We start from the raw sequence: 230,686 nt of genomic DNA on the forward strand, positions 1-230,686 counted from the left end.
AATCGGGATCGCCTTGCTCCTTGAGGTAGCTCACCACGCGGTGCACTTCCTCGTCGGACACAAAGGCGCCATGCACCCGCACCGGGAAACCCGTGCCGCTGGCCATGTAGAGCATGTCGCCCATGCCCAGCAATGCCTCGGCACCCATCTGGTCCAAGATGGTGCGGCTGTCGATCTTGGAGCCCACGGAGAACGCGATCCGCGAGGGGATGTTGGCCTTGATCAGGCCGGTGATCACATCCACGCTGGGGCGCTGGGTGGCCAAAATCAGGTGGATACCGGCGGCACGCGCCTTTTGCGCCAGGCGGGCAATCAGCTCTTCAATCTTTTTGCCCACGACCATCATCAGGTCGGCCAGCTCGTCGATCACCACCACGATATGCGGCAGGCGCTGCAGGGGCTCGGGAGTCTCAGGCGTCAGGCTGAAGGGGTTGCCAATGCTTTCCTCGCGCGCCTTGGCCTCATCAATCTTGGTGTTGTAGCCCGCCAGGTTGCGCACGCCCAGCTTGCTCATCAGCTTGTAGCGGCGCTCCATCTCGGCCACGCACCAATTCAGGCCGTTGGCGGCCTGCTTCATGTCGGTCACCACCGGGCACAGCAGGTGCGGAATGCCTTCGTAGACCGACATTTCCAGCATCTTGGGGTCGATCATCATCAACCGCACATCCTTGGCCTCGGCCTTGTAGAGCACGGACAAAATCATCGCATTGATACCCACCGACTTGCCAGAGCCGGTGGTACCTGCGACCAGCACATGGGGCATCTTGGCCAGGTCAGCCACCACCGGCTTGCCGACGATGTCCTTGCCCAGGCCCATGGTCAGCAGGCTCTTGGCATCGTGGTACTCGTGCGAGCCCAGGATTTCGGTCAGGCGGATGGTTTGGCGCTTGGCATTGGGCAGCTCCAGCGCCATGAAGGTCTTGCCCGGGATGGTTTCCACCACACGGATGGACACCAGGGACAGCGAACGCGCCAGGTCCTTGGCCAGGTTGACGATCTGCGAGCCCTTGACCCCGGTGGCCGGCTCGATCTCGTAGCGGGTGATCACCGGGCCGGGCGCGGCCTCGACCACGCGCACCTCCACGCCAAAGTCCTTGAGCTTTTTCTCGATCAGGCGGCTGGTCATCTCCAGGGTTTCGTAGGAGACGCTCTCCTGCGACTTGGGCGCGGCATCGAGCAGATCGACTTGGGGCAGACGGGTGTCGCGCAGTTCATTGAACAGCGGCTTTTGGCGCTCCTTGACCACGCGGGCGCTGGGCTGCGCCTGGGGCTTGAGCGGCTGGGCGATATGCAGGCCCGAATCAGCCGCCGCGCTGCGCGGTGCGACCGGCAGCATGCTGTCCATGCCATCGCCGGTCGGCTCCATGCGTGCAGCCATAGGCACCGGCGCCGCGCTGCTGACCTCGGCCTCGCGCGCCTGTGCCGCCTTCTTGCCCACGGCCTTGTCGGCAGCAGCCTCGCGGCGCAGCATCAGCTTTTGCAATGTGCGCTCAATCCCGGCGCCCACCTTCTCGGCGATCTGGCCCCAGGAGAAACCCAGGATCCAGGACAGCCCCAGCAGCAGCAGCATGACGCCCACGATGCCCGAGCCGGTAAAACCCATCCAGCGCTCGGCCAGCGGGCCAAGCAAAAAGCCCAGCACGCCGCCAGCAGCGCCGGGCAGACTGGGCTCAAAACGGTAGAGGCGCGACCACTCCAGCGCAGCGCTGGCCAGCAGCAACACCACCAGCCCCCCCCAGAACACCACACGCCGCAGCCACAAGGGGCGCGGATCGTTGGGCGGGGCTTCCCCGGCGCGCAGCCAGCGCGCCAGCGACGAGAACCAGGCCAGCACCGCAGCCACCACCAGCCACCAGACGGAAAAACCCACCATGAAATAGCCGCCGTCCGAGACCATGGCGCCCAGGCGCCCCATCCAGTTGCTGACATGGCCGGCGATCTGCGAGCCCGAGGTGGACCAGGCCGGGTCCTTGGGCGAATAGCTCAGCATGGCGGCAACGCAAAACGCCATCAGGATAAAACTGACAATGAGCACCAGCTCGTGCCCAAAACGGCGAACCCCCATGACCAGCGATGTGCCGGCATGGGGCGGAGCCTTTGATTTCTTTGTTGAGTAAGCCATAACCTAGGAGCCAGAGCTTACCCTAAGCGGATTGCAAATTCGATAGCAAGCCAGGCCCCTGGGACAGCGTGATGCACCACGGCGACGCGGTGATTTACGCAAAGGGCAGGCCAGCCACCGGGCGACTGCAGCCCAGCGCGGCAGATTCTGGCCCCTATTTCCCCTTGAAATATTCAATAAAAACATGGCTTTCATGCATAAAAAGCGGCCCTGATAGGCCATGCGTCTTCACGCCCCCTGGGTAATACGCAACATTTTGTAATCTACCGACCGTCCTACAAGCCTAACGCTTGCGCAACCGTGCTGCAACGATTGTTGTCATTGGCTGGCCACTGCTGCACAGGCAGGGCACCGTGCATGCGATGGCTTGCAACAATCAAGGACATTGGCACAAGCCATCCACAGGGGGGCCGTAGTGTTTGATACTCTTTCATGTTTTGCTGAGCACGATGCGCCAGCGTGCGCACTGATTCGCAGCTGCCCCGCAGCTGCCCCCTGAATGCGATAGGAGTTCTATGTCTGCCATCCAACAACATGCCAAAGTTCTGATCCTGGGCTCGGGCCCTGCGGGCTATACCGCCGCCATCTATGCGGCGCGCGCCAACCTCGATCCCGTGCTCATCACCGGCATGGCCCAGGGCGGCCAGCTGACGACCACCACCGAAGTGGACAACTGGCCCGCCGACGTGATGGGCGTGCAAGGCCCGGCGCTGATGCAGCGCTTTTTGGAGCATGCCGAGCGCTTCAAGACCCAGATCATCTTTGACCACATCGACAAGGTTGATTTCAGCAAGCGCCCCTTCACCCTGAGCGGTGGCAGCGGCACCTACACCTGCGACAGCCTGATCATCGCCACCGGCGCATCGGCCAAGTACCTGGGCCTGCCCACCGAAGAGGCCTTCATGGGCCGCGGCGTGTCGGCTTGCGCTACCTGTGACGGCTTTTTCTACCGCGAGCAGCCCGTCTGCGTGATCGGCGGCGGCAACACCGCTGTCGAAGAGGCGCTGTACCTGTCCAATATCGCCAGCAAGGTCACCCTGGTGCACCGCCGCGACAAGTTCAAGGCCGAGCCCATCCTGGTCGACAAACTGATGGACAAGGTCAAGGAGGGCAAGATCGAGCTCAAGACCCACTTCACCCTCGATGAAGTGCTGGGCGACCAGTCGGGCGTCAACGGCATCCGCATCAAGAGCACGCAAGATGGCCACACCGAAGACATCGCCCTGCAAGGCTGCTTTATCGCCATTGGCCACCACCCCAATACCGACATCTTCCAAGGCCAGCTGGAGATGGAAAACGGCTACCTGGTGACCCAGATGGGCCGTGGCGGCTTTGCCACACAAACCAGCGTTCCCGGCATCTTTGCCGCTGGTGACGTGCAAGACCATGTCTACCGCCAAGCCATTACCAGCGCGGGCACGGGCTGCATGGCCGCGCTGGACGCCCAGCGCTTCCTGGAACAGGAATAAACCGGCAAGCGCAAGGAATAGCCTCTTTTTTGCTTTCGGGCTATAATCCTTGGCTTTGCTGCTTGCCGCCTTTTGCTATTTCGCAATCTCCGGCGCGTGAACAGGAAACTACGGCAGGTTGGCCAGCGGTCTTGCACCACTGGGCAGTCCCTGCAGTGAACATGGGCTACCGCCACCCTTTGATTGGCGAGGTGAGGCTGCAAGCCGCGCTGCTTTTAACGAGGCAGACAGGGCAAGCAGCTGTTAAAACTTTCGGAGTGTCCTGATGGCACGCGTTTGCGAAGTAACGGGCAAGAAGCCCATGTCGGGAAACAATGTTTCCCACGCCAACAACAAAACCAAGCGCCGGTTCCTGCCGAACCTGCAATATCGCCGTTTCTGGGTCGAGACTGAAAACCGCTGGGTTCGCCTGCGCGTTTCCAGCGCCGCTCTGCGTCTGATCGACAAGAACGGTATTGATTCTGTGCTCGCAGACCTGCGCGCACGTGGCCAAGCTTAAGGAGTATCACCATGGCATCCAAAGGCGGACGCGAAAAAATCAAGCTGGAATCGACAGCCGGCACCGGTCACTTCTACACGACCACCAAGAACAAGAAGACAATGCCTGAAAAGATGTTGATCTCCAAGTTCGATCCCAAGGCTCGCAAGCATGTGGATTACAAGGAAGTGAAGCTGAAGTAATCAGCCTGCACCAGCCCTGCAAAGGGTTTGGTACACACGCCCACCACAAAGGACACTTCGGTGTCCTTTGTGTTTTTCTGCGCCCTGTTTTTTCTACGCACTGCTTTTTCTGCGCCGTGCTTTTTCTGAACGGCCCGTTCAGCAACCAGCAGTCTCAGCCGGTCAGACAGGCATCAGGCCCTGGGCGGCAAGCCCAGCTGCGCATGCATCATGCGCCCTAGGCTGCGGTAGGCCTCTTCCACCGCGTCGGTAAACGGCATGCCGCAGCTCAGCCGCAAAAAGTGGTCGTAATGGCCGGTGTTGCTGAACATGTCACCAGGTGCCACGCGGATGCCCACAGCCAGGGCCTCGTCATAAAGGCGGCTGGCGGAGATCTGCTCAGGCAGCTCCAGCCAAATGCTCAGGCCCCCGGCAGGCAGGCTCAGCCGCGTGCCGATCGGGAAATAGCGCGCAACCGCCTGCGCCGCCGCCTGGCGCTGCACCCGCAGCTGCTGGCGCAGGCGCACCAGGTGCCGCATGTACGACGGCGAACCCACCGTGCGCGCGCCCAGCAACTGGGGCCAGACCGGCAGATTGCGTGAGCGCGCAAACTTGATCATCTGCACCCGCTCCTGCCAGCGCCCGGCATTCATCCAGCCCAGGCGCAGTCCCGGTGCATAGCTTTTGGACAGCGAGGAGCAATAGATCACCGAGCCATCGGTGTCCCAGGCCTTGCAGGGCTTGAGCACCTCGTCAGATTCGACAAACTCGCGGTAAATGTCGTCCTCGATCAAGGCCACCCGGTACTCGCGGCACAGCGCTACCAAGCGCCGCTTGTGGCTGTCGGGCATGGTAGCGCCCTGGGGCATCTGCAAATGGGGCACCACCACCACAGCCTTCAAGTTGGGGTGGGTGCGCAAGGCCAGCTCCAGCGCCTCGATCGACATGCCCGTGTGCGGGCTCGATGGGATCTCCAGCGCCTGCAGCTTCTTGGCTTCAATCGCCTGCAAGATGCCGTAGAAGGTCGGCGATTCAATCGCCACCATGTCGCCCGGCTGGGTCAAGGCATCGAGCGCCAGGTTCACCGCCTCCGAGTTGCCAAAGGTGGCCGCAATGTCCATGGGCGCCAGGCGCACACCAAAGCCCAGCGCATAGCGCGCCATCGAGGCCTGAAAATCCGGATGGGTAAACGGGGCCGAAGGGCCATGCACCAAAATCTGTGGCTGCTCGCGCAGCAGGGCCACGGCCAGCTGGTTGAGCAGCTTGGCATCAAACAGCTCGGGTGCCGGCATGGCACTGCCCAAATCGACCGTCAAAGGCCCTTTGAGCCGCGCCTTGTTCAGGTACTCGGCAGCACGCTCGCCAATGCCTTCAAAGCGGTGGTCCTGCATGGGGAAGGGGGCCAGTTGCAAAGGCTCGCGTGCCGCAGGCATTTGCAAAGCGGTGTCGCTGACGAAATAGCCCACACGGGGCCGCGCCTCGATCAAACCACGCGACTCCAGCACGCGCAGCACCTGCAGCGCCGTGCTGTGGCTGACATGGTGCTGGCGCCGGATATCGCGCACCGAGGGCATGCGCGCACCGACGCCCAAGCTCTGCTGCGCAATGGCCTGCTCAAAATGCGCCGCGATGCGCTCGTACAAAAACGCCTCATCAGCAAGGGGGCTGACCGCCGCCTCCGCAACAGCGTCTACAGGGGTATCGCACAGACTTTCTTCTACGATCGGCACAGCAGGCCTCCTGGGTCCAACAATCAGGGCTATGGTCTCAGGTTCAACCCTGACAGAACAGATACAGAAACCGCCATTTTGAACCAGAACAGCGGCTTTGCGCTTGCGCTGTTCTGCCCGGCCACCGCCCCGCCTGTGTCTGTTGCGTTGGGCCGCCTTTTTTTACGCTAGAGCCCTGTTCCGAACCGTTCAGCAAAGCGCAAAAATGATCTCCAGCACCACCGCCCACTTCGCCCCGGCCCTGCCCAGCACGGACCCCACCCCGGCCCAAACCACCGTCCAGGCCACCGCCCAGACCCGGCCTCCCGCGCAGGATGCCAGCCATGGCAGCAGCATGGCCTTGCGTGCAGGCCAGGGCCAATGGCTGTATCTGGAAGCGGGCAGCAGCCTGTACTGCAGCGCCGGGCAGTTGCAGATCAGCTCCCCCTGGCACAGCGCGCTGCGCCTGGTGGCAGAAGATGCACCGCACTGCAATGGCGCGCATGCAGGCTGGTACTGGCTGCAAGTACAAGGCCTGCAGCCTGCCCAATTGCTGGTGCAGGTGCAGGCCTATGCGGGATGGCGCGCCGGTTGGCGCGGTGTGGCCGACTGGCTCGGCTGGAAAGACTGAAGGCAGGGGCAGCCCGCCATGGCGCAAGGGCCTTGGCGGCTTGGTGGCGGAATGGCTTAACCGCCTGGGTGGCTTACTTGCGCTGCCACACCGCGGCAAAAAAGCCGTCGGTCTGGTGCAGGTGCGGCCACAGGCGCAGGTAGAGGCTGCCGCTTTCGCCGCCGCTGCACAGGCTGGCGGCTTGCTCCACCTTCAGGCCCTCTAGCAGCTCGCCGGCATCCAGCGGCACAAAGTCCGGGTGGGCAGCAGCAAAGGCCTCGGCAATCGCCTCGTTCTCTGCGGGCAGGATGCTGCAGGTGGCATAGACCAGGCGGCCGCCGGACTTCACCATCCGGGCGCTGCTGGCCAGAATGGCGGTTTGCTTGGCGCTCAGCTCTTCAATCGACTGGGGGTTTTGGCGCCATTTGAGGTCCGGGTTGCGGCGCAAGGTGCCCAGGCCCGAGCAAGGCGCATCGACCAGCACGCGGTCCATCTTGCCGGCCAGGCGCTTGACGCGTTCATCGCGCTCATGGGCGATGGCGGCGGGGTGCACGTTCGACAGTCCCGAGCGGGCCAGGCGCGGCTTGAGGGCCTCCAGGCGGTGGGCCGACACATCAAAGGCATACAGGCGACCGGTGCTGCGCATGGTCGCGCCAATGGCCAAGGTCTTGCCACCCGCGCCTGCGCAGAAGTCGGTCACCATCTCGCCGCGCTTGGCGTCCAGCAGCAGGGCCAGCAGCTGCGAGCCCTCGTCCTGCACTTCCACACGGCCTTTGACAAAGGCCTCCAGGCGCGACAGCGCAGGCTTGTCGGCCACGCGCAGACCCCAGGGCGAATACGGGGTGACTTCGGCTTTGATACCGGCGACCTTCAGCTCTTTTTGCAGCTCGGCACGCTTGGTCAGCAAGGCATTGGCACGCAGATCCAGCGGTGCCATCTCCAGCATGCTGGCGGCGAGTTGTTCAAATTGCTCGCCCACCTGGGCCTGCAGTGGCTCGACCAACCAGTCGGGCAGGTTGTGGCGGTGCTGGGGCATGAGGCTGTCGGGCGCAACGGCGTCGCAGTCGTCAAGCCATTTGACTTCCTGGTCGCTGAGCGCGCTTTTGACAAAGCTGCGCGGGCCGGCAAAGCCCAAAATGGCCAGGCGGCGCTCGCGTGCGCCGCTGCCAGAGCGGGCCAGCGATTCAAACAGCGTTTTCTTGCGCAGCACGGTGTAGACCGTCTCGGCCAGGGTGCCACGCTCGCGCGGCCCCAGGTTGCGGTGATCACGGAAATAACGCGACACCACGGCGTCCGCCGGGTGTTCAAAGGTAAGGGCCTGCGCAACCAACTCGGCGCAGGCATCTAAAAGGGCTTTGGGGTGCATAGCCGCTATTGTCCCATTGCGCCAGTATCCGGGCACCAGGCCCGGCTAACTGGAAAGCGGTGCGCCAGCACTGCGCGCAGCCGCCGGCTGCACACTGCGGTCATACAGCAGCGCCCAGGGCATGGCCGCCAACTGCCGCAGGCCCGAGGGGCCCAGCTCCTCCACATGGGTCATCCACAGCGGCATCAGCTTGCACAGCAGCAGCTCACGCTCCAGGTAGCCGCGCCACTGCAGCTCCAGCCGCTTGTTGTCCTGGTAGTGCACACCGGGCCGGTCCAGTACCAGCACCAGCGCATAGGCGCCCGGCAGCGCACGCAGCGGCCGGGCCATCAGCCAGGCACGGCGCAGCCGGGGGCAATGCTGCAGATGCAGCTGGAGCGCGGCCAGCTCCGAGGCCCACAGCGGGTGCGCCAGCGCCGTACAGGCACGCGCGCCCAGCAAGCTGCCCTGCTCCAGCTGCTCTTGGCGCAGCGCCTGCAGCTGCGCCCGGGCCTGCGCCTCGCGCGCGCGCCAGTCCTCACGCAACTGGCGCACCGATGCCTCGTGCACGTCCTCGTCTTCCAGCACATCCAGCACGCCAGAGGCCAGGCGGCACCAGGCAGCACCCATGGCCGGCAATTGCACAAAGGCCTGTGCCAGGTACTGCAGCTGCGCCTCGCCATCCATGGCCATGTGCAAGCTGGCGCAGGCCGCCAACGCACGCGCATTACCGGGCTCCAGCTCCAGCGCACGCTGGTAAATGGGCAAGGGGGCATCCTGGTGCTGCCAGGCCGTGCTTTGCAGCTGCCAGCCCAGCTCCACCAGTTGGTCGGCATCCAGATACGGCTCACGGGGCATCAAGGCGGCCACACGTGCCGCTGAGGCGCTCAGAATCTGGCGGTAGGCCACCCAGTCATGGCCGTGGCGCAGGCACCAGCGCTGGTCGAGCAGCTCGATCCAGCGCTCCGAGCGCTTGCCCAGCCAGGCCAGGCAGTTGCTGCTGGACATGGGGGTCAGCCCAGGGGGCACATCCAGCCCTTTGAGGCGCTCGCGCAAGCCCGGAGGCGTGTCCTGGTAGCTGGCGGGCGCATAGTATTCCTGCTTCCAGCCCTGGTAGACCCAGTTGACGTCCATGCTGTGGTTCATCACCCCGGCCATCAGGCTGAAGGGCCCCATGGGCGAGGCCAGCTCGCGGGCGCGCAGCCAGTGCATGGTCCAGAACTGCTCGCGAAACCAGCGCCCGCGCACCGCCACTTCGGACAGCGCCTCGCCCATCAGCGGCTTGCTGACCCAGCGGGCCGCCATGCGGTCGGCAACGGCTTCGTCCTGGCGCGCCACCACAAAGCTGGCCGCCCACCAGCGTGGCAAATACCAGCGCATAAAGCGCTCGTTGGCCCAGCCCAGGCGGGTCATCTGGCGCGCATCGGCCAGCCGGTCATGCAGGCCCTGCAGGCGCCGGCGGGCACGGAACACTGCCGCCTGCAGCCAGCCCTGGCGGCGGCGCAGATGGCTGTATTCCTGGGCGATCATGGCCACCAGGCGCGGCCGGTCAATCGCCATGGCCAGCGGCAGGCCCAGCAGCAGGTGGTGGCGCGCGGGCAGCAAGCCGCCCAGGCGCATCTGCTGGGCAATGCGCAGGCCGTAGTCTTCGGTGATCACCAGCTGCGCGATACGGGGGCCGCCGACCTTCTGCCGCACGCGCTCCAGCGCCTCAAACAGGCGGGGGCATTCGGTAGGAGGCACGGCGATGCCGTCGGGCGCGACCCAGTCCGAGCGCGTGAGGCGCAGCACGCTGAGCAGCAGCGCCAGACCGGCAAAAAATCCAAAAATCTGCAGCCCGTGAAAGCCCAGGTAGACATAGGACAACACGGACCATGCCAGCAGCACCAGCCCCAGCAGCAGACCGCCCCAGATCCACAGGCCGGCCAGCAAGGCCATGCCAAAAACATGGCGGCCAAATGCGGCCGGCTCTTTTGCAGCAGTCTGCGCATAGGCATCGACCCGCTGCACAAAATCGATGTGCTCCACCCCGCCCTCCCAATAAGTGCTTGCCCAGCAGTACTTGCGTGCCCGCACGGCCGGCACGGGCCACAGGGGCGCGTGCCGCGTCTGCTAGTCTTGGTTATTTTTTCAGATTATGGAACAGCACCCGATGCCAGCACCAGACATTTCCCCCGGCCTGTACCGCCACTATAAGGGCCAGCTCTACCAGGTCTGGCAGCTGGCGCGGCATAGCGAAACCCGCGAATGGCTGGTGGTCTACCAAGCGCTGTATGGCGATTACGGCTGGTGGGTGCGGCCGGCGGCCATGTTTGGCGAAGAGGTCGACGTGGCTGGCCAGCGCCAGCCGCGCTTTGCGGCTTATACGCCACAGGCTGGGCTGCCGAGCTAGGCTGCCTTGCGTCTAAAGCCGTGGCCAGCGGCAGGGATCAGCGTGAGGCCTGCAGCAGTGCGCGCACGGCTTTGGGGTAAATGTGGTGCTCCTGCACCAGCACGCGCGCAGCCAGCAGCTCGGCCGTGTCACCGGCCAGCACCGGCACCAGGCCCTGCTCCAAAATGGGGCCGGCATCCAGATCAGCCGTCACCTGGTGCACCGAGCAGCCGGCAAACTTGCAACCCGCATCAATGGCCCGCTGGTGGGTATGCAGCCCGGCAAAGGCCGGCAGCAGCGAGGGGTGGATATTGATGAGCCGGCCGCTGTAGTGCGCCACAAAGCCGGGGGTGAGGATGCGCATGAAACCGGCCAGCACCACCAAGTGGGGCGCATGGGCATCAATGCACTGCATCAGCGCGGCATCAAAGCTCTCGCGGCTGTCATAGGCCTTGTGGTCCACCACCGCCGTGGCAATGCCCTGCGCCTGGGCAAACTGCAGACCACCCGCCTGGGCCTTGTTGCTGACCACCGCCGTCACCCTCGCTCCCAAGGTCTCCTGCCAGCGCTCTTGCTGCGCGGTACGCACGATGGCCGCCATATTGGAGCCGCTGCCGGAGATCAGGATCACGATGTTTTTCATGGAGGCGGCATTATCGCAGGCTGCGGAACGTCCCGAAACACACCACACCCTCAAATGGCGGATAATCAAAGGCTTTACTGAATTCACAGCCACGTTTACGGGCTCGCCCGCAGTTACTCCATGAGCGCAAAAGCACCTGTCGATCCGATTCGCAAATTCCTCGAAACCGCCCGCCACCAGATCTCTGTGGGCAACCTCACGGGTGCCGCCCAAACCCTGAACGACGCACGGCAGCGCGCGCCACGTGATCCGCGTCTGTTTGTATTGGCCAGTCTGATGGCCGAGAAATCGGGCAACCTCCAAGGTGCCTTTGATGCCATGAAGCGCAGTGAAACGCTGGCACCAGACTGGGCCCCCGGCCTGCTGGAGCAAGCACTGCTGTATGCACGCCACAACCGCGAGCACGAAGCCGCCTCCGCCGCAGAAAAAGTCATCGCGCTGGAGCCTAACAACGCTCAGGTGATTGCCGGCGTGATCGATATCGCCCACCGCATCGGCAACACTGAAATGGCCATCCGCCACCTGCAACGCGTGCTGGAGCTGACCCCGGAAGACCGCGTGCTGCGCCGCTATTTGGCAGTCGATTTGGGCACCGTGCGCCAGTACGACGAGGCACTGGCCGTGTTTGGCCCGCTGATCGACGAACAGCCGGACGACCACTTGGCACGCATCGGCCGCGTACAAATGCTGCAAGCCCGTGGCACCATGCAAGAGGCCCTGCCCGATACCACGGCACTGCTGGCGCTGCAGCCCGAAGACAAGATCTACCAGTACTACCACCAGCTGGCCCAGGGCCAGGTGCCAGCGCATGTGCCGGTCGAGCTGACCACCCACATGTTCGATGGTATGGCCTCGGTCTATGACATGCACATGGTGCGCCATCTGGCCTATAGCCTGCCCAAGCAGGTGGCAGACCAGCTGCTGCAGATCTACCCGGAACGCCGCTTCAACCTGCTGGATCTGGGCTGCGGCACAGGCCTGCTGGGCGCCGCGCTGGGCCCCATTGATGGCTATATCCTGGGTGTCGACATGTCGGCCAAGATGCTGGAAGAGGCGGCCAAGCACAAGGTGTACTACAAGTTCCACCAGGTGAACCTGCTCGAAGCGCTGGCTGCCACGCCTGCCAACACCTTCGATGCCATTACCGCGCTGGATGTGCTGATCTATGTGGGCGACCTGCAGCAGACCCTGGCCGATGCCTACCGCGTGCTGGCACCCGGCGGCGTGCTGATCTTCTCTTGCGAGCACGGTGATGTCACCGGCCCAGACCACCAATTGCAGCCTTTTGGCCGCTACACCCACACCTTGAGCAGCACCGTGCGCCTGGCCAAGGCGGCCGGCTTTGACCGGGTGGACACCCGTGATGTGGAGCTGCGCATGGAAGCCGGCCAGGCCGTCGACGGCTTTGTTGTGACGGCCTACAAGCCCAAGCAAGACTGATCGCAGGCGCCCTGCGCAAGGGCGCCGCTCAAACCCAAAGGCCTTGTCATGCGACAAGGCCTTTTTGCTGGTGCCTTAGCAAAGACGGCGCTCAAACCCTCAAGCAGTCAAGCGCGAGCTTTTGGGTACGTGGGCCATCAAAAACTCCATCTGGTCGGTCAGAATGCGGCGGTTGCGCAGAATGAAGTCTTCCCACAGGCTAGGGGTGTAAGGCGCATAGAGCAGTGGCATATGCGCCTGCTCGGGCGTGCGGCCTGCCTTGTGGTGATTGCAGGAGGCGCAGGCCGTCACCACGTTCATCCAGGTATCGGGCCCCTTCTGGGAAACGGGAATCACATGCTCGCGGGTCAGCAGTTCTTCTTCCAGGCATTCGCCGCAGTAGGCGCAGATATGGCGGTCTCGGCGGAACAGTTTGCTGTTGGTGAGGGTCATGCGCATCGCAAAGGGGTCGATGCCGGGCTTGCCACGCGTGCCGATGATGCTGGCCACGTCGATGCGCGACTGCAAACCGGTGACGGCGTTGTGGCCGCCACGAAAACAGGCCACACTCGAGCCCGCCTCCCAGCGCACATCGCCTGCTGCGTAGTGCGTCACCGCTTCCTGCAAAGTAATCCAGGATTGCGGAACGCCGCTTGCCGATAACTTCAACACCTTCACAATGGGCCTCCTGCGCATTGGGAATTGAACCGAAATACCGTCGACCAGAACCGCCCCTGGTCTTGAAAAAACACCGCAGTTAGCGCGCGCGTTGCACGCAGGGCTGGGCGCCAAGTCATAATGGCCAATATACACTTTTATTGTGAAATTGCACACCAGCGCTGGGCTCGAAAGCGCAAGCCGCTACAAAAAACAAAGCAAAGATGAAAATCTTCAGAGGACTTGACCACCCCGAGGTCACGCGGCATTGCGCGCTTACCATCGGCAATTTTGATGGGGTGCACCGGGGCCACCAGGCCATGCTGGCCTTGCTGCGCAGCGAGGCACAGCGCCGAGGCCTCGCCAGCTGCGCGCTCACCTTCGAGCCCCACCCACGCGACTACTTTGCCCAGGTCCTGAACAAGCCAGATCTTGCGCCTGCCCGCATCTCCACCTTGCGCGACAAGCTCGACCAGCTGGCCCAGTGCGGCATCGACCAGACCATTGTGCTGCCCTTTAACGCGCGCCTGGCGGCGCAGCCGCCGCAGGCCTTTATCGATGATGTGCTGCTCAAAGGGCTGGGCACCGGCTACCTGCTGGTGGGTGATGATTTCCGCTTTGGCCACCAGCGGGCTGGCGACTACGCGATGCTGGTCAATGCTGGCCGCCAACTGGGCTTTGATGTGGCGCGCATGAACAGCTACGAATCCGATGGCCTGCGCGTCTCCAGCACGGCGGTGCGCCAGGCGCTGGGCCAGGGCGATATGCCGGCCGCCGCCAAACTGCTGGGCTACCCCTATGCGATATCCGGCCATGTGGTGCATGGCCGCAAGCTCGGGCGCCAGCTGGCTGAAAGCCGCGAGGGCGCGGGCGACGGCTTTCGCACCCTGAACCTGCGCTTTGACCACTGGAAACCCGCTGCCAGTGGCATTTTTGTCGTGCAGGTACATGGCCTGTCAGCCCAGCCCCTGCCCGGCGTCGCCAATCTGGGCGTGCGCCCCTCGCTAGACCCCAACGATGTCAACGGCGGCCGCGTGCTGCTGGAAACCCACTGCCTGCAATGGCCCGCTGAACTGGGTGGAGACGGGGCATACGGTAAACTCATCCGGGTGGAACTTCTACACAAACTGCACGACGAGCTCAAATACGACAGTCTGGATGCCCTGACCACAGGGATCGCCAAGGACTGCGCGGATGCCCGTGCCTACTTCCATACGGCCAGCCACGCCGAAACCCGTCGCCAAACCACGCGCGACCGAATTTGACGCTGACTTGACTGCGCCGTGCTGCGCAGAAGTCTGCGCTCACCTGCACCCCGTGCACGTCAGACAACACTTCTGCGCTATACATTTTTAGACTGACCGGCATGATCACAGCGCCCGGATCAGGACCATGTTTTGCTTTGAAGGTATTTATGTCCGACAAATCGTCCCCCGCAGAAAAGGCCTCTGCGTACCGCGCCACCTTGAACATGCCCGACACCCCGTTTCCGATGCGGGGCGATCTGCCCAAGCGCGAGCCGGCCTGGGTGCAGGAGTGGGAAGACAAGGGCATCTACAAGCGCTTGCGCGATGCCCGCAGCGGCGCGCCCAAGTTCGTCCTGCATGACGGCCCGCCCTACGCCAACGGCAAGATCCACATCGGCCACGCCGTCAACAAGATCCTGAAGGACATGATCGTCAAGAGCCGCCAATTGGAAGGCTATGACGCGCTGTACGCGCCGGGCTGGGACTGCCACGGCCTGCCGATCGAGAACGCCATCGAAAAACTGCATGGCCGCAACCTGCCGCGCGATGAGATGCAGGCCAAGAGCCGCGCCTTCGCTACCGAGCAGATCGGCCAGCAGATGGCGGACTTCAAGCGCCTGGGCGTGCTGGGCGACTGGGACCATCCCTACAAGACCATGAACTATGCCAATGAGGCGGGCGAGTTGCGCGCACTCAAGAAGGTCATGGAGCGCGGCTTTATCTACCGGGGCTTGAAGCCCGTCTACTGGTGCTTTGACTGCGCCTCGTCGCTGGCCGAGTTCGAAATCGAATACGCCGACAAGCAAAGCCAGACCCTGGATGTGATGTTCCCGGCCGCTGACTCTGCCAAGCTGGCTGCCGCCTTTGGCCTGGCCAAGCTGGACCAAGAGGCCTTTATCGTCATCTGGACGACCACCGCCTGGACCATCCCCGCCAACCAGGCCTTGAACGTCAACCCCGAGCTGGAATACAGCCTGGTGCAGACCGAGCGTGGCCTGCTGATCCTCGCCAGCGCACTGGTGGACAAGTGCCTGGAGCGCTGGGGCATCGAAGGCCAGGTCATCGCGTCGGCCCCCGGCAAGGCGCTGGACCACATGCCCTTCAAACACCCCTTGGCCCATGTGGACAAGGGCTATGACCGCATCTCGCCCGTCTACCTGGCCGACTACGCCACGGCCGACGACGGCACCGGTATCGTGCACTCGGCGCCCGCCTACGGTCTGGATGACTTCAACTCCTGCGTCAGCAATGGCATGGACTACAAGGACATCCTCAACCCGGTGCAGGGCAATGGGGTCTACGACCCAGAGCTGCCGCTGTTTGGCGGCCAGCACATCTGGAAGGCCGTGCCCGTCATCCTGGACGCGCTCAAAGTGGCCGGCCGCCTGATGGACACCAAGACCATCACCCACAGCTACCCGCATTGCTGGCGCCACAAGACGCCGGTGATCTACCGCGCCGCCGCCCAGTGGTTCATCCGCATGGATGAAGGCGAAGGTGTGTTCACAGACCCGGCCCAAAAGCCTGCGCAGACGCTGCGCCAGATCGCGTTGGACGCCATCGAGCACACCAGCTTCTACCCGGAAAACGGCCAGGACCGCCTGCGCGCGATGATCGCCGGGCGCCCGGACTGGTGCATCTCGCGCCAGCGCAGCTGGGGTGTGCCTATCCCCTTCTTCCTGCATGTGGACACGGGTGCGCTGCACCCACGCACCATGGAGATCCTCGACCAGGCCGTGGGCATCGTCGCAGAAGGCGGCATCGAGGCCTGGAGCCGTGTGAGCGGCGAAGAGATCCTGGGCGCCGAAGAAGCCAAGCTCTACACCAAGAGCACCGACATCCTGGAAGTCTGGTTCGACTCGGGCTCCACCTTCTGGCATGTGCTGCGCGGCACCCACCCCGAGCACCACCACGACAGCGGCCCCGAAGCCGACCTGTACCTGGAAGGCCATGACCAGCACCGCGGCTGGTTCCACAGCTCCTTGCTGCTGGCCTCGGCCATCTTTGGCCGCGCGCCTTACAAGGGCCTGCTCACCCACGGCTTCACCGTTGATGGCCAGGGCAAGAAAATGTCCAAATCGGTGGGCAACACCGTGGCGCCGCAGGATGTGAGCGGCAAGATGGGCGCCGAGATCATCCGCCTGTGGGTGGCCTCGACCGACTACTCGGGCGACCTGGGTATCGACGACAAGATCCTCGCCCGCGTGGTCGATGCCTACCGCCGCATCCGCAATACCTTGCGCTTTCTGATGGCCAACATCAGCGACTTTGACGCCGCCAAGGATGCGGTCGCCTACGAGGACATGCTCGAGATCGACCGCTGGGCCCTGGCCCGCTCGGCGCAGTTCCAGGCCGAGCTGCTGGCGCACTACAAGGTCTACGAGTTCCACCCCGTGGTCGCCAAGCTGCAGCTGTTCTGCTCCGAGGACCTGGGCGGCTTCTACCTGGACGTCCTCAAGGACCGCCTCTACACCAGCGCCGAAGGCAGCCTCGCTCGCCGTTCGGCCCAGACCGCGCTGCACCAGATCACCCAGGCGATGCTGCGCTGGATGGCGCCCTTCCTGTCTTTCACCGCTGAAGAGGCCTGGAAGATCGTCGGCAACAGCGAGACCATCTTCCTGGAGACCTTCTGCGACCTGCCCGCTGGCGACGAAGCCCTGCTGGCCAAGTGGGCCCGGCTGCGCGAGATCCGCGATGTGGTCAACAAGGACATCGAGACCCTGCGTGCCGATGGCAAGGTAGGTGCATCGCTGCAGGCCGAGGTGGCCATCAGCGCCCAGCCCGAAGACTTGGCGCTGCTGCAGACCCTGGCCGACGACCTCAAGTTCGTGCTGATCACCTCGGCCGCCACGGTGGCCGCCGGTGATGCGCTGAGCGTGGCCGTCACCCCTTCGGAAAAGGCCAAGTGCGAGCGCTGCTGGCACTACCGCGACGATGTGGGCCAGAACCCGGCCCACCCCACCTTGTGCGGCCGCTGCGACAGCAACCTCTATGGCGCGGGTGAAACCCGCCAGATGGCCTGATGAACGCCGCCACCACCTCTGCCCCAGGCAGCGCCAGCAAGCGCAGATTTGTGCTCTGGCTGGTGCTCGCTGCGGTCATCTTTTGGCTGGACCAGTGGAGCAAGGAATGGATCCTGGCCCACTACCAGCTCGGCGAGTACACCACCATCACCGGCTTTTTCAACATTGTCCGGGCGCACAACCCTGGCGCGGCTTTCTCGTTTCTGGCCAGCGCCGGCGGCTGGCAGCGCTGGCTGTTCACCGGCATTGGGGTGGTAGTTACCGCCGTCATCACCTGGCAGCTCTACCGCCACAGCCATAAATCGCTGTTTTGCCTGGCGCTCACTTGCATCATGGGCGGCGCCATCGGCAATGTGGTGGACCGCATGCGCCACGGCTATGTGGTGGACATGCTTGACTTCCACTGGATGGGCAGCCATTTCCCGGCCTTCAACCTGGCGGATTCGGCCATTTGCCTGGGCGCCTTCCTGTTGATTCTGGATGAGCTGCTGCGCATGCGCCGGGGCGAAAAAGGCTGATCAGGCTGTCCAGCGCCGGTATAGGCATGCTTGAAACACCGCCCTCGCCTTGCGACGGCGGTGTTTTTTATCGATGGTTCACCATCCGTCAAAACAGGCAGCGTCAGGCGCAAACCGCCGTCCAGCCTGCATAAAAAGAGACACAATGGCATTCGCCCTACAGCGCGAGACGCGTATCAGGGGTATAGTGTCCGGTTCGCCTTATGAAACACTTGCTCAATCTTCTTGCCGCCATTGCGCTGCTGGTTTGGGGCTCTCATATGGTGCGCACAGGGGTGCTGCGCGTCTTTGGCGCCAACCTCCGCAACCTGTTGGCGCGCAGTATGAGCAACCGTTTTACCGCGATGCTCTCGGGCATCGGGGTGACGGCCCTCGTCCAGTCCAGCAGTGCCACCTCCCTGATGACCGCGTCCTTCGTCGGCCAGGGCCTGATACCGCTCACCGCCGCCTTGTCCGTCATGCGCGGGGCCGACGTGGGCACCGCCTTGATGGCGGTGCTGTTCTCTACCGACCTGTCCTGGCTCTCGCCGCTGCTGATTTTCTCGGGCGTCGTGCTATTCATCTCCAAGCAGGATTCCACCCCCGGCCGCGTTGGCCGCGTCTTCATCGGCCTGGGCCTGATGCTGCTGGCGCTGCGCCTGATTGTCGAGGCCACCGAGCCGCTGCTCGCCTCCGAGGCCGTGCGTACCTTGCTGGTCAGCGTCAAGAGTGATTTCTTCATGGAACTGCTGCTAGGCGCGATCCTGGCCGTCATTGCTTATTCCAGCCTGGCCATCGTGCTGCTGATCGCTGCCATGGCGGCGTCGGGCGCCATCACCGGCGACATGGCCCTGGGCCTGGTGCTGGGCGCCAACCTGGGCAGCGGCGTGCTGGCCGTGCTGCAAACCTCCAAGTCCAGCATCGAAGTGCGCCAGGTCACCATCGGCAACCTGATCTTCAAGATCATGGGCGTGGCCATCGTCGCCCCATTCGTGGGCCTGTGGATGACCTATGCCACGCCCTACATCAACGATGCAGGGCGCTCGGCAGTGCTGTTCCACCTGGCCTTCAACATCCTCAACACCCTGGGCTTTATCTGGTTCACCGGCGTGATCGGTGACTGGATGCGCAAGCTCCTGCCCAAGCAAGAGGCCTCGGCCGGCCCCCAGCGCCCACGCCACCTCGATGCCTCGGCCCTGTCCACCCCCTCGCTGGCCATCTCCTGCGCGGCGCGCGAAGCGCTGCACCAGGCCGATGTGGTCGAATCCATGCTGATTGGCCTGCACAACGTGGTGCAGACCGACAACCAGCAGCTGTCGCAAGACCTGCGCAAGCTCGACGACACGGTCGATGAGCTGTACTCGGCCATCAAGTACTACATGACCAAGATCTCGCGCGCCGAACTCGACGAGCGCGAGAGCCAGCGCTGGACCGAAGTGATCAACTTCACCATCAACATGGAGCAGATCGGCGACATCATCGAGCGCGTGCTCATGGATGTGGAAAACAAGAAGATCAAAAAGCGCCGCCAGTTCAGCAAACAGGGCATGGAAGAGATCAACGAGCTGCATGCCCACCTGTTGGACAACCTGCGCCTGGCGATGAGCGTGTTCCTGTCGGGCAATGTGCGCGATGCGCAAAAGCTGCTGGAAGAAAAAGCCCGCTTCCGCGACCTGGAGCTGGCCTATTCCGCCTCGCACCTGGAGCGCCTGTCGCACAACACCGTCCCCAGCATAGAGACCAGCTCGCTGCACATCGACCTGATCAGCGACCTCAAGCGCATCAACTCGCTGTTGTGCTCCGTCGCCTACCCCATCCTGGAAGCGGCCGGCGCCCTGGCCCACAGCCGCCTCAAGGACGACCCGGAGCCTGCCCGCCACTGAGGCAGCGGGCTGCGGGGCCGCCCAAAGCTGGCCCGGATTTCGCATACAATGCCCCACTGCTGCCTGGCGACCACTCCGCCTAGCAGCCCTTAGGAAGCTTGGCAGAGTGGTCGATTGCACCGGTCTTGAAAACCGGCAACCCGAAAGGGTTCCAGGGTTCGAATCCCTGAGCTTCCGCCAGAATCACAAAAGGTCCCATTTTTTGGGACCTTTTTGCATTTTGGGCCACGCCCTTCATGGGCTGGGGTTTGCTTGTCGATACGGCCTTGGCGCCCAGCCCAGGCCATCCTCCTTTAGGACGATAGCTGCCAGCGCCATCCTCCTTCTGCAGCCACCCCGCCCTCCTCCTGGAGGATGGTGCGGCACCCCCAAGCGGTAGACAGTAGGGACAGATTCACAAGCTCTGTCCATCCCATGGTTTCCGCATCCCCGCCCCCCGCTGTCTCCCGCCAGGCCTGGAGCGTGCTGATCGTCAGCACCTTGGCTTTCACCGTCTGTTTCATGGTCTGGATGATGTTCGGTGTCATCGGCATTCCGCTGCAAAAGCAGCTGGGGCTGAGCGGTACCGAGTTTGGGCTTTTGACAGCCTTACCGGTGCTGTCGGGCTCACTGGTACGGGTGCCGCTGGGCATCTGGACGGACCGCTACGGCGGCCGCATCGTGATGACCGTGCTGATGGCCTGCACCGTGCCTGCCATCTGGGCCATGGCCTATGCCACGCAGTACTGGCACTTCCTGGTCATTGGCCTGTTTGTCGGGTTGGCAGGCGGTGCGTTCTCGGTGGGCACGCCCTATGTGGCACGCTGGTTTCCCCAAAGCCGGCAGGGCATGGCCATGGGCGTCTATGGTGCGGGCAACTCAGGCTCGGCCGTCAACAAATTTCTGGCGCCTGCGCTGCTGGTGGCGGGCGGCTGGGTGCTGGTGCCCCAGGTGTATGCCGCCATCATGCTGGGCACGGTCATTCTGTTTTGGTTCTTCAGCGCGCACGACCCCAGGCACCTGGTCGTCAACAACGCGCGCTTTGCCGACCAGCTTCAGGCACTCAAGGATCCGCGCGTGCTCAAGTACTGCCAGTACTACAGCATCGTCTTTGGCGGCTATGTGGCGCTGGCTTTGTGGATGGTGCAGTACTACGTGGGCGAGTACGGGCTCGATATCCGTGTCGCCGCGCTGCTGGCCGCCTGCTTTTCGCTGCCCGGCGGCGTGCTGCGGGCCATTGGTGGTGTGCTGTCGGACAAGTACGGCGCCCACAAGGTGACCTGGTGGGTGCTGTGGGTGAGCTGGATCTGCCTGTTTCTGCTCAGCTATCCGCAGACCGATTTCAGCATTACCACCACCAGCGGCATCAAGACGTTCCATATCGGCCTGAACGTCTACACCTTCACGGCCTTGATGGGCCTGCTGGGCGTGGCCTTCGCGTTCGGCAAGGCCAGTGTCTTCAAGTACATCAGCGACGACTTCCCCGACAACATCGGCGCGATCAGCGGCATCGTGGGCTTGGCCGGCGGCCTGGGCGGTTTTGTGCTGCCCATCCTGTTTGGCCTGCTGCTGGACTTCAGCGGTATTCGCTCCAGCGCTTTCATGCTGCTGTACGGCCTGGTCTGGGTCTCGCTGATCTGGATGTACTGGACCGAGGTGCGCCGCACCGATGTGATGGGCCGCGCCGCTGGCCACACGGCCTAACGGCCTCCCCGATTTCTCCTGGAAAAATCCCCATGAACACCAAACACACCTCAGCGCCTCGCCGCGGCAGTACCCTGAAGATCTGGACCCCCGAGGACAAGGCTTTTTGGGAGAGGGAAGGCGAGGCCATCGCCAAGCTCAACCTCTGGATCTCCGTGCCAGCGCTGTTTCTGGCCTTTGCCGTCTGGCAGGTCTGGAGCGTGGTCGCCGTCAGCCTGCCCGGGCTGGGCTTCCAGTACTCAACCAACCAGCTGTTCTGGCTGGCCGCGGCGCCCGCGCTGTCGGGGGCGACCTTGCGCATCTTCTACTCCTTCATGGTGCCGCTGGTGGGCGGCCGGCGCTGGACGGCTATTTCAACTGCCAGCTTGCTTGTCCCGGCGATTGGCATCGGCATGGCGGTGCAAGACCCTGCCACGCCCTACCCCACGATGCTGATCCTGGCCCTGCTCTGCGGCCTGGGCGGGGGCAATTTCAGCTCCAGCATGGCCAATATCAGCTACTTCTTCCCCAAAGACCGCAAGGGCTCAGCGCTGGGCGTGAATGCCGGCCTGGGCAACCTGGGCGTGTCGGTGGTGCAGTTCTTGAGCCCCATCGTCGTCACCGTGGGCCTGCTGGGCATCTTCGGTGGTGAGCCGCAGACCATCACCCGGGATGGCGTCCAAGTGCAGGTCTGGATGCAGAACGCCGCCTTCATCTGGGTGCCCTGGATTGCGCTGACCTCGGTCGTGGCCTGGTTCGCGATGAACGACGTGGCCGATGCCAAGGCCTCAGTCGCGGCGCAGGCCGCCATCTTTGTGCAGCGGCACAACTGGATCATGTGCCTGCTCTACCTGGGCACCTTTGGCTCCTTCATCGGCTTTGCCGCTGGCTTTCCGCTGCTGATCAAGGGCCTGTTCCCCGCCGTCAACCCGCTGGCTTACGCCTGGCTGGGCCCGCTGGTCGGCGCACTGATACGCCCCTTTGGCGGCTGGCTGGCCGACAAGGTCGGTGGCGGCGTGGTCACGTTCTGGAACTTTCTGGTCATGGCACTGGCCGTGCTGGGCGTGCTGTGGTTCCTGCCCAAGGGAACGGGCAGCTACGCGCTGGCCTTTGGCCCGCCAGCAGGCAGCTTTACCGGATTTTTCCTGATGTTCCTGGTGCTGTTCGTCACCACCGGCATCGGCAATGGCTCCACCTTCCGCATGATCCCCGTCATCTTCAACCAGCTCGCCACACAAGGCGCAGGCAAGGATGCGGCATCGCAGGCCGCCGCCCTCAAAGAAGGCAATGTGCTGGGCGCCGCAGCCGTGGGCTTTGCCGGTGCGCTGGGCGCCTATGGGGGCTTTTTCATTCCCAAGAGCTATGGCAGCTCGATTGCATCCACCGGCGGCCCCGAGGCCGCACTGTGGGTCTTTTCTGCCTTCTACCTGTTGTGTGCTGTTGTGACCTGGTGGTGCTATGCCCGCCGCAACGCCACCATGCCCTGCTAAGGCTTACAGGCACCCCGATCCCACGAGAAAGAGAACCGCTATGAGCCATTTCCTCGACCGACTCACCCATTTCCGGCTACCCCAGGAAAGCTTTTCCGGCGGCCACGGCCGCACCACCGGCGAAGACCGCACCTGGGAAGATGCCTACCGCGCCCGCTGGGCACACGACAAGATCGTGCGCAGCACCCATGGCGTCAACTGCACAGGCTCCTGCTCCTGGAAGATCTATGTCAAAGGCGGCATCGTCACCTGGGAAACCCAGCAGACCGACTACCCCCGCACCCGCTGGGACATGCCCAACCACGAGCCGCGTGGTTGCGCGCGCGGCGCCAGCTACAGCTGGTATTTGTACAGCGCCAACCGGGTCAAGTACCCCATGGTGCGCGGCCGCCTGCTGGAGCGCTGGCGCGCTGCCTTGCGTGTGGCCAAGACGCCGGTGGATGCCTGGGCGCTGATTGCGCAGGACGATGCCGCGCGCCGTGACTACCAACAGGTGCGTGGCATGGGCGGCTTTGTGCGCTCGACCTGGGACGAGGTCAACCAACTCATTGCAGCGGCCAACGTCTACACCATCAAGCAGCATGGCCCGGACCGCATCATCGGCTTCTCGCCCATCCCGGCGATGAGCATGGTCAGCTACGCGGCTGGCAGCCGTTACCTCAGCCTGATCGGCGGCGTCTGCATGAGCTTTTACGACTGGTACTGCGACCTGCCGCCAGCCAGCCCCCAGGTCTGGGGTGAACAAACCGATGTGCCCGAATCAGCCGACTGGTACAACAGCAGCTACATCATCGCCTGGGGCTCGAACGTGCCGCAGACGCGCACGCCCGATGCCCACTTCTTCACCGAGGTGCGCTACAAGGGCGCCAAGACAGTCGCCGTCACCCCCGACTACAGCGAGGTGGCCAAGCTCTCCGACGTCTGGCTGCACCCAAAACAGGGCACCGATGCGGCGCTGGCCATGGCCATGGGCCATGTGGCGTTCAAGGAGTTCTACTTCGACAAGCGCAGTGACTACTTTGACGGCTACGCGCGCCGCTACACCGACCTGCCAATGCTGGTGCTGCTCGAGAGCAAAACCTTGCCAGACGGCAGCGTAGTGCAAGTGCCCGGCCGCTACCTGCGCGCCAGCGATTTCAACGGCAAGCTCGGCCAGGACAACAACCCCGAGTGGAAGACCATGGCCTTCGACAGCCAGGGCCGCGCCGTGCTGCCCCATGGCTCGATCGGCTTTCGCTGGGGGGATGAGGGCCGTGACGATGCCGGCAAGTGGAACCTGGAGGCCAAGGAGGCGCGCCACGGCGACGAGGTCACCCTCAAGCTCTCGGTGCTGGAAGACGGCCGCCAGGCCCATGAGATCGTCGATGTGGGCTTCCCTTACTTCGGCGGCATTGCCACGCCGCACTTTACCGCCAACGAACAACAAGGCGATGTGAGTCGCGCCAAGGTGCCGGCCGTGCGCCTGCGCCTGGGCAGCGAGGGCGAATACCGCGAGGCCCTGGTGGCCACCGTGTTTGACCTGCAGGCGGCGCAATACGGCATCAACCGAGGCCTGGGCAGTGGCGCTGCCAGCTACGACGACGATGCGGCCTACACGCCCGCCTGGGCCGAGAGCATCACCGGCGTGCCGCGTGAGCAGATCACCATGGTGGCGCGCGAGTTTGCCGCCAATGCCGACAAGACCCAGGGCAAGTCCATGGTCATCATCGGCGCGGCGATGAACCACTGGTACCACTGCGACATGAACTACCGGGGCGTCATCAACCTGCTGATGCTGTGCGGCTGCATTGGCCAAAGCGGCGGCGGATGGTCGCACTATGTGGGGCAAGAGAAACTGCGCCCCCAAACCGGCTGGACGGCGCTGGCCTTTGCGCTTGATTGGTCGCGCCCACCGCGCCAGCAAAACTCCACCAGCTTCTTCTACGCCCATACCGACCAGTGGCGCTACGAAAAACTCGGCCTGGAAGAAATCGTCAGCCCCCTGGCAGACCGCAGCCAGTACGGCGGCAGCATGATCGACTACAACGTGCGCGCCGAGCGCATGGGCTGGCTGCCCAGCGCGCCACAGCTCAAGACCAACCCCTTGTCGATTGCAGCGCAGGCCGATGCAGCGGGCCTGGCGCCGCGCGACTATGTGGCCCAGGGCCTCAAAAGCGGCAGCCTGGCGATGAGCTGCGAAGACCCCGATGCGCCCGAGAACTGGCCACGCAACCTGTTTGTCTGGCGCAGCAACCTGCTGGGCTCCAGTGGCAAGGGCCATGAGTATTTCTGCAAGCACCTGCTGGGCACCGACAACGGCGTGCAGGGCAAGGATCTGGGCCCTGATGATGCCAAGCCCGAAGAGGTGACCTGGCATGCCGATGCCCCCCAGGGCAAGCTCGATCTGCTGGTCACCCTGGACTTCCGCATGAGCACCACCTGTCTGTACTCGGACATCGTGCTGCCCACGGCCAGCTGGTACGAAAAGAACGACCTCAACACCAGCGACATGCACCCCTTCATCCACCCGCTGTCGGCGGCGGTTGATCCGGTGTGGGAATCGCGTTCGGACTGGGAGATCTACAAAGGCTTTGCCCAGTCCTTCAGCGAGGTCTGCGTGGGCCACCTGGGCGTGGAGCGCGATACGGTGCTGACCCCGCTGATGCACGACACCCCCGCCGAGCTGGCCCAGCCCTATGGCGTGGCCGAGTGGAAAAAGGGCGAATGCGAGCTGATCCCCGGCAAGACAGCGCCACAGGTCACCGTGGTGGAGCGCGACTACCCCAACACCTACAAGCGCTTTACCGCACTAGGCCCTTTGATGGACAAGCTGGGCAATGGCGGCAAGGGCATTGGCTGGCAGACCGGCACCGAAGTCGAGCAGCTGGGCCAGCTGAACGGCCTGACCACCGAGCCGGGCGTGACCCAGGGGCGCCCGCGTATCGTCAGCGACATCGATGCCTGCGAGACCATTTTGCAGCTGGCACCCGAGACCAATGGCCATGTGGCCGTCAAGGCCTGGGAGGCGCTGGAGAAGATCACCGGCCGCCAACACAAGCACCTGGCGATCTACCGTGAGGACGAGAAGATCCGCTACCGCGACATCCAGGCGCAGCCGCGCAAGATCATCAGCTCGCCCACCTGGAGTGGTATCGAGAGCGAGACCGTGAGCTACAACGCCGGCTACACCAATGTGCATGAGCTGATCCCATGGCGCACCCTCACCGGCCGCCAGCAGTTCTACCAAGACCACCCCTGGATGGTGGCCTTCGGCGAGGGCTTCAGCAGCTACCGCCCACCCGTGGACATGAAGGCCACGGCCGGCATGCTGGGCATCCAGCCCAATGGCCATCCGGAGATCCAGCTGAACTTCATCACGCCGCACCAGAAATGGGGGATCCACAGCACCTATACCGACAACCTGTTGATGCTCACGCTCAACCGGGGTGGGCCGGTGGCCTGGATCAGCGAGGAGGACGCCCAACGCGCCGGCATCGAGGACAACGACTGGATGGAGATGTTCAACCTCAACGGCGCCGTCGCCGTGCGGGCGGTCGTCAGCCAGCGGGTCAAGCCCGGCATGGTGATGATGTACCACGCACAGGAAAAGATCATCAACACGCCCGGCAGCGAGATTACCGGCGTGCGTGGCGGCATCCACAATTCGGTCACACGCATTGTGCTCAAACCCACGCACATGATCGGCGGCTACGCGCAGTACAGCTACGGCTTCAACTACTACGGAACCATCGGCACCAACCGCGACGAGTTCGTGGTGGTGCGCAAGATGAACAAAGTGGACTGGCTAGACACGCCACGCGATGACCACCTGGCTGCCGCCTACCAGGCGCAGGGCGAAAACCCCTGATCGCCACGCACCAGGAGTCCACGCTATGGCATTGATCCACACCCCTGCTGGCGCCGTCTTCTCGGCCCGCCCCCTGGCGGCCGCGTTGGACGAGGCGCGCTCGTACACCCTGGTGCGCGATCCCGATCTGCAGATCTTCCGCCTGGTGCTGCAGGCCGGCCAGTCGCTGCACACCCACCAGGTGCCCGAGCGCATGGTGATCCAGTGCATCGAAGGGCGCTTCCTCTTCGAGACCATGGGCCGGCAACTGGCCATGGCGCCTGGAGACGTCTGCCACATCGCCGTGGGCGAGCCCCACGCCGTGCATGCCCAGGAGGCCGCCTCGGCCCTGGTCCTGCTTTTCGCACCCCACCCCACACCAACCCCCACGGAGAACCCACGATGAAGGTTCGCGCACAAATCGGCATGGTCCTGAACTTGGACAAATGCATCGGCTGCCACACCTGCAGCGTTACCTGCAAGAACGTCTGGACCAACCGCCCCGGCGTCGAGTACGCCTGGTTCAACAACGTCGAGACCAAACCCGGCATCGGCTACCCCAAGGAATGGGAAAACCAGGACCGCTGGAATGGCGGCTGGGTCCGCAAAACAGACGGCTCCATCGCGCCACGCCAGGGCGGCAAATGGCAGCTGTTGATGAAGATCTTTGCCAACCCCAACCTGCCCGAGATCGACGACTACTACGAGCCCTTCACCTTTGACTACGAGCACCTGCAAACCGCCAAAGAGATGAAGGCCGCCCCGACGGCCCGGCCGCGCAGCTTGATCACCGGCCAGCGCATGGACAAGATCGTCTGGGGCCCGAACTGGGAAGAAATCCTGGGCGGCGAGTTCAGCAAGCGCAGCAAGGATGCCAACTTCGAAGCGGTGCAAAAGGACATCTACGGCCAGTTCGAGAACACCTTCATGATGTACCTGCCGCGCCTGTGCGAGCACTGCCTTAACCCCACCTGCGTGGCCAGCTGCCCCAGCGGCAGCATCTACAAGCGTGAGGAAGACGGCATTGTGCTGATCGACCAGGACAAGTGCCGGGGCTGGCGCATGTGCGTCTCGGGCTGCCCCTACAAAAAAATCTACTACAACTGGAAAAGCGGCAAGGCCGAGAAATGCATCTTCTGCTACCCGCGCATCGAAGCGGGCCAGCCCACCGTCTGCTCCGAAACCTGCGTGGGCCGCATCCGCTATCTGGGCGTGCTGCTGTATGACGCTGACCGCATCGAAGCAGCGGCCAGCGTCACCCAGGACAAGGACCTGTACCAGGCCCAGCTCGACATCTTTCTGGACCCCAACGACCCGGCGGTGATTGCCCAGGCGCGTGCCGACGGCATCCCCGAGGCCTGGCTGATTGCGGCCCGGAGCAGCCCCGTCTACAAGATGGCAGTCGACTGGAAAGTGGCCCTGCCGCTGCACCCCGAGTACCGCACCTTGCCGATGGTCTGGTACGTGCCGCCGCTGTCGCCCATCACCGCCGCCGCCCAGGCCGGCCATGTGAGCAGCAATGGCGAACTTCCCGATGTGAACCAGCTGCGCATTCCCGTCAAGTACCTGGCCAACCTGCTCACTGCGGGCGACACCGTGCCGGTGGTGCGGGCGCTGGAGCGCATGCTGGCCATGCGCGCCTACCAGCGCGGCAAGCATGTGGACGGCCTGCCCAACGAGGCTGCGTTGCAGCAGGCCGATCTGTCGGTGGCCCAGGCCGAGGAGATGTACCGGATCATGGCCATTGCCAATTACGAAGACCGCTTTGTGATCCCCACCACCCACCGCGAGTACGCAGAAAACGCCTTCAATGTGCGCGGCGGCTGCGGCTTCTCATTTGGCAATGGCTGCAGCGAAGGCGTGACCGAGACCAGCCTGTTTGGCAGCGAGAAAAAACGCACCATCCCGCTCAAGGCGGTGCTCTGAGGAGAAACACGATGACAGACAGCATTTGCTTTACCCTGCGCGCACTGGCCCACCTGCTGCGCTACCCCGACGCTGCGATGCGCAGCCACCTGCCCGAGATCCATACCGCACTGAATGCCGAAGATGCCATCGGCCATGTGCGCCGCCGTGAGCTCGATGCGCTGATGGACCGCCTGCTGGCCGACGGCCTGGATGCCGAGGCCCTCTATGTGGATCTTTTCGACCGGGGGCGCGGCACCGCGCTACACCTGTTCGAGCATGTGCATGGCGACTCGCGCGACCGGGGGCCGGCCATGGTCGACCTGGTGCAGACCTATGAGCAAGCCGGCCTGCTGCTCGACCCGGCCGAGCTGCCCGACCACCTGACCGTGCTGCTGGAGTACGCATCCACCCAGCCCACCGCCCAGGCGCGGGCCTTTATTGGCGAGTTCTCCCACATCCTGCAATCGATTACCGCCGCCCTGCTGCGGCGCGACAGCGACTACGGCGCGGTACTGTCCGCCGTGTTGGACCTCACCGGCCATGCCCTGCCCAGCGATGCGCCCATCGCCAACGACGAGCCGCTGGATGCCAGCTGGGAAGAGCCCCTGGCCTTTGGCGGCTGCAGCAGCCAGGGCCAGTCGGCACCTGGCAGCAGCACAGGCGCCGCCATGCCCAGCACGCAACCCATCCATATCCTGCGCCGCCCCCCATCGGCCCGGGCAAACTAGGAGAGAGCCATGCCTCTTGCTTTGCACAACTTTTTGTTCACCGTTTATCCGTACATCTGCCTGGCCGTGTTTTTGATGGGCAGCCTCGCCCGCTTTGACCGCGACCAGTACACCTGGAAAAGCGATTCCTCGCAGATGCTGCGCGCCGGCCAGCTGCGCTGGGGCAGCAACCTGTTCCATATCGGCATTCTGTTTTTGCTGTTCGGCCACACCGTGGGCCTGCTCACGCCGCACTTCATGTACGAGTGGCTGATCACCGCGCCGCAAAAACAGATGCTGGCCATCATCTCGGGCGGCATCGCCGGCCTGGTGTGCTTCATCGGCCTGAGCTTGCTGCTGCACCGCCGCATTGCCGATCCGCGCATCCGCCTCACCAGCCACCGCACCGATCTGGCCATTCTCATCATCCTGTGGGTGCAGCTGGTGCTGGGCCTGGCGACCTTGCCGCTGTCGTTCTCGCACCGGGCAGACGCCAGCGCCATGCTGGTGCTGGCCGACTGGGCGCAGCGCATCGTCACCTTCCGCCCCGATGCCAGCGGCCTCTTGGCACTGGGCTGGCAGTTCAAGCTGCACATGGTGCTGGGCATGACCATCTTTCTGCTCTTCCCCTTCAGCCGCCTGGTGCATGTCTGGAGCGGCTTCGCCTCGGTGGCCTACCTGGCCCGGCCCTACCAGCTGGTACGCTCGCGCCGCCTGAATGTGCCTGCGGCCCAAAAGCCCGCGCGCCGCGAAGGAGGCCGGGTATGAACGCCTTTGCCCCCTCCCCCGCCCAAGGCTGCGGCAGCAGCGATTGCAGCTGCCAAAGCGCCGCCACACCGGAGCTGCCACCCATGCAAGCCCCGCTGCACACCGGTCCCCGGCCCACGCTGGCCGCGCATGTCAACGGCATCGCCTTGTGCAGCGCGCAAGAGCTGCTAGACAGCGCCGAGCTGCGCCAACGCGCCTGCACCGAGCTGCTGCGCCAGGCCGCAATGGCCCAGGGCCTGCTGGCCACGGACGACCCTGCGCCCAGCGCAGGCGCCATCAGCGAGGCCGCATCCGCCGCAATAGAGCAGCTGCTTAATACCGCCCTGCAACTGCCCGAGCCCGGCGACGAGGCCGGCCTGCGCCACTACCAGGCCCATGCCGCGCGCTATGCCCGGGGCGAGCGGGTACGGGCACGCCATGTGCTGTTCGCCGTCACCCCCGGTGTCGACATCCAGGCACTGCGCCAGCGCGCCGAGGCCTGCTTGCTCGATCTGCGCAGCGCCACCCCGCAAGAGCTGGCAGCCGGCGACCGCTTTGCCGCCGCAGCCGCCACCAGCAGCAACTGCCCCAGTGGCGCATCGGGCGGCCAGCTGGGTTGGTTGGCGGTGCCCGATTGCGCGCCAGAGTTTGCACGGGAGCTGTTTGGCCATGCCGAGGTGGGGGTGCTCGCCCGCTTGGTGCACAGCCGTTTTGGTTTGCATGTGGTCGAGGTGCTCGAACGCGAGGCGGGCACCGTGCCGCCTTATGAACAGGTACGAGCGGCGGTGATGCAGCAGCTGCGGCAGCAGAGTTTTGCGACGGCTTTGTCGCAGTATTTGCGGTTGTTGGCTGGGCAGGCTCTTGTCGTGGGAGTCGATTTGGAGGGGGCGGAGACGCCTTTGGTGCAGTAGTTGGTTTTTGGTCTGTTATATGTGCCAGCTTCTTCACTGCTTTATGGACAGAGGCCGGGAGTCGCCCGGCGGCGACTCAATTTTCTTGCTCGCACCGGAGTGCCGGACCAAAAAAAAGTAAGCAAAAGAAGTGCGCCCCTGCTGTCTGCGACCCCTTCGCTGCGCTGCGGGGCAACCTGTGCTGTGGCCGAGCGCAGCGATGGCACATGGGACATCCCCCTTCTATCCGTGCCGAGAAGCACAGGCCCAGGGGTGGGCGTGTGCCGCAGGACACACGCCTTCGTCATCATGCTGGCCGCATCTGTTTGAACGCAGCGCCTTGGCGCGTAGTGAGTTATGCGGCTCACCCCTGGGCCGCGCATCGCAGGCTGCCCCAGCGCCGCAGTCGCTGGGGTCACGGATAGCAGGGGCGTGCTTCTTTGCCTACTTTCTTGCACGAGCAAGAAAGTGGGTCGCCCGCCGGGCGAACACCGGCCTCAGGCCTAAAGGCCAAAGCAGGCGCTTGCACTGCTAAGAGCGATGGCACGCAGGGTGTTGACCACCGTTCTATCCATGCCGAATAGACGACTGCCGGCAGACTCTGCTGCTGTTTTATCTTTCTTGCTTTTTTAAAAGGCAGAGGCCGGGAGTCGCCCGGCTGCGACTCACTTTTCTTGCTCGCACCGGAGTGCCGGACCAAAGAAAAGTAAGCAAAAGAAGTGCGCCCCTACTGTCTGCGTCCCCTTCGCTGCGCTGCGGGGCAACCTGTGCTGTGACGTTTGCGGGCTGCGCCGTGGAACTCACTGCGCGCTGAAGCGCTCCGTTCAAACAGCCACGGCGAATCAGTTCACAACGCATGCGCGCTGGGGCGCGCATGTCAGCCCGCAAACGCCCCACCACAGGCGCATACAGAAGGGGGGGAGGGGGATTTCCGATGCCGAGCGCAGCGATGGCATACAGGTTTACTGAGCACCCTTCTATCCGTGCCGAGAAGCACAGGCCCAGGGGTGGGCGTGTGCCGAAGGACACACGCCTTCGTCATCATGCTGGCCGCATCTGTTTGAACGCAGCGCCTTGGCGCGTAGTGAGTTATGCGGCTCACCCCTGGGCCGAGCATCGCAGGCGGCCCCAGCGCCGCAGGCGCTGGGGTCACGGATAGCAGGGGCGTGCTTCTTTGCCTACTTTCTTGCACGAGCAAGAAAGTAGGTCGCCCGCCGGGCGAACACCGGCCTCCAAACTCCAATCAACAGCGGTGGCCAACAAGGGCAACGGATACATGCTGTGCCTCGGCTGCATCTAGCGCTCAACCACCTCAACCAGGCACCAAATCTTGACCTAGATCATGAACGCCGCGCGCCACAGACCCACAACCCCCAGAGCCAGCGAAAATCAAAGCTGTGCCCCTACCACTGAACACCCCACCTACCGCCAGCTTCGACGAACCCTTCGACCTGCTGCATGCCTGCCACGCCCGCGTGGAGCGCAGCCTGGTGCTGCTATTGCGGCTGGGCGACTACCTCAGCGAGCAAGGTGGCCAGGACCCTGATGGCCTGGCGCGCGACGCCGCCACCGATGTGCTGCGCTACTTTGATGTGGCAGGGCCCCTGCACCACGACGATGAGGAACGGCATGTGTTCCCAGCGCTGCGCCAAGCGGGACAACCCGAGCTTGCAGCGCTGGCCGATGCCTTGCAGGACGAGCACCGGCAAATGGACGCACAGTGGCGGCCCATCCGGGCAGACCTGCAAACCCTCCAGAGCGGGCAGATGCCTGATGCCCAGATGCTGCAGGCAGCACGCCAGCGCTGGTCGGCATTTGCAGCGCTGTACAGAAAGCATCTGGCGACTGAAGAAAGCCTGGCCTATCCGCCCTGCATCCAGCGCCTGAACCCGGCAGACCAGCAAGCCATGGGCCGCGAGATGGCAGGCAGGCGCGGCGCCCGTTATCCAGAGGATCGGCGATGACCACCGACAACACCCTGCCCCCACGCCGATCCCTGGCGCTCAAGATCGGTGCCATTGGTTGCGCCTTGCTGGTGATGGCCTTGGCAGCCATTGGCCTGACCTTGCGCCTGACCTGGTCGCTCGATGGCGGGGCCGCCGCCATCAACGAGGCGGGCCGCATGCGCATGCAGACCTGGCAGATGGCGCAGGCACTTCCCGCTGCCGATGCCCAGCACCTGGACGCGCTGCTGCAGCAGTTCGATGCCAGCCTGGCCCTGCTGCAAGGCGGGGACCCTTCCCGCCCGCTGGCGGTGCCGCGTGATGCGGCCTCGCGCTCGGCGCTGGAGGCCGTCCAGCGCCACTGGCAGCAGCTGCGCAGCAGCTGGCAGCAGTTACCAGCGGCGGGCACGTCCACGCAGCCGGCAGCCATTGCACAGCAGGCCGACGCGTTTGTGGGCAACATCAACATCCTGGTCAGCACCATCGAGCGACAACTGGCCCGCTGGACCACCTTGCTCAACACCGCCCAGTTCGCCATGATGGCGCTGGCCATTGTGGCGGCCCTGGCACTGCTGTATGCGGCACAGCTGCTGGTGTTTGGGCCCTTGTCGCGGTTGCAGCAGGGGCTGGCCCGGCTGGAGGAAGGCGATCTCTCTACACGCGTGCCAGCCCATGGCAGCGATGAGTTCGCGGCCGTGGCCCGGGGCTTCAACCGCATGGCCACCAGCTTGCAGGATCTGTATGCCAGCCTGGAGCGCCGAGTGCAGTACAAGACCGAGCACTTGCAAGCCGAGCGCGCACGCTTGGCCGCGCTGTACGAGGGCGCAGCCTTGGTGGCCAGCGCAGACTCGCTGGAGAGTCTGGCCCGGGGTTTTGCCAGCCAGACACGCCGCATTGCCCAGGCCGACGCGGTGGCCGTGCGCTGGTCCGACGAGAACAACCGCCGCTATGTCTTGCTGGCTGCCGAAGGGCTGCCCGAGGAGATGGTGCAGGCGGAGCACTGCGTGCCCACGGGCGACTGCTTTTGCGGCCAGCCCCAGGCGCAGGCCCAGACCCGCCAGGTGACCTTGCAGGATTGGCGCAAAGGCGCTGCACGCAGCGGGCGCGTGGACACGGGCCAGTGCCAGCGCGCAGGCTTTGCCAGTGTGCTGAGCGTGCCGGTGCGGCTGCATGAGCGCATGCTCGGCGAGATCGACCTGTTCTTTCAGGCCCCAACCGCAATGGCGGCCGACGACCGGGCCTTGCTCGACGCTCTGGCCAGCCACCTGGCCGGCGGCATGGAGGCGCTGCGTGCCGATGCCTTGCAGCGCGAGGCGGCAGTCGCCGATGAGCGCGGCTTGCTGGCGCGCGAGCTGCATGACTCGATTGCGCAGAGCCTGGCCTTTCTCAAAATTCAGGCGGCGCTGCTGCGTGACGAGATTGCCCGCGCACCGCAGCCTAGCGCGCGGGTGGGCGGCACCTTGGCTGAACTCGACGAGGGGATACGCGAGAGCCTGTCGGATGTGCGCGAGCTGCTGCTGCACTTTCGCACCCGCACCAATCTTGAGGACTTTGTGCCGGCGCTGCGCACCACCTTGACCAAGTTTGAGCACCAGACCGGGTTGCCTGCCCATTTGCGCCTGGCGGGTGAAGGCATGGCCTTGCCGCCCGATGTGCAGGTGCAGGTGCTGCATGTGGTGCAGGAGGCCTTGTCCAATGTGCGCAAGCACGCGCAGGCCTGCACGGTGTGGGTGGATGTGCAGCAGTCCCCGCAGTGGACGGTGGAGGTGCGCGACGATGGCCGAGGCATCGACGAGGCGGATCTGCTGCCCGACGAGACCCATGTGGGCCTGCGCATCATGCGCGAGCGCGCCGCCAGCATCGGCGCGGCGCTGGACATCAGCACTGTGCCCGGCGCCGGCACCTGCGTGACCCTGAGCCTGCCGCGCATGCCCGTGGGGGTGGTGGCGCCCCCGGCCGTTGCCGCAGTCCTGGCCTCCGCACACACCGAAAGGCTTCTGCCATGACGACCAAGACCCCGACTGCACCCATCCGCCTGCTGGTGGTGGATGACCACCCGCTGTTTCGGCGCGGCGTGATTGCGCTGCTGTCCACCCAGCCGCATCTGCTGGTGGTAGGCGAGGCCTCAGACGCCGGGGAAGCCCTGCGCCGGGCGGTGCAGCTGCAGCCTGATGTGATCTTGCTCGACCACCATTTGCCTGGCGTCTGCGGCGTGGATGCCTTGCCCGGCCTGCGCGAGGCAGCCCCTGCGGCGCGGGTGCTGATGCTCACCGTCAGCGAAGATGCCGACACCCTGGCCCGTGCACTGCAGCGCGGCGCCCATGGCTACCTGCTCAAGACGGGCGACAGCGAGGTCATCGTGGCCGCCATCGAGCGGGCACTGCGCGGCCAGTCCACCGTGAGCATGGAGATGACGGACAAGCTGGTAAGCGCCTTGCAAACCCAGCAGCCGCCAGCGCCCATGCCCCCAGCAGCAGCAGCCGCCGCCGACCCGCTCGAACAGCTCTCGCCGCGCGAGCGCGAGATCCTGCGCGAGATCGCTGCCGGCGCCTGCAACAAGGACATCGCACGCCATCTGGCCATTGCCGAGACCACGGTCAAAACCCATGTGCAGCACATCCTGCGCAAGCTGGGCCTGAGCTCACGCGTACAGGCCGCCGTGCTGCTGACCGGCATAGCTGCCCAGCAAAGCACCCAGGCAGACGCCTAGCCGGGCTTGCGGCGGGTGCCCGTTTCGGCGCCCTTTAAGCCCGCTCAAAATCACCAGTTATGCGTATAGCTCGCCGTCAAGGTGGCGCCCGCTGCCGGCAGGCGGCTGTCGTTCTTGCTGCTGCGCATCAGCTGGCTGTACAGCGGCAGGTAGTAGCGGTTGAAGAGGTTCTGCACCCCCACGGTGATCTGGTTCTTGTTGTCGAACTGGTAGCGGCCCACCACGTCCACGCTGTAGTAGCTTTTCACATCGGCACGGGCAAACTGCGTTTTGCCGTCCGCCAGGCGGTAGTCGCGCGCGCCAAACCAGTTGAACTGGGTGCGCAGGCTCCAGCGGTCGCTGGGACTGTATTGCACATAGCCGGTGATCTTGAGCGGCGGTATGCGGTAGCCGGTCATCGGCTGGTCGCTGCTGGCACCGGGTGGCGTTTCGCGGCCCTGCATCCAGGTGACGGTGCCACCGGTCGACCAGTGGTCGGCGTAGTGGTCCGCCGTCAGCTCCAGGCCTCGGATGCGCTCGCGGGTGCGGGTCAGGTGCAGGCCATTGTTGAAGGATTGCACGGCCCCCAGGTCCGAGCGCGACTGGAACAGCGCCAAGGTCGCCAAGGTGTTGCCGAAACTGCCGCGCCAGCCGATTTCATAGTTGTCGGTCTTGACCGGCTCCAGCTCAGACGAGTTGATGTCGAACTTGGCACCGGCATTGCGCAGTTGCAGGCCCACATCGGGCAGGTCAAAGCCCTGGCTGAACGAGGTGTAGAACTCATGGTTTTTCCAAGGCTTGAAGGCCAGCCCCAGGTTGTAGAGCACTGCGTCATACGAGACCTTGCCACCCGCCACCGTGGCCGGGTTGGGCAGGCGCGACTGCGACAGCGGCTGAAAATCTGCAAAGCTTGCCTGCGATTTCTCATAGCGCAAACCGCCTTCGGCCGACCATTGCTCGCTGAACTTGTGTTGTAACTGGCCAAAGACGCCCGCGCTTTTGACGGTGACCCAGGGCATGTAAATGCGCTGCCCGGCGGGCCGGAACACCAGACCACCGCTCGCGTCATAGCTGGCGGCATCAAAGGTATCCAGCGGCATATTGCTGCGCTCCTGGATGTAGTCTGCGCCCCAGACCAGCTTGGTGTTCTTCTCTTCACCGATGGGTGTGGTGATGGTCAGGCGGCCGCCGAACACCTTGTTGTTCTGCATCACCTGGTCGACAAAGTTGCCCCGGTTGGTGTTGCTGCGCGCATCAAAGGGCGCAAAACGCACAAAGTTGTCACGGCCATAGACCATGGCGCTCAGCAGGCTGCCGCCCAGGTCCTTGTGCTCGTAGCTGGCGCTCAGCAAGCTGTTTTCCACCTGGTTCTGTTCGGCCAGCTTGAGACCCCGGATGGCCCGGGCTGCCACCGATCCCAAAGGCGCCTGGTTGACGCTGGGGTCGTTCGCATAGTCGGTCTTCTGGTGGGCGCGCAAGTGGCTGGCCGCCAGTTGGATGCGCTGGTTGCCATCAATGCGAAAACCGATCTTGCCGCCCAGGCTGTAGGTGTTTGAATCGAACAGGTCGCCCTGGCTGGCATCGGAGGCAATGCGGTCGCCATGGCCGTCAAAAGCGCCGCCCATGCGGCGGGCCGAGATATCGACCTCGTAATCGACCACCTCGCCAGCCCCCGACAGGTAGTGCTGCACCTGGCCGCCCAAACCATCACTGCTCAGGTGCGATAGCGAACTATCGAACCCCACCGTGGTACGCGCCACCGGCTGGCCACCCACCGGGCGTGTGGTGACCGAGATCACGCCGCCGGTCGCGCCACTGCCATAGATGGCGTTGCTGCCGCGCAGCACCTCCACCCGCTCAATGCGGCTCATCTCGACATTGACCAGGTTGCGCGCCGTGTCACGGTTGGTGTTGAGCGGAATGCCATCGACCAGCACCAGCACATTTCTGCCCCGCAAAGTCATGCCGAAATCGCTGAGGTTGCGGCTGGAGTCGGACATGCCCGGCACGCTCTTGGCCAGCAAGCTATTGAGGTTGGACGAGGTGGCGCGCAGGTCGTCCAGCTCTGCACCTTCCAGCACAGTGACTTGGCGGGTGGGCTGCATCAGCGAGCTGTCAGAGCGCTGGTCCGTCACTACCACGGTAGGCAGCTGGTGGCTGGTTTCAGCAGGGGCGGCAGGCGCTGCAGCCGCCTCGTCCACCACTGCAGGTGTAGCAACGGCAAGGGGCGGCTGCGCGGTGGCTTTCTGGCGCACTTGCAAGGCGCCACCTGGCAAGGTCTGCACCTGCAGGGCCGAGCCCTCCAGCGCTTTGCGCACTGCCTGCTCTGCCGTCCAGGTGCCCTGAATCGGCGCACTGCGCAGCCCCTGGATCACCGCAGGGTCGGCCACAATGCTGCGCCCTGTTTGCTGGCCGATGCGGGTGAGGGTATCGGCAAGGCTACCGCCCGGAATATCGAGCTGCACAAGCGCGGTCTGTGGAGCGTCCGCTGCCCGGCTGGCAGCGGGTGACAGCGCGCACACCACCAGGGCGGCGAGTGCCAGCGCATGGAGACAGACGCGTACGGGGTAGGCTCGCCCGGCAAGGGGGCGCTCGGTCAGGAAGGGGCTGGAAGTAGTCACGGCAGAGGTTCCTTTTCGCTTGGGTACTACTTAACCAGTGCGCCCAAACCGCAAAACCCCTCATCTATTTGCATGCGGCAGGACATGGAGCAAGACATGAGGCAGGGCATTGCCGATCAGCGAACACCCCGCTCGCCGATCGTGACCAGCGGCCCCAGGCGCTGAATCCGCAGCGGCAGCATCTGGCTGAGCGTGTTCAGCAGTTCGTCCACATCCAACTTGAAGATGCCGAACACCCGCAGATCGGCCACCGACGGCGACACGCGGATATATCCCGAGAAATATGCCTGCAGCGCCTGGGCCACCTCTGCGAGCGACCAGTCGTCAACGGCCAGCATGCCCTGCTGCCATGCGGCGCGCTGCACCGGGTTGCCAGGCAGCGGCTCAATCTGCCGGGCACTGAAGCGCGCGCCCTCCCCCGTGCGCAGCCAGGCCTGTGCGGCCTCGTTGGGTCGCAGCGTCAGGCCTTGGTCCAAGGCCACCACCTCGGTCCGGTCCGCATACACGCGGCCCATCATGCGGCCCGCACTGAGCAGCAGCACCCCATCGCGGGTACGCACCTGCAAGGGGGCTGTGCCTGCATGTGGGCGGCTGGCCACCATGGCCCCCGCGCGCAGCTGCAGCACAGGCACGCCAGCGGCATAGTGCACATCCACGGCAGACCGGGCATCCAGCAACACGGTCGACCCATCGGCCAGCGTGAACGCACGCCGCTCGCCGGTGCCGGTATGCCAATCGGCCATCACTTGGGTGAGCGGCGTGAGCCGGTCTGCCACCCAGGCGCTGGCCAGGCCCATGCCTCCCAGCGCCAGCGCTCCCCGCAATACCCGGCGGCGCCGGGTTCTGAACAGCGCCTGCATGGCTGCCTGCGCATGCAGGCCTTCGGTATGGGCTTGCAGGCTGCGCACGGCCTCCAGCGGGGCTGCCAAGGCGGAGGTCACGCGCTGCCATGCGGCCCGATGGTGAGCGTCTTGGTGCAGCCAGTCCTCAAACGCCTGGCAGTCTGCATCGCTCATGGTTTCTGACTCGTGGCGCACCAGCCAGTCCACGGCTGCACCCAAGGCCTGGGCAGGGGGTAATGTACCGCTCATGGTGTGCAGTTCAGGCACTGCAGCAAGGCACGCCGCATATGGCGCTCTACCGTCGCCAGCGAGATGCCCATGTGCTCCGCAATCTGTGGGTAGCGCATGCCTTCCAGCCGTGACAGCAGAAACACGGTCTTGACCGGCAGCGGCAGCGCGGCCAGCGCTCGGTCGATCTGACAGATGGCCTCCACCAGCATCGCATGCGCTTCGGGGGAGAGCGCCACCGCCTCGGGCATATGGCGCAATGTGTCTTGGTAGGCCGCCTCCAGGTCCTGGCGCTGCCAGAGCTTGATCAAGATGCGTTTGGCTATCGTCGATAAAAAAGCGCGCGGATGCCGTATATCGGCAACCACGCCTCCTTCGGTCAGCTGCAGGAAGGTCTCCGAGGCCACATCCTCGGCTTCGCTATGGCTGGATGCGCGCAGCACCAAGCGCCCCCGCAGCCATGCGTGGTGCTGGCGAAAGATGTCTTCCACCTCGGTGTGGAATGGACGCTGTGGCATGGGCAACCCGATGAGGAACGCGAACAACGGCAAGATCATAATTGATAATGATTCTTTTTTAGCAAAGAGCTTGCTCGCCTTGTTGAATGGGCTGCCGCTGCCCTCAGGCCCCCACCCGTCTCTCGCTGCCCATCTTCTTGCGGTACGGATTTGCTTGATCGATGTCAAGCCCTGGCGGCAGCGAATCGCGCCGCCCGCTTGTGCCACTTTGATAAAAATTGTCAAACATCCCCGGGCATGAAGATGTTTGACATTGGGTCACCCCTGGTTCTTATTCATTCTATTACTATACATATTCGAATTGAATATAGTTATCGGAATTAGGAATGCAATGAGAGACATCAGAATATCGATGGCCCATTATGTGGGCCTGGGATGTGCGGCGGTGGCACTTCTGCAACCCCTGCTGGTCCAGGCGCAAACTGCGCCTGTTATTTCATGCAGCACAGACCCCGCCATCTTCAACACGGGTATTGACGGCAGCAATGGCTACAGTATCAACAGTCCCAAGCAGCCCATTGGCAGCCTGGATGCGCACTGGTCTATTGCGCCCGCCCCTGGCGATATCACCACCCCGGCCGCTGCAGCGGCGCTTCCCTATGCCCAAGGCCCGGTGGACCGCCCTGGCGCAGGCAATGGTGCCTGGGTACAGTCGCCCTTTGGCAATGCCCAGTGGATTGGCGTGCAATATGGCCGAAGCTATTATGTCTACCAATACCAATTCAGCCTGGATCCGTCTGTCGACCCCGACAGTTTCAATTTGAGCCTGAATCTGTATGTGGATAACCAGGTCAGGCGCATTTTGGTGAATGACGCGGTATTCGATTACACCAACAATGGCACCAGTTTGGGTGTTGGCGGTTTTGGTGCCGGCGGTAATGTGCCGGTGGTGCTCAATAATGGTTTTAAAACCGGTGCCAACACCCTCTATGTCGTCGTCGGCAACCAGGGCGATCCTTCGGGCCTGCTGGTGCAATCGAGCGGCACGGCCTCGTGCTCGCCGCCGCTGTCAGTGGCCAAGCAAGCGGTCAACAGCAGTGGCAGCGCCTACACCGGCCTGGCTACCGCCAATGGCCTGGTGTACTACGACATCACCGTCACCAATGCCAGCACCCGCGATGCCAGTGGCGCCCGCTTGCGCGATACCCTGCCCGACGGCCTGCAAGCGGGCGCCAGCAGCTGGAGCTGCAGCCGTCCCGCCGGCAGCGCAGCCGTCTGCCCCCTGCCAGCCACGGGCAGCTTTCCGCTCGATACCGTCTTGCCCACCCTGCCCGCTGGCAGCGCCCTGGTGTTCCGCGTCAATTCGCGCTTCAGCAGCCCATTGCCCGCCGGTGCCACGGTCATCACCAACACGGCCACCATCGAGCCGCCTGCCACCAGCACCCTCAGCTGCGATGCCCGCGATGGCTTTCCTACGCCTTGCAGCGCCTCGGCATCGGTGGCCACCAGCCCCTTGCTCAGCGTGACCAAGACGGTGGACGCGACCGCGCCGCTCTACGCTGGGCAAACGGCCACCTACACCGTCACCGTCAAGAACGAAGGCGCGGCCGAGTTGACCGGCGTAGCCCTCTCTGACGCCTTGCCCGCCGGATTTGCCTCGGCCACCTGGACTTGCCAGTCGCCCGTCGGCAGCCTCGCGGTCTGCCCCCAAGCCAGCGGCAGCCTGTCCGCAGGCGGGGTGCTGAGCCAGACCATCGCCAGCATGCGCGCCAACGCCAGCCTGGTCTACACCGTGGTCGCCACGGTGGACAGCATTGCGACCCGCATGGACCAGGTCAGCAACACCGCCAGCGTGACGGCCAGCAACCCTGAATGGCTGTGCTACAACCCCGCCAGCGCCCAGACCCAGGCCAAGCCCTGCAATGCCTCGGCGGCGGTGGATCTGTGGCCCCAGCCGCTCTTGCAGCTGAGCAAGACGGCGCAGGCCAGCGGCACGGTCTTCGCCGGCCAGCCGATGCACTACACCATCACCGCGCAGAACGCCGGCCAGGTGCCCGTCACCCAGGCCCGCATCACTGATCCGCTCCCCGCCGGCCTGGAAAATGCCAGCTGGACCTGCAGCAATAGCGGCGCTGCACCCTGCGTCCCCGCCAGCGGCACGGGCGCGGTGGATGTGACCGTCGCCTCGCTGGCTGCGGGTGACAGCGTGGTGGTCCAGCTCGGCGCCACTGTCAGCGCACTGCCACCCACCAGCCTGGTCAATACCGCCTCCTTGGCCGTCAGCGAGGCCAACGCCCTGTGCGCCGCTGGCAGCGCCCAGCCCTGCACGGCCTCGGCAACGGTCACCACCGCCATCCCGCCTGTCCCTCCGGTCCCGCTTGGCAACGCCACCGCAGTACCGACGCTGCAGCAATGGAGCGTGGTCCTTCTGGGCTTGCTGACTGCCGGCATCGGCGCATGGCGCATGCGCTCGCGCGGCCAGCGCATCGGCTAAGGATGGGATCGCGTACCCGGGGCGCAGGCGCAGCGCCCCCGGGTCTGCCAAGCACCGCCCAAAGCATCTCGTGGGGACGCGTTTTTGCAGCCGGTGGCCGCTGCTGCGATCGGGCCTGAGGCACATTGACACAAACTGCCACAAACCGACAAACCGGCTCCAAACCGCCATGCCAGCATGCACACATGAATGATGACCGAGCACCCCGCATGGCAGCGCCGGCCCCGCCTGCTGCCCCCTGGTTCAAACGCAGCCGCCTTGTGCGCATCCGACCTACGCCTGCCCGGCTGCGGGTGCTGGAGGCCATCGTCCAGCTGGGCCGCTCACGGGTCAAGTGCGCCGATATCTCCTCCCACCTCGCGCAAAGCGGTGCCCCCTTGCCAGCGGCCACCATCTACTGCGTGGCCAAGGAAATGGCCCAGGCCGGGCTGCTGATGCGCGACCGCGAAGATGGCGGCTTGACGGTGTACAGCCTGGCCGCTGGCGTCTGAACGCTGGACCTGGAAACCCTGGCAACGTCCAGCAACGCCAGCCACGGCGCACGCCTCAAGCCGCAGCAATCCGCCAACCCGGCGCCAGCTTCTGGATCGACGACACCAGCAGCTCGATCAGCGCCAGGGTGGCCGCTGATGGCTGGCGGTTGGGCGCGCGCACCACGTAAAGCGCATCACCCACACCCTTGACGCCAAAGCCGCCCAGCACCTGCACCAGGCTGCCCTGGGCGATGGCGTCACACACGGCGTAGTTCGGCAGCAGCACCACACCCAAGTCCGCCATCGCGGCATTGAAAAGAAACTGGTAGTCGCCCGACTGGATCGATGGCGTGCTTTGCACCTGCGCATGCACGCCATCGCTATGGCGCCAAAAGTCCAACCGGTGGTGAATGTTGAGCGGCGCCATCAGCCGGGCATGTTTGATGTCCTGCGGGGTTTGCAACTGCAGGCCCAAGGTCTGTAGGTAGGCCGGGGTGGCAAACAGGCCCCATTCGATGTCGCAGACGCGGGTGGCCACATGGTCTTCCAGCGGCGCGGAGGTGATGTGGATCGCCAGGTCCACCTTGGAGGCCACCAGGTCATGGATCTGGTCATTGATGACCAGGCGCAAAAGCAGATCGGGGTGCGCCTGGCAAAAAGCCAGGATCAGCGGCTTGAGGTGGAAATGCCCCAGGCCCGTCGGAATCCGCACCCGAATCTCGCCGCTGATCGTCTGGTGGATCTGGTCGATCTGCAGCTGCGCGCTTTGCAGCGCATTGAGGGCTTGCAGGCAGTGGCCATGCAGAATGCGGCCGGCCTGGGTCAGCTCCATATGCCGGGTGGTACGCCGCAGCAGCTGCGCGCCAAACTGCCGCTCCAGCAGCGCCAGCCGGCGCGACACATTCGAGCGCGTCACGCCCGAGCGCTGGGCGGCATCGCTCAGATTGCGGGACTCGGCAATCGCCACAAACAAACGCACCAGGTTCAGGTCCATGGCCAGCTTTCTCTTTGATTGTTGATTTTGAATCACCACTGATGGCTGTGCTTTGGCAGTTCCCAAAGCAGCTGGAGCTTTTTACCATGGGTCTCACAACAAACGCCCGGCATCGTGTCGCATCGCCGGGCCATGCAAGGAGACGAATACGTGATGCCAGAGTCAACACTGGGGTTTACCCCGCTCGCCGGTTTCAAGGTCCTGGATTTGAGCCAGGGCGTGGCCGGCCCCTACTGCGCCCAGCTGCTCGCCCACCAGGGCGCCGAGGTCATCAAGATCGAGCCCGCCCAGGGCGACTGGGGCCGCCATGTGGGGGTGGCCCGCAATGGCCACAGCACCTTGTCCAGCACCTACAACGCCGGCAAGCAAAGTCTGGCGGTGGATGCCAAGCACCCTGAGGGCAAGGCGCTGATCCTGCAGCTGGCGCGCAGCGCCGATGTGGTGGTGCAGAACTTTCGCCCGCAGGTGGTCGAACGCCTGGGGTTGGACTTTGCCGCGCTCCAGGCGCTGGGGCTGGAACCCGTCTATGTGTCGATCAGCGGCTATGGCCCAGACGGCCCCTTTGCCGACAACCCCGCCACCGACTCGGTGATGCAGGCCGATACCGGGCTGATGAACAGCAACCGCGATGCACAGGGCGCGCCGCAGCGCATCGGTTTTTTGCTGGCCGACATTGCCACCGGCGTCTATGCCGCGCAGGCCTGCACCGCCGCCCTGCTGCAGCGCATGAAGACAGGCAAAGGCCAGCATGTGGAGCTGAGCCTGTTCAATGTCTGCTGCGCGCTGCAATCGACTGCGCTGTCGGAAGAGGTGCTGGGCGGCCAGACCGTCAAGGCAGCGGTCAGCGCGCCCAATGGCATTTTTGATGCGGCCGATGGCCGTATGACGATTCTGGCGCTGAACAATGACCAGTTTGCGCGCATCGGCAAAGCGCTGGCACTGGCCGGCTGGGACAGCGACCCACGCTTTGCCAGCAATGCATTGCGGCTGCAACACAAGGCAGTGCTGCATGCCGACCTGGCCCGCGCCGTGGCAGATCGACCGCTGGCCGAGCTGCGCGCACTGTTCAACCAGCACAGCGTGCTGCATGCGGTGGTGCATGGCGCGGCCGATGTGGTGAAGCACCCGCAAGCCCGGCACCTGGCCACCTTCAAGACCGTGCAGCAGCCCGATTTTGGCGAGGTGCTGATGGCGGCCACCCCCTGGCCGGCCAAGCCCGATGCACCGCTGCCCGCGCCGCGCATTGGCGCTGACAGCCAGCAGATTTTGCGCAGCCTGGGCCTGGCGCCCGATGAGATCGACGCGCTGGCAGCCCGCCAGGTCGTAGGCCTGTGAACGGAGCCGCAGCCATGAAAGCCCTTGTTTGCCGCACGTTCGGCCTGCCCCGCGATGTGATCGCCGTCCAAACCACCGAGCCCCCGACCGCCCTGGCCGATGACGAGGTGCTGATTGAAGTGGCGCATGCCACCGTCAGCCACGCCACCGGCCTGTTGATCGAGGGCAAGTACCAGAAAACCCCGCCCCTGCCCTTTGTGCCCGGCACCGAAGGCGTCGGCAAGGTGCTGCAATGCGGCAGCGCCGTAGACCACCTGCAGGTGGGCGACCAGGTCGTGTTTATCTGTGACTGGGGCGCCTATGCCCAGCAGGCCAAGGTCAAGGCCAGCACGGTGTATGCGGTGCCTGCGGGCCTGGATCCGCTGCGGGCACTGGCACTGCCCATCTCTTACGGCACGGCCTACACCGCCTTGCACTGGCGCGCGGCGCTGCAGGCGGGTGACAGCCTGCTGGTGCTAGGCGCTGGCTCGGGCGTGGGCGCTGCCGCTGTGGAGCTGGCCGCCCAGGTGCCCGGCGTGCAGGTGATTGCCTGCGCCAGCAGCGAAGACAAGCGCCAAGCGGCCTTGCGCCATGGCGCGCAACATGCGGTCGATCCGCAGCAGCTGATCGAACAGGTCAAGGCGGTGACGGGGGGCAAAGGCGCAACCCTGGTGTTTGACCCGGTAGGCGGCGACTTGCTGCTGCAGGCGCTGCGCTGCACCGCGCAGAACGGGCGCATCGTCATCATCGGCTTTGCCAGCGGCACGATCCCCAAGGTGCCGATGAATATTGCGCTGGTCAAGAACCTGACGATCCACGGCTTCTTCTATGGCCAGTACATCGGCTGGACGCCCGCCAACGAGCGCCAGCGCCATGCACCTGCCATGCAAGCCATGATGGCCACGCTGTTTGAGATGGCCCACCGCGACGCCATCCATCCTGACATCTCGCGGGTGTTTGCCATGGACCAGCTCTGCGATGCGCTGGACGTGCTGCACAGCCGCGAGGTGCTGGGCAAGGTCGCCCTACAAATACAAGGAGACAAGACATGAGACAAAGCCTTTCAACGCAGCGCCGCCAGGCCCTGCAATCGCTGCTGCATGCCGGCTTGGGGCTGGCCCTGCTGGGCGGCGGCCTGCCCACCGTACATGCGGCATCAACGGCCGATTACCCGGCCTCGACCATCAAGCTGGTGATCCCCTACCCGCCCGGCGGCCCCACCGACCTGGTCGGCCGCCTGGTCGCCATCTCGATGGGCGAGAGCCTCAAGCAAACCATCTTTGTTGACAACAAGCCCGGCGCCAGCGGCATGGTGGGTGCTGCCCAGGTGGCCAAGGCCCAGCCCGATGGCTACACCTTGCTGGCCAATGCCTCGCTGCACGTGATCAACCCCTCGGTCTACGACAAGGTGCCGTATGACTCCTTCAACGACTTCGCACCGATCACACAGATCGTCGATGTGCCGCTGGTGCTGGTGGTCAACAGCGAGCTGCCGGTCTCGAACGTGCAGGAGCTGGTGGCCTACCTGAAAAAGAGCAAGGCCAGCATCAATTTTGGCTCGGCCGGCAATGCCTCGTCGCAGCATCTGTCGGGCGAGCTGTTCAAACTCAAGACCGGCATTGCGATGCAGCATGTGCCCTACAAGGGCAGCTCGCCGGCGCTCACCGATCTGATGGGCGGCCAGATCCAGCTGATGTTTGACTCGATGCCCTCGGCCATACCCTTTATCACCTCGGGCAAGCTCAAGGCACTGGCCGTGACCACCGCCAAGCGCTCGAGCTCGCTGCCGCAGATCCCCACGATGCAGGAATCGGGCATTGCCGACTACGCCACCAGCACCTGGTATGGCCTGTGGGCCCCGAAGAACACGCCGCCCGAGATCGTCGGCAAACTGGCCCAGGCCGCGCAGCAGGCCTTGCGCAAGCCCGAGGTGGCTGCGCAGTACCAGCGCATGGGCGCCGAGCCGGTCGGGTCAAGTCCGCAGGAGTTTTTGGCCTATATGCGCAGCGAAGAAAAGAAGTGGGCCGAGATCGTGAAACGCTCGGGCGCGCGGGCCGATTAACCCACGGCGCGCATCGCCACGGCCGGCTTGCGCACCCACAGCACCGCCGCTGCCGCCACCAGGCAAGCGGCGCCTGCGACAAACAACGCGGGCGAGTACGACGACAACACCGAGCGCGCCAGACCTGCACCGTAGGCGGCGACGGCCGCGCCCAGTTGGTGGGCGGCAAACACCCAGCCAAACACCAGCGCGGCGCGCTCGGGCCCAAACTCGCTGGCGACCAGCTTGACGGTGGGGGGCACGGTGGCAATCCAGTCCAGGCCATAGAACACCGCAAACAGCGACAGGCCCGCCACCGTGAACTCGGAATACGGCAGCCAGAACAGCGACAGCCCGCGCAGGCCGTAGTACCAGAACAGCAGCTTGCGGCTGTCATAGCGGTCTGACAGATAGCCCGACAGGGTCGTGCCCACCAGGTCAAAAATGCCCATCATCGCCAGCACCGAGGCCGCCGGCAACGGGCCCAGGCCATAGTCGCCGCACAGCGAGATGAAATGGGTCTGGATCAGCCCATTGGTGCTGAGCCCGCAGATGAAAAAGGTGCCCGCTAGAATCCAGAACGCCGGCACTTTGGACGCCGCAGCCAAGGTGCTGAACGGCAGGCCCCAGCTGGCGCGGGGCGCAGGGGCGGCGGGCGCGGCAGCGGGGTCCGCGCCATAGGCGCTCAGTTGCATCTGGGCCGGGCTGTCGCGCATGAACAGCAGCACCAGCACCAATACCAGCACCGATGCGAGCACCACTGGCAGCAGCGCCCAGCGCCAGCCGTACTGCGCAATCAGCCAGGCAGCGACCGGTAAAAACAGCAGCTGGCCGGTGGCGCTGCTGCCCGCCAGCAAACCCATGACCAGGCCTTTGCGCTGCACAAACCAGCGGTTGGCCACGGTGGCGCCCAGCACCATGGCCGTCAGGCCCGTGCCCATGCCCAGCACAATGCCCCAGAGCACAAAGGCCTCGCCCAGGCTGTGCATGAACAGGCCCAGCAGCAAGGCGCTGGCAATCACCGCCGTGGCCAAGGCCACCACCCGCGATACGCCGTAGCGCAGCAAAATGACGGCAGCAAAGGGCCCCAGCAGGCCGTACAGCGCAAAGCGGGTCGCAAACACCGAGGACAGGTCGCGAACACTCCAGCCAAACTCGACGGCCAGCGGCTGCATCAGCACCCCCGGCAAGCCCAGCGCGGCCGAGGTGACCAGCATGGCCAAAAAGGTGATGGCGGCAATCACCCAGGCGTAATGGATGCCATGGCGCTGGAGCAGCGCGGCAAGACGGGGAGCTAACATGGTTGCTTGGTGTTTGTTGGAGGAGGAGCTACAATGATAGCGATCACAATCAAAAACTGTCAAGCACAGGTTCAAGCAGGGTATTTGCGATGAAAGTCACCAAGGAACAAGCACAGCACAACCGCCAGGCGCTGCTGGATGCCGCCGCTGCGCTGTTCAAGGAACGCGGCATCGATGGCACCGGCGTGGCCGATATCTGCCAGCAGGCGGGCCTGACGCAAGGCGCGCTGTACAAGCATTTCAGCGACAAGCAGGACCTCGCCGCCCAAAGCCTGGCGCATGGGTTTGAACAAGGCTTTGGCCGGCTCAAGCAGGCCAGTGAAAAGAGCGACCAAGCGCTGCGCACCTACCTGGACAGCTACCTGAACCCCCAAGTGCGCGATGACATGACCCGGGGCTGCCCGCTGGTCTCCACCGCCTGCGATGCCGGGCGCCAGAGCCTGCCAGTGAGCCGCAGCTTTAGCGATGGCTTTGCCGAGCTGCGCGCCGGCATCGAAGCCGCCCTGCCCGATAGCGCCGACCCGCAGCAGCGCCAGGCGCTGGCCAGCACCCTGGTGGCCGCGATGGTGGGCGCGATGGCCATCTCGCGCGGGGTCGTCAAGGCCGATCCGGTGCTGGCTGATGAGGTGCTGCAACAGGTGCGTGCGGTGGTGGAAGGGCTAAGCACCAAGCGCTGATCCCCGCCCACATGCAAAAGGCCGCCAAGCTCGGTTAGCGGCCTTTTTGCATGGATGCTTGAAGCCTCAGAACCTCAGCGGCATCGTCCCATCAGGACTGCAGATACACCACATGGCTATGGGTGTACTCGTAGAGCCCGTGCTTGCCATCGGCACCGCCCACACCGGATTTGCGCACGCCGGCATGGAAGCCCTGCATCGCCTCGAAGTTCTCACGGTTGATGTAGGTCTCGCCAAAATCGATCTCGCGCATCGCCTGCATGGCCTTGGACAGGTCGCGGGTGTAGAGGGAAGAGGTCAGGCCATATTCACAGTCGTTGGCCAGCGCAATCGCCTCGTCCAGGTCTTCGACCACCTGGATCGGCAGCACCGGGCCAAAGATTTCCTTGCGCATGATGTCCATGTCAGCGCGGCAGCCGGCCAGCACCGTGGGCTGGTAGTGAAAACCGGCACCCAAGTCAGCCACCTGGCCCCCGGTGACCAGCTGCGCACCATCGGCCAGCGCACGGCGCACCTTGGCCTCCACACTGTCCAGGCCCTTTTGGTTGATCAGCGGGCCCATCTCCACATCGGCCTGCGCGATCGGGTCGCCATAGCGGGTGGCGGCCATCGCCTGGGCGATGCGCGCGGTGAACTCTTCGGCCACCTGGCGCTGCACATAAACCCGCTCGGCACAGTTGCAGACCTGGCCGGTGTTGATGATGCGCGAATCGCGGATGGCCTTGACGGCCAGGTCCAGATCGGCATCGGCCAGCACAATGGCGGGCGCCTTGCCGCCCAGCTCCAGGTTGAGCTTGGTGATGTGGGGCGCAGCGGCGGCGGCAATGCGCTCTCCCGTGCCCACGCTGCCGGTAAAGCTGATCATGTCCACCCCGGCATGGGCCGACAACGCGCCGCCGGTGCCCCCCTGGCCGTAGACCACGTTGAACACGCCGGCCGGCAGCTCGCACTGGGCCAGCAGCTCGGTAAAGGCATGGCAGTTGATGGGGGTCTCTTCGCTGGGCTTGATGACGATGGTGTTGCCCGTCAGCAGCGCCGGCGCCATCTTGCGCGCGATCAGAAAGAACGGGAAGTTCCAGGGCAGGATGCCGGCGACCACGCCCATCGGCTTGCGCAGCAAAAAGATCTGCTCATTGGCCCGGTCGCTGCTGATGACCTCGCCCTCGATGCGGCGCGCCCATTCGGCCATGTAGTCCAGGTAGTCGGCGGTGAAGTTCACCTCCACCTCGGCCAGGCCCAGCACCTTGCCTTGCTCCTCGGTGATGGTGCGCGCAATGCGCGCGACGTTCTCACGCAGGCGGGCGGCAATGCGGCGCAGGTACTGCGCACGCTCAACCGCCGGGCGGCGGCCCCAGGCTTTCTGGGCACCGCGCGCGGCTGCAATGGCGCGGTCCACATCGGCTTGGGTGGACAGCGGCGACTGCGCCAGCAGCGCGCCCGTGGCGGGGTTGTGCACCTCGTGCAGCTCGGCGCTGTCGCTGAATGCACCAGCTATGTAATTGCGCAAAACAGGGATGGATAGCATGGGGTCGTCCTCAGTAGGTGGTGGAGACAATGGCCGGCTGGGTGGGCGCACGGTAGCGCGCCAGGTTGGCCACGGCGGCCTGGCGCATCAGGCTGATATCGATGGCGACTGCGACAAAGCGGCAGCCCCAGTCGGTGTAGCGGCGGGCATCTTCTTCGCGCGGCGCCAAAATGCCGCAGGCCTTGCCATGGGCCAGGGTGGTCTCGATGGTGCGGCGTATGCAGTCCTGCACCTCGGGCTGGCTGGCATCGCCCGCATGGCCCATGCCGGTGGACAGGTCTGCCGGGCCGATGAAGACGGCATCCACGCCATCGACTGCGGCAATCTCTGCCGCGTTTTCCACGCCCAGGCGCGACTCGATCTGCACGATGAGGCAGAGCTGCTCATGCGCCGTGCGGATGTAGTCAGGCACCGCATCCCAGCGCGTGGCGCGGGTCAGGCCGCCGCCCACACCCCGGATGCCATGCGGCGGGTAGCGCATGGCCTGCACCAGCGCGCGGGCCTGCTCTGCTGTCTCGACCATCGGCACCATCAGGGTCTGCACGCCAGCATCGAGCAGCTGCTTGATCAGCACCGCGTCGCCCTGCACGGCGCGCACCACCGGGTGCGTGGCATAGGGCGCCACGGCCTGCAGCTGGCCCAGCAAAGTGGGCACGGTATTGGGCGCATGCTCGCCGTCCACCAGCATCCAGTCGTAGCCGGTGGTGGCGATGATCTCGGCCGCATAGGGCGTGGCAAAGCCGGCCCAGATACCGTAGAGCGGCTCGCTGCGGCGCAGCGCGGCCTTGAAGGGGTTGAATGGCAAATCCATGGCGGTCTCCTGTGCGGGCAATCAGTGCCTGATCAGTGGGTGTAGGGGCGCTGCAGTTCGCAAGCCGGGTTCAGTTCCACGCCAAAACCGGGCTTGTCCAGCGCAGACAGGCGCATGCGGCCTTGCACCGGCACCGGCTCACCCAGCAGCTGCGGGTGAAACATCGGCACGACTTCGTCGGCCTTGGGCGCCATCATCAAGAACTCGGCAAAGGGGCTGTTGTGGCGCGTGGCCACAAAGTGGTAGCTGTAAACGCTGGAGCCATGCGGAATCACCAGCGCTTGGTGGGCATCGGCCAGCGCGGAGATCTTGAGCAGCTCGGTGATGCCACCGCACCAGCCCACATCGGGCTGGATGATGTCGCAGCAACCCATCTCCAGCAGCTGGCGAAATCCCCATCGTGTGGCCTCATGCTCGCCGGTGGTCACCAGCATGCCGGTGGGCACGTTCTTCTTCAGGGCGGCATAGCCCCAGTAGTCATCGGGCGGCAGTGCCTCTTCGATCCACTTGAGGCCATGCGCCTGGGCGCCCTGGGCCAGGCGCGTGGCGTAGTTCAGGTCCAGGCTCATCCAGCAGTCCAGCATCAGCCAAAAGTCAGGCCCCACCCTCTCGCGCATCGTGGCCAGCTCTTCCAGATTGCGGCGCAGGCCTTCTTCGCCCTCGGCCGGGCCATGGTGCAGGGGCATCTTGCCGCCGATAAAGCCCATCTTCTGCGCTAGATCGGGACGCGCGCCGGTGGCGTAAAACTGCAGCTCATCACGCACCGCGCCGCCCAGCAGCTGGTGCACCGGCTCGCCGCGCACCTTGCCCAGCAGGTCCCACAGCGCCAGATCCACACCAGAGATGGTGTTGATCACAATGCCCTTGCGGCCGTAGTACAGGGTGGACAAATACATCTGGTCCCAGATGCGTTCGATATCGGTGACCTTGGCGCCTTCCAGAAAACGCGCCAGGTGCTTCTCGACGATATAGGCCGCCGGCTCGCCCCCGGTGGTGACCGCAAAGCCGACATTGCCTGCGCTGTCCTCGATCTCCACCACCAAGGTGCCCAGCACATTGATGCCGAAGCTGCGGCGGCTCTGACGGAACTCCGGGTACTTGGACATCGGCGTCGCGATATGGTCGTCGATCCAGTGGCCATCGGCCTGGTCATGGTAGTCGGCACCGCCCCCTTTGAGGGTATAGGCACGCACCTGTTTGATAGTGGGGATCTGGCTCATGGTGGTATTTGCTCCTTATGCAATAGGGGTCAGGCAGCGGCCTGGGGCTGCAGCGCGGCGGGCGCCGTGCGGGCCCGGATGCCCAGCACCAGCAGCGCCGCCAGCACCGTGGTGCCTGCCAGCAGGTACAGGCCTGCAGCGGGTGAGTGGAAATGGCCCTCGGCCCAGTTCTTGACGATGGGGGCGACAAAGCCGCCGACCGCGCCCAGCGAATTGATCAGCGCAATGCCACCGGCCGCAGCAGCGCCCGCCAGGGTGTTGACCGGAAAGGTCCAGAACACCGGCTGCACGGCAATAAAGCCGGCCGCTGCAAAGCACAGTGCAGCCACACCCAGCAGCGGGCTGGAAAAGCTCACCGATGCGGCCATGCCGATGGCGGCGACAAGCAAGGTCACGCTGGCTACCGTGCGGGGCTTTTGGCTGCGCTGGGCAAAGCCGGGCACCCACCAGGCCGCCAGCAGCGCGCAGACCCAGGGGATGGCCGATACCAGGCCCACTTTCAAGCCCACCTTGGTGCCCAAGAGGCCCGCCACCTGGCTGGGCAGATAAAACACCACGCCGTAGACACTGGCCTGGATCAGCAGATACACGAGAGCCAGGTACAGCACGCGCGGCTGGCACAAGGCAGCGAGCAGGCTGTGCTGGTGGCCGCCCTTGGCACGCTCTTCGCTGGCGATGATGTCCTGCACCTGGCGGCGCTCATCGGCCGTCAGCCACTGTGCATCGGCGGGGCGGTTGGTCAGGTAGAAATAGGCCCAGATACCGACGACAACAGCCATCAGCCCTTCGACCGCAAACAGCCACTGCCAACCGTGCCAGCCGCCCATGCCATCGAGCTCCAGCAGCAGGCCCGACAAGGGGCTGCCAAAGATAAAGGCCAGCGGCGCGCCAAAGTAGAAAAAGCCCATGGCCTGCGCGCGGTGGGCGGCCGGGAACCAGTAGGTGAGGTACAGGATGACGCCGGGGAAGAAGCCCGCCTCGGCCACGCCCAGCAGGAAGCGCAGCACATAGAAGGTGGTCTCGTTATGGGCAAACATCATCGCTGCCGACACCAGACCCCAGGTGACCATGATGCGGCACATCCAGATGCGTGCGCCGATGCGGTGCATGATCAGATTGCTGGGCACTTCCAGCAGCGCATAACCGACAAAGAACACACCCGCGCCAAACGCAAAGGCGGCGTCGCTGATGCCGGTATCGGCCTGGAAAGCCACCTTGGCAAAGCCCACATTGGCCCGGTCCAGAAAGGCCATGATGTACATCAGCAGCAAGAAGGGCAGCAGGCGCCAGGAAATCTTGGCGAGCAAGGGAGCGGGGAGTTTATTCACGACAAATCCTTAAAGACAATGCGCAGCCAGCACGCCTGACAAACGGCAGGCGCAGCGGGAGCGAAAAAGGAGAAGGCGGTGCTGGCAAGCCAGCGCCGATGGGGCGCGGCTTGCGTTAGCGCCGTCGTGAAGCGGGGGGTCTAAAAAAAGTGTGCGCGAAGGCGTTCATGTTTGTCTCCTGAAAAGGTCATTCGTTCTTGTATTGGGCTGAATGTACGCGCATGATTGATGCCTAACAAATCAAATTTCAGTCATATCCGATACCTTTTATTTATGTCTAAAAAACCCGCTTTATCGGCCGCACCACCGCTGCAGCGCAGCCTGCTCAACCGCCTGCGCTACAAGCACCTGCACATGCTGGTGGCGCTGGGATCGAGCCTGAACCTGCACCGCGCATCCATCAGCCTGTCGATGTCGCAGCCCGCTGCCACGCGCATGCTGCGCGAGATTGAGGACATGTTTGGCTGCCAGCTGTTTGAGCGCCTGCCGCGCGGCATGCGCCCTACCGCGCTGGGCCTGCAACTGGTGCGCTTTGCCGAGGCCTCGCTCAACAGCCTGGACCGCTGTGCCGAGGACTTGGCGGTGCGCCGCCAAGGCGGTTATGGCTACCTGGCGATCGGCACCATCATGGGTGCGGCGCCCGACCTGGTGATGACCGCGGTGGCCCAGATGAAAGCACAGAACCCGCAGCTGCGCCTGCGCATCATGGGCGATACCAGCGACCAAGTGCTGCGCCTGCTGGACCAGCGCCGCATTGACCTGGCGATTGCCCGCCGCCGCATTGCCGGCGACAGCGAGGCCTATGACTTTGAAGCGCTGGGCAATGAGCGCCTGCTGGTGGTGGTGCGCAGCGGCCATGTGCTGGCGCGGCGCCGCAAGCTGAGCTGGGAGGAATTGGTGCGCGACTGGCCCTGGATCTTGCAGCCGGCCAGCACGCCAGCACGCATCGCACTGGACCAGTTGCTGCACAGCCTGGAGCTGCCCGTGCCGGCCGACGTCACCGAGTGCAGCTCCGTCTACTCGATGCAGCAACTGGTGCAGCTGACCGATGCAGTGATGCTGCTGTCCGACTCGGCCTTGAAGGACTATTTGCGCATGGGCTTGGTCAAGACCTTGCCGGTGCAGATCGATGTGCCGATGGCCCCGTTTGGCATGCTGACCCGCAAGGACCAGGAGGCCTCGCAGGAGCAGCAGCGCTTTATGGATCTGCTGCGGGCGCAGGCCAGGCGCATGGCAGCTTGACCGCTTGCAGGCCTCAGGCCAAATCCAGCGTTTTCAGCAGGGCCGCCAGTGCCTCGCGGCCTGCCCCCTGCAAGGTGTGCAGTGGCAGCGGCAGGCAGGGCGAGTGGGCCAGGCCCATCAGCTCGGCAGCAGTGGCCACCGACCGCAAACTGCCGCCCTTTTGCTGGAACCAGGACCACAGTGGTGCCAGCCGGTTGGACAAGGCCAGCGCCTGCTCTGTGTCTCCGGCCAGCGCAGCGCGTGTGATCGCCAAGGTGGTCTGCGGCCACAGACCGCCGATGACCGAATACCAGGCATCACAACCCGCCACCAGGCCCTTGGCGCCCAAGGCATCGCCGCTGACGCCGATGCTGACATGGGCGGGCACGACAGCGCGCAGGCGCTGCACACGCGCCTTGGCCTCGGCGGCATCGGCCGGCACGCCGGGGATCTTGATCGATGCAATATGCGGCAGCTGCGCAATGCGGCCATGCAGCGCATCGCTGAACTCAAAGCGCGTGGTGCCGGGGTTGTCGTACACCACGATGGGCACCGACACGGCACGCGAGACGGCTTGGTAGAGGCCATAGACCTCGTCCTCGGACAGTTTTTGGTAAGAGACCGGGGCCAGCAGCAGGCCGCTGGCCCCGGCCTTTTGGGCGTCACTTGCCAGGTCCAGTACATCGCGGGTGCGCAGCGCGCCAATGCCCACCACCACGGGCACGCCCTGGGCCTGCTCCACCGCCAACGCCGCCACCTGGGCCCGCTCGGCCCGGGAGAGGTAGGCATAGCTGCCGGTGGAGCCCAGCGCGCCGATGGAATCCACACCAGCGGCCACCAAGCGCTGCACCAAACGCGCAAACGCTGGCATATCGATACCGGCCTCATCCATCGGGGTCAGCGGAAACGCACTCAATCCTGTGAACATGTTCATCCCTGTCAAAACATCAGCCACCCCCAAGCGCGGGCACGGCAAGAGCCGGATTGTGCGGCCAGCGCTTCTGGTTAAAAATAGCCAGTTTTCAACAAAATCACTGGTCCAGTTGCCCGCCATGCCAACGCCCTCTTCCCCCCGCCCCGGCAGCCGCAGCCTGTACCGCGACATCCGCGCACGCATTGGCGATGGCAGCTATGCAGCGGGCACGGCCCTGCCCTCGACCCGGTCGCTGGCTGCAGAGCGGGGGCTGTCGCGCGGCACCGTGAGCCTGGTCTATGAGCAGTTGGCTGCGGATGGCTTTATCGACACCCGCCCCGGAGCCGCGACGCGCGTGGCAGCGGGTGCAGCGGACCGCATCAAAGCCCAAGGCTGCGATGCTGCTGCAGCCGAACCACAGCGCCACACGCCAGACAACAGCCGCCTGTCCGAGTTTGCCCAGCGCGTGCAGGCCATGCCGCTGCGCCCGCCCGCGCCAGACGCCACGGGGGTGATCGACTTTGTCTACGGGCCGCTGGCGGGCAGCGATTTCCCGACCCTGCACTGGATCAAGGCCTTGCGCCAGGCAGAAAGCCAGCGTGGCCAGCGGCTGGAGTACGCGCCGCCGCTGGGCGCGCCCGAGTTGCGCCAGGCCCTGCAAAACCACCTGCACCAGACCCGGGGAATCACCTGCAGCACCGAACAGATCCTGGTGGTCAACGGCTCGCAACATGCGCTGGATCTCTGCGCCCGGTTGCTGCTCAACCCGGGGGACCCGGTGGTGGTCGAGAACCCTGGTTACCGCATGGCGCACCAGGTGTTCAAGGCCTATGGTGCGCAGCTGGTCTGCGCCGATGTGGATGACAACGGCCTGCAGACCGAGCAACTGCCGGGCCTGGCGGCACATGGCCCGCCCAAGCTGGCCTATGTGACCCCCAGCCACCAGTTTCCGCTGGGCGGCTATCTGCCGATTGCGCGCCGGCATGCCTTGCTCGATTGGGCGCATGCCCAGGGCTGCTGGGTGATTGAGGACGATTACGACAGCGACTACCGCTATACCGTGCGGCCCGAGCCCAGCCTGCTGTCGCTGGACAGCGCTGGCTGCGTCATCCATGTGGGCACCTTCTCCAAGACCTTGTCGCCCCAGCTGCGCCTGGGTTACATGGTGCTGCCCCCGGCGCTGGCAGGCCTGTTTGCCCAGGCCAAGCAGCTGGCCGACCGCCACAGTGCCACCGGCCCGCAGCGGGCGCTGGCCCAGCTGATCGCAGACGGCAGCTACGCCCGCCATGTGCGCCGCATGCGACGCAAGCAGCATGCCCGCCAACATGCCTTGCTGCAGGCGCTGGACCGGCACCTGGGCACGCAGGTGCATATCCAGGGTGCCGCCAGCGGCCTGCACCTGGCGGTGTGGTTTCCGGCCTTACCGGCCAGACAGGAGGCCCAACTGGTGGAGGCTGCCGCGCTGCGCGGCGTGCGCGTCTACCCCATCAGCCCGCTGTATCTGGACAGCGGCAGCCGGCCGCTGCAGCGCGCTGCGGCGGGGGTGGTGATGGGCTATGCGCTGCTGGATCAGCCCGAGATTGAGCGAGGCGTGCAGTGCCTGGCGCAGGCGCTGGCCAGCTTGCAATAGTCAGAAAAGCTTAGGCATCCCACTGCAGGCAGCGCATGCTGATGGTGCCGGACTGAAAGCCCTCGAACACCTGGCGCGCCGGGCCGCTGCCGTGCGCGGCGCCCAAGGCATAGAGCAAGGGCCAGTAGTGGTCGGGGGTGGGCACGGCCATCTTGGCCGAGGCATGCAGTTGCTGGTAGGCCATCAAGGCCTCGTGGTTGCCAGCCAGCAATGCCTGCTTGGCCACCTCGTCAAACTGCTGGGCCCAGTCGCGGGCGGCCATCAGGCCATCGGGGGCGCCGCGCACCGTGGCCCGCAGGTTGTGCACGATGTTGCCGCTGCCGATGACCAGCACGCCTTGCTCGCGCAAGGCCGCCAGTTCCTTGCCCACGGCATAGTGGTAGGGCGCGGGCTGGTTGTAGTCGATCGAGACCTGGAACACCGGCACATCGGCCTGGGGAAAGAGGTGGTGCAAGACCGTCCAGGTGCCGTGGTCCAGCCCCCACTGGTCCGTCAGCTGCGCCTGGCCGCTGCGCACCAGCGCAGCCGCCTGCGCCGCCAATGCGGGGTGGCCAGCGGCCGGGTACTGCATGGCATGCAAGTCGGCGGGAAAGCCGGAGAAGTCATGGATGGTGGGAGGCTTGTCGTTCACCGTCACCCCCGTGCTGCCGCGCGTGAGCCAATGGGCGGACACCACCAAGATCGCGGCGGGCTTTGGCAGGCTGCTGCCCCAGCGTTGCAGGTGCTGGGTAAAGGGGTTGGCGCTGATGGCATTCATGGGGCTGCCATGGCCGATAAACAGCACCGGCATCTTGCGCGGCGGCTGCGGGCTGCGGGCCAGCGCTTGGCCCATGGGCAGCAGGGCGGCCATCACCGCAGACAGGCTGCCGGACAGAACCAGGGAACGACGTGACAACATAGGGGCGAACACCAAAAGCAACGGGGCCGCCGTCAGACGCGGCCCCGGGCCACAAGTTCCGTCACAACCCCCCAGAAAAATGCAGCGCTTGCCGATGGGCATGCACTGCATGGATGTTGGAGCGTTGGCGCGTCAGACGGTCAACAGATCAAATGCTGGCGTTGTCGATCACAAAGCGGTAGGCCACATCGCCGCGCAGCATGCGCTCATAGGCCTCGTTGATGTGGTCGGCCTGGATCAGCTCAATGTCCGCCACAATGCCGTGCTCGGCGCAGAAGTCGAGCATCTCCTGCGTTTCGGGGATGCCGCCAATCATAGATCCGGCCAGACTGCGCCGCTTCATGATCAGCCCAAACACCCCAGGCGAAGGATGCGGGGTAGAAGGCGCGCCCACCAGGGTCATGGTGCCGTCGCGCTTGAGCAGGCTGAAGAAGGGATCCAGGTCATGCGGGGCGGCCACGGTGTTCAAGATGAAATCCAGGCTTTGCGCATGCGCGGCCATCTCATCGGCATTGCGCGATACCACCACCTCGGCAGCGCCCAGCGCCTTGGCCGCATCACGCTTGGATTCGGAGGTGGTGAAGGCCACCACATGTGCGCCCATGGCATGCGCCAGCTTGATGCCCATATGGCCCAGACCGCCAATGCCCACCACCCCGACCCTGTGGCCCGGCCCCACCCGCCAGTGGCGCAGTGGCGAATAGGTGGTGATGCCTGCGCACAGCAACGGCGCCACGGCAGCCAGCTGTGCGGGCGGGTGGCTGACCCGCAGCACATAGCGCTGGTGCACGACGATGCTTTGCGCATAGCCGCCCAAGGTGTGGCCTGGCGCATCGGCCGTGGGCCCGTTGTAGGTGCCCACCATGTGGTTGCAGTAGTTCTCCAGCCCCATGCCGCAATCCACGCAGTGCTGGCAGCTATCGACAATGCAGCCCACACCGACGAGATCGCCCGGCTTGAAATCGCTCACCTCGGCGCCCACGGCGGCCACCTCGCCCACAATCTCATGCCCCGGCACGCAGGGGTAGAGCGTGCCGGCCCATTCGGAGCGCACCTGGTGGATGTCCGAGTGGCAAACGCCGCAATAGGCAATGCGAATCTGCACATCCTGCGCGCCCGGCGTGCGGCGCTCGATGTTCAAGGCTTCAAGGGGTTGGTCAGCCGCGTGGGCGCCATAGGCTTTGACGGTCATGATGAGGGTCCTATTCCGTTCATGGGGTACACCGCAGGTGCGTTGGCTTGGCAGCGCACGAGGACGGATGCACGGGGGTTGTGTTGCCTGCATGCAGAGGGATCGGCAGCGACGCCGGCATGGCAGCGCGTTCATCTTACGCCCCTTGCAAGGCAGCGCTGCATACGGCCGAGCAGCCGAAGCGCTGCTGCTAGCGCGGCCCCAAAAAGCGGGCGGCGGCATCCCGCTTTTGGCCTGCGCCATGGCGCTGTCGCGCGCCACATCGCGCACATTGCGCACATTGCCCTTTTATTCACATGGTTTTTTGAGAATAATTCTCATTTGCGAATATCATAGACCCCAAGGTTCAGCGATTGCCGCCGTTCCTTGTTTCATCGTGGGGCGACCTACTGGGTTTTCACTCCAGTGGTCGTTTTTGCTAGCCAACGGTTCTCCATGTAGCCAGGCATTTTTTTCCACGCTGAATCTCTTGCAGTCTCTTGGCGTTCTCCGCCAACACCCGTCCGCTCCGACCTGCTCGGTCAGAACCCTGGACACCGGCATGCACCCTTCCGGCGTTGCAGCCACTCCCCCCTTCGATGCGCCTACTGCGCCGTATTTTCCGCAGCACCGTGGGTGTCAGGCCCGCTATCCCATGGATCCTGGTGCGGCTACCCGCACCGGCCCTGACAAAGCTGGAAAAAACGGGTGTGTCGTACAGCCACCGTTGAAATGCCTGGTCGTGAGCACCCTTGTGCAAAAGGCCCTGCCGTGGTCTGAAGGCAGTCTCGGGCGATCCGCGTCCATCCGGAGGGACGAGGGATGCTGCAGATGGTCTCTCAGACTTGGACCAGCACCAGCACCTGCGTTTGGTGGTCTTCTCGAATTCGGCCACCAAGTGCATTTGCTTTCTCTGTGAATCATCCGATTAAGCGGGGTGGGCTGAGAGCTTTTCAGCATTTTCCTAGCATCCACGCCCTGAATCAACGCAAAAAGATCACCGCATGAAACCCCTGTCTGCATGCGACCGGTAGCTATTTATTAATATCAGGTTTTTTATTAATATATCAACCCACTCCATACCGGAGTAACAATAAATCAGCAGCTGAGGCCAAAAGTAATATACCGACGGCCCTCCGAGCGCCTGTGCTATTGTAAAAATTACCAGGGCATCCTTCTTCAGTCGCAATGCTTGCAGAGGCCCGATGACCTCCAAACGGCATCACAACCCTATCAGATTCAGCAAATAATTATCTTAAATAATCAAAATTTTAAAATTCAAAATAATTTCATGTGGATTTCATATTAATTCAAAAACTAACTATTTATAGCCAGGTGAATATTTAACTTCAACCTCACAACAGTGCAGAAAATATAAATTCTGGAGAAATTCGAGCAAACATTCTACAAAATACCACAACGGCTGCAATAGATTAATTTTAACCGATTAAATTTAATCGTGTACTCGTAGCACCATGAATCACGCGCTTGACCTATACGTTGTGAGCGATGGAGACATCGATTCAGCTCTCGCACTAGCAAGGCGTGGCCCTGACATCGCCGTGGCACGCATGGATCTGAATGCTCCCGACATAAAAGACTTTGTCGCATTCACCGACAAAGTAGAGCGCACGGCCTTGGGGGCGGAATCAAGGCCCACCCAAACGGAATTGGATGATATTGGCAAGCGCATGTTCCATCACATTTTCCAAGGTGACATACTCAAGCTATACCGGCGTGCACCTAAAGGTCTGCTAAGCATCCAAATCGTCACGAACGAGCCCCGTATTCAGCGTGTTGCTTGGGAATTCATCAGCCCAGACGACAAAATGCCGGTTCCGCATCAGGAGCGCTGCGTGGTAAGGGTACTCCCTATTTGTGTATCGTCTGACCCCTTACCTGTACCGCGTCTTGGTCATGTTCGGGTATTGCTCATTGGAGCCGAACCCATCAACGAGCCAGGCGTAGGCTGGAGCACGGTTGAAAAAGACCTCAGGCGCAACTTTCAATCGCTTGAAGGTGCCGCAGAACTACAAGTAGTGGCGGGGGCAAACAGGCAGTCATTGCTGAATGTTTTGAACACGGCCCTCTTTGACGTTGTTCATTTTTTAGGCCACGGCACGGTGGTCAACGGCGAGGGCCGGCTCGCCCTCGTAGATATCGACACCCAGGTAAAAGATTTCATCACTGGAAGTGACTTGGCCGTCGCACTAAGCGGACAAGAAACAAAGTTGGCCATTCTCAGTGCTTGCGAAACGGGCGCCGGAGAGATGGACAAGGGATTTGGCTCCGTTGCCCGCGCATTGCTTTTGTCAGGAATCCCTGCAGTCGTGGCAAATCAAACATCGATCCCCACCAACTCAATCGTCCCTTTTGTGAGTGCGCTGTACCGCCGCCTATTGAATGACGGCAATATAGACTCTGCGGTCATGGCCGGGCGTGCTGCATTGCACGTTGAATTGCGAAGAGTCATCCATCCCGATTTGGCCGTTATTGAATGGGGCATACCCGCACTGTATAGATGGCCGGGTGCTGCGCAACTTTTTAACAAGACACCATAACTATGATTGAACGAAAAGCCGCAATACGCAATAACTTGACTGACACGAGCAATGGTGCATTTACGATCATCAATCGCAGCAGGGAAATAAATACCAATCGCGCCGAATACGAGCTCAACCTGCGTAAGATTCTTCAACGTTGCTCGCCAGATATAGCAAGAATTTTTGAACAATTACCCAAACCACTGCGGGAAGCAGCGCTCTCCAGCTCCGTATCCAGCAGCCCATTGAACGCATCCCATATTGCGGACAAAGAAGATATCCATCAGACAAAGATACTGAATAATTTTACGGCAGCAGTCAGAATTGCCTATACCCGCGCTAAGGCAACCACCATTGGAGTACTCGATCTTGGGTCGCGCATATCTGAGCTAAAAAAACTGATTAACTGCATGAACATGGCCCAGGACCGCATGGTTTTTTTGGAAGTGCAGACGCCTGTTCCAGCTGGAATGATAAAAACCGGCGATGCTTTAGCACAGGAGTTTCAGAAAGCGTTGGGGAAATCAAATTTCTGCGACAACAATCAAAAAAAAACTCGGCTGCAACATATTAGTCAATGAGTTTCTGACTTTCGGCAAAGCGGTTCACGAGCAGAATGGGCTGGATATTTTAATCGGCATCACTCCCGCGATGCTTGCCTATCACCATAACAACGAGGCTTTCTACAACAACTTCTCTTACGGTGGAGTTGGCCCCATATCCATGGTCTCGACCTACGACCTGCGCAGCCATGCCAAGAAAGCAAATCGTCCCTTTGAAGCAGCCGTTGGCAAGCTGCTCGTTGGACGAATAATATCTAACTGCAACAACCTCTGCTATCCCAAAGAACCGGGGGCTTGGGCACTGGATAACAGCAGTGACCAGGAAGACTTCATTGAGAGTATTCGAAAAATGCGCATTGACAAACGATGCATTGACGCCATCCGAAAGAAAGATGAGGGAAAGGCAGTGACAGCTCGCAAGCTGATGCGCGCACTCCAGCAATTGAAAGTAGGTGAACCATGGTAGAAGTTGTTATCTTCATCCCGGGTATTATGGGCTCAGAGCTGTTTCACGGTGAGCCAGATGATGCAAAAAGATCAAGAATATGGCCCGGTGCTATTTCGGAACTTTTCTTACCTTATCAAAATATGGAGAAGTTGCTTGATCCGAATTTAACAGTTGGCGATATCATTCGGAGAATTTCTGTATCTACCCAGTATGGCAGCTTGGTCGATGCACTCCTCACATGCGGATTCACGGAAAATGCTGACGCGCCCACGTTGCGCGCATGTCCGTACGACTGGCGCAAAGATAATTCTCTCGCCGCAGAGGTGCTGGCAAGCCATATCACATTTATGCGTGCAGTTCATGGCCCAGAGGTCGTGATAAATATTGTCGCCCATTCGATGGGAGGTTTGATCAGCCGGTATTTTCTTGAATCAGGAAAATTTTCAGAAAAAACACACCCTGGCTTTGCCAATATTCGGCGCCTCATCACCATCGGCACCCCCCACCGGGGTGCTCCGATAGCGCTCCATGCTGCACTCGGTCAAATGAAGCGCCTCTTTTTAAGTGCGAAGCAGGTTAAACGGCTCGCAAATGATCCGCAATTTCCTGCCCTGTACCAGCTTCTTCCTCCACCCACTGAGCCATTCCTTTGGGATTCAAATTTGGCTTCACGCTTGTCCCCTGTTGATCCATATGCACCCAATATCTCCAAAAAGCTAGGCCTTTCATCTGCAAATCTGGAAAAAGCCACAGCCTTCCATGCCGCATTAAATATTGCCAATCAACCCACAGGCGTTGATTATTTCTGCTTCGTCGGCACCCGCCAAAAAACCGTGAGCAATATACGCTATGATTTTAATAATTACGAATATACTCCACCGTCCACCGTCCATCGTCCAGACGGAGGACGGTGGAGATGGTACAGTTCCGAGCTGGAGCGCATCTGTCAGCGGAATGCAGCAGTTATTGGTAGGGGGCGATCATGGCAGCCTTTACAAACCCAAGGAGGTGCTGAGAGATCTCGCCTTTTTATTGGGTAAAGGCGGGGTACTCGCGGGTTCGGCAGACGATGCTATCCGAATCAGTGTGCATGATGAAGTGGTACTACCCCTGCAGCAGATGGCGCTCATTCTTTTTATATCGGATCGCACCAGCTTAGATGCGGATATTGTGGTACATAAGCTGATTGATCAAAATGGGAAAATTTTAGAAAATCCCGCAAAAATCTATGGATTCCCCGTCAAATACAGCGGCCCGGCGGCCAGCAGCATTTCTCTTAACTTCATCGCCCCGAGATATCCTGGCGCCTACGAAATAGACATATTAATCAATGACACGAGTGCCTCAGAATGCAAATTTATACTATTTGTTCAGAGCCCGCTGTTTTGATGTGCATGGATAAATTATCTTTATTCTCAAGAATAAATGGGTACGCTGCCATAGAAAGCTGGTCAAGCACATATCGACTACGCAAAGCCGCGAACATCAACCAGCAAACCGAAGCTGAGCGGAACGTTGCAAAACACCCAACCGGCCCCGCCGCATGCGATGGTCTACACATGAAGCGAATGAGCCTGGCTCGCAAGCTTTTACGGGTGGCATTTGCCATTTGGAAGGGCCAGGAAACCTTCAACCCGGAGCAGTTGCTGCCCAACGCTGCTTGACGAAAAACATAGAACCTTGTATCAGCCGCTCTCAGCAGCACCCCAGGAGAGTGACAGGTTCAAAGCGCGGGCAAGACATCCAGCATGGAGACCCACCACCAACAATAAAAAAGCCACACAGCATCAAAAATGATAGCTGTGCAGCTAATGAATCTGGTAGGGCGTGAGGGACTTGAACCCGCGACCAAAGGATTATGAGTCCTCTGCTCTAACCAACTGAGCTAACGCCCCGACACCACCACCCGCAAGGGGTGAAGCTTTGCATTCTAGCGTCTATTTGGGATGGCTCAGTGCGTTGGAGACGAGCTTGGAGGTGATTCCAACAATCTGGATCATCTTTTCATAAGGCATGCGTTTGGGGCCGATCACGCCCAAAGTGCCGACGATTTTTCCGTTGACCTGGTAGGGGGTGCTGACGACCGATAGCTCCTCAACCGACAGCAGCTGGCTCTCGCCGCCGATGTAGATTTGCACGCCTTCGGCGCGGTTGGAGTTCTCCAGCAGGTGCAGGATCTGGGTCTTTTGCTCGAACAGGTCAAAGGCCCGGCGCAGGTTGGTCATGTCGTTGCTGAAATCACTGACGGCCAGCAAATTGCGCTCACCAGCAATCACCAGCTCATGCGGGGCTTCATCGCCGTCCTCGTCCACATTCACGGCAGCCAGCATCAGCGCGGCAATCTCGTCGCGCAGGCTGTCCACCTCTTTGCGCAACAGCTGGCGCACCTGCTCCATCGCCAAACCGGCGTAGTGGGCGTTGAGGTAGTTGGCCGTCTCGATCAGCTGGCTTTGCGAGTAGTCCGATTCGGTGAAGATCACCCGGTTTTGCACATCGCCGTCGGGCGAGACCAGGATCAGCAGAATGCGCTTTTCCGACAGGCGCAAAAACTCGATATGGCGGAAGGCCGAGCTTTTGCGCGGTGCCTGCACCACGCCCACAAACTGCGACAGCTCGGACAGCACGCCCGCAGCGCTGGTGATCACCTTTTGCGGCTGCTCGGGCGCAATCTCCGCCGAGACCACCTGGTCCGGGTCCACCGTCAGCATGGTGTCGACAAACAGGCGGTAGCCCTTGGCAGTGGGGATGCGGCCAGCGGAGGTGTAGGGGCTGGCTATCAGGCCCAGGCCTTCGAGGTCGGCCATCACGTTGCGGATGGTGGCCGGCGAAAAATCCAGCCCGGGTGCCTGGGTGAGTGCGCGTGAGCCCACCGGATGGCCGTCCGCTATATAGCGTTCCACCAAGGTTTTGAGCAGCAGCCGGGCGCGGTCATCAAGCATGGGCGCATTTTATCCGCGTCCTGGCCGCCCATTGCCTCCTCCCGTGCAGATCCAAGGTCATGCAGGGGCCCAACGCCCCAGGCAACCGCCCACCGCCAACGGTCTTGGTGCACCCTGCGCAGACGCAGTGCCCACCCAGCGCGGATGCAAGGCCCAACAGCCAGGCACAAAGATGGAGCTGCAGCACTCTGGATTTTTGCGGCCATGCAACAATGGCGCGGTAGCTGCCCAAGAGCGTCTGCATCCAGGCGCCAGGGCAGCTGCAGGCCCAGCCCCAGCCAGCGCTGCAGCATGCCTTCGCGGGCCCGGCTGCAGCTGCCACCTGGGGCTGCTCAAGAAATTCAAAAAGATTGCACCACTTTGATGATGTAATTTGCGTATGCAGTCTCGCTTTCAACATATTGCCCTGATCGGTAAACACCATGCGCCGCCCACTGCCGAGGTGCGCCAGCAGTCGTATGCGGCTTTCAGCCAGATCGCCTGCTATATCGAGGCCCAAGGCGGCACGGCATTCCTGGAAAAAGAGACCGCGGCCTTTACCGGCATGGAACACTACCCCACCCTCAGCATGCAAGAAGTGGGGGAACGCTGCGACCTGGTCATTGTGCTGGGGGGCGACGGCACCATGCTGGGCGTGGGCCGCGAGCTGGCCCGCTACAACACGCCCCTGGTCGGCATCAACCAGGGGCGCCTGGGCTTTGTCACCGATGTACCGCTGCAGACCTTCATGGGCCCGCTGTCGGCCATTCTGGCCGGCGAGTACGAGGAAGAAGTGCGCTCGATGATCCATGCCCGCGTGATGCGCGAAGGCCAGTGCGTATTCGAGGCCCTGGCCTTCAACGACGTGGTGGTGAACCGGGGCGGTACCTCGGGCATGGTCGAGCTGCGGGTAGAAGTGGACGGCCGACTGGTGGCCAACCAGCGCGCCGACGGCCTGATCATCGCCACGCCCACGGGCTCGACTGCGTATGCGCTGTCGGTGGGCGGGCCCATCGTGCACCCCACGGTGCCTTGCTGGGTGATGGCGCCGATTGCGCCGCACATGCTGTCCAACCGGCCCAGCGTGATTCCCGACACCCAAGAGATTTCGATCGAGGTGGTGGGCGGGCGCGATGTGGCAGCCAATTTCGACATGCAATCGCTCGCCTCCATCCAGCGCGGCGACAAGATTCTGGTGCGCAGCGCACCGCACAAGGCCCGCTTTTTGCACCCCCGTGGCTGGAACTACTACGCCACCCTGCGCAAAAAGCTCGGCTGGAACGAAGGGGGCATCACCCCATGAGCCTCAAACGCATTGGGTTGCGCGATTTCGTGATTGTCGAGCAGCTCGAAGTGGATTTCCAGCCCGGCTTTACCGCGCTGACCGGCGAAACCGGCGCGGGCAAATCGATCCTGATCGATGCCTTGCAGCTGGTGCTGGGCCACCGGGCCGATACCGGCTTTGTGCGCCAGGGCGCCAGCCGCGCCGAGCTGATGGCCGAGTTCGACACCCCGCCCGCGCTGGAGGCTTTTCTCGCCGACAACGACATGCCCGGCGAAGAATCCCTGCTGCTGCGCCGCGTGATTGATGCCCAGGGCAAGAGCAAGTTCTGGATCAATGGCGTGCCCGCCACCGCCACCCAGCTGCGCAGCATTGCCGGTGCCCTGGTCGATATCCATGGCCAGCATGCCTGGCAGGGGCTGACCCAGCCCGAATCGGTGCGCCAGCTGCTGGACGCCTATGCCGGCGCCGACAGCACCCCCACCCAGCGCGCCTATGTGCTGTGGCGCAGCGCTGACAAAGCCTTGCAGCAGGCGCGCAGCATGGAGGAAACCCACCAGCGCGAGCGCGAACGCCTGCTCTGGCAGATCTCCGAAATCGACAAGCTGGCCCCTGGCCCGCAGGAGTGGGAAGAGCTCAACACCCAGCACGGCCGCCTGTCCAACGCCCAGGCCTTGATGGATGCGGCCAACAGCGCCATCGCCAGCCTGGAAGGCGAAGACGGCGGCGCGCTCACCCAGGTCAACCGCAGCCTGCATGCGCTGCAGGACCAGGCCCATGTGGAGCCCGGCTTCTCGGCCATGGCCGAGTCGCTGGAGTCCTGCCTGGCCCAACTCGATGATGTGATGCGCTCGCTCAACGGCTATCTGCGCCATGCCGATCTGGATCCGGAAAAACTGGAACAACTCGACCAGCGCCTGGGCAGCTGGATATCGCTGGCGCGGCGCTACAAGCGCGCGCCCGAAGACCTGCCCGCGCTGCTGCAGGGCTGGCATGCCGAGCTGCTGGCGCTGGAAGCCTCGTCCGACATGGTGCAGTTGGCCCAGAATGCCCAGCAAGCACAACAGGCCTACCAAAAAGTGGCCAGCGTCCTCAGCAAGGCCCGCCAGCAAGCGGCCAAGCGCCTGTCCACCACCATCACCACGGCGATGCAGGACCTGGGCATGGCAGGCGGCCGCTTTGTGGCCCAGGTCAGCCCCGCACGCGAGCCGCGCAGCGATGGGATTGACGATGTGGAACTGCTGGTCGCCGGCCACCCCGGCACCGATCCCAAGCCCATTGCCAAGGTCGCCTCGGGCGGTGAGCTCTCGCGCATCTCGCTGGCCATTGCGATATCGACCAGCCAGCTCGGCCATGCGCCGACCCTGATTTTTGACGAGATTGATTCGGGCATTGGCGGCGCCGTGGCCGATGCCGTGGGCCGGGTCATGCGCAGCCTGGGCCGCGACCGCCAGGTGCTGGCTGTTACCCACCTGGCCCAGGTGGCCGCGCGCGGCGACCACCATTTGCTGGTGGCCAAGCAGCGCAGCAAAACGGGCACCACCAGCCATATCCGCACGGTGGCCGATGGCACACGCGTCGATGAAATTGCCCGCATGCTGGGCGGTGAGAACCTGTCCGCCACCAGCCGGGCCCATGCCCAAGAGATGATTGCCGGAGGAATGAATGACCGATAAGACATCTGCCTCACAAGCGCTGGAAGTGGTGGTCATCACCGGCATGGCCGGCTCTGGCAAGTCCGTGGCACTGCATGCGCTCGAAGACGTGGGCTACTACTGTGTGGACAACTTTCCGCCCGAGCTGCTGCAAGCGCTGGTGTCGCTGGAGCATTGGCAGCACGGCAGCCGCGTGGCCATTGCCATGGATGCGCGCAGCGCCAAGGGCCTGTACCTGGTGCCCGAGCAACTCGACCGGCTGCGCGCGGCCGGCGCCCAGGTGCGGCTGATCTACATGGATGCGCAGCGCGACACGCTGATGCGGCGCTTTTCCGAAACCCGCAGGCGCCACCCGCTGACCAACGAGAAACTGCAGGAAGGCCCGCGCGCGCTGGCGCAGATGATTGACGAGGAGCGTGCCCTGCTGGCCGACCTGCGCGAGCAGGCCCATGTCATCGACACCAGCAATATGCGCGGCTCGCAGCTACAGGCCCACATCAAGGACTGGATCCAGGCGCCGCAATCGAGCCTGACCTTGCTGTTCCAGTCCTTTGGCTTTAAACACGGCATCCCCATCGATAGCGATTACATGTTCGATGTGCGCATGCTGCCCAACCCCTACTACGAGCCCGAGCTGCGGCCCCACACGGGCTTGGAGGCACCGGTCGCCAATTTTCTGGCGCAGCAGCCCAAGGTGCTGCAGATGCAGGCGGACATCATCCGCTTTCTGGACAACTGGCTGCCCGAGCTGGTGAAGAACCACCGCAGCTATGCCACCGTGTCGGTGGGCTGCACCGGCGGCCAGCACCGCTCGGTCTATCTGGTCAATGCACTGGCCCAGCACTTTCAAGGCCGCTGGACCACCTTGCAGCGCCACCGCGAGCTGAGCGCCAAAAAGAGTTAATTACGCGGCACGCAAGGCCACGCTGAGCTGGTCCACCACCGTGGCCCAATCGGCATCGGCTGCGATGCTTTCACGCAAAAAGCGCGCCTGCGCTGGCGACCAAAATGCAGCATCGGCCATGAGCAGGGTATCGGGCAGCGGTCGGTGTGATTCGATGAATTCGCGGATCGATGCGTCATCGTCGGGCAAGCCCAGTTGTTGGAACAGCGACGAGAAGGGGTGGACAGTGGGTTCCATGCAGCACTTTCAAAGCCAAAAGATGGCTGCAGTCTAAGCGCGGGGCTGCGGTGCCAGTTGCAGGACAAGCACTGCAATCCACGCCGGTCGATGCAGCCCGGCAAGCAGCCCACTCCGCTCAAAACCCGCGCTGCAGCAAACTGCGAATCGGTGCGGGCAAGCCCATGTCCGGCCACTGTGCGGGCAGGCACCACTGGCCTGGCTGTGCAGGCACAAAATCAGCGGCCACCGGCACCCGCACCGGGTGCAGATGCAGGTCCTTGTGGGTCAGCACATGCAAAAAAGCCGTGCCATGCTCGGGGGCGGAGCTGGCACCGTTCCGGGCAGACTGCGCCAGCAACGCGTCCTCGCTGCCCAGCACCGGCATGCAGAACAGGCCCGCCCAGATGCCGGGCGCCGGGCGCTTTTCCAGCCACACGGCGCCGTCGGGCCGTTGCCAGCACAGCAGCCACCAGCTGGCGGCGCTGCGCTTCAGCTTCTTGGTTTTGACGGGATAGCGCTCAGGCTGGCCCTGGCGATGGGCCACGCAATCGCTGTGCACCGGGCAGAGCAGGCAGCTGGGCTTTTTGGACGTGCAAATGGTGGCGCCCATATCCATCATGCCCTGGGTGTAGCGCGGCATGTTTTGCGCCAGGTCGGTGGTGGGCAGCAGGCTTTCTGCCAGCAGCCAGAGCTTTTTCTCGGCAGCGCTGCTGGCCAGGTCATCTCCAAAGCCCAGCACGCGGGTGAGCACCCGTTTGACATTCGCATCCAAAATGGCGGCACGCTGCGCAAAACAGAACGAGGCAATCGCGCCCGCGGTGGAGCGGCCGATCCCCGGCAGGGACGAGAGTTCTTCCACGGTGTGCGGAAACGCCCCAGCAAACCGCTCCATCACCTCTTTGGCGCAGCGGTGCAGGTTGCGGGCGCGGCTGTAGTAGCCCAGGCCGCTCCACAAGGCCATGACGTCTTCATCGCTGGCCGCAGCCAGATCGGCCACCGTGGGGCAGCGCTGCAAGAACCGGTCGTAGTAGCCCAACACGGTGCTGACCTGGGTTTGCTGCAGCATGATCTCTGAGAGCCAGACGCGGTAGGCATCCTGGGTGTTCTGCCAGGGCAGATGGTGTCGTCCGTGGGCTGTTTGCCAGGCCACGATCTGTTCGGAAAATCGGCTCACTGTCGCTGTTCTCGGGGCTAGTTATCGGTTGGCATGGCGGCACTTGGGCGGCCGGCCCTGCCTGCTTTTATTTTTGGCAGCGCTTGCAGTAATAGGTACTGCGCTGGCCTTGCTTCATCACCTGCACCGGCTGGCCGCACTGCTGGCAAGGCGCTCCGGCGCGGCCATACACGCTGGCCTGCGCCTGGAAGGCGCCAGCATAGCCATTGACCTGGACAAAATCGCGCAAGGTGCTGCCGCCCAGCGCAATCGAGCGGGTCAGCACTTCCACAATCGCCGCATGCAGGCGCCGCGCCTGGGGCCGCGTGGTTTCGTTGGCCGGTTTGGTGGGCGCAATACCGGCCAAAAAAAGCACCTCGCTGGCATAGATATTGCCCACGCCCACGACCACCTGGCCGCCCAGCAGCACCTGCTTGATGGGCATGCGCGTTTTTTGCAGACCGGCCCAGAGGTGCTCAAAGCTAAAGCCGCTCTCCAAGGGCTCCACGCCCAGGTTGGCGAACAGCTTGGCCGCCATGCCGGAGTAGGCATCGGGCGACCAGACCACAGCACCAAAGCGGCGCGGGTCATGCAGGCGCAGCAGATGGTGGTCAGTGCGCAGGTCGAAATGGTCATGCGGGCCAGCGGGCGCATCCAGCTGGCTGACCTGCAGGCTGCCGGACATGCCCAGGTGGACCAACACCACGCCCTGGTCCAGCACCAGCACAATGTATTTGCCCCTGCGCTGCACATCGGTGATGGTGCGGCCGGCCAGGGCCGCGGCCTCGATGCCCAGCGGCCAGCGCAAAGGCTTTCCCAGACGCACCGACGCAATGCGCGCACCTTGCAGCGGCGCAATCAGTCCTCGCCGCGTCACTTCCACTTCTGGTAACTCTGGCACTTTCTTCCTTCTGCAAGGCCCTTGGGCATCGTTTATTATCGGCCGATGACGCAAAAACTTCGTTTACTGGCTTATTTTCTGGCCACTGGCATGCTGGCACCTGCGTTCGCAGCCCCAGCCCATACACCGCAGCAGGGCGCTGCCCAGCGGCCGCTGGCCTTGGCGGCGGCCGAGCGGGCCGATGATGCCAGAGTCGAGCTGGATGCGGAGCTTTTTTACGAACTGCTTTTGGGCGAGATGTACGCCTACCGGGGTGATGCCGCGACCAGCGTGGAATTGCTGCTCGATGCCGCCCGCCGCTCGGGCGACGAGAAGGTCTACCAGCGCACGGCGCAACTGGCGCTGCTCTCGCGCTCAGCCACGCGCGCCACCCTGGTGGCCGATGCCTGGAAAAGCGCTTTCCCCCAATCGCGTGCCGCCAGCCGCTATTTGCTGCAGGTGATGCTGTCAACCAACCAGGGCGAGGCAACCGGCCCCCTGCTCAAGCAGGAAATCGCGCTGGCCAAGCCCGATGAGAAGCTGGAATGGATCCGCGCCATCCCCAGCATCTACCGCCGCCTGAGTGACCAGACCTTAGCCGCCCGCATCGTGCGCGAAGCACTCACCCCCGAGCTGGAAAACCCCGCCACCGGCCCCGATTCCTGGGCCGCCATTGGCCGCATGGAGCTGGCGGCAGGCCGGCAGACGGAGGCCCTGGAGGCCGCGCGCAAATCGCTGCAGCTCAATGCCAACAATGAAAGCGGTGCCAAGCTGGCCGCCGATCTGGTCAACGCCGGCGTGCCCGGTGCCGAGTCGCTGGTGATCGACTTCCTGGATAAATCCAAGAGCGGCGAGGCGCACCTGGCCTATGCCCGCAGCCTGATGAACGCCGAGCGTTTTGCCGAGGCAAAAACCCAGCTGGAGAACGCCACGCGCCTGAGCCCGGATTCTGCCGACGCCTGGATGCTGAAGGCCGCACTGGAGGCCCAGCTCAAGCAGTACCCGGAGGCCGATGTCTCCCTGCTCAAGCTCGATACCCTGATCGACAAATTCCCCTCGGCCATGCTGCAGCGCGACGTGCGCATCCAAAGCCTGATGCTGCGCGAGCAGATGGCCGAAGCCCAGCAAAAGTGGACCGAAGCCGACCACTGGGCCGATGAGATCGCCAAGGCCGGCAATACCGCGCTGGCCACCTTGCGCAAGGCCTCCATCCAGATGCAGCAAGGCCAGTACGATGCGGCCGCCGCCTTGCTGGCGCAACTGCCCGAAGGCAATGCCGGCGAGATGCGCGCCAAGCTGGCCGCGCAGGTGCAGCTGCAAAAGACCGCCAAGAACTATGCCCAGGCCCTGGAGCTGCAAACCCGCATGGTGGCGCTGCAACCCCAGGACCCCGATGCGCTGTATGAGCAGGCCATGCTGGCCGAGCGCCTGAACAACATGGACCTGGCCGAAGCGCAGTTGCGCAAGCTGATTGCGATGCAGCCGGATTTCCACCATGCCTATAACGCGCTGGGTTACTCGTTGGCTGATCGCGGCCTCAAGCTCGACGAGGCCAAGACCTTGATCGAAAAAGCGCTGAGCATGGCGCCGGGCGACCCCTTCATCACCGACAGCCTGGGCTGGGTGGAGTTCAAACTGGGCAACCTCGAACGCGCCGCACAATTGCTAGAGCAGGCCTACACCAAGCAGCCCGATGCCGAGATTGGCGCCCACCTGGCCGAGGTCTGGTGGAAGCAGGGCAAGACGGAGTCTGCCCAGGAGCTGCTGCGCACCGTGCGCAAGGATGCGCCCAACAACGACATGGTCAAGAAAACCATGGAGCGCCTGGGGGCCAAGCCATGAGCTTGCAGCGCAGGCAGATCTGCCTGGCCATCGCCGGCGCCGGGCTGCTGGTGCTGGCAGGCTGCAGCACCGCAGCGCGCCAGCTGGAGGCAGCGCCGGGCACATCCTACTGGTCGGGCCGCATGTCGGTGCAGGTGTTGGACAGCCCGCCGCAGACCACCAGCGGCAGTTTTGAGCTCTCCGGCAGCCCTGCCGCTGGCGAGCTGGTGTTGCTCAACCCCTTGGGCAATATCGTGGCGCGCGTGCAGTGGTCACCCGGCCAGGCCAGCGCCCAGCAAGGCACGCAGACCCGCCAAGCCAGCTCGCTCGATGAGTTGACGCAAACGCTGCTGGGCACCAGCTTGCCGATAGCCGCGCTGTTTGACTGGCTGCAAGGCAAGCCCACGGTGGCCGCCGGTTGGCAGGCCGATTTGCAAGCACGCGACGAGGGCAAAATTCTGGCCCGCCGCAGCGATCCGCTGCCCGAGGCAAGCCTGCGCATCGTGCTCGACGCGCCATGATTTTTTTGTGAGACCCTGATCCATGCGTACGCTGTACGACGTTCCCGCACCTGCCAAGCTCAACCTCTTCTTGCACATCACCGGAAGACGCGCTGACGGCTACCATTTGCTGCAGTCCGTCTTCATGCTGATCGACTGGGCAGACAGCCTGCACTTTGAGCTGCGCAGCGGCAGCCAGATCAGCCGCGAAGACCTGAACACCCCCCTGCCCGCCGATGACCTGATCACCCGCGCGGCCAGGGCTTTGCAGCAAGCCACGGGCTGCAACAAGGGGGTGCACATTGGCGTGCACAAAAACCTGCCCGCGCAAGCCGGCATGGGCGGCGGCTCATCCGACGCCGCCAGTACCTTGCTGGCCTTGAACCAGTTGTGGGACCTGCGATTGACGCGCAGCGACCTGCAGCGCATTGGCCTGCAGCTGGGCGCCGATGTTCCGTTTTTTATTTTCGGAAAGTCGGCTTGGGTCGAAGGAATCGGTGACATAATACGTCCACTCGAAAACGAGCAGCAACTAGCAGACACCGCGCTGGTAGTTGTGAAGCCGCAAGAGGGTCTGGATACGAAACTTATTTTTTCAAGTCCGAACCTAAAACGCGATTCAGAAGCTGCTACAATATCGAGCTTCGCTGCAGAGAAATTTGACTTCGGTCGAAACGACTTGCAGCCGGTCGCAGAAAGCCTGTGCCCTTCGATAAAAAAAGTTTCTGACTTTTTAAAATCGCAAGGATTACATGCTAGAATGACGGGCTCAGGTAGCGCAGTTTTCGCAGTGAAGAAAATGCAAGCTAATAGCTGCCAGAGTAGTTTTTCACGAGACTGGACAGTGAGAGATTGCACAAGTCTGATGGAGCATCCTCTAAGAGGATGGACCAAAGACTGAAAGTTTTAAAGGATTGGTGACGCTTAGCACCAATTCTTGTAGGGGAGTCGCCAAGCTGGTTAAGGCACCGGATTTTGATTCCGGCATGCGAAGGTTCGAATCCTTCTTCCCCTGCCAATTTTCTTACCGCGTACAAGCAACGCACACAGCTAACCCATTCCCACTGGGACGCTATGCAAGCCCATCATCCAGACTTCATGGTTTTCACAGGCAACGCGAACCGCGAACTTGCCTCTGAAATTGCGCAAAACCTCCACACCCACTTGGGCGACGCAGACGTAGGCCGTTTTTCTGACGGCGAAGTCACGGTCGAGATCAAGCAGAACGTGCGCACCCGCGACGTGTTTGTGGTCCAGCCTACTTGCGCACCCACCAATGACCATCTGATGGAATTGCTGGTGATGGTGGACGCCTTGAAGCGTGCATCGGCTGAGCATATCTGCGCTGTCATCCCCTATTTCGGCTATGCCCGCCAGGACCGTCGCGTCCGCTCGACCCGTGTGCCTATCACGGCCAAGGTCGTGGCCAACATGCTGCAAGCCGCTGGCGTGAGCCGCGTGCTGACCATGGACTTGCACGCTGACCAAATCCAGGGTTTCTTCGACATTCCGGTGGACAACATCTATGCATCGCCGGTGTTGCTGGGTGATCTGCGCCAGAAGAACTACGAAGACCTGATCGTCGTGTCTCCTGACGTCGGCGGTGTGGTGCGTGCCCGCGCGCTGGCCAAACAGCTCCATTGCGATCTGGCCATCATCGACAAGCGCCGCCCCAAGGCCAATGTCTCCGAAGTCATGCATGTGATCGGCGACATCGATGGCCGCAACTGCGTGATCATGGACGACATGATCGATACCGCAGGCACCCTGGTCAAGGCCGCTGAGGTGCTCAAGGAGCGTGGTGCCAAGAAGGTCTACGCCTACTGCACCCACCCTATTTTCTCGGGCCCCGCCATCGAGCGCATCGGCAATGGCGCAGCACTGGACGAAGTCGTGGTGACCAACACCATTCCGCTGTCGCCCAATGCCCGCAACTGCAGCAAGATTCGCCAACTGTCGGTGGCGCCGCTGATTGCAGAGACAATCCACCGCATCGCTACTGGCGAATCGGTGATGAGCCTGTTCCAGGAAGCTGACTGACAAAAGGGCCTGCAAGGCCCTTTTTCTGCTTTCTGCTAAAATAGATAGTTTTCGCTGGCCGCTGCATCTTGTAGCGGCCTTTTTAACCGGGTGAACTGGTCGCGGTTTCATCCCACATTGGAGTAATGATATGAACGTTGTCGCTTTTGCGCGCGCTAAGCAAGGTACGGGTGCGAGCCGCCGCCTGCGTAATTCTGGCCGTACGCCTGGCATCATCTACGGTGCTGCTGCTGAGCCTCAGTTGATCGAAGTGGACCATAACACCCTGTGGTACGCCCTGAAGAAGGAAGCCTTCCACGCATCCGTGCTGGAGCTGGACCTGGACGGCGCCAAGAGCCAAGTGCTGCTGCGCGACGTGCAATACCACCCTTACAAGCAACTGGTGCTGCACATCGACTTCCAACGCGTCGATGCCAACACCGCACTGACCATGAAGGTGCCAGTGCACTTCAGCGGTGCTGAAGAGTCGCCTGCCGTCAAGATTGAAAAGCTGCTGGTGACCCCAGTGGTGACCGAAATCGAAGTGAGCTGCATGCCCAAGGACCTGCCCGAATTCATCGCGGTGGACCTGAGCAAGCTGGAAAAGGGCGCTACGATCCGTCTGAAGGACATCGCACTGCCTAAGGGCGTGAAGCTGGCTTCGCAAGCCAACCCTGCACTGGTGTCCGTGGCCGCTCCTGCTGCTGCAGAACCTGCTGAAGGCGAAGCTCCTGCTGCTTAATCGCACAGCAAGCTGCTGACGCCCCTGGCGTCTGCAAGCCACAGGCTGCATTGCTGGTCAATGCAGCCTTTTTTCATTCTCCCAACCCCTGTTGACTCCGCCCATGATCAAGCTGTTTGTTGGCCTCGGCAACCCTGGCCCAGAGTACGAAGGCACGCGCCACAACGCCGGCTTCTGGTGGATTGATGCGCTGGCCCGGGATTTGCGCCTGCAGCTGGTGCCCGACCGCAACTACTACGGCCTGGTGGCCCGCACCTCGGTGCAAGGCGAATCGGTGTGGCTGCTCGAACCCCAGACCTTCATGAACCTGTCGGGCAAGTCGGTGGGTGCGCTGGCACGCTTTTTCAAGATCAAGCCCGAAGAGGTGCTGGTGGTGCACGATGAACTCGACCTGCCTCCCGGCCAGGTCAAGCTCAAGCGCGGCGGCGGCCATGGCGGCCACAACGGCCTGCGCGATATCCATGCCCAGCTCGGCTCGGCCGACTACTGGCGCCTGCGCATCGGCATTGGCCACCCCGGCGACAAGCAGGAAGTGCCCAACTGGGTGCTGCGCAAACCGGCGCCGGACCAACGCAACCTGATCGAAGACAGCATCATCCATGCGCTGCAGGCCGCCCCCGAGCTGCTGGCTGGCGACATGGAAAAGGCCACGCTCAAGATCCACACCACCAAACCGCAGCGCCCCAAGCCGCCGCGCCCTCAGCCCGTCTGAGCCCCCGGGGCTGCGCGCCCACGTCTATTGGCAGACACCCTCCGCCAGCGCAGCCGCGCGGCGGTCACAGCCCCTTGTCGGCCTGCAAGCGCACATAGCGCTGCATCAAGGTGGGCTTGTCTTCCTGGAAATCCGGGTGCACCGGAATGCAGGCCACGGGACATATCTGCACGCACTGGGGCTCATCAAAGTGCCCCACACATTCCGTGCAGCGGTGCGGATCGATCACGTAGTAGTCCTCCCCCATCGAGATGGCATCGTTGGGGCACTCGGGCTCGCAGACATCGCAGTTGATGCACTCATCGGTAATCATCAAGGCCATGGCTGCGTCTCCAAGATTCCAGCGCGGGGGGTGAAGTGTGACATGAGCGACATTATCCCGCGAGCTCCTTAGCCATACTCGTAGCACTGCGAGTAAGCATGTATGGTGTGTCGGAATTCTTCACGTTATGCTTGCCGCTCCGAAAATTACAACAACATCGGCAGGTCTGCGCGCCTTTCCTAACCACGACGGCTATCCATGGGTTTATTCATTCTCAAGCGCACACTCACCTTGCTGCTCACCTTGCTGGGCACCTCGATTGTCGTCTTCCTGGTGTTGGAGATCTTGCCGGGCAATGCCGCCCAGATGCTGATGGGCCCCGATGCAGCGCCCGAGGCGGTTGCAGAGCTGGCCGAGCAGCTGGGGCTGAACCAGCCCGCCTGGGAGCGCTATGTGCACTGGATATCGGGCCTGGTGCAACTGGACCTGGGCAACAGCTACAGCTACGGCACGCCCGTCATCGAGCTGATTGCCGAGCGCATGGCCCTCACCCTGCCGCTGGCCTTGATGGCCATGGCCATTACCACCGTGGTGGCGCTGGCCGCTGGCATCTATGCCGCCAGCCGCCACAACAAGATCGGCGATGTGAGCGTCATGGGCCTAGCCCAGCTGGGCATTGCCATCCCCAATTTCTGGTTCGCCATCTTGCTGATTCTGCTGTTTTCCGTGCACCTCAAATGGTTCTCGGCCGGCGGCTTTCCGGGCTGGACCGAGGCTGCAGGCGGCTCGCCCTGGGCGGCCCTCAAGTCGCTGATGCTGCCAGCGCTGTCCTTGGCGGTGGTGCAGGCGGCCATCCTGGCGCGCATCACCCGCTCGTCGGTGCTGGAGGTGCTGCGCGAAGATTTTGTGCGCACCGCCCGGGCCAAGGGCCTGTCGCAGCGCGCAGCGCTTTATGGCCATGTGCTGCGCAATGCGCTGGTCCCCGTGGTTACCGTGATGGGTCTGCAGTTTGCCGAGCTGATGGCCGGCACCATCGTGGTCGAAAACGTCTTTTACCTGCCCGGTATGGGGCGGCTGATTTTTCAGGCCATTGCCAACCGGGACCTGATGGTGGTGCGCAACTGCGTGATGCTGTTGGCCGCCATGGTGGTGATCGTCAATTTCGTGGTGGACCTGCTCTATGCCTGGATCGACCCCCGCACCAAAGCCAGCGATATCTGAGCCCGCCATGCCAACGCCTACCTCCGTCGCCCCTGCCCTGCCCAGCACCGCTGCGAGCCCGCCGCTCGCCAGCCCATCCAGCCGCCATGCACTGTGGCGGCGCGCCTTGCGCAACCCCAGCTTCATGATTGGCCTAGTGCTCACCGCCATGCTGTTGTGCGCTGCCGGCCTGTCCTATGTCTGGACGCCGCATTCGGCCTTCGAGATGAACATGGAGGCCAAGCTGCAGGGCCCATCGCTCGCCCACTGGCTGGGCACCGATGCCTATGGCCGCGACGTGGCCTCGCAGCTGCTGCTGGGCGCACGCGCCTCGATCCTGGTGGGCGTCATCGCCGTGGGCATCGGCGTGGTGGTGGGCACGGCGCTGGGCCTGCTCGCGGCCGCCAAACGCGGCTGGGTCGAAGAGGCCATCATGCGCCTGGCCGACTTCTCGCTGGCCTTCCCTGCCATCCTGTCGGCCATCATGCTGACCGCCGTCTTCGGCCCGGGCATCACCAATGCCATCGTGGCCATCGGCATCTACAACATCCCCATGTTTGCGCGCATTGCACGCGGCTCGGCCAACACCATCTGGGCCCGTGAATATGTCACCGCCGCCCGGGCCTGCGGCAAGGGCACCTGGGCCATCACCTGGCAGCATGTGCTGCCCAATATCTCGGCCACCTTGATCGTGCAAAGCACCATCCGCTTTGCGATCGCAATCCTGGCCGAGGCCGCGCTGTCCTACCTGGGCTTGGGCACCCAGCCGCCGCAGCCCTCCTGGGGCCGCATGCTGAGTGAGGCGCAGACCTTGATGTTCCAGGCACCGCTCTTGGCCGTCTTCCCGGGCGTGGCCATTGCGCTGTCCGTGCTGGGGCTCAACCTGCTGGGCGACGGTCTGCGTGACCTGCTCGATCCACGACTCGCCCGCAAGCGCTAAGGAGCAGCCATGGCATTGATCGACGTACAGCACCTGGGCATTACGCTGCAGACCCACCGAGGCCCCGCACGCGCCGTGCGCGATGTCAGCTTTCAAATCGAGCGCGGCCAGGCCCTGGGCCTGATTGGCGAATCGGGCTGCGGCAAATCCATCACGGCCATGGCCTTGATGGGCCTGCTGCCCGAATCAGCCCAGGTCAGCGGCAGCGCCCAGCTTGACGGACAAAGCCTGGTGCAGCAGCCCGACCGCTGGTGGCGGGGCGTGCGCGGCAACCGCATTGCGATGATCTTCCAGGAGCCGATGACGGCGCTGAACCCGGTGCACACCATCGGCCGCCAGATCAGCGAGCCCTTGCGCCTGCACAAGGGCTGGAGCGCGCGCCAGGCCCGCGAAGAAGCCATTGCACTGCTCGACCGCGTCGGCATTGCCCAGCCTGCGCAGCGCTTTGATGCCTACCCGCACCAGTTTTCGGGCGGGCAGCGCCAGCGCATCACCATCGCCATGGCGCTGGCTTGCGGCCCCGATCTGCTGATTGCCGACGAGCCCACCACGGCGCTGGATGTCACCATCCAGCAGCAGATCCTGGACCTGATCAATGGCCTGGTGGAAGAGCGCCAAATGGCCTTGCTGCTGATCTCGCACGACCTGGGCGTGATCTCGCAGAACGTGGACAAGATGGTCGTGATGTACGGCGGCACCGTGGTCGAGTCCGGCAGCACCGAGGCCGTGTTTGAACACATGGCCCACCCCTACACCCGGGGCCTGCTGGCCGCACGCCCCAGCATGCAGCCCCGCATCCAGGGCCAGCCCCAGCGCTTGCACACCATTGCCGGCTCGGTGCCCGAGCTGGCCGACCTGCCCGCGGGCTGCACCTTTGCCGGGCGCTGCAGCTTTACCCAGCCTGCCTGCTTTACGCAGCCGCCGCCCAGCATCACCTTGCCATCGGGCGCGTTGGACCAGACCCACCAGGTGCACTGCCTGCGCCCCGAGGCCTATGCCGTGGCCACCGAGACCCCTGACGAGACCCCCGCATGAATGCAGCCACCCATGACACCCCCTTGCTGCAAGTGCGCGACCTGGTGCGCACCTACACCCTGCCCCGCGAGAAACTGTTTTCTGCCCCACCCACCGTGCAAGCCCTCAAGGGTGTGAGCTTTGAGCTGCATGCCGGCCAAAGCCTGGGCATCGTCGGCGAGTCGGGCTCAGGCAAATCCACCTTGGCACGCCTGGTGATGGCACTGGACCAGCCCACTGCCGGCCAGGTGCTGCTGGAGGGCCAGGACCTGCACCGCATGCCGGCCGCCGCACTGCAGCGCGCGCGCAAGGATTTCCAGATGGTGTTCCAGGACCCTTATGGTTCGCTGGACCCGCGCCAGACCGTGGAGCGCATCGTCAGCGAGCCGCTGCAGGCGCAAAAGAGCAGCACCCGTGCCGAGCAGCGCGAACGCGCCAGCCAGGTGCTGCAGCAAGTGGGCCTGCGCGCGCAGGATGTGGACAAGTACCCGCATGAGTTCTCCGGCGGCCAGCGCCAGCGCATCGCCATTGCCCGCGCGCTGATCACCAAGCCCCGGCTGATCATCGCCGATGAGCCCGTCAGCGCCCTGGACGTGTCGGTGCAAGCCCAGGTGCTCAACCTGATGCAGGACCTGCAGCAAGAACATGGCATCACCTACCTGCTGATCAGCCATGACCTGGCCGTTATCAACCACCTCTGCGACGCCGTGGTGGTGCTCTACCAGGGCGAGATCGTCGAGCGCGGCGCGCCAGCCCAGCTGTTTCAGCAGGCCCAGCACCCGTATACACAAAAACTGGTGCGCGCCGTGCCAGCGGTGCGGCCACGCCGACACCGCATGCCAGCAGGGATTGGGGTAAGTCCTGTATAACCGTGTTTGAGCTCCTCGGCACGCCCGCAAGGGCGACCCCCGCGAGGACGGCCCCCACAAGGGCATTCCCCGCGAGGGCGACGCCGCTTCACAGCTTTCCCCGATAAATTGAATAAAACCCGATCCAAGGAGTACCGGATGCTGAACCGTAGACACCTGCTTGCCGCAGGCACCCTGGCACCGCTGCCGCTGTGGCTGCCCGGCATGGCCCAGGCGCAGGCCAAGAAAGACACCGTCGTGCTGGGCATGACCTTGGAGCCGCCAGGGCTTGATCCCACGGCAGGTGCCGCCTCGTCGATTGCCGAGATCACCCACTACAACCTGTACGAGACGCTGACCAAGATCAATGCCGACGGCAGCGTCTCGCCCTTGCTGGCCGAAAGCTGGGAGGTCTCACCCGATCTCAAGACCTACACCTTCAAGCTGCGCAAAGGCGTGAGCTTTCACAATGGCGAGCCCTTCAATGCCCACAGCGTGAAGTTCTCCTTTGACCGTGCCTCCAGCGAAAAAAGCACCAACAAGGACAAGCGCACCTTTGCCAACCTCACGGCCCAGGTGGTCGATGAGCACACGGTGGTGATCCTGAACAAGGAGATCGACCCGGACCTGCTGTTTGTGCTGGGCCAGGCCACCTCAGTCATCGTCGAGCCCAAGAGCGCCGACAGCAATGCCACCAAGCCCATCGGTACCGGCCCCTACAAGCTGGGTAACTGGAGCAAGGGCGCCTCCATCACCCTGGATGCCTGGCCCCAGTACCGCAACCCCGGCAGCATCCGTATCCGCCGTGCCACCTTCCGGTTTATCTCGGATGCAGCCGCCCAGGTCGCCGCCTTGCTCGCCGGTGATGTGGACATCTTCCCGCGCGTATCGGCCCGGGGTATCGACCAGTTCAAGACCAACCCGCGCTACCAGGTGGTCATCTCCGGCTCGCGCGCCAAGACCATTGTGGCCATCAACGAGCGGCGCAAGCCGCTGGACGATGTGCGGGTGCGCCGCGCGCTGTCCGCCGCCATTGACCGCAAGGCCGTCATTGCCGGGGCCGCCGAAGGCCTGGGCGTGCCCATTGGCAGCCACTACGTGCCCGGCGCCTTCGGCTATGTGGACACCACCGGCATCAATCCCTATGACGTGGAAAAGGCCAAGAAGCTGCTCGCAGAAGCCGGGGTCAAAACCCCGCTGAGCCTGAGCATGACCCTGCCGCCTACGCCGTATGCGCGCCAAGGCGGCGAGATCATTGCCGCGCAGCTGGCCAAGATCGGTGTCGAGGTCAAGCTGCAGAACGTGGAATGGGCGCAGTGGCTCTCGGGCACCTACACCAACAAGAACTACGACCTGTCGATCATCTCGCACGTCGAGCCCTTCGACCTGGAGAACTACACCCGGCCCGACTACTACTGGGGCTACAAGTCCGAGAAGTTCAACAAGCTGTTCGAGCAGATCAAGCTCGAAGCCCGTCCGGCCGACCGCTCGCGCCTGCTGGGCGAGGCCCAGCGCCTGCTGGCCGAAGATGCCGCCAACGTTTACCTGTACCAGCCGCAGTGGGTGACCATCGCCGCCAAAAACGTGCGCGGGCTTTGGAAGGACATGCCGATCTTCATCAACGACTTGTCATCCATGTACTGGGCATAAGCCCGGGCTTGCGCTAGGCTTGAAGCAAGCACACCGCCCATCCACGGCCCTGCCGGGATGGGCTTTTTTCATTGAGCCACCCCACCCCAACCCAGCCCCCTTGCCCGATATGACCGCGTTGCATGATTGGCCCGCCACTGCGCTGCTGGCCGCCTACCAAAAACAAGAACTCTCCCCTGTCGATGTCATGCAATCTGTCATCGACCATGTCGCGCAGTGGGAGCCGCGCCTGTGCGCCACCTACCTGTACCGGCCTGAACAGGCGCTGGCCCAGGCCCGCGCCAGCGAGGCGCGCTGGCACAAGGGGGCACCCGCCGGCCTGCTCGATGGCCTGCCCGTGACCATCAAGGAAAACATTGCCACCCAGGGCGACCCGCTGCCCGCCGGCACCGCCGCCGTCACCCTGGTACCCGCTGCGGCCGATGCACCGCCCGCCGCCCGCCTGCGCGAGGCCCATGCCATCTGCTTTAGCAAGACCACCATGCCCGACTACGGCATGCTGTCGTCCGGCCTGTCGAGCTTTCATCCGCTGGCACGCAACCCCTGGGACCTGAGCAAGGGCCCGGGCGGCTCCAGCGCAGGCGGTGGTGCCGCCGCCGCCGCAGGCTACGGCCCGCTGCACATCGGCACCGACATTGGCGGCTCCTTGCGCCTGCCCGCCAGTTGGTGCGGCATCTACAGCCTCAAGCCCAGCCTGGGCCGCATCCCCATCGACCCGCCCTACCAAGGCCGTGCCGCCGGCCCGATGACCCGCAGCGTGGACGACTCAGCGCTGATGATGCAAGTGCTGTCCGCCCCCGATGTGCGCGACAGCATGAGCCTGCCCGCGCAGGACATCGCCTGGAGCACGGTGGCCACCACCGGCGTGGACTTTATTCGGGGCAAGCGCATTGGCCTGCTGCTCGATGCCGGCTGCGGCCTGCCGCTGCAGCCCGAGGTGCGCGCCGCCATCGAGCAGGCCGCCGCACTGCTGGAATCCGCAGGCGCGCAAATCACGCCGATGCAGCCCTTCATGACGCCTGCGATGCTGGACGGCATGGACCGCTTCTGGCGCATGCGCTCCTGGAACGATCTGCAGGCGCTCAGCAGCGCGCAGCGCGACCGGGTGCTGCCCTATATCCGCGCTTGGGCCGAGAGCGCCGAGGGCATGGGGGGCAGCGCAGTGTTCCAGGCCAGCCAGCAGTTCCACCTGGTGCGCCTGGCCACCGTCAAAGCCTGCAGCGCGTTTGACTTTGTGATCTCGCCCGTGGCGCCACATGTCGCGTTTGATGCCGAATGGGCATCGCCCACCAACGACCCTTTGCGCCCGCTGGAGCACATTGGCTTTACCGTGCCCTACAACATGTCGGAGCAGCCAGCCGCCTCCATCAACTGCGGCTACACCGCCGCTGGCCTGCCCATTGGCCTGCAGATTGCCGGTGCGCGTTTTGATGACCTGGGTGTGCTGCAGCTGTCGCGGGCTTTCGAGCAGATTCGCGGCCCACAAAAGCCCTGGCCGCTGCCGCCCAAGGCCTGAGCCAAGGAGACCAGCGCATGGGCACGCAGCACGATCTGTATGGCAACCCGGTCAGCAGCGATGCAGCCGCCCTGCCCTACCTGAACGACTTTGCAGAAGGCTTTGCCGCCTGCGACATGCGCGTGCTGCGCATCCTGGACATCGCCGAGCAGGACGACAGCCCGCTGGTGCACACCTGGTGCGCGGCACTTCATCTGTTTGCCGAAGATGCACAAGCCGCCCGCCAGGCCCAGCCCTTTTTGCAGCGCGCCCGCGCAAGCCAGGCGCAGGCCCATGGCCGCGAGAAGCAGTGGCTGGCCGCCATCGAGGCCTGGGCCGAGGGCGACACGCCCTTGGCCGCGCAAAGGCTCGAAGCGCTGCTGCAGCACTACCCGCGCGACCTGGCCGCGCTCAAGCTCGCGCACTACCATGCCTTCAACCTGGGCGATTCCCCCGCCATGCTGCGCATGGCGCTGTCGGCCCAGCCGCACTGCGCCGATATCCCTTACTTCCACGGCATGCTGGCCTTTGCCTATGAGCAATGCCATTTGCTGGGCCAGGCTGAGACGGCGGCGCGCCATGCGCTGCAGCTGCGCTTCAAGGAGCCCTGGGCCCACCATGCGCTGGCCCATGTCCTGCTGACCGAAGGCCGCGTGGACGAAGGCCTGGCTTTCATGCAGGGCGCCAGTTCCAGCTGGACGGGGCTCAACTCCTTCATGCAGACCCACAACTGGTGGCACCTGGCCCTGTTTTTGATAGAGGATGAGCGCCACGACGAGGCCTTGCAGTTGCACGACAGCCAGGTCTGGGGGGTCGTGCCGGCCTATTCGCAAGACCAGATCGGCTCCATCTCACTGCTGGCACGGTTGGAGCTAGAAGGGCTCGATGTGGGTCAGCGCTGGCAGCAGCTCACGCCCTATCTGCTGCAACGCCAGCACGACCATGTGCTGCCCTTTCTCGATCTGCAATACCTGTACGGCCTGGCACGCGCCGGGCAATGGCAGGCGGCGCAGCAGCTGCTGGCCAGCATGCAGTGCCACGCTGATGCGCAAGTGCATCCCCGGCTGCGCGCCGTCTGGCAAGCGGTCTGCCTGCCTGCAGCGCGGGGCGTGTTAGCCCATGCCCAAGGCCAGTACGGGCAGGCAGCCCAGCAGCTGGGCCCCTTGATTGCGCGCCTGGTGGAGACCGGTGGCAGCCATGCCCAGCGCGACCTGTTCAGCCAGCTCTACTGGAGCGCCCTGCGCCACACCGGCCAGTGGACGGCCTTGCAGAACCTGGTGCAGCCCTGGTGTAACCAGCAGCCGCAGTCCAAACGGCTGGCACGGCATATGCGCCGCATTTACCAGGGGCTGGGCTTGCCCGCACTGGCGGGTTAAGCGGCAGCCAAGCATGCCCCCGTCTGCCAGCCCTCAGCGCTGCGCCGTCGCCAGCTTGACCGCCAGGCCCACAAACACCACGGCGGTGATCTTGTTCAGCAAGAACTGCGCGCGGGGCGAGCGCAGCAGCAGATTGCCAAAGGCGCCCGAGAACAGCGCAATGGCGCCAAACACCAGGAAGGCCGCCAGGATGAACACGGCGCCAAAGACAAAGATCTGCGGGCCGACGGGACCGATGGCAGGGTCGGCAAACTGCGGCAAAAACGCCAGAAAGAAGATCAGCACCTTCGGGTTGGTGAGGTTCATCACCACGCCACGGCGCACCATCACCAGCAGGTCCTTGCCCGCGATCGCTGGGCGCAGGCCCCCGTTGGCGGTTGCGCCGCCATCGGATGCATCTGCAGACATCGGCGCCCGCCATGCGCCCCAGGCCAGATACGCCAGATAGGCCGCACCACACCACTTGAGCACCGTGAACGCCATGCTGGATGCGGCAAACACCGCCGCCAGCCCCAGTGCCACGGCGGTGGTGTGCACCACCACGCCCAGGCACAGGCCGACGACCACGGCAATGCCCACCCGCCAGCCGCGCTGTATCGATTGCATCAGCACAAACAGATTGTCCGGCCCGGGCGACAGCGCCAGCAGCAGGGCAACACCAAAAAAGGCCAGCAGGGATTGAAAGGTGGGCATAGGAATGTCTCGGGGAAGGGCCGCAGACCAGCGGCGAAGAACCGGCACATTATGGCCTGCTGCCCAGTGGGCCAGGGCTGCCAGCACTTACGGGCGTGACAGCGGCGCGGTCACGATCCAGCCTTCCAGCGGATCCATGCCGGGCGGCAATCCGTACTGCGCATGGCCCGCCGCATGCTGCGCCAATGCCCAAGCGGCCTGCAGCATGCAGATGGCGGCATCCAGGTGGTCGCCACTGGCGTCTGCCGCCATGGTCTGCCGCTGCGCCTCGTCGGCCAGCAAGCGCAGCCCCAGCCGGTGCTGGCCTTGCTGCAAAGCCTCCAACAGCTCGGCCCTGGCTTGCGCGCGCTCAGGCGTCTGGCGCTGGCGGTCATCGCTTTTGTAGCTGCGTCGGCCGATCAGCTCGCGCGCCAGCATGCCGGGGTAGGCTTCCAGTGCCACCCTGGCGCTGTCTCGCCGCAGCAGGCCGGGGAAATCCGCCCCCACCGCCAGCAGCCGGGGCAGGCCCGCATGCAGCATCCAGGCGACGGGCGGGTTGACCCATTTCATCGAGGGGCTGGAGCCCGCAGGCCAGTCGGTGGCGCGGTGGGCAAATTTGCCGCCAGCGGGCCTGGCATCGCAAAAGGCTTTGAAGAGGCTGCGGATCTCGCTGCGCTCCAGGCGGGCGTAATGCTGCATGCAGGCCTGCCAATCGCTGGGCCAACCCAGGTGGCTCACCAGCTCGCGCGGCAGTGCAAAGGGCAGATCAAAGCCGCCCACCCAGGCGGGCTGTTGCTGTAAAAAATCCTGCCACTGCGCCAGCGTGGCAAAGCGGTCAAAGCCCTGCAGCGCCACGGTGCCCGCATCGGCATCCAGATGGCCCCAGGCCACAACCACCGGTTTGCGTGGGCTCGGGCTGCTGCTGAAATCGCAGCCCAACACCATCGGCAGCACAGCACCTGGCATGGCCTAGCCCAGGCCCAGGGCGACCACACCCACACCAATGAGCAGCGCGCCGGCAATGCGCAGCAGGCGATCGCCCTCGCCCAGCAGCTTGCCGCCAATCAGTGCGGCAAACAGCATCGATACCTCACGCGCAGGCGCCACATGCGAGATGGGCGCGGTCTGCACCGCATACAGCACCAGCACATAGGCCATGGGGCTGAAGATGGCGACCACCAGCGCAAAGCGCCATTGCAGGCGCCACAGGCGCTGGGTTTCGGCCCAGTTCATGACGCCCAGGGGTGCCAGCATCACGACGCGCACCAGGTTGCCCATGTAGTCCAGCAAGATGGGAGACAGCATCACCACCTTGACGGCATAGCTGTCAACCACGGTATAGGCCGCAATAAAGAGGCCCGTGAGCAGGCCGTAGTACAGGCCCTTGAGTGTGCGCTCCCGCGCCTCGCCGGGGCCGGGCCGGGTGGCAGCGCGCAGCATGGCCGGGCCACCTGCAATCAAAAACACCCCCGCCACCACGGCGGCAATGCCAAGCGCGCCCAGGCTGGACAGGTGCTCGCCCAAAAACAGCACGGCGACCATCGACGAGATCAACGGGCCGCTGCCCCGCGCCAGCGGGTAGACCACCGTGAGATCGGCCACCCGGTAGCCGCGCAGCAAGGTGATGAAGTAAAAGATATGCAGCAGCGCGCTGGCCGAGACAAAGGCCCATTCGGTAGCACCCCATAGGGGCACCACATCCTTGCCCACCCACCAGCCTACCGGCAGCCACACGACGGCATTGAGCACCGAGGTAAACAGCGAAAAGCGGGCATCGCCTCCTGCTTTCTTGGCCACAATGTTCCAAAAAGCATGGATGATGCCGGCCACAATGATGAGCGTGAATGCGTGGAGCGTCATGGCAGTCGAAGCGGCAAAAAAATAACCCGGGGCAGGCCCGGGCGATGTGTGCTTAGCGTGGCAGTCAGTTGCCAGCGCGCTGCGGGATCAGCGACAGAAACTCGCGCCGCAAATTGGGGTCGCTCAGAAACTCTCCACGCATGACGGAGTTGAGCATCTTGGAGTCCATCTCACGCACGCCCCTCCAGGACATGCAAAAGTGCGAGGCCTCCAGCACGACAGCCAAGCCATCGGGCTGGGTCTTTTTCATGATCAGGTCGGCCAGCTGCACAATCGCCTCTTCCTGGATCTGGGGACGGCCCAGCACCCAGTCCACCAGGCGTGCGTACTTGGACAGGCCGATCACATTGGTGTTCTTGTTGGGCAGCACGCCAATCCAGACCTTGCCGATGACCGGGCAGAGGTGGTGGCTGCAGGCGCTGCGCACGGTGATCGGGCCGACGATCATCAGCTCGTTCAAATGCTCAGCATTGGGGAAGGCGGTCACCTCGGGCTGGGGCACATAGCGGCCCTTGAACACCTCGGTGAGGTACATCTTGGCCACGCGGCGCGCGGTGTTGCGGGTGTTGTGGTCATCCTTGGTGTTGATCACCATGCTGTCGAGCACGCCCTGCATCTTGCCTTCGACCTCATCGAGCAATTGCTCCAGCTCGCCGGGCTCGATGAACTCGGCGATATTGTCGTTGGCATGAAAGCGCCGCTGGGCTGCCACTATCCGCTCACGGATCTTGACGGACACCGGTGTGCCTTCGTCGCTGGCAGGTGCTTTATTCGGATCGGATAGTTCTGTAAACATATAAAGGAATGGTAGCAGCGATTGCAGACCTGTAAGCACTCGTTGTGTCTTGCCCCTTGGTCAGCACAGGAAAAGCTCAAAAGCTATCAATTCAATAGCATTTATCACGCAAAAGCGCGCTGTGATCCCAGGCTCAGTCGCGCAGACGGAACTCGGCAATCAACGGCAGGTGATCAGACATGCGCCACCAGATGCGGCCCCGGGGCACAAACAGGCCACAAGGCGTCAAACCCCGGGCATAGACATGGTCCAGCTGTACCACCGGCAGGCGCGAGGGATAGGTCATCAGCGGCTGCTCGTCATATTCAAACAGGCCAAAGCCGGCCAGCATGCGCTTGACCTGGAAGCCCCAGTCGTTGAAGTCCCCGGCAACGATCACCGGCTCATCAGAGGGCACATGGGCCTGGATGAACTCATGGATCTGCGCCGTCTGGCGCAAGCGGCTGCCCTGCACCAGGCCCAGGTGCACGACGATGGTGTGGATGCGCTGGCCGGCAATCTCCATCGCCACATGCAGCAGGCCGCGCTGCTCGAAGCGGTGGTCCGAGATGTCGCGGTGGTTGGATTCCAGAATCGGCCAGCGGGTCAGCAAGGCATTGCCGTGCTCACCCCAGCGGGTGGTGGCATTGGTGCGGTACGCGGCCGTATAGCCCAGCGGGGTCAGAAAATCCGCCTGGTTCTGCTCGGGCCAGTTGTTGAAGAAGCTCTCTTCCTTGCGGTTGTCCTTGCGCACTTCCTGCAGGCAGATGATGTCGGCATCCAGCTGCTCGACCGCCAGCCCCAGGTTGTGGATCTCCAGCCTGCGCACGGGGCCCAGGCCCTGCACGCCCTTGTGGATGTTGTAGGTGGCTACCCGAAGAATGGGCAAATCGTCGTGAATATCGGTCATGAAGCTGTGAACCTCGGCAGCCACAGAATGGCTTCGCTGTTCGAGATGGAATAGCAGCGTTCTGCTGCCTCTCGCCAATCATGCCACGCGTAGGCCGTGTGCTCTCTGGGGCTCAGCACGATCTTGGTGTAGGACGGCACCTGCAGGCTCAGCACATGCTCGGTGTTCATGCACACATCGGGCGCGTAGCGGTGGCGCCACTGCGGGTAGATCGGGTAGATGTTCTCCAGCTGCCAGTCGCGCAGTAGGCAATCTGGCTGCCCAGCATCGATACCGGTTTCTTCCCACACCTCCCGGATGGCCGTCTCCTGCCAGGTCTCGGCCTCGCTGTCCTGGCTGCCCGTGACGGGTTGCCAGTAGTCCTGGCCCTCCATCTGGCTGACACGGCGCAGCAGCAGCACCTGCAGATCAGCGGTATGGATGATGACCAGCACCGACCGGGGCAGTTTGTAGGGCAGGCTTGCGCCGCTGGTGTCTTGCATAGCTAGCGCGCCGCCTCGGGCTTGCGGGTGGCTACGGCAGGCGGCAAGGCCTTGGCCTGCAGCAGGCGCACCTGCTGCACCATCAGGTTGTGGGCGTTCAAAAAGGCGGCGGCAATCACCTTGCCCTCATTGGTATTGCTCCAGCCCATGCCGGCGCCGCCGCCCAGGCGGCCCAGCAGCACACCGCCTACGCCCAGGTCGGTGGCCCGAGCTGATCCAGTGGATGCGGCTACCTGTTCCGTGGTTTCGTTGTCGGTCAGGAACAAGGCGGTCTGCGCCTCTTTGAACTTGACCTGCTCGGCCACGCCGGCCAGGCCTGCGATATCACGCAGCACCGGCACCATGGCGATGATGCCCGCCAGGCCCCGGCCGGCATCCTGTTCACTGAACGTCAGGTTGGGCACCATGGTGTACTGGGCCTCATAGCCCTTGCGCTTTTGCACCGTGCCATGGGGGCGCAGCACGCCGGCGTCCTGCAACTCCCCTTCGCGGATGGTGCCCTGCAGGCCTCCGGCCCGGTCCACCACCCGAAAGCAGCCGCTTTGCTGCATCAGCAAGCGCACCAGGGGCACGGGGCTGGGCGGCAGGTTCAGGCTGCTGGGCACCACATAGCCGCGCGGGTTCTCCAGCAAGGCCACCGTGGCAATCGGCGCATCGCAGCGCTCCAGGCTGGCATGCGCGCCCTGCCCGCCTGCCGGGCCGGCCGAGCCCGAGACTTCGGAGCCGCCCTGGCCCAGCTCGGTCTTTTTCTCGCCGCAGGCGGTCAGCGCCAGCGCGATGGCGACCAGGGCCATTCCGTTGGCCAGACGCTTGGAAGGCTTAGTCATCTCACGCATCGGCTGCCTTTGCAAACATGCAATCCGGCAGAGCATAGCGCCCGGCCATGACAAAAAAAAGCCAAAGCCGCAGGGCTTTGGCTTGGGTCGCAGCGCCGTGCATCAGGCATGCCCATGCACCGCGTGGTCCGCTTACTGCGCTGCTGCGGTGTTGCGCAGCTTGATGTGCAGCTCGCGCAGCTGCTTTTCGTCCACCGGCGATGGGGCCTGGGTCAGCAAGTCCTGTGCGCGCTGGGTCTTGGGGAAGGCGATCACGTCGCGGATCGATTCGGAACCGGTCATCAAGGTGATCAAACGGTCCAGACCAAAGGCCAGGCCGCCGTGGGGAGGCGCGCCGTACTGCAGCGCGTCCAGCAGGTAACCAAACTTGGCACGGGCGTCTTCGGCGCTGATCTTGAGCGCGGTGAACACCTTGGACTGCACATCGGCGCGGTGGATACGCACCGAGCCGCCACCCAGCTCCCAGCCGTTCAGCACCATGTCGTAGGCCTTGGCAATGCACTTGCCAGGGTCCGTGTCCATCAGGTCTTCATGGCCATCCTTGGGCGAGGTGAAGGGATGGTGCACAGCGGCCCAGCGGTCGTTTTCCTCGTCGTGTTCGAACATCGGGAAGTCCACCACCCACAGCGGTGCCCAGCGGTCTTCGAACAGGCCGGTGCTCTTGCCAAAGGCACTGTGGCCAATCTTGATGCGCAAGGCGCCGATGGCGTCATTGACGATCTTTTCCTTGTCCGCGCCAAAGAAAATCAGGTCGCCGTCTTGCGCTTCGGTGCGCTTGAGGATCTCGGCAATCGCGGCATCATGGATGTTCTTGACGATGGGCGACTGCAGGCCGTCACGGCCCTTGGCCAGCTCATTGACCTTGATGTAGGCCAGGCCCTTGGCGCCATAGATCTTGACGAAGTCGGTGTAGGCATCGATGTCGCCACGCGACAGCCCGCCCTGCTCGCGTGCACCGCCGGGAACGCGCAGGCCCACTACGCGGCCGCCCTTCATGTTGGCGGCGCCCGAGAACACCTTGAAGTCCACGTCCTTCATCACCTCGGTCAGCTCGGTGAACTCCAGCTTCACGCGCAGGTCAGGCTTGTCCGAACCAAAGCGGAAAGCGGCATCCTGGTAGGTCATGATCGGGAACTCGCCCAGGTCCACATTCAGCTGGGTCTGGAACACTTCCTTGATCATGCGCTGGAAGATGGCGCGGATCTCTTCTTCGTTCAGGAACGAGGTCTCGCAGTCGATCTGCGTGAACTCGGGCTGGCGGTCAGCACGCAGGTCTTCGTCGCGGAAGCACTTGGTGATCTGGTAGTAGCGGTCATAGCCGGCCACCATCAGCATCTGCTTGTACAGCTGGGGCGACTGGGGCAGCGCGAAGAACTCGCCGTCATGCACGCGGCTGGGCACCAGGTAGTCGCGCGCGCCTTCGGGCGTGCTCTTGCCCAGCATGGGCGTTTCGATATCGACAAAACCTTCTTTGTCCAGGAAGTTGCGCACCTGGATGGCCGTCTTGTAGCGCAGCATCATGTTGCGCTGCATGACCGGGCGGCGCAGATCCAGCACGCGGTTGGTGAGGCGCACGGTCTCCGACAGGTTCTCGTCGTCGATCTGGAAAGGAGGCGTCACCGAGGCGTTGAGCACGATCAGCTCATGGCACAGCACTTCAATCTTGCCGCTCTTGATCGATTCGTTGGTGGTGCCATCGGGACGGGCACGCACGAGGCCCTTGACCTGCACGCAGAACTCATTGCGCACGCCTTCGGCCACCTTGAACATCTCGGCGCGGTCAGGATCGCAGACCACTTGCACATAGCCTTCGCGGTCGCGCAGGTCGATGAAAATCACACCACCGTGGTCACGGCGGCGGTTGACCCAGCCGCACAGGCTCACGGTTTCGCCCATCTGGGCTTCGGTCACTTGACCGCAGTATTGGGAACGCATTGCCATAGCCAATCTTCCTGCACCTGCAAAGGCGCCTTAGTTCTCAGTTATTTAGACCCCGATGGGGCGTCTGGCGCAGCCACGACCCCCATCGAGACGATGTATTTAAGCGCAGCATCCACGCTCATATTCAATTCAATGCAATCGCTTTTGCGCACCATCACCAGGTAGCCACCGGTGGGGTTCGGGGTGGTGGGCACATAGACGCTGACAAAGGCGGCATCGGGGTTTGCCGGGTCGCTGTGCAGGTGCTGGTCCAGCTCACCGCCGGGCGCGCCGGTCACAAAGCCGATGGTCCACATGCCCGGCTGGGGCCACTGCACCATGACGGCGGTGCGAAAGGCATTGCCGCTCTCGGAAAACAAGGTGTCGGAGACCTGTTTGACGCTCGAGTAGATCGAACGCACCACCGGTATGCGGCTGACTAGGGCATCGCCCCAGGAGACGAGCTTGCGGCCCACAAAGTTGCTGGCAGTGCCGCCAACGATCAGCAAGATCGCCAGGGTCAGCACCACACCAAAACCCGGAATGTGGTAGCCCAGGACCTGGTCAGGCTGCCAGCTCTGCGGCAGGATCTGCAAGGTCTGGTCGAGCGTGCCGATGATCCAGTTGAGCACCCAGACCGTGATGACCCCCGGCACAACGACCAGCAGGCCGGTCAACAACCATTTGCGCAGGGATGCCATCGCCGCTCTCAGACCCGGGCCGCTCAGGCCGCCGTGCCGCTGCTGGCAGCAGCCGGTGCGGGGGCAGGGGCGGCGGCCTCAGTGGCGGGCGCACTGCTGCCCGACGTGCTGCTTGCGGCGGGTGCGGAACTGGAAGCCGATTTGCCACTGAAATCGGTGGCATACCAGCCGGTGCCCTTGAGCTGAAAACCCGGGGCCGTCAGCTGCTTGGAAAAGCCTGCTTGCTTGCACTCCGGGCAGTCCGTCAACGGCGCATCCGATATTTTTTGCAAGACATCTTTGGCATAGCCGCAGGCACTGCATTTGTAGGCGTAAATAGGCATCGCGCTTGGTGAAAACGAAGGGAAACTCTTGATTATAGGCGGGTTGGAAAACCGATCCGGGCCACGGGCTAAGGCACAGCGCCCCTCAAGGCGCTGGCGCTGGCGCTGGCCTCAGCGGCCGGCCACGACAGCGCCGCCGGACTCCGGCACCGCATCGGGGCCAAAAGCCAGCACATCCGTCTTCTGGTTGCGAATGGCCTGCGGCAGCAGCGAGCCGACCACCATGCCGCTGAAAGCGGCCAGCACACCCGCCAGTTGTGCCGGGAAGGCGGCACCCCAGGCCATGTTCAAGCCCGCCAGCCAGACACCAATGCCCAGGAACACCGCCAGCAGCGCCCCTTGGGTGGTGGCGCGCTTCCAGTACAGGCCCATCACCAGCGGCACAAAGGCGCCCACCAGCGGCACCTGGTAGGCACCGGAGACCAGTTCATAGATAGGCGTGCCCTGCATGCGGATCGAATAGGCCAGCACACAGGCGCTGAACACCAGCACGCTGATACGCATGGTCTTGAGGTTTTCGCGGTCGCTCACCTTGGGGCGGAACTGGCGCCAGATGTTCTCGGTGAAGGTGACGCTGGGGGCCAGCAAGGTGGCCGATGCGCAGGACTTGATGGCAGACAGCAGCGCGCCAAAGAACAGCACCTGCATGACAAAGGGCATCTTCTCCATCACCAAGGTGGGCAGCACTTTTTGCGGATCGTCCTTGAGCAGGCTGGCCGTGGCCTCGGGCATGATGATCAGTGCGCTGGCCACCAGGAACATCGGCACAAAGGCAAACAGAATATAGGCCGAGCCGCCGATCACCGTGCCGCGCACGGCCGATTTTTCGGTGTTGGCCGACATCACGCGCTGAAACACGTCCTGCTGCGGGATCGAGCCCAGCATCATCGTGATGGCAGCCGCAAAGAAGAAGACCATGTCATGCCAGCTCGGCTCGGGCCAGAACTGGAACAGATCACGGCTGGTAGCCAGATCGATCACCTTGCCTGCGCCGCCGGCCATGTCCGCCGCAAAGAAGGCCAGCACCAAAAGGCCCACCACCAGGATGATCATCTGCACAAAGTCGGTGACTGCCACCGACCACATGCCGCCAAACAAGGTGTAGGCCAGGATGGACACCACACCGATCACCATGCCCATGGGAATGCTGACCACACCACCCGAAAGCAGGTTGAAGACCAGGCCCAGCGCCGTGACCTGGGCGGACACCCAGCCCAGGTAGCTGAGCATGATGATCAGCGAGCAGATGATCTCCACCGCGCTGCCATAGCGCTTGCGGTAGTAGTCGCTGATGGTCAGCAGGTTCATGCGGTAGAGCTTGGCCGCAAAGAACAGGCCCACCAGGATCAGACACATGCCGGCACCAAACGGGTCCTCGACCACATTGCGCAGGCCGCCTTCGATGAACTTGGCCGGCACGCCCAGCACGATCTCTGAACCAAACCAGGTGGCGAACGTGGTGGTAATGATCATGAACAAGGGCAGATTGCGGCCGGCAACGGCGAAGTCAGCCGTGTTCTTCACCCGCTTGGCGGCCCAAAGACCTACGCCAATGGTTACAAATAGGTAGGCAATCACCATGTAGAGCAGCACGTTGTCACTCCTGCAAAGCGTGGGCTTAAGGGTTAAGAATTAAAAAATGCGGACGCGAATGAGGAGCTGCAATACCACCAGCCCCAGCACAAAGCCAATGCCACCGCAAATGATGATCTGCAGCAGCTTGTTCGTCAATTTCTGCTGCACCAGCAGCTCTTTGAGCATCTGGTCGTTGTCAGCACCGTTGCCATTGCGCGCCAGGTACTGGTGCACCAGGCGCGGCATATCGGGCAGCAGCTTGGCGTAACGCGGTGCCTGGGATTTGAGCTCGCGCCACAGGCGCTGGGGGCCCATCTGGTCGAGCATCCACTTTTCCAGGAACGGCTTGGCCGTGCTCCAGAGGTCCAGGTCGGGGTCGAGCTGGCGGCCCAGGCCTTCGATGTTGAGCAAGGTTTTTTGCAGCAGCACCAGCTGGGGCTGGATCTCGACCTGAAAGCGGCGCGAGGTCTGGAACAGGCGCATCAGCACCATGCCCAGCGAAATTTCCTTGAGCGGGCGGTCAAAGTATGGCTCGCAGACCGCGCGGATCGCTGCTTCGAGCTCATCGACACGGGTGTCGGCAGGCACCCAGCCGCTTTCGATATGCAGCTCAGCCACACGCTTGTAATCGCGGCGGAAGAAGGCGGTGAAGTTCTGCGCCAGGTACTCTTTGTCGAACTCGGTCAGGGTGCCAACAATGCCGAAATCCAGCGAGATGTAGCGGCCAAAGCTCTCGGGCTCCAGGCTCACCTGGATATTGCCCGGGTGCATATCCGCATGGAAAAAACCATCGCGGAACACCTGGGTGAAGAAGATGGTCACGCCATCGCGGGCCAGCTTGGGGATATCGACACCGGCGGCACGCAGGGTCTCAACCTGGTTGATGGGCACGCCATTCATGCGCTCCATCACCATCACCTCCTGGTGACAGAAATCCCAGAATACTTCCGGGATCAGCACCAGGTCCAGCCCTTCCATGTTGCGGCGCAGCTGGGCCGCGTTCGATGCCTCGCGCATCAGGTCCAGCTCGTCGTGCAGGTAGGTGTCGAACTCCGCCACCACCTGGCGCGGCTTGAGGCGCTTGCCATCGGCCGAGAAGCGCTCGACCAGCTCGGCCATGGTGCGCATCAGCGCCAGGTCGCTGTCGATCACCGGCAGCATGCCCGGGCGCAGCACCTTGACCGCCACATCGCGCAAGGTGCCTTCACGGGTGCGGATGGTGGCAAAGTGCACCTGGGCTATCGAGGCGCTGGCAATCGGCTTCTCATCAAAGCTGACGAAGATCTCGGCCAGGGGTTTGCGAAACGCCCGCTCAATGGTCTGCACCGCGATGCGAGGATCAAACGAAGGAACGCGGTCCTGCAGCAGGGACAGCTCTTCGGCAATATCGGGCGGCAGCAAATCGCGCCGGGTCGACAGAACCTGGCCAAATTTGACAAAGATGGGGCCCAGCTGCTCCAGTGCCTCGCGCAGGCGCTGGCCGCGTGGCTCCGTCCAGTTGCGCCCCAGGCGCAACACCCGCGTGATGCCTTTGAGCCAGGGATGGTTGAAGCTCGACAACACCATGTCGTGCAAGCCATAGCGCCAGACCACCCACAAGATGGTGAAGCCTCGGAGGAAACGCGTCATGTCGGTTTGCGCTCGCTGGCCGTGTCACTGTCCGCACCATAACCGGGCGGCGTCGGCGGGGCTGGCGGCTGGGTCTGCTGGCCAAAACCGCCGGCGCCAAAGCGGTCTGCGGTGCGCACGCCCATGCTGACAAACTGGCGCAGCGCGGCTGCCACACGCTGGCCCATTTGGGCCAGCCAATGCGCCGGGGTATCGCCCACTACGCGGGCCAGGTCTTCTTCCACATCCCAGCGCACATGGTCCACCAGCCACTGGATCTCGGCGGCAAACTGCACATCGCCATCGATACGGATGGCGGGCTTCTCGCCCTGGATGACGCCCCGCGCCAGCGCCAGCGGCGAGTCATCCACCACCTGCACCCGCAGATCCGGGGTTTCTTGCGTTCCCGCCAGGTCCAGCAGGCCGGCGGGCGTGATCTTGAGGGCCAGCACAATGCTGCGCCACTGCACCTGCACCACGCGCCCGCTTTGGCGCACCAGGCGCTCCATCGCGACCTCTTCCTGCATCAGCACGTGGTTCAGAAACAGCACCACGCGGTGCTGCACCTCCGACACCAGCCACTGCGGTGGTTGGGCCGACTCCAGAATGCGTGCAAAAATGCCGCCCGGAAAAGAAAAAGGGGACTGTGTTGCCATAGTCCCCAATTATTCCCCAAGTCCGCCGCCTGTCGTAAGCATTAACAGGCAAAGCGCTGGAGTTTTACGGTTTGCTTACTGCAAAGCTTGATTACTGCAGCGCTTGCAACCCTGATACCAACCAGCCGCTGGTACCGTCCTTGGGCTTGGACATGTTCCAGACTTCGCGGAAGGGGCTGGGACCTGCATGCGCTTCTTCGCGGATCATGCCGGAGAACTCGACGCTGGCCATGTAGGCATGGCCCAGATCCTCGATACCCAGCAACTGGGCTTCGAGCATGACCACATCGGTCTGGTTGGGCTGCACGCCTTCACGGTGCTGCTCGCGGTCCTGCAGCTGGCCCTTGACTTCGCTGAGCATGTCGTCGGTCATCATCGAGCGCAAGGTGTTGATGTCCGAGCGGTCCCAGGCGGACTGCAGGGTCACGAAGTTGCGCTTGGCCGCTTCCAGGAAGCCGTTGGCATCAAAGCCTTCTGGCACACCCCAGTTTTGCGCACCCGCCAGGCCAGCACCAATCATGCTGCCACCCGCAGCTGCTGCCACCGGTGCTGCACCTTGCTCCCAGGGGCGGGCCGAGGCGTCGTTGCCGACTTTCTCAGGGTTGTACTGGGGCGCAACAGGGGCCGATACCGGCGCTTGCGGCGCTGCATTGCCAGCGCCTTGGAAGGCGAAGGGCGACTGCGCCGGTTGTTGCGTTGCAGCGCTTTTGCGGCGCATCACAAAGCCGACGATGGCCAGCACGGCCATGATGGCCAGGCCAATCAACAGCATGTTGGCAAAGGCCTCACCAAAGCCCAGCGAATGGGCCAGCCAGGCGAGGCCCAGGCCGGCAGCCAGGCCGCCCAGCATCGCGCCCCAAGGCTTCTTGGGTGCGGCAGGGGCCGCATTCGGGGTTGCGGGGCGCTGGGCTTGCGCAGGCGCCGTGGCATTGTTGCCAGGGGCTTGCGCAGGTGTTGCCTGGCGCTGGGTCACATTGCCGGACTGCTGGCCCATGGACTTGCCACCACCCATGCGCTTTGCATCGGCATCGACATGCGCAAATGCCAGCATTGCCACCAAGACCACTGACCACAGTTTTGTCATATTTGCTCCGTTTTGTTGGGGCCGGTACGCCTTTGCGCCGGCTATTACGTTCATGCCCACTTCTCAGCAACACCGGTCCGTTGTGTTGTATTGCGCTGGGCGCTGGGCAGGCGCCTGGCTTTGCAACCGGTTTTACATCTCACTTTTTCAACATTTGATCCCGACATGCAAGGCGGTAATGCCTGCTGTCATGTTGTGGTAGTCCACATGGCCAAAGCCTGCTTTTTGCATCATGGCCTTGAGCTCGGCCTGGCCAGGATGCATGCGAATCGATTCGGCCAGGTAGCGGTAGCTGTCGGCATCGCCCGCCACCATCTGGCCTATACGTGGTAGCACCTGGAAGGAATACAAGTCGTAGGCCTTCTCCAGCGGCTTGGCCACCTTGGAAAACTCCAGCACCAGCAGCTTGCCGCGCGGCTTGAGCACGCGGCACATTTCCTTGAGCGCCTGGTCCTTGTTGGTCATGTTGCGCAGGCCGAAGGCCACGCTCACCAGGTCAAAATGCTGGTCCGGGAAAGGCAGGGCCTCGGCATCACAGACGGTGGTGGGCAGGTTCAGGCCCTTGTCGATCAGGCGGTCACGGCCCACGCGCAGCATGGCTTCGTTGATATCGGTGTGCACCACCTGGCCGCTGGGGCCGACCTTTTTCGCAAAGGCCAGCGACAGATCACCGGTACCGCCCGCGATATCCAGCACCCGCTGTCCTTCCTTGAGGTTGGCGACCATGACGGTGTAATGCTTCCAGACCCGGTGCAGACCACCGGACATCAGGTCGTTCATCACGTCATATTTGCTCGCGACCGAGTCGAACACCCCGCGCACCTTGCGCGCCTTGTCCTGCTCGTCAACTGTCTCAAATCCAAAATGGGTGGTGCTCATAGTGTGAATGCTAGCAAGCTCTGCAGCGTCCTACTCCCATACCCCGGATTATTCGGGGGTATGCAGTTCAGGCGCTTGGACGCGCAAAGCCACATTTTACGGTCAGATAAAGCTACAAAATTCATAGCTTTAAATACAAACTATTTCCGGTCTCGGGCGCCCTGCTCAGTGCTGGTGACCGCAAGCGCTGCCACCCTTGGGCGCCATCGGCTGGTCGCGCTCCACACCGGCCGCCTGCAGGCGGTCCAGGTAATCCTGCCACAGCTCGGCCTGGCGGCTGCCCAGCTCGTACAGGTACTGCCAGCTGAAGAGGCCGCTCTCATGGCCGTCCGAGAAGATGGGCTTGATGGCGTAGTTGCCGACCGGCTCCACCGCCACGATGCCCACCTCGCGCTTGCCGGTCTGCAGCACTTCCTGGCCCGGGCCATGGCCTTGCACCTCAGCCGAGGGCGAGTAGACGCGCAGCAGCTCAAAAGGCAGGCGGAAGGTCGCGCCATCGGCGTATTGCACTTCCAGCACGCGGCTTGCGCCGTGCACGGTCAGCGCGGTGGGGGTGGGGGTCTCCCGGGTCAATCCAGCCATGTCAATCCTTTGCAAGCCAGGCGCAGCGACCCGAAGGCCCAAGCCTAGATGAACGCAGGGCGGGCCCTATGCGCCAGCGCCGTGCTATCAAAAACAATAGCAATTATGCCGTACACAAGCGTTCCAACGCTGTTTGCATGCGAGCCTCCGCTGCCGGCAGCTGCGCGGCCAGCGTTGCTTCCAGCCCGGCATCGCGTGGCCGCTGAGCAGCCGCCCAGACGGGCGCGGGAAAATGGCTGTCCTCGGCATAGCGGGCAATCACATGCCAGTGCAGATGGGGCACCATATTGCCCAAGGTCGCCAGGTTGATCTTGGCGGGCAGGGGCTGCATGCCGCGCAATGCCAGCTCGACGGCCATCACCGCATCCATGCACCACTGGCGCTCGGCCTCCGACAAATCAGACAGCTCGGCCATATGGGCACCCCAGACCACGCGGTAAAAGGCCGGGAAACCGGCCTCTTCCGCATGGATGACGCGCAGCAGTGCGCCGCCGCGTGCGCCCTGCCAAACCAGACGCCCGCCGTCCGTCTGGCACAGCGGGCAATCGGTACGGGGTTCCGTCATACCAGCACCCGCTCGATGCCGCCGTGGTTGGCGCGCTGCACATACTCGGGCATCCAGTTCTCGCCCAGAATCTCACGCGCCATCTCAACGACGATGTAGTCGGCTTCAAGCAGGCCGTTTTGCAGGTCATCCTGGTAGCGGTTAAGGCCTTGCAGGCAGCTGGGGCAGCTGGTGAGAATCTTGACGTTTTCCTTGGCCTCTACCTGGCCGGCATCACGCAGCTGGGCTTCGCCCTTGCGGATTTCCTCGGTCTTGCGGAAGCGAATCTGGGTCGAGATATCAGGCCGGGTGACGCCCAAGGTGCCCGATTCGCCGCAGCAGCGCTCGCTCTTCAACACGTTGTCGCCCACCAGCGCCTTCACGGTCTTCATCGGGTCCTGCTGCTTCATCGGCGTGTGGCAGGGGTCGTGGTAGAGGTAGGCGCCCTTGCCCTGCAAGGTGATGCCCTTCTCCAGCAGGTACTCATGGATGTCGATGATGCGGCAACCGGGGAAGATCTTGTCGAACTGGTAGCCCTGCAGCTGGTCGTAGCAAGTGCCGCAGCTCACCACCACGGTCTTGATGTCCAGGTAGTTCAAGGTGGTGGCCACGCGGTGGAACAGCACCCGGTTGTCGGTGATCATCTTCTCGGCCTTGTCGAACTGGCCCGAGCCGCGCTGTGGATAACCGCAGCACAGATAACCCGGCGGCAGCACCGTCTGCACACCGGCATGCCAAAGCATGGCCTGCGTGGCCAGGCCCACCTGGCTGAACAGGCGCTCCGAGCCGCAGCCGGGGAAGTAGAACACCGCCTCGGTCTCGGAGGTGGTGGTCTTGGGGTCCCGGATGATGGGCACGTAGTCCTTGTTCTCGATGTCGAGCAGCGCGCGCGCCGTCTGCTTGGGCAAGCCGCCGGGCAACTTCTTGTTGACGAAGTGGATCACCTGCTCCTTGAGCGGTGCGGTGCCTACGCTGGCGGGCGGATGCGCGGTCTGGCGCTTGCCAAAGCCCTTGAGCACGTCAACCGCCAGGCGCTGGGCCTTGAAGCCCACGCCCACCATGGTTTTGCGCAGCAGCTTGATGGTGTCCGGGTTGGTGGCATTGAGCATGGCCATGGCCACCTTGTTGCCCGGACGGAAGCTCTTCTTGCCCATCTGGCGCAGCAGGTTGCGCATGTGCATGGTCACATCGCCAAAGTCAATCTTGACCGGGCATGGCGTGGCGCATTTGTGGCAGACCGTGCAGTGGTCGGCCACGTCTTCAAACTCCTGCCAGTGGCGGATGGACACGCCCCGGCGGGTTTGCTCTTCGTAGAGGAAGGCCTCGACCAGCAGCGAGGTCGCCAAAATCTTGTTGCGCGGGCTGTAGAGCAGGTTGGCGCGTGGCACATGGGTGGCGCAGACCGGCTTGCACTTGCCGCAACGCAGGCAGTCCTTGACGGAATCGGCAATCGCGCCGATATGGCTTTGCTGCATGATCAGCGACTCATGGCCCATCAGGCCAAAGGATGGCGTGTAGGCATTGGTCAGGTCGGCATACATCAGCGACTTGCGCGATTTGTCGCCCTCGTAGGTCTGCTCCAGCAGCAGGCGGCGTTCTTCGGGGCGCAGCAGCTTGCCCTTGTTGAAGTGGCCATGCGGATCGATGCGGGCCTTGTACTCGGCAAAGGGCCGCAGCTCGTCGTCGCTCAAAAACTCCAGCTTGGTGATGCCGATACCGTGCTCGCCCGAGATCACGCCATCGAGGCTGCGCGCCAGCGCCATGATGCGGGCCACGGCGGCATGCGCCGTGGTCAGCATTTCGTAGTCATCGCTGTTGACCGGCAGGTTGGTGTGCACATTGCCGTCGCCGGCATGCATGTGCAGGGCGACAAACACCCGGCCCTTGAGCACGCGCTGGTGGATGGCCACCACCTCGTCCATGATCGGCTGGTAGGCGGAACCAGCAAAAATCGCGGCCAGGGGCGCACGCAGATCGCTCTTCCAGCTGGCGCGCAGGCTGTGGTCCTGCAGCTCACGGAACTGCGCGTCCACGCCATCGAGCCAGCCTTGCCAGCGCTTGCGCACCTCGGTCAGCAGCACCAGCGCTTGCGCCACGCGGTCTTCCAGCAGCTCGGCAGACGGAATGTCGTTGGCATCGTCCTGCTTGCCCAGTGGCAGCTGGCCCTTGGCAAAAAAGGCATGCAGCGCATCGCAGAGCTTGATCTTGTTGTGCAGCGACAGCTCGATGTTGATGCGCTCGATGCCGTCGGTGTATTCGGCCATGCGCGGCAGCGGGATGACCACGTCTTCATTGATCTTGAAGGCATTGGTGTGGCGGCTGATGGCCGCCGTGCGCTTGCGGTCCAGCCAGAATTTCTTGCGCGCCTCGGGGCTGATGGCAATAAAGCCTTCGCCGCTGCGCGAGTTGGCAATACGCACCACTTCGCTAGTCACGCGGGCCACTTCATCGGGGTTGTCGCCGACGATGTCGCCAAACAGCACCATCTTGGGCAGGCCGCCATGCTTTTTGCTCTTGGTGGCATAGCCCACCGCCTTCAGGTAGCGGTCATCCAGGTGCTCCAGCCCGGCCAGCAACACGCCGCAGCGCTTTTGCTCGGCAAACATGTAGTCCTTGATCTCGACGATCGAGGGCACGGCATCCTTGGCATTGCCAAAAAACTCCAGGCAGACGGTACGCACATGCGAGGGCATGCGGTGCACCACCCAGCGGGCGCTGGTGATCAGGCCATCGCAGCCCTCTTTCTGAATGCCCGGCAGGCCCGAGAGGAACTTGTCCGTCACATCCTTGCCCAGGCCTTCCTTGCGGAACTTGTAGCCGGGGATGTCCAGGCGCTCGGTGCGCACCAGGGTCTTGCCGTCGGCCTGCAGGTACTTCAGCTCAAAGCTGGCCATCTCGGCGTCGTGGATCTTGCCCAGGTTGTGGTCCAGGCGGGTGACTTCCAGCCACTGCGCATCGGGCGTCACCATGCGCCAGCTGGCCAGGTTGTCCAGCGCCGTGCCCCAGAGCACGGCCTTTTTACCACCCGCATTCATGGCGATATTGCCGCCAATGCAGGAGGCCTCGATCGAGGTGGGATCCACCGCAAACACAAAACCACCGCGCTCGGCCGCATCGGCCACGCGCTGGGTCACCACACCGGCCTGCGACCAGACGGTGGGCACCAAATGGTCGATGCCGGGCAAAGAGACCATCTCCACCTCGGACATCTTCTCCAGCTTTTCGGTATTGATGACCGCGCTGCGCCAGCTCAGCGGAATCGCGCCACCGGTGTAGCCGGTGCCACCGCCGCGCGGCACGATGGTCAGGCCCAGGCCGATACAGGCCTTGACCAGCACGGCCATTTCCTCTTCGGTATCCGGGGTCAGCACCACAAACGGGTACTCCACCCGCCAGTCGGTCGCATCGGTCACATGGCTCACGCGCGAGAGGCCGTCAAACTTGACGTTGTCCTTGGCGGTCAGCGGCTTGAAGGTGCGCAGCACCTTGCGGCGCAGCTCGGTGGCTTCCTGCAAAGTGGTGTCGAACTCAGAAACCGCCACCTGCGCGGCCGCAATCAGCTGCCCCACCAGCGCATCACGCGCTGGGTCTTCGGCCGGTGCACGGCGCTTTTGCACTTCGCCCAGGCGGTGCTGCAGTGCTTCGACCAGCTGCTTGCGCCGGCCCGGGTTGTGCAAGAGGTCGTCTTGCAGGTAGGGATTGCGCTGCACCACCCAGATATCGCCCATCACCTCGTACAGCATGCGGGCCGAGCGCCCGGTCTTGCGCTCCTGGCGCAGCTGGTCAAGCAGATCCCAGGCTTGCACACCCAGCAAACGGATGACGATTTCGCGGTCGGAGAACGAGGTGTAGTTGTAGGGAATCTCGCGGAGACGGGCGGGCCCGTCAACCCGGGCTTGCAAGCTGGTCAGCGCAATCGGTGCGTTCATGTGTGGGACCTGTGTGGGAGCGGGCGCTCCCTTTTATGGGTGAGGGTCCTCTGCAAAACGGCCTGTCCTGGTCTGGATGCGGTCTCGGGCGATCCGCGTCCATCCCGGGGGCAAGGGCTCTGCAGAGCATCCTTCGCTGTGGGGCCACCGATTTTATGACACAGGGCTTGCACGCATGGCTGCACCCGCGCAAACATGGTACGCCGCAGTCTGGCATTGCCGCTGCCACCCGAGGCGGCTGCGGTGACCGCCAGCGCTACCGCGTTGCTGCGCGAGGATTTTTTCTAATTTTTTCTTATTTGATCGAATTTGAGCATTTCAAGCACACAGCCTGCGTCTACCACAACTGTTTGACAGCTTGGTGTGACAACCCCAGGAACCGCCAGCCCCTAAACCCCTAAGGTTACATTTTTCTCTCGATTCCCAATGGTGGCTGCACTACAATCGTAACGCCTTGTATTTGTTGATGCGGTGCAGGCAGGCACTGGCAATCCCCAGTTGCTTAAAGCCCGCGGATATGCCACAACGTCACAGAACATTCACAAACGCCACATACGATTCGTTTTTGAGCGTTTTATAAACCCCTAGGAGCATTCATGCACTTCAAGCGTTTGGTCATCGCTGCCGGTATTGCAGCCACTACCAGCCTGTCCGCCCATGCCGTCACCGAGATCCAATGGTGGCACTCCATGACCGCCGTGAACAACGAATGGGTCAATGACCTGGCCAAGGAGTTCAACGACAGCCAAAAGGAATACAAGGTTGTGCCCACCTTCAAGGGTGTGTACGACGAGTCGATGACCGCAGCGATCGCGGCCTTCCGCTCGGGCAATGCGCCGCACATTCTGCAAGTGTTTGAAGTGGGCACCGCCACGATGATGGCCTCCAAGGGCGCCACCGTGCCCGTTGGCAAGGTGATGTCGGATGCTGGCGTCTCCTTTGACCCCAAGGCCTACATCCCTGCAGTGGCCGGCTACTACACGGCCCCCAACGGCCAGATGCTGAGCTTCCCGTTCAACAGCTCGACGACCATCTTCTATTACAACAAGGACGCCTTCAAGAAGGCAGGCCTGGACGCTGAAAAGGCGCCCACCACCTGGCCTGAAGTGTTTGCTGCTGCCAAGAAGCTCAAGGAAAGCGGCCACAGCTGCCCCATGACCTTGGCCTGGCAAGGCTGGACCCAGCTGGAATCCTTCTCCACCTGGCACAACGTCGAGTTCGCCACCGAACAAAACGGTTTGAGCGCCAACGGCTACAAGGCCCGCCTGAAGATCAACTCGCCCCTGCATGTCAAGCACATCGACAACCTGGCAGCCGCTGCCAAGGCTGGTGAGTTTGTCTACAAGGGCCGTGCATCCACCGCCCAGGCTTCGTTCACCGCCGGTGAATGCGCGATGATCCAGACCTCGTCCGGTTTCTACGGCGATGTGGCCAAGAACGCCAAGTTTGCCTATGCGCTGGCACCTCTGCCGTACTACCCTGATGTCAAGGGCGCACCACAGAACACCGTGATTGGTGGCGCATCGCTGTGGGTGATGTCGGGCAAGAAGTCCGAAGAGTACAAGGGCGTGGCCAAGTTCTTCGAATTCCTGTCGCAAACCAAGGTGCAGGCCGCATCGCACCAGCGCACCGGCTACCTGCCTGTGACCATGGCCGCGTATGACCTGACCGAGAAGTCCGGCTTCTACCAAAAGAACCCTGGCACCGACACCGCCGTGACGCAGATGATCCGCAAGGTCACTGACAACTCGCGTGGTATCCGTCTGGGCAACTATGTGCAGATCCGCACCATCGAGGACGAAGAACTCGAACAGGTCTGGGCTGGCAAGAAAAACGGCAAGGAAGCCCTGGATTCCATCGTGACGCGCGGCAACGAACTGCTGACCCGTTTCGAAAAGTCGTACAAGAAGTAACCCCCTTCTCGTGCCATGCGTCCACCCTGCTCCGGCAGGGCGGACGCAGAACATGAGCCACCCTCCGGATGCTGCCTTCAGCTCCGGCGGTTTTTTTGTTTTTAAGCTCCATCATGGAAAAACGCGTACTTTTCCGATCCAAATGGCTACCCTGGGCCTTGATTGCGCCACAGCTGCTGGTCATCGCCATCTTCTTTTTCTGGCCCGCTGGCCAGGCTGTGCTGCAGTCCTTCCAGATGGAAGACGCCTTTGGCATGAGCACCGAATGGGTGGGGCTGGAGAACTTCCGCAACCTGTTCGCCGATCCCACTTACCTGAACTCCTTCAAGCGCACCGCCATGTTCTCGGTGCTGGTCGCAGGCGCCGGCATTGCCATCTCGCTGGTGCTAGCCATTTTTGCCGACCGCATTGTGCGCTTTGCGATGGTCTACAAGACCTTGCTGATCGTGCCCTACGCGGTTGCACCGGTGATTGCCGGCGTGCTGTGGGTGTTTCTGTTCTCGCCCTCCATCGGCGTGGTCACCTACTACCTGGGCAAGCTGGGCTACAACTGGAACCACATGATGAATGACAACCAGGCCATGGCGCTGATTGTCATGGCCTCGGTGTGGAAGCAGATTTCCTATAACTTCCTGTTCTTCCTGGCGGGCCTGCAGTCCATCCCCAAGGCACTGATCGAGGCGGCTTCCATCGATGGTGCCAGCCCCTGGCGCCGGTTCTGGAACATCCAGCTGCCCCTGCTCTCGCCCACCACCTTCTTCCTGCTGGTGATCAACATCGTTTACGCGTTTTTCGACACCTTCGGCATCATCGATGCAGCAACGCAAGGCGGACCGGGCCAATCGACCTCCATCCTGGTCTACAAGGTCTACCAGGACGGCTTCAAGGCGCTGGATCTGGGCGGCTCTGCAGCCCAATCGGTGATTTTGATGATGATCGTTATTGTGCTGACCGTGGTTCAGTTCCGCTATGTTGAAAAGAAAGTGCAGTACTGATCATGGTTGACCGCAATCCCTGGCTCAATTTCCTCTCGCACGCCGTGCTGGTGCTCGGCGTGGCGATTGTGGCCTTCCCGCTGTACCTGGCCTTCATCGCATCGACCCACACCGCTGACGCGATTGTGCAGTCGCCCATGCCCTTGCTGCCGGGCGCCCATCTCTGGGAAAACTACCAGGCCGCACTGTTTGGCTCCGGCAAGCTGGGCTCCAACACCAATGTCATGCACATGATGTGGGTCAGCTTCTGGGTGGCGATGATCATCACCGTGGGCAAGATCGCCATCTCGCTGCTGTCGGCCTTTGCGATCGTCTACTTCCGCTTTCCCTTCAAGATGTTCTGCTTCTGGGCGATTTTCCTCACCCTGATGCTGCCCGTTGAAGTGCGGATTCTGCCCACCTACAAAGTGGTGGCAGAGTTGGGCCTGCTCAACAGCTACGCGGGTCTGACCCTGCCGCTGATTGCCTCGGCCACCGCCACCTTCTTGTTCCGCCAGTTCTTTTTGACGGTGCCCGATGAGTTGGTGGAAGCAGCGCGCATCGACGGCGCTGGTGCCATGCGCTTTTTCAAGGACATCCTGGTGCCGCTGTCGCGCACCTCGATTGCCGCGCTGTTTGTGATCCAGTTCATCTACGGCTGGAACCAGTACCTCTGGCCCCTGCTGATGACCACCTCGGAAGACATGTACCCCGTGGTGATCGGCATCAAGCGCATGCTCGCAGGCGGCGAAGCGGCCGTGGACTGGAATATCGTGATGGCGACTGCCATCCTCGCCATGCTGCCACCGACTTTGGTGGTCATGCTGATGCAAAAGTGGTTTGTCAAAGGTCTGGTGGATACCGAAAAGTAAGCCCACACCACCTTGCCCCTCCACCATCTTTGACCGATACAACGAAACCCTGTTATGGCTTCCATCTCTCTCAAGAACATTGTCAAACGCTACGGCACCGGCAAGTCTGCCGTTCCTGTTATCCACGGCGTCAATGCCGAAATCAAGGACGGTGAATTCGTCGTGCTGGTCGGCCCCTCGGGCTGCGGCAAATCGACCCTGCTGCGCATGATTGCCGGCCTGGAAGAAATCACCGGCGGCGACCTGCTGATTGGCGACAAGATCGTCAACAACCTCGAGCCCGCCAAGCGCAACATCGCCATGGTGTTCCAGAACTACGCGCTCTACCCGCACATGAGCAACTACGAGAACATGGCCTACGGCCTGAAGCTCGCCAAGGTGCCCGAGGACGAGATCAAGCGCCGCGTGGACAAGGCCGCCAAGATTCTGGAGCTGTCGCACCTGCTGGACCGCAAGCCGCGCCAGCTGTCGGGCGGCCAGCGCCAGCGCGTGGCCATGGGCCGCGCCATCGTGCGCCAGCCCCAGGTCTTTTTGTTTGACGAGCCGCTGTCCAACCTGGACGCCAAGCTGCGCGGCCAGACCCGCATCGAAATCCAAAAGCTGCACGCCGAGCTGGGCATCACCAGCCTGTTCGTGACCCACGACCAGGTCGAGGCCATGACCCTGGCTCAGCGCATGATCGTGATGAACGGCGGCAATGTCGAGCAGTTCGGCACGCCCGAAGAGGTCTACCACACGCCCGCCTCGACCTTTGTCGCTGGCTTTATCGGCTCGCCCCCGATGAACCTGCTGAAAAACGCCGCCAATGGCAAGGCCGGTCAGATTCTGGGCATCCGCCCCGAGCACATCGACCTGGTGGCCTCGGGCGGCTGGGAGTTCCAGGTGGAAACCGTGGAGCTGCTGGGTGCCGAGCGCCTGCTGTACGGCAAAGTCGGCGGCGAGCAAGTCACCGTGCGGGTGGAAGAAGGCACGCCCTTCCCCAAACCCGGTGAAGTGGCACGCATCAGCGCACGCGAAGACCGCCTGCACTGGTTCAATGCGGAAACCGGCAAACGCATCTGAGCGACGCAAGGCCAGGCGTTTTTGCGCACGACCTTGACCCCTCTTGTCCATGCCATAAGCTATTAAATCCAAGCGCCCAAGTGCTCCACTTGCGGCGCTTTTCTTTTTCTCATCGAGATTGATATGACGCTTTCTAGCAACTGGCCTTATCCACGCTGGGTGGCCCACCGAGGCGCGGGCAAACTGGCGCCCGAAAACACCATGAGCGCCTTCCGCCTGGGCGCCGCGCATGGCTACCGCATGTTTGAGTGCGATGCCAAGCTCAGCCGCGATGGCGTGCTGTTTCTGATGCACGATGCCGATCTGAAACGCACCACCAATGCTCAAGGCACCGGCAGCGACCTCCATATGGGCGAGCTGGCCCAGCTGGACGCTGGCAGCTGGCATTCCCGCGCCCATGCGGGCGAGAACCTGCCCACCTTGGAGGCCCTGGCCCGCTGGTGCCTGGCCAACCACCTCTTTCTCAATGTCGAGATCAAACCCACCCCCGGCCAGGAGCTGGAGACCGGCCGCGCCTGTGGCGCGCTGATGAACCGCATCTGGCCGCAGACCGTGGTGCCGCCGCTCTTTACCTCGTTCAAGGCCGATTCGCTGCGCGGCGCGCGCGAAGTGGCAGCGCATATCCCACGCGGCCTGCTGGTCGACAAGCTGGCCGATGCCAGCGGTGACGCCGAGTTGCAGCTGGCGCTGGCGCTGGGCTGCCAGGCGCTGGTGCTGAACCATGCGCTCTGGGATGCGGCCTTGGTGGCCAAGGTCCATGCTGCAGGCCTCTACTGCAGCAGCTACACGGTCAACGACGAATGGGCCGCACAGCGCCTGATTGACCTGGGCACCGACGGCATCATCACCGACCGGGTGGACCTGTTCAGTCCGGCGCAGGATGGCCCGCTGCTGTAAAGAACAGCGCCATCAGACGCTCAGTCTTGATCGCCCTACAAAAGCCCGGCCCTGCCGGGCTTTTTCCTTTGGGCGGCTTTTGTCAATCCATCTTGGTGCCCGAGGCCTTCACGGCTTCGGCCCAGCGCGGCATCTCGCCAGCGAGGAACTGGCTGAATGCCTCGGCACCGAGGAAGGCCGGGTCGGCGCCCTGCTCCACCATGCGCCCGCGCACATCAGGCAGCTGCATCACCTGGCCAAAGGCGGCGCTGAGCTGGTTCACCACCTCCTTGGGCGTGCCTGCAGGCGCGAGAAAGCCATAGAAGCCCACCACCTCAAAGCCCTTGAGCCCGCTTTCGATGGCAGTGGGCACCTCGGGCAGGGCGGGGTTGCGCTCCTTGCTGGTGACGGCCAGCGCACGCACCTTGCCCTGCTTGTGGTAAGCGGCAGCCTGCGGAATGCTCTCGGCCATGAACTGCACCTGGCCGCCCACCAGATCGGTGAAGGCCGGCGCGCTGCCCTTGTAGGGGATGTGTACGAGATCCAGCCCGGTGGCGCTTTTGAACATCTCGGGCACCAGGTGGCTGATACCGCCGTTGCCCGCCGAGCCAAAGTTGACCTTGCCCGGGTTGGCCTTGGCGTAGTTGATGAACTCCTGCAGGTTCTTGGCCGGCACCTTGTTGTTGACCAGCAGCGCCAAAGGCTGCATGGCAGTGCGCGCCACCGGGGTGAAATCCTTCAAGGTGCTATAGGGCAGCTTGGGGTAGAGCGCGGGGTTGATCACCATCACACCGGTGTTGGCCAGCATCAAGGTATAGCCATCGGCGGGCGCCTTCATGACATCCTGCGCCCCCACCGCACCACCGGCGCCGGGCTTGTAGTCGACGATGATGGGCTGGCCCAGCACGCCCTGGAGTTTGTCGGTCAGCAGCCGGGCATGCTGGTCCAGCGGGCCGCCTGCGGGAAAGCCGATCACCACCCGCACCGGTTTGGACGGAAAGGGCTGCTGCGCTTGGGCAACGGCGCAGAGTGCCAGCCCAGCCAGGGTGGCAAGGCAGGCGCGTGCAATGGTCTTCATGGGTGTCTCCTTGGGCTTGTTATCGGTAGAGAGGCCAGCAGCACCAACGCTGCCTGGCTTTCAAATCATGAACGGCCCGCCGCCTTTGCACAACCAGCGCCTGTCTCTCATTTTTCCGGATGGACGCCCCCGCCTTCAGGCGCCCACCCGGGCCGCTTCAGCCGCCTCTGCCCTTTGGCGCAGGCCAATCCACACCCATCCCAGGCATTGCAGCGCCGTCAGCACCACCAGCATGTCCAGCGCCAGCTGCGCGGCCCACAAATGCTTGCTCATGTCGCGCACGCCTTCGCCCAGCAGCACGATGACCACCTGCGACACCACCAAGAGCGCCAGCAGCAAACCGCCGGCCGCCAACGGGCGCAAGCGGACTGCATGCCGGCTGCGACTGGCTGCCAACAGCGCCAGCGCAGCGAACAGAAACAGGGGAGCCAGGGGCGTGACGATGCGGTCGCGCACCTCGCTCATGCGCAGCAACAGGTCGGTGACCGGCTTGGCACCGCCCTCGTGGCGCTGCAGGTAGTAGTGGCCGGGAAACACATGGAAATACTGCACCGTGAAATGGCTGGGCAGCGCAAAACGGGCCAGGCGCCACAGCGTTAGCGGGTAGTGCAGATAAGGCCGCAGCACATCGCCCTTGCCCAGCTTGGGCGTCACCGGGTAGCAATCGCGGCCCGTGTGCTGCACCTGGGTGCCGCCGGGCCCTGAGAGCGCATTGCCCCAAGCATCCACGCCGATGCAGTCGCGCCGCTCGGCGGGCAGCTGCAGGCCATCGAGCTGGGCCGGCGTCAGCACCATGTACGAGCCCAGGTATACCCCGTGGTAGGCATTCAGCCCCGCGTTCTTGCCGATCAGCAGTGGCACCAAGCAGAGTATCTGCACCGCGAACAGTAACTTCAGCAACCCCTTGTCCGGCAGCACCCGCTGCCAACGGCTGCCCACCCACAGGCAGAGCAAGACAAGCAGCGGCCAGTAGAAGTACTGCACCTTGGCCAGACCACACACCAGCGCCCCCACACCTAAGCACAGCAGCCGCACCGCGCGGCGCGAGGCCAGCATACCCAGCAGCATTAGCGGCAGCGCAATCAAACAGGCGTATTCAGCATAGAAGGACTGGGCCATGCCAATGTTGTGTGCCATGAAGAAGGCCGCGAGCCAGGCCAGCGCGAACACCGCGCACCAGACAGCGCCGCGCTGCAAGGCCACGGCGCATTGCCAGCCCAGCACGGCGGCATAGCCCAGCAGCAAAACTTTCGCCGCCAGGCCGGTGCGCGACAGATCAAACACATTCCCCGGCAGATAGCGCTGCACCCAGCCGGCGAACGTGAACATGTGCGAGGCCAGTTCCGGATTGCCAGGCATGCGAAACGGCCGCTCAGGCAGTGCCCAGCGGATGCCATCGCCCACAGGCGTCAAGTACAGATGGCCCACCACGCGCTGGAAATCATTGGTATCGGCAAACAGCAAGGCCTGCGAGCCCCAGACCAGCGCCACCCCGACAACGGCCACCACCAAAAAGCAGAGACAGAAAAGCCACCGCGAGCGGTGGCCTGACAAGGTGGGTGTGGTGGTCATCCCACAATTATGTCTGAATTGTAAAGAAACGTATAGCTGCCACCACAGAAATCAACGCTTGCCCAGTCTCAACGCCGCCAGCCACCCAGCACCACCCACTGGCTGGTGGCCAGCGCCATCACCAAAAGCGCATACCCCATAAGACTTCCGTCTCGGCCCTGCCACAGCAGGGCGACAAACAGGGCGGCGCAGCCCAGCAGAAAATGCAGCGCCAGCTGGCCATACCAGGGCAGTATCGGCGTCGCCTTGCGCGCAAATAGCCAACGGGCAAGCACCAGCAGCAGGGCCAAAAAGGCGGCAGGGGCACAGAAGTTCAGCAGATGCCAGAGGCTCGCGGTAGCAGGCATAGGGTGCGAAGGTTGATATAAGTCAAGCTGGTACTGATACGACAAGCAATGGATTTACAGAGATTTTATAATCTGCGGCATGGCAGTTTGGGCCCTGGGCATCAACCACACAACCGCACCGGTCGACATTCGCGGCCGGTTTGCATTTGCACTCGATAAGATTGCGCCAACTTTGCACAGTTTGCGCAGCACGATCTCGGGTGTGCACAGCCACGCCGGTGTGGAAACCGCGATCCTGTCCACCTGCAACCGCACTGAAATCTACTGCGCCGCCCAAGAGCCGGCGCTGGACCATACCTTGCGCTGGCTGGCCCAAAGCGGCGATCTGCCGGCCGAGGCGCTGAAAAACTACACCTACACCCTGCAAAACGACCTGGCCGCCCGCCACGCTTTTCGCGTCGCCAGCGGTCTGGACTCGATGGTGCTGGGCGAGGCCCAGATCCTGGGCCAGATGAAAAACGCCGTGCGCGCCGCCGAAGAAGCCGGTTCGTTGGGCACCACCCTCAACCAGCTGTTCCAGCGCAGCTTTGCGGTGGCCAAGGAAGTGCGCAGCGCCACCGAGATTGGCGCGCACAGCATCAGCATGGCCGCCGCTGCCGTGCGCCTGGCCGGGCAGCTGTTTGAAGACCTGACTAAGATCCGCGTGCTGTTTGTTGGCGCCGGCGAGATGATCGAGCTGTGCGCCACCCATTTCGCGGCCAAGCAGCCGGCCCATATCACGGTGGCCAACCGCACGCTGGAGCGCGGCGAAAAGCTGGCCGCCCACTTTGGCGCCAGCACCATGCGCCTGGCCGACCTGCCCGACCACCTGCACGAATACGACGCCATCATCAGCTGCACCGCATCGAGCCTGCCGATCATCGGCCTGGGCGCGGTGGAAAGCGCGCTGAAAAAACGCAAGCGCCGCCCCATCTTCATGGTCGACCTGGCCGTGCCACGCGATATCGAAGGCGAGGTCAAGAACCTGGGCGATGTCTACCTCTACACCGTGGATGACCTGGCCCATGTGGTCAAGGCCGGCCAGGAGCAGCGCCAGGCGGCTGTCGTGCAGGCCGAAACCATCATCGATGCCGGCGTGCAGCGCTTTATGCACTGGATGGACCAGCGCGCCCCAGAAGGCGGCGCCGTGCCGCTGATTCAGCAGATCAACGCGCAAGCCGATGTCTGGCGTGCGCTGGAGATCGAGCGGGCCAAAAAACGCCTGGCCAAGGGCGAAGACATGGACGCGGTGCTCGATGCACTCACGCGCGGCCTGTCGCAAAAAATACTGCACGGCACCATGGCCGAGCTGCATGCGGGCGACGCCCAAGCGCGTGCCCAGACGGCGGACATGGTCTCGCGGCTTTTCCTGCGCAACCAGCGCGGCGGTGGCAACGGCCACCAATCGGGCTTGTAGCGACGCTGCGCGGTACAGCCGCCCCTTGCTCGCTGTCAGTCCCCACCCTTCTCTCTTCTCTTGGCACCCGTTGAAGCTTCTGCGCTTATGGCAGAGCCTGCGGCTGCCTTGCACACCAGATCGCCATGAAAGACTTTCTCCGTCAACAGCTGGAACGCTATGCCGAGCGCCTCAATGAGCTGAATTTTCTGCTCTCGCGCGAGGACATCATGGCCAATATGCCGCAGTTCCTCAAGCTCTCGCGTGAACACACCGATGTGGCAGCCATTGCCGAGCGCTATGCGCGCTACCAGCAGATTGAATCTGATATCGAAGGCGCCAAGGAGATGCTGGCCGACCCCGACATGGCTGACATGGCCAGGGAAGAGATCAGCAGTGGCGAGGCCGAGCTGCAACAGCTGGCCGCGCAGCTGCAGCGCATGCTGCTGCCCAAGGACCCGGACGACGCCCGCCCGGCCTTTGTGGAAGTGCGGGCCGGCACCGGCGGCGATGAATCGGCGCTGTTTGCCGGCGACATTACGCGCATGTATACGCGCTACGCCGAGCGCATGGGCTGGCGGGTCGAGATCATGAGCGCCAACGAGGCCGAGCTGGGTGGCTACAAGGAAGTGGTGCTGCGCATTGATGGCGGCGACAACGTCTACGGCACCCTGCGTTTTGAATCGGGCGGCCACCGTGTGCAGCGCGTGCCGGCCACCGAAACCCAGGGCCGCATCCACACCAGTGCCTGCACCGTGGCGGTGATGCCCGAGCCCGATGAACAGCAGGCCATCACCCTCAACCCGGCCGATCTGCGCATCGACACCTTCCGCGCCAGCGGCGCCGGCGGCCAGCACATCAACAAGACCGATTCTGCGGTGCGCATCGTCCACTTGCCCACCGGCATCGTCGCCGAATGCCAGGACGGCCGCAGCCAGCACAGCAACAAGGCCAAGGCCTTGCAGGTGCTGCAGGCCCGGATCCAGGAAAAGGAACGCAGCGAGCGCGCTGCCAAAGAGGCCGCCATGCGCAAGGGCCTGATCGGCTCGGGCGACCGCAGCGACCGCATCCGCACCTACAACTTTCCCCAGGGCCGGGTCACCGACCACCGCATCAACCTGACCTTGTACAAGCTGAGCTTCATCATGGATGGCGACCTGAGCGAGCTGATGGAGGCGCTGCAGTCGGAGCGCGAGGCCGAGTTGCTGGCCGAGCTGGAAGTCAACCAATAAGGCCTGCGATGCCCAGCCACCACCCCGGTTTTGCGTTGCGCGCTGCCTGGCGTGCTGCGGGATACACAGCGCTGGCCCTGGCCGCCAGTGGCGCCTCGGCGCAGCTGGCGCGCAAGCCATCGATGTACGAGGATGGGCGCAACGCCAGTCCCAGCGCTGCGCCGCAGGCGCTGATCGCCGGGCCAGCGGGCAGCACGCCACCCGCGCAGGCCATGGGCAACCACAGCAGCCTGCCGTTTGCGGCCGAGCTGCAGAGCCGGGCCGCATTCGACCAGCTGGCCCGGGTCTACAACGCCGGCACGCCGCTGGCCCAGCCCCATGTGATCTTTGTGATCGACCGCCAGGCCAAGCCGGCAGCCCGGCTGTACTTCATCAACACCCCCCGCTTTCAGCTGCATGACCGCTTTTTGCGCGCGCAAGGCCTGCTGAGCGGCGGCAAAGAGGCGCTGAACCGCAACTACCGCGATGCGGGCCGCCGCTTTATCCTGGGCACCCTCAGCTGGCAGCCGCAGATCGACGGCTTTGTGTTTGAGTTCTGGGAAGGCGACCAGCTGACCGCCCCCTTGTTGCGCGAGACGGCGGCACAGCTGCACAGCCACTTTTTTGCGCCGCTGCAGTTCAAGGCCAACGCCAGCGCGCAAGAGCAGGTCGCCGCCGCTGCGGGCATCGCAGCGGTCACGCAAAGCGCGCTGATCGGCCAGCAACGCTTTTTGCCACTGAACCCCGGCCAGGCCGTGGGCCGCTTGCGCCTGGTGGACGACGTGGACCAAGTCCATGACCTGCAGCCCAGCGACATCGTCGTGCTGCGCCAGGTGCCCATCACGCTGCCGCCCGTGGCAGGCGTGCTGACCGAGCAGCCCTCGACCCTGGTGTCGCACGTCAACCTGCTGGCCCGGGGCTGGGGCGTGCCCAACGCCTATGTGCGCGATGCCAGCCAGGTGCTGGCAGCCCAGCATGGCCAATGGGTGCGGTTGACCGTGGGCAGCAAAGATTACGAACTGCGCGCGGCAACGGCCCAAGAGCGTGAGAAGGCCATCGAGCAATCCGCACTCCAGCGCAGCATTGCCGGTGCCAGCATCCAAAAAGATACCCGCAGCACTGCGCTGCAGTCGCTGGCCGCGCTGCGAGCAGCCAACCGCCGCCAGTGCGGCGCCAAGGCTGCCAATCTGGGCGAGCTGCAGCATGCTGGCATTGCCGGCGTCACGGTCCCAGACGGTTTTTGCGTTCCCTTTGGCGCCTATGCCCGTGCCATGCAGCGTTTTGGCTTGGCAGAGAAAGTAGCGCGCATGCAGCAGCAGCCCGGCTTTGACAGCGACGCCGCCGTGCGCCGCAATGCGCTGGCTGCGCTGCGCGCCGAGATCGAACAGATGCCGCTGGATGCCGCCTTTGCCAGCAGCCTGCAAGCGCGCTGGGCCAGCCAGTTGCAGCAGGCGGGCGTGTTTGTGCGCAGCTCCTCCAGCTCGGAGGATTTGCCCGGCTTTAGCGGTGCGGGTCTGTACACCACGGTGCCCAATGTGAAGGGCCAGGCAGCGCTGCAAGATGCCGTGCGCAAGGTCTGGGCCTCGGTCTTTAACTTTGAGGCCTGGGAAGCGCGCCGCGCCGCCGGCATTGCGCAGGATGAGGTAGCCATGGCCGTGCTGGTGCAACAAGCGGTGGATTCCGAGGCCTCGGGCGTGATGGTCACGCGCGACCCGCTGGGCGGCACACAGAACAGCGTGTTCATCGCCGCCAAGCGCGGTATCGGCATCCGCGTGGTGGAAGGCCGGCGGGTGGCCGAGCAGGTGCTGTACGCGCGCCGCAGCCAGGCCGTGCAGGTGCTCAGCCGCTCTGCCGAAGACACCGAGCTGCGCCTGGCGCCCGGCGGTGGCGTGCAGGAAGTCGCCGTGGCGCAGCGCCAGGTGCTGAGCGATGCACTGGTCAAACGCCTGGCCCATGCCGGCGCTGCGATCGAAAAGCAGTTTGGCGGCCGTACCCAAGATATTGAATGGGCGGTTGCTGGTGAGCAGATCTTGATCCTGCAATCGCGGCCCTTTGTGCAGGCCGCCAACCACTAGCCCGCAGCAACAGAGAATCGCGCATCGACATGAATGCTTCCACCCCGATTACCCCCATCACGGTCACCCAGGCGCTGGCGCAAGCCGCTGCGCTGGGCATCGCCCGCATCGACGCGCAAATGCTGTTGCTGCACCTGTACGGCCAGCCCACCCATGCGCGCGCCTGGCTCATCACCCATGATGGCGACTGCCTGACCACCGCGCAAAGCAGCCAGTGGCAGCAATGGCTGCAACGCCGCGCAGATGGCGAGCCGGTGGCCTATCTGACGGGACACAAAGGCTTTTACGGGCTGGACCTGGCGGTAGACGCCCGCGTGCTGGACCCGCGCCCGGACACCGAAACCCTGGTGGACTGGGCGCTGGAGCTGCTGCCCGATGCCGCGCCGGGCCAGCCTGCCTTGCGCCTGGCCGACCTGGGCACCGGCAGTGGCGCGATAGCGCTGGCCTTGCAGCATGCGCGGCCCGCTGCCGAGGTCTGGGCGGTCGACGCCAGCACCGATGCGCTGGCTGTTGCCCAGGCCAATGCGGCACGGCTGCAGCTGCCGCTGCGCTTTGCCCACAGCCACTGGCTGTCGGCGCTGCAAGGGCCGTTTGATGCCATCGTCAGCAACCCGCCCTACATCCGTGACGATGACCCGCACATGCCTGCACTGCGCCACGAGCCGCGCCAGGCTTTGACCAGCGGCGCCGATGGCCTGCAGGACATTCGCCATATCGTCGATACCGCCCCGCGTTATCTGGGCGAAGGCGGCTGGCTGCTGATCGAGCATGGCTGGAACCAGGCAGAAGCCGTGCGCGCACTGCTGGCCCAGCGCGGTTTTGCCCAGGTGCAAAGCCGCAAGGACCTCGCTGGCATCGAGCGCGCCAGCGGCGGACAATGGGCTTCCGTGAAATAATGTCTGCCATGCCCGCGCTTGAACTGCGGCAAAACGCCCGTATCTGAGAACCTGTTCCCAGCGCTGCGCTGATTACATTGCAACCCACACGCCCCGACGGAGCCCATCCATGAGCGATACCCAACAACGCATCGACCAGCTGGTCAAAGGCCATGACATCGTGCTGTTCATGAAGGGAACAGCCAGCTTTCCGCAATGCGGATTCTCCGGCCGTGCCATTCAAATTCTCAAAGCCAGTGGCGTGGAGACCCGTGGTCTGACCACCGTCAATGTGCTGGAAGACCCTGAAATCCGCCAAGGCATCAAGGACTACAGCCAGTGGCCCACCATCCCCCAGCTGTACGTCAAGGGCGAATTTGTCGGCGGCTCGGACATCATGATGGAAATGTACGAATCCGGTGAGCTGCAGCAACTGGTGGCCACCCTCTGACCCCTGCGCCAGGCTCGCGCACCGCGCACACCAAGCCGCCTCTCGGGCGGCTTTTTCGCGTCTGGTGCCAGGCCTGGCAAGCGTTGCGCCGTTGCCATGGCCAATGGCCTTGCCAGCGGCCCAGCCTGGGCAGCTGGGGTAAGCTCAGCGCAGCAGCACGCGAGCCTTGACCCCAATGGCGCCCTTGCGCGCGCCAGGAGCCAGCCCGGTACTTGCACCGGCCCTCAAGCGTCTGCTACCAAAAGCACTTGCCAGTCCCCAGACGGGCATGCGACCATTGAATACGAATTCATACCGTTGGTGCCTCGCGCGCCACCACCGCTTTTGCCGAAAAATGTGAGCAGCCGGTCTGCACTGCTCCAACACGGGTTTCTATGAATCTCACGCAGAGTCTTCTTGTCATTGCCTTGCTGATCAGCTTCAGCGCCTTTTTCTCCATGGCGGAGATATCGCTGGCCGCTTCGCGCCGCCTGCGATTGCGGCAAATGGTCGATGACGGTGACCCGCGTGCAGAGCGTGTGATGAAGGTCCAGGAGCAGCCCGGTGAGTATTTCACCGTGGTGCAGGTGGGCCAGAATGCGGTGGCCATTCTCGGCGGCATCGTTGGCGAAGGCGCGCTCAGTCCCGTGGTCTCTGGCCTGGCCAGCCGCTGGCTGGAGCCGGCCACGGCACAGACCGTCGGCTTTCTGTTCTCGTTCACCGTGGTGACCTCGCTGTTCATCTTGCTCGCCGACCTGCTGCCCAAGCGCCTGTCGATGGCCGAACCCGAGGCGCTGGCGCTGCGGGTGTCGCGGCCCATGCAGTGGTGCATGACGCTGTTCAAACCGGTGGTCTGGTTCTACAGCAAAGCGGCGGATGCCATGTTTCGCGTGCTGGGGCTGTCGACCATCCGTGATGAAAAAATCACCTATGAAGACATTCTGGCCATGACCGAGGCCGGTGCCAAGGCCGGTGTACTAGCCGCGCAGGAGCAGCAGGTAATTGCCAACCTGTTCGAACTTGACACACGCACGGTCGGCTCGGCGATGACACAGCGCGACCGCATCGCCTTTTTCTACCAGGACGACAGCGACGACATCATCCGCGCCCGCATTGCCGAGGAGCCTTTTTCAACCTACCCGGTCTGCGCAGGCGATATTGACCATGTGGTCGGCTATGTCGATGCCAAGGACCTGTTCCAGCGCGCGCTGAACAACCTGCCGATGAAGCTGCACGACGAAGGCCTGGTGAAAAAGGCCCTGGTTGTGCCCGACCGGCTGACCCTGGCCGAGGTGCTGCAGCAGTTCCGGCAGGCGCATGAGGACTTTGCCATCATCGTCAACGAGTACAGCCTGGTGGTCGGCGTGGTCACGCTCAACGATGTGATGAGCACCGTCATGGGCGACCTGATGGGCCCGGTCGATGAGGAGCTGATCGTGCGCCGCGACGAAACCTCTTGGTTGATCGACGGCATCACGCCCATCGAGGATGTGGAGCGCACCTTGCTGCTGGACGACCTGCCGCATTCCGACGAGTACGAGACCCTGGGCGGCTTTTTGATGGTGATGCTGCGCCGCATCCCGCGCCGCACGGACAAGGTGGTTTGGGGCAAGTACCAGTTCGAGGTGATGGATGTGGACAGCTACCGCATCGACCAGGTCCTGGTCACCATCGTGGACCCGAACAAGGTGCCCGACTCGCCGCTGCCACCGGCCACCAGCAGCCTGGTGGCATAACCGGGCCGACGGCCAAAGCCAAAACCACCGCATGCGGTGGTTTTTCATGGGGAGCCCCAAATGCGCATGATGCGCTTGGCGCGCCTCCAGACGGCAGGCCTCAGGCTTCGACCTTGTTCTCGAATATCCATTGGCGCTGGGCGCCATAGACCAAGTTGGGGTAGGTGTCCTTGCCCCGGCTGCCGTTGTAGCGGCCCAGTGCCATGAACAGATCGCCCTTCTCGCGGTCCAGGTAGTGGCGCAGAATCACGCAGCCAAAGCGCAGATTGGTCTGCATGTGGAACAGCTTGGCAGCATCGCCATCGCCAATCACCCGGGTCCAAAAAGGCATCACCTGCATATAGCCGCGAGCCCCGACATTGGACATCGCGAACTTGCGAAAACCGCTTTCGACCTGGATCAGGCCCAGCACCAGCGATTCATCGAGGCGCGCACGCCGGGCTTCATACCAGACGGTCTGCAGAAAATCGCGGCGCACTTCCCAGTCAGGCTTGCGCCGGCGCAGGCGGTCACTCATGGCACCCAGCCAGCGCAGATAGACAATCTTGGCCTCGGTCGAGACAAACACGGGCTCCGGCGGCGCGGCGCTGCCGATGGCTGCCGTGAGCGCCGAGCGCACGGAGTCGATCAAGGGCTCTTCCAACTGGCCACCCGCCAGTGCTGCCTGCGGCGCAGCCAGCCAAGCACCTGGCCCCGCCAGCAACGATGCCATGGCCGCGCGGCGTGATACGCCCGCAGGTAAAGCAATGCGTGAGCCTGACATTCTCGATCGATCCCTCTTATGAATATTTTGCTGCGCCTGGCGGCATGGGCTGCGCGTGCAGCCCATGGCCCGCATCAGGCCAGGCGGCTGGTGATGAAGCTGAACACCTCGTCCACAGGCACCTTGGTGGCTGCGGTGTCGCGGCGCTGCTGGTACTCGACCATGCCTTCTTGCAGGCCCCGGTCACCCAGCACCACGCGGTGGGGCACGCCAATCAGCTCCCAATCGGCCAGCATCGCGCCTGGGCGCTCGCCGCGGTCGTCCAGTATCACATCGACGCCAGCGGCCAACAAGTCGGCGTGTAGCTTTTCAGCCGCAGTCTTGACGGCCTCGCTGCGGTCCATGCCGATGGGGCAGATCACCACGGTGAAGGGGGCAATCGCATCAGGCCAGATGATGCCGCGCTCGTCATGGTTTTGCTCCACGGCAGCCGCTGGCAGGCGGGTGATACCGATGCCGTAGCAGCCCATCTCGAACTCGCTGGGCTTGCCGTTCTCCGCCAGGAAGGTGGCCTTCATCGCCTTGGAGTACTTGGTGCCCAGGTAGAACACATGGCCGATCTCGATACCGCGCTCGATCGCCAACTCGCCTTTGCCGTCTGGCGACAGATCGCCGGCAACCACATTGCGCAGGTCGGCCACCAACACGGGTTCGGGCAGGTCACGGCCCCAGTTCACGCCGGTCAAATGGTAGTCCGCCTCATTGGCACCGCAGACCCAGTCGGCCATCACGGCCACATCGCGGTCCACCACCAGCTTGAGGGGTTTCTTCAAACCGATCGGGCCCAGGTAGCCAGGCTGGCAGCCAAAGTGCTCTTCAATCTCGGACAGCGTTGCAAAGCGGAAGTTGGCCAGGCCTTCGACCTTGCCCACCTTGATCTCGTTCATGTCATGGTCGCCGCGCAGCAGCAGCAGCCAGACCTGGGAGCCGAGGATGTCGCCCTTGTCATTGGTCTCGTCGGTGGCCAGCACCAGCGATTTGACGGTGTTGGCCAACGGCAGGTTCAGCAGCTGGGCCACATCGGCGCAGGTGCTCTTGCCCGGCGTGGCCGTCTTGGCCATGGCCTGCGCAGCAGCCGCACGGGGCTGCGTGGGCGCCAGGCTTTCGGCCTTCTCGATGTTGGCGGCGTAGTCGCTGTTGGGGCAGTAGACAATCGCGTCCTCACCGGTCGCGGCAATCACCTGGAACTCTTCGCTCAGATCGCCACCGATGGCACCGCTGTCCGCACGCACGGCACGGTACTGCAGACCAAAGCGGTCAAAAATGCGCTTGTAGGCGGCGCGCATGGTCTGGTAGCTGATCTGTGCCGCATCGCGGTCCTTGTCGAAGGAGTAGGCGTCCTTCATGATGAACTCGCGCCCGCGCATCAGGCCAAAGCGGGGACGGCGCTCGTCGCGGAACTTGGTCTGGATCTGGTAGAGGTTCTTGGGCAGCTGCTTGTAGCTCTTGAACTCCTGGCGGGCGATGTCGGTCACCACCTCTTCGCTGGTGGGCTGGATGACAAAGTCACGCGCGTGGCGGTCCTTGATGCGCAGCAGCTCAGCGCCCATCTTGTCAAAGCGGCCGGTCTCTTGCCACAGCTCGGCGGGCTGGACCACGGGCATGGTCACCTCGATGCCACCGGCGCGGTTCATCTCCTCACGGACGATGGCCTCGACCTTGCGGATCACACGCAGCCCCATGGGCATGTAGTTGTAGATACCGGCACCGAGCTTTTTGATCATGCCCGCGCGGGTCATCAGCTGGTGGCTAGCGATCTCAGCGTCCGCAGGCGCTTCCTTCAGGGTCGAGATAAGAAATTGCGAAGCTTTCATAGTCTATGGCAATGGCCCTAGTAGTTGCCCCCTTGAAGATGGCTTCAAGGCACAGGCATAATGGACACAGTTTAAAAAATTGGGGTTAGATTATGCTGGACCGAGATGGCTTTAGGCCAAACGTCGGCATCATCCTGCTCAACCAGCGCAATCAGGTGTTTTGGGGCAAGCGCATCCGCACCCATAGCTGGCAGTTTCCGCAGGGTGGTATCGACCGTGGAGAAACCCCCGAGCAGGCGATGTTTCGAGAGCTGCATGAGGAAGTGGGCTTGCGACCGGAGCATGTACGTATTGTGGCTAGAACGCGGGATTGGCTACGGTACGAGGTGCCCGAACGCTTCATCCGCCGCGATGCCAGGGGCTATTATCGCGGACAAAAGCAAATTTGGTTTTTGCTCCAGTTAACGGGGCACGACTGGGATTTGAATCTGCGCGCCACCAACCATCCGGAGTTTGATGCCTGGCGCTGGAATGACTACTGGGTGCCGCTGGATGTGGTGGTGGAATTCAAGCGCGGAGTCTACGAGATGGCGTTGACCGAGCTGTCCCGCTATGTGCCGCGCAACGATCCGCGCAACCGCTACTTGCGCAGCAATGCGCGCTTGCGCGATGGGGAGCCGCACGAAGGAGAGATGATGGCCACCGAAACCCTGCAGGTGTCGGTGACCACCGTGGTCAGCTACCACTCCCCTTTGCGCATGATGCAGGACATGGAGTTGCCGCCGGGAGCCAGCTTTGACCCCGATCCCGGGAATGCTGGTCACGACCCTGGCAGAAGCAACGGTTAGCTCAGCGCAAAAAGCGTCCTACCAAGGACGCTTTTTACATGGGCACTGCGTTTGCAAGCAGCAGCAGCGTTGCGGGATCAGTGCCCCGTCAGCACCATGTTGTCACGGTGCAGCATCTCAGGCTCACCGGTGTAGCCCAGCAACTGCTCAAATTCTGCCGATGGCTTGCGGCACAGGCGCCGTGCTTCGGCGCTGCTGTAATTGGCCAGGCCGCGTGCCAGCTCAACGCCTTGCGGGTCGCGCACGCCAATCACCTCGCCGCGTGAGAACTCGCCATGCACGCTGACCATGCCGATGGGCAACAGGCTCTTGCCAGCGCTGCGCAGCTTCTGCGCGGCGCCTTCGTCCACCGTGACATAGCCATGCATTTGCAAGTGGTCCATCATCCACTGCTTGCGCGCCTGGTTCTTGTGCGTGGCAGCTACCAGCAAAGTACCGATGGCCTCGCCAGCGGCCAAGCGCAGCAGCACATTCTGCTCGCGCCCCCAGGCAATCACCGTGGATGCCCCTGAGCCCGCCGCCCGCTTGGCCGCCAGGATCTTGGTGAGCATGCCGCCCTTGCCAATGCCGGAGCCCGCGCCACCGGCCATGGCTTCCAGCTTCAGATCGCCCGCTTGCGCTTCGTGCACAAACGCGGCATCGGGCTCCTTGCGCGGGTCGGCGGTGTAGAGGCCCTTCTGGTCGGTCAAAATCACCAGCGCATCGGCCTCCACCAGGTTGGCGACCAGCGCGCCCAGGGTGTCGTTGTCGCCGAACTTGATTTCGTCGTTGACGACGGTGTCGTTCTCGTTGATGACCGGCACCACGCCCAGCTGCAGCAAGGTCAGCAAGGTGACACGCGCATTGAGGTAGCGCTCACGGTCTGCCAAGTCTGCATGGGTCAACAGCACCTGGGCACTGCCCAGGTTTTGCTCACGCAGCTTGGTCTCGTACATCTGCACCAGGCCCATCTGGCCGACAGCAGCAGCGGCCTGCAATTCATGGATCTCTTTGGGTCGCTGGGACCAGCCCAGGCGCTTCATGCCTTCGGCCACCGCGCCGCTGGAGACCATGATGACTTCGCGCTTGGCACCGCCTTCGCCATGCACCAGGGCCGCGAGCTGGCGGCTCCATTCGGTGATGGCGCCCTCATCGAGGCCCTTGCCTTCGTTGGTGACCAGGCTGGAGCCGACCTTGACCACGATGCGACGTGCGTCGCGCAGTACATTCGATGCCATTTTTGCTTTTCTCTGGCGTTTGCGCCCGCCTGGCGAGCGCAAGCTGCTGTCAATAAATGGGTAACCCGGGAGAGCAGGGACCGCCGATCAATCCGGCGTCGAAAAGCGCGGATCGTCCGACAGATCAGGCTGCGCCAGCTCGCCTTCCGCTGCAAAGCGCGGATCGATTTCTTGCGGCTCGTGCTCGGCCTTCTGCATTTTGTGCACGAACTGGAAGATTTCCTTGATCAAGGGCTCGCAGCCCTCGCGCGTCAGGGCCGAGATCTCGTAGACCGGGCCTTTCCACTTGTAGCGCTTGACGAAGTCCTTGACCTTGGCGACCCGCTCATCGCCCGGCACCATATCGAGCTTGTTGAGCACCAGCCAACGCGGCTTGTTGTAGAGGTCTTCGTCGTACTTCTTGAGCTCGGTGACAATCGCCTTGGCCTGCGCCACCGGGTCCACGCCCTCGTCAAACGGCGCCAGGTCCACCACATGCAGCAGCAAGCGAGTGCGCTGCAAATGGCGCAGGAACTGGTGACCCAGGCCGGCGCCATCAGACGCACCTTCGATCAAACCTGGGATGTCAGCCACCACAAAGCTTTTTTCAGGGCCTACGCGCACAACGCCCAGGTTGGGGTGCAGGGTGGTGAACGGGTAGTCTGCAATTTTGGGGCGGGCGTTGGAGACCGCAGCAATAAAGGTCGACTTGCCGGCATTGGGCATGCCCAGCAGGCCCACATCGGCCAGCACCTTGAGCTCCAGCTTCAAATTGCGGCGCTCGCCTTTCCAGCCTGGGGTTTTCTGGCGGGGTGCTCGGTTGATCGCGCTCTTGAAGCGCAGGTTGCCAAAACCACCATCACCGCCCTTGGCAATGGTGATCACCTCGCCGGGATTGAGCAATTCAAACAGCACCTCGCCGGTCTCGGCATCGGTAATGATGGTGCCCACTGGCATGTGCAAGGTGATGTCCTTGCCTGCGCAGCCAAACATGTCCGAGCCCTTGCCGTGTTCACCGCGCTCGGCGTCGTGGCGTCGCGAGTAGCGGTAGTCGATCAGGGTGTTGAGGTTGACGTCTGCCAAGGCGTACACATGGCCGCCGCGGCCACCATCACCACCGTCCGGGCCACCAAACTCCTTGTACTTTTCATGGCGGAACGACACACAGCCATTGCCACCATCGCCAGCTGCAATGTCAATAAACGCTTCATCTACGAATTTCATGGTCGTTATCCACCCGCTCTCGTACAGGAGTGGCGGGAATTAATCTGCTGCAGGCAGAAGCTGCAGCCTTGCCAAAACCGCTATTGTCGCACCGGGGCGCCAAGCGGGTCGGCCCAAAAACACCAAAGCCCCGACTGCGCGGGGCTTTGGACAAGGCCAATGAAGGCCTTTGAGACACTTGTCTTGTCTTAAGCAGCCTTGGTGATGCTCACCGTGTGCTTGGACAAAGCGCCCTTGGTTTCGAACGACACGTGGCCGTCCACCAGAGCAAACAAGGTGTGGTCCTTGCCCAGACCGACATTGCTGCCGGGGTGGAACTTGGTGCCGCGTTGACGCACGATGATCGAGCCAGCGCTGATCAATTGACCACCGAAAGCCTTCACACCCAGCATTTTTGGCTTGGAATCACGTCCATTGCGCGTAGAGCCGCCGCCTTTTTTCTGTGCCATGCTATATAGCTCCTGTTAAGCTGCAATCGCACCGATTTGCAGCTCGGTGAACTGCTGGCGATGGCCTTGGCGCTTTTGATAGTGCTTACGACGACGCATTTTGAAAATGCGCACTTTGTCGTGCTTGCCGTGGGCTACTACCGTAACCGTCACAGTTGCTCCGGACACCAAGGGCGTACCAACCTTCAACTCTGCGCCGTCGCCGACTGCCAGAACCTGGTCGATCACGATTTCTTGGCCTACGTCCGCAGCGATCTGTTCTACCTTGATTTTTTCGCCGGAAGCAACACGATACTGTTTGCCACCGGTTTTTATGACCGCGTACATAAGAACCTCTAAAAAGGGGATAGTCTCACAAAGAAATTTCGCAAGAGCCAAATATTGTAGCACAGGGCCTTGAAGCACGCAAACTCCACGAGCTTTTGCACCACAACGGCGCCGCAGAAGGCGCATCCCCCAGGCGGACAAGCGGGCATGTGCGCAAGGGGCGCTGCTCTCGTTTCTATAATGCGGTATCCATAAAATGCCGAGATAGCCGCCTTGTCCGAGTCCAACACTCCCAACCCGTCCAACCCTTTGAGCCTCGTCGCTGGCGATATGCGACAGGTTGACGCCGTGATTGCCAGGCGCCTGAGCTCCTCCGTACCGCTGATTGGCGAGGTCTCGCACTACATCATCTCGGCCGGAGGCAAGCGTTTGCGCCCGGCGCTGCTGCTGCTGGTGGCGGGTGCGCTGGAGTACCGGGGTGAGCAGCATTTCAACCTGGCGGCGGTGGTCGAGTTCATCCATACCGCCACCTTGCTGCACGACGATGTGGTCGACGAATCCACCATGCGGCGCGGAAAACCCACTGCCAACGAGAGCTTTGGCAACGCGGCCAGTGTGCTCGTCGGGGATTTTCTGCACTCCCGCGCTTTCCAGATGATGGTCGATGCCGACAGCATGCGCGTCATGCAGATTCTGTCGGAGGCGACAAACATCATCGCCGAGGGCGAGGTGCAGCAGCTGATCAACACGCATAACGTAGACCTGGATGAAGCGGGCTATCTCGCCGTCATACGCTCCAAGACCGCCAAGCTGTTTGAGGCCAGTGCCCGCCTCGCGGCCGTGCTGACCGACGCGCCTGCAGATCTGGAAGAGGCCTGCGCCAACTATGGGCGCTCGCTGGGCACCGCCTTTCAGGTGATCGACGATGCGCTGGACTACGACGGCGACACCACGGTGATGGGTAAGAATATTGGCGATGATTTGCGCGAAGGCAAAGTCACCCTGCCTTTGATCATTGCCATGCAGCGCGCCAAAGCGCAAGATCGGCAGATGATTGTCGACGCCATCGAACAAGGCTCCACACCGCACATGGCCGATATCGTACAGGTCGTCAAGGACACCGGTTCGCTGGAGGCGACCCGGGCAGCCGCTGCGCTGCAGGCCCAGGAGGCCATCGATTGCCTCGCCTTGCTGCCCCGCAATGCCTACACCCAGGCGCTGAACACCTTGGCATCGCAATTGCTGGATCGCCGAGAGTAACGCCCTCAGCGGCCATGCACAGACGGGACTGTCTGTGCCGACTGTCGCGCATCCACTGCAGTTGCACTGCTGCAGGGCGCATTTTTTTGTTAAATCTCCGAACAACTGCTACAGTTTGCCGGATTACGCAGCGAGGCTATCGACGATAGGCGTCCCCTTTACATGCCTGACATCAACACCCCCCAAAAAGCCGTCGCCCTTCCCGGTATCGCCAGAGCCCTGGTTGCCAGTGGAAAGCTTCCCGTTGCCAAGGCTGAGGCCCTGTACGCCACCAGCCTCAAAAGCAAGAACAGCTTTATTGGCGAGCTGGTAGCGAGCGGTGCCGTCTCCAGCAGTGATGTTGCCAGCATCATCTCCACCGTCTATGGCGCTCCCATGGTCGATCTCGATGCCATCGACCTGAGCAAATTGGCCACGGGCCTGCTCGATACTAAGCTGGCACTGACCAACAAGATCATTCCGCTGGCCAAGCGTGGCAACCGCCTGGTCGTGGTCACCGCCGACCCGACCGACCATTCGGTGGCCGAGCAGATCAAGTTCTCCACCCAACTGAGCGTGGACTGGGTGATCGCCGAACATGCCAAGCTGATCAAGGCGCTGGAGTCGGTGGCCAAAAAGGGCGGCGACAACATCCAGGACATGATCACCGGCGATGTCAATCTCAATGAGTTCGAGATTGACGATGAATCGGTGAACACGGATAGCAACAGCGACGAGACCGAAGTCGAAGACGCGCCTATCGTCAAGTTTTTGCAAAAGATGCTGATTGACGCGTTCAATGCGCGCGCATCCGACTTGCACTTCGAGCCTTACGAACACCAGTACCGCATCCGTTTTCGCATCGACGGCGAGTTGCGCGAAATTGCCTCGCCCCCACCCGCCATCAAGGACAAGCTGGCCTCGCGCATCAAGGTGATCTCGCGCCTGGACATCTCCGAAAAGCGCGTGCCCCAGGATGGACGCATGAAGCTCAAGATCGGCGCCGATCGCGTGATCGACTTCCGGGTCAGCACCTTGCCCACCTTGTTTGGCGAGAAAATCGTGATCCGTATTCTCGACCCCAGCAGCGCCAAGCTGGGTATCGATGCGCTGGGCTACGAGCCCGAAGAGAAGGCGCGCCTGCTCAGCGCCATCAAGCGGCCCTACGGCATGATTCTGGTCACTGGGCCCACGGGTTCGGGCAAGACCGTGTCGCTCTATACCTGCCTGAACATTCTCAATACGCCAGCGGTCAACATTGCCACCGCTGAAGACCCGTCTGAAATCAACCTGCCAGGGGTCAACCAGGTCAACGTCAACGAAAAGGCCGGCCTGACCTTTGCCACCGCGCTCAAATCCTTTCTGCGCCAGGATCCCGACATCATCATGGTCGGTGAAATCCGGGATCTGGAGACGGCCGACATCGCCATCAAGGCCGCGCAGACCGGCCACTTGGTGCTGTCCACCCTGCACACCAACGATGCACCCACGACATTGACGCGTATGCGCAATATGGGCATTGCGCCATTCAATATCGCCTCCAGCGTGATCCTGATCACCGCGCAGCGCTTGGCGCGCAAGCTCTGCCCCATCTGCAAGCGGCCCACCGAGATTCCGCATGAGGCCCTGCTAGAGGCCGGATTCAAGGAAGAAGAGCTGGACGGTACCTGGATGCCTTACGAGGCGGTGGGCTGCGATGCCTGCAACAACGGCTACAAGGGGCGTTTGGGCATTTACCAGGTGATGCCCATCTCCGAAGAAACACAGCGCATCATCTTGCGCGATGGCAGCGCACTGGAAATCGCGGAACAGGCCAGCATAGAAAATGTTCGCTCCTTGCGCGCATCCGGCCTGCACAAGGTCAAAAAGGGACTGACCTCACTGGAAGAGGTCTTAGCCGTCACCAACGAATAAAGCAACGAGGGCAGGGATAAATGGCAACCACAGTCAATAAGAAAACATCGAACGAAGCCGTTTATGAGTGGGAAGGCAAGGACCGCAACGGCAAGATCGTGCGCGGCGAATCCCGCGCGGGCGGCGAAAACCAGGTCATCGCATCCTTGCGCCGGCAGGGCATTTTGCCGTCCAAGATCAAAAAGCGCCGCATGCGCTCGGGCAAGCGCATCAAGCCCAAAGACATTGCCTTGTTCACGCGCCAGCTGGCCACCATGATGAAGGCGGGTGTGCCGCTGCTGCAGGCTTTTGACATCGTCGGCCGGGGCAGCACCAACCCCAGCGTGACCAAGCTGCTCAACGATGTGCGCAGCGATGTGGAATCGGGCTCGTCGCTGAGCACCGCTTTCCGCCGCCACCCCATCTACTTCAACGCGCTGTATTGCAACTTGGTGGAGGCCGGTGAAGCGGCCGGTATTTTGGAAGGCCTGCTCGACCGCCTGGCCACCTACATGGAAAAGACCGAGGCCATCAAGAGCAAGATCCGCTCGGCCCTGATGTACCCGACCTCGGTGGTGATCGTGGCCTTTGTCGTGGTGGCCATCATCATGATCTTTGTGATCCCGGCTTTTAAGGATGTGTTCTCCTCGTTCGGCGCCGATCTGCCCGGCCCCACCTTGATCGTGATGGCCATCAGCGAGTTCTTTGTGAGCTACTGGTACCTGATCTTCTTTGGCATTGGCGGCAGCATCTACTTCTTTTTGCAGGCCTGGAAGCGCAGCGAGAAAATGCAGCGCACGATGGACCGCTGGCTGCTGAAGGTCCCTATCTTTGGCCCCTTGATTGAAAAATCCTGCGTCGCACGCTGGACGCGCACCCTGTCGACCATGTTTGCGGCCGGTGTGCCGCTGGTTGAAGCCCTGGATTCGGTGGGCGGTGCCTCCGGCAATGCGGTGTTTGCGGTGGCTACCGAGAAGATCCAGCAGCAGGTGTCGACCGGCACCAGCCTCACAGTTGCGATGTCCGACGCCAATGTCTTCCCCTCGATGGTGCTGCAGATGTGTGCCATTGGTGAGGAATCGGGCTCGATCGACCACATGCTGGGCAAGGCGGCCGACTTTTACGAAGCCGAAGTGGATGAGGCCGTCGCCGGCCTGTCCAGCCTGATGGAGCCCATCATCATCGTGTTCCTGGGCACGATCATTGGCGGCATTGTGGTATCCATGTACCTGCCTATTTTCAAGCTCGGCCAGGTGGTTTAAGCATGTCCGAAGCGCAATTGAACACAGGGCTGTTTGCCCTGCTCGGTCTGCTGGTCGGCAGCTTTTTGAATGTGGTCGTACACCGCCTGCCGCTGATGCTGGAGCGCCAATGGCGGCGCGACGCCCAGGACATGCTGGCAGCGGCGGACAGCACGCAAGCTCCTGAATCTGACACGCCGCCGGAGGCCAAAGCGGATCGCTTCAACCTCTGGACTCCCGCCTCGCGCTGCCCGCATTGCAGCCACCAGATTCGCTGGTATGAGAATGTGCCGGTGATCAGCTGGCTGTTTCTGCGTGGCCGTTGCAGCCAATGCAGTGCGCGCATCTCCGCCCGCTACCCAGTTGTTGAAATCGCCAACAGCCTGCTCTGGGCCTATTGCATCCACCGCTGGGGCCTGGGCGCTACGGGCATGGCCTGGTGCTTTTTTGCCTCGGTACTGCTGACGGCAGCCCTGATCGACTGGGACACGACCCTGCTGCCCGATGACCTCACCCTGCCCTTGCTCTGGGCAGGCCTGCTGTGCAGCGCCATGGGCTGGATTGACGTATCCCTCAAGGACTCGCTGTTTGGTGCAGCGATCGGTTATCTGTCGCTGTGGCTGATTTACTGGGCCTTCAAATTGCTGACGGGCAAGGAAGGCATGGGCTATGGCGACTTCAAGCTGCTGGCCGCGCTGGGCGCCTGGTTTGGCTGGCAAGCACTGATACCTATCGCATTGTTCTCCTCCGTCGTGGGTGCGGTCATCGGCATTGCGATGAAGATCTTCTCGAACCTGCGCGAAGGCGGCTACATCCCCTTTGGCCCCTTTTTGGCGGGCGCCGGGTTTTTGGTGATGTGGTTCGGCTCCGGCATTGTCGACCGCTTGTTGCAGCCCTGATATGCGACCGCGCATTGGCATCACCGGCGGAATCGGCAGCGGCAAAAGCACGGTGGCGCAAAGCTTTGCGCAGTGGGGCTGCCACGTGATCGATGCCGACCAGATTGCCCGCAGCCTGACCCTGGCGGGCGGCGCAGGCATCAGCCCGATTGCAGCGCAGATGGGCGCTCACTTCATCAATGCCGATGGCGCACTGGACCGCGCACAGATGCGAGAGGCCGCCTTTCGCGATCCCGCCTTCAAGGCCCAGCTCGAAGGCATCCTGCATCCGCTGATTCGCCAGCACATCGACCAGCAGTACCAGTACGCCAGCAGCAATACCGATGCACCGCTGGTGATCTTTGACATCCCGCTGCTGGCCGAATCCAGCCAATGGAGCGCGCGCTTGGACCAGGTGATTGTGGTGGACTGCCTGGAGCGCACCCAGATCGCGCGCGTGCAGCAGCGCAACCAGTTGCCCGAGTCGGCTATCGAGGCCATCATGGCGCAGCAGGCCAGCCGCTTGCAGCGGCTGCGCAAAGCCGACTGGGTGCTTTGGAATGAAACGCTGTCGTTACAAGCGCTAGGCGATGAAGTATTCGACCTATACAATCGATTGATAGCCAACTTCCGCTCTCGCCAGCCTCACTGATCCGTGATCATTTACGAGTACCCCTTCAACGAACGTGTGCGAGCCTATCTCCGCCTGGAGTATTTGCTGCGCCGGCTTGACGTACTCCTGCAGCGCGACACGGACATCGACCACCACTTTGCCATCACCACCTTGTTCGAGGTGATGGACGTGGCTTCCCGCAGCGATCTCAAGACCGACCTGCTCAAGGACCTGGAGCGCCAGCGCCAGCAGTTCAACGCCTACCGCGACAACCCGATGATTGCCGTCGATATGCTGGACAAGGTCATTGTCCAGATCGACACGGCCCATGCCCAGTTGCGTGCCCAAAATGGCAAACCCAGCCAGTTGCTGATCGAGAATGAATGGCTGATGGCCATCCGCAACCGCACCGGCATCCCTGGTGGCACCTGCACCTTTGACCTGCCCAGCTACCATGCCTGGTTGCATGCCGACAGCAGCAGCCGCAGAGCCGACCTGCAAGGCTGGACGGCCTCGTTTGCCCCCCTGGCCAGCGCCCTCATCTTGCTGCTGCGGCTGTTTCGTGATGCCGGCGCGCCGCAACGCATTGCGACCGTGCGCGGCCAGTTCCAGCAGAACCTGCCCCAAGGCCGCATCTACCAGCTGCTGCGCCTCAAGATGGATCCGAGCGCCAACCTGGTGCCCGAGATCAGCGGCAACCGGCTGATGATCTCGATCCGCATGCTGCAAAAGACCGAAAACGGCCAGTTGGGCCTGACCACGCAGGACGGCCAATACGAGATGGTTCTCTGCGCTTAAGCGCCTACATGCCTGACGCATCGGGCGGCAAGCCAAGCCGCCCTACAATAGCCCGATGAGTTCTTCCGCAGATACAGCACTCCCCAGCATCCAGTGCCCCCAGTGCGCTGGGCCATCCAGCTTTGCACGCAGCAACCGGTTTCGCCCCTTTTGCAGCGAGCGTTGCAAGCTCATTGACCTGGGCGCCTGGGGCAATGAGGATTTTCGGGTGCCCGCACAATCCCCGCCGCTGGACCAGCCCTACGGCGATCCCCGCCTCGAAGACTGAAAACACAGCACCTGGTGTCAGCGCAGCACCCGTGGGTGCTGCCCCGCTTATTTCATGGCAGCTTGCGCCGCTTGCACATAGGCGTCCGCATCAAAAGGCAGGCCGCGCTCCTCGCTCAGCCATTGCAGCACCGGGAATGAGCCCTCCAGCACCGGACTCACCGTCAGCGGCAATTGCTGCCAGGACATCTGCTGGCCTTCACGCATTTCAAAATCTCCCGACCACTGCGTCACCTTGCACCAGTGCAGGCGCACCAGCGCATGGCTGTAGTTGTGCTCGGTCACCTTCCAGGCAATGCAGTTGTCGATGCGGATGCCCAGCTCTTCGATCAGTTCGCGGCGCAGCGCCTCTTCCACGCTCTCGCCCGCCTCCAGCTTGCCACCGGGGAACTCCCACCAGCCCGCACGCGGTTTGCCCATGGGGCGGCTTGTAATCAGCAGGGCATTGTCGCTTTCGCGGATCAGCACCCCCACCGCTACGTCGGTGTAGCTGCGGGTCTCGGTCGTTTCAGTCTGGCTCATAGGTCATCGGTGGCTGCCAAGCAGCAGCCCTTTTTCTTCAATCCTGGGCCTCTTCACCCAGATCGGCCACATCGGCAATCTGCTGGCGGCCCTGCACCTCGCGCTGGCTGCGACCAGCCCAGTCACGGGCGAACTGGTGGGCCACCCGGCCGCTGCGCGAGCCGCGCTCCAGCGCCCAGACCAGGGCTTCGGGCCTGGCGGCCTCGATGTCAGACTCGGCTACACCCAGCGCTGAGAGCCATTGGCCCACCACACGCAGGTACTCGTCCTGGCTGAACGGGTAAAAGCTCACCCACAGGCCAAAGCGCTCGGACAGCGAAATCTTCTCCTCCACCACTTCGCCCGGATGGATCTCGCCGTTCTCGCCTTTTTGCTGGGCCAGGTTGTCGGTCATGTACTCGGGCAACAGGTGGCGGCGGTTGCTGGTGGCATAGACCAGCACATTCGGGGTGGCGGCGGAGACGGAGCCATCCAGAATCGACTTCATCGCCTTGTAACCCGGCTCGCCCTCTTCAAAACTCAGGTCATCGCAGTAGATGATGAATTTCTCAGGCCGGCCAGCGACCACATCGACGATGTCGGGCAGGTCGGTGAGATCGGCCTTGTCGACCTCGATCAGGCGCAGACCCTGGGGCGCATAGGCGTGCAGGCAGGCACGGATCAAGGATGACTTGCCGGTACCGCGGGCACCGGTCAGCAGCACATTGTTGGCCGTGCTGCCGTGCACAAACTGCTCGGTATTGCGGGCAATCTTTTCCTTCTGGCCGTCGATGTTTTGCAGATCCGACAAGGACATGGCCCCCACATGGCGCACCGGCTCCAGCACGCCGCAGCCATTGGCGCGTTTGCGGTAGCGCCAGGCAATGGCCTCGCTCCAGTCGGCCGGCGCCTGCAGCGCCTGGGGCAAGACGGATTCGATGCGCTGCATCAGCTGCTCGGCGCGCTGCACCAAGCGCTCAAGCGGAGAGAAAGGGGAGGTGGAGGACTCGGTCATGGTATCCAGACGCACAAGGTGGACGACGCCAGCGGGGCCGGCGCACGCCCTTGATCAGGGGCGGGCCGGCGCGCTGGCTACGCGGTATCAGGAGCGGTAGTCCGCGTTGATGCTCACATAGTCGTGGCTCAGGTCGCAGGTCCACAGCTGGGTGGATGCGCTGCCACGGCCCAGCTGCACACGCACCACAATCTCTTGCTGCTTCATCACGCGCTGGCCATCGGCCTCTTGGTAAGCCGGGTTGCGGCCGCCCTGGGTGGCCACATGCACATCGTCCAGGTAGAGCTCGATCTGGGTCTGGTCCAGGTCGTCGATACCGGCATAGCCGACGGCGGCCAGAATGCGACCCAGGTTGGGATCGCTGGCAAAGAAGGCCGTTTTGACCAGCGGCGAATGCGCAATCGCATAGGCCACCAGGCGGCATTCCTCTTCATTGCGGCCTTGCTCCACCTCGATCTGGATGAACTTGGTGGCGCCCTCGCCATCGCGCACAATCGCCTGCGCCAGCTTTTGCGCCACTTCGCGCATGGCGGCCATCAAGGCCTGGCCATCGGCCGTATTCCAGTCGCTGACAGGCGCATTGCCCGCTTGGTTCGTAGCAACCACGACAAAGGAATCATTGGTCGACGTGTCGCCATCGATGGTGATGCGGTTAAAAGACTGGTCGGCCAAGGTCTTGGCCAAGGCTGGCATCAGCGCAGGGCTGATGGCGGCATCGGTGGCCAGAAAGCTCAGCATGGTGGCCATATTGGGGCGGATCATGCCCGCACCCTTGCTGATGCCGGTGACCTGCACCGTCTTGCCGCCGACCGTGGCCGACGCAGAAAACGCCTTGGGCAGGGTATCGGTGGTCATGATGCCCTCAGCCGCCTTGGCCCAGTGGCCCGGCTGCGCATCTGCAATGGCGGCAGGCAGGCCGGCGGTGATGCGGTCCACCGGCAGCGGCTCCATGATCACGCCAGTCGAGAACGGCAGCACTTGCTGGGCATCGATCTTGAGCAGGCCAGCGAGCGCATCGCAGGTGGCATGCGCGCGGGCCAGGCCGTCGGCGCCCGTGCCGGCATTGGCATTGCCGGTGTTGATGACGATGGCACGGATGGCCTGGCCGTGGCTGGCCAGGTGCTCACGGCAGATCTGCACGGGCGCGGCGCAAAAGCGGTTCTGGGTGAACACGCCGGCCACATGGCTGCCTTCGTCCAACAAGAACACGGTCACATCCTTGCGGTTGGCCTTGCGCACGCCGGCCTCCGTCACACCAATGCGAATACCGGCGACAGCAGCCAGGTCCTGCGCTACGGGGGCTTTCAAATTGACGGGCATATCAGTCTTTTCCTTGAAACCATGAAAAAAACGGGCGATGAACCAGTCAAAGCCCGTTGTGGTGAAGCGATCCGGTAATTTAAGCGAGTTTACCGTGGCAAAGCTTGTATTTCTTGCCGCTGCCGCATGGGCATGGGTCGTTGCGGGCCACGCGCGCGCCTTCTGGCAGGGCCAGGGGCTCGCTGGCCTCAGCGTCTCCGGACTCGTCCGGGCCGCTGTAGGTCACATGGGCCGTGCGGTCATTGCTTTGCTCCAGCTGCTCGGTGGCTTCATCGAGCTGCTCGGGCGAGCGGATCTGCACGGACATCATCACACGGGTGACCTGGGTCTTGACCTGGTCGATCAGCTGGCTGAACAGTTCGAAGGCTTCGCGCTTGTATTCCTGCTTGGGCTGCTTTTGCGCATAGCCGCGCAGGTGGATGCCTTGGCGCAGATAGTCCAGAGCGGCCAAATGGTCGCGCCAGCTCGAATCCAGGGTCTGCAGCAGCACCGCACGCATGAACTGCATGAAGTTCTCCTTGCCCGCCTGCTCCAGCTTGTCGTTGAACAGGCGTGCGCCCTCGGCCACCACCTTCTCTTCGATTTCCTCGTCGGTGATCGATTCGGAGCTTTCGAGCAGTTGCACCAGCGGCAACTCGATCTGCCATTCGTCGCGCAGCACCTTCTCCAGACCTGCCAGGTCCCACTGCTCTTCCATCGATTGCACGGGAACATACTGGCGCACGATATCGGCCAGTGCGCTGTCGCGCATGCCATCAATCATCGGCGACAGGTCAGCCGCATCCAGAATCTCATTGCGCTGCTGGTAGATGACCTTGCGCTGGTCATTGGCCACATCGTCGTATTCCAGCAATTGCTTGCGCATGTCGAAGTTGCGTGCTTCCACCTTGCGCTGGGCGCTTTCGATGGAGCGGGTCACAATGCCCGCCTCAATGGCTTCGCCATCGGGCATCTTCAGGCGCTCCATGATGGCCTTGACACGGTCGCCCGCGAAAATGCGCATCAGCTGGTCGTCCAGCGACAGGTAGAAGCGCGAAGAACCGCGGTCACCCTGGCGACCGGCACGGCCACGCAGCTGGTTGTCAATACGGCGCGATTCATGGCGCTCGGTAGCAATGATGCGCAGGCCGCCCAGCTCGGTGACCTTGTCGTGCTCGACCTTCCAGTCGGCGCGCAGGGCATCGACCTTGTTGCGGCGCTCGGTCTCGGACAGCGACTCATCGTTCTCGATGGCCGCAATCTGCTTTTCGATATTGCCACCCAGCACGATGTCGGTACCCCGGCCAGCCATATTGGTCGCAATGGTGATCACGCCCGGGCGTCCGGCCTGGGCAATGATGTCTGCCTCGCGCTCGTGCTGCTTGGCATTGAGCACCTGGTGAGGCAGGTTCTCTTTTTTCAGCATCTCGTCGATGATTTCCGAGTTCTCGATCGAGGTGGTGCCCACCAGCACCGGCTGGCCGCGCTCGTAGCACTCGCGGATGTCATTGATCGCGGCGGTGTATTTCTCGGGCGTGGTCTTGTAGACGCGGTCGAGCTGGTCGTCGCGCTTGCTAGGGCGGTTGGGGGGGATCACCACGGTCTCCAGACCATAGATTTCCTGGAACTCATAGGCCTCGGTATCGGCCGTACCCGTCATGCCGCCCAGCTTGTTGTACAGGCGGAAGTAGTTCTGGAAGGTGATCGATGCCAGGGTCTGGTTCTCAGCCTGGATTTCCACGCCTTCCTTGGCTTCCACCGCCTGGTGCAGGCCTTCGCTCCAGCGGCGGCCCGACATCAGGCGGCCGGTGAACTCATCGACAATCACGACCTCGCCGCCCTGCACCACATAGTGCTGGTCGCGGTGGTACAGGTGCTGGGCGCGCAGCGCCGCATACAGCTGGTGCACCAGGGTGATATTGGCCGGATCGTAGAGCGATGCGCCTTCGGCCAGCATGCCCTTTTCGGCCAGAATGCGCTCGGCCGCTTCGTAGCCTTGCTCGGTCAGGTGGATTTGGTGGCCCTTTTCATCGACCGTGAAATCACCGGGCTTGGTCACGCCCTCACCGGTGCGCGGATCGGCTTCACCTTCTTGGCGGGTGAGCGTGGGCACCACTTCGCGCATGGCCAAATAGGCGGCGGTATGGTCTTCGGCCTGGCCGGAGATGATCAGCGGCGTACGCGCCTCATCGATCAGGATCGAGTCCACCTCGTCAACAATCGCGAAATTGAGATTGCGCTGCACGCGCTCGCTCGCATCCTGCACCATGTTGTCGCGCAGGTAGTCAAAGCCGTACTCGTTGTTGGTGCCGTAGGTGATGTCGGAGTGGTAGGCGGCCTGCTTTTCATGCTTGGGCAGCTGCGACAGGTTGATACCGACGCTCAGACCCAGGAAGTTGTAGAGGCGGCCCATCCAGGTCGCGTCGCGGGTGGCCAGGTAGTCATTGACGGTCACCACGTGCACGCCGCCGCCGCTCAAGGCGTTCAAATACACGGGCAAGGTGCCTGTCAGGGTCTTGCCTTCACCGGTGCGCATTTCGGCAATCTTGCCGTAATGCAGGGCCATGCCGCCCAGCATCTGCACATCGAAGTGGCGCATCTTCATCACCCGCTTGGAGCCTTCACGCACCACGGCAAATGCCTCGGGAAGGATGTCGTCCAGCGACTCTCCACCGGCGACCCGGTTTTTAAATTCCTGAGTCTTCTCGCGCAATTGCTCGTCGCTGAGCTTTTCGTACTCAGGCTCCATCGCGTTGATGCGCGTGACGACTTTGCGGTATTGCTTGAGCAGGCGATCATTGCGACTGCCAAAAATTTTGGTGAAGAAATTGGTTGCCATGCGAACAGAACCACACAGCAGGCGATAGCACTTGCGTCCACCCCTGCCATGCGACCGGAATTCCTAGTGTTTAGTGTTGTGTCAGATGGAGGCAATGACCCCGGCTTCAATACCGAAAACCATGCCTGCCGAATAAAACATTCTACAACCCTGAATAGAATGCGTTGTGGCAGGTGCATTGCAATGTATGGCTATCGCGCCTGACCCGCCTATGGACACCCCTCCCCCACCATGATCAAGCCCCAACGTCGGCATTTCGCCGTCACCGTAGAACAAGCCGCGAACGAGGCGCCCAGCTTGGCCAGCCTGGTGGCTTTGACGCGGGAGTCCACTGCCCGTTACCAGCTGGTGGAATTCCTCATTCCCCCGATGCTGCGCGCATCGATCAAGCCAGGCCCGATTGACGGCGACCAGTGGTGCCTGCTGGTGGCCAACAACGCCTGCGCCGCCAAGATGAAGCAGCTGCTGCCCGCGATGGCCGCCCATCTGCGCGTCAAAGGCTACCCGACAGCCGATATTCGCCTCAAAGTACTGTGCTGACCCGCCGCCGCCCGCGCCACAGCCAAGCCCGGACGCGAAAAAGCCGTTCACAGCGCTTGCTGAGAACGGCTTTGAAATGCTTCTGGTGCCGGTTATCGGAATCGAACTGATGACCTACCGCTTACAAGGCGGTTGCTCTACCAACTGAGCTAAACCGGCAACATCCGGCATTCTATACGGGATTGCCCGTAAAAATGCCGAGATTGGCTATTTGACCAGCTTGAGAGAGGGCTTGCCCGCCTTCGCGGCCCGGGCTGGCGCCTTCGCCTCTGGCGAGGCTTCATCGCTGGAAGTCACCACCTGCATGACCGGTGTGGCCGCGTCCGATGCCGTGGCAGCATCGCCGCCCTCTTCACTGGCGCCCTGCAGCGCCGAGATGGCGATCTCTGCATCGTCGTCCAGCAAGTCCTCGGGTGGCGGAAAGCCCATGCCTTGGCCGGTTTCCCGCGCAAAAATGGCGACCACGCGGCTCACCGGCACCATGATGTCGCGCGGAACCCCGCCAAAACGGGCCGTGAACTCGATGTAGTCATTGCCCAGCTTGAGCGCGCTGGTGGCGTCATAGCTGATGTTGAGCACAATTTCGCCGTCTTTGACAAACTCGCGCGGAACCATCACGGTTTTGTCCACGCGAACACTCAGGTACGGGGTCAGACCATTGTCATTGCACCACTCCACCCAGGCGCGGATCAGGTAGGGCTGGGTGGATGTTGTCTGGATTTCACTCATTGGGCACTTTCTGCTCTCAGCCGCGCCAGGGGATGCATCCCGCTGGCGCAGCCCGCACGCAGCGGGCTCTTCGGCTTTTTACTTGCGCATGACCTTTTCGGACGGCGTCAGTGCCTCGATGTAGGCGGGACGCGAGAAGATGCGCTCGGCATACTTCAGCAGCGGCGCCGCATTCTTGGACAGCTCGATACCGTAGTAGTCCAGGCGCCACAGCAGTGGGGCAATGGCCACGTCCAGCATCGAGAAGTTCTCGCCCAGGATGAACTTGTTCTTCAGGAACACCGGTGCCATCTGGGTCAGGCGGTCACGGATCTGCGAGCGGGCCTTTTCCAGTGCCTTTTCGTTGCCCTTGACGGCGCGCTCTTCGAGCGTGTGCACATGGGTGAACAGCTCTTTTTCGAAGTTCAGCAGGAACAGACGCACACGGGCGCGCTCGACGGGGTCGCCGGGCATCAGCTGCGGGTGGGGGAAGCGCTCGTCGATGTACTCGTTGATGATGTTCGACTCATACAGGATCAGATCACGTTCGACCAGGATAGGTACCTGGCCATAGGGGTTCATCACACTGATGTCTTCGGGCTTGTTGAACAGGTCCACATCACGGATTTCAAAATCCATACCCTTTTCAAACAGCACAAAGCGGCAGCGGTGGGAGAAAGGGCAGGTAGTTCCCGAATAAAGCACCATCATGGTGAGAGGCTCCTCAAAATCAAAAAAGAGTGGACTGCAGTCAATGCCGCCCACTCTACACAAATCGGCTACCCAAATTCAAGCCCTGCTCACAGGGCCAGAACCGGCTGCACGCAAATACGTTTACTTCACATCTTTCCAGAACGCCGCATTCAGACGCCAGGTGATGAAGATGAGTCCCAGCAAAAATATCAACACCCCAACGCCGACGCGTATACGGGTGTTCTGGTTGGGATCACCCATCCATTGTAGATAGTTCACCAAATCACCCACACTCTGATCGAATTCGGTCGAACTGAGCTTGCCCGGCGTGACTTGGTTCCACCCGGTAAAAATCTGGGTTTTGTGCCCGTGCTCCTGCACCTCTTGGTAGACCGGCACCCGCACACCTTGCAGCTCCCATAGCACATGGGGCATGCCCACCGAGGGAAAGGCCAGGTTGTTCCAGCCTGTGGCCTTGGTGTCGTCCTTGTAGAAAGTGCGCAAGAAGGTGTAGAGGTAATCCGCGCCCGTGCCCTGGTGGCTGGCGCGCGAGCGTGCCACCAAGGTCAGGTCGGGGGGATTGGCACCAAACCACTCCTTGGCCTGCTTGGGGTCGATGGAGGCCTTCATGGTCTCGCCCACCTTGTCGGTGGCGAACAGCAGGTTGTCCTTGATCTGCTGCTCGGTCAGGCCGATGTCTTGGAGGCGGTTGTAGCGCATGAAGGCGGCCGAGTGGCAGCTGAGGCAGTAGTTGACAAACAGCTTGGCGCCGTTTTGCAGCGAGACGGTATCCGTGGTGTTAGGTTTGAACTTGTCCCAGGCGACACCGCCCTCTGCGGCCTGCACCGAGGCTGCGCCCAACAGGACGCTCAGGCCCAGCCATGCGGAGAGAATTGTTTTTTTCATCGTGGGGTGCTTTCTGGTTCAGTGCGCATGGAAGGTGACGCGCTCAGGCACCGGCTTGGGCGTGCCTTTGCGGCTCCACCACGGCATCAGCAGAAAAAAGCCAAAGTAGAACAAGGTGCCCACCTGGGAGACTTTTTCACCCATCGGCGATGGCGGCTGCACGCCCAGGTAGGCCAGCACCACGAAGTTCACGACAAACACCGCATACACATATTTGTGCCAATGCGGTCGGTAGCGGATGGAGCGCACCGGGCTGTGGTCCAGCCAGGGCAGGAAGAACAGGATGATGACGGCCAGACCCATCACTACCACGCCCCAGAACTTGGCATCGATACCGCCCAGCGCCGCAACACCGGTGAACGCGAAGGCGCCGAACAGTGCCAGCACCACCAAGGCCACCACCACCAGCAGGCCCTTGAGCACAGCCGCCATGCGGGTCTTGATGCACACATAGGCCACGGCAGCGACCAGGATCACCGACAAGGCCACCATCATCTCGCCGGTGATGGCGCGCAGCATGGAGTAGAACGGCGTGAAATACCACACGGGCGCAATATGGTTGGGCGTCTTCAGCGGGTCGGCCGGGATGAAGTTGTTGTACTCCAGGAAGTAGCCACCCATCTCTGGCGCAAAGAACACAATCGCCGAGAAGATGAACAGAAACACCGCCACCCCAAACAGGTCATGCACGGTGTAGTAAGGGTGGAAAGGCACGCCATCCAGCGGCCGGCCCTGTGCATCCTTGGGCGCATTGGGGCCCTTGATCTCGATGCCATCGGGGTTGTTCGAACCCACATCATGCAAAGCCAGCAAGTGCGCAGCCACCAGACCCAGCAGCACCAGTGGCACGGCAATCACATGGAAGGCGAAGAAGCGGTTCAAGGTGGCATCGCCCACCACATAGTCGCCCCGGATCAGCAGCGCCAGGTCCGGGCCGATAAAGGGAATGGCCGAGAACAGGTTAACGATCACCTGCGCGCCCCAGTACGACATCTGGCCCCAGGGCAGCAGATAGCCCATGAAGGCCTCGGCCATCAGGCACAGGAAGATGGCACAGCCAAACACCCAGACCAGCTCGCGCGGCTTGCGGTAGCTGCCGTACAACAGGCCGCGAAACATGTGCAGATAGACCACAACAAAAAAGGCCGAGGCGCCGGTGGAGTGCATGGTGCGGATCAGCCAGCCCCAGGGCACATCGCGCATGATGTACTCGACCGAGGCAAAGGCCTTTTCGGCATCGGGCTTGTAGTGCATCACCAAGAAGATGCCGGTGACGATCTGGATCACCAGCACCAACAGCGCCAGCGAGCCAAAGATGTACCAGAAGTTGAAGTTCTTCGGTGCGTAGTACTCCGACATGTGGACCCGGTAGGCATCGAATGCCGTGGGAAAGCGGTTCTCCAGCCAGTTGCCGGCTTTGGCGCCCAATGTCGCGTTCGGCGATATGTCCTTGAATTCATGTGCCATGGCGCCTCCTTATGCTTTTTTATCTTCGCCAATCAGCAGCCGGGTATCGGTCAGATACTGATGCGCTGGCACTTCCAGGTTGTCGGGCGCGGGCTTGTTCTTGAAGACGCGTCCGGCCAGGTCAAAAGTGGAGCCATGGCAGGGGCAGAGAAAGCCCCCTTTCCAGTCGTCGGGTAGGGAGGTCTGGGGACCCGCCTGCAGCTTGTCGACAGGCGAGCAGCCCAGGTGGGTGCAGATGCCGATCACGACCAGCACATCGGGCTTGATGGAGCGGGTTTCGTTCTTGGCGTAGGCCGGTGTGGGATAGGCTGTGCGCTCCGATTTGGGGTCGGCGAGCTGGCCGTCAAGCTGAGGCAGCTCGGCAAGCTGTTCTGGCGTGCGGCGCATGATCCAGATCGGCTTGCCGCGCCATTCAGCGGTGATCTTTTCCCCAGGCTTGAGGTCCGAGATATCCACCTCAACGGCAGCGCCTGCGGCCTTGGCTTTTTCTGAAGGCTGGAACGAACTCACAAAAGGCACTGCGGTGGCCACTCCTCCGACGGCGCCTGCGCATCCCGACGCTATCAGCCACGTCCTTTTACTGGAGTCGATGGAAGAATCACTCATGGGGCTCCTTGGTCAACGCTTATATCTCGGTTTTTGGCGGATTGTACGAAGGGACTTGCCAGTCATGCAATGCGCCGAAACCCTTGAAGCTGAGCGATACTAGGCGTCATCTTTATTTGACAGGAGCAACGCATGAGCTTCATGAAGGAATTCCGCGAGTTTGCGGTCAAGGGCAATGTGATGGACTTGGCCGTGGGCGTGATCATCGGCGCGGCCTTTGGCAAGATCGTCGACTCCGTCGTCAACGACCTTATCATGCCTATCGTCGGCCTGGTGTTTGGCAAGCTCGACTTCTCCAACCTCTTCGTTGTACTAGGCACCGTTCCCGACGGCATTCCGCGCACGCTGGATGCGCTGAAAAAAGCCGGCATTCCGGTGTTCGCTTATGGCAATTTCATCACCGTTGCGGTGAACTTCGCCATCCTGGCATTCATCATTTTCCTGATGGTCAAGCAGATCAACCGCTTGAAGCGCGAAACCCCCGCAGCCCCAGCTGCAACGCCCGAAGACGTGGTGCTGCTGCGTGAAATCCGCGACAGCCTGCAGCAAAAGCGTTGATTTTTTGCAACAAAGAAACAGAAATTCTGCTTCTTTTGCACTGACACCCCAGCAGCCTTCCGAGGCTGCTTTTTTATGCCCGTTGTGGCACTGCTGCCAGCCGGCGCGCCATCTGCACTGCCGCTATCAAACTGGCGGCATCGGCCAGGCCCTGGCCGGCAATATCAAAGGCCGTGCCATGGTCGGGGCTGGTACGCACCAGCGGCAGGCCCAGGGTCACATTCACGCCCTCATCCAGGCCCAGGTACTTCACGGGGATCAGGCCCTGGTCGTGGTACATGGCCACCACCACATCAAAGGCGCCAGGGTGCTCGGCACTGTGGCGGGCACGCATGAACACGGTATCGGGCGGCTCCGGCCCGATCACCTGCATGCCCAGCGCCTGCGCAGCCGCCACCGCGGGCGCAATGTGTTCCAGCTCTTCACGCCCCATCAGGCCGGCTTCTCCCGCATGGGGGTTGAGCCCCGCCACCGCAATTCTGGGTGGCCGCCCGAGGGCGCGCAGCAAGGCCTCGTGGGTGATGCAGATGGTCTCCAGCACCTGCTCCTTGGTCACCGCCGCAATGGCATCGCGCAGCGATACATGGATGCTCACCAGCACCGTGCGCAGCGCCTCATTGGCCAGCATCATGCGCACCGGCATCTGGGCCAGTGGCACACCGGCATGAGCGGCGGCCTCAGCCTGCAGCAACTCGGTATGGCCCGGAAACGCCAGCCCCGCCAGATGCAGCGCCTCTTTGTTGAGTGGGGCCGTCACCAGCCCGGCAATATGGCCTTGCAAGGCCTGGCGGGCGGCCCAGCGCACGCATTCTGCGGCGGCGCGCCCGGCTTCGGCCTGCACCTGGCCAAACGGCAAAGGCCCCGGCAATCCCGGCAGGGACAGCACAGGCAGGCAGCGCGGCGGCACCTGCCAGGCATCCTGTGGTTGGGCGATTTCTGCAACCGGTAGCGCGCAGCGGCCCGGGCCCTGCAAGATCTGCGCGGCGCGCCGCAGGGTCTGCAGTTCGCCGACGACAAAGCAGCCCTGCATCACATCAGGCGCATCGCGAAAGGCCTTGGCGACGATTTCCGGGCCAATGCCGGCAGGGTCGCCTTGGGTGATGGCGAGCAAGGGAGCGGAGTGCACGGGCATATCCTTTGATTGGGAGACTTCAGGCGGGGTTGTCGATGTCGATAAAGCAGTGCGCCACACCCAGCTGCTGGGCCACCAGCGCCGCAGCCGCTGGCGCGCCATAGCGCTCGGTGGCATGGTGGCCGGCGGCAAAAAAGCTCACGCCCGTCTCACGGGCCAGATGGGCCTGGGGCTCGGAGATCTCACCGGTCAAAAAGCCATCGGCGCCGGCGGCCATGGCAGCCTCGAAGTAGCCCTGCGCCCCACCAGTACACCAGGCCATGCGGCGAATAGGCCGTGGCGTTTCGCCGGTCACCAAGGTGACGGAGCGGCCCAAGGTCTGTTGTATCTGCGCCGCCAACTGCGCCGGAGCGGCTTCAGCCACCGTGCCGATAAAGCCCAGATCCTGCTCCCCAAAGCGTGCGTCGGCCTGCCAACCCAGCTGAGCACCCAGTTGGGCGTTGTTGCCCAGTTCTGCATGGGCATCCAGCGGCAGGTGGTAGGCAAACAGATTGATGTCGTGCTGGATCAGCAGCGCGATACGCTGCTTCATCCAGCCGGTGATGCGGCCGTCATAGCCCCGCCAGAACAGCCCGTGGTGGACAAAGATGGCATCGGCCTGGGCGGCAATTGCCGCTTCGATCAAGGCCCGGGAGGCCGTCACACCGCTGACCAGCTTGCGAATCTCCGCCTTGCCCTCCACCTGCAAGCCGTTGGGGCCATAGTCTTTGAAGCGGGCGGGCTGCAGCAGCGCATCAAAGGCCTGCAGCATGTCGTGGCGGGTGGTAGTCATGGCGAAATTGTCTCAGACCTGCGTACCCGCACCGGGCCAGCCATGAGAAAACCCGCTGATGCGAGCGCATGCAGCGGGTTGCAGTGTCCGTCAGACGCTGGCGAACTTAGCGCTTGGCCACCCAGCCCTTAACGGCCAGCGGCCAAAAGCCCATGGCCACGCCCAGCACGCCCATCGCTGCCACATAGTGGGCCGGGGCCATCACATCGGCCTGCTGCCAGACGGAGACCAGCATCGGGGTCAAACCACCGAACACCGCATAGGCCATGTTGTAGGAGAAGGACAGGCCCGTGAAACGCACCTCCGGCGGGAAAGCACGCACGCCCACCACCGGCAGCAGCGAGATCGCGCCGACGAAGAAGCCCACCAGCGCATAGGTCCAGATCAGCGAGATCTCCGTGCCCGGCAGGTTCAGGTAGAACAGGTAGGCGGTGACGGCCATGCCGCCCCAGCCCAGCACCATGGCGGCACGCGTGCCCCATTGGTCCGACAGCCAGCCCCAGAACACGCAGCCGATGGTCAAGGTCACGGTGGCCACCGCATTGGCCTTGAGGGCCACGGCAGGCGCAATATGGAACACCTTTTGCAGGTAGGACGGCGTGAACAGAATCACCACCACCACGGCGGTGGACAGGATCCAGGTCATCAGCGCCACGACAACGCTGGCTTCACGGTGGTCGCGCAAAATTGTTTTCAGCGGCAGTTCACGGTCTACCTTTTTGCGCGCTTGCATCTCCTGGAAGATGGGGGTCTCATGCAAGAACTTGCGCAGGTACACCGACACCAAGCCAAACACACCGCCCAGGATGAACGGAATGCGCCAGGCCCAGTCGTGGATCTCAGCCGGGCTGTAGACGCTGTTGAGCCAGACGCCAATGATCGAGCCCAGGAAGATGCCGCCGGTAATGCCCGACGTCAGCGAGCCAATGGCAAAGCCATAGCGCTTGGCCGGCGCATGCTCGGCCACAAACACCCAGGCGCCAGGCATCTCGCCGCCAATGGCCGCGCCTTGCAGCACGCGCATGGCCAGCAGCAGGAACGGAGCGGCCAGGCCAATGGTTTCATAGGTGGGCAGCAGGCCAATGACCAGGGTGGGCACCGCCATCAGGAACACCGACAAGGTGAACATGCGCTTGCGGCCCAGAATGTCGCCGTAGTGCGCAATCAAAATGCCGCCGATGGGGCGGGCCAGGTAACCGGCCGCAAAAATGCCCAGGGTCTGCAGCTGGCGCATCCAGTCCGGCATGGAGGGCGGGAAGAACAGCGCGCCCAGCACATTGGCGAAAAAGACAAACACCACGAAGTCATAAAACTCCAGGGTGCCGCCCAGGGCCGACAGGCCCAGGGTCTTGTAGTCGTCCCGGTTCAGGGGGCGGTTGGCAGGTGCGGCGGCCGCACCTTGTTCAGCAGTCAGCGAAGTCATGTGTCCTCTACATTTCAGAGCAGGACAGCGCAAAGCGCAGCGCGTTGTGGGCGCATATCAAGGGGTTCGTCGAAACCCGGGATGGCGGGAGTCAGGGCAAGCGAGAGAGGGGATGGGCCCGTTCGCAGGGAACCGCGATGAGCTGAAAAGCGCAGTCAAAAGGTTTGAATCCCATTCTAGGTACATACCCTGGTAGCCTCGGCCATGTCACGAAAAGTATCCCCCGCAACTAGGGCATGGCGGGGCGGCCATCGGCCATGGGGGCGACGGCATTGTTCCGGAAGCAACTTATTTTCCAGAAATTCGCAGAAAACCGCCGCGATTGGCGTCGTTTGGAGAACAATGTCGCCTCCATGACATCGTGGAAGACGATGGAACACATCGCAGATGACACTGAGGATTGCCGTCGGCTGGCCCATCCATGGCAAGCTTGCCCGCAGCGCTGAACCCCCTGAGTGCTTGCACACTGCGCGTTGCAGCCCCTGCCACAAACGCCAGTGCCATAATCCATGGCAATGCGCTGTCTGCGCCGCACCTGGCCACCGCCAGGCGCAGCCACCCCACACCCTACCCCAGGTTTTATGAAACGCCTCTGGCTATTTTTTGCACAATCGGTCACCGTCCTGCTGGCCCTGTACTTTATCGTCGTCACCCTGCAGCCCGGCTGGCTGCAGCGCAACAATGCCGTGCGCAGCAATGCGGGCATCGCCTTGATCGAGGCGCCGCAAAGCGAAGCCAACCGGGCCAGCGTAGCCACCAGCAGTTTCAGCCCGGCCGCTAAAAAAGCCTCCCCTGCGGTGGTCAGCATCAATACCAGCACCTCGGTGCGCCATCCCCGTGCCAATGACCCCTGGTTCCAGTTCTTCTTTGGCGACCAGGGTGTGCAAAACCAGGCGGGCCTGGGCAGCGGCGTGATCGTCAGCCCCGATGGCTATGTGCTCACCAACAACCACGTGGTGGAAGCGGCTGATGACATCGAAGTTACCCTGACCGATGGCCGCAAAGCCAAGGGCACCGTTATCGGTACCGACCCGGAAACCGATTTGGCCATCCTCAAGATCAGCCTGGACAAGCTGCCCGTCATCGTGCTGGGCAATTCGGAATCCGCCGAAGTTGGCGACCAGGTGCTGGCCATTGGCAACCCCTTTGGCGTGGGCCAAACCGTCACCAGCGGCATCATCAGCGCGCTGGGCCGCAGTGAGCTGGGCATCAACACCTTCGAGAACTTCATCCAGACCGATGCGGCCATCAACCCCGGCAACTCCGGCGGCGCGTTGGTCGACGTGAACGGCAACCTGGTGGGCATCAACACGGCGATCTATTCGCGCTCGGGCGGCAGCATGGGCATTGGCTTTGCCATCCCCGTGGCCCTGGCCAAGAATGTGCTCGACAGCATCGTGCGCGACGGCAAGGTCACCCGAGGCTGGATCGGCGTGGAGCCCAACGACCTGACCCCGGAGCTGGCCGAAACCTTTGGCGTCAAGGCCGACTCGGGTGTGATCATCACCGGCGTGCTGCAAAGCGGCCCTGCCGCCAATGCCGGCATCCGCCCCGGTGATGTGATCACTCAGATTGGCGACATGCAGGTACACCATGTGCAAAGCCTGCTGACCGCCGTGGCCGCCCTGGTACCCGGCACCGCCGCCCAAGTGCAACTGCGCCGTGGCGACCAGAGCCTGACCCTGCCCATCACGCCTGGTACCCGGCCGGTCAACAACCGCGCCATGCCCCAAGGCCGGCGTTGAGGCCTGGCGAAGCGCTTTGTCAGCGTCCTCGCCTGGACTCCCGAGCGTAGTGGATAGCCAAGCTTGATGCCTCTGGTCTCCGCACTCACATCGCTCACACTGCGTATCTGGCCCACTAACACCAAAGCCCCGGCAGACTTCAGGTCAGCGCGGGGCTTTGGTGTATCTGGGTAACGGCGTTTAGGCCGCTGCGTCAGGATCTGCTTCTTCTTCCTTCTTGGGCTGGTTGCGAGAGAACCAGGTGGCGCCCAGAATACCGACCTCATACAGAATGCACATGGGCACGGCCAAAGAAATTTGCGAGAGCACATCGGGCGGCGTCACCACGGCAGCGATGACAAAAGACAGCACGATAAAGTAGCCCCGGAAGGACTTGAGCTTGGCAATGTCCACGATACCCAGGCGCACCAGCAAGATCACCACAATCGGCACCTGAAAAGCCAGGCCGAATGCCAGGTACAGCGACAAAATGGCCTCGACATAAGAGGCAATATCCGGCGTTGCGGCCACGCTTGACGGCGTGAAATGCTGGATAAAACCAAACATGCGATCGAGCACAAACAGCTGCACAAAGGCAATGCCGGCATAAGCCAGCATGCTGCCGAAAAAAATCAAGGGCAGCGCAAACTTCTTTTCATGCATGTACAGGCCCGGTGCTACAAAGGCCCAGAGCTGGTACATGATCCAGGGCAGCGCCAGCAAAATCGCTGCCATACCCAGCACCTTGAGCGGCACGATAAAAGGCGAGAAAACGCCCACGGCAATCAGCTTGGCGTCGGGCGGCATGTGCATCTTGATCGGGTGGGCGATGAAGTCCATCAGCCCATCCGGGCCGGGCCAGAAAGCCAGCAAAGCCAGGGCCACCAGAACGCCACCCACGCTGTAGAGCAGCCTATTGCGCAGCTCCATCAGGTGCTGCACAAAGGGCTGCTCGGTGCCGGCCAGCTCGTCGTCTTTGGAAGGGGTTTCGGACATGGGGATATCTGTTGCGAATCAATGCATCACCAAAGCGCAGCACTGCTTGGCAGGCTGCGCCGTGGCGGCTGATGGGAATGCCAGGAAGAAAACATGCCAACGCCCTGCTCTTGGAGCCTGCTGCGTTGCGAGCGCCATCACAGGCCGGACGATGGCTTTTTGGGCCGGAAACGCGCCACCCGCGCCGCGCCCGACTGCACATGGGTGCGTACACCGGCATGGTGCTTGTACCACTGCGGCGTCGCACCCTTTTTCACGCGCCAATTCTTGCGAGGATGCTGGTAGACCGGTGTCACCGCAGATACCGAACTGCCGTCATAGCCTTCGGCATAGGGATCGGCCGTGTAAAAACTGTCGTCGCTGCCCGAGCCAGACGTGCTGCCGTTCGCCTGGTCGTTGAGATCCTTCTCGAAGTCCGAGGAGTTGGTGCGGATGGTGTTTTCCACATCACGCGCCGCCGACTCGACGTTCTCCTTCATCTTGCGCAGCTCATCGAGCTCCATCGAGCGGTTGACCTCGGACTTGACGTCATTCACATAGCGCTGCGCCTTGCCCAGCAAGGTGCCTACCGTGCGTGCAACGCGCGGCAGTTTTTCAGGGCCGATCACGATCAGTGCTACCGCACCGATCAAGGCCATCTTGGAAATACCGAGATCAAACATTCCAACCCCATCGAATGCACACAAGCGGTTGCTGCAGCTGGTCTGCAGCCCCTGTCATGCGCACATCAGCCCTTGTTCTTGGCTTCGACGTCGATGGTGGTGTTCTTGTCAGCCACTGGCGACTGACCCACTTGCTGTGCCGTGGTCGTCGTGGATGCCGCTGGGGAGGCGGACTCGCCACCGTCCTTGATGCCATCCTTGAAGCCCTTGACGGCACCACCCAGATCGGTGCCGATGTTTTTGAGCTTCTTGGTACCGAAAACCAGCACCACGATGAGCAAAACAATCAGCCAATGCCAAACAGAAAAGGAACCCATGAAATTCTCCTAGCGAATATGTGCATTTTAGACGCCTTGGACGTCTACCGGTTTCGTAATACTGTCACGCGGCGAGGTCTTCGCCCGCAGGCCAAGGCTGCAATCAGCCCTTTTTCCAGGGACGGGGGCCGCCCAGCAGGTGGATGTGCAGATGGTGCACTTCTTGGCCACCCTCTTCGCCGGTGTTGATCATCAGGCGGAAACCGCCCTGCGGATACGGGTTGCAGCCATTGGCCTGGGCCAACTCGGGCGCCTTGGCCAGCATGCGGCCCAGCAAGGGGGCCTCTTGCGCACCCACTTGGGCCATCGAGGGGATATGCAGCTTGGGCACCATCAGCAAATGCACGGGCGCGGCTGGGTGGATGTCTTTGAAGACCAGCATGTCCTCGTCTTCATAGACCTTGCTCGAAGGGATGTGGCCGGCAATGATTTTGCAAAAAAGGCAGTCTGGATCGTGCATAAAGTCTTATCTATCAAAACAACCGTGCCGCCGCAAATAGGCGGCCCGCAGTGGCAGGTAGGCTGCAAGCAGCAACCGTGCCAAGAGTGATCTTGCCTACACCTTGAAGCCGGAACGCACGCCGACATCCGCCCGGTGCTTGGTCAGCCAGTTCTCTCCGGAGACTCGGCCGCGCTCAGCCAATTCGCGCACAAAGGGCGCATCCGAGCGGTTCTTGCTCGACGCACCATAGCTTTTGAGCACGGACCCGCCGTCCACATGGTGCATCAGCATGTACTTGTAACGCTCCCGGTCCAGCTTGCCATCATCGAGCAGGCGGCGCACAAAGCCCATGGCGCGCAGCTCGGCCAGCAAGCTGGCGTTGAAGGTGATTTCGTTGATGCGGTCCATGATCTCCTGGACATTGGTCGGCACCTCGTTGTACTCAATGGGGTTGAGCTGCACCAGCAAGACATCGCTGTTACCCGTCTGGTAGATCAGCGGGTAGAGCAAGGGGTTGCCGGAGTAGCCGCCATCCCAGTAGTACTGGTCCTTGATCTCGACAGCCTTGTACATCATCGGCAGGCAGGCCGAGGCCATCACGGCATCAGCCGTCAAGCGCTTGCCGCTAAACACTTCGCCCTTGCCAGTGCGCACGTTGGTGGCACAGACAAACACGCGGGGGGCGTTGCGCCCCTGCTCATGCTGCAGAAATTCAAAATCCACCACCTTTTCGAGCAGGCGGCGCAGCGGGTTGATATCCAGCGGGTTGGTCTGGTAAGGCGAAAGCCACTGGCTCATCATGTCCCAGATGGCCTTGCCAGCCATGGGCACGCCGGCCATCAGGCTACCCATGGTGCCCACCCCTTCCCAGAACTGCGTCAAGCTCTCGCGGGCCGATTCGCAACCCGCATCATGCGCTTTGCGCCGATCGGTTTCGGTGGCAGCGGCTTTGCCGTAGCCATAGGCCATCACCACGGCATTCATCGCCCCGGCGCTGGTGCCACTCACACCTTCTATCCACAGGCTGCGGTCTGCCAGCAAGGCATCGAGCACGCCCCAGGTAAAGGCGCCATGTGAGCCACCACCCTGCAAGGCCAGGCTGATCGGGGGCGTGTTGTCATCCACCCCTTTGGAACGCAGCACCCGTTTGGGCGCTTCGGCTTCCGATGCACCAGGCGGCTCAGGCACATCCGGGAGTGGACTGGCGCTAGCCATTGATCGCCTGGTCTTTGTTCATCGCCAGCATGCCTCGCACGATGCGGTAGAGGAACCAGATAGAAATCAGGGTCCAGGCAATCCAGCCGGGAACGACGAAGAGGAACCACAGTGGCGCGGTGATGACATACAACACACCGGCCCAGACCACGCTGCGGATGCGCCAGGAAAAATGGCTTTGCTGCCAGGTACCCTGCGCATCACTGCGCTTGACCAGGTCAATCACCAGCGCGATCAGCAGCAGCACGATGCTGGCCTGCGCGGTGGGCACCACCGCTGCCACGGCCACAATCAGGTGCAGCAGATAGCTGACCCAACCCCAGGTTTTGAGGCTTTCCATCGCTGCCGAATCGACAGTCTTCACATCGACCACATCATTCATGCGGAACTCCCTTCTTCAGCTTCACGGTCTTGCACTTTGCGCAGCGCTTTTTCTTCCAGGCCGCTGAGGCCCTCGCGGCGCACCAGCTCGTTCACCACATCGGCGGGGCTCAAGCCGTAGTGGGCCAGAGCCACCATCGTATGAAACCACAGATCGGCCACTTCGTACACCAGTTTGGAGGCCGGCGCGCCATGGTCCACATCCTTGGCAGCCATCACCACCTCAGTCGCCTCTTCCCCCACCTTCTTCAAAAAGGCATCCGGGCCCTTGTGCAGCAAACGGGCCACATAGCTGGCCTGCGGATCGCCGCCATTGGCAGGTTTGCGCGACTCCAGCACCTCGGCCAGACGCATCAGTGCATCGGTAGAGGACATGCCAGCGGAAGAAAGGGTATCGGTCATAAGGGAAATATAGCGAAGCAGCCGCCAGGGGCTGCAAAGGAAGGCTGCCTTGGACAGGGACTATTTGTAGATCGATTCCGGGTCTTTCAAGACCGGGTCGACCGCTTGCCACTGGCCATCACGCAACACACTGTAAAAACAGCTGTGGCGACCGGTGTGGCAGGCGATACCCGGTTCATGCCCGGTCTGGGTCACGCTCAGCAGCACCACATCGTTGTCACAGTCGATGCGGATCTCATGCACCGTCTGCACATGGCCGGACTCTTCGCCCTTGAACCAGAGCTTGCCACGCGAGCGGCTGAAGTACACCGCCCGGCCCAGCTCGGCCGTATGGGCCAGCGCCTCGCGGTTCATCCAGGCAAACATCAGCACATCTTTGGTGTGCTGCTCCTGCGCAATCACGGGCACCAGGCCCTGCGCGTCCCATTTCACTTGATCGAGCCAGTTCATGCGGGGAATTGTCTCGCATTCAATGCAGTTGTGCGCACTGGAGGGAGAAAACATCGGCAAAAGAAACCGGCCCGGTGCAGGGCATGCTGTGCATGCGATGCAACCGGGCCGGTTGGCTACCAGGCCTCACCCAGGCCTTCAGTTCAGTCCTGCGGACGGCGCCCCTGGCGCTGCGGCAAGGCCTTGGCGGCCAGCAGCAGCATCAGCAGTGCCATCAAGCCCATGGCCCATGCGGCATTCACAGGCACCGACTTCACAGCGGTTGGCGGCGTATTGATAAAGGTGGCCGACGCGGAGGCCTCGTTATTGGCCGTCACCGGGTCGTAGACATCGCTGCTGGTACGGGTAGTGATGGTGACGGCGGCAGACGCGGTCGGCGTGAACTTGGTAGTGCACGAAATCGAAGCACCCGCAGCCAGCGCATCCACCGACTGAGCAGGGGTGCATACCGTAACGGCATCCGCTGGGGCGCCACTGACTTCGCAGCGCGCCCGGGTCGCTGTCGCGGGGCCCGCGTTGCGGCAGATCGACGTCACCACGGTCTCCACACCCACCTTCAGATCGATGGTCGCAGGCATGCTCACTTGCATATCTGCCGCTTGCGTTGGCGTGCTTACCGAGCAGGCTGCACTGCAGCTGCCTGGTGCACTGCTGCCCACGGTGTTGACCACATTGGGATTGGCCACCGTCTCGTCCACGCGCACCGTGTACTCAAAGCTCACCGTGCCCGGCGCCTGTGGGCTGCCGCCCGGCACCGTCGCTGGTCGGCTGCAGCTGCTGCCTGCTGCTACGCAGCCCGCAGTCCAGCCTTCATCCGTGCCGACATAGCGGGTCCCCACAGGCACCGTCTCCGTCAGCACCGTCGAGCCGGGTGTACCACCCGTGTTGCTGACTTGCACCTGGTAGGTCAGCTTGTCCCCGGGCTTGATCACATAACCAGCCGGCACGGGCGCGTCATTGACCTTGACCAGCACATTCGTCACCGTCACTGCCGAAGGCGTATTGCCGTTGACTGCCTTGCTGTCACTGTTGTTGGCAGTATTGCTGTCGTAGCTTTGCGTTGCTGCGCTCAGGCTTGCACTGATCGTGCCCTCGGCAGCGGTGAAGCTGGCCGTGCAGCTCAGGCTCTCGCCCACGGCCAAAGTCCTGGCAGCATCGCAGGTCGCAGTGACGGTGGATGCACCGTTGTTCACGGTCATCTCGCAGCTGGCATTGACCGCATCGACTGGTCCATTGTTGGTACACGCACCGCTGATGGTCACGCTTTGCCCCACCACCACGGCGCCTGCCGGGATGGTCGTGATCTGCGCTTGCATATCCGCCACTGCGTTGGCCGTCTCTACCGAGCAAGCACCTGCCGCGCAAGCGGCTGGCACATCGCTGCTAACGGTGTTGCTGATCTTGCCATCCGTCGTAGCTGGGGCAATCACTTCCACGCTGAACTGCACGGTCTGCTCGCCGGCCACACCTTCAGCGCTTTGCGCTGGCACCACCACGCTTTGCGTGCAGGTGCTCGCTGCCGCATCGCAAGCCTGCGGCGCTGCGCTCCAGCCTTGGCTAGGGTCGGCTGCACTGCCCACAAAGCGGGTGCCTTCTGGCACCGTCTCGGTAAGCACCATGGTGCTGGCCGTACCGCCTGCGTTGCTAACCACCAGGTTGTAGGTCAAGGTGTCGCCAATCTTGGCGGCATAGTTCGCAGGCACCGCTGCGCCGTTGACTTGCGCCAGGCTCTTCACAATGCGCAGGTCCGCAGGCGTGTTGACCTTGACGGTCATCGTTGCACTGTTGTTGCCTGCTGCGGCGTCGTACAAGGTGTTGCTGGTAGCCACGCTCACCGCGTAGTCACCGGCTGCACTTGGTGTGAGCTTGGTGGTACAGGTGATGCTGTCGCCCGATGCCAAGGTGGCTGCAGGTGTCGTTGGCGTGCAGGTCGTCACTGCGCCGACAGGAGCCGTTACCACGCACGATGCATTGATCGCGCTTTGCGGGCCATTGTTCTTGCAGACGCTGGTGTAGATGAGTTCCACACCCGTGGTGCTGCTCGTGCCTGGCGTTACCGCCACGGTCGCTTGCATGTCTGCGCGCTGCGTATTGGTGCTCACCACACAAGTCGTGCAAGTACCCACCGAGCTGGTAACCGTGTCCACGATAGTCGGTGTGCTGCCTGGGCTGGCAACGGTGACGGTGTAGGTCACCGTGCTGGTCAGGCCGGCACCCACTGCTACCGGTTGCGTGCACTGCGTGCCCGCTGCCGTACAGCCACTCCAGCCTTCACCGGTGCCCGTGTAGCTCGTACCTGCTGGCACCGTCTGGCCCACATCGGTGCTGCCAACCGTGCCGCCGTTATTCACGACCGTCACGCTGTAGGTCAGCACATCACCCGGTTTAGCCAGGTAATCGGCTGGCACTGCGGCGCCATTCACTGCAGTCAGCACATTGGTGGTCACCAAGCTTGCAGCGGTGTTACCCACTGTGGACTTGCTGTCGGTGTTATTGGCAGTGTCGCTCTCGTAGCTTTGCGTGGCTGCGTTGATGCTTGCGCTGATCGCGCCCTCAGCAGCTGTGAAGGTTGCCGTGCAGCTCAGGCTCTCACCCACTGCCAAGGTGGCGTTGGCGCTGCAGATTCCTGCAATGCTGGTGCCGCCGTTGTCCACGGTCATCGTGCAGCTCGCGTATACAGCGTCCACTGGGCCATTGTTGGTGCACAGGCCGGTGATGGTTACGCTTTGACCCACCACCACGGCGCCTGCCGGGATGGTCGTGATCTGCGCTTGCATGTCAGCTACTGCATTAGCAGTTTCTACCGAGCAAGTACCTGCCGCACAAGCAGCTGGCACGTCGCTGGTAACAGTATTCGCAATCTTGCCGCTGGCCGTAGCTGGTGCCATGACCTCTACGCTGAACTGCACCGTTTTCTCACCAGCCACACCTTCAGCGCTTTGCGCTGGAACGGTCACGCTTTGCGTGCAGGTGCTCGCTGCTGCTTCGCAAGCCTGTGGTGCCGGGCTCCAGCCTTGGGTCACGTCAGGGGCGATACCGCCCACAAACTTGGTGCCCTCTGGCACGGTCTCGGTCAGGACGGTGGTGCCTGCGGTGCCACCTGCATTGGTGACCACCAGGTTGTAGGTCAGGGTGTCGCCAATCTTGGCGGCGTAGTTGGCTGGCACAGCTGCGCCATTGACTTGCGCCAAGCTCTTGACAATGCGCAGGTCAGCAGGCGTGTTGACCTTGACACTGGTGTTTGCCGTGTTGTTGCCAGCTGCGGCGTCGTACAAGGTATTGCTGGTAGCCACGCTCACCGCGTAGTCACCAGCTGCACTTGGTGTGAGCTTGGTGGTACAGGTGATGCTGTCGCCCGATGCCAGGGTTGCCGCTGGCGTCGTTGGCGTGCAGGTCGTCACAGCGCCTGCCGGCGCAGTCACCGCGCAGGATGCGTTGATCGCGCTTTGCGGGCCATTGTTCTTGCAGATGCTCGTGTAGGTCAGTTCCACGCCCGTGGTGCTGGTGTTGCCGGGCGCCACAGTCACGGTTGCTTGCATGTCCGCGCGTTGTGTATCGGTGCTCACCACACAAGTCGTACAAGTGCCCACCGTGCTGGTTACCGTGTCCACGATAGTCGGTGTGCTGCCTGGGCTGGCAACGGTGACGGTGTAGGTCACCGTGCTCGTCTGGCCTGCGCCGACGGTGACTGGCTGCGCGCACTGCGTGCCCGCTGCTGCACAGCCTGCGCCCCAGCCTTGGCCAGTGCCCGTATAAGTGGTTCCTGCTGGCACGGTCTGGCCCACGTCAGTGCTACCGGTGGTACCGCCGTTGTTGGTGACGCTGACGGCGTAGGTGAGCACGTCACCTGGCTTGGCCAGGTAACCAGCTGGCACGGGGCCACCGTTCACTGCGGTCAAGACATTGGTGGTAGCCAGACTTGCTGGGGTGTTACCGACCGTGGACTTGCTGTCACTGTTGTTGGCAGTGTTGGACTCGTAGCTTTGCGTTGCTGCAGTAATGCTTGCGCTGATCGAACCTTCAGCTGCGGCAAAGGTCGCCGAGCAGCTCAGGCTCTCGTTTGCCGCCAGGGTGGCGTTGGCGCTGCAGGTTCCTGCAATGCTGGTTCCGCCATTGTTCACGGTCATCACACAGCTGGCATTAACAGCATTGGCTGGGCCATTGTTGGTGCACAGACCGGTGATGGTCACGCTTTGGCCCACCACTACAGCCGAGGCTGGAATGTCGGTGATCAGCGCTTGCATGTCCGCCACGGCGTTGGCCGTCTCGACGGAGCAAGTACCAGCGGTGCAAGCTGCGGGTACGTCGCTGCTAACGGTGTTGCTGATCTTGCCATCCGTCGTAGCTGGTGCAATCACTTCCACACTGAACTGCACGGTTTGCTCACCAGCCACACCTTCGGCGCTTTGCGCTGGCACGGACACACTTTGCGTGCAGGTGCTGGCTGCTGCTTCGCAAGCCTGTGGTGCTTGGCTCCAGCCTTGGGTCACGTCAGGGGCGCTGCCGCCTACAAACTTGGTGCCCTCTGGCACGGTCTCGGTCAGAACCGTCGTGCCTGCGGTGCCACCTGCATTGGTGACCACCAGGTTGTAGGTCAGGGTGTCGCCAATCTTGGCGGCGTAGTTGGCTGGCACAGCTGCGCCGTTGACTTGCGCCAAGCTCTTCACAATGCGCAGGTCCGCAGGCGTGTTGACCTTGACGGTCGTCGTTGCGCTATTGTTGCCTGCTGCTGCGTCGTACAGCGTATTGCTGGTCGCCACGCTCACCGCGTAGTCACCAGCTGCACTTGGTGTGAGCTTGGTGGTACAGGTGATGCTGTCGCCCGATGCCAAGGTGGCTGCAGGTGTCGTTGGCGTGCAGGTCGTCACTGCGCCTGCAGGAGCCGTCACCGCGCACAATGCATTCAGTGCCGTTTGCGGGCCATTGTTCTTACACACGCTGGTGTAGATCAGTTCAATGCCGGTCGTGCTGGTGTTGCCAGGGGTCACAGTCACGGTTGCTTGCATGTCTGCATGCTGCGTGCCAGTGGTCACCACACAAGTCGTACACGTGCCCACCGAACTGGTTACGGTGTCCACAATGCTTGGCGTGCTGCCTGGGCTTGCCACCATGACGGTGTATTGCACCGTGCTGGTCTGGCCTGCACCAACGGTGACTGGCTGCGCGCACTGCGTGCCCGCTGCTGCGCAGCCGCTCCAGCCTTCACCCGTACCCGTGTAGCTCGTTCCTGCTGGCACGGTCTGGCCCACGTCGGTAGAACCGGCAGTGCCGCCGTTGTTGGTGACACTGACGGTGTAGGTCAGCACATCACCTGGCTTGGCCAGATAGCCTGCTGGCACAGGGCCACCGTTCACCGCAGTCAGCACATTAGTGGTCGCCAGGTTCGCTGGGGTGTTGCCCACGGTGGACTGGCTGTCCGTGTTGTTGGCGGTGTTGCTCTCGTAGCTTTGGGTCGCTGCGGTAATGCTTGCGCTGATGGCGCCTTCAGCAGCTGTGAAGCTAACCGAGCAGGTAAGGCTCTCGTTTACTGCCAAGGTAGCGTTCGCAGCGCAGACTCCTGCGATGCTGGTGCCTCCGTTGTTCACCGTCATTGCGCAGCTGGCGTTTACCGCGTCCACCGGGCCGTTGTTGGTGCACAGGCCGGTGATGGTCACGCTTTGGCCCACCACTACAGCCGAGGCTGGAATGTCGGTAATCAGCGCTTGCATGTCCGCCACGGCATTGGTCGTCTCTACCGAGCAAGTACCTGCCGCACAAGCTGCTGGCACGTCGCTGGTAACAGTATTAGCAATCTTGCCGTTGGCCGTAGCTGGGGCAATCACTTCCACACTGAACTGCACGGTTTGCTCACCGGCCACGCCTTCAGCGCTTTGCGCTGGCACGGTCACGCTTTGCGTGCAGGTGCTCGCTGCGGCATCACAGACTTGCGGTGCCTGGCTCCAGCCTTGGGTCACGTCAGGGGCGATACCGCCCACAAACTTGGCGCCCTCTGGCACGGTCTCGGTCAGAACCGTCGTGCCTGCGGTGCCACCTGCATTGGTGACCACCAGGTTGTAGGTCAGGGTGTCGCCAATCTTGGCGGCGTAGTTGGCTGTCACAGCTGCGCCGTTGACTTGCGCCAAGCTCTTCACAATGCGCAGGTCCGCTGGCGTGTTGACCTTCACGGTAGTTGTTGCCGCGTTGTTGCCTGCTGCGGCGTCGTACAGAGTATTGCTGGTAGCCACGCTCACCGCGTAGTCACCGGCTGTACTTGGCGTGAGCTTGGTGGTGCAGGTGATGCTTGATCCCGAAGCGAGCGTTGCTGCAGGCGTCGTCGGCGTGCAGGTGGTCACTGCGCCGGCAGGAGCCGTCACCACGCACGATGCGTTGATCGCACTTTGTGGGCCATTGTTCTTGCAGATGCTTGTGTAAGTCAGTTCCACGCCCGTGGTGCTGATGTTGCCAGGGCTGACGGTGACGCTGGCCTGCATATCCGCGCGTTGCGTATCGGTGCTCACCACACAAGTCGTGCACGTACCCACCGAACTGGTAACGGTGTCCACAATGCTTGGCGTGCTGCCTGGGCTGGCAACGGTGACGGTGTAGGTCACCGTGCTCGTCTGGCCTGCACCAACGGTGACTGGCTGCGCGCACTGCGTGCCCGCTGCTGCGCAGCCTGCGCCCCAGCCTTGGCCAGAGCCAGTGTAGGTGGTACCTGCTGGCACGGTCTGGCCCACGTCGGTAGAACCGGCAGTGCCGCCGTTGTTGGTGACGCTGACGGTGTAGGTCAACACGTCACCTGGCTTAGCCAGGTAGCCAGCTGGCACGGGGTTGCCATTGACCAAGGTCAGCACGTTGGTGGTGACCAGGCTCGCTGGCGTATTGCCAACAGTGGACTTAGTGTCCGTGTTGTTGGCGGTGTTGCTCTCGTAGCTTTGCGTGGCTGCGTTAATGCTTGCGCTGATCGCGCCCTCAGCAGCTGTGAAGCTAACCGAGCAACTCAGGCTCTCGTTTACCGCCAGGGTCTTGGCAGCGTCGCAAGTAGCGGCGATGGATGCGCCACCGTTGTTCACCGTCATTGCGCAGCTGGCGTTTACCGCGTCCACCGGGCCGTTGTTGGTGCACAGGCCGGTGATGGTCACGCTTTGGCCCACCACTACAGCCGAGGCTGGAATGTCGATGATTTGCGCTTGCATGTCCGCCACTGCATTGGTCGTCTCTACTGAGCAAGTACCTGCCGCACAAGCTGCTGGCACGTCGCTGGTAACAGTATTAGCAATCTTGCCGCTGGCCGTAGCTGGGGCAATCACTTCCACACTGAACTGCACGGTTTGCTCACCGGCCACGCCTTCAGCGCTTTGCGCTGGAACGGTCACGCTTTGCGTGCAGGTGCTCGCTGCTGCTTCGCAAGCCTGTGGTGCCGGGCTCCAGCCTTGGGTCACGTCAGGGGCGCTGCCGCCTACAAACTTGGTGCCCTCTGGCACGGTCTCGGTCAGAACCGTCGTGCCGGAGGTGCCACCTGCGTTGGTGACCACCAGGTTGTAGGTCAGGGTGTCGCCAATCTTGGCGGCGTAGTTTGCTGGCACGGCCGCACCGTTGACTTGCGCCAAGCTCTTCACAATGCGCAGGTCCGCTGGCGTGTTGACCTTGACGGTCGTCGTTGCGCTGTTGTTGCCTGCTGCTGCGTCGTACAGCGTATTGCTGGTAGCCACGCTCACCGCATAGTCACCGGCTGCACTTGGCGTGAGCTTGGTGGTGCAGGTGATGCTTGATCCCGAAGCGAGCGTTGCTGCAGGCGTCGTTGGCGTGCAGACCGTCACTGCGCCGACCGGCGCGGTAACCGTGCAAGCGGCGTTCAGGGCCGTTTGCGGGCCATTGTTCTTGCAGATGCTGGTGTACGTCAGTTCAATGCCGGTCGTGCTGGTGTTGCCTGGGCTGACGGTGACGCTTGCCTGCATATCCGCGCGTTGCGTATCGGTACTCACCACACAGGTCGTACACGTACCCACCGAACTGGTTACGGTGTCCACAATGCTTGGCGTGCTGCCTGGGCTGGCCACCGTCACGCTGTACTGCACCGTGCTGGTCTGGCCGGCACCCACTGCTACGGGCTGCGCGCACTGCGTGCCCGCTGCTGCACAGCCTGCGCCCCAGCCTTGGCCGGTGCCCGTGTAGGTGGTACCTGCTGGCACGGTCTGGCCCACGTCGGTAGAACCGGCAGTGCCGCCGTTGTTGGTGACGCTGACGGTGTAGGTCAGCACGTCACCTGGCTTGGCGAGGTAACCCGCTGGAACGGGGCTGCCGTTCACGGCAGTCAACACGTTCGTCGTTGCCAGGCTAGCTGGCGTGTTGCCAACAGTGGACTTGGTATCCGTGTTGTTGGCGGTGTTGCTCTCGTAGCTTTGCGTTGCTGCGTTGATGCTTGCGCTGATGGCGCCTTCAGCTGCCGTAAAGGTCGCCGAGCAGCTCAGGCTCTCGTTTGCTGCCAGGGTCTTGGCAGCATCGCAGGTTGCGGTAATGGACGAGCCACCGTTGCTGATCACCATGGCACAGCTTGCGTTTACCGCATCGACCGGGCCATTGTTGGTGCACCGACCGGTGATGGTTACGCTTTGACCCACCACCACGGCGCCTGCCGGGATGGTCGTGATCTGCGCTTGCATGTCAGCGACGGCATTGGTCGTCTCGACGGAGCAAGTACCTGCGGCGCAAGCTGCGGGTACATCACTGGCGACGGTATTGGTGATCTTGCCGTTGCTGGTGGCTGGTGCAATGACCTCTACGCTGAACTGCACAGTTTGCTCACCAGCCACGCCTTCAGCGCTTTGCGCTGGCACGGTCACGCTTTGCGTGCAGGTGCTCGCTGCTGCTTCGCAGGCTTGCGGTGCCGGGCTCCAGCCTTGGCTTGAATTGCTGCTACCGCCGCCCACAAACTTGCTGCCTTCTGGCACGGTCTCAGTCAGGACGGTGGTGCCTGCGGTGCCGCCAGTGTTGGTCACCAACATCGCATACGTGAGGGTGTCGCCGATCTTGGCGGCGTAGTTGGCTGGCACAGCTGCGCCATTGACTTGTGCCAAGGTCTTGGCAATGCGCAGCGCCGCAGGCGTGTTGACCTTGACGTTCGTCGTTGCGCTGTTGTTGCCTGCTGCGGCGTCGTACAAGGTGTTGCTGGTGGCGACGCTGACGGCATAGTCACCCGTTGCACCAGGCGTGAGCTTGGTGGTACAGGTGATGCTGTCGCCCGATGCCAGGGTGGCCGCAGGCGTCGTTGGCGTGCAGGTCGTCACAGCGCCTGCCGGAGCGGTCACCACGCAGGATGCGTTGATCGCACTTTGTGGGCCATTGTTCTTGCAGATGCTTGTGTAAGTCAGTTCCACGCCCGTGGTGCTGGTGTTGCCTGGGCTGACGGTGACGCTGGCCTGCATATCCGCGCGTTGCGTATCGGTGCTCACCACACAAGTCGTGCAAGTACCCACCGAACTGGTAACGGTGTCCACAATGCTTGGCGTGCTGCCTGGGCTGGCAACGGTGACGGTGTATTGCAGCGTGCTGGTCTGGCCTGCGCCAACGGTGACTGGCTGCACGCACTGCGTGCCCGCTGCCGTGCAGCCTGCGCCCCAGCCTTGGCCGGTACCCGTGTAGGTGGTACCTGCTGGCACGGTCTGGCCCACGTCGGTAGAACCGGCAGTGCCGCCGTTGTTGGTGACGCTGACGGTGTAGGTCAGCACGTCACCTGGCTTGGCGAGGTAACCGGCTGGCACAGGGCTGCCATTCACGACAGTCAACACGTTGGTGGTTGCCAGGCTGGCGGGGGTGTTGACCGACAGGCTATGGCTGGCGCAATAAGCAGTGGCGCTGTTGACGCAGGCGGCACTGGGGTCCACGCTAGGGGCGCCGGAGCCGCTGGGGTTCGTGGCCGCATAGTTGACCAAGGCGCCGCCAGTACTTGGCAAAGTGACAGTCAGCTGGATGCTGGCCGAGGCACCCGCTGCCAGTGGGCTGGCAACGGTACAGGTCAGCAATGCTGCGGCACTGCTAGGCAGCGGGCCACAGGTCGCACCGCTCACGGCGGTGGCAACCACGCCAGCAGGCAGCTGGTCCTTGATGATCAGGTTGCTGCCGGTAGCCAGCTCGCCGCTGTTGCTCAGGCTCAGGGTGTAGACATAGCTGGAGCCGGTCAGCGCGGTGGCGGCGCCGGTCTTGCTCAGGCTGACATTGGCAGGGGTGCTGACCGCTGCGGTCGAGCTGGCACAGACGACGTTGGCGGCATTGGTACAAGCAGGGCCGGGATTGACACCGGGATTGCCGCTGCCAGACGGATGGGTGGCCGCGTAGTTGCTGACATTGCCGCCGCCCGTGGGCATGGTGACGGTCAGCTGGATGCTGGCAGTGCCGCCATCGGCTGCGACCGGGTCAGCCACGGTACAGGTTAGCAAGGCAGCAGCTGCGCTGGGCAAGCTGCCACAGTCGGCGCCGGTGACGGCGGTGGCCACCATGCCAGAGGCCAGTTGGTCCCGGACGACCAGGTTGGCAGCGGTCGCTGTTTGGCCGCTGTTGCTCAAGTTCAGGGTGTAGACATAGCTGTTACCAGCGACGGCCGTGGCAGCGCCGGTTTTGCTCAGGCTGACATTGGCCGCCGTTTTGACGACCACGGCACCGGTAGAGGGATCGCAGCTCTCGTTGGTGGCGGCTGCCGTACAGCTCGGGTCACCCCCACCGCCCAGATTGGCGGTGTTGGCAGCGCCTGCCGTGGTGGCAGATGCCGCCACCGACACGGGAATGCTCAGCACATAGCTGCCATCGGCCAGGCCGCTGGCCAATTGGCAGGCGCCAATGCTGCTGCCGCTGCTGCTGCAGCCGCTCAGGGTGGCAGCACCACTGACGGTGGGCGCGCCAGACAAGGTCACGCCTGCAGGCAGGCTGTCGGCAATGCTGATGGGCGCGGTGGTGGGGCCATTGGCCACCGCGATGGTGATGCGGTAGCTCTGGCCGCTGGCTCCCACGACCAAGCTGGTCGGCGATGCCGCCTTGCTGACGCTGAGCTTGGGGTAAATCGGCGTGTTGGTGAACGTACAGCTGATGTCGTCACCGGCTTGCGGCACAACGCTGATGGAGGTACCCGTGCCCGCAGGCACCGTAGTGCCACCAGCGGTGGCATTGCTACAGCTGTAGCTGGTGGTGTAGCGCGCCAAATTGGTGGCCGGCGTGCCTGCAGCGCTTTCGGTCAGCAGGTAGCTGGTGCCGGCCGTTGCCGTGACCGGGCCTGCCGAGGCGGTGGTTTGCGTACCGCTGGTGCTAGCGCTGGGGCCGCCATTGTTGATAGCGATGCTGAACTGGTCTGTGCTCAGGATACGGCCCGCGACCACGGTATTGACCGTCAACCTGGGCGCAATGGCCGTGTTGCTGAAGCTGCAACTGATGTTGTCGCCCGCTTGGGGGGCCAGGCTGAAGCTGGTACCTGTGCCAGAAGGCATCACCGTGCCGGCAACGCCCGCGTTGGTACAGCTGTAGCTGCTGGTGTAGCGCGCCAGGTTGGCGCCGGCGGCTGCCGCTTCACTCAGCGTGTAGCTGGTGCCGGCGGTGGCCGTATAGGTCGCCGTGGTCGCCGTGGCTGCCGTGCCGGTGGTGAATGCACTGGGGCCGCCATTGTTGATGGCGATCGTGAACTGGTCGGAGGCCAAGGCACGCGAGACGATGGTTTTGGCCAGTGTCAGGCGCGGCGCAATCGGGGTGTTGCTGAACGTGCAGGTGATGGCATCGCCGGCCTTCGGGGTCACACTCACGCTGGTGCCGGTGCCCGGCGCCACTGAGGTACCGCCTGCCGTGGCATTGGTACAGGCGTAGGTGGTGGTGTAGCGCGCCAAATTGGTGGTGCCGGCCGCCACCTCGCTCAGGGTGTAGCTGGTGCCGGTCGTGGCAGCAAAGGCGGCAGTGCTTGCGCTGCTAGCGGTGCCCGCAGTCGTTGCGCTAGGGCCGCCATTGCTGATGGCGACAGTGAACTGGTCGGTGCTGGCCGCGCGGGCCGTGACGCTGGAGACCACCGTCAACGTGGCCGAGGGCACTACGGGAATCGAGTCGGTCGCGCAACCCGCCGTCGGTGCATTGACAGCGGTACAGGCCGCCGCTGTGGTGCTGGTGGGGTAGCTGCTGGCGGTGGGATCGGTGTTGTCCGTGCCCACTTGCGCCTTGTTGACCAAGGTGGTGCTGGTTGTCGCCGAGACGGTGGCGCCCACCGTGATAGTGGCCGTGCCTGCTGCAGCCAGTGCGCCGCCGCTGTTATTGCAGGTGAGCACATTGCTGTCCGCACCCGAGCCCATGGCGCAGGCAAAAATGCCCTGCGTTGCAGTGACCGTGAAATTGCTCAACCCAGAGGGGAACACATCCACCACACGCACGGTATTGGCCAAGGCCTCAGCGCTGCCGGAATTGGTCACCGTCAGCGTGAAGGCCACCGTGTCACCAGGCGCCTTGGATTGGGGGTTGGCATGGACCTTGGTCAGCCGCAGGGTGGGCGGCGTCTGCGCGGTATTCAAATCAACAGCGCACCCGGCTGGAATGCTGTTGTTGGTACAGGCATTGACTTGTGCCGTGGTGGGTGACGTGGTCGCCAGGGTGGCGTCTCCACCGCCGCCCACGCGTGCCCTGTTCATGTATTGTTCGCCGTTGTTCATCGCGCCGGCATTGGCCAGCAGACTGAACTGGCTCACCCCCCCAGCTGCAATCGGCGTGGCTGAGGTACAGGTGACTTCGGTGGTGCTGAGACGCGTGCAGGTCCAATCCGCCGCATTCGCGCCAGTCTTGGTCAGCGCGGCCGGCCAGTTCATCGGGCCGGGCAACACATCGCGGAAATTGATGCTGCCCACCGTGGCGGCATCACCGGTATTGCTGACCCGGAAGGCATAGGTCGTAGTACCGCCGATATAGATACCAAAACGGCCGTCATCCTTCGTCAGCGACAACTGCACGCGCTTGACCGCATCGGTATCAGCGGCGCAGCCTGTGGCGATCTCCGAAGCGATGGCCGGCGAGCAGCTCTGCGTGGTGGCAACCGTGGGGGCGCTGGACTTGCTGGAGTCACTGCCACCGCCTACCCGGGCGAGGTTGACCAAGGCGCTGGGCGCATTGCTGGCAATCGAGACCGGCAACGAGATCGGCGCAGCGCCGCCGGCGGGGATGGCCGTACTGCTGGTGCAGCTGACGCTGTTGCTGGACGCGGTGTAGGTGCAGCTGAAATTGCCACTGCTAAAGGTCGTCGCACCCGTGTAGGACATGCCGGTAGGCAGCACATCCACCACCGTGATCGTGCCCGCAGTAGGCGCATTGCCGACGTTGTTCACCGTCAGCACGTAGGTGGTCGTGCCGCCTGCCAGAACCACATCGGTGTTGTCGCTATTGGTTAGGCTCAGCAAAGGCGAGTTCACTGCATCCACGTCAAGGGCACAGCCGGCCGGGGACTGGTTGCCGGTACAGGCCTGCACGCTCGCCTCGGTGGGGGCGCTGCTGTTGAGCGGATCACCGCCACCACCGATTTTGGCGCGGTTGGTGGCTATGGTGCTCGTCGCCGACTGCAGACCAATATTGACCGTCACACCAAATACACTGCTGCCGCCTGCCGCAATGGCGGTGGAGCTGGTACAGGTGATCAACCCGCCTCCTGCCACGCCAGAGCAGCTCCAATTGGCGGCATTGGCACCCGTCAAGGGCAGACTACCCGCAGGAATCGTCACGCCCTGAGGCAGCTTGTCCACCACCGTGATCACCCCGCTGGAGGGGGAAGCGCCGACATTGCTGGCGGTGAAGGTATAGGTGGTGCTGCCACCCGCATTGACGATATTGGCGCCATTGCTCTTGGTCAGACGCAGGTCGACCGCGCAGGCAGCGCCCGGCAAGGTGCCTGGGGTACTGGGTGACTGGAACGAGGCAATGCCACCCTGGTTGCCAAAGGCGCCGTAGTTGTCGGTGGTGCCGTTGGTGGTGTAACCCGGCGTGCCGCCATTGATGGTGGTAGTCACCACCATGCTGGACGGAGAAAAGGCGATAAAGCCGCCGCCGCCGCCGCCGCCAGGGCCATGGCGGTCGCCCGCATTGGTCTGGTTGCCGGCCCAGGCATTGCCACCGTCACCACCGCTGGCGTCGATCACCGCAGAGCCGCCGTCGACGGTGTGGATGACCACCGAGCCGCCCGCGCCACCGCCGCCTGCTGCATCGTTTTGCACGTTGTAGCCATTGGCGCCGCGCACATCGATCACGCCATTGCCGGCCACATTCTGCGCACGCAAAATGACGATGCCGCCGCCCGAGGCGCCGGACGAGCAGCGCCCGTTCGTGTCCGAACAGGCGATGCCGTTGTTGCCATAGGCGTTGTTATCGGAAGTGCCATCATTGGTGCCACCCGCCCCACCGCCACCGCCCAGGAAGATGCGGTTGAACGCGGTGGTGCCCACATAGCCACCACCGCCTCGTCCACCACTGTCGACCAGCGGGTAGTTCCAGGGCCGGCCGCCCACGCCGCCAGCGGCGTAGTTGCCGCCGCCGCCACCGCCCGAGTTGTACTGGTTGTTGTTGGTGCCCGCTGGCGCACCATCGGCACCACCACCACCGGCATTGCCTGGCGCGCCACGTGCGCGCGATCCGCCCGGGTAGCCTTCAACACTGTTATCCACCGGCGTAATGCCACCCGACGCCACCGAATTGGTCGTCTTGGCACCATAGTTCCCGCTCTTGTTGGCCATATACCGAGGGGTACCCGCAATGCCCTCGCCCTTGCCCCCGCCGCCACCGGCAGTGCTGTAGTCGCCCATCCAGTCCTCGCGCGAACCCCGGTTGGAGCCGTTGCTGCCTACTGCGCCACGAAAGCCTTTGCCCGCCAGGAAGATGGCCCGGTTGGCCTGGTTTTCCACGGTGGTGCCATTCAGGGTCAAGGTATCGCGGGCATCTATGGCCACCACGCCACCGGTGGAGCCATTCCAAGGCGGGGCTGTGACGCCGCTTACCGATGCGCTCGTGTACTGCGGAACGCGTACGACCTGGTAGGTTTTCTGGCCCGAAATGCCAGCCACAGCGGCGGCATTGCGGTAGGTATTGGTCAGCGCGGGGGAGAACGTCACGGTCGAACCCGAGATCGCTGTCACCTTCACAAATTCATAAAGGCCGGTACTGCCAACGCTGGTGGAGCCCTGACCACCGCTGCCGCCATTGCCGTAGGCGCTGGTGTTGACGGCATTGATGCTGGCATCCTGCATCTGGATGACCAGCAGGAGGTCATTCAGGACCAAGGTTTTATTGGCGGCACCGGTTCTTTGTGTTCCCAGCGTCAGGCTGGTGCTGCCTGCCGCCAGTGTCGATGCGCTTGCGCCCGGGAAGTAATCATTCACAACCCCGCTAGCGGTACCCAAGCCATCATTACCAGGCGCCGCGCAGACCTGGGCCCAGACGCTGGCGGGCAACAGCAGTAACGCCACCAGCATGCTGATGTGTGTGCAAAGGCTACGGAAAACAGACAGGCAGGACGACACCCGCTTAGCACAAATCCCAAACACCAACATAACCGACAGCTCCCAGCCTCTGTGCAGCGTCGCCAAGCTTTAACGACACTTTTTCATAGTTTTCATGCGATTGCTGGAAGTTTTTACACCTCTTCCTTACATACAACCGAAACAAACTGTGACTAAAAATAGATAGATCGGGTTTATAGCACCTTGCATTTGCACAGTGTGTTTCAACTTTAGAAACATTGTTAATCATTGCAAATTTTGATTTGTAATCGATTAAATCGATCACATGCAGCGCAATGCAAATCAGTACTGAGCAGGGGTGTCAGATAGGCATTCTCTTGTGCAAGCCCAGCTCATACCGCATGGGGGGTGCGATCGGGCATTCCTACGAACGGCACCAACGCTGTGGACACACAATGGCGCGCAGCCTGTCGCCGCACGCAGGGCACAGGGAGCCGCGAGGTGGGTTGCCACAGGTGGCGGTGCTGGAATGCTGGAATGCTGGAATGCTGGGGTGCGCGGACGCGCGGGGCTGGCGGTCGCTGGACGGTCACTGGGCTGACGCAGCGCAGGGTGCTCTGCGCTGCGCGGCTGCCGGAGGCAGGTTGCCAGGCCAATGCGGGCAGGCAGCCCGACGTTCTCCGCTCAAGTCTGAACGGTGGCGGCGAAGCGCAAAGGGCTCGCCGAAGCGTCTTTACAAACGCACAGGGATACCGCGCTCACGCATGCGCTCTTTGGCCTGCTGCACGGTGAATTCGCCGTAATGGAAGATGCTGGCAGCCAGCACCGCATCGGCGCCGCCTTGCTGCACCCCATCGGCCAGATGGTCGAGGTTGCCCACGCCGCCCGAGGCAATGACGGGCACACCGACGGCGTCGGCCACGGCGCGGGTCAGGGCCAGGTCAAAACCGGATTTGGTGCCATCGCGGTCCATGCTGGTGAGCAGGATCTCGCCAGCACCCCGGGCAGCCATGTCGCTGGCCCAGCGGATGGCGTCCATGCCGGTGTTCTTGCGACCGCCATGGCTGTACACATCCCAGCCTTCACCGCGCTCGATGACGTCCTGGCCTTGGCGGCGCTTGGCATCGATGGCGACAACAATGCATTGCGAGCCGTATCGGTCGCTGGCGGCGTTGATGACGGCCGGGTCCGCAATGGCGGCCGAGTTGAAGCTGGTCTTGTCGGCACCGGCATTGAGCAGGCGCCGCACATCGGCCACCGTACGCACACCGCCGCCAACCGTCAGCGGGATGAACACCTGGCTGGCAACGGCTTCGATGATCGGCAGAATCAGGTCGCGGCCATCGCTGGTGGCGGTGATGTCCAGAAAGGTCAGCTCATCGGCGCCCTGGGCGTTGTAGCGCGCCGCAATCTCCACCGGATCGCCGGCATCGCGCAGCTCGACAAAATTGATACCTTTGACGACGCGGCCGCCGGTGACGTCCAGGCAGGGAATGATGCGTTTGGCAAGCATGGAGGATCTCGTTGCAGATAGGGGCTGAGGCGAACATCGCCAGACGGGCAAAACCATACCACGCCCAGCCCTGGCACGCTGCCTGCGGGGCAGAAAAAAGGCCTGGCAGCGCAAGGCTGACAGGCCGCTTGGCGGTCAATGCACGCTGCGGCCTACGCCAATCTGCCAGCGCCAGACATCCTCCATCATCCGGTCGAGCCCCAGCTGTGGCTGCCAGCCCAGCTGCGTGCGGGCTTGGGTGATATCCGCCCAGCAATGGGCGGCATCGCCCAGGCGGCGGGCACCGATGCGGAAAGGCACGGCGCGGCCATTGGCATGCTCGAAGGCGCGCACCAGGCCCAGCACCGAGGTGGGCTGCCCCGAGCCAATGTTGAAGCGCGACAGGCCGGCATGGCCACGCAGGTACTGCAAGGTGGCCACATAGGCGCGGGCCAGGTCCATCACATGCAAGTAATCGCGCACGGGGGTGCCGTCGGGCGTGGGGTAGTCGCCGCCATAGATGCGCAGCCCGTCGCGCTTGCCCGCAGCCACCTGGGCCAGGTAAGGCGCCACATGCGAGGACATGCGTGGCGGGTCTTCGGCGATCAGGCCACTGTCATGGCAGCCTACGGCGTTGAAGCCCCGCAGCAAGGCCATGCGCCAGCGCTTGGGCGAGGCTTCATCAAGGCTGCTCAGCACCTGCTCGACCATCAATGCGGTCTGGCCATAGGGCGTGCTGACCGACAGCGCTGCGTCTTCCCGCACCGGGGCGGGGGCGGGGTCGCCATAAACAATCGCTGACGAGGAAACCACCAAATTGCGCAAGCCCGCTGTCTGCATGGCACGCAGCAAGCCCACGGTGCCCGATACATTGTTGTCGTAGTAGCGCAGTGGCTCACGCGCCGCATCGGCCGAGGCGCTGAGAAAGGCGCTGTGGATGACGGCATCAAAATGCTGCTCGTCGAACAGCTGCTCAAGCACCGCCATGTCGCGCACGTCCGCATCAATGCACGGCGGCGTGAAGCCCAGGATTTTGGCCAGCCGTGTAATCACCGAACGCCTTGCATTGCTGAAGTTATCCAGAATCAGGAAAGGCATGCCGGCTTCGGCAAGGGCGATGCAGATATGAGAGCCAACATAGCCGGCTCCGCCAGTCACGAGTATCACGGGGTGCTTTCAAAGAGGTCTTGCAGAATGCGCTATCCAAGACTGCTATAGATTCTGTCATTCTGACCAAGCGTACATTGTCCAATAAGCCACAGTTCAGCGGAACCTTTGTCGCCTGTCATCCGCGCCAGCTGGTAACAACTAGCATTTGTTGACATTCATCAAATTCCCAGTCACCACATTGACTTAAAGAGCGTGGGCACCCGCTTGGATGGCAAACGGCGGGACGACGGCGACTGGCAACGAGAGACAATTTGTTTCAAATGACACGCACATAGAAAAAGGCCACCTGGTGGTGGCCTTGCGAAAAGCGGGCTATGCCAGGCTCAACGGCCATCCGTCAGCCGGTCTGCCTGTTCCTGCGCGGCCGCAAAATCCAGGTCGCCGCTGTAAATGGCGCGTCCGCAGATGACACCTTCCACGCCCTCGGATTCCACCTGGCAGAGTGCCTCGATATCAGCCATGCCCGACAGTCCGCCCGAGGCAATCACCGGGATCTTGATCGACTGCGCCAGCTTGACCGTGGCCTCGATGTTGATGCCCGTCAGCATGCCGTCTCGCCCAATATCGGTATAGATGATCGATTCCACACCCCAGTCTTCGAAGCGCTTGGCGGTATCGATCACCGAATGCTGGGTGATCTTGCTCCAGCCGTCGGTGGCCACCATGCCATCCTTGGCATCGAGGCCGACGATGATGTGGCCGGCAAAAGCGGTGCAGGCATTTTGCAAAAAGCCTGGGTCTTTGACCGCAGCGGTGCCGATGATCACGTACTGCATGCCGGCATCGATGTATTTCTCGATGGTGTCCAGGTCGCGGATGCCGCCGCCCAGTTGCACGGGCAGCTCGTCGCCAAACTCCTTGAGGATGGCCTTGATGACAGAGAGGTTCTTGGGCTGGCCGGCAAAGGCGCCGTTGAGGTCCACCAGGTGCAGGCGGCGTGCGCCCGCATCGAACCAGCGGCGCGCGACCGCAACCGGGTCCTCGCCAAAGGTGGTGGATTGGTCCATATCGCCTTGTTTGAGGCGCACGCAGTGACCGTCCTTGAGGTCAATCGCAGGAATGAGCAGCATGGTAGTGGGCTGGCTGGTTATCGGTAAAAGAATTAAGGGTTCCAGTGCAAGAAGTTGCGGTAGAGCGCCAAGCCCTGGTCCGCACTCTTTTCCGGATGAAACTGGGTCGCGAAGATATTGTCGCGGCCGATGGCGCAGGCAAAGCGTTCGCCATACTCGGCCCAGCCGTGGCACTGGGCATCACTGGCGGGCTCGGCATAAAAGCTGTGCACAAAGTAGAAATAGGACTGGTCGGGCACCCCTTGCCACACCGGGTGCGGCTGGCCGCCATGGGCCTGCTGCTGCACCTGGTTCCAGCCCATTTGCGGCACCTTGTAGCGGCTGCCATCGGCCTGGGTGCGGCCTGCCAGCTGGAACTTGCGCACCTGGCCGGCAATCAGGCCCAGGCCTGGGGTGTCGCCCTCTTCGCTGTGGTCCAGCAGCATCTGCATGCCCACGCACACGCCAAACATCGGCTTGTTGCGGGCGGCTTCCAGCACGCTGTCCTGCAGGCCTGAGGCCTTGAGCTCGGCCATGCAGTCGCGCATGGCGCCCTGGCCCGGCAGCACGATGCGGGTGGCCGCACGCACCACCTCGGGGTCGGCGGTGACCACCACGGTCACCGAGCTGCCCGCAGCGGCCGCCTGCACGGCCTGCGATACCGAGCGCAGATTGCCCATGCCGTAGTCGACCACGGCGACGGTATTGGATGAAGTTGTCATAGCAAGAAAGGAGTGTAGCGACTGCCGCCAACCAGAGCTTACAGCGAGCCCTTGGTCGACGGAATCACGCCGGCCATGCGGGGATCATGCTCCAGCGCAAAGCGCAGTGCACGCGCAAAGGCTTTGAAGATGGTCTCGCACTGGTGGTGGGCATTGAAGCCCTTGAGGTTGTCGATATGCAGGGTCACGCCCGCATGGTTCACAAAGCCCTGGAAGAACTCATACACCAGCTGCGTATCGAGCTGACCGATGCTGCCGGACGTGAACTTCACATCCATGTGCAGGCCGGGGCGGCCGGAGAAATCAATCACCACGCGGCTCAGCGCCTCATCGAGCGGCACATAGGCGTGGCCGTAGCGGCGGATGCCTTTTTTGTCGCCAATGGCGATCGCAAAAGCCTGGCCCAAGGTGATGCCGATGTCTTCGACGGTGTGGTGGCCGTCGATGTGCAGGTCGCCTGCGCATTCGATGTCCAGGTCAATCAGCCCGTGGCGCGCGATCTGGTCAAGCATGTGGTCCAGAAAGCCGATGCCGGAGTTGAGCCGGGCCTGGCCCGTGCCGTCCAGATCGATGCGCACCTGGATGCGGGTCTCGGCGGTGTTGCGGGCAACCTCGGCCGTGCGGTGCAGCGGCGAGGCGGTCGATGGGGTGGGGACCAAATTATTCATAGAGACTCCTTGAGCGCAGCCAGCATCTGGGCATTTTCTTCGCGGGTGCCCACGGTCAGCCGCAGGCATTGGGCCAGCAGCGGGTGCATGGCCGATACGTTCTTGACCAGCACGCCACGCGCCTTCATCGCCGCCTGCGTCTTGCCGGCATCGGCCACGCGCAGCAGCACCATATTGGCCTCAGAAGGCCAGACCTTGTGCACGCCGCCCAGCGCTTGCAGCGCATCGATCAGCGGCTGGCGCTCTGCCCGGATGGCGCGGGCCTGCTCGGCATACAGCGCCTCGTGCTCCAGCGCAAAAATGGCGGTTTCGCAGTTGAGCACGCTGATGTTGTAGGGCGGGCGCACCTTGTCGATCTCGTTGACGATGGCCGCTGGCCCCACCAGGTAGCCCAGCCGCACACCGGCTAGGCCGAACTTGGACAAGGTACGCATCAGCAGCACATGGGCATTGCGCGCAGGGTCGGCACGCATCGGGTCCATCCAGCTGCGGCTGGCAAAGGGCTGGTAGGCCTCGTCCATCACCACCAGGCCGCCGATCTGGGCCACGGCATCAATGACGGCCTGCACCTTGTCCTCGTCCCACAAGGTGGCCGTGGGGTTGTTGGGGTAGGCGATATAGGTGATGGCCGGCTTGTGCGCAGCAATCGCGGCCTGCATCGCCGGCACATCCAGGTCAAAATCCGCCGTCAGGTTGACGCCGACAAAGTCCAGGCCTTGCAGCTGGGCCGACATGGGATACATCACAAAGCCCGGCATGGGCGCCAGCATCTTGGCGCGGCCTTCGGCATGGGGCTGGGCCGTAGCCAGCGCCAGCAAGGTGATGATTTCGTCCGAGCCATTGCCCAGCAGCACGGCCGAGCCGGCGGGCGCAGCCACGTAGTCGGCCAGCATCTTCTTGAGCGCTTCCAGGCGCTCACCGGGGTAGCGATTGATCTCTAATGCGCCCAGCCGCTCGCCCAGCTTTTGCTGCAGCGCAGCGGGCAGGCGGTGGGGGTTCTCCATGGTGTCCATCTTGAGCAGACCCTTGGAATCCTGCACATGGTAGGCATGCATGGCGCGCACATCGGCGCGAATGCGTTGCAGCGCTTGCAGGGCGTTGTCTTGAGAGGTCATCACATCACTCTTTCACAGCTGGAATATTCAAGCCTTGGAGGGCGCGGCGGCGGCCTGTTGCAGCGGGTGCACGATGGTCACGCCGCCAAACTCAGCGCCATGGGGCAGGTAGAGGCTCAGCATCTGGTGGCAGCCACTGTGCTGGGCGCAGGCCACCGCCAGGCAGTCGCCAAAGTCCAGCGCATGGCGCGCCTGGATGGCCCAAGCGGTCTCCAAGGTGGCGGCATCGGTTTTCCAGGGGCTCCAGCTTTGGTAGCGGCGGATGGCGGCGCGCGCATCACCTTGAGGCATGGGGGTTGCCGCCGTGGTGACCTGGTCATAAAACTCGCTCAGCGCCTGGTTGCCAGTGCGGCCACTGCGGGTGCTCCACAGCACATCGAGCCAGCCCAAGGTGGCCTGGTACAGCGCGGCATCCGAGATGTTTTCTGCAGCTACCAGTACCGAGGTATCGACAAACACGGTGTTCATGCGCCCTCCTGGCCTGTTTTGCGTTGGCCGCCGATCTGGCGCTCCACACCACGGCCGCTCTGCGGCACCGGGGAGGCAGCGCCGCCTTGCCAGCTGCGCTCATCGGTGCGCCAGGCCAGGTAAGCCCTTTCGTAGGCATCCTCGCGCTGCTGGAGCTCGGCCATAAAATCCCCTACCATGCGCGAGACGCTGGTGCCGCGCCGTGCAGCCTCAACCCGTGCCCATTCCAGCACGCTGTCTTCCACGGTAATGGTGAGATTTTTCATGGAAGGCATATTACACAAAATTCGTGTTGCACGAATTTCGTGTCGTCAATCCAGACTGCAGCAGTGGGTTGCCGCTGCCACTATCATCCCAGGCAGCCAAGCCCCTACGCCATGCCACTTCTTACTGATGCGCTCCCGCAAACCCCCGCCGCCACTGCCGCCACTGCTGATCTGGCAGCCCTGACCACTTTGCTGGCACAGCACCGCCCCTGGACCGTGCTGACGGGCGCGGGCGTGAGCACCGGCAGCGGCATTCCGGACTACCGCGATGCACAAGGCGCCTGGAAGCGCCCCGCCCCCGTGCGCTTTCAGGACTTCATGGCGGACGATCCGGCCACACGCCAGCGCTACTGGGCGCGCAGCCTGGTGGGCTGGCCGGTGTTCTCGCAAGCGCAGCCCAATGCGGCGCACCATGCCTTGGCCCAGCTGGAGCAGGCGGGCTTTGTCCAGACCCTCATCACTCAGAATGTTGACGGCCTGCACCAGCGCGCTGGCAGCCGCCGGGTGGTGGATTTGCATGGCCGGCTGGACCAGGTGGTGTGCATGGCCTGCAAGCATCGCCTGGCGCGTGCCGATTTCCAGCACCAGCTGTTGGCAGCCAACCCCGGTTGGCAGCACCTGAGCGCGCAAGCCGCACCCGACGGCGATGCGGACCTGGCCGGTGTGGACTTTGCGGCTTTCCAGGTACCGGCCTGCCCGGTGTGCGGCGGTATTCTCAAACCCGATGTGGTCTTTTATGGCGAAAACGTGCCGCCTGCACGCCGCCAGGAGGCGCTGGATGGGCTGGCCGCCAGTGGCGCGCTGCTGGTGGTGGGCAGCTCCTTGATGGTCTATTCGGGCCTGCGCTTTGTCCATGCCGCCAAGCAAGCGGGCCTGCCGGTGGCAGCCATCAACCTGGGACAGATGCGCGATGGCGCCGTGCTGGATATGCAACTGCACGAAGCCTGTGCGCCAGCACTGCGCAACCTGGCCGATCTGCTCGCGCCTGCCCACAGCGACTGACATTTTCAGTAACCAAAACCCCAGCCCGGCACGCCGCCAGCGCTAGATGGAGCCGCAAGCCTGCAGCTACACTAGCCAGCTTTACATGGCCTGCAACCCCGCCCCAGCGTTGCGAGGCTCCCCACCTCGCTTTGTTGCATGTACCCTGCCGCCTCTCTCCTTCTCCCACCACCCGGCCACCAGAAAACGCTGCGCCTCATGCTGGCCCTCGCCTGCCTGTATGCGCTGGCCTGGACCCTTTTCCCGCCGCTGCTGGCCCCCAGCTTTCCGCTGGATGTGGTCGAGAGCCTGGGCTGGGGCCGTGAGTGGCAATGGGGCTATTACAAGCACCCACCGCTGCCGCCGATTGCGCTGCATGTGTCCTTTTTGGCGCTGGGCCGCTGGGGCCCCTTTGCACTGAGCCAGCTGTGCGTGGCGCTCACCTTGTGGCTGGTGTGGCTGACGGCCTGCCGCCTGGTAGGGCGCGAGCGGGCCTTTATCGGCACCGTGCTGACCATGGGCGTGGTCTTTTACACCCGGCCCGCGCTGGAGTTCAACCACAACATCGCGCAGATGCCGTTTTGGGCGGGTATCTGCTACTTCTACCTGGCCGCCTGGCAGGACGACAAGCGCTGGCAGTGGCTGATGCTCGGCCTGATGGCAGGCCTGGGCCTGCTGAGCAAATACTCGATCGGCCTGCTGCTGCTGTGCCTGGGGCTGTTTACCGTGTTGAGCCCAGCACGCAGCCTGCTGCGCCGCCCCGGGCCCTGGCTGGCGCTGGCCGTCATGGCCCTGGTGTTTGCGCCGCATCTGCTTTGGCTGCAGCACCACGACTGGCTGCCTTTCTCCTATGCCAAGTACCGCTCCAGCACCTCGGGCGAATCGCCCCGCGCCGGCGCGCTGGGCTTTTTGCTGACCCAGCTGCTCAACCACCTGCCGCTGCTGCTGGTGCTGCTGTTTGCCTATGTTCGGCTGCGCTGGTCCAAGCTGCGGCCTGCTACCACCGCCCCCTGGCAATGGCATAGCACGCAGCCCGCCTACCTTTGCCTGATCGCCCTTGCACCCGGTTTGCTGCTGGCCGCGCTGGGCATGGCGCTGGGCCTGCGCCTGCGTGATATGTGGGGTGTGCCGATGTGGCCTTTCAGCGGCGTGCTGGCTGCCGCGCTGATCCCCAGCGCCTGGCTAGGCCCCATGCGCCGTTATCTGCTGCGCGGCATTGTTGTGTGGTTGGTTCTCATCTCGCTGCTCTGCGGCCTCTACCTGTGGAAGATCTCGGACTTTCGCAAAAGCCCGGTGCGCAGCGATTGGCCCTCCGCCGCGTTGGCGCAGCAGGCCGAGGCCACCTGGAACACGCTGTCCAGCTGCCCGCTGGATACCGTGGCCAGCGATGCCTGGACGGGCGGCTTGGTGGCGATTGGCGCCCAAAGCCAGCCGTCGGTATTGATCCCGGGCGACCCACGCTATTCACCCTGGGCCACGGCCGAGCGGCTGCAAAGCCGTGGCGCACTGCGGATCTGGCAGGCTGAAGAGGATGCGGACCGGGATGCCCCAACTGGGCCCTATCCGGTGCTTGATGGGCTGCAAGGCATGCACATGCATGAAGGCGAATGGGCCATTCCCTGGCCCCGAGGCCAGAGCCGTGCGGACCTGGTGGTTCAATGGCGCGCCTATGTGCCTGCAGCCTGCGAACGCCGTTGATCACCGCTTTGCTTGCTCTGCCCCTGCCGTTTTGGCTGGGGGCAGCAGGCGAGCGATGCTTAGCGCTTGATGCGCATCTCGGCCGCCCGCGCGTGGCCCTGCAGGCCTTCGCCGTAGGCCAACACCGCAGCGGTCTTGCCCAGCACCTGGGCACCGGCCTCGCTCACCTCGATCAGGCTGGAGCGCTTTTGGAAATCGTAGACCCCCAGCGGTGACGAGAAACGGGCCGTGCCGCTGGTGGGCAGCACATGGTTGGGGCCTGCGCAGTAGTCGCCCAGGCTCTCGCTGGTGTAGGCACCCAGGAAGATCGCGCCGGCATGCTTGAGCAAGGGCTCCCATTGGTGCGGATCGCGGGCGGAAACCTCCAAGTGTTCGGGCGCGATGCGGTTGCTCAGCGTACAGGCCTCTTCCATGTTGCGCGTCAAAATCAGCGCGCCCCGGTCGGACAGGCTCTTGGCGATGATGGCCTTGCGTGGCATCTCGGGCAGCAGGCGGTCAATCTCGCGCTGCACGGCATCCAGGTAAGCGGCATCCGGGCAGAGCAGAATCGACTGCGCCAGCTCATCGTGCTCGGCCTGCGAGAACAGGTCCATGGCCACCCAGTCCGGTGGCGTCGTGCCATCGGCCAGCACCAGGATTTCGCTGGGGCCGGCAATCATGTCGATGCCCACCAAGCCAAACACGCGCTTTTTGGCACTGGCCACATAGGCGTTGCCTGGGCCGGTGATCTTGTCCACCTTGGGGATGGTGGCCGTGCCATAGGCCAAGGCGGCCACCGCCTGGGCGCCGCCAATGGTAAAGGCACGGTGCACGCCGGCCACATAGGCGGCAGCCAGCACCAGCGGGTTCTTCACGCCCTGGGGCGTGGGCACCACCATGATGATGTCTTCCACACCGGCCACATGGGCGGGGATGGCGTTCATCAGCACGCTGCTGGGGTAGGCGGCCTTGCCACCGGGCACATAGATGCCGACGCGGTCCAGCGGCGTGACTTTCTGGCCCAGCAAGGTGCCGTCTTCGTCGCGGTAGCTCCAGCTCTCGCCATTGGCCTTTTTCTGGGCCTCATGGTACGAGCGCACCCGGCGCGCGGCGGATTCAAGGGCTTCGCGCTGCTCGGCGGGCAGGCCCTCAAAGGCGGCTTTGAGCTCTTCCTTGCGCAGCTCCAGCACATCCATGCTGCTGACCTGCAGGCCATCAAAGCGCGCCGTGTAGTCCAGCACCGCAGCGTCGCCGCGTTGCTGCACGTCTGCCAGGATATCGGCCACCCGCTGCTCAATGGCCGCATCCGTGTCTGCCGACCAATGCAGGCGCTGAGCAAAATCATGCTCAAACTGGGCATCGGTGGTTGACAGACGGGCGGGAGCGGCGACGAATTCCATAGTGGTTACCTTCTGACTCAGACACTTTTCAAACAGGCAAGTGCCAGCCTGAGAGGGGGCGCTTAAACCGGGGCGGTTTGGGCTACACCCGCGGCAAACACATCAATGATATGGCGCAGGCGCTTTTGCTTGAGCTTGAGCGCTGCCTGGTTGACCACCAGGTGCGAGCTGATGTCGATGATGTGCTCGACTTCCTGCAGGTGGTTGGCGCGCAAGGTGTTGCCGGTGCTCACCAGGTCGACGATGGCATCGGCCAGGCCCGTCAAGGGCGCCAGCTCCATGCTGCCGTAGAGCTTGATCAGGTCCACGTGCACCCCCTTGCGTGCGAAGAACTCACGCGCAATCAGCGGGTACTTGGTGGCCACCCGCAGGCGTGCGCCGCGCTTGACGGCTTGGGCATAGTCAAAATCATTGCGCACCGCCACGCTCACGCGGCACTTGGCAATCTGCAGATCCAGCGGCTGGAACAGGCCCTCGCCACCGTGTTCGAGCAAGGTGTCCTTGCCGGTCACGCCCAGGTCTGCACCGCCGTACTGCACATAGGTGGGCACATCGGAGGCACGCACCAAGACCACCTGCACATCGGGCTGGGTGGTGGCAAAAATCAGCTTGCGCGATTTCTCGGGGTCTTCCAGCACCTCGATGCCTGCGGCTGCCAGCAGCGGCAGGGTTTCATCAAAAATACGGCCTTTGGAGAGGGCCAAGGTGATCATGGTGGTGTTGTCCATTGGGCGCTTTCGCCAGCGGCAGCCTGCGCATCCTTCGCGGATGGGGCGGGGCCAGCCAGGGTTGAAACAAGAATAATCAGGCCTGCAGCGCAGCCCACTCGGCGGGGGTGTGCGTCTTCATCGACAGCGCATGCACCTCGTCGGTGTGCATCTTCTGGCCCAAGGTGGCATAGACCAGCTGGTGGCGTTGGATCAGGCGTTTGCCTTCAAAAGCGGGCGAAACAATGGTGGCAAACCAGTGGCGGCCATCACCTTCCAGCGCAATATGCTCACAGGCCAGGCTGGCCGCGATGATGTCTTTGAGGTCCTCAGCAGTCATTGCACGCTCTCACTTAGTCGATTCGAAAGACCGGCCAGCGGCTGCGTGGGGCGCGCCTCTGGCCGGGCGGCTGCTGCAACACGGCAGCAGCAGGTGTTCATCAATTGCGGATCTTGTAGCCGGTGCGCAGCAGCTGCACGGCCAGCGCACTCACCAGCAGCCAGGCCACGGCCACAATGCCCAGACTGAGCCAGGGCGAGGTATCGCTCTGGCCAAAAAAGCCGTAGCGGAAGCCGTCGATCATGTAGAAGAAGGGGTTCAGGTGGCTGACCTTTTGCCAAAACGGGGGCAGCGACTGGATCGAATAGAACACACCCGACAGAAAGGTCATGGGCACGATCACAAAATTCTGGAACGCGGCCATCTGGTCAAACTTGTCGGCCCACAGGCCAGCCAGCAGGCCCAGGGTGCCCATCAGGCCGGCGCCGAGCACGGCAAACATCAGCACCCAGGGCAGGGACGCAAAATGCGGTGGCGCAAAGAACAGGGTGATCACATAGACCCCCAGGCCCACAGCCAGACCGCGCACGATGGAGGCGCCGACAAAGGCAAAGAACCAGCCCCAGTGCGACAGCGGCGTCAGCAGCACAAACACCAGGCTGCCCATGATCTTGCTTTGCACCAGGCTCGACGAGCTGTTGGCAAAGGCGTTTTGCAGCAGGCTCATCATCACCAGGCCCGGCACCAGAAACGCGGTGTAGCTGACATTGTCAAACACCGCCACCCGGCCTTGCAGCACATGGCCAAAGATCAGCAGGTAGAGCACAGCGGTCAGCACCGGCGCCGCCACGGTCTGGAAGCTCACCTTCCAAAACCGCAGCACTTCTTTGTAAAACAGGGTTTGCCAGCCGTTCATCGTGCCACTCCCGCGCCCAGTTGCGTCGTGGCATGGTCCACCACGGCATCGCGCGCCATCACTTGCAAAAACACATCTTCCAGATCCGCGCGGCGGATCTCCAGGTCTTCCACCACCACAGCGGCGGTGCGCAGCTGGCCCAAGATACGTTCCACATCCGCAGCACTGCTGGCCGGCAGTTGCACAATGCGGCCGGTAATACGGGCCTGCGCCGCCAGATCAGCGGGCAGCAAGCCATCGGTCTTGAACTGCAGCACATTCGACGAGCTGCCCTGCAGCAACTCGGCCATGGTCGACAGCGCCACCACATGGCCCGAGCGCAGCATTGCAATGCGGTTGCACAGCGCCTCGGCTTCTTCCAGGTAATGGGTGGTGAGCAGCACCGTGTGGCCCTGCTTGTTGAGCTTGCTGACGAACTGCCACAAGGTCTGGCGCAGTTCCACGTCGACGCCAGCCGTGGGCTCATCGAGCACGATGATGGGCGGCTTGTGCACCAGCGCCTGGGCGACCAACACGCGGCGCTTCATGCCACCGCTGAGCTGGCGCATATTGGCGCTGGCCTTGTCGGCCAGGCCCAGGCTTTCGAGCAGCTCATCGATCCAGGCATCGTTGTTCTTGACACCGAAGTAGCCGGATTGGATGCGCAGCGACTCGCGCACATTGAAGAAGGGGTCAAACACCAGCTCTTGCGGCACGATGCCGAGCTTGCGGCGCGCGTTGGCATAGTCCTCGCGCACATCGCTGCCCAGCACCTTGACCGAACCACTGCTGGCGCGGGCCAGGCCGGCCAGAATGCTGATCAAAGAAGTCTTGCCCGCGCCATTGGGCCCAAGCAGGCCAAAGAACTCCCCTTCCTCGATATCGAGGCTGACGTTGTTCAGTGCCTGGAAGGGACCCTTGGCGGTCTGGTAGACCTTGGAGACGGATTGGAATGCGATGGCGGACATGAGTCGGCCATTGTAGGCGCAGCGGCCGGATGGCGCTGTCCTGGGGATTCAGGCCTCAGCCGGCGGTCTCGATCAGGCCATCGACGCCATAAAGGCGCGCCAGCGAGAGCACGGGTGCAGACAATCCGCTCATCTGAAAGGGCCGGCTCGCCGCCAATGCCGCGCGGCGGCTGCCCAGCAGCACGGCCAGTGCCGACGAATCAAACACGGCCAGTGCACTGGCGTCGATATGCACATCGGCGCCCGCGGGCAGTTGCGCCATGGCAGCCTGCAACTGCTGCAGGCAGGCCTGGGCCTGGTCATGGGTCAGGGTCGAGGGCAGGCTGAGCACGGCCATGGCTTACTTGCCTGCGTTGGCCTTGTTGCGGGCAGCGATCGAATCGATCAAGGTCTGGGGGCTACCACCGGGCTTGTTGAGCTCTTCCTGGAACTGGTTGCGGTAGGTTTCCACCATCCAGATGCCCATCACATTCAGGTTGTAGATCTTCCAGCCCATGCCCTGGCCGGGGGTCTTGACCAGGCGGTAGTCCAGCTGGATCGGGTCGCCACGGCCCAGAATCTCAGAGCGCACCACCACCTCTTTGTCCGCAGGCTGCATGCGCACCGGCTTGACGCTGATGGTCTGGTTGCTCACCTGGTGCAGCGCCCCGGCGTAGGTGTTGACCATCAGCTTCTTGAACTCATCTTGCAGTTGCTGCTGCTGGGAGGCGGTGGCAGTACGCCACTTGGGGCCCACGGCCGAGGCCATCATGCGGCGAAAATCCACATTGGGCATGACCACGCTGTCCACATAAGACGTGATCTTGGAGACATCACCACCGCGGATGGACTGGTCGGTCTTCAAGGTGCTCAGCACTTCGTCCGAGAGCTGCTTGATCATGGCGTCCGGCGCCATGTCTGCAGCGCTGGCCATCAATGGAGCAGATGCCAGGCCGGCCACCACAGCCCATGCAGCGGAGTACTGTACCCATGCGCGACGATTGATCATATTGGTTCCTTTGTAGCCCGCGTCTGCAACCCAGACCCGAACGTTTTTTAGAGGCTGAGGTGGGCGCGCAGTTGCATGCACCACCAGATTTCTTGTAAGTTTTTATAAATTTGGCTTATTTGACGCCGCCCTGAGGCGCGGGGTCGGCGGCCGACTCGTTCATCCACTGGGTCTCGTCTTCGTCGTCGCCCGCTTGGGTGGCATTCTGGCGCAGCTGCAAATAGGCATCGCGCGTGAAGCTGTACTTGTCCAGCGCCGCAGATTGCACCAGCGAGGTGGTGCTCAACAGATTGGCGCGGGTGTTGACGATGCGCAGACCGGTGAGCGAGTTGCGCACCGGCACATCGTTGATGGAGCTGACCACGTTGCCCTGCCAGTCCACCACCATGCCCGCCGAGTCGCGGATGGTCGAGGGGCCCAGCAGCGGCCAGACGATGTAGGCGCCTGCAGGCACACCATAGCGCGCCAAGGTCAGGCCAAAGTCCTGCTTGTGGCGCTCGATGTCCATCTCACTGGCCACGTCGATCAAACCGCCCAGACCGAACACGGTGTTGGTGGTAAAGCGCACCACGCTGTTGTAGGTGCCCTCACCCTTGAGCTGCAGCGCGTTGTTCACCACCGACCACAGATCGCCCAGATTGGCGAAGAAATTGGTCACGGCAGTGCGCACCACGGTCGGCGTCACATCGCGGTAGCCGGTGGCCACGGGCTCCAGCACCGCCGTGTCAACGGCATCGTTGAAGCTGAACATGGCCCGGTTGTAGGGCTCCAGCGGATCGCGGGGATTGGCGCCAGGGCCGCTGGCGCAGCCGGTCAGCGCAGCGGCCAGACCCAGGGAAGACGCCAGCATCCAGGTGCGTGCGCGTTGCTTGTTGGTTGGATAACGCATCATCGTTCTCGTTTTTAGCTTGTGTTATTCGGCGGCTTTCGGTGCCGAGCTCTCTGAGGCCTTGCCATACAGGAACTGGCCGATCAGATTCTCCAGCACGATGGCCGATTGTGTATTGGTGACGGTGTCACCGCTTGCCAAAGGCTTTTCATCGAAACCGGCCTCGACGCCCACGTACTGGTCGCCCAGCAGGCCACTGGTCAGGATCTTGAAGGAGCTGTCCTTGGGGAAGGCATAGCCATTCGTCAGCTCGACATGGACATCGGCCTGGAAGGTCTGGTCATTGAAGCTGATGCTCTTGACACGGCCTACCTTGACGCCCGCGCTGCGCACCGCAGCCTGGGGCTTCAAGCCGCCAATGTTGTCAAAGCGGGCGGTCACTTCATAGCCTTTGTTGAAATCCAAGGTCAGCAAGTTGCCCGCGCGCAGCGCCAGGAACACCAGCGCCGCAGCGCCCAGCATGACAAACAGGCCAACCCAGATATCGGTTTTGGAGGGCTGCATATGCGTATCCGTTTCTCTTTTCTGTATCTATAGAGTAGGCGTCAGATGCTGAACATCATCGCGGTGAGCATGAAGTCCAGCGCCAGCACCGACAAGGAGGCCATGACCACGGTGCGCGTGGTGGCGCGCGAGACACCTTCTGGCGTGGGCTTGGCCACAAAGCCTTGCAGCAAGGCGACAAAGGTCACGGTGATGCCAAACACGATGCTCTTGATCACGCCGTTGCCCAGATCCTTGAATACATCGACACCGCTTTGCATCTGGCCCCAGAAGGCACCGCCGTCGATGCCCAGCATCAGCACACCCACAATCCAGCCGCCCATGATGCCGACGGCACTGAACACGGCAGCCAGCAGCGGCATCGCAATCAAGCCAGCCCAAAAGCGCGGCGCCAGAATGCGCTCGACCGGGTCGACGGCCATCATCTCCATGGCCGAGAGCTGCTCGCCCGCCTTCATCAAACCGATCTCGGCGGTCAAGGCCGTGCCAGCGCGCCCGGCAAACAGCAGCGCCGTGACGACCGGGCCCAGCTCGCGCAGCAAGGTCAGCGCCACCATCATGCCCACGGCCTCGGCCGAGCCGTAGCGCTGCAGAATGTAATAGCCCTGCAGCCCCAGCACAAAGCCGACAAACAGGCCCGACACGCCAATGATGGCCAGCGAGTAATTGCCCAAGAAATGGATCTGGTCACGCAACAAGGCGGGGCGCCGCAGCACATAGCCCAGGCCCAGCAGCAGGCGCAGCAGCAAACGCGTGGCCTGGCCTACAGCCACGGCCTTGCTGCGCAGTGCAAAACCAATATCAGCAGGATGCCACCAACGCATCAGCGGTCTCCTTTCGAGGCAGCGATGCCAAAGTCTTCATCGATGCTGGGCCCTTGCACATGAAAGGGCACCGGCCCTTGGGGCAGTGCGTGGACAAACTGGTGCACCAGCGGATCTTGGCTGGCGCGCACCTCATCGGGCGTGCCCTGCGCAGCCACCACGCCGGGGCCCAGGATGATCACCTGGTCGGCCAGCTTGAAGGTCTCTTCCAGATCGTGCGAGACGATGATGCTGGTGAGGCCCAGCGCGTCGTTCAGCTCGCGGATCAGCTGTGCCGAGGTGCCCAGCGAAATCGGGTCCAGCCCGGCAAAGGGCTCGTCGTACATGATGAATTCGGGATCGAGTGCCATCGCACGGGCCAGCGCCACACGCCGGGCCATGCCGCCGGAGATTTGCGAAGGCAGCAAATCGCGCGCGCCGCGCAGGCCCACGGCCTGCAGCTTCATCAGCACGATGTCGCGCACCAGGCCCTCGGACATATCGGTGTGCTCGCGCAGCGGAAAGGCCACGTTCTCGAACACCGACATGTCGGTAAACAGCGCGCCAAACTGGAACAGCATGCCCATGCGGCGCCGGGCCGCATACAGCTGCGCCTGGCTCATCGCACCCACATCCTGGCCGCCCAGCAGCACCTGGCCCGACTGGGCCTTGGCCTGGCCGCCGATGAGCCGCAGCACCGTGGTCTTGCCACCGCCGGATGCGCCCATCAACGCCGTCACTTTGCCACGCGGAATGTGCAAGGACACATCGCGCAGGATCAAGCGGTCGCCATAGCCGAAGGTGACATTGCGCAGTTCGACAAGTGGAGGTTGAGCGTTGGATTGCATAGAAAAGCCGGGAACATCCGGCATCGTCATCATAAGAGAGGGGCCATGCCCCTCTCTGTAGTCAGTTGTCGCAGCGTAAGCCGTGACGCTTACCGCCTGTAACAAACATTCATGAATGTATTTATATCGCCAGATCGTAACCCAGACCAATGAAGCCCCGCAGCCCCATAGGCTATTTTCTATCGGCAGCGAAAAGACAACGATCCAGCATCGCACGGGCAGCGCCAGCCCCCTTCGGCGCCAGCGTCAACAAACGTGAAAGCGCCCGTGATTAGAGCATATTGTCCAAAAAGGAACGAATGCGGGCATGGCTGCAATCTTCAAAGAAAGCGCGGGCCGGCTTGGCTTCGATCAAGGAACCCTGGTCCATAAAAACCACAGTATTGGCCACCTCGCGGGCAAAGCCCATTTCGTGGGTCACCACCAACATGGTCATATGCTCTTCGGCCAATTCGCGCATGGTGCGCAGCACCTCGCCGGTCAGCTCGGGGTCCAGCGCGGAGGTGGGCTCGTCGAACAGCATGATGTCCGGCTCCATCGCCAGCGCGCGCGCAATGGCCACGCGCTGCTTTTGCCCGCCCGACAGACGCGCCGGATAGGCATCGGCCTTCTCCTGCAGCCCCACCTTGCGCAGCAACTCCTGGGCCTTGGGCATGACCTGGTCCCGCGTGAGGCCTTTGACGACCATCGGTGCCTCGGTGATGTTCTCGATCACCGACAGGTGCGGGAACAGGTTGAATCCCTGAAACACCATGCCCATGCGGCGCAGAATGGCGCGCATCTGGGCTTCGGGCGCGTACTGGGCCTGGCCCTGCGCATTGGTGCTGACCAAGGTCTGGCCCTCGACCACCACCGATCCCGCATCAATCACTTCGAGGTGGTTCAAGCAGCGCAGGAACGTGCTCTTGCCGGAGCCGGAAGGTCCGATCACCGCCATCACCTCGCCCTTGTGGATATCAAGCGACACCTTCTTGAGCACCTCGGTGCCATTGAAGGCCTTGCAGATATCACGCGCCTGCACCATCACCGGGGTGCCCATGTCATTGCCAGTCATTGCCATTCTCCTGCCCCGTTCGCCGTGGCCACTCCCCGCACATCCATCCACCCCAGCCAATCAGGCGTCATATTTGGCATAGCGCTTTTCCAGGCGGTTGAAGCCCCAGGTCAGCACCAGAGTCATCAGCAAGTAAAAGGCCGCCGCGACCACAAAGGGCGTGGTCGTGAAGTCGCGCTGCACAATACCGCGCGCGGCGCGCAGCAGGTCATTGAGCGCCAGCACATAGATCAGCGAGGTGTCCTTCACCAGGGTGATGGTCTCGTTGCTGACCGGCGGCAAGATGGTGCGCACCATCTGGGGCAGCACAATGCGGCGCATGGTCTGGCTGTAGGACAGGCCCAGCACCTTGGCGCCCTCGTACTGGCCCCGGTCCACGCTCTGGATACCGGCGCGGAAGATCTCCGCAAAATAGGCCGCGTAGTTCAACGCAAACGCCACGACAGCCGATGGGAAATCGGGCAGGCGCACGCCAATCACCGGCACAAAGGGCAGCGCGAAATAGATAAACAGCAGCTGCAGCATCAGCGGCGTGCCGCGCATCAGCCAGATGTAGGCCTCGACAAAGCGCGACAGCGCCTTAAAGCGCGACAGGCGCGCCAGCGCCAAAGCCAGACCCAGTGGCACCGACAGCACCAGGGTGATGACAAACAGCTTGAGAGTCACCAGGGCGCCGTTGGACAGCGGCCCCAGCAGGGAAATTACATAGTCCATCAATGGCCTTCAGGGTGGCGGCAGCGCAGGAGGCCGCTGGCCACAGGCACGAGTGCGCTTGGCGCCTGTTGACGATCCAAGCCTGGCACTCCTGTCATAAAAATCCGTTCTGGCCGCCGGGCAGCGCCCCGCGCTGCGGCAGCCATGGGCCTCGCCCAAAAGCACAAGACCGGCACGCTGTGCGGGCCCGGTGCATGCTTAGGCAGTGATCAGTGCTTGATCACGTCGGCGCCAAACCACTTCTTGGCGATTTCTTCGGCCTTGCCGTCCTTCTTCATGTCGGCCAGCACGTCGTTGATCTTGTTACGCGTGGCTTCGTCGTCCTTTCGGAAGCCCACGCCGTAGTCTTCGGTGCCAAAGTCTTCGGCCAGCACAACGTAGTTGTCAGGCTTCTTGGAGACCAGGTAACGGCCCACCACCTCGTCCACCACCACGACATCCAGACGGCCTGCTTCCACATCCATCAGCGCAGCAATGTTGTCGCCAAACAGCTTGGTTTCCTTGAACTGGGCGGACAGCTCCTTGTCCTTTTGCATCGCGGTCACGGCACTGGAGCCTTCTTGCGCACCAACGATCTTGCCTGCCATGTCGGCCTTGGCCTTGATGGGCGAGCCAGCCTTCACGATGATGATCTGCTTGTTGACCATGTAGGGGTCGGTGAAGAGGATCTTTTCCTTGCGCTCTTCCAAAATGGTCAGGCCGTTCCACAGCGCATCCACGCGCTTGCCCAGCAGCTCGGCTTCCTTGGCGTTCCAGTCGATGGGCTTGAATTCGACTTCGATACCGGCGCGTTTGGCCGCTTCGCGGGCCATGTCGATGTCAAAGCCCACGATCTCGTTCTTCTCGTCACGGAAACCCATAGGCGGGAAGTTGTCGTCCAGACCCACCACCAGCTTGGTAACTGCAGCCGCTACGGGTGCCGGTGCGGGCGCTTCTGCCGCAGGCTTGGGCGCCTCATTCTTACCGCAAGCGGTGAGCAGGGCCGTCAGCGCCAGGGTGGCAACGAAAGAACGTTTTTTCATGTGTCTCGACCAAAGAGAAAGACAAAGTAAGAGCACTTGACTTGATTTTTACAAGCGTCAGCGTGCAGGCGAATCGCGTATTGTCTCCGATCACACGAATTTCGTGTCGCTTATGGGGAAAACTCTGCCGGACTAGTCGGACGTCCGCAAGCCGCTACCATGGCTGCCCGGGTGCCAGCCCATGGGCGAGGCATCTTGATTTCACCGCCTTCTATACCGCCAGTGAATGATTTACAACACGGGCGCATCCCCCTTTATGACCACCCTCTCGCCCGAATTGCGCAAGGCCTTTGAAGAAACGCAGTACCACGTGCTGCACCAGGCCCCCTTTCTTCTGCAGGTGGGCCAAGCCCAAACGGCGCTCAGCGCCCTCTACCAGCAGCACCAAACCGATTGCAGCTGCTTCATCACCGCTTTCAACCCCATGGGCGAGCTGCTGGACAAGGACGAGAACATCGAGCGCCACGCCCAACTCGGCCGCGCGCTGGGCGCTGCAGGCATGGCGGCGCTGCCCGCAGTGGCCCAGCACCCGGCCAACGGCTGGCCGGCCGAACCCGGCTACCTGGTCATCGGCATGGGCCGCGACGATGCCCAGCGCTGGGCCGCGCAGTGGGAACAACTGGCAGTGCTGTGGACCAGCGCCGACATGGTGCCCGAGCTGCTGGAAACCCGTGTGCCGGGCTGGATGCGCTGACCCCCGGTTTTGTCACAAGCCTTTGAGAGGAAACCCCATGCTGTTGATCGTCGGAACCGTCCGCCTGCCCGCCGCCAACCTGGAGCGGGCCCTGCCCGCCATGCGGGCGATGGTAGAAGCCTCACGCGCCGAAGCCGGTTGCCTGGAATATGGCTACGCCCAGGATGTGCTGGTGCCCGGGCTGATCCACGTCAAAGAACTCTGGAGCGACCAGGCCGCGCTGGATGCGCATTTCGCCTCCAGCCACATCCAAGCCTGGCGCGCCGCCTGGCCTGCGCTGGAGATGGGCGACCGCAACCTCCGCGTCTACGAGGTGGGCGCGCCGCGCAGCACCTGAGCGCCTGTACCAGCCAGGCGCGCAATGCGGCGAGCGCTTAGCGTTGCTTAGAGTTGGCCCGCGTGAAAGCGCAGGTGCTCATCCATAAAGCTCTGGATGAAGTAGTAGCCATGGTCATAGCCGCCATGGCGGCGCAAGGTCAGCGGCTGGCCGACTTGCGCGCAGGCGGCCTCAAAGGCCTCGGGCAACAACTGCTTTTCCAGCAAGAACTTGTCGGCCAGGCCCTGGTCGACAAGGATGCCGGCCGGGTATGGCGGCTGCGTTTGCGCGGCCATCAAGGCCGTGGCATCGTGCTGCGCCCATTCGGCCTGGTTGTCGCCCAGGTAGCCGGCAAAGGCTTTTTGGCCCCAGGGGCAGTTCAGGGGGTTGGCAATTGGCGCAAAGGCCGATACCGACTTGAACAGGCCCGGGTGGCGCAGCGCCAGGGTCAGCGCGCCATGGCCGCCCATGCTGTGGCCAAAGATGCCCAGGCGCTGCAGATCGATCGGCAGCTTGGCGCCCAACAGCGGCAGCAGGTCTTCCAGAATGTAGCTTTCCATGCGCCAGTGCAGCGCCCAGGGCTTGGCCGTGGCATCCAGGTAAAAACCGGCGCCCACGCCAAAATCCCAGCTCTCGGATTCACCGGGCAGACCCGCGCCGCGCGGGCTGGTGTCGCAGGTGACCAGGGCCACATTCAGCGAAGCCGCCAGGCGCTGGGCGCCGGCCTTGGTCATAAAGGTTTCTTCGGTACAGGTGAGGCCCGCCAGGTACAGCAGCGCCGGCACTTTCTCGCCTTCCACCGCCTTGGGCGGCAGAAACACCGAGAACTTCATCGCCAGGCCGATCTGGCTGGAGAAATGCTCGTAAAAACGCTGGGCGCCGCCAAAACAGGCATGGGCCGCCTGCAGCTTGAGGCTGGCTTGGGCATCAGACATCGGAATTTCCTTCGGTGGGGGATTGCGGCGATGCGGCCTGTGCGGCCGCTGCACGCAGCTTGTCTTTCTTGCTCATGCGCTTGCCCTTGATGCCGCCATTGCCCGACTCGTCGGGCGAGCCCTGCACCGGCACCGGCTCGGTCACCGGGTACTGCGCGGGCGTCTGCAGCTCCATCTCCAGCGCATTGCGCTTGGCGATCACCTTCCAGTGCGCCAGGCTGGCGGGGGTGACCAGGCTGATGGCCAGGCCGCTGGTGCCCGCCCGGCCGGTGCGGCCAATGCGGTGGGTGTAATCGGTGGGCGAGCGAGGCAGGTCGTAGTTGATGACCAGGGGCAGCGACTCGACATGGATGCCGCGCGCGGCCAGATCGGTGGTGACCAGCACCTGCCACTGGCTGCTGCGGAACTCCTCCAGCACCTGCTGGCGCGCGCCCTGGCTCAGGTCGCCGTGGAAGGCGGTGGCGCTGACACCCTTGTCATACAGCTTGTTGGCCACATGCTCGGCGCTGTAGCGGCTGGCCACAAACACCAGCATGCGCTGGCCAGCGTACTGCCCCACCAGCTCGCGCAGCCAGGTCGTGCGCTTGGCGGCATCCAGGTAGTAGGCCTGCTGCACGATGGTGGCGTCTTGCAGGTGGGTCGAAGCGATCTCCACCTTCTCGTGCGTGGCACGCAGCAAGGTCGGCACCAGCGCCTGCACGGCCGGCGCAAAGGTGGCCGACAGCAGCAGGGTCTGGCGCTGCTCACGGGGCGGCACCAGGGCCAGCACGCTTTGCAACTCCTGGGCAAAGCCCAGGTCCATCAACCGGTCGGCCTCATCCAGCACCAAGGTGCTGATGGTGTCCAGCCGCAGCTTGCTGTGCGCCGCCACATCGAGCAAGCGCCCGGGGGTGGCAATCACCAGCTCCACACCGCCGCGCAAGGCCAGCAGCTGGGGGTTGATCGACACGCCGCCGGTGAGCACGGCCACCTTGGGGCGGCGGCCCAGGGCCTGACCGACAAAGTAAACCAGCTCGGCCACCTGGGTGGCCAGCTCGCGCGTGGGCACCAAAATCAAAGCCTGCGTCTCATGCCGGCCGGCTTGGGCTGCCGCATCGCTCAGCATCCAGGCCTGCAGCAAGGGCAGCACATAGGCCGCCGTCTTGCCCGAGCCGGTAGGCGCGCAGCCCAGCAGATCACGCCCGTCCAGAATGGCCGGGATGGCCTGGGTCTGGATGGCCGTGGGTGCCATCAGGCCATGGGCCTGGGCAGCGTGGGCCAGCGACGGGGCAAGGCCAAGAGAGGTAAAAGACATGGATTTCAATGGTGCGGGCTGGGCCGCAGAGACAACAAGCCTCGCATTGTCGCCCCTGGCAGCGCCGCCTGTGCTGCGCAGGACTATTGCGGCACCTGCTTGCAGCGAATGCTGACCAGCCATGGCTAACCATGGCCAGCAGGGTTTAGCTGGCGTAATTGACCACCGAGCGGATCGACTTGCCTTCATGCATCAGGTCAAACGCCTCGTTGATCTTGGCCAGGCCCATGGTGTGGGTGACAAAGGGCTCGAGCTTGATCTTGCCGGCCATCGCGTCTTCGACCATGCCGGGCAGCTCACTGCGGCCTTTGACGCCGCCAAAGGCGGTGCCCAGCCATTTGCGGCCGGTAACGAGCTGGAAGGGACGGGTGGAGATCTCCTGGCCCGCGCCCGCCACACCGATGATCACGCTCTGGCCCCAGCCACGGTGCGCGCATTCCAGCGCCGCACGCATCACCTGGGTGCTGCCGATGCATTCAAAGCTGTGGTCCACACCCCAGCCGGTCATCTCGACGATCACCTGCTGGATCGGCTTGTCAAAGTCCTTGGGGTTGATGCAGTCGGTCGCGCCAAAGGTCTTGGCCAGCTCGAACTTGCCGGGGTTGGTATCCACCGCAATGATGCGGCCGGCCTTGGCCAGCTGCGCACCCTGAATCACCGCCAGGCCAATGCCGCCCAGGCCGAAGACGGCGACGCTATCGCCCTCTTGCACCTTGGCGGTGTTCTTGACGGCGCCCAGGCCGGTGGTCACGCCACAGCCCAGCAGGCAGACCTGCTCGGGGTTGGCATCGGGGTTGACCTTGGCCAGCGACACTGCGGCCACCACGGTGTATTCCGAGAAAGTAGAGCAGCCCATGTAGTGGTAGATGGGCTCGCCGTTGTAGCTAAAGCGCGTGGTGCCATCGGGCATCACGCCCTTGCCCTGCGTGGCGCGCACTGCCACGCAGAGGTTGGTCTTGCCGCTCTTGCAGAACAGGCACTCACCGCACTCTGCCGTGTACAGCGGAATCACATGGTCGCCTGGCTGTACGCTGGTCACGCCCTCGCCCACTTCCACCACGATGCCAGCGCCTTCGTGGCCCAGCACGGCCGGGAAGATACCTTCGGGGTCATCACCGCTCAGGGTGAAGGCATCCGTGTGGCACACGCCCGTATGGGTGATCTTGACCAGCACCTCGCCCTTTTGGGGCGGCGCAACGTCGATTTCGACAATCTGCAAAGGCTCTCCGGCTTTGAAGGCAACAGCGGCGCGGGATTTCATGGGTGGACTCCTTGGGTCTAAAACGGGGGGAACGGTCAAACGCGGCCAGCGCCGCGCGCCTATTTGAGGTACGAGCGCAGCAGCGACAGCATCTCGTCAATATCCGCCTGCGAGGGCGCCGGCTGCTTGGCCATGGTCTCGCGCATATGGCCATCGAGCAAGTCAGCCATCAGGCCATGCACGGCCCCGCGCATGGCGGCGAGCTGCTGCAGGATGGGGGCGCAATCACTGCCCGCCTCCACCGCGCGCTCCAAGGCCTCCGCCTGGCCTTTGATGCGGCGCAGGCGGGTGATGGCGCGGTGTTTGTCTTCGGCGTTATGGGGCATGGCAGGCGGGGCTTGCAGCGGCGCAGAACAGCGCAGAAATTGGGTACTGGGCCAGAGTATAAGTCAAAGTTATAAATTCCTCATATGAAGAATGTATGAAAACCTGATTTACTCCCGGGGGGTATCCACCCAGATGGGCCCTATCTTCGTTGAAAACCAGCAGAGTTTGTTAACCACTGTCTTCATGACAGCCCAGTGAACAATACGCACCATGGCTCAACAATGACCCCGCCTAGAATTCCCACCAACATCATCGAACACCGGATCAGTTATGAAATTTCTTCCAAGTTTTGCGGCGCTGCTTGGCGCATCCCTGCTGGCAGGCTGTGGAAATATCCAAACCGTGAAATCATTTTCAACCGCATACCAAGAGCCCAGCGATGGCGAGCGAGCGCGCGTGCGCATCGTCTCAGACGGTATGGTGCGCGCCGTACCCAAAAGTGCCTGCGTGGACTGGCGCGTGCCAAATGCAGGGGTCATGGTCTCATCGAAGAAAGGTTTTGCAGACCAGAACAACCGCTCACTCAACATGCCTGGTGAGCCACACAGGCTGAAAAGCGAGGGCAGCACCGTTGTCTCGGAGTTCTATGTGCCCGCCAACGAGCCCCTGACTTTTGCCTATCTCAGCAACGGCCACACGAACAACGGAAAACAGGTCCAATGCCGCGTCAATAAGACGTTTACCCCGCAGGCTGGCAAAGACTACGAAGCACGGTTTGTTGTGCTGAAATCGCAAGACGACAAGGCATTTTCTTTGTTCAACACCTCTGCCAACAACAGCTGTCTGTCGCTCATCACAACGCTCACAGCAGATGGCATGCCCGATGTGACGCCTGCGAACCTGGTTAAGCCGAGCGACGCGGCTTTGTGCCATGCCACCGATATTCTTTGACCGCTCATAGCAAAAAACGCAAGCATTTCTGATGCTTGCGTTTTTTTGTGGACTCCATGCAAGGGGCCCCTGAGTGGCGCTCTACACGCCCCCCGACGGCCTTAGCGCGGCAGATCGCTCCAGCCCATCAGGAACTCGTCAACGGAGCGGGCAGCCTGGCGGCCTTCGCGGATGGCCCAGACCACCAGCGATTGGCCTCGGCGCATGTCGCCAGCGGCAAACACCTTGTCCACGTTGGTGGCGTAGCCGCCGCTGAAGTCGGTGGTGGCGCGGGCGTTGCCCCGGGCATCCTTGTCGACGCCAAAGGCATCCAGCACGGTGGCGACCGGGTTCACAAAGCCCATGGCCAGCAGCACCATGTCGGCAGGCCATTCCTTTTCCGTGCCCTTGACTTCGCTCAGCTTGCCGTCCTTGAACTCCACCTGCACGGTGGTGAGGCTTTTGACCTTGCCTTTTTCGCCGTTGAAGGTCTTGGTGGAGATCGCAAACTCGCGCACCGCGCCTTCTTCATGGCTGGAGCTGGTGCGCAGCTTGATCGGCCAGTAAGGCCAGACCATGGGCTTGTTTTCCTGCTCGGGCGGCATGGGCATGACCTCGAACTGGGTCACGCTCTTGGCGCCATGGCGGTTGCTGGTGCCCACGCAGTCGCTGCCGGTGTCGCCACCGCCGATGACGATGACATCCTTGCCATCGGCGCGCAGCTGGCCCTTGATCTTGTCGCCGGCATTGATCTTGTTCTGCTGGGGCAGGAATTCCATCGCGTAGTGCACGCCGTCCAGGTCGCGGCCCGGCACGGGCAGGTCACGCGATTGCTCGGAGCCACCGGTCAGCAGCACGGCATCGAACTCGGCCTTGAGCTGCTCGGGGGAGATGGTCTCCTTGGCCCAGTTGGTAACCTTGCTGTCCTTGCCCAGACCTTCCTTGCCGGCCACCAGCACGCCGGTGCGGATGGTCACGCCTTCGGCCTGCAACTGCACGGCGCGGCGGTCGATGTGGACCTTGTCGAGCTTGAAGTCAGGGATGCCGTAGCGCAGCAGGCCGCCAATGCGGTCGTTCTTCTCGAACAGGGTGACCGAATGGCCAGCACGGGCCAGCTGCTGGGCGGCGGCCATGCCAGCGGGGCCGGAGCCCACGACGGCCACTTTTTTGCCGGTCTGGAGCTTGGGCGGGCGCGGCTGCACCCAGCCCTCTTCCCAGGCGCGGTCAATGATGGCGTGCTCGATGGACTTGATGCCCACGGGCTCGTCGTTGATGTTCAGCACGCAGGCCGCTTCGCAAGGTGCGGGGCAGATGCGGCCGGTGAACTCGGGGAAGTTGTTGGTCGAGTCCAGTACATGAAAGGCGGACGCCCAATCAGCGCGGTACACCAGATCGTTGAAATCCGGAATGATGTTGTTGACCGGGCAGCCGCTGGTGCAAAACGGCGTGCCGCAGTCCATGCAGCGGGCACCTTGCTGCTTGGCCTGCTGCGAGTTCAGGCCAACCACAAATTCCTTGTAGTGCTTGAGGCGGTCTTCCACGGGGGCATAGCCCTCGTCGATACGCGCAAATTCCATAAAGCCTGTGACTTTTCCCATGATCGAATCTCTTGCTTGTCTGCTGCCCGCGCCGCGTTGGCGGGGACAGCAATCGTGGTCATTAATAAGGGGCGGAGTGGCTGGCGGCAGGGCCGCCAGCGGCCTCATTTGGCGGCAGCGTCCACACTCTTCTTGGCCGAGGTCTTGGCCTTGGCCAGTTGGGCCTTGGCTTCGGCTCTTGCGTAAATCTCGCCCAGGGCGCGCTTGTACTCGGTCGGGAACACCTTGACGAACTTGTTGCGCACCTCGGCCCAGTTGTCCAGCAACTCGCGCGCACGCTTGCTGCCGGTCCAGCGCAGGTGGTCGGCCAGCAGGCGCTTGAGCTGGGCTTCGTCGGTCTGGCCGTTGTGCCACACACCCTTGTCGATGCTCGCCTCTTGCTCGGCCTGGGTCAGCACCTTGTCCATGGTCACCATGGTGGTGTTGCAGCGGCTGGCGAACTGGCCATCTTCGTCATAGACGTAAGCCACGCCACCGCTCATGCCGGCGGCAAAGTTGCGGCCGGTCTTGCCAAGCACCAGCACGGTGCCGCCGGTCATGTATTCGCAACCATGGTCGCCCGTGCCTTCCACCACCGCCGTGGCACCCGAGAGGCGCACCGCAAAGCGCTCACCAGCCACACCGCTGAGGAAGGCCTCGCCGGTGGTGGCGCCGTACATCACGGTGTTGCCCACGATGATGTTCTTGTGCGCCTCGCCCCGGAAATCCAGGCTGGGGCGTACCACCACGCGGCCGCCAGACAGGCCCTTGCCGGTGTAGTCATTCGCGTCACCCACCAGGTACAAGGTGATGCCATTGCACAGGAAAGCGCCAAACGACTGGCCGCCCGTGCCTTCGACACGGATATGGATGGTGTCGTCCGGCAGGCCTTCGGCATGCACCTTGGTCACTGCGCCCGAGAGCATGGCGCCCACGGTGCGGTTCACATTGCGCACGGTCTCCAAGATCTTGACCCGCTCGCCCTTGTCGATGGCGGGGCGTGATTTCTCGATCAGGATGTTGTCGAATGCCTTTTCCAGGCCGTGGTCCTGGTTTTGCGTGTGGTACAGCGGCACATCGCCCGCCACATCGGCACGGGCCAGCAGGCGGCCAAAGTCCAGGCCCTTGGCCTTCCAGTGGGTGATACCGTTCTTCATGTCCAGCAGATCGGCGCGGCCCACCAGGTCGTCGAACTTGGAGATACCCAGCTGGGCCATGATCTGGCGGGCTTCTTCGGCGATGAAGAAGAAGAAGTTCACAACATGCTCGGGCTTGCCGCTGAATTTCTTGCGCAGCTCGGGGTCTTGCGTGGCCACGCCCACCGGGCAGGTGTTGAGGTGGCACTTGCGCATCATGATGCAGCCCTCGACCACCAGCGGTGCGGTGGCAAAGCCGAATTCATCAGCACCCAGCAGCGCACCGATCACCACGTCGCGGCCGGTCTTCATCTGGCCATCGGCCTGCACGCGGATGCGGTTGCGCAGGCCGTTGAGCACCAGGGTCTGCTGGGTTTCGGCCAGGCCGATTTCCCAAGGCGAGCCTGCGTGCTTGATCGACGACCAGGGCGATGCGCCCGTGCCGCCATCGTGGCCGGCGATCACCACATGGTCGGCCTTGCACTTGGCAACGCCGGCAGCAATCGTGCCCACACCCACCTCGGACACCAGCTTGACGCTGATGGTCGAATGCGTGGCGACGTTCTTCAGGTCGTGGATCAGCTGGGCCAAATCCTCGATCGAGTAGATGTCATGGTGTGGCGGGGGCGAGATCAGGCCCACACCGGGCACCGAGTAGCGCTGCTTGCCGATGTACTCGGTGACCTTGCCACCGGGCAACTGGCCGCCTTCACCGGGCTTGGCGCCCTGGGCCATCTTGATCTGGATCTGGTCGGCAGAGGCCAGGTACTCGGCCGTCACACCAAAGCGGCCCGATGCCACCTGCTTGATGCGCGAGCGCAGGCTGTCGCCGTCTTGCAGCACGTAGTCGGATTCAATCTGGTCCTTGCCGATGATCGATGCCAGCGACTCGCCTTGCTTGATGGGGATGCCCTTCAACTCATTGCGGTAACGGGCGGGGTCTTCACCACCCTCACCGGTGTTGCTCTTGCCGCCAATGCGGTTCATCGCCACCGCCAGGGTCACATGGGCTTCGGTGCTGATGGAGCCCAGCGACATGGCGCCGGTGGCAAAGCGCTTGACGATATCGGCAGCCGACTCGACCTGCTCGACCGGAATGGCCTTAGCCGGATCGATCTTGAACTCGAACAGGCCGCGCAAGGTCATGTGGCGCTTGCTCTGGTCGTTGATCAGCTGCGCGTATTCCTTGTAGGTGTTGAAGCTGTTGGCGCGGGTCGAATGCTGCAGCTTGGCAATCGCATCGGGGCTCCACATATGCTCTTCACCCCGGGCACGCCAGGCGTACTCGCCGCCGGTATCCAGCATGGTGGCCAACACCGGGTCGTCGCCAAACGCGGCCTTGTGGCGGCGGATGGCCTCTTCGCCGATCTCGAATACACCCAGGCCTTCAACGCGGCTGGAGGTGCCGGTGAAGTACTTGTCGATGGTTTCGCTGTTGATGCCCACGGCCTCGAACAGCTGCGCACCGCAGTAAGACATATAGGTGGACACACCCATCTTCGACATGATCTTGGACAGACCCTTGCCGATGGCCTTGATGTAGTTGTAGATCGCCTTGTCGGCCGACAAATCGCCAGGCAGGTGCTGATGGATTGAGGTGATCGTCTCCAGCGCCAGGTAGGGGTGGACGGCTTCTGCACCATAGCCGGCCAGCACACCGAAATGGTGCACTTCACGGGCGGTACCAGTCTCCACCACCAGACCGCAGGCGGTGCGCAGGCCTTCGCGGATCAGGTGCTGGTGGATGGCGGACAGCGCCAAGAGCGCCTGGATGGCCACCCGGTCTTCGCTCACGCCCTTGTCGCTGATGATCAGAATGTTGTGGCCGGTCTTGATCGCATCCACCGCTTGCGCGCACAGCGATGCCAGGCGCGCTTCCACGCCTTCGCTGCCCCAGACCAGCGGGTAGGTGATATCGAGCACGGCCGAGCTGAACTTGCCGGCGGTGTGCGCACGGATGTTGCGCAGCTTGACCATGTTGGCAAAGTCCAGCACCGGCTGGGTGACTTCCAGGCGCAGCGGTGGGTTGACCTGGTTGATGTCCAGCAGGTTGGGCTTGGGGCCGATGAAGGACACCAGGCTCATCACAATCGCTTCACGGATCGGATCGATCGGCGGGTTGGTCACCTGCGCGAACATCTGGCGGAAGTAGTTGTACAGCGGCTTGTTCTTGTCCGACAGCACGGCCAGCGGGCTGTCATTGCCCATCGAGCCAATGCCTTCTTCGCCGTTGGCAGCCATCGGGCTCATCAGGAACTTGATGTCTTCCTGGGTGTAGCCAAAGGCCTGCTGCAGGTCCAGCAACTCGGGCGAATCTTGCTCATCGGCAACGGCACCGAACTCCTGCGAGGCCTGGGCCTGCTGGTCCACCTGCGATTCGCCGGCTACGGGGGTAACCACCTCGTCCAGGCGGATGCGCAGGTCTTCGATCCAGCGCATGTAGGGCTTGGCGTTGGTCAGCGAAGACTTGACTTCTTCGTCGTCGATCAAGCGGCCCTGGTCCAGGTCGATCAGGAACATCTTGCCGGGCTGCAGGCGCCACTTGCGCACAATCTTGTGCTCGGGCACAGGCAGCACGCCGGACTCGGAACCCATGATGACGAAATCATCATCGGTCACGCAGTAACGCGCGGGGCGCAGGCCGTTGCGGTCCAAGGTGGCGCCGATCTGGCGGCCATCAGTGAACACGATCGAGGCGGGGCCATCCCAGGGCTCGATCATCGCGGCATGGTATTCATAGAAGGCGCGGCGGCGCGTATCCATGGTGGCATGCTGCTCCCAAGGTTCGGGAATCATCATCATCACGGCCTGGGCCAGCGGGTAGCCCGCCATGGTCAGCAATTCCAGGCAGTTGTCAAAGGTGGCCGTGTCGGACTGGTGCGCAAAGCTGATCGGGTAGAGCTTTTGCAGGTCGTTGCCCAGCACGGGCGAGCTCATCACGCCTTCGCGGGCGCGCATCCAGTTGTAGTTGCCCTTGACGGTGTTGATCTCGCCGTTGTGCGCCACATAGCGGTAGGGGTGGGCTAGCGGCCATTCGGGGAAGGTGTTGGTCGAGAAGCGCTGGTGCACCAGGCCCAGCGCCGAGACGCAGCGCTCGTCTTCCAGATCCCGGAAATAGGTGCCCACCTGGTCGGCCAGCAGCAAGCCCTTGTAGATGACGGTGCGGCTGCTCATGCTGGGCACGTAGTACTCTTTGCTGTACTTGAGCTGCAGGTTCTGGATCGCCGCGCTGGCGGTCTTGCGGATCACATACAGCTTGCGCTCCAGCGCATCCTGCACGATGACATCGGCGCCCCGGCCGATGAACACCTGGCGGATGATCGGCTCTTTCTCGCGCACCGTGGGGGACATCGGCATCTCGCGGTTCACCGGCACATCGCGCCAGCCCAGCAGCACCTGGCCTTCGGCCTTGATGGCGCGCTCCAGCTCTTCCTCGCAAGCCAGGCGCGATGCATGTTCCTTGGGCAGAAAGACCATGCCCACACCATATTCGCCAAACGGCGGCAGCTTGACGCCCTGGGCCGCCATCTCGTCGCGGTACAGCGCATCGGGCAGCTGGATCAGGATCCCCGCGCCATCGCCCATCAGCTTGTCCGCCCCCACCGCACCCCGGTGGTCCAGGTTCTCCAGAATCTTCAGAGCCTGGGTCACGATGGCATGGCTCTTCTGGCCCTTGATGTGGGCCACAAAACCGACGCCGCAGGCATCGTGTTCCAGAGTCGGGTCATACAGACCCTGAGCTTGCATCTGCTCGCGTGCGGTAGCCGACATGGCGCAATCCTTCAAATAATCTATCGCGGGAAGGTCAATGTAGAGCAGCTGGCAATACCCGAGCAAGATTTTTATTTAGGGTCGGATACCAATTATTTTCAAATGATTTCTCTCAACAATTAATTGGGGACATATTAAAAACATGCCAATTAACGTTGATTTATATGTGATTTCTTAATTAATCTTCGACGGACGCGGAGAGACGTGGGCGCCCTGCACTCTTTTTGTGCAGCCTGCGCACCGTTTTGGACTGCAGGGCTTGCACAAAGTCCTCGCTGCCCATCGCCCAGCCGCCTTGCACGGCCTGGGTCAATGCCTGGCACTCGCGCTGCGACAGACCATAGGCCAGCATTTGGGCATAACTCGCCTCCCGGGCGAAGGGGGTGTTACCCAGTGCCCAGAAGGCCGCAGGCTCACGCAGCCAAGCCAAGGGCTTTGCACCCAAATGGTGCAAACAGCTGGACCAGGGGTAGTCTTCCGCCTTGGCGACCAGGCCTGCACGCTGGGGGTTGGAATCGATATAGATGATGCATTGCAGCAACGGCGCGGCCGGCTCCACCACCGTCGAGCGGTAGCGCCCCTCCCATAGCGTGCCGCTGCGCCCATGCCGCGCATTGAAATAGCGCACATAGGCCCGGCCCAGTGCCTGCATCAACAGCGGCAGGCCCTGCTCGGTCTGGGGCGTAATCAGCAGATGGAAGTGGTTGGGCATCAGCACAAAGGCATGCACTGCCACCAGATGGGTCTGCGCCAGCTGGCGCAGCAAGTCACTGAAGTGCTGGAAATCCTCGTCGTCGACAAAGACCGTCTGCCGGTTGTTGCCCCGGTGCAGCACATGGTGCGGCATATCAGGAATGCTGAGACGGGGAAGGCGGGCCATGGGGTGGTGAGGGAAGACAGCAGAGAGGAAAGCGGCTCCATTATCAACCGTCTGTCGCAAAAGCGCCTGCGCACCTGTCCGCTATGATCTGGCGAGCAACTATGACAAAACCCAGGGAGATTGAAACACCATGCGTTTACCTTCTTTGCTGATCGCGTCCTTGCTCACCTTCAGCGCCAACAGCTGGGCCGCACGCGACTTCACACCCCAAGCGGGCACCTGGATCATCAGCAGCGAGCTGGATGGCAAGCCAGGCCGTGGCCTGGCCATCGATGTGCAAGGCAATACCTTTTTCATGCAGGTGTTTGGCTACGAGAAAAATGGCGATGCCACGTTCTACACCGCTACTGGCCAGTTGGACGGCAATACCGTCACCGCGCCTTTGGTGCGCTACACCGGCGGGCGCAGCTTTGGCAGCGAAGCGCGTGATGCCGTGGAAGACAGCTCGCCCGGGAATGTGACCGTGTCCTTTAGCAATGGTTTGAAGGGGACGGTGCAGTTTCCCGGCGAAGCACCTGCGGCTATTGAGCGCTTTGCGATCAAGGAGCTGACACCGAGCATCAGCAATCCGCTGGCACAGCTGGGCCAGCGCGCTCTAACTTTGCTGATACTGGATGAGGATTTGCAGTTCAAGCAGATTCATTCCGTTTTGCTTCAGCGCAATGAAGAAGGACAGCCTGAGCTCTTAGAGTACATAGGCCCCGACCAACCGCGTCGAATTCTGCCTTGCACCGTGGAGGTTGCTCAGAGCAAGTTTCAGTGCGTCTCAACAGATAGCGGCGGTTACGTCGATAGTCTGCGCTTTCAAATCGTGGGCGGCCAGATTGCGGGCCAGATCAGGATGAAGGACGCACTTGGTCGAGAGCTGCCGCTCATCGGACAAAGCGACTCAGTGATGCACTATACCCACGGTGCCTTGTCACAGCAAACTTATGAAACTCTCCTGCTGTCGGGCTCCACCATCACCGGCATACCCACGCGGTATTACCACCAAATGATGCCGTCCAATGGCACCTGGGTGGTACAAGATGAATTGACTGGCAAGCCCGGGCGGGGGATGGCGCTTGACGTCCAGAATTCCACGATGGTGCTGCAGGTTTTCAACTATGGTTCGGATGGGCAGCCCACTTTTCACATGGGCAGCGGAGTTTACGAAAGCGCAGGTGCGGATACCTTGGGGTCGCGCGCCGATTTTGCGCTGGGTCAGTACGCTGGTGGGCGAAACTTTGGCGGTGCTGCCCAATCGGCACATGCGGTGGGTGAAGCTGGCCCTGTGCGCGTTGAGCTGTCCGTTCGCTGGAACGGGCCGGGCCGCACTGCTTCACAGATCGGAACGATCACCTTCCCTGGAGAGGCACCCAAGACCATTGAGCGTTTGCGACTCGATCATCAATCGAACTTGGCCGACAGGCTATTTGGGGAGTGGTACGCCCCTCCGCTCAACGCGCACTTCACGCTGGACCGAGAGAAAGATGGCGTGATCCAATCTACCGATGGTTCGATAAGTTGCGAGCAAAAGGACCCTGCTTATCCAGATCGTGTGACATGCACAAGGGTTGGAATGCAGACAGAGATAGGCACACCTGTTGTGTCCAACTTTAGTATTCCCTTGCTGAACCGTGGCAGCACCTGGATCCAGATCCGCGACCGCTTCGGCAACCTCCAAGGCCTGGGAAATATCGACTAATCCCTCCCCGCCTCCTCTTCAACAACAAAAGGCCATCCGCCCCACGGCAGATGGCCTTTTTCTATCCCCGCCTTGCAGCTTAGAAGCGGTAGCGCGCCACCAGCTGCACCGAGCGCGGCGCGCCCGGCAGGTTCAGGTTGGGCGAGGAGCCGTGGCCGGCCACGATGTAGCGCTTGTCCAAAATGTTGTTCAGCTTGAGCTGCAGGTCCACATTGCTCAGGCGGTAGTAGGCCATGGCGTCCAAGGTGGTATAGCCCGGCAGCACGACGGTATTGCCCGGGTTGGCAAAGCGCGCGCCCACGTAGTTGATGCCGCCACCGGCGCCAAAGCCATGGCCCAGGGCCTTGGTCAGCCAGATATTGGCGCTGTGTTTGGGGGTCAGGGTGGCACGCTTGCCTTCGACGGCCTGGCCGGCATCGACAGCGGGCGACGAGGTCATCTCGCTCAGCAGGTAGGCGTAACCCGACCAGATCTGCCAGCCCTGCGACAGGTCACCGGCAAAGCTCAGCTCCAGGCCCCGGGTGCGCTGCACGCCCAGGGGGACCAAGGTGTTGGTAACGGGGTCCACGCTCTTGATATTGGTGCGTTCGATCTCGAACAGCGCCGCATTGGCGCTGGCCTTGCCATCGAGCACATCCCATTTCACACCCACCTCGCGGCTGCTGGTTTTCTCAGGCGCCAGCTGCGCGTTGTTGGCCGCCAGCGCAAAGGTCTCGCCCGAAGGCTGGAAGGACTTGCTGAACGATGCGTAATACGACAGCGCATTGCTGGGCTGGTAGACCAGGCCGACGCGCGGGCTCCAGGCCACATCGGTGCGGCCCAGGTTGGTGCTGCCTGGCGTGTAGTTGTCGGTCTCCAGGCGGAAGCGGTCGTAGCGCACGCCGGCCAGCAACTTCCATTCGGGCGCCAGGGTCACCATGTCCTGCACATAGGCGCTGGCCACACTGAAGACGCTGTCGTTGTTGGCAGACGGTGCAGCGGTCAGCACCGGCGAGACGACGGGCAGCACCGGGTTGAACAGCGATACCGTCCCCACATTGCTTTGGCTGATGCTCAGCAGCCCCTTGTTCTGCCGGCCCAGCTCCAGGCCATACAGAATCTGGTGCGGCATGCCCGCCAGGTCCAGCTTCTGCGTCAGCTCCAGCTGGTTGAAAAAGCCATGCTCGTCGCGCTCCACATGGCCACGGTTGAGGCTGGCCGTCTGCGCTTTTTCGTTGACCGAGCCGACCAAGGTGTTGCTGCGGTCCAGGCTGTAGTCGTAGTAGCGCACTACATTGCGCAGGCTCAGGCTGTCGTTGAAGCGGTGGCTCAAGGTGGCAGAGGCCGAGTACACCTCAGAGGTGCTGACATCGGTATCGCGCGCATTGGCCGCGCCATAGTAGGTGCGGGGCGACACATTCACCGGCCGGCCCTGGAACGCAGGGATACCAAAGTCGGTGAGGCGGCTGTCCTTGAGGTAGTCGGCCTGCAGCAGCAACTGGGTGTCGGCGCTGAACTTGAACTGCACCGAGCCCGCCAGCGCCTTGCGGTCCAGAAACTGCTGGTCGCGGTAGCTGTCGGCGCGCTCAATGGCGCCGGTCAGGCGGTAGGAGACGATGCTGTCCTGCGGCGCGCGCGCCAGGTCAAACTCGCCCCGGCGCTGGTTCCAGCTGCCCAAGGTCAGGCCGACCTCGCTGCGGTCAATGCCGGGCTTCTTGGTGATGCGGTTGATCAGCCCACCCGAGGAGCCCCGGCCGTACAGCACCGATGCCGGGCCTTTGAGCACTTCGACCTGCTCCACATTCGACAGATCGCGGAAGTACAGCGCGTCATCACGCACGCCGTCGACAAACTGGTCGGCAATCGCCGAGAAGCCCCGGATCGTCACCTGGTCGCGCTGGCCATCGCCATGCGACAGGCCAATACCGGGCACCACCTTGAGCACATCCTGCATGGACTGCACGGCCTGGTCGCGCATCAGCTGCTGGGGCACCACGTTCACCGTTTGCGGGATATCGCGCAAAGGCGCTTCGATCTTGGTGGCGCTCTTGGCCGTGGGGGCTGAATAACCCACTTCGGCAGCCGTATTGGCCTGAACGCGTACTTCCTGCAGCGTCGTCTCTGCCGGCGCTTGCTGCGCCACGGCATAGCCCGCGCACAGCAGTGCCACTGCTGCTGCCACGGTTTGTGTCTTGAAAGCCATTCCTGTTCCTTTTATCGCTTTGGTATGTGTTCGGTTTGGCTGTGCCGCAGGGACAATCCGCAGGGCTGGTTGGCTACCACCGGGAAAAGCTCGCACATCTTAAAGAGGAAAATGGTTCTCATTTACATATCTTTAAGAAAGGTATGCATGGAGGCGACAAAGCCACAGCAAGCAGATTCTTAAGGCATGTTCAGGTTTTCTTAAGAAAAGTCTGAAGCGCCTGATTTTTCATCGAATTTGCCCCAGCAGACCCTTGCATCCGGGCGCTTCGATTCGGTAAATGCCACAGCGCGCGGAGGGCTAATGAGACAGTAAGGGCACACCTCCGCCTGCAACCAAGATCGGCGCATGGGATGGATGGAAAGTGATGAAAAAACCGGCCAGGCGCGGTTGCGCCCGCTTCTCAGCGCAGTGCCAGCTTGCTGCCGATCACCCGCCCCGCCTGGTAGCCCATCAGGCCCGAGACACGCCCTGCCGCCTGCAACAGCTGGGGCAGCAGCTGCGCCTGCATGACTTCGGGCGTGGTGCGGTTGGCCTGGCCGCTGATGTTCATCGCCGCCACCACCTGACCGCTGGCATTGTGGATCGGGGCCGCTATCGACGTGAGGCCCTCTTCCAGCTCCTGGTTCAGCATGCACCAGCCCTGCGCCCGCACCTGGGCCAGCTCGGCCAGCAGCTGCGCATCGTCCTGGAGGGTGAAGCGCGTGAACAAAGTGCGGTCGCGGCCATCGAGCAAGGGCTGCAGCTCCTGCGCGGGCAGCTCGGCCAGCAGCACCCGGCCCAGCGATGTCCAAAAACTCGGCAGGCGCGAGCCCATGCCCAAGTTGGTGCTCATGATCTTGTGCGTATGCACGCGCAGCACGTAGACCACATCCTGGCCATCGAGCACGGCGATGGAGCAGGACTCGTGCGTCTGCTCGACCAGCGCGTCCATCACCGGCTGGGCCAGGTTCCACACCGGCATGGACGACAAATAGGCAAAGCCCAGGTCCAGGATGCGCGGCGTGAGCGCAAACAAACGGCCTTCCACACGTACATAGCCCAGGGTCTGCAGGGTCAGCAAAATGCGGCGCGCACCGGCCCGCGTCATGCCCGTGGCTTCGGCCACCTCCGTCAAGGTCTGGCGGGGCGTGGCCGCACCAAAGCTGCGGATGACCTCCAGCCCGCGCGCGAAGGACTGCACATAGCTGTCGCTGGGGCGGAGGGTCGGGTCTTCTTCTTTCATAGGCCGCATTCTTGGTCGTTGGCGTGGAGCGGGCCCCTGGCAATACAAAAGCAAATCGCAGGGACATCGGGTAGCGGATTATCAGGCAGTCTATAATTCTTTTAGCGAACTAATGTTCTATATACGAACATTTAAACCAAGAGCTTCATGGGAGGCTCTGCCAACCCCTCGCGCAGTGGTTGTGCAGAGGCTCCTTAAGGGCCGCCGATCCCTCTGATGCAGTGCCCTGCCTGCGGGCAGGCACTGCAGTTTGTCGCACGCGGTACAGGCACTGCCCCAGCGCAGCGCGACCATGCCGCAGCGGGATCAGCAGCCTGTTGCGACCCGTGTTCAGAACCAGGAGACAAGATGATCAACAAGATTTCGGACTCGATTGCCGAGTCCCTCAGCCGCGTCCAGGATGGCTCGACCGTACTCATCGGCGGCTTTGGCACCGCCGGCATTCCAGCAGCCCTGATTGACGGCCTGATCGCACAGGGTGCGCGCGACCTCACGGTGGTCAACAACAACGCCGGCAACGGCGACACGGGCCTGGCGGCCCTGCTCAAGACCGGCGCCGTGCGCAAGATCATTTGCAGCTTCCCGCGCCAGGTCGACAGCTATGTGTTCGACGAGCTCTACCGCAGCGGCAAGATCGAGCTGGAAGTAGTGCCGCAAGGCAACCTGGCCGAGCGCATGCGCGCTGCCGGTGCGGGCATTGGCGCGTTCTTTTGCCCCACCGCCTACGGCACCGAGCTGGCAGCGGGCAAGGAAACGCGCGAGATCAATGGCAAGCACTATGTGCTGGAGTACCCGATCTATGGCGATGTGGCGCTGATCAAGGCCGAGCAAGGCGACCGCTGGGGCAACCTGACCTACCGCAAGGCAGCGCGCAACTTTGGCCCGGTGATGGCCACTGCGGCGAAGTACACCATCGCCACCGTGCATGAGATCGTGGAGCTAGGCCAACTCGACCCCGAGGCCGTGGTCACCCCGGGCATCTACGTCAACCAGGTCATCAAGATCGAGCGCGTTGCCACGCAAGCCGGTGGCTTCAAAAAAGCAGCCTGAAGCAGGAGACAAGACCATGAGCAGCTACCAAAAACGCACAAAAGACGAAGTCGCCGCCCGCGTGGCGCAAGACATCCATGATGGTGCCTACGTGAACCTGGGCATTGGCCAGCCTACCGCCGTGGCCAACCACATCCCCCAAGACCGCGAAGTCATCCTGCAGTCGGAAAACGGCATTCTGGGCATGGGCCCGGCCCCCGCCGCTGGCGACGAAGACTATGACCTGACCAACGCCGGCAAGCAGCCCGTCAGCTTGCTGGCAGGCGGCAGCTTCTTCCACCATGCCGACAGCTTTGCGATGATGCGCGGCGGCCACCTGGACATCTGCGTGCTGGGCGCTTTCCAGGTCGCAGAAAACGGCGACCTGGCCAACTGGAGCACCGGTGAGGCCGGCGCTATTCCCGCCGTGGGCGGTGCCATGGATCTGGCCATCGGTGCCAAGCAGACCTGGGTGATGATGGACCTGCTGACCAAGCAGGGCGAGAGCAAGATCGTCAAGCAATGCAGCTATCCGCTAACCGGCATTGGCTGCGTCAAGCGCATCTACACCGATGTGGCCACCATCGAGGTCACCGACCAGGGCCTCAAGCTCATCGACAGCGTCGAAGGTCTGGACAAGGCCGAGCTCGAAAAAATGATTGGCCTGGCCCTGCTGTAAGCACAGCAAGCGCTGCACCGATCTGTATTCATCCAAGGAGACCACCATGACCAACGCCTATATCTGCGACGCCGTGCGCACCCCCTTTGGCCGCTACGGCGGCGCGCTTGCCGGTGTACGCACCGATGACCTGGGTGCCGTGCCCCTCAAGGCGCTGATGGAGCGCAACCCGGGTGTGGACTGGACAGCAGTGACCGATGTGATCTACGGCTGCGCCAACCAGGCCGGCGAGGACAACCGCAATGTGGCCCGCATGTCCAGCCTGCTCGCTGGCCTGCCCATCGAGGTGCCCGGCGCCACCGTCAACCGCCTCTGCGGTTCCGGTCTGGATGCCGTGGGCACCGCCGCCCGCGCCATCAAGTCTGGCGAAGCACGGCTGATGATCGCCGGCGGTGTGGAATCGATGAGCCGCGCCCCCTTTGTGATGCCCAAGGCCGAGTCCGCTTTCAGCCGCAACAATGCCGTCTACGACACCACCATCGGCTGGCGCTTTGTCAACAAGCAGATGAAGGCGCTGTACGGCGTGGATTCGATGCCCGAGACGGCCGAGAACGTGGCCGACGACTTCAAGATCGAGCGTGAAGCCCAAGACCGCATGGCCTTGGCCTCGCAGCAAAAGGCCGCAGCAGCCATCGCTGCCGGTCACCTGGCACGCGAGATCGTGGCCGTGACCATTGCGCAGAAAAAGGGCGATGCGCTGGTGATCAGCCAGGACGAACACCCCCGCGCCACGACGATCGAAGCGCTGGCCAAGCTCAAGGGCGTGGTGCGCGAAGGCGGCACCGTGACGGCTGGCAATGCCTCCGGCGTGAACGACGGCGCCTGCGCCTTGTTGCTGGCCAACGAAGAAGCTGCCAAGCAGTACGGCTTGACGCCGCGCGCCCGTGTGGTGGCCATGGCGACTGCCGGTGTGGCACCCCGCATCATGGGCTTTGGCCCGGCGCCTGCGGTGCGCAAGGTGCTGGCCCTGGCCGGCCTGACCTTGGCTGACATGGATGTCATCGAGCTGAACGAAGCCTTTGCCGCGCAAGGCCTGGCCGTACTGCGCGACCTGGGCATTGCGGACGACGACCAGCGCGTCAACCAATGGGGCGGCGCGATTGCGCTGGGTCACCCGCTGGGCGCATCGGGCGCACGCCTGGCGACTACCGCCGTCAACCAGCTGCATGCACTGGGTGGCCGCTACGCGCTGTGCACCATGTGCATCGGCGTGGGCCAGGGCATTGCCGTGGTCCTTGAAAAAGTCTGATCGCCACAGCGGCGGCAAGTGCAGGCCTGCAAGGGCCACGCCTTGCCCCGCGTCACACCACCCTCCCCCTACACCAGCGCTGCTGCCTCGCCCACCTTGGCGCAGCCCTGCCCGCACAGCGATGCACGGGCACTTTTTGAAGGACAGAACGCCATGGCAACACAACAAATCACCACAGCGACCGGCCGTTTCAACATCGATCTGCAAGGCCCCGAGGGCGCGCCGGTGCTGGTGTTCTCCAACTCGCTGGGCACCACCTTGGACATGTGGGACGCCCAGGCCAAGACCTTCAGCAGCCAGTACCGCGTGCTGCGCTATGACACCCGTGGCCATGGCGCCAGCGTGCTGAGCCCTGGCCCCTACCAGTTTGCACAACTGGGCGGCGATGTGCTGGCCATTCTGGACAGCCTGGCCATTGACCAGGCCCATTTCTGCGGTATCTCGATGGGCGGCCTGACGGGCCTGTGGCTGGGCGTGCATGCCGGCGCACGCATGCGCAGCATCACCGTGGCCAACAGCGCCGCCAAGATTGGTGCCGAAGCCGGCTGGCGCGACCGTGCCGCCCTGGTGCGTGCCAATGGCGCTGCGGCGATGCAGACCCTGGCCGACTCCTCGCCCAGCCGCTGGTTTACCGAAGGCTTTATCGCCAGCCAGCCCCAGGTGGTGCAGACGGCCCAGGCCTGGATTGCCGGCATTGCCCCCGAAGGCTATGCCAGCTGCTGCGAAGCGTTGGCCGTGGAAGACCTGCGCGCCGACATCGCCCGCATCCAGACCCCCACCCTGCTGATTGCAGGCAGCGCGGACCCGGTTACCACAGTGGCTGACGCCCAGGCCATGCATGCAGCCATTGCCGGCTCGGAGCTGGCGACGGTGCCCGCCTCGCACCTGTCCAACCTCGAAGTGCCCCAGGCCTTTGACCTGGCGCTGGGCAGCTTCCTGCAAAAGCATTGATGGCCCTGCACTAACCCCGCTGCAGACGGGCACCGATAACAACAACCGCCCGCTGCAACCCTTCCTCTACCAAGGAGACAAGCATGTCAGATGCCAATCCACGCTGGAAGCAGCGCCCTGCAGGATCGACCTGGGGCGACTTCGGCCCTGATGACCAACTCGGCCGGCTCAACCTGCTGACGCCCGCCAAGGTGCGCCAGGGCGTTGCCGAGGTGCACGAGGGCCTGCGCTTTTCGCTCAGCCTGCCGCTGGACTACCCCGGTGGCAGCGCGCTCAACCCCAACCGCAAGCCACCCGTGTTGCGCCCCTTGCAGCGCAAGGGCCTGGTCAACTTCAACTGCCTGCTGGGCGATCTGGAACCGGGCCGCACCGATGTGCTGTCCGACGACATGGCCGTGCTGTCGCTGCAGTACTCCACCCAGTGGGATGGCCTGGCCCATGCGGGCCAGCTGTTTGATGCCAATGGCGATGGCGTGCCTGAGCCGCTCTACTACAACGGCTATGCCGCAGGCCGCGATGTGCTGGGCCCACTCTTGGTGCGCGACACCGGCATGCCCACGCCCGAGAGCAGCGGCAGCACCAGCTGCGCCAAGGCCTTGGGCATCGAGGGCATGGCCCAAAACGGGGTGCAAGGCCGGGGCGTGATGCTGGACCTGCATGCCCACTACGGCGATGCCCGCACCCTCATCGGCTACGACGAGTGGATGCGGGTGATCGAGGCCGACCGGCTGGAGATCGAGCCCGGCGACATGCTCTGCCTGCACACCGGCTTTGCCCAGGCCGTGCTGGCGATGCAAAAGAATCCCGACCCGGTGGTGCTGAACAACCGCTGCGCAGTGCTCAATGGCCGCGACGAGAAGCTGCTGCAGTGGATCAGCGACAGCCAGATCGCCGTGATCGCCGCTGACAACTATGCCGTCGAGGCGCACCCCGCCTTGCCCGGTGCCGACTGCTGCGCGGCGCTGCCCCTGCATGAGCACTGTTTGTTCAAGCTGGGCCTGCACCTGGGCGAGCTCTGGCACCTGACGCCTTTGGCGCAGTGGCTGCGCGCCCATGGGCGCAGCCGCTTCTTGCTGACGGCCCCGCCGCTGAACCTGCCCGGCGCCATTGCCTCGCCGGTGACCCCGATTGCCACGGTTTAAGACCTGCATCCAGACCACCGCATTACTGCGGCAGCAGCCCAAGGCGAGTCTGCCGCCCCTACCCGGAGCCACCATGCCCTACATCATTGAGACTTTCGACAAGCCCGAGCACCAGGCCGTGCGCCAGGCCCACCGCCCCGCACACCTGGACTTTCTGGCCCGCAACGCCCAGCTGCTGCTGGCCTGCGGCGCCAAGCTGCAAGACGACGGCAGCGACATGGGCGGCGGCCTCTATGTGGTGGACCTGGACACGCGCGAGGCCGCCCAGGCCTTTATCGAATCCGACCCTTTCTACCAGGCTGATCTGTTTGCCCAGGTGCGCATCACGCGCTGGCGCAAGGCCTATGTGGCCGGCCAATGCAGCCTGTGATTTCCGCTTTGGAGACCTCTATGTCCACCCCCAACCCCTCCACCCCATCGATCTCCGCACGCCCCCGCGTGCTCATCACCGGCGGCGGCGCCGGCATTGGTGCAGCCGCGGCGCTGCGCTGCCACGCCGATGGCTACGAGCCGGTCATCATCGACCGCCAGATTGACCAGGTGCCGGCGGGCTTTGTCGCCATCCAGGCCGACCTGAGCAGCGCCGACGACACGGCGCGCGCGCTGGGCGAGGCGCTCGCTGGCGGCCCCATTACCCGCCTGGTGAACAACGTGGGCATCGTGGTGCCCAACGATGCCGCCAGCCAGACACTGGCGGAGTTTGATCTGGCTGTGTCGCTGAACCTGCGCTGCGCCTTCCAGTGCATGCAGGCACTGCTGCCGGGCATGCAAGCGGCGCGCTTTGGCCGCATCGTCAATATGTCCTCACGCGCGGCGCTGGGCAAGGATTTGCGCACCGCCTACGCCGCCACCAAGGCCGGCCTGATAGGGATGACCCGCGTCTGGGCGCTGGAACTGGGCCAATGGGGCATCACCGCCAATGCCATTGGCCCCGGCCCCATCCGTACCGAGCTGTTCGACAAGGCCAACCCGCCGGACGCCGAACGCACGCAAAAGATCATCCAGTCCGTGCCCGTCAAGCGCGTGGGCACGCCGGGCGATGTGGCCCATGCCGTGGCCTACATGCTCGACGAGCGCAGTGGTTTTGTCACCGGCCAGACGCTCTATGTCTGCGGCGGCATGACCGTGGGCGTGGCCCCGGTTTAGCGTTTTTCCCCTGGCGTGCCCGCATCCATCAAGGGGCCGCCAAGTTTTGATTCATCCACTGATAACAAGAGACATTGATGTCAAAAATCACCGCCTTTTTCACCGAGCTGATGCGCAAGTATCTGCCCGACCCCTTCGTATTCGCGATCTTGCTGACCCTGCTGACCATGGTGCTGGCCTTTGCCGTGGAGAGCCGGCCCATTAACCTGGTAGTGCAGGACTGGGGCAAGGGCTTTTGGAGCCTGCTGGCCTTTACCACCCAGATGGCGGTGATTTTGGTGATGGGCTATGTGCTGGCCGCCGCGCCCGTGGTGGACCGTTTCCTCAACCGCATCGCGGCCCTGGTGAACACGCCGCGCGGCGCCATCATCATGGCCACCGTCGTGGGCTGCGTAGGCAGCTACCTCAACTGGGGTTTTGGTCTGGTGATTGGCGGCATCATGGCCAAGAAGCTGGCCTTGCGCGTCAAGGGCGTGCACTACCCGCTGATCATCGCCTCGGCCTACACGGGCTTCACGATGTACAGCCTGGGGCTGTCGGCCACGATTCCGGTGCTGATCTCCACCAAGGGCCACAGCTTTGAAAAGCAGATGGGCATCATCCCGCTGAGCGAAACCATCTTCTCGCCCCACATCTTGCTGACCGCGCTGGCCGTGCTGATTGTGCTGCCGCTGATCAATGCTGCGATGCACCCCAAGGTCGGTGAGAAGGTCACCGAAATCAGCCCTGAGCTGGCCAGCAACGACGATGCCAAGGGCGCGTCGGCCGCCAACCTGCTGGGCGATGAGAAGACCTTTGCCGGCCGCCTGAACAACAGCCGCATCCTGAGCGGACTGATCGGCCTGACCGGCATGGCCTTTGTGGCCATGCACTTCATGCAAAACGGCAGCCTCGATCTGAACATGATCAACTTCTTCATCCTGTTCCTGGGCATCTTGCTGCTGGGCACGCCGATGAAGTATGTGGAAAAGGTCAATGAAGGCGTCAAGACCATTGGCGGCATCATTTTGCAGTTCCCGTTCTACGCCGGCATCATGGCCATCATGCATGCCTCGGGCCTGGTCGAATCCATCGCCCATGTGTTCGTGAGCTTCTCGACCGCCCACACCCTGCCGCTGTGGGGCCTGATCAGCTCGTTCTTCATCAACTTCTTTGCGCCCTCTGGCGGCGGCCACTGGGTGCTGCAAGGCCCGTTCATGATTGAAGCGGCCAAGACCCTGGGCGCATCGCAGGCCCACACTGCCATGTCGGTGATGCTGGGCAATGGCTGGAACGACCTGGTGCAGCCCTTCTGGATTCTGCCGGCGCTGGCACTGTCCAAACTCAAACTCAAGGACATCATGGGCTACACCGTGGTCTCGATGTTCGTGGTCGGTGCGATCTATATCGGCTCCTCGCTGTTCTGGCCATAAACCAGGCTAGACCTTTTATCCCCCTCCGGCTGTCACGCGAGACCCAACAAGCACTGACAAAACAAGTGCCAGCCGCTTTTACTTTGCTTTGGAGATTCCCATGAACACCATCCGCCTCAACGCCCGCCGCACCGTGCTGCAAGCCATCGCCGCTGCCAGCCTGGGCGCTGCGCTCATGCCCGCCGCCTTGGCGGCCGAGGCCTTCCCGAACAAGCCCATCACCCTGGTCGTGCCCTTTGTGGCCGGCGGCACCACCGACATCCTGGCCCGCATCGTTGGCCAATCGCTGGGCGAGGAGCTGGGCCAGCCGGTCATCATCGACAACCGCGCAGGTGCGGGTGGCAACATCGGCGGCCAGTTTGCAGCGCGCGCGCCGGCCGACGGCTACACCCTCTTCATGGGCACCGTGGGCACCCACGCCATCAATGAATGGCTGTACAAGAAGATGCCCTTCAGCCCCAACAAGGACTTTGCGCCGCTGACCCGCGTGGCCAATGTGCCCAACCTGCTGGTGGCCAACCCGGCGCAGCCGTTCAAGAACGTCAAGGAGCTGATCAGCTATGCCCAGGCCCATCCCGGCCAGGTGAACTTTGGCTCCTCGGGCAGCGGCAGCTCCATCCATCTGTCTGGCGAGCTGTTCAAGATGACGGCCAAGGTGGACATGATCCACATCCCCTACAAGGGCAGCGCGCCAGCCGTGACCGACCTGCTGGGCAACCAGATTGCGATCATGTTCGACAACATGCCCTCTGCGATCCAGCATGTGCGCTCGGGCAAGCTGCGCCCGCTGGCCGTGACCACCGCCAAGCGCTCGCCTGAGCTGCCCGATGTGCCAACGGTTGCTGAAGCCGGCGTGCCCGGCTACGAGGCTACTTCGTGGTTTGGCCTGTTCGCCCCCACCAAGACGCCCGCCGAGGTGCAGGCCAAGCTGCATGCGGCCATCATCAAGGTGCTGCAAAAGCCTGACGTGATCAAAAAGATTGGCGACCAGGGCGGCGAAGTGGTGACTGAATCGCAGGCAGAATTTGCCAAATTCATCGCCGCTGAAAATAACAAGTGGAAGCAAGTGGTCAAGACCTCGGGCGCGACTGCTGGTTAATCCAGGTCCCAGCCACCAACGACAAAGCCGCCGATCCTGGATGCCCAGGGTCGGCGGCTTTTTCCATGGGGCGCTCTAAAGGATCAGACCCCGATAGGGCCGCCGTCGGCCTTCTGGATCACCACCGTCGAGGAGCGCGGGCGCACCTTGCTGTCCGGCACCCGGGTGGCATCGGCCGTGCCGTAGGCGGGCCAGTTCACGGGATGCTGGATGTTCAGGAAAATGCTGGTGTGGTCCGGGGTGTAGGCAAAGCCGGTGATCTCGGCCTCGTTGGGGCCGACAAAGAAGCGGCGCAGCTCGGCCTGGTTGCTGGCGTTGATGACCGGGCCCGTGCCCTTGGCATCCTTCAACGCGCCCGGTACCACGGCGAGCATCTGGTCATTGGTGGCCTTGGCGACGGCATTGTTGCGGCCGCCGTCGATGCCGTTGTCGGTCTGGATCCAGAGAATGCCGCGGTCATCAAAGGCGATGCCATCGGGGCTGGCCAGCTGGTTGCGCTCGGTCAGGCCGGAGCGGTTGGTGTCGGCATTGCCTGCGGCGTCCGAGCCGAAGACAAAGATGTCCCAGCGGAAGCTGTTGGCACCGGCATCGTCGTGCCAGCGCACGATATGGCCGTTGACATTGTTCAGGCGCGGATTGGCGGGGTTGGTGCCGCGCTCGGCATTGCGGCTGCTGTTGTTGGTCAGAGTCAGGTAGACATCGCCATTGCTGGGGTGCACGGCGGTCCACTCGGGGCGGTCCATCGGCGTGGCACCCACAAAATCCGCCGCGCCACGCGTGTTGATCAAGATGGCGTCGATATTGCCAAAGGCCTCGCCCAGGCTGCGGCCGTCCTTGCCCTTGGTCGCCGGGGTCAGCGCCAGCCATTCGCCCTTGCCTTCGGCATCAAAGCGGGCCACGTACAAGGTGCCCTTGTCCAGGTACTTGTGGCCCACGGCAATGCGGTCGCTGCGCGCGGCATCCTTGGGGTCCCACAATGCTTCGGACACAAAGCGGTAGATGTACTCAAAACGCGAATCATCACCACTGTAAAAAGCCAGCGGCTTGCCCGCCACTGGAATGCCGTAGGCGGCGCCTTCGTGGGCAAAGCGGCCCATGGCGGTGCGCTTGGTGGCTGTGCTGCTGGGGTCGTAGGGATCGATCTCGACCAGGTAGCCAAAGCCATTGACTTCGTTGCGCCAGTCCTGCAAGCCGCTCTGGGCCGTGGCGGTGATGTTGAAGCGGGCGAACTCGCCTTGCTGCTCGCTGGCGTCGCCGGCTGCCGTCTCCCATTGGTAGCGGCCCGCCTTGGTCTGCACGCCCACGCGCTTTTGCGCGGCAGTCACCTCACCGGTGTTGACAAAGCAGGCGGCCCAGTTCTCTTCGGCCGTGATGTAGGTGCCCCAAGGGGTGGTGCCATTGCCGCAGTTGTTGTTGGTGCCGCGCACCTCGCTGCCGGTGGTCGAGAACGGCGTCTTGACCCAGTCGGTGCCCGCCACCGGGCCGGACAGGTTCATCGGCGTGGCCGAGGTGAAGCGGCGGTTGTAGCGGGAGTTGTTGATGATCTCCCATTTGCTGCCTTGCTTGCGCACATGCATGACGGCGACGCCATGGGCATTGATTTCCTTGCGCACTTCTTCTGCGGGGCGCTTGCCATCCACCGACGTAGGGCCGTTGGGGTGCAAGGCCTTTTCGTCGATGTACTCGTGGTTGACCACCAGCAGGCCTTCGCTGGAGCTGCCGGCCAGCGGGAAGTAGTGCATGCCGTCATGGTGCATGCCGGTGGAGTGCAGCAGGTCTTGCGAGGTGTTACGGCCTTCATTGCTCCAGGGCGCTGCCTGGTCATTGAGCGGCGTACCCCAGGCACCGATGACCGAGGCCACATAGCCGGCGGGCACCACGCAGGCATCCGTCATCGAGTTGGGCAGCGAGGCAAAGCCCAGCTTGACGGCCTTGTCGTCGTCGCCATCGCTGCCGCCACCGCAGGCGGAGATGCTGGCACCGGCAAACAGCGCCAGGGCCGAGCCCAGGCTGCCACGCATCACCAGACGGCGCGACATATTCGCTTCGAGAATGGTGCTGAAAGGGGTGTTGTCGCCCGTGTTGCGGACGACCTTGTCGGATATGGATTTGCTCATCGCTTCGACTCTCCTGATTGTTGGACCACCGTAGGAAAGGCCCAGTCTAGAAAGCGAAAGTGACGGCTCCATGAATCTCCGATGACGTCACCGTATCGTCACGGAAGCGATACCTTGTTGCGCTATAAAGCGCCTGCAACGCCCCCTCAGGCGGCGACGGGGTCCAGCCGATAGCGGTGCTGCAAAGACTGGTCCAAACCAAACTCCAGCAAGAGCTGCTGCAGCCGCTCGGCCGCCGCACGCTTTTTCTGGCCGGTGTACTTGGCCAGAATGAGTTCGTTCTTCATGCTGTGCTCCCAGCCGACCAGTTCGGTGACCGTCACCTGGTAGCCCTGGCTTTCCAGGTAGAGGCAGCGCAGCACATTGGTGATCTGGCTGCCCATTTCGCGGGTGTGGATGGGGTGGCGCCACAGCTCAGCCAAGGGGGTGCGCGCGAGGTTCATGGCCTTGTTCTGGCGCAGGCATGCCGCCACCTCGGCCTGGCAGCAGGGCACCAGCACCATGGCGCGGGCGCGTTTTTCCAGGCCAAAGGCGATGGCGTCATCGGTCGCCGTGTCACAGGCATGCAGTGCAGTGACCACGTCAAAGCGATCGGGCACGGCATCGGTCCGGGTGGAATCGGCGACCGACATGTTCAAAAAGGACATGCGGTCAAAACCCAGGTCAGCGGCCAGTTGCTGCGAGGCCTCGACCAGCGGCGCCCGGGTTTCGATGCCATAGATATGGCCGCGCCCCAGGTTTTTGAAAAACAGGTCGTAGAGGATAAAGCCGAGGTAGGACTTGCCGGCGCCATGGTCGGCCAGGCTGACCGGGTGGTCCTGCGCCCCCAGCTCGGTCAGCAAGGGCTCGATGAACTGGTAAAGGTGGTAGACCTGCTTGAGCTTGCGGCGCGAATCCTGGTTGAGCTTGCCATCGCGCGTGAGGATGTGCAGGGCCTTGAGCAGTTCAATCGACTGGCCGGGCTTGAGCTCCAGCTGCTGGGCCACGTCTGGTGCAGCGGGCTTGGTGGCGCTACGGCCTGCGGCGCGCGGTGCTTTCATGGTCTTCATTCCTTGGCCTTGTCGCTGGCAGCAGCGCCCTGGTGCGGAAAGGGGCAGCGCGGGCCCACGCCCAGATCCAGCCAGCCTTCCAGACCCAGGGCGCCCAGCGTTTCCATGTTCTTTTCGTAAATCGCATCCGCCTCGGGGAAAGCTTCGACGGCCTTGTCGATGCTGTCCTCGCGCAGCAGGTGCAAGATCGGATAGGGCGCACGGTTGGTGCAGTTGGTCACATCATCAACGGTCGTGCCCTCAAACTGGAACAGCGGATGGAAGGACGCCACCTGCAGGATGCCACCCAAATCCAACTCATCGATCATCTCGTCGGCAAGCTCCAGAAAATCGTTGAAATCCAGAAAGTCATGCAGTGCCTGGGGCAGGATCAGCAAGGTGGTATCGCGCTTGTCCGGGTTGGCTTCCGCCAGCGCTTCGAGCTCGCGGTGCAGATCATGCGCCACCGCTTCGGCATCCTGCGCATCGCTCACCACATAGTGGATCTGGTCCTTGACATGCACGCCCTTGGCAAAGGGGCAGAGGTTCAGGCCAATGACGGCTTTTTCCAGCCAGTTCACGGTGTCGGCCATCACCATCTGGCGCAAGGCCTCATCCGCAGGCGCGGGCGCAGCATGGGTATCGTTCATCGTGGGGCTTTCTGGTGGAGTTATGGGGGCCAGCGTGGGCGTCTGCGGGCCTTCACCCTGTAGAGGTGGGTGGGCGCTAGGCGGCAAGACGGCACATGGCCGCGGGCGGCAGAGGCTGACGCTGGGGTAGCTATTGTAGCGAGGGCGGCTTCGCCACCTGTTGCGCTAAGCCATGCCCTCGCTGCAAAGAGCCAGGCGCATCGCCCCAAACCGCGTTCAGACCAGGGCAGGGAGTTTTGCAGAGGGGCCCTAAGGCACCAGAATGCGCTGGCCCGTCAGGCGCTCATGTTCGCGCAACGCATAGCGGTCGGTCATGCCCGCGATGAAGTCCGCTACCACGCGCGCGCATGGGGCTTGCTCCAGCCCCGCAGCACGGGCGGCATAGCGCGGTTTCATCTGGGCCGGGTCGGCCAGGTAGATGGCAAACAGCTCGCGCACCACCACCTTGGCCTGGCCCGTGGTCTGCACCACCTGCGGGTGGCGGTACAGGTTTTTGAACAAAAAGCGCTTGAGCTCAGCCGACTCGGCCGCCATCGCGCTGCTGAAACCGACGAGCGCCGGCAGCTGGCGCACAGCATCGACGTCAGCCGGTTGCGCGGCCTGCAGGCCGGCACTGGTGTGGCGGATCACATCGTAGATCTGCTCGCTGAGCATGCGGCGCGTGGTCTCGTACAGCCATTTGCGCCGCCACTGCGGCTCCTGCAGCTGGGGGTACTCCGCCAGCGCCTCTTTGCCATAGCGGGCAAACAGGGGCACCTCCATCAGTTGCTCCAGGCTGATGAGGCCTGAGCGCACGCCATCATCGGCATCGTGGGCGTTGTAGGCGATCTCATCGGCCAGATTGGCCAGCTGGGCTTCCAAGCCGGGCTGTCGACCCAGCAGAAAACGCTGACCCACACCGCCGGGCTCGCGCTGCTCCAGCTGCCGGGCATGCCGGGCGGAGCAGTGCTTGAGGATGCCTTCCCGGGTCTCAAAACACAGGTTCAGCCCGCTGTAATCGGGGTAGCGTTCTTCCAGCGTATCGACCACACGCAGGCTCTGCATATTGTGCTCAAAGCCGCCAAAACCCTGCATGCAGTCATTGAGCACATCCTGGCCCGCATGGCCAAAGGGGGTATGACCCAGGTCATGGGCGAGGCAAATCGCCTCGGTCAGGTCCTCATTGATGCGCAGCGCCCGGGCCACCGAGCGACCCAGCTGCGCCACCTCGATCGAGTGGGTGAGACGGGTGCGGAACAGGTCGCCCTCATGGTTGAGAAACACCTGGGTTTTGTAGACCAGGCGGCGGAATGCGGTGGAGTGCACGATCCGGTCGCGGTCGCGCTGGAAGGCGCTGCGCGTGGGCGCGGCTTCTTGCGCATGCAAACGGCCCTGGCTGCGGTGGGAGAAGCAGGCATAGGGCGCAAGGCCCAGCTCGGTCCAGATCTGCTGGGGCTCTGCCGGTTGCATCAGCGGCAAGGGATGGTCCATCCGCTCAGGCCTGCGCTGCCTCGGCGCAGCAGAGGTCGATGACTTCGCGCACCAGCGCATCGGGTGCCTCGCGCACGACGGCCTTGCCGGGGCCATCGATCAGCACAAAGCGGATGGCACCGGCCTGAGATTTCTTGTCATGGCGCATCAGCGCCAGGTAGCGGCCGGCATTGTCATCGGCATCCAAAATGGCACCGCGCACCGGCAAACCGGCACGGGCAATCAGGTTCCGCAGGCGCTGCACAAAGGCGGCATCCACCAGGCCCAGACGCTGGGACAGCTCGGCGGCCATCACCATACCGGCGCCAACGCCCTCGCCGTGCAGCCAGACGCCGTAGCCCATGCCGGCCTCGATCGCGTGGCCAAAGGTGTGGCCAAAGTTTAGGATGGCGCGCAGGTCTGCCTCGCGCTCGTCCTTGGAGACCACATCGGCCTTGATCTCGCAGCTGCGGCGCACCGCATGGGCCAGTGCGCGCTTGTCGCCGGCGATCAGCGCGGGCATCTCGGCCTCCAGCCAATCCATAAAGGCCATATCGGCGATGGGCCCGTATTTGATGACTTCGGCCAGCCCAGCGCTCAGCTCGCGTGCCGGCAGGGTATCGAAGGTGTCCAGATCACAGACCACCAGCTGCGGCTGGTAGAAGGCGCCGATCATGTTCTTGCCCAGCGGGTGGTTGATGCCGGTCTTGCCACCGACCGATGAATCGACCTGAGACAGCAAGGTGGTGGGCACCTGCACAAAAGGCACACCGCGCATAAAGCTGGCAGCGGCAAAGCCGGTCATATCGCCCACCACGCCCCCGCCCAGTGCAAACAGCACCGTCTTGCGATCAGCACCGTTGTGCATCAGCGCATCAAAAATGCCTTGCAGGGTCGTCCAGTTCTTGTGCGCCTCGCCATCGGGCAGCACCACCAGCTCCACCTTGGGGTAGTGCGGCGCCAGCGCCGCCTGCAGCTGGCGGGCATACAACGGTGCCACCGTGTCGTTGCTGACGATCAGTGCCTGCGCCGCCTTGGGGCAGTGGGCAAAGGTCTGCGCCTGGGCCAGCAGGCCAGAAGCAATCAAGATGGGGTAGGAGCGGTCGCCCAGATCAATATGAACAGTGTCGGTCACAGGTGTTTGCGTCGGGAAGTTATACGGTATCGCCGGCCTATTATCGGGGAGTTGCCAAAGACGGGCCCGCCACCAGGCCGGCCTGTGGCACCAGGCCTGCCAGCTCGGCCTGCATGCTGACCTTGCGCATGACCTGGCCGGTGCCGCAGCGCAAGGTGTCGATGCGGTAATGCGCGGTCTCCTCGTACAAGGCTGCGCGCACCGCCAGCAAATCCTTGAGCCGCTTGAGCGTGTCATCGCCCTGCAGCAAGGGGCGGCCGGTATCGTTGCGCAGGCGCCGGGCTATGTCTTCCGGGCTGGACTGCAGGTAGAACACCGTCGTGTGGGCATGCAGCACCGCGCGGTTTTCCGGCCGCAAAACCGCACCGCCGCCGGTGGACAGAATGCAGGGCCGCTCCCGAGTCGCAAGCGAGGCAATCACCTGGGCCTCGACATCCCGGAAGGCCTGCTCCCCATGGGCCGAGAAGTAATCCTTGATGGAGCAGCCCAACTGGGCCTCGATCACATGGTCGGAATCGACAAAATCCACAGCCCAAAGGCGTGCCAGCTGCCGACCGATGGTGGATTTCCCACTGCCGGGCAGCCCAATCAAACACAAGGAAGGTGCCATCGCGCTACATCCTGAAAACGGACTGCCATGATAGCGGCAATGGCGGGCATAAAAAAACCTCCGGCTTGCCGGAGGTTTTTGGTTAGACCCGGGGAGGGGTCTGGGTATGGTCGATCAGTTTGGATCAGGGGTGACACAAGCGCCAACCGTGTCGGTCACACGGAAAGTCACTTCACGAGTCACCGAATTGGCCGCGTTCTTGGCAGTCACAAACATGCGGTAGGTAGCGACATCAGCGCAGGTGAGTGGAGCCCCCGAAGCGATACGGCCAGTGGAGCCTTGGCCCACCACTTGCAGCCAAGCAGGCGCACCTTCCAGAGCCCAGGTCACATTGTCACCGGTGGCAGAGAAGGTGTAGGTGTATGAGGTACCCACTTCTACAGAGGCGATCGGGCAAGGCGAAGTCGACGAACCGGTGCAGCCGTTGATGGTAAAGGCTACTGGATTGTCAGGCAGGTTGCCTACGACAGTCAGAACCAAGGTTTGGCGAGCAACGGCACCATTGGCATCGCGCACATTCAGCACGACCGTGTACTGGCCCGGTCCCTTGACATTCGGCGTACCGGAGATCAGGCCATTCGAGTTAAGGCTCAGACCGGTTGGCAGAGTCGACGTGGTAGACCACAGGAAGGGAGCGACGCCGCCTTCTGCAATCAGCGCATGAACGTAAGGTTCAGCGTTCTGTACGGTCTGTGCCAATTCCGATTCAGGAATGCTCAGCGGGCTGGACGCAATCGCGTGCACCACCGGAATCACCGCATATTGGGTGATAGGTTCCTGGATACCGTTGGTCAGATCGTTGTCAGCACGATCCACCGTCAAGCGCAGCAGCAAGGAACCTGATGCTGGGCCGGCGGCAACCGAGAACTGACCAATACCGTTGACGGTGCTGATCTGCATGGAGCCACTGTTAGTCTGACCACCAGCTAGCAGCTTGGCGCCGTCCGATGCAGCATTCGGCACAATGCTGACCTGCAGATTGGCATTGCCCGTGCTGGTGATGGGCTGGTTATTGTCGTTTCTGACCGTAGCCTGCACCACCACGCTATTAGGGATGTCATTCAGGTTGTCACGCGAGCCCAAGTAATCGGTCTGGTTAGTGAACGTGACCGTTGCAGGGGTTGCGGTGCTACCACCACCCACCTTGACGGTCGCGCGATCTGTGTAGACCTTGTTGTCGCGCGGATCAGTTACGCTGCACTGCACGGTGACATCACCAGCGATACCGCGCGAGATGATGTGGAACGATGCCCCCCCAGCATTGGAGCCCAAAGAAATATTGCGATAGGAACCAGGGACCTTAATCGTTTCGGTTCCGGATGGCACATCCACCGTATGCTCATCCTTGCCATCCAAGTAATAAAGCGCTCCAGAGTCCAATCCCGATGTGATATTGCAGGCAAAGGCTCCATCTTCCTGGTTAGGAATTGGATTGCCACCCGCATTGGCCTGAATGTAGAGGGTAGACATGTAGGGGTAATAGTCTCCCCCGTATCCGGGCAAAGTCGACGCAACATTCACCGGAACTGCTGTCTTGGAAGACGTCAGCTTGATGCTGTACTGCAGCTGCGATTCACCGCCGCTGCCACCACCACCACCGCAGGCTGCCAGCAGCAGCGGCGCAACCAACACCAAAGGCTTCAACAAATTTCTCATAACTCTCCCTGTCTATCTAATTAACGCATTTCACCGCGGTCTGAAATCATCTTCGGAGTGATGAACACCAGCATCTCGCGCTTTTCCGATTCTCGAACATTGCTCTTGAACAGGTTCCCAAGCACCGGTACATCGCCCAACAATGGAATTTTATTGGTAGTCTGTGTCTCTGAGAGCTCGAAAATACCGCCAATCACCACGGTCCCGCCATTTTCCACCAAGACCTGGGTCTTGATGTGCTTGGTATCGATTGCAGGACCCGCAGAAGTGTTAGCACCTTGGGAGTCCTTGGAGACATCCAGATCCAGGATGATGCTGCCTTCTGGCGTGATCTGGGGCACCACCTCAAGCTTCAGCACCGCCTTTTTGAATTCCACCGTGGTCGCGCCATTCTGAGCCGAGTTCTGGTATGGAATTTCCGTACCTTGTTCGATCAGGGCCTTGGTCTGGTCAGCCGTAATCAAGCGGGGGCTGGAGACAATCTTGCCCTTGCCATCGGCCTCCATCGCTGACAGTTCCAGCGCCAAAAAGCGGTTGGCGGCCGAATTGAAAATAGACAGTGCAAAAGAGCCACTGCCGCCACCGGTGGACAGCACCGCAGGCAGATTGACAAAGTTTCCCGTCGAGGTATTGGTACCACCCATACCCGTGGTTCCGACGGCATTGTCGTAGCTGGTACCAAAGCCAACCCGGTTACCGCCACCGATGCCGTAGCCGCCATCGCCGCCATTGGCGGCGCGCATATCGCCACCGCCCAAGCGCACGCCCAGCGCACGGCCAAAGGTATCGCGCGCCTCCACAATGCGCGCCTCGATCAGCACCTGGCGCACAGGAATATCCAAGGTCACCAGCAGGCGTCGGAACTCCTCCAGCTTTGCGGGCACATCGGTCACAAACAGCTGGTTGGTGCGGGGCTCGGCAATGGCCGATCCGCGCGCTGTCAGAAAGCGGCTCTGGGTACCGCCCGTACCACCACCGCCGCCGGAACTGGCGGTAATTTGCTTGAGCAGCTCAGTCGCCTTGGCGTAATTCAGCTGGTAGGCCTGGGTCTGCAGCGGCGTTTTCTCTTCAAGCTTGGCGACCGCATCAAAGTCCTTCTGGATGCGCTCGTCAATTTCGTCCTTGGGTGCAATCCACAGCACGGTGCCGGATTTGCGCATGCCCAGACCCTTGGCATCCAGAATGATCTGCAAGGCCTGGTCCCAGGGAACATCCTTGAGACGCAGGGTCAGCGCGCCATTGACGGTGTCCGAGGTAACAATATTGAAGTTGGTGAAATCGGCAATCACCTGCAACAGCGAGCGCACCTCGATGTTCTGGAAGCTCAGCGAGAGCTTTTCACCGGTAAACGATCCCGAGGAGCCAAGCTTGTTTGGATCCGTCTTGCGCTGACGCACTTCCACCACGAACTGGTTGTCGCTCTGGTAGGCGCTGTGTTCCCATTCGCCCGTGTTTTTCAGCTGCACAAACACAGTGCTGCCTGCCTGGCGCGACGAGATCATGCCGACCGGTGTGCCGAAATCAGCCACATCCAGCTTGCGGCGCAGGGCCTCGGGCAGCAAGGTGTGCTGCAACTCCAGGGTCAGGCCATCAGCTTGCTTGGAGATGTTTACGCCCACCTTGTTGTTGGGCAAGGTCATGACCAGGCGCCCCGCCCCGTCGGAGCCACGGCGGAAATCCAGGTCCGACAGCGGCTGGGAGAAGTTATTGCCGTCTTCAGCGAACTGGGTGTTCTGCGCATTGGCCGTGGCCACTGCCTTGGCGGCGGGCTCCAGGGACACTAGCAGATCGCTGCCACTGATCTCCGTCTTGTAGGTGGTGCTTTCCTTGAGGTTCAGCACCACGCGCGCCTTGGTGTCTGTCTCGACCACATTCAAAGAGCGCAAATTACCCTGGTTGAGTTCTAGGCGGTTGTTCGGCAAGGAACTTTTGTACCCAGGCAGATCGAGCACCACGCGTGCTGGCGATTGGATGCTGAAGGTCTCTGGCAAAACCAGTGGTGCGCCTTCGGTTTCGATCTTGACCAGCTCGACG

197 protein-coding genes, 4 tRNA genes and 1 pseudogene (2 of these 202 cut by a window edge) are annotated in these 230,686 nt (G+C 62.9%); 90 read left to right on the forward strand and 112 right to left on the reverse strand.

Annotation, left to right across the window (positions count from 1 at the left end):
• Positions 1 to 2,122: the 5' portion of a DNA translocase FtsK gene (locus M2375_RS01800; RefSeq protein WP_404979260.1), read on the reverse strand. The gene continues 287 nt to the left of window position 1, outside the view; 2,122 of the gene's 2,409 nt are visible here — the first part of the coding sequence; its start codon is at positions 2,120 to 2,122; its stop codon lies off the left edge, out of view.
• Positions 2,123 to 2,637: 515 nt separating this feature from the next.
• Between M2375_RS01800 and trxB the strand changes: the two genes are divergently transcribed.
• From trxB to rpmG, 3 genes are all read left to right on the forward strand, one after another.
• Positions 2,638 to 3,591 (forward strand): thioredoxin-disulfide reductase, encoded by a 954-nt coding sequence (trxB, locus tag M2375_RS01810; protein WP_259163554.1) that lies wholly within the window; start codon positions 2,638 to 2,640, stop codon positions 3,589 to 3,591.
• A gap of 265 nt (positions 3,592 to 3,856) precedes the next feature.
• Positions 3,857 to 4,090 (forward strand): 50S ribosomal protein L28, encoded by a 234-nt coding sequence (gene rpmB, locus M2375_RS01815; protein ID WP_182325093.1) that lies wholly within the window; start codon positions 3,857 to 3,859, stop codon positions 4,088 to 4,090.
• Positions 4,091 to 4,101: 11 nt separating this feature from the next.
• Positions 4,102 to 4,272, forward strand: coding sequence for a 50S ribosomal protein L33 (gene rpmG / locus M2375_RS01820; protein WP_133858674.1), 171 nt, complete (start codon positions 4,102 to 4,104; stop codon positions 4,270 to 4,272).
• A 173-nt stretch (positions 4,273 to 4,445) separates the two neighbouring features.
• Here the strand turns inward: rpmG and M2375_RS01825 are convergent, their stop codons facing one another.
• A complete protein-coding gene (locus tag M2375_RS01825; RefSeq protein ID WP_404979261.1) occupies positions 4,446 to 5,981 on the reverse strand; it encodes a PLP-dependent aminotransferase family protein in 1,536 nt (511 codons plus the stop codon).
• Between the two features lie 205 nt (positions 5,982 to 6,186).
• Here M2375_RS01825 and M2375_RS01830 point away from each other — a divergent pair, with 205 nt between their 5' ends.
• A complete protein-coding gene (locus tag M2375_RS01830; RefSeq protein WP_259163556.1) occupies positions 6,187 to 6,591 on the forward strand; it encodes a hypothetical protein in 405 nt (134 codons plus the stop codon).
• 73 nt (positions 6,592 to 6,664) lie between these two features.
• On the opposite strand, the gene M2375_RS01835 is transcribed toward M2375_RS01830, so the two are convergent.
• Positions 6,665 to 7,936, reverse strand: a complete 1,272-nt coding sequence (locus tag M2375_RS01835; protein ID WP_259163557.1) for an RsmB/NOP family class I SAM-dependent RNA methyltransferase — start codon at positions 7,934 to 7,936, stop codon at positions 6,665 to 6,667.
• Between the two features lie 45 nt (positions 7,937 to 7,981).
• The gene (locus tag M2375_RS01840; RefSeq protein ID WP_259163558.1) at positions 7,982 to 9,943 is read right to left on the reverse strand and encodes a M48 family metallopeptidase; all 1,962 of its coding nucleotides are present in this window, start codon (positions 9,941 to 9,943) and stop codon (positions 7,982 to 7,984) included.
• Between the two features lie 124 nt (positions 9,944 to 10,067).
• Between M2375_RS01840 and M2375_RS01845 the strand changes: the two genes are divergently transcribed.
• The gene (locus M2375_RS01845) at positions 10,068 to 10,307 is read left to right on the forward strand and encodes a DUF1653 domain-containing protein (protein ID WP_259163559.1); all 240 of its coding nucleotides are present in this window, start codon (positions 10,068 to 10,070) and stop codon (positions 10,305 to 10,307) included.
• Between the two features lie 37 nt (positions 10,308 to 10,344).
• On the opposite strand, the gene purN is transcribed toward M2375_RS01845, so the two are convergent.
• Positions 10,345 to 10,929: a phosphoribosylglycinamide formyltransferase gene (purN, locus tag M2375_RS01850; RefSeq protein WP_259163560.1), complete on the reverse strand. Its 585-nt coding sequence runs from the start codon at positions 10,927 to 10,929 to the stop codon at positions 10,345 to 10,347.
• Positions 10,930 to 11,049: 120 nt separating this feature from the next.
• Between purN and M2375_RS01855 the strand changes: the two genes are divergently transcribed.
• The gene (locus tag M2375_RS01855) at positions 11,050 to 12,369 is read left to right on the forward strand and encodes a methyltransferase (protein WP_259163562.1); all 1,320 of its coding nucleotides are present in this window, start codon (positions 11,050 to 11,052) and stop codon (positions 12,367 to 12,369) included.
• A 99-nt stretch (positions 12,370 to 12,468) separates the two neighbouring features.
• On the opposite strand, the gene M2375_RS01860 is transcribed toward M2375_RS01855, so the two are convergent.
• Positions 12,469 to 13,026 carry an HNH endonuclease gene (locus M2375_RS01860; protein ID WP_259163564.1) on the reverse strand — a complete coding sequence of 186 codons (558 nt, stop codon included), beginning with the start codon at positions 13,024 to 13,026 and terminating at the stop codon, positions 12,469 to 12,471.
• Between the two features lie 203 nt (positions 13,027 to 13,229).
• On the opposite strand from M2375_RS01860, the gene M2375_RS01865 reads away from it, so the two are divergent.
• From M2375_RS01865 to M2375_RS01940, 16 genes are all read left to right on the forward strand, one after another.
• Complete coding sequence (locus tag M2375_RS01865; protein WP_259163565.1) at positions 13,230 to 14,270, forward strand: bifunctional riboflavin kinase/FAD synthetase; 1,041 nt, start codon at positions 13,230 to 13,232, stop codon at positions 14,268 to 14,270.
• A gap of 149 nt (positions 14,271 to 14,419) precedes the next feature.
• The gene (ileS, locus tag M2375_RS01870; protein ID WP_259163566.1) at positions 14,420 to 17,275 is read left to right on the forward strand and encodes an isoleucine--tRNA ligase; all 2,856 of its coding nucleotides are present in this window, start codon (positions 14,420 to 14,422) and stop codon (positions 17,273 to 17,275) included.
• Positions 17,275 to 17,793, forward strand: coding sequence for a signal peptidase II (gene lspA, locus M2375_RS01875; RefSeq protein ID WP_259163567.1), 519 nt, complete (start codon positions 17,275 to 17,277; stop codon positions 17,791 to 17,793). Before ileS ends, lspA begins: the two co-directional genes overlap by 1 nt.
• A 203-nt stretch (positions 17,794 to 17,996) precedes the next feature.
• Positions 17,997 to 19,655 (forward strand): Na/Pi cotransporter family protein, encoded by a 1,659-nt coding sequence (locus M2375_RS01880; RefSeq protein ID WP_259163568.1) that lies wholly within the window; start codon positions 17,997 to 17,999, stop codon positions 19,653 to 19,655.
• 92 nt (positions 19,656 to 19,747) lie between these two features.
• Positions 19,748 to 19,835, forward strand: a tRNA-Ser gene (locus tag M2375_RS01885).
• Positions 19,836 to 20,069: 234 nt separating this feature from the next.
• Entirely contained in the window at positions 20,070 to 21,338 is a 1,269-nt protein-coding gene (locus M2375_RS01890) for a nitrate/nitrite transporter (RefSeq protein ID WP_259163570.1), read from the forward strand.
• A gap of 32 nt (positions 21,339 to 21,370) precedes the next feature.
• Positions 21,371 to 22,807: an MFS transporter gene (locus tag M2375_RS01895; RefSeq protein ID WP_259163572.1), complete on the forward strand. Its 1,437-nt coding sequence runs from the start codon at positions 21,371 to 21,373 to the stop codon at positions 22,805 to 22,807.
• A 40-nt stretch (positions 22,808 to 22,847) separates the two neighbouring features.
• Positions 22,848 to 26,654 (forward strand): nitrate reductase subunit alpha, encoded by a 3,807-nt coding sequence (locus M2375_RS01900; RefSeq protein WP_259163573.1) that lies wholly within the window; start codon positions 22,848 to 22,850, stop codon positions 26,652 to 26,654.
• Between the two features lie 25 nt (positions 26,655 to 26,679).
• Positions 26,680 to 27,039 carry a hypothetical protein gene (locus M2375_RS01905; RefSeq protein ID WP_259163574.1) on the forward strand — a complete coding sequence of 120 codons (360 nt, stop codon included), beginning with the start codon at positions 26,680 to 26,682 and terminating at the stop codon, positions 27,037 to 27,039.
• A complete protein-coding gene (gene narH, locus M2375_RS01910) occupies positions 27,036 to 28,559 on the forward strand; it encodes a nitrate reductase subunit beta (RefSeq protein ID WP_259163575.1) in 1,524 nt (507 codons plus the stop codon). Before M2375_RS01905 ends, narH begins: the two co-directional genes overlap by 4 nt.
• 11 nt (positions 28,560 to 28,570) lie before the next feature.
• The gene (narJ, locus tag M2375_RS01915) at positions 28,571 to 29,269 is read left to right on the forward strand and encodes a nitrate reductase molybdenum cofactor assembly chaperone (protein ID WP_259163576.1); all 699 of its coding nucleotides are present in this window, start codon (positions 28,571 to 28,573) and stop codon (positions 29,267 to 29,269) included.
• 9 nt (positions 29,270 to 29,278) lie between these two features.
• Positions 29,279 to 30,016, forward strand: a complete 738-nt coding sequence (gene narI, locus M2375_RS01920) for a respiratory nitrate reductase subunit gamma (RefSeq protein WP_259163578.1) — start codon at positions 29,279 to 29,281, stop codon at positions 30,014 to 30,016.
• Positions 30,013 to 30,906: a peptidylprolyl isomerase gene (locus tag M2375_RS01925; protein ID WP_404979262.1), complete on the forward strand. Its 894-nt coding sequence runs from the start codon at positions 30,013 to 30,015 to the stop codon at positions 30,904 to 30,906. The genes narI and M2375_RS01925 overlap by 4 nt, the downstream gene beginning before the upstream one ends.
• A 1,376-nt stretch (positions 30,907 to 32,282) precedes the next feature.
• A complete protein-coding gene (locus tag M2375_RS01930) occupies positions 32,283 to 32,849 on the forward strand; it encodes a hemerythrin domain-containing protein (RefSeq protein WP_259163579.1) in 567 nt (188 codons plus the stop codon).
• Positions 32,846 to 34,834, forward strand: a complete 1,989-nt coding sequence (locus M2375_RS01935; protein ID WP_259163580.1) for a type IV pili methyl-accepting chemotaxis transducer N-terminal domain-containing protein — start codon at positions 32,846 to 32,848, stop codon at positions 34,832 to 34,834. The genes M2375_RS01930 and M2375_RS01935 overlap by 4 nt, the downstream gene beginning before the upstream one ends.
• Positions 34,831 to 35,538 (forward strand): response regulator, encoded by a 708-nt coding sequence (locus M2375_RS01940; protein ID WP_259163581.1) that lies wholly within the window; start codon positions 34,831 to 34,833, stop codon positions 35,536 to 35,538. Before M2375_RS01935 ends, M2375_RS01940 begins: the two co-directional genes overlap by 4 nt.
• Before the next feature lie 50 nt (positions 35,539 to 35,588).
• On the opposite strand, the gene M2375_RS01945 is transcribed toward M2375_RS01940, so the two are convergent.
• The 3 genes from M2375_RS01945 to M2375_RS01955 all read right to left on the reverse strand — a co-directional run bounded on the left by M2375_RS01945 (position 35,589) and on the right by M2375_RS01955 (position 39,726).
• Complete coding sequence (locus M2375_RS01945) at positions 35,589 to 38,138, reverse strand: TonB-dependent receptor (RefSeq protein ID WP_259163582.1); 2,550 nt, start codon at positions 38,136 to 38,138, stop codon at positions 35,589 to 35,591.
• Positions 38,139 to 38,254: 116 nt separating this feature from the next.
• Complete coding sequence (locus tag M2375_RS01950) at positions 38,255 to 39,229, reverse strand: DUF4880 domain-containing protein (RefSeq protein WP_259163583.1); 975 nt, start codon at positions 39,227 to 39,229, stop codon at positions 38,255 to 38,257.
• Positions 39,226 to 39,726 carry a sigma-70 family RNA polymerase sigma factor gene (locus tag M2375_RS01955; RefSeq protein ID WP_259163584.1) on the reverse strand — a complete coding sequence of 167 codons (501 nt, stop codon included), beginning with the start codon at positions 39,724 to 39,726 and terminating at the stop codon, positions 39,226 to 39,228. Before M2375_RS01955 ends, M2375_RS01950 begins: the two co-directional genes overlap by 4 nt.
• A gap of 331 nt (positions 39,727 to 40,057) precedes the next feature.
• On the opposite strand from M2375_RS01955, the gene M2375_RS01960 reads away from it, so the two are divergent.
• Both M2375_RS01960 and M2375_RS01965 read left to right on the forward strand, forming a co-directional pair.
• Positions 40,058 to 42,160, forward strand: a complete 2,103-nt coding sequence (locus M2375_RS01960) for an IPTL-CTERM sorting domain-containing protein (protein ID WP_259163585.1) — start codon at positions 40,058 to 40,060, stop codon at positions 42,158 to 42,160.
• 185 nt (positions 42,161 to 42,345) lie between these two features.
• The gene (locus M2375_RS01965) at positions 42,346 to 42,651 is read left to right on the forward strand and encodes a transcriptional repressor (RefSeq protein WP_259163588.1); all 306 of its coding nucleotides are present in this window, start codon (positions 42,346 to 42,348) and stop codon (positions 42,649 to 42,651) included.
• A 55-nt stretch (positions 42,652 to 42,706) separates the two neighbouring features.
• Here M2375_RS01965 and M2375_RS01970 read toward each other — a convergent pair whose 3' ends face one another.
• Positions 42,707 to 43,627, reverse strand: a complete 921-nt coding sequence (locus M2375_RS01970) for a LysR family transcriptional regulator (RefSeq protein ID WP_259163591.1) — start codon at positions 43,625 to 43,627, stop codon at positions 42,707 to 42,709.
• A gap of 153 nt (positions 43,628 to 43,780) precedes the next feature.
• On the opposite strand from M2375_RS01970, the gene M2375_RS01975 reads away from it, so the two are divergent.
• The 3 genes from M2375_RS01975 to M2375_RS01985 are packed head-to-tail and all read left to right on the forward strand — an operon-like array spanning position 43,781 to position 47,003.
• Complete coding sequence (locus M2375_RS01975; protein ID WP_259163592.1) at positions 43,781 to 44,962, forward strand: CaiB/BaiF CoA-transferase family protein; 1,182 nt, start codon at positions 43,781 to 43,783, stop codon at positions 44,960 to 44,962.
• A gap of 14 nt (positions 44,963 to 44,976) precedes the next feature.
• Positions 44,977 to 45,993 (forward strand): NADPH:quinone oxidoreductase family protein, encoded by a 1,017-nt coding sequence (locus M2375_RS01980; protein ID WP_259163594.1) that lies wholly within the window; start codon positions 44,977 to 44,979, stop codon positions 45,991 to 45,993.
• Entirely contained in the window at positions 45,990 to 47,003 is a 1,014-nt protein-coding gene (locus tag M2375_RS01985) for a tripartite tricarboxylate transporter substrate binding protein (RefSeq protein WP_259163597.1), read from the forward strand. Before M2375_RS01980 ends, M2375_RS01985 begins: the two co-directional genes overlap by 4 nt.
• Here M2375_RS01985 and M2375_RS01990 read toward each other — a convergent pair.
• Positions 47,000 to 48,283 (reverse strand): MFS transporter, encoded by a 1,284-nt coding sequence (locus M2375_RS01990; protein ID WP_259163598.1) that lies wholly within the window; start codon positions 48,281 to 48,283, stop codon positions 47,000 to 47,002. The genes M2375_RS01985 and M2375_RS01990 overlap by 4 nt on opposite strands.
• An 89-nt stretch (positions 48,284 to 48,372) precedes the next feature.
• Here M2375_RS01990 and M2375_RS01995 point away from each other — a divergent pair, with 89 nt between their 5' ends.
• Positions 48,373 to 48,960, forward strand: coding sequence for a TetR/AcrR family transcriptional regulator (locus M2375_RS01995; RefSeq protein WP_259163599.1), 588 nt, complete (start codon positions 48,373 to 48,375; stop codon positions 48,958 to 48,960).
• Between the two features lie 91 nt (positions 48,961 to 49,051).
• Here the strand turns inward: M2375_RS01995 and aldA are convergent, their stop codons facing one another.
• From aldA to M2375_RS02015, 4 genes are read right to left on the reverse strand one after another with little or no spacing between them, the layout of a single operon-like run.
• Entirely contained in the window at positions 49,052 to 50,485 is a 1,434-nt protein-coding gene (gene aldA, locus M2375_RS02000) for an aldehyde dehydrogenase (protein WP_259163600.1), read from the reverse strand.
• Positions 50,486 to 50,495: 10 nt separating this feature from the next.
• On the reverse strand, positions 50,496 to 51,296 hold the full coding sequence (locus M2375_RS02005) for an HpcH/HpaI aldolase/citrate lyase family protein (RefSeq protein WP_259163601.1): 801 nt from the start codon (positions 51,294 to 51,296) through the stop codon (positions 50,496 to 50,498).
• 32 nt (positions 51,297 to 51,328) lie between these two features.
• Positions 51,329 to 52,516, reverse strand: a complete 1,188-nt coding sequence (gene rhmD / locus M2375_RS02010; RefSeq protein ID WP_259163602.1) for an L-rhamnonate dehydratase — start codon at positions 52,514 to 52,516, stop codon at positions 51,329 to 51,331.
• 29 nt (positions 52,517 to 52,545) lie between these two features.
• Entirely contained in the window at positions 52,546 to 53,844 is a 1,299-nt protein-coding gene (locus M2375_RS02015) for an MFS transporter (RefSeq protein WP_259163603.1), read from the reverse strand.
• 273 nt (positions 53,845 to 54,117) lie between these two features.
• Here M2375_RS02015 and M2375_RS02020 point away from each other — a divergent pair, with 273 nt between their 5' ends.
• Positions 54,118 to 55,086: a LysR family transcriptional regulator gene (locus M2375_RS02020; protein WP_259163604.1), complete on the forward strand. Its 969-nt coding sequence runs from the start codon at positions 54,118 to 54,120 to the stop codon at positions 55,084 to 55,086.
• A 13-nt stretch (positions 55,087 to 55,099) separates the two neighbouring features.
• Here M2375_RS02020 and M2375_RS02025 read toward each other — a convergent pair whose 3' ends face one another.
• Positions 55,100 to 55,993 (reverse strand): dihydrodipicolinate synthase family protein, encoded by an 894-nt coding sequence (locus M2375_RS02025; protein ID WP_259163605.1) that lies wholly within the window; start codon positions 55,991 to 55,993, stop codon positions 55,100 to 55,102.
• A gap of 124 nt (positions 55,994 to 56,117) precedes the next feature.
• Here M2375_RS02025 and M2375_RS02030 point away from each other — a divergent pair, with 124 nt between their 5' ends.
• Positions 56,118 to 57,608, forward strand: coding sequence for a PLP-dependent aminotransferase family protein (locus tag M2375_RS02030; protein WP_259163606.1), 1,491 nt, complete (start codon positions 56,118 to 56,120; stop codon positions 57,606 to 57,608).
• Between the two features lie 10 nt (positions 57,609 to 57,618).
• Here M2375_RS02030 and ygiD read toward each other — a convergent pair whose 3' ends face one another.
• Both ygiD and M2375_RS02040 read right to left on the reverse strand, forming a co-directional pair.
• Positions 57,619 to 58,506: a 4,5-DOPA dioxygenase extradiol gene (gene ygiD, locus M2375_RS02035; RefSeq protein ID WP_259163607.1), complete on the reverse strand. Its 888-nt coding sequence runs from the start codon at positions 58,504 to 58,506 to the stop codon at positions 57,619 to 57,621.
• 148 nt (positions 58,507 to 58,654) lie between these two features.
• A complete protein-coding gene (locus M2375_RS02040; protein WP_259163608.1) occupies positions 58,655 to 59,698 on the reverse strand; it encodes an NAD(P)-dependent alcohol dehydrogenase in 1,044 nt (347 codons plus the stop codon).
• Between the two features lie 1,454 nt (positions 59,699 to 61,152).
• On the opposite strand from M2375_RS02040, the gene M2375_RS02045 reads away from it, so the two are divergent.
• The 6 genes from M2375_RS02045 (at position 61,153) to M2375_RS02070 (ending at position 64,895) form a co-directional block, all read left to right on the forward strand.
• A complete protein-coding gene (locus tag M2375_RS02045) occupies positions 61,153 to 62,238 on the forward strand; it encodes a CHAT domain-containing protein (protein WP_259163609.1) in 1,086 nt (361 codons plus the stop codon).
• A 2-nt stretch (positions 62,239 to 62,240) separates the two neighbouring features.
• Positions 62,241 to 62,801, forward strand: a complete 561-nt coding sequence (locus M2375_RS02050) for a hypothetical protein (RefSeq protein WP_259163610.1) — start codon at positions 62,241 to 62,243, stop codon at positions 62,799 to 62,801.
• A gap of 70 nt (positions 62,802 to 62,871) precedes the next feature.
• A complete protein-coding gene (locus M2375_RS02055) occupies positions 62,872 to 63,249 on the forward strand; it encodes a hypothetical protein (protein WP_259163612.1) in 378 nt (125 codons plus the stop codon).
• Complete coding sequence (locus M2375_RS02060) at positions 63,243 to 64,271, forward strand: lipase/acyltransferase domain-containing protein (RefSeq protein ID WP_259163614.1); 1,029 nt, start codon at positions 63,243 to 63,245, stop codon at positions 64,269 to 64,271. Before M2375_RS02055 ends, M2375_RS02060 begins: the two co-directional genes overlap by 7 nt.
• Positions 64,240 to 64,620, forward strand: a complete 381-nt coding sequence (locus M2375_RS02065; protein ID WP_259163615.1) for a hypothetical protein — start codon at positions 64,240 to 64,242, stop codon at positions 64,618 to 64,620. Before M2375_RS02060 ends, M2375_RS02065 begins: the two co-directional genes overlap by 32 nt.
• A 5-nt stretch (positions 64,621 to 64,625) precedes the next feature.
• Positions 64,626 to 64,895 carry a hypothetical protein gene (locus tag M2375_RS02070; protein WP_259163616.1) on the forward strand — a complete coding sequence of 90 codons (270 nt, stop codon included), beginning with the start codon at positions 64,626 to 64,628 and terminating at the stop codon, positions 64,893 to 64,895.
• 154 nt (positions 64,896 to 65,049) lie between these two features.
• Here the strand turns inward: M2375_RS02070 and M2375_RS02075 are convergent.
• Both M2375_RS02075 and hrcA read right to left on the reverse strand, forming a co-directional pair.
• Positions 65,050 to 65,126, reverse strand: a tRNA-Ile gene (locus tag M2375_RS02075).
• A gap of 42 nt (positions 65,127 to 65,168) precedes the next feature.
• A complete protein-coding gene (gene hrcA / locus M2375_RS02080; protein WP_259163617.1) occupies positions 65,169 to 66,170 on the reverse strand; it encodes a heat-inducible transcriptional repressor HrcA in 1,002 nt (333 codons plus the stop codon).
• A 379-nt stretch (positions 66,171 to 66,549) separates the two neighbouring features.
• Here hrcA and M2375_RS02085 point away from each other — a divergent pair, with 379 nt between their 5' ends.
• The 3 genes from M2375_RS02085 to rapZ are packed head-to-tail and all read left to right on the forward strand — an operon-like array spanning position 66,550 to position 69,990.
• Positions 66,550 to 67,452, forward strand: a complete 903-nt coding sequence (locus M2375_RS02085; RefSeq protein ID WP_259163618.1) for an NAD kinase — start codon at positions 66,550 to 66,552, stop codon at positions 67,450 to 67,452.
• Entirely contained in the window at positions 67,449 to 69,107 is a 1,659-nt protein-coding gene (recN, locus tag M2375_RS02090) for a DNA repair protein RecN (RefSeq protein WP_259163619.1), read from the forward strand. Before M2375_RS02085 ends, recN begins: the two co-directional genes overlap by 4 nt.
• Entirely contained in the window at positions 69,097 to 69,990 is an 894-nt protein-coding gene (gene rapZ, locus M2375_RS02095; RefSeq protein ID WP_259163620.1) for an RNase adapter RapZ, read from the forward strand. Before recN ends, rapZ begins: the two co-directional genes overlap by 11 nt.
• On the opposite strand, the gene M2375_RS02100 is transcribed toward rapZ, so the two are convergent.
• The 3 genes from M2375_RS02100 to mutM all read right to left on the reverse strand — a co-directional run bounded on the left by M2375_RS02100 (position 69,991) and on the right by mutM (position 72,263).
• On the reverse strand, positions 69,991 to 70,227 hold the full coding sequence (locus M2375_RS02100; RefSeq protein WP_259163621.1) for a DUF2789 domain-containing protein: 237 nt from the start codon (positions 70,225 to 70,227) through the stop codon (positions 69,991 to 69,993).
• Positions 70,228 to 70,345: 118 nt separating this feature from the next.
• Positions 70,346 to 71,383, reverse strand: a complete 1,038-nt coding sequence (gene mutY, locus M2375_RS02105; protein ID WP_259163622.1) for an A/G-specific adenine glycosylase — start codon at positions 71,381 to 71,383, stop codon at positions 70,346 to 70,348.
• A gap of 67 nt (positions 71,384 to 71,450) precedes the next feature.
• The gene (gene mutM / locus M2375_RS02110; RefSeq protein ID WP_259163624.1) at positions 71,451 to 72,263 is read right to left on the reverse strand and encodes a bifunctional DNA-formamidopyrimidine glycosylase/DNA-(apurinic or apyrimidinic site) lyase; all 813 of its coding nucleotides are present in this window, start codon (positions 72,261 to 72,263) and stop codon (positions 71,451 to 71,453) included.
• Between the two features lie 45 nt (positions 72,264 to 72,308).
• On the opposite strand from mutM, the gene M2375_RS02115 reads away from it, so the two are divergent.
• The 7 genes from M2375_RS02115 (at position 72,309) to pth (ending at position 78,036) form a co-directional block, all read left to right on the forward strand.
• Positions 72,309 to 74,084 carry a tetratricopeptide repeat protein gene (locus M2375_RS02115; protein ID WP_259163625.1) on the forward strand — a complete coding sequence of 592 codons (1,776 nt, stop codon included), beginning with the start codon at positions 72,309 to 72,311 and terminating at the stop codon, positions 74,082 to 74,084.
• Complete coding sequence (locus tag M2375_RS02120) at positions 74,081 to 74,584, forward strand: outer membrane lipoprotein LolB (protein WP_259163626.1); 504 nt, start codon at positions 74,081 to 74,083, stop codon at positions 74,582 to 74,584. Before M2375_RS02115 ends, M2375_RS02120 begins: the two co-directional genes overlap by 4 nt.
• A 22-nt stretch (positions 74,585 to 74,606) precedes the next feature.
• On the forward strand, positions 74,607 to 75,464 hold the full coding sequence (gene ispE / locus M2375_RS02125; protein ID WP_259163627.1) for a 4-(cytidine 5'-diphospho)-2-C-methyl-D-erythritol kinase: 858 nt from the start codon (positions 74,607 to 74,609) through the stop codon (positions 75,462 to 75,464).
• A gap of 40 nt (positions 75,465 to 75,504) precedes the next feature.
• Positions 75,505 to 75,581 (forward strand) — tRNA-Gln (locus M2375_RS02130).
• A gap of 56 nt (positions 75,582 to 75,637) precedes the next feature.
• Positions 75,638 to 76,603: a ribose-phosphate pyrophosphokinase gene (locus M2375_RS02135; RefSeq protein ID WP_259163628.1), complete on the forward strand. Its 966-nt coding sequence runs from the start codon at positions 75,638 to 75,640 to the stop codon at positions 76,601 to 76,603.
• Between the two features lie 130 nt (positions 76,604 to 76,733).
• On the forward strand, positions 76,734 to 77,324 hold the full coding sequence (locus M2375_RS02140; RefSeq protein WP_259163629.1) for a 50S ribosomal protein L25/general stress protein Ctc: 591 nt from the start codon (positions 76,734 to 76,736) through the stop codon (positions 77,322 to 77,324).
• A 103-nt stretch (positions 77,325 to 77,427) separates the two neighbouring features.
• Complete coding sequence (pth, locus tag M2375_RS02145) at positions 77,428 to 78,036, forward strand: aminoacyl-tRNA hydrolase (protein ID WP_259163630.1); 609 nt, start codon at positions 77,428 to 77,430, stop codon at positions 78,034 to 78,036.
• 64 nt (positions 78,037 to 78,100) lie between these two features.
• On the opposite strand, the gene M2375_RS02150 is transcribed toward pth, so the two are convergent.
• A complete protein-coding gene (locus M2375_RS02150; RefSeq protein WP_259163631.1) occupies positions 78,101 to 78,358 on the reverse strand; it encodes a YfhL family 4Fe-4S dicluster ferredoxin in 258 nt (85 codons plus the stop codon).
• 198 nt (positions 78,359 to 78,556) lie between these two features.
• Between M2375_RS02150 and M2375_RS02155 the strand changes: the two genes are divergently transcribed.
• The 7 genes from M2375_RS02155 to M2375_RS02185 all read left to right on the forward strand — a co-directional run bounded on the left by M2375_RS02155 (position 78,557) and on the right by M2375_RS02185 (position 86,821).
• Positions 78,557 to 79,519 carry an ABC transporter permease gene (locus M2375_RS02155; RefSeq protein WP_259163633.1) on the forward strand — a complete coding sequence of 321 codons (963 nt, stop codon included), beginning with the start codon at positions 78,557 to 78,559 and terminating at the stop codon, positions 79,517 to 79,519.
• Between the two features lie 7 nt (positions 79,520 to 79,526).
• Complete coding sequence (locus M2375_RS02160; protein WP_259163634.1) at positions 79,527 to 80,438, forward strand: ABC transporter permease; 912 nt, start codon at positions 79,527 to 79,529, stop codon at positions 80,436 to 80,438.
• A gap of 9 nt (positions 80,439 to 80,447) precedes the next feature.
• Complete coding sequence (locus M2375_RS02165) at positions 80,448 to 81,473, forward strand: ABC transporter ATP-binding protein (protein WP_259163635.1); 1,026 nt, start codon at positions 80,448 to 80,450, stop codon at positions 81,471 to 81,473.
• A complete protein-coding gene (locus M2375_RS02170; protein ID WP_259163637.1) occupies positions 81,470 to 82,321 on the forward strand; it encodes an ATP-binding cassette domain-containing protein in 852 nt (283 codons plus the stop codon). Before M2375_RS02165 ends, M2375_RS02170 begins: the two co-directional genes overlap by 4 nt.
• 138 nt (positions 82,322 to 82,459) lie before the next feature.
• Positions 82,460 to 83,950, forward strand: coding sequence for an ABC transporter substrate-binding protein (locus M2375_RS02175; RefSeq protein WP_259163639.1), 1,491 nt, complete (start codon positions 82,460 to 82,462; stop codon positions 83,948 to 83,950).
• Positions 83,951 to 84,059: 109 nt separating this feature from the next.
• Positions 84,060 to 85,466: an amidase gene (locus tag M2375_RS02180; RefSeq protein ID WP_259163641.1), complete on the forward strand. Its 1,407-nt coding sequence runs from the start codon at positions 84,060 to 84,062 to the stop codon at positions 85,464 to 85,466.
• Positions 85,467 to 85,483: 17 nt separating this feature from the next.
• Positions 85,484 to 86,821 (forward strand): tetratricopeptide repeat protein, encoded by a 1,338-nt coding sequence (locus tag M2375_RS02185; RefSeq protein WP_259163643.1) that lies wholly within the window; start codon positions 85,484 to 85,486, stop codon positions 86,819 to 86,821.
• 33 nt (positions 86,822 to 86,854) lie between these two features.
• Here M2375_RS02185 and M2375_RS02190 read toward each other — a convergent pair whose 3' ends face one another.
• The 18 genes from M2375_RS02190 to M2375_RS02275 all read right to left on the reverse strand — a co-directional run bounded on the left by M2375_RS02190 (position 86,855) and on the right by M2375_RS02275 (position 106,157).
• Positions 86,855 to 87,514 (reverse strand): LysE family translocator, encoded by a 660-nt coding sequence (locus M2375_RS02190; RefSeq protein ID WP_259163645.1) that lies wholly within the window; start codon positions 87,512 to 87,514, stop codon positions 86,855 to 86,857.
• A gap of 87 nt (positions 87,515 to 87,601) precedes the next feature.
• Positions 87,602 to 88,459: a DUF429 domain-containing protein gene (locus M2375_RS02195; RefSeq protein WP_259163647.1), complete on the reverse strand. Its 858-nt coding sequence runs from the start codon at positions 88,457 to 88,459 to the stop codon at positions 87,602 to 87,604.
• A gap of 3 nt (positions 88,460 to 88,462) precedes the next feature.
• Positions 88,463 to 89,353 (reverse strand): DMT family transporter, encoded by an 891-nt coding sequence (locus tag M2375_RS02200; protein ID WP_259163648.1) that lies wholly within the window; start codon positions 89,351 to 89,353, stop codon positions 88,463 to 88,465.
• Positions 89,354 to 89,417: 64 nt separating this feature from the next.
• Positions 89,418 to 90,149, reverse strand: a complete 732-nt coding sequence (gene folE / locus M2375_RS02205; protein WP_259163649.1) for a GTP cyclohydrolase I — start codon at positions 90,147 to 90,149, stop codon at positions 89,418 to 89,420.
• 133 nt (positions 90,150 to 90,282) lie between these two features.
• Positions 90,283 to 91,038: an endonuclease/exonuclease/phosphatase family protein gene (locus tag M2375_RS02210; protein ID WP_259163650.1), complete on the reverse strand. Its 756-nt coding sequence runs from the start codon at positions 91,036 to 91,038 to the stop codon at positions 90,283 to 90,285.
• On the reverse strand, positions 91,035 to 91,520 hold the full coding sequence (nudB, locus tag M2375_RS02215) for a dihydroneopterin triphosphate diphosphatase (RefSeq protein ID WP_259163652.1): 486 nt from the start codon (positions 91,518 to 91,520) through the stop codon (positions 91,035 to 91,037). The genes M2375_RS02210 and nudB overlap by 4 nt, the downstream gene beginning before the upstream one ends.
• Positions 91,521 to 91,522: 2 nt before the next feature.
• Positions 91,523 to 92,356, reverse strand: a complete 834-nt coding sequence (locus M2375_RS02220; protein WP_404979263.1) for a CsgG/HfaB family protein — start codon at positions 92,354 to 92,356, stop codon at positions 91,523 to 91,525.
• Positions 92,357 to 92,488: 132 nt separating this feature from the next.
• The gene (gene aspS, locus M2375_RS02225; RefSeq protein ID WP_259163654.1) at positions 92,489 to 94,297 is read right to left on the reverse strand and encodes an aspartate--tRNA ligase; all 1,809 of its coding nucleotides are present in this window, start codon (positions 94,295 to 94,297) and stop codon (positions 92,489 to 92,491) included.
• Between the two features lie 41 nt (positions 94,298 to 94,338).
• Positions 94,339 to 94,977, reverse strand: coding sequence for a DUF502 domain-containing protein (locus M2375_RS02230; protein ID WP_259163655.1), 639 nt, complete (start codon positions 94,975 to 94,977; stop codon positions 94,339 to 94,341).
• A gap of 23 nt (positions 94,978 to 95,000) precedes the next feature.
• Complete coding sequence (locus M2375_RS02235) at positions 95,001 to 95,300, reverse strand: FmdB family zinc ribbon protein (protein WP_259163657.1); 300 nt, start codon at positions 95,298 to 95,300, stop codon at positions 95,001 to 95,003.
• 111 nt (positions 95,301 to 95,411) lie between these two features.
• Entirely contained in the window at positions 95,412 to 96,893 is a 1,482-nt protein-coding gene (locus tag M2375_RS02240) for a sodium:solute symporter family protein (RefSeq protein WP_259163658.1), read from the reverse strand.
• Positions 96,894 to 96,932: 39 nt separating this feature from the next.
• Positions 96,933 to 98,504 carry a ubiquinone biosynthesis regulatory protein kinase UbiB gene (gene ubiB, locus M2375_RS02245; protein WP_259163659.1) on the reverse strand — a complete coding sequence of 524 codons (1,572 nt, stop codon included), beginning with the start codon at positions 98,502 to 98,504 and terminating at the stop codon, positions 96,933 to 96,935.
• On the reverse strand, positions 98,501 to 99,139 hold the full coding sequence (locus M2375_RS02250; protein WP_259163660.1) for a hypothetical protein: 639 nt from the start codon (positions 99,137 to 99,139) through the stop codon (positions 98,501 to 98,503). The genes ubiB and M2375_RS02250 overlap by 4 nt, the downstream gene beginning before the upstream one ends.
• A 91-nt stretch (positions 99,140 to 99,230) precedes the next feature.
• Entirely contained in the window at positions 99,231 to 100,223 is a 993-nt protein-coding gene (locus M2375_RS02255) for a Tim44 domain-containing protein (RefSeq protein WP_259163661.1), read from the reverse strand.
• A gap of 147 nt (positions 100,224 to 100,370) precedes the next feature.
• Positions 100,371 to 101,102 (reverse strand): bifunctional demethylmenaquinone methyltransferase/2-methoxy-6-polyprenyl-1,4-benzoquinol methylase UbiE, encoded by a 732-nt coding sequence (gene ubiE, locus M2375_RS02260; RefSeq protein WP_182325389.1) that lies wholly within the window; start codon positions 101,100 to 101,102, stop codon positions 100,371 to 100,373.
• A gap of 165 nt (positions 101,103 to 101,267) precedes the next feature.
• A complete protein-coding gene (locus tag M2375_RS02265; RefSeq protein ID WP_259163663.1) occupies positions 101,268 to 101,684 on the reverse strand; it encodes a DUF971 domain-containing protein in 417 nt (138 codons plus the stop codon).
• A 103-nt stretch (positions 101,685 to 101,787) separates the two neighbouring features.
• Complete coding sequence (locus tag M2375_RS02270) at positions 101,788 to 102,249, reverse strand: HIT family protein (protein WP_259163664.1); 462 nt, start codon at positions 102,247 to 102,249, stop codon at positions 101,788 to 101,790.
• The gene (locus tag M2375_RS02275) at positions 102,246 to 106,157 is read right to left on the reverse strand and encodes an FAD/FMN-binding oxidoreductase (RefSeq protein ID WP_259163665.1); all 3,912 of its coding nucleotides are present in this window, start codon (positions 106,155 to 106,157) and stop codon (positions 102,246 to 102,248) included. Before M2375_RS02275 ends, M2375_RS02270 begins: the two co-directional genes overlap by 4 nt.
• Before the next feature lie 596 nt (positions 106,158 to 106,753).
• On the opposite strand from M2375_RS02275, the gene ugpB reads away from it, so the two are divergent.
• From ugpB to ugpQ, 5 genes are all read left to right on the forward strand, one after another.
• Positions 106,754 to 108,070 carry a sn-glycerol-3-phosphate ABC transporter substrate-binding protein UgpB gene (gene ugpB, locus M2375_RS02280; RefSeq protein ID WP_259163666.1) on the forward strand — a complete coding sequence of 439 codons (1,317 nt, stop codon included), beginning with the start codon at positions 106,754 to 106,756 and terminating at the stop codon, positions 108,068 to 108,070.
• A 113-nt stretch (positions 108,071 to 108,183) separates the two neighbouring features.
• Entirely contained in the window at positions 108,184 to 109,065 is an 882-nt protein-coding gene (ugpA, locus tag M2375_RS02285; protein WP_259163667.1) for a sn-glycerol-3-phosphate ABC transporter permease UgpA, read from the forward strand.
• Positions 109,066 to 109,067: 2 nt separating this feature from the next.
• Positions 109,068 to 109,916, forward strand: a complete 849-nt coding sequence (gene ugpE / locus M2375_RS02290) for a sn-glycerol-3-phosphate ABC transporter permease UgpE (protein WP_259163668.1) — start codon at positions 109,068 to 109,070, stop codon at positions 109,914 to 109,916.
• Between the two features lie 54 nt (positions 109,917 to 109,970).
• Positions 109,971 to 110,978 (forward strand): sn-glycerol-3-phosphate import ATP-binding protein UgpC, encoded by a 1,008-nt coding sequence (locus M2375_RS02295; protein WP_259163669.1) that lies wholly within the window; start codon positions 109,971 to 109,973, stop codon positions 110,976 to 110,978.
• A 123-nt stretch (positions 110,979 to 111,101) separates the two neighbouring features.
• Positions 111,102 to 111,875 carry a glycerophosphodiester phosphodiesterase gene (ugpQ, locus tag M2375_RS02300; protein ID WP_259163670.1) on the forward strand — a complete coding sequence of 258 codons (774 nt, stop codon included), beginning with the start codon at positions 111,102 to 111,104 and terminating at the stop codon, positions 111,873 to 111,875.
• 82 nt (positions 111,876 to 111,957) lie between these two features.
• On the opposite strand, the gene M2375_RS02305 is transcribed toward ugpQ, so the two are convergent.
• The 3 genes from M2375_RS02305 to M2375_RS02315 all read right to left on the reverse strand — a co-directional run bounded on the left by M2375_RS02305 (position 111,958) and on the right by M2375_RS02315 (position 114,851).
• The gene (locus M2375_RS02305) at positions 111,958 to 112,932 is read right to left on the reverse strand and encodes a tripartite tricarboxylate transporter substrate binding protein (protein WP_259163672.1); all 975 of its coding nucleotides are present in this window, start codon (positions 112,930 to 112,932) and stop codon (positions 111,958 to 111,960) included.
• Positions 112,933 to 113,067: 135 nt separating this feature from the next.
• Positions 113,068 to 114,504: a hypothetical protein gene (locus M2375_RS02310; RefSeq protein ID WP_259163674.1), complete on the reverse strand. Its 1,437-nt coding sequence runs from the start codon at positions 114,502 to 114,504 to the stop codon at positions 113,068 to 113,070.
• 68 nt (positions 114,505 to 114,572) lie between these two features.
• On the reverse strand, positions 114,573 to 114,851 hold the full coding sequence (locus M2375_RS02315; RefSeq protein ID WP_259163675.1) for a hypothetical protein: 279 nt from the start codon (positions 114,849 to 114,851) through the stop codon (positions 114,573 to 114,575).
• A gap of 79 nt (positions 114,852 to 114,930) precedes the next feature.
• Here M2375_RS02315 and hemA point away from each other — a divergent pair, with 79 nt between their 5' ends.
• The 6 genes from hemA (at position 114,931) to M2375_RS02345 (ending at position 122,553) form a co-directional block, all read left to right on the forward strand.
• A complete protein-coding gene (hemA, locus tag M2375_RS02320) occupies positions 114,931 to 116,247 on the forward strand; it encodes a glutamyl-tRNA reductase (RefSeq protein ID WP_259163676.1) in 1,317 nt (438 codons plus the stop codon).
• Positions 116,248 to 116,372: 125 nt separating this feature from the next.
• Entirely contained in the window at positions 116,373 to 117,458 is a 1,086-nt protein-coding gene (gene prfA / locus M2375_RS02325) for a peptide chain release factor 1 (RefSeq protein ID WP_259163677.1), read from the forward strand.
• Positions 117,459 to 117,466: 8 nt separating this feature from the next.
• Entirely contained in the window at positions 117,467 to 119,512 is a 2,046-nt protein-coding gene (locus M2375_RS02330) for a PEP/pyruvate-binding domain-containing protein (protein WP_259163678.1), read from the forward strand.
• Positions 119,513 to 119,541: 29 nt separating this feature from the next.
• On the forward strand, positions 119,542 to 120,408 hold the full coding sequence (gene prmC / locus M2375_RS02335) for a peptide chain release factor N(5)-glutamine methyltransferase (protein ID WP_259163679.1): 867 nt from the start codon (positions 119,542 to 119,544) through the stop codon (positions 120,406 to 120,408).
• 109 nt (positions 120,409 to 120,517) lie between these two features.
• Complete coding sequence (gene grxD / locus M2375_RS02340; RefSeq protein WP_133858703.1) at positions 120,518 to 120,838, forward strand: Grx4 family monothiol glutaredoxin; 321 nt, start codon at positions 120,518 to 120,520, stop codon at positions 120,836 to 120,838.
• A gap of 374 nt (positions 120,839 to 121,212) precedes the next feature.
• Positions 121,213 to 122,553: a hemolysin family protein gene (locus M2375_RS02345; RefSeq protein WP_259163682.1), complete on the forward strand. Its 1,341-nt coding sequence runs from the start codon at positions 121,213 to 121,215 to the stop codon at positions 122,551 to 122,553.
• 100 nt (positions 122,554 to 122,653) lie between these two features.
• On the opposite strand, the gene M2375_RS02350 is transcribed toward M2375_RS02345, so the two are convergent.
• Complete coding sequence (locus M2375_RS02350) at positions 122,654 to 123,265, reverse strand: lytic transglycosylase domain-containing protein (RefSeq protein ID WP_310473154.1); 612 nt, start codon at positions 123,263 to 123,265, stop codon at positions 122,654 to 122,656.
• Positions 123,266 to 123,390: 125 nt separating this feature from the next.
• Positions 123,391 to 125,130, reverse strand: coding sequence for a proline--tRNA ligase (locus tag M2375_RS02355; RefSeq protein WP_259163684.1), 1,740 nt, complete (start codon positions 125,128 to 125,130; stop codon positions 123,391 to 123,393).
• A gap of 92 nt (positions 125,131 to 125,222) precedes the next feature.
• Between M2375_RS02355 and M2375_RS02360 the strand changes: the two are divergent.
• Positions 125,223 to 125,733 (forward strand): annotated as a pseudogene (locus tag M2375_RS02360) (RNA pyrophosphohydrolase); the annotation flags it as partial.
• A gap of 262 nt (positions 125,734 to 125,995) precedes the next feature.
• Here M2375_RS02360 and proB read toward each other — a convergent pair.
• The 4 genes from proB to rplU form a co-directional block, all read right to left on the reverse strand.
• Positions 125,996 to 127,135: a glutamate 5-kinase gene (proB, locus tag M2375_RS02365; protein WP_259163688.1), complete on the reverse strand. Its 1,140-nt coding sequence runs from the start codon at positions 127,133 to 127,135 to the stop codon at positions 125,996 to 125,998.
• A gap of 87 nt (positions 127,136 to 127,222) precedes the next feature.
• Positions 127,223 to 128,338 (reverse strand): Obg family GTPase CgtA, encoded by a 1,116-nt coding sequence (gene cgtA / locus M2375_RS02370; RefSeq protein ID WP_259163689.1) that lies wholly within the window; start codon positions 128,336 to 128,338, stop codon positions 127,223 to 127,225.
• 188 nt (positions 128,339 to 128,526) lie between these two features.
• Entirely contained in the window at positions 128,527 to 128,787 is a 261-nt protein-coding gene (rpmA, locus tag M2375_RS02375; RefSeq protein WP_259163692.1) for a 50S ribosomal protein L27, read from the reverse strand.
• Between the two features lie 15 nt (positions 128,788 to 128,802).
• Entirely contained in the window at positions 128,803 to 129,114 is a 312-nt protein-coding gene (gene rplU, locus M2375_RS02380; protein WP_027011098.1) for a 50S ribosomal protein L21, read from the reverse strand.
• Positions 129,115 to 129,384: 270 nt separating this feature from the next.
• On the opposite strand from rplU, the gene M2375_RS02385 reads away from it, so the two are divergent.
• From M2375_RS02385 to M2375_RS02415, 7 genes are all read left to right on the forward strand, one after another.
• Positions 129,385 to 130,314, forward strand: coding sequence for a polyprenyl synthetase family protein (locus tag M2375_RS02385; protein ID WP_259163961.1), 930 nt, complete (start codon positions 129,385 to 129,387; stop codon positions 130,312 to 130,314).
• A 162-nt stretch (positions 130,315 to 130,476) separates the two neighbouring features.
• Positions 130,477 to 132,207 carry a type IV-A pilus assembly ATPase PilB gene (pilB, locus tag M2375_RS02390; RefSeq protein WP_259163695.1) on the forward strand — a complete coding sequence of 577 codons (1,731 nt, stop codon included), beginning with the start codon at positions 130,477 to 130,479 and terminating at the stop codon, positions 132,205 to 132,207.
• A gap of 20 nt (positions 132,208 to 132,227) precedes the next feature.
• Positions 132,228 to 133,448: a type II secretion system F family protein gene (locus tag M2375_RS02395; RefSeq protein ID WP_259163696.1), complete on the forward strand. Its 1,221-nt coding sequence runs from the start codon at positions 132,228 to 132,230 to the stop codon at positions 133,446 to 133,448.
• A 2-nt stretch (positions 133,449 to 133,450) separates the two neighbouring features.
• Positions 133,451 to 134,326, forward strand: a complete 876-nt coding sequence (locus M2375_RS02400; RefSeq protein WP_259163697.1) for an A24 family peptidase — start codon at positions 133,451 to 133,453, stop codon at positions 134,324 to 134,326.
• 1 nt (position 134,327) lies between these two features.
• On the forward strand, positions 134,328 to 134,957 hold the full coding sequence (gene coaE, locus M2375_RS02405) for a dephospho-CoA kinase (RefSeq protein WP_259163698.1): 630 nt from the start codon (positions 134,328 to 134,330) through the stop codon (positions 134,955 to 134,957).
• Positions 134,958 to 134,960: 3 nt separating this feature from the next.
• Complete coding sequence (gene zapD, locus M2375_RS02410; protein WP_259163699.1) at positions 134,961 to 135,716, forward strand: cell division protein ZapD; 756 nt, start codon at positions 134,961 to 134,963, stop codon at positions 135,714 to 135,716.
• A 55-nt stretch (positions 135,717 to 135,771) separates the two neighbouring features.
• On the forward strand, positions 135,772 to 135,984 hold the full coding sequence (locus tag M2375_RS02415) for a DNA gyrase inhibitor YacG (RefSeq protein WP_259163700.1): 213 nt from the start codon (positions 135,772 to 135,774) through the stop codon (positions 135,982 to 135,984).
• 47 nt (positions 135,985 to 136,031) lie between these two features.
• Here M2375_RS02415 and M2375_RS02420 read toward each other — a convergent pair whose 3' ends face one another.
• From M2375_RS02420 to secA, 4 genes are all read right to left on the reverse strand, one after another.
• Positions 136,032 to 136,505 (reverse strand): NUDIX domain-containing protein, encoded by a 474-nt coding sequence (locus M2375_RS02420; protein ID WP_259163701.1) that lies wholly within the window; start codon positions 136,503 to 136,505, stop codon positions 136,032 to 136,034.
• A 37-nt stretch (positions 136,506 to 136,542) separates the two neighbouring features.
• On the reverse strand, positions 136,543 to 137,499 hold the full coding sequence (locus M2375_RS02425) for an ATP-binding protein (protein ID WP_259163703.1): 957 nt from the start codon (positions 137,497 to 137,499) through the stop codon (positions 136,543 to 136,545).
• A gap of 87 nt (positions 137,500 to 137,586) precedes the next feature.
• A complete protein-coding gene (gene argJ, locus M2375_RS02430) occupies positions 137,587 to 138,819 on the reverse strand; it encodes a bifunctional glutamate N-acetyltransferase/amino-acid acetyltransferase ArgJ (RefSeq protein WP_259163704.1) in 1,233 nt (410 codons plus the stop codon).
• Between the two features lie 79 nt (positions 138,820 to 138,898).
• Positions 138,899 to 141,637 (reverse strand): preprotein translocase subunit SecA, encoded by a 2,739-nt coding sequence (gene secA, locus M2375_RS02435; protein WP_310473155.1) that lies wholly within the window; start codon positions 141,635 to 141,637, stop codon positions 138,899 to 138,901.
• A 231-nt stretch (positions 141,638 to 141,868) separates the two neighbouring features.
• On the opposite strand from secA, the gene M2375_RS02440 reads away from it, so the two are divergent.
• On the forward strand, positions 141,869 to 142,177 hold the full coding sequence (locus tag M2375_RS02440) for a hypothetical protein (RefSeq protein WP_259163705.1): 309 nt from the start codon (positions 141,869 to 141,871) through the stop codon (positions 142,175 to 142,177).
• An 83-nt stretch (positions 142,178 to 142,260) separates the two neighbouring features.
• Here M2375_RS02440 and M2375_RS02445 read toward each other — a convergent pair.
• The 6 genes from M2375_RS02445 to petA all read right to left on the reverse strand — a co-directional run bounded on the left by M2375_RS02445 (position 142,261) and on the right by petA (position 146,557).
• Positions 142,261 to 142,336 (reverse strand) — tRNA-Thr (locus M2375_RS02445).
• A gap of 48 nt (positions 142,337 to 142,384) precedes the next feature.
• On the reverse strand, positions 142,385 to 142,906 hold the full coding sequence (locus M2375_RS02450; RefSeq protein ID WP_259163706.1) for a ClpXP protease specificity-enhancing factor: 522 nt from the start codon (positions 142,904 to 142,906) through the stop codon (positions 142,385 to 142,387).
• Between the two features lie 78 nt (positions 142,907 to 142,984).
• Positions 142,985 to 143,596, reverse strand: a complete 612-nt coding sequence (locus M2375_RS02455) for a glutathione S-transferase N-terminal domain-containing protein (protein WP_182325426.1) — start codon at positions 143,594 to 143,596, stop codon at positions 142,985 to 142,987.
• A gap of 123 nt (positions 143,597 to 143,719) precedes the next feature.
• On the reverse strand, positions 143,720 to 144,484 hold the full coding sequence (locus M2375_RS02460; RefSeq protein WP_259163708.1) for a cytochrome c1: 765 nt from the start codon (positions 144,482 to 144,484) through the stop codon (positions 143,720 to 143,722).
• 18 nt (positions 144,485 to 144,502) lie between these two features.
• A complete protein-coding gene (locus tag M2375_RS02465; protein WP_259163709.1) occupies positions 144,503 to 145,951 on the reverse strand; it encodes a cytochrome bc complex cytochrome b subunit in 1,449 nt (482 codons plus the stop codon).
• Between the two features lie 9 nt (positions 145,952 to 145,960).
• Positions 145,961 to 146,557: a ubiquinol-cytochrome c reductase iron-sulfur subunit gene (gene petA, locus M2375_RS02470; protein ID WP_259163710.1), complete on the reverse strand. Its 597-nt coding sequence runs from the start codon at positions 146,555 to 146,557 to the stop codon at positions 145,961 to 145,963.
• A gap of 132 nt (positions 146,558 to 146,689) precedes the next feature.
• Here petA and mscL point away from each other — a divergent pair, with 132 nt between their 5' ends.
• Entirely contained in the window at positions 146,690 to 147,115 is a 426-nt protein-coding gene (gene mscL / locus M2375_RS02475) for a large conductance mechanosensitive channel protein MscL (protein ID WP_259163711.1), read from the forward strand.
• Between the two features lie 73 nt (positions 147,116 to 147,188).
• On the opposite strand, the gene pdxA is transcribed toward mscL, so the two are convergent.
• The 3 genes from pdxA to M2375_RS02490 form a co-directional block, all read right to left on the reverse strand.
• The gene (pdxA, locus tag M2375_RS02480) at positions 147,189 to 148,247 is read right to left on the reverse strand and encodes a 4-hydroxythreonine-4-phosphate dehydrogenase PdxA (RefSeq protein ID WP_404979264.1); all 1,059 of its coding nucleotides are present in this window, start codon (positions 148,245 to 148,247) and stop codon (positions 147,189 to 147,191) included.
• Between the two features lie 19 nt (positions 148,248 to 148,266).
• The gene (locus M2375_RS02485; protein WP_259163713.1) at positions 148,267 to 149,019 is read right to left on the reverse strand and encodes a Nif3-like dinuclear metal center hexameric protein; all 753 of its coding nucleotides are present in this window, start codon (positions 149,017 to 149,019) and stop codon (positions 148,267 to 148,269) included.
• 106 nt (positions 149,020 to 149,125) lie between these two features.
• A complete protein-coding gene (locus M2375_RS02490) occupies positions 149,126 to 150,442 on the reverse strand; it encodes an MFS transporter (protein WP_259163714.1) in 1,317 nt (438 codons plus the stop codon).
• Between the two features lie 581 nt (positions 150,443 to 151,023).
• Here M2375_RS02490 and M2375_RS02495 point away from each other — a divergent pair.
• A complete protein-coding gene (locus tag M2375_RS02495) occupies positions 151,024 to 152,187 on the forward strand; it encodes a trypsin-like peptidase domain-containing protein (protein WP_259163715.1) in 1,164 nt (387 codons plus the stop codon).
• 180 nt (positions 152,188 to 152,367) lie between these two features.
• Here M2375_RS02495 and tatC read toward each other — a convergent pair whose 3' ends face one another.
• The 17 genes from tatC to M2375_RS02580 all read right to left on the reverse strand — a co-directional run bounded on the left by tatC (position 152,368) and on the right by M2375_RS02580 (position 179,415).
• A complete protein-coding gene (gene tatC, locus M2375_RS02500; protein ID WP_259163716.1) occupies positions 152,368 to 153,162 on the reverse strand; it encodes a twin-arginine translocase subunit TatC in 795 nt (264 codons plus the stop codon).
• A 137-nt stretch (positions 153,163 to 153,299) separates the two neighbouring features.
• The gene (gene tatB / locus M2375_RS02505) at positions 153,300 to 153,824 is read right to left on the reverse strand and encodes a Sec-independent protein translocase protein TatB (RefSeq protein WP_259163718.1); all 525 of its coding nucleotides are present in this window, start codon (positions 153,822 to 153,824) and stop codon (positions 153,300 to 153,302) included.
• Positions 153,825 to 153,889: 65 nt separating this feature from the next.
• Entirely contained in the window at positions 153,890 to 154,141 is a 252-nt protein-coding gene (gene tatA / locus M2375_RS02510) for a Sec-independent protein translocase subunit TatA (RefSeq protein WP_133856862.1), read from the reverse strand.
• Positions 154,142 to 154,244: 103 nt separating this feature from the next.
• Positions 154,245 to 154,601: a histidine triad nucleotide-binding protein gene (locus M2375_RS02515; RefSeq protein ID WP_259163719.1), complete on the reverse strand. Its 357-nt coding sequence runs from the start codon at positions 154,599 to 154,601 to the stop codon at positions 154,245 to 154,247.
• A gap of 96 nt (positions 154,602 to 154,697) precedes the next feature.
• Positions 154,698 to 155,771: a patatin-like phospholipase family protein gene (locus tag M2375_RS02520; RefSeq protein ID WP_404979265.1), complete on the reverse strand. Its 1,074-nt coding sequence runs from the start codon at positions 155,769 to 155,771 to the stop codon at positions 154,698 to 154,700.
• A gap of 19 nt (positions 155,772 to 155,790) precedes the next feature.
• A complete protein-coding gene (locus M2375_RS02525; RefSeq protein WP_259163720.1) occupies positions 155,791 to 156,180 on the reverse strand; it encodes a hypothetical protein in 390 nt (129 codons plus the stop codon).
• Positions 156,177 to 156,554: a phosphoribosyl-ATP diphosphatase gene (locus tag M2375_RS02530; RefSeq protein WP_404979270.1), complete on the reverse strand. Its 378-nt coding sequence runs from the start codon at positions 156,552 to 156,554 to the stop codon at positions 156,177 to 156,179. The genes M2375_RS02525 and M2375_RS02530 overlap by 4 nt, the downstream gene beginning before the upstream one ends.
• A gap of 87 nt (positions 156,555 to 156,641) precedes the next feature.
• Entirely contained in the window at positions 156,642 to 157,040 is a 399-nt protein-coding gene (hisI, locus tag M2375_RS02535) for a phosphoribosyl-AMP cyclohydrolase (RefSeq protein ID WP_182328367.1), read from the reverse strand.
• A gap of 134 nt (positions 157,041 to 157,174) precedes the next feature.
• The gene (locus M2375_RS02540) at positions 157,175 to 172,477 is read right to left on the reverse strand and encodes a hypothetical protein (RefSeq protein ID WP_259163722.1); all 15,303 of its coding nucleotides are present in this window, start codon (positions 172,475 to 172,477) and stop codon (positions 157,175 to 157,177) included.
• Between the two features lie 721 nt (positions 172,478 to 173,198).
• Positions 173,199 to 173,978, reverse strand: a complete 780-nt coding sequence (gene hisF, locus M2375_RS02545) for an imidazole glycerol phosphate synthase subunit HisF (RefSeq protein ID WP_259163723.1) — start codon at positions 173,976 to 173,978, stop codon at positions 173,199 to 173,201.
• 135 nt (positions 173,979 to 174,113) lie between these two features.
• Complete coding sequence (gene galE, locus M2375_RS02550) at positions 174,114 to 175,124, reverse strand: UDP-glucose 4-epimerase GalE (protein ID WP_259163724.1); 1,011 nt, start codon at positions 175,122 to 175,124, stop codon at positions 174,114 to 174,116.
• A gap of 326 nt (positions 175,125 to 175,450) precedes the next feature.
• Positions 175,451 to 176,197, reverse strand: coding sequence for a 1-(5-phosphoribosyl)-5-[(5-phosphoribosylamino)methylideneamino]imidazole-4-carboxamide isomerase (gene hisA, locus M2375_RS02555; RefSeq protein ID WP_259163725.1), 747 nt, complete (start codon positions 176,195 to 176,197; stop codon positions 175,451 to 175,453).
• Between the two features lie 32 nt (positions 176,198 to 176,229).
• Complete coding sequence (hisH, locus tag M2375_RS02560; protein ID WP_259163726.1) at positions 176,230 to 176,898, reverse strand: imidazole glycerol phosphate synthase subunit HisH; 669 nt, start codon at positions 176,896 to 176,898, stop codon at positions 176,230 to 176,232.
• Between the two features lie 38 nt (positions 176,899 to 176,936).
• Complete coding sequence (gene hisB / locus M2375_RS02565; RefSeq protein ID WP_259163728.1) at positions 176,937 to 177,566, reverse strand: imidazoleglycerol-phosphate dehydratase HisB; 630 nt, start codon at positions 177,564 to 177,566, stop codon at positions 176,937 to 176,939.
• The gene (gene hisC, locus M2375_RS02570; protein WP_259163729.1) at positions 177,563 to 178,681 is read right to left on the reverse strand and encodes a histidinol-phosphate transaminase; all 1,119 of its coding nucleotides are present in this window, start codon (positions 178,679 to 178,681) and stop codon (positions 177,563 to 177,565) included. Before hisC ends, hisB begins: the two co-directional genes overlap by 4 nt.
• 27 nt (positions 178,682 to 178,708) lie before the next feature.
• On the reverse strand, positions 178,709 to 179,149 hold the full coding sequence (locus M2375_RS02575; RefSeq protein WP_259163730.1) for a PIN domain-containing protein: 441 nt from the start codon (positions 179,147 to 179,149) through the stop codon (positions 178,709 to 178,711).
• A complete protein-coding gene (locus M2375_RS02580; RefSeq protein WP_259163731.1) occupies positions 179,146 to 179,415 on the reverse strand; it encodes a DUF6364 family protein in 270 nt (89 codons plus the stop codon). The genes M2375_RS02575 and M2375_RS02580 overlap by 4 nt, the downstream gene beginning before the upstream one ends.
• Before the next feature lie 111 nt (positions 179,416 to 179,526).
• Here M2375_RS02580 and M2375_RS02585 point away from each other — a divergent pair, with 111 nt between their 5' ends.
• Together M2375_RS02585 and M2375_RS02590 are read left to right on the forward strand one after the other, a co-directional pair.
• The gene (locus M2375_RS02585) at positions 179,527 to 180,417 is read left to right on the forward strand and encodes an NAD-dependent protein deacetylase (RefSeq protein ID WP_259163732.1); all 891 of its coding nucleotides are present in this window, start codon (positions 179,527 to 179,529) and stop codon (positions 180,415 to 180,417) included.
• 198 nt (positions 180,418 to 180,615) lie between these two features.
• On the forward strand, positions 180,616 to 182,094 hold the full coding sequence (locus M2375_RS02590; protein ID WP_259163733.1) for a glycosyltransferase family 39 protein: 1,479 nt from the start codon (positions 180,616 to 180,618) through the stop codon (positions 182,092 to 182,094).
• A 59-nt stretch (positions 182,095 to 182,153) separates the two neighbouring features.
• Here M2375_RS02590 and hisD read toward each other — a convergent pair whose 3' ends face one another.
• The 14 genes from hisD to M2375_RS02660 all read right to left on the reverse strand — a co-directional run bounded on the left by hisD (position 182,154) and on the right by M2375_RS02660 (position 193,145).
• Positions 182,154 to 183,473: a histidinol dehydrogenase gene (gene hisD, locus M2375_RS02595; protein ID WP_259163735.1), complete on the reverse strand. Its 1,320-nt coding sequence runs from the start codon at positions 183,471 to 183,473 to the stop codon at positions 182,154 to 182,156.
• A 62-nt stretch (positions 183,474 to 183,535) separates the two neighbouring features.
• The gene (hisG, locus tag M2375_RS02600) at positions 183,536 to 184,186 is read right to left on the reverse strand and encodes an ATP phosphoribosyltransferase (RefSeq protein WP_259163737.1); all 651 of its coding nucleotides are present in this window, start codon (positions 184,184 to 184,186) and stop codon (positions 183,536 to 183,538) included.
• Between the two features lie 91 nt (positions 184,187 to 184,277).
• Positions 184,278 to 184,520 (reverse strand): BolA family protein, encoded by a 243-nt coding sequence (locus tag M2375_RS02605; protein WP_259163738.1) that lies wholly within the window; start codon positions 184,518 to 184,520, stop codon positions 184,278 to 184,280.
• A gap of 100 nt (positions 184,521 to 184,620) precedes the next feature.
• Complete coding sequence (locus tag M2375_RS02610; RefSeq protein ID WP_182325453.1) at positions 184,621 to 185,376, reverse strand: ABC transporter permease; 756 nt, start codon at positions 185,374 to 185,376, stop codon at positions 184,621 to 184,623.
• Entirely contained in the window at positions 185,373 to 186,323 is a 951-nt protein-coding gene (locus M2375_RS02615) for an ABC transporter ATP-binding protein (RefSeq protein ID WP_259163739.1), read from the reverse strand. The genes M2375_RS02610 and M2375_RS02615 overlap by 4 nt, the downstream gene beginning before the upstream one ends.
• Before the next feature lie 55 nt (positions 186,324 to 186,378).
• Positions 186,379 to 186,660 carry an STAS domain-containing protein gene (locus M2375_RS02620; protein ID WP_310473156.1) on the reverse strand — a complete coding sequence of 94 codons (282 nt, stop codon included), beginning with the start codon at positions 186,658 to 186,660 and terminating at the stop codon, positions 186,379 to 186,381.
• 3 nt (positions 186,661 to 186,663) lie between these two features.
• A complete protein-coding gene (locus M2375_RS02625) occupies positions 186,664 to 187,311 on the reverse strand; it encodes a phospholipid-binding protein MlaC (protein ID WP_259163740.1) in 648 nt (215 codons plus the stop codon).
• 115 nt (positions 187,312 to 187,426) lie between these two features.
• Positions 187,427 to 188,200, reverse strand: a complete 774-nt coding sequence (locus M2375_RS02630; RefSeq protein ID WP_259163741.1) for a VacJ family lipoprotein — start codon at positions 188,198 to 188,200, stop codon at positions 187,427 to 187,429.
• Between the two features lie 24 nt (positions 188,201 to 188,224).
• Positions 188,225 to 188,704, reverse strand: coding sequence for an outer membrane lipid asymmetry maintenance protein MlaD (gene mlaD, locus M2375_RS02635; protein ID WP_259163742.1), 480 nt, complete (start codon positions 188,702 to 188,704; stop codon positions 188,225 to 188,227).
• Positions 188,705 to 188,745: 41 nt separating this feature from the next.
• Complete coding sequence (gene mlaE, locus M2375_RS02640) at positions 188,746 to 189,528, reverse strand: lipid asymmetry maintenance ABC transporter permease subunit MlaE (protein ID WP_259163743.1); 783 nt, start codon at positions 189,526 to 189,528, stop codon at positions 188,746 to 188,748.
• A complete protein-coding gene (locus M2375_RS02645; RefSeq protein ID WP_259163744.1) occupies positions 189,528 to 190,355 on the reverse strand; it encodes an ABC transporter ATP-binding protein in 828 nt (275 codons plus the stop codon). Before M2375_RS02645 ends, mlaE begins: the two co-directional genes overlap by 1 nt.
• A gap of 271 nt (positions 190,356 to 190,626) precedes the next feature.
• Positions 190,627 to 191,415, reverse strand: a complete 789-nt coding sequence (locus M2375_RS02650; RefSeq protein WP_310473157.1) for an amino acid ABC transporter ATP-binding protein — start codon at positions 191,413 to 191,415, stop codon at positions 190,627 to 190,629.
• 54 nt (positions 191,416 to 191,469) lie between these two features.
• Positions 191,470 to 192,123 carry an amino acid ABC transporter permease gene (locus M2375_RS02655; protein ID WP_259163746.1) on the reverse strand — a complete coding sequence of 218 codons (654 nt, stop codon included), beginning with the start codon at positions 192,121 to 192,123 and terminating at the stop codon, positions 191,470 to 191,472.
• A gap of 209 nt (positions 192,124 to 192,332) precedes the next feature.
• Positions 192,333 to 193,145, reverse strand: a complete 813-nt coding sequence (locus M2375_RS02660) for an amino acid ABC transporter substrate-binding protein (protein WP_259163748.1) — start codon at positions 193,143 to 193,145, stop codon at positions 192,333 to 192,335.
• A 226-nt stretch (positions 193,146 to 193,371) separates the two neighbouring features.
• On the opposite strand from M2375_RS02660, the gene M2375_RS02665 reads away from it, so the two are divergent.
• Both M2375_RS02665 and M2375_RS02670 read left to right on the forward strand, forming a co-directional pair.
• On the forward strand, positions 193,372 to 193,839 hold the full coding sequence (locus M2375_RS02665; protein WP_259163749.1) for a DUF3293 domain-containing protein: 468 nt from the start codon (positions 193,372 to 193,374) through the stop codon (positions 193,837 to 193,839).
• A gap of 37 nt (positions 193,840 to 193,876) precedes the next feature.
• Positions 193,877 to 194,176, forward strand: coding sequence for a putative quinol monooxygenase (locus tag M2375_RS02670; RefSeq protein WP_259163750.1), 300 nt, complete (start codon positions 193,877 to 193,879; stop codon positions 194,174 to 194,176).
• A gap of 47 nt (positions 194,177 to 194,223) precedes the next feature.
• Here the strand turns inward: M2375_RS02670 and fghA are convergent, their stop codons facing one another.
• From fghA to M2375_RS02690, 4 genes are all read right to left on the reverse strand, one after another.
• Positions 194,224 to 195,090 (reverse strand): S-formylglutathione hydrolase, encoded by an 867-nt coding sequence (fghA, locus tag M2375_RS02675; RefSeq protein WP_259163751.1) that lies wholly within the window; start codon positions 195,088 to 195,090, stop codon positions 194,224 to 194,226.
• Positions 195,083 to 196,384 carry a DEAD/DEAH box helicase gene (locus M2375_RS02680; RefSeq protein ID WP_259163752.1) on the reverse strand — a complete coding sequence of 434 codons (1,302 nt, stop codon included), beginning with the start codon at positions 196,382 to 196,384 and terminating at the stop codon, positions 195,083 to 195,085. Before M2375_RS02680 ends, fghA begins: the two co-directional genes overlap by 8 nt.
• 145 nt (positions 196,385 to 196,529) lie before the next feature.
• Positions 196,530 to 197,645: an S-(hydroxymethyl)glutathione dehydrogenase/class III alcohol dehydrogenase gene (locus M2375_RS02685; RefSeq protein WP_259163753.1), complete on the reverse strand. Its 1,116-nt coding sequence runs from the start codon at positions 197,643 to 197,645 to the stop codon at positions 196,530 to 196,532.
• A 59-nt stretch (positions 197,646 to 197,704) separates the two neighbouring features.
• Positions 197,705 to 197,971, reverse strand: a complete 267-nt coding sequence (locus tag M2375_RS02690; protein ID WP_021026096.1) for a metal/formaldehyde-sensitive transcriptional repressor — start codon at positions 197,969 to 197,971, stop codon at positions 197,705 to 197,707.
• 271 nt (positions 197,972 to 198,242) lie between these two features.
• Here M2375_RS02690 and M2375_RS02695 point away from each other — a divergent pair, with 271 nt between their 5' ends.
• A complete protein-coding gene (locus M2375_RS02695; RefSeq protein ID WP_259163756.1) occupies positions 198,243 to 198,863 on the forward strand; it encodes a hypothetical protein in 621 nt (206 codons plus the stop codon).
• A 101-nt stretch (positions 198,864 to 198,964) separates the two neighbouring features.
• Here the strand turns inward: M2375_RS02695 and M2375_RS02700 are convergent, their stop codons facing one another.
• From M2375_RS02700 to M2375_RS02710, 3 genes are all read right to left on the reverse strand, one after another.
• On the reverse strand, positions 198,965 to 200,440 hold the full coding sequence (locus M2375_RS02700) for a glutamate synthase subunit beta (RefSeq protein ID WP_259163757.1): 1,476 nt from the start codon (positions 200,438 to 200,440) through the stop codon (positions 198,965 to 198,967).
• Positions 200,441 to 200,544: 104 nt separating this feature from the next.
• The gene (locus M2375_RS02705) at positions 200,545 to 205,326 is read right to left on the reverse strand and encodes a glutamate synthase-related protein (protein WP_259163758.1); all 4,782 of its coding nucleotides are present in this window, start codon (positions 205,324 to 205,326) and stop codon (positions 200,545 to 200,547) included.
• A 178-nt stretch (positions 205,327 to 205,504) separates the two neighbouring features.
• Positions 205,505 to 206,206 (reverse strand): transposase, encoded by a 702-nt coding sequence (locus M2375_RS02710; RefSeq protein ID WP_259163759.1) that lies wholly within the window; start codon positions 206,204 to 206,206, stop codon positions 205,505 to 205,507.
• Between the two features lie 130 nt (positions 206,207 to 206,336).
• Here M2375_RS02710 and M2375_RS02715 point away from each other — a divergent pair, with 130 nt between their 5' ends.
• Positions 206,337 to 207,893 carry a hypothetical protein gene (locus tag M2375_RS02715; protein ID WP_259163761.1) on the forward strand — a complete coding sequence of 519 codons (1,557 nt, stop codon included), beginning with the start codon at positions 206,337 to 206,339 and terminating at the stop codon, positions 207,891 to 207,893.
• 79 nt (positions 207,894 to 207,972) lie between these two features.
• Here the strand turns inward: M2375_RS02715 and M2375_RS02720 are convergent, their stop codons facing one another.
• Both M2375_RS02720 and M2375_RS02725 read right to left on the reverse strand, forming a co-directional pair.
• On the reverse strand, positions 207,973 to 210,075 hold the full coding sequence (locus M2375_RS02720) for a TonB-dependent siderophore receptor (protein WP_259163763.1): 2,103 nt from the start codon (positions 210,073 to 210,075) through the stop codon (positions 207,973 to 207,975).
• Positions 210,076 to 210,478: 403 nt separating this feature from the next.
• Entirely contained in the window at positions 210,479 to 211,309 is an 831-nt protein-coding gene (locus M2375_RS02725; RefSeq protein ID WP_404979266.1) for an IclR family transcriptional regulator C-terminal domain-containing protein, read from the reverse strand.
• Positions 211,310 to 211,648: 339 nt separating this feature from the next.
• Between M2375_RS02725 and M2375_RS02730 the strand changes: the two genes are divergently transcribed.
• The 9 genes from M2375_RS02730 (at position 211,649) to M2375_RS02770 (ending at position 220,007) form a co-directional block, all read left to right on the forward strand.
• On the forward strand, positions 211,649 to 212,350 hold the full coding sequence (locus M2375_RS02730; protein ID WP_259163766.1) for a 3-oxoacid CoA-transferase subunit A: 702 nt from the start codon (positions 211,649 to 211,651) through the stop codon (positions 212,348 to 212,350).
• A 16-nt stretch (positions 212,351 to 212,366) separates the two neighbouring features.
• Complete coding sequence (locus M2375_RS02735; RefSeq protein ID WP_259163767.1) at positions 212,367 to 213,008, forward strand: 3-oxoacid CoA-transferase subunit B; 642 nt, start codon at positions 212,367 to 212,369, stop codon at positions 213,006 to 213,008.
• 46 nt (positions 213,009 to 213,054) lie between these two features.
• Positions 213,055 to 214,257, forward strand: a complete 1,203-nt coding sequence (gene pcaF / locus M2375_RS02740) for a 3-oxoadipyl-CoA thiolase (protein WP_259163768.1) — start codon at positions 213,055 to 213,057, stop codon at positions 214,255 to 214,257.
• A 153-nt stretch (positions 214,258 to 214,410) separates the two neighbouring features.
• The gene (pcaD, locus tag M2375_RS02745) at positions 214,411 to 215,208 is read left to right on the forward strand and encodes a 3-oxoadipate enol-lactonase (RefSeq protein WP_259163769.1); all 798 of its coding nucleotides are present in this window, start codon (positions 214,411 to 214,413) and stop codon (positions 215,206 to 215,208) included.
• A gap of 83 nt (positions 215,209 to 215,291) precedes the next feature.
• A complete protein-coding gene (locus tag M2375_RS02750) occupies positions 215,292 to 216,350 on the forward strand; it encodes a cyclase family protein (RefSeq protein WP_259163770.1) in 1,059 nt (352 codons plus the stop codon).
• 73 nt (positions 216,351 to 216,423) lie between these two features.
• Positions 216,424 to 216,720, forward strand: coding sequence for a YciI family protein (locus tag M2375_RS02755; RefSeq protein ID WP_259163771.1), 297 nt, complete (start codon positions 216,424 to 216,426; stop codon positions 216,718 to 216,720).
• Positions 216,721 to 216,740: 20 nt separating this feature from the next.
• Positions 216,741 to 217,496: an SDR family NAD(P)-dependent oxidoreductase gene (locus M2375_RS02760; protein WP_259163773.1), complete on the forward strand. Its 756-nt coding sequence runs from the start codon at positions 216,741 to 216,743 to the stop codon at positions 217,494 to 217,496.
• A gap of 77 nt (positions 217,497 to 217,573) precedes the next feature.
• On the forward strand, positions 217,574 to 218,908 hold the full coding sequence (locus tag M2375_RS02765; protein ID WP_259163775.1) for a short-chain fatty acid transporter: 1,335 nt from the start codon (positions 217,574 to 217,576) through the stop codon (positions 218,906 to 218,908).
• A gap of 100 nt (positions 218,909 to 219,008) precedes the next feature.
• Complete coding sequence (locus M2375_RS02770; RefSeq protein ID WP_259163777.1) at positions 219,009 to 220,007, forward strand: tripartite tricarboxylate transporter substrate binding protein; 999 nt, start codon at positions 219,009 to 219,011, stop codon at positions 220,005 to 220,007.
• 83 nt (positions 220,008 to 220,090) lie between these two features.
• Here the strand turns inward: M2375_RS02770 and M2375_RS02775 are convergent, their stop codons facing one another.
• The 8 genes from M2375_RS02775 to pilQ form a co-directional block, all read right to left on the reverse strand.
• Positions 220,091 to 222,124 carry a PhoX family phosphatase gene (locus M2375_RS02775; protein WP_259163779.1) on the reverse strand — a complete coding sequence of 678 codons (2,034 nt, stop codon included), beginning with the start codon at positions 222,122 to 222,124 and terminating at the stop codon, positions 220,091 to 220,093.
• Positions 222,125 to 222,270: 146 nt separating this feature from the next.
• Positions 222,271 to 223,164, reverse strand: a complete 894-nt coding sequence (locus M2375_RS02780) for an SAM-dependent methyltransferase (RefSeq protein WP_259163781.1) — start codon at positions 223,162 to 223,164, stop codon at positions 222,271 to 222,273.
• Positions 223,165 to 223,169: 5 nt separating this feature from the next.
• The gene (locus M2375_RS02785) at positions 223,170 to 223,802 is read right to left on the reverse strand and encodes a DUF1415 domain-containing protein (RefSeq protein WP_259163783.1); all 633 of its coding nucleotides are present in this window, start codon (positions 223,800 to 223,802) and stop codon (positions 223,170 to 223,172) included.
• A gap of 249 nt (positions 223,803 to 224,051) precedes the next feature.
• A complete protein-coding gene (locus M2375_RS02790) occupies positions 224,052 to 225,251 on the reverse strand; it encodes a deoxyguanosinetriphosphate triphosphohydrolase (RefSeq protein WP_259163966.1) in 1,200 nt (399 codons plus the stop codon).
• A gap of 25 nt (positions 225,252 to 225,276) precedes the next feature.
• On the reverse strand, positions 225,277 to 226,386 hold the full coding sequence (gene aroB, locus M2375_RS02795; RefSeq protein WP_259163784.1) for a 3-dehydroquinate synthase: 1,110 nt from the start codon (positions 226,384 to 226,386) through the stop codon (positions 225,277 to 225,279).
• 40 nt (positions 226,387 to 226,426) lie between these two features.
• Positions 226,427 to 226,996 (reverse strand): shikimate kinase, encoded by a 570-nt coding sequence (locus tag M2375_RS02800; RefSeq protein WP_259163785.1) that lies wholly within the window; start codon positions 226,994 to 226,996, stop codon positions 226,427 to 226,429.
• 114 nt (positions 226,997 to 227,110) lie between these two features.
• Positions 227,111 to 228,652, reverse strand: coding sequence for an Ig domain-containing protein (locus M2375_RS02805; RefSeq protein ID WP_259163786.1), 1,542 nt, complete (start codon positions 228,650 to 228,652; stop codon positions 227,111 to 227,113).
• Between the two features lie 20 nt (positions 228,653 to 228,672).
• A protein-coding gene (gene pilQ / locus M2375_RS02810; protein ID WP_259163787.1) for a type IV pilus secretin family protein crosses the window boundary here: on the reverse strand, positions 228,673 to 230,686 show its 3' portion. The gene runs 104 nt beyond the window's last position; only the last 2,014 of its 2,118 coding nucleotides appear in the window; its start codon lies off the right edge, out of view; it ends in the stop codon at positions 228,673 to 228,675.

It is taken from the genome of Comamonas sp. BIGb0152 (assembly GCF_024809975.1).
GTDB lineage: Bacteria > Pseudomonadota > Gammaproteobacteria > Burkholderiales > Burkholderiaceae_C > Comamonas.

Bases quoted from the DNA above. Each gene is read 5' to 3' on its own strand.
- trxB (WP_259163554.1), top strand. From the start codon at position 2,638: ATGTCTGCCATCCAACAACATGCCAAAGTTCTGATCCTGGGCTCGGGC.
- rpmB (WP_182325093.1), top strand. From the start codon at position 3,857: ATGGCACGCGTTTGCGAAGTAACGGGCAAGAAGCCCATGTCGGGAAAC.
- rpmG (WP_133858674.1), top strand. From the start codon at position 4,102: ATGGCATCCAAAGGCGGACGCGAAAAAATCAAGCTGGAATCGACAGCC.
- M2375_RS01830 (WP_259163556.1), top strand. From the start codon at position 6,187: ATGATCTCCAGCACCACCGCCCACTTCGCCCCGGCCCTGCCCAGCACG.
- M2375_RS01835 (WP_259163557.1), bottom strand. From the start codon at position 7,936: ATGCACCCCAAAGCCCTTTTAGATGCCTGCGCCGAGTTGGTTGCGCAG.
- M2375_RS01845 (WP_259163559.1), top strand. From the start codon at position 10,068: ATGCCAGCACCAGACATTTCCCCCGGCCTGTACCGCCACTATAAGGGC.
- purN (WP_259163560.1), bottom strand. From the start codon at position 10,929: ATGAAAAACATCGTGATCCTGATCTCCGGCAGCGGCTCCAATATGGCG.
- M2375_RS01855 (WP_259163562.1), top strand. From the start codon at position 11,050: ATGAGCGCAAAAGCACCTGTCGATCCGATTCGCAAATTCCTCGAAACC.
- M2375_RS01865 (WP_259163565.1), top strand. From the start codon at position 13,230: ATGAAAATCTTCAGAGGACTTGACCACCCCGAGGTCACGCGGCATTGC.
- ileS (WP_259163566.1), top strand. From the start codon at position 14,420: ATGTCCGACAAATCGTCCCCCGCAGAAAAGGCCTCTGCGTACCGCGCC.
- lspA (WP_259163567.1), top strand. From the start codon at position 17,275: ATGAACGCCGCCACCACCTCTGCCCCAGGCAGCGCCAGCAAGCGCAGA.
- M2375_RS01880 (WP_259163568.1), top strand. From the start codon at position 17,997: ATGAAACACTTGCTCAATCTTCTTGCCGCCATTGCGCTGCTGGTTTGG.
- M2375_RS01890 (WP_259163570.1), top strand. From the start codon at position 20,070: ATGGTTTCCGCATCCCCGCCCCCCGCTGTCTCCCGCCAGGCCTGGAGC.
- M2375_RS01895 (WP_259163572.1), top strand. From the start codon at position 21,371: ATGAACACCAAACACACCTCAGCGCCTCGCCGCGGCAGTACCCTGAAG.
- M2375_RS01900 (WP_259163573.1), top strand. From the start codon at position 22,848: ATGAGCCATTTCCTCGACCGACTCACCCATTTCCGGCTACCCCAGGAA.
- M2375_RS01905 (WP_259163574.1), top strand. From the start codon at position 26,680: ATGGCATTGATCCACACCCCTGCTGGCGCCGTCTTCTCGGCCCGCCCC.
- narH (WP_259163575.1), top strand. From the start codon at position 27,036: ATGAAGGTTCGCGCACAAATCGGCATGGTCCTGAACTTGGACAAATGC.
- narJ (WP_259163576.1), top strand. From the start codon at position 28,571: ATGACAGACAGCATTTGCTTTACCCTGCGCGCACTGGCCCACCTGCTG.
- narI (WP_259163578.1), top strand. From the start codon at position 29,279: ATGCCTCTTGCTTTGCACAACTTTTTGTTCACCGTTTATCCGTACATC.
- M2375_RS01925 (WP_404979262.1), top strand. From the start codon at position 30,013: ATGAACGCCTTTGCCCCCTCCCCCGCCCAAGGCTGCGGCAGCAGCGAT.
- M2375_RS01935 (WP_259163580.1), top strand. From the start codon at position 32,846: ATGACCACCGACAACACCCTGCCCCCACGCCGATCCCTGGCGCTCAAG.
- M2375_RS01940 (WP_259163581.1), top strand. From the start codon at position 34,831: ATGACGACCAAGACCCCGACTGCACCCATCCGCCTGCTGGTGGTGGAT.
- M2375_RS01950 (WP_259163583.1), bottom strand. From the start codon at position 39,229: ATGAGCGGTACATTACCCCCTGCCCAGGCCTTGGGTGCAGCCGTGGAC.
- M2375_RS01955 (WP_259163584.1), bottom strand. From the start codon at position 39,726: ATGCCACAGCGTCCATTCCACACCGAGGTGGAAGACATCTTTCGCCAG.
- M2375_RS01960 (WP_259163585.1), top strand. From the start codon at position 40,058: ATGAGAGACATCAGAATATCGATGGCCCATTATGTGGGCCTGGGATGT.
- M2375_RS01965 (WP_259163588.1), top strand. From the start codon at position 42,346: ATGAATGATGACCGAGCACCCCGCATGGCAGCGCCGGCCCCGCCTGCT.
- M2375_RS01970 (WP_259163591.1), bottom strand. From the start codon at position 43,627: ATGGACCTGAACCTGGTGCGTTTGTTTGTGGCGATTGCCGAGTCCCGC.
- M2375_RS01975 (WP_259163592.1), top strand. From the start codon at position 43,781: ATGCCAGAGTCAACACTGGGGTTTACCCCGCTCGCCGGTTTCAAGGTC.
- M2375_RS01980 (WP_259163594.1), top strand. From the start codon at position 44,977: ATGAAAGCCCTTGTTTGCCGCACGTTCGGCCTGCCCCGCGATGTGATC.
- M2375_RS01985 (WP_259163597.1), top strand. From the start codon at position 45,990: ATGAGACAAAGCCTTTCAACGCAGCGCCGCCAGGCCCTGCAATCGCTG.
- M2375_RS01990 (WP_259163598.1), bottom strand. From the start codon at position 48,283: ATGTTAGCTCCCCGTCTTGCCGCGCTGCTCCAGCGCCATGGCATCCAT.
- M2375_RS01995 (WP_259163599.1), top strand. From the start codon at position 48,373: ATGAAAGTCACCAAGGAACAAGCACAGCACAACCGCCAGGCGCTGCTG.
- aldA (WP_259163600.1), bottom strand. From the start codon at position 50,485: ATGCTATCCATCCCTGTTTTGCGCAATTACATAGCTGGTGCATTCAGC.
- M2375_RS02005 (WP_259163601.1), bottom strand. From the start codon at position 51,296: ATGGATTTGCCATTCAACCCCTTCAAGGCCGCGCTGCGCCGCAGCGAG.
- rhmD (WP_259163602.1), bottom strand. From the start codon at position 52,516: ATGAGCCAGATCCCCACTATCAAACAGGTGCGTGCCTATACCCTCAAA.
- M2375_RS02020 (WP_259163604.1), top strand. From the start codon at position 54,118: ATGTCTAAAAAACCCGCTTTATCGGCCGCACCACCGCTGCAGCGCAGC.
- M2375_RS02025 (WP_259163605.1), bottom strand. From the start codon at position 55,993: ATGTTCACAGGATTGAGTGCGTTTCCGCTGACCCCGATGGATGAGGCC.
- M2375_RS02030 (WP_259163606.1), top strand. From the start codon at position 56,118: ATGCCAACGCCCTCTTCCCCCCGCCCCGGCAGCCGCAGCCTGTACCGC.
- ygiD (WP_259163607.1), bottom strand. From the start codon at position 58,506: ATGTTGTCACGTCGTTCCCTGGTTCTGTCCGGCAGCCTGTCTGCGGTG.
- M2375_RS02040 (WP_259163608.1), bottom strand. From the start codon at position 59,698: ATGACCGTCAAAGCCTATGGCGCCCACGCGGCTGACCAACCCCTTGAA.
- M2375_RS02045 (WP_259163609.1), top strand. From the start codon at position 61,153: ATGAATCACGCGCTTGACCTATACGTTGTGAGCGATGGAGACATCGAT.
- M2375_RS02050 (WP_259163610.1), top strand. From the start codon at position 62,241: ATGATTGAACGAAAAGCCGCAATACGCAATAACTTGACTGACACGAGC.
- M2375_RS02055 (WP_259163612.1), top strand. From the start codon at position 62,872: ATGCTTGCCTATCACCATAACAACGAGGCTTTCTACAACAACTTCTCT.
- M2375_RS02060 (WP_259163614.1), top strand. From the start codon at position 63,243: ATGGTAGAAGTTGTTATCTTCATCCCGGGTATTATGGGCTCAGAGCTG.
- M2375_RS02070 (WP_259163616.1), top strand. From the start codon at position 64,626: ATGGATAAATTATCTTTATTCTCAAGAATAAATGGGTACGCTGCCATA.
- hrcA (WP_259163617.1), bottom strand. From the start codon at position 66,170: ATGCTTGATGACCGCGCCCGGCTGCTGCTCAAAACCTTGGTGGAACGC.
- M2375_RS02085 (WP_259163618.1), top strand. From the start codon at position 66,550: ATGCAGTCTCGCTTTCAACATATTGCCCTGATCGGTAAACACCATGCG.
- recN (WP_259163619.1), top strand. From the start codon at position 67,449: ATGAGCCTCAAACGCATTGGGTTGCGCGATTTCGTGATTGTCGAGCAG.
- rapZ (WP_259163620.1), top strand. From the start codon at position 69,097: ATGACCGATAAGACATCTGCCTCACAAGCGCTGGAAGTGGTGGTCATC.
- M2375_RS02100 (WP_259163621.1), bottom strand. From the start codon at position 70,227: ATGGAACCCACTGTCCACCCCTTCTCGTCGCTGTTCCAACAACTGGGC.
- M2375_RS02115 (WP_259163625.1), top strand. From the start codon at position 72,309: ATGACGCAAAAACTTCGTTTACTGGCTTATTTTCTGGCCACTGGCATG.
- M2375_RS02120 (WP_259163626.1), top strand. From the start codon at position 74,081: ATGAGCTTGCAGCGCAGGCAGATCTGCCTGGCCATCGCCGGCGCCGGG.
- ispE (WP_259163627.1), top strand. From the start codon at position 74,607: ATGCGTACGCTGTACGACGTTCCCGCACCTGCCAAGCTCAACCTCTTC.
- M2375_RS02135 (WP_259163628.1), top strand. From the start codon at position 75,638: ATGCAAGCCCATCATCCAGACTTCATGGTTTTCACAGGCAACGCGAAC.
- M2375_RS02140 (WP_259163629.1), top strand. From the start codon at position 76,734: ATGAACGTTGTCGCTTTTGCGCGCGCTAAGCAAGGTACGGGTGCGAGC.
- pth (WP_259163630.1), top strand. From the start codon at position 77,428: ATGATCAAGCTGTTTGTTGGCCTCGGCAACCCTGGCCCAGAGTACGAA.
- M2375_RS02150 (WP_259163631.1), bottom strand. From the start codon at position 78,358: ATGGCCTTGATGATTACCGATGAGTGCATCAACTGCGATGTCTGCGAG.
- M2375_RS02155 (WP_259163633.1), top strand. From the start codon at position 78,557: ATGGGTTTATTCATTCTCAAGCGCACACTCACCTTGCTGCTCACCTTG.
- M2375_RS02160 (WP_259163634.1), top strand. From the start codon at position 79,527: ATGCCAACGCCTACCTCCGTCGCCCCTGCCCTGCCCAGCACCGCTGCG.
- M2375_RS02165 (WP_259163635.1), top strand. From the start codon at position 80,448: ATGGCATTGATCGACGTACAGCACCTGGGCATTACGCTGCAGACCCAC.
- M2375_RS02170 (WP_259163637.1), top strand. From the start codon at position 81,470: ATGAATGCAGCCACCCATGACACCCCCTTGCTGCAAGTGCGCGACCTG.
- M2375_RS02175 (WP_259163639.1), top strand. From the start codon at position 82,460: ATGCTGAACCGTAGACACCTGCTTGCCGCAGGCACCCTGGCACCGCTG.
- M2375_RS02180 (WP_259163641.1), top strand. From the start codon at position 84,060: ATGACCGCGTTGCATGATTGGCCCGCCACTGCGCTGCTGGCCGCCTAC.
- M2375_RS02185 (WP_259163643.1), top strand. From the start codon at position 85,484: ATGGGCACGCAGCACGATCTGTATGGCAACCCGGTCAGCAGCGATGCA.
- M2375_RS02190 (WP_259163645.1), bottom strand. From the start codon at position 87,514: ATGCCCACCTTTCAATCCCTGCTGGCCTTTTTTGGTGTTGCCCTGCTG.
- M2375_RS02195 (WP_259163647.1), bottom strand. From the start codon at position 88,459: ATGCCAGGTGCTGTGCTGCCGATGGTGTTGGGCTGCGATTTCAGCAGC.
- M2375_RS02200 (WP_259163648.1), bottom strand. From the start codon at position 89,353: ATGACGCTCCACGCATTCACGCTCATCATTGTGGCCGGCATCATCCAT.
- folE (WP_259163649.1), bottom strand. From the start codon at position 90,149: ATGTTTACAGAACTATCCGATCCGAATAAAGCACCTGCCAGCGACGAA.
- M2375_RS02210 (WP_259163650.1), bottom strand. From the start codon at position 91,038: ATGACCGATATTCACGACGATTTGCCCATTCTTCGGGTAGCCACCTAC.
- nudB (WP_259163652.1), bottom strand. From the start codon at position 91,520: ATGCAAGACACCAGCGGCGCAAGCCTGCCCTACAAACTGCCCCGGTCG.
- M2375_RS02220 (WP_404979263.1), bottom strand. From the start codon at position 92,356: ATGCGTGAGATGACTAAGCCTTCCAAGCGTCTGGCCAACGGAATGGCC.
- aspS (WP_259163654.1), bottom strand. From the start codon at position 94,297: ATGGCAATGCGTTCCCAATACTGCGGTCAAGTGACCGAAGCCCAGATG.
- M2375_RS02230 (WP_259163655.1), bottom strand. From the start codon at position 94,977: ATGGCATCCCTGCGCAAATGGTTGTTGACCGGCCTGCTGGTCGTTGTG.
- M2375_RS02235 (WP_259163657.1), bottom strand. From the start codon at position 95,300: ATGCCTATTTACGCCTACAAATGCAGTGCCTGCGGCTATGCCAAAGAT.
- ubiB (WP_259163659.1), bottom strand. From the start codon at position 98,504: ATGACGCGTTTCCTCCGAGGCTTCACCATCTTGTGGGTGGTCTGGCGC.
- M2375_RS02250 (WP_259163660.1), bottom strand. From the start codon at position 99,139: ATGGCAACACAGTCCCCTTTTTCTTTTCCGGGCGGCATTTTTGCACGC.
- M2375_RS02255 (WP_259163661.1), bottom strand. From the start codon at position 100,223: ATGACAAAACTGTGGTCAGTGGTCTTGGTGGCAATGCTGGCATTTGCG.
- ubiE (WP_182325389.1), bottom strand. From the start codon at position 101,102: ATGAGCACCACCCATTTTGGATTTGAGACAGTTGACGAGCAGGACAAG.
- M2375_RS02265 (WP_259163663.1), bottom strand. From the start codon at position 101,684: ATGGCTGGATTGACCCGGGAGACCCCCACCCCCACCGCGCTGACCGTG.
- M2375_RS02270 (WP_259163664.1), bottom strand. From the start codon at position 102,249: ATGACGGAACCCCGTACCGATTGCCCGCTGTGCCAGACGGACGGCGGG.
- M2375_RS02275 (WP_259163665.1), bottom strand. From the start codon at position 106,157: ATGAACGCACCGATTGCGCTGACCAGCTTGCAAGCCCGGGTTGACGGG.
- ugpB (WP_259163666.1), top strand. From the start codon at position 106,754: ATGCACTTCAAGCGTTTGGTCATCGCTGCCGGTATTGCAGCCACTACC.
- ugpA (WP_259163667.1), top strand. From the start codon at position 108,184: ATGGAAAAACGCGTACTTTTCCGATCCAAATGGCTACCCTGGGCCTTG.
- ugpE (WP_259163668.1), top strand. From the start codon at position 109,068: ATGGTTGACCGCAATCCCTGGCTCAATTTCCTCTCGCACGCCGTGCTG.
- M2375_RS02295 (WP_259163669.1), top strand. From the start codon at position 109,971: ATGGCTTCCATCTCTCTCAAGAACATTGTCAAACGCTACGGCACCGGC.
- ugpQ (WP_259163670.1), top strand. From the start codon at position 111,102: ATGACGCTTTCTAGCAACTGGCCTTATCCACGCTGGGTGGCCCACCGA.
- M2375_RS02305 (WP_259163672.1), bottom strand. From the start codon at position 112,932: ATGAAGACCATTGCACGCGCCTGCCTTGCCACCCTGGCTGGGCTGGCA.
- M2375_RS02310 (WP_259163674.1), bottom strand. From the start codon at position 114,504: ATGACCACCACACCCACCTTGTCAGGCCACCGCTCGCGGTGGCTTTTC.
- M2375_RS02315 (WP_259163675.1), bottom strand. From the start codon at position 114,851: ATGCCTGCTACCGCGAGCCTCTGGCATCTGCTGAACTTCTGTGCCCCT.
- hemA (WP_259163676.1), top strand. From the start codon at position 114,931: ATGGCAGTTTGGGCCCTGGGCATCAACCACACAACCGCACCGGTCGAC.
- prfA (WP_259163677.1), top strand. From the start codon at position 116,373: ATGAAAGACTTTCTCCGTCAACAGCTGGAACGCTATGCCGAGCGCCTC.
- M2375_RS02330 (WP_259163678.1), top strand. From the start codon at position 117,467: ATGCCCAGCCACCACCCCGGTTTTGCGTTGCGCGCTGCCTGGCGTGCT.
- prmC (WP_259163679.1), top strand. From the start codon at position 119,542: ATGAATGCTTCCACCCCGATTACCCCCATCACGGTCACCCAGGCGCTG.
- grxD (WP_133858703.1), top strand. From the start codon at position 120,518: ATGAGCGATACCCAACAACGCATCGACCAGCTGGTCAAAGGCCATGAC.
- M2375_RS02345 (WP_259163682.1), top strand. From the start codon at position 121,213: ATGAATCTCACGCAGAGTCTTCTTGTCATTGCCTTGCTGATCAGCTTC.
- M2375_RS02350 (WP_310473154.1), bottom strand. From the start codon at position 123,265: ATGGCATCGTTGCTGGCGGGGCCAGGTGCTTGGCTGGCTGCGCCGCAG.
- M2375_RS02355 (WP_259163684.1), bottom strand. From the start codon at position 125,130: ATGAAAGCTTCGCAATTTCTTATCTCGACCCTGAAGGAAGCGCCTGCG.
- proB (WP_259163688.1), bottom strand. From the start codon at position 127,135: ATGGCATCGAATGTACTGCGCGACGCACGTCGCATCGTGGTCAAGGTC.
- cgtA (WP_259163689.1), bottom strand. From the start codon at position 128,338: ATGAAATTCGTAGATGAAGCGTTTATTGACATTGCAGCTGGCGATGGT.
- rpmA (WP_259163692.1), bottom strand. From the start codon at position 128,787: ATGGCACAGAAAAAAGGCGGCGGCTCTACGCGCAATGGACGTGATTCC.
- rplU (WP_027011098.1), bottom strand. From the start codon at position 129,114: ATGTACGCGGTCATAAAAACCGGTGGCAAACAGTATCGTGTTGCTTCC.
- M2375_RS02385 (WP_259163961.1), top strand. From the start codon at position 129,385: ATGCGACAGGTTGACGCCGTGATTGCCAGGCGCCTGAGCTCCTCCGTA.
- pilB (WP_259163695.1), top strand. From the start codon at position 130,477: ATGCCTGACATCAACACCCCCCAAAAAGCCGTCGCCCTTCCCGGTATC.
- M2375_RS02395 (WP_259163696.1), top strand. From the start codon at position 132,228: ATGGCAACCACAGTCAATAAGAAAACATCGAACGAAGCCGTTTATGAG.
- M2375_RS02400 (WP_259163697.1), top strand. From the start codon at position 133,451: ATGTCCGAAGCGCAATTGAACACAGGGCTGTTTGCCCTGCTCGGTCTG.
- coaE (WP_259163698.1), top strand. From the start codon at position 134,328: ATGCGACCGCGCATTGGCATCACCGGCGGAATCGGCAGCGGCAAAAGC.
- M2375_RS02415 (WP_259163700.1), top strand. From the start codon at position 135,772: ATGAGTTCTTCCGCAGATACAGCACTCCCCAGCATCCAGTGCCCCCAG.
- M2375_RS02420 (WP_259163701.1), bottom strand. From the start codon at position 136,505: ATGAGCCAGACTGAAACGACCGAGACCCGCAGCTACACCGACGTAGCG.
- M2375_RS02425 (WP_259163703.1), bottom strand. From the start codon at position 137,499: ATGACCGAGTCCTCCACCTCCCCTTTCTCTCCGCTTGAGCGCTTGGTG.
- argJ (WP_259163704.1), bottom strand. From the start codon at position 138,819: ATGCCCGTCAATTTGAAAGCCCCCGTAGCGCAGGACCTGGCTGCTGTC.
- secA (WP_310473155.1), bottom strand. From the start codon at position 141,637: ATGGCAACCAATTTCTTCACCAAAATTTTTGGCAGTCGCAATGATCGC.
- M2375_RS02440 (WP_259163705.1), top strand. From the start codon at position 141,869: ATGATCAAGCCCCAACGTCGGCATTTCGCCGTCACCGTAGAACAAGCC.
- M2375_RS02450 (WP_259163706.1), bottom strand. From the start codon at position 142,906: ATGAGTGAAATCCAGACAACATCCACCCAGCCCTACCTGATCCGCGCC.
- M2375_RS02455 (WP_182325426.1), bottom strand. From the start codon at position 143,596: ATGATGGTGCTTTATTCGGGAACTACCTGCCCTTTCTCCCACCGCTGC.
- M2375_RS02460 (WP_259163708.1), bottom strand. From the start codon at position 144,484: ATGAAAAAAACAATTCTCTCCGCATGGCTGGGCCTGAGCGTCCTGTTG.
- M2375_RS02465 (WP_259163709.1), bottom strand. From the start codon at position 145,951: ATGGCACATGAATTCAAGGACATATCGCCGAACGCGACATTGGGCGCC.
- petA (WP_259163710.1), bottom strand. From the start codon at position 146,557: ATGAGTGATTCTTCCATCGACTCCAGTAAAAGGACGTGGCTGATAGCG.
- mscL (WP_259163711.1), top strand. From the start codon at position 146,690: ATGAGCTTCATGAAGGAATTCCGCGAGTTTGCGGTCAAGGGCAATGTG.
- pdxA (WP_404979264.1), bottom strand. From the start codon at position 148,247: ATGCCCGTGCACTCCGCTCCCTTGCTCGCCATCACCCAAGGCGACCCT.
- M2375_RS02485 (WP_259163713.1), bottom strand. From the start codon at position 149,019: ATGACTACCACCCGCCACGACATGCTGCAGGCCTTTGATGCGCTGCTG.
- M2375_RS02490 (WP_259163714.1), bottom strand. From the start codon at position 150,442: ATGACTTCGCTGACTGCTGAACAAGGTGCGGCCGCCGCACCTGCCAAC.
- M2375_RS02495 (WP_259163715.1), top strand. From the start codon at position 151,024: ATGAAACGCCTCTGGCTATTTTTTGCACAATCGGTCACCGTCCTGCTG.
- tatC (WP_259163716.1), bottom strand. From the start codon at position 153,162: ATGTCCGAAACCCCTTCCAAAGACGACGAGCTGGCCGGCACCGAGCAG.
- tatB (WP_259163718.1), bottom strand. From the start codon at position 153,824: ATGTTTGATCTCGGTATTTCCAAGATGGCCTTGATCGGTGCGGTAGCA.
- tatA (WP_133856862.1), bottom strand. From the start codon at position 154,141: ATGGGTTCCTTTTCTGTTTGGCATTGGCTGATTGTTTTGCTCATCGTG.
- M2375_RS02515 (WP_259163719.1), bottom strand. From the start codon at position 154,601: ATGCACGATCCAGACTGCCTTTTTTGCAAAATCATTGCCGGCCACATC.
- M2375_RS02525 (WP_259163720.1), bottom strand. From the start codon at position 156,180: ATGAATGATGTGGTCGATGTGAAGACTGTCGATTCGGCAGCGATGGAA.
- M2375_RS02530 (WP_404979270.1), bottom strand. From the start codon at position 156,554: ATGTCCTCTACCGATGCACTGATGCGTCTGGCCGAGGTGCTGGAGTCG.
- M2375_RS02540 (WP_259163722.1), bottom strand. From the start codon at position 172,477: ATGCTGGTGGCGTTACTGCTGTTGCCCGCCAGCGTCTGGGCCCAGGTC.
- hisF (WP_259163723.1), bottom strand. From the start codon at position 173,978: ATGCTTGCCAAACGCATCATTCCCTGCCTGGACGTCACCGGCGGCCGC.
- hisA (WP_259163725.1), bottom strand. From the start codon at position 176,197: ATGCTGCTCATTCCTGCGATTGACCTCAAGGACGGTCACTGCGTGCGC.
- hisH (WP_259163726.1), bottom strand. From the start codon at position 176,898: ATGACAACTTCATCCAATACCGTCGCCGTGGTCGACTACGGCATGGGC.
- hisB (WP_259163728.1), bottom strand. From the start codon at position 177,566: ATGAATAATTTGGTCCCCACCCCATCGACCGCCTCGCCGCTGCACCGC.
- hisC (WP_259163729.1), bottom strand. From the start codon at position 178,681: ATGACCTCTCAAGACAACGCCCTGCAAGCGCTGCAACGCATTCGCGCC.
- M2375_RS02575 (WP_259163730.1), bottom strand. From the start codon at position 179,149: ATGAACACCGTGTTTGTCGATACCTCGGTACTGGTAGCTGCAGAAAAC.
- M2375_RS02580 (WP_259163731.1), bottom strand. From the start codon at position 179,415: ATGAAAAATCTCACCATTACCGTGGAAGACAGCGTGCTGGAATGGGCA.
- M2375_RS02585 (WP_259163732.1), top strand. From the start codon at position 179,527: ATGCCACTTCTTACTGATGCGCTCCCGCAAACCCCCGCCGCCACTGCC.
- M2375_RS02590 (WP_259163733.1), top strand. From the start codon at position 180,616: ATGCTGGCCCTCGCCTGCCTGTATGCGCTGGCCTGGACCCTTTTCCCG.
- hisD (WP_259163735.1), bottom strand. From the start codon at position 183,473: ATGGAATTCGTCGCCGCTCCCGCCCGTCTGTCAACCACCGATGCCCAG.
- hisG (WP_259163737.1), bottom strand. From the start codon at position 184,186: ATGATCACCTTGGCCCTCTCCAAAGGCCGTATTTTTGATGAAACCCTG.
- M2375_RS02605 (WP_259163738.1), bottom strand. From the start codon at position 184,520: ATGACTGCTGAGGACCTCAAAGACATCATCGCGGCCAGCCTGGCCTGT.
- M2375_RS02610 (WP_182325453.1), bottom strand. From the start codon at position 185,376: ATGAACGGCTGGCAAACCCTGTTTTACAAAGAAGTGCTGCGGTTTTGG.
- M2375_RS02615 (WP_259163739.1), bottom strand. From the start codon at position 186,323: ATGTCCGCCATCGCATTCCAATCCGTCTCCAAGGTCTACCAGACCGCC.
- M2375_RS02620 (WP_310473156.1), bottom strand. From the start codon at position 186,660: ATGGCCGTGCTCAGCCTGCCCTCGACCCTGACCCATGACCAGGCCCAG.
- M2375_RS02625 (WP_259163740.1), bottom strand. From the start codon at position 187,311: ATGATCAATCGTCGCGCATGGGTACAGTACTCCGCTGCATGGGCTGTG.
- M2375_RS02630 (WP_259163741.1), bottom strand. From the start codon at position 188,200: ATGCGTTATCCAACCAACAAGCAACGCGCACGCACCTGGATGCTGGCG.
- mlaD (WP_259163742.1), bottom strand. From the start codon at position 188,704: ATGCAGCCCTCCAAAACCGATATCTGGGTTGGCCTGTTTGTCATGCTG.
- mlaE (WP_259163743.1), bottom strand. From the start codon at position 189,528: ATGCGTTGGTGGCATCCTGCTGATATTGGTTTTGCACTGCGCAGCAAG.
- M2375_RS02645 (WP_259163744.1), bottom strand. From the start codon at position 190,355: ATGCAATCCAACGCTCAACCTCCACTTGTCGAACTGCGCAATGTCACC.
- M2375_RS02650 (WP_310473157.1), bottom strand. From the start codon at position 191,415: ATGGCAATGACTGGCAATGACATGGGCACCCCGGTGATGGTGCAGGCG.
- M2375_RS02655 (WP_259163746.1), bottom strand. From the start codon at position 192,123: ATGGACTATGTAATTTCCCTGCTGGGGCCGCTGTCCAACGGCGCCCTG.
- M2375_RS02660 (WP_259163748.1), bottom strand. From the start codon at position 193,145: ATGAAAAAACGTTCTTTCGTTGCCACCCTGGCGCTGACGGCCCTGCTC.
- M2375_RS02665 (WP_259163749.1), top strand. From the start codon at position 193,372: ATGATTTACAACACGGGCGCATCCCCCTTTATGACCACCCTCTCGCCC.
- M2375_RS02670 (WP_259163750.1), top strand. From the start codon at position 193,877: ATGCTGTTGATCGTCGGAACCGTCCGCCTGCCCGCCGCCAACCTGGAG.
- fghA (WP_259163751.1), bottom strand. From the start codon at position 195,090: ATGTCTGATGCCCAAGCCAGCCTCAAGCTGCAGGCGGCCCATGCCTGT.
- M2375_RS02680 (WP_259163752.1), bottom strand. From the start codon at position 196,384: ATGTCTTTTACCTCTCTTGGCCTTGCCCCGTCGCTGGCCCACGCTGCC.
- M2375_RS02685 (WP_259163753.1), bottom strand. From the start codon at position 197,645: ATGAAATCCCGCGCCGCTGTTGCCTTCAAAGCCGGAGAGCCTTTGCAG.
- M2375_RS02690 (WP_021026096.1), bottom strand. From the start codon at position 197,971: ATGCCCCATAACGCCGAAGACAAACACCGCGCCATCACCCGCCTGCGC.
- M2375_RS02695 (WP_259163756.1), top strand. From the start codon at position 198,243: ATGAAATTTCTTCCAAGTTTTGCGGCGCTGCTTGGCGCATCCCTGCTG.
- M2375_RS02700 (WP_259163757.1), bottom strand. From the start codon at position 200,440: ATGGGAAAAGTCACAGGCTTTATGGAATTTGCGCGTATCGACGAGGGC.
- M2375_RS02705 (WP_259163758.1), bottom strand. From the start codon at position 205,326: ATGTCGGCTACCGCACGCGAGCAGATGCAAGCTCAGGGTCTGTATGAC.
- M2375_RS02710 (WP_259163759.1), bottom strand. From the start codon at position 206,206: ATGGCCCGCCTTCCCCGTCTCAGCATTCCTGATATGCCGCACCATGTG.
- M2375_RS02715 (WP_259163761.1), top strand. From the start codon at position 206,337: ATGCGTTTACCTTCTTTGCTGATCGCGTCCTTGCTCACCTTCAGCGCC.
- M2375_RS02720 (WP_259163763.1), bottom strand. From the start codon at position 210,075: ATGGCTTTCAAGACACAAACCGTGGCAGCAGCAGTGGCACTGCTGTGC.
- M2375_RS02725 (WP_404979266.1), bottom strand. From the start codon at position 211,309: ATGCGGCCTATGAAAGAAGAAGACCCGACCCTCCGCCCCAGCGACAGC.
- M2375_RS02730 (WP_259163766.1), top strand. From the start codon at position 211,649: ATGATCAACAAGATTTCGGACTCGATTGCCGAGTCCCTCAGCCGCGTC.
- M2375_RS02735 (WP_259163767.1), top strand. From the start codon at position 212,367: ATGAGCAGCTACCAAAAACGCACAAAAGACGAAGTCGCCGCCCGCGTG.
- pcaF (WP_259163768.1), top strand. From the start codon at position 213,055: ATGACCAACGCCTATATCTGCGACGCCGTGCGCACCCCCTTTGGCCGC.
- pcaD (WP_259163769.1), top strand. From the start codon at position 214,411: ATGGCAACACAACAAATCACCACAGCGACCGGCCGTTTCAACATCGAT.
- M2375_RS02750 (WP_259163770.1), top strand. From the start codon at position 215,292: ATGTCAGATGCCAATCCACGCTGGAAGCAGCGCCCTGCAGGATCGACC.
- M2375_RS02755 (WP_259163771.1), top strand. From the start codon at position 216,424: ATGCCCTACATCATTGAGACTTTCGACAAGCCCGAGCACCAGGCCGTG.
- M2375_RS02760 (WP_259163773.1), top strand. From the start codon at position 216,741: ATGTCCACCCCCAACCCCTCCACCCCATCGATCTCCGCACGCCCCCGC.
- M2375_RS02765 (WP_259163775.1), top strand. From the start codon at position 217,574: ATGTCAAAAATCACCGCCTTTTTCACCGAGCTGATGCGCAAGTATCTG.
- M2375_RS02770 (WP_259163777.1), top strand. From the start codon at position 219,009: ATGAACACCATCCGCCTCAACGCCCGCCGCACCGTGCTGCAAGCCATC.
- M2375_RS02775 (WP_259163779.1), bottom strand. From the start codon at position 222,124: ATGAGCAAATCCATATCCGACAAGGTCGTCCGCAACACGGGCGACAAC.
- M2375_RS02780 (WP_259163781.1), bottom strand. From the start codon at position 223,164: ATGAAAGCACCGCGCGCCGCAGGCCGTAGCGCCACCAAGCCCGCTGCA.
- M2375_RS02785 (WP_259163783.1), bottom strand. From the start codon at position 223,802: ATGAACGATACCCATGCTGCGCCCGCGCCTGCGGATGAGGCCTTGCGC.
- M2375_RS02790 (WP_259163966.1), bottom strand. From the start codon at position 225,251: ATGCAACCGGCAGAGCCCCAGCAGATCTGGACCGAGCTGGGCCTTGCG.
- M2375_RS02800 (WP_259163785.1), bottom strand. From the start codon at position 226,996: ATGGCACCTTCCTTGTGTTTGATTGGGCTGCCCGGCAGTGGGAAATCC.
- M2375_RS02805 (WP_259163786.1), bottom strand. From the start codon at position 228,652: ATGAGAAATTTGTTGAAGCCTTTGGTGTTGGTTGCGCCGCTGCTGCTG.